Source organism: Pseudoalteromonas sp. BZB3 (genome assembly GCF_040104455.1).
Taxonomy (GTDB): Bacteria; Pseudomonadota; Gammaproteobacteria; order Enterobacterales; family Alteromonadaceae; genus Pseudoalteromonas.
Genome location: NZ_JBECOS010000001.1, coordinates 1 through 230,686, shown reverse-complemented (window position 1 = coordinate 230,686; position 230,686 = coordinate 1). Strand labels below are relative to the sequence as shown.

190 protein-coding genes, 1 tRNA gene, 1 other RNA gene and 2 pseudogenes (1 of these 194 cut by a window edge) are annotated in these 230,686 nt (G+C 41.5%); 127 read left to right on the top strand and 67 right to left on the bottom strand.

The features are described 5' to 3' along the window. From ABMY35_RS00970 to galU, 37 genes are all read left to right on the top strand, one after another. A protein-coding gene (locus tag ABMY35_RS00970) for a glycosyltransferase family 1 protein (RefSeq protein ID WP_349284644.1) crosses the window boundary here: on the top strand, positions 1 to 239 show its end. Its footprint begins 838 nt before the window's first position; only the last 239 of its 1,077 coding nucleotides appear in the window; its start codon lies off the left edge, out of view; it ends in the stop codon at positions 237 to 239. After that, positions 229 to 1,431, top strand: a complete 1,203-nt coding sequence (locus ABMY35_RS00965) for a glycosyltransferase family 4 protein (protein WP_349284643.1) — start codon at positions 229 to 231, stop codon at positions 1,429 to 1,431. Before ABMY35_RS00970 ends, ABMY35_RS00965 begins: the two co-directional genes overlap by 11 nt. 144 nt (positions 1,432 to 1,575) lie before the next feature. Next, on the top strand, positions 1,576 to 2,835 hold the full coding sequence (locus ABMY35_RS00960; protein WP_349284642.1) for a hypothetical protein: 1,260 nt from the start codon (positions 1,576 to 1,578) through the stop codon (positions 2,833 to 2,835). Beyond that, positions 2,804 to 3,586, top strand: coding sequence for a glycosyltransferase family A protein (locus tag ABMY35_RS00955; RefSeq protein WP_349284641.1), 783 nt, complete (start codon positions 2,804 to 2,806; stop codon positions 3,584 to 3,586). Before ABMY35_RS00960 ends, ABMY35_RS00955 begins: the two co-directional genes overlap by 32 nt. Then, positions 3,579 to 4,706, top strand: coding sequence for a glycosyltransferase (locus ABMY35_RS00950; protein ID WP_349284640.1), 1,128 nt, complete (start codon positions 3,579 to 3,581; stop codon positions 4,704 to 4,706). Before ABMY35_RS00955 ends, ABMY35_RS00950 begins: the two co-directional genes overlap by 8 nt. Before the next feature lie 104 nt (positions 4,707 to 4,810). Further along, the gene (locus tag ABMY35_RS00945) at positions 4,811 to 5,773 is read left to right on the top strand and encodes a glycosyltransferase family 4 protein (RefSeq protein ID WP_349284639.1); all 963 of its coding nucleotides are present in this window, start codon (positions 4,811 to 4,813) and stop codon (positions 5,771 to 5,773) included. A gap of 144 nt (positions 5,774 to 5,917) precedes the next feature. Beyond that, entirely contained in the window at positions 5,918 to 7,327 is a 1,410-nt protein-coding gene (locus tag ABMY35_RS00940) for a mannose-1-phosphate guanylyltransferase/mannose-6-phosphate isomerase (RefSeq protein ID WP_349284638.1), read from the top strand. Positions 7,328 to 7,330: 3 nt separating this feature from the next. After that, the gene (locus tag ABMY35_RS00935; protein ID WP_349284637.1) at positions 7,331 to 8,737 is read left to right on the top strand and encodes a phosphomannomutase; all 1,407 of its coding nucleotides are present in this window, start codon (positions 7,331 to 7,333) and stop codon (positions 8,735 to 8,737) included. Positions 8,738 to 9,162: 425 nt separating this feature from the next. Beyond that, a complete protein-coding gene (locus tag ABMY35_RS00930) occupies positions 9,163 to 10,299 on the top strand; it encodes a polysaccharide export protein (protein WP_349284636.1) in 1,137 nt (378 codons plus the stop codon). A gap of 13 nt (positions 10,300 to 10,312) precedes the next feature. Then, positions 10,313 to 10,747 (top strand): low molecular weight protein-tyrosine-phosphatase, encoded by a 435-nt coding sequence (locus ABMY35_RS00925; RefSeq protein WP_349284635.1) that lies wholly within the window; start codon positions 10,313 to 10,315, stop codon positions 10,745 to 10,747. A gap of 14 nt (positions 10,748 to 10,761) precedes the next feature. After that, positions 10,762 to 12,999, top strand: coding sequence for a polysaccharide biosynthesis tyrosine autokinase (locus tag ABMY35_RS00920; RefSeq protein ID WP_349284634.1), 2,238 nt, complete (start codon positions 10,762 to 10,764; stop codon positions 12,997 to 12,999). Positions 13,000 to 13,445: 446 nt separating this feature from the next. Next, the gene (wecB, locus tag ABMY35_RS00915) at positions 13,446 to 14,561 is read left to right on the top strand and encodes a UDP-N-acetylglucosamine 2-epimerase (non-hydrolyzing) (protein ID WP_349284633.1); all 1,116 of its coding nucleotides are present in this window, start codon (positions 13,446 to 13,448) and stop codon (positions 14,559 to 14,561) included. A gap of 64 nt (positions 14,562 to 14,625) precedes the next feature. After that, entirely contained in the window at positions 14,626 to 15,885 is a 1,260-nt protein-coding gene (gene wecC / locus ABMY35_RS00910) for a UDP-N-acetyl-D-mannosamine dehydrogenase (protein WP_349284632.1), read from the top strand. After that, positions 15,886 to 16,956, top strand: a complete 1,071-nt coding sequence (gene rfbB / locus ABMY35_RS00905; protein ID WP_349284631.1) for a dTDP-glucose 4,6-dehydratase — start codon at positions 15,886 to 15,888, stop codon at positions 16,954 to 16,956. 17 nt (positions 16,957 to 16,973) lie between these two features. Beyond that, positions 16,974 to 17,849 carry a glucose-1-phosphate thymidylyltransferase RfbA gene (gene rfbA / locus ABMY35_RS00900; RefSeq protein WP_349284630.1) on the top strand — a complete coding sequence of 292 codons (876 nt, stop codon included), beginning with the start codon at positions 16,974 to 16,976 and terminating at the stop codon, positions 17,847 to 17,849. A 2-nt stretch (positions 17,850 to 17,851) separates the two neighbouring features. Continuing rightward, positions 17,852 to 18,529: a GNAT family N-acetyltransferase gene (locus ABMY35_RS00895; protein ID WP_349284629.1), complete on the top strand. Its 678-nt coding sequence runs from the start codon at positions 17,852 to 17,854 to the stop codon at positions 18,527 to 18,529. Between the two features lie 14 nt (positions 18,530 to 18,543). Then, complete coding sequence (gene rffA / locus ABMY35_RS00890) at positions 18,544 to 19,674, top strand: dTDP-4-amino-4,6-dideoxygalactose transaminase (protein WP_349284628.1); 1,131 nt, start codon at positions 18,544 to 18,546, stop codon at positions 19,672 to 19,674. Positions 19,675 to 19,689: 15 nt separating this feature from the next. Continuing rightward, entirely contained in the window at positions 19,690 to 20,898 is a 1,209-nt protein-coding gene (locus tag ABMY35_RS00885; RefSeq protein WP_349284627.1) for a hypothetical protein, read from the top strand. Then, positions 20,882 to 22,153 carry a glycosyltransferase gene (locus ABMY35_RS00880; RefSeq protein WP_349284626.1) on the top strand — a complete coding sequence of 424 codons (1,272 nt, stop codon included), beginning with the start codon at positions 20,882 to 20,884 and terminating at the stop codon, positions 22,151 to 22,153. The genes ABMY35_RS00885 and ABMY35_RS00880 overlap by 17 nt, the downstream gene beginning before the upstream one ends. Before the next feature lie 14 nt (positions 22,154 to 22,167). Beyond that, a complete protein-coding gene (locus tag ABMY35_RS00875) occupies positions 22,168 to 23,256 on the top strand; it encodes a glycosyltransferase family 4 protein (protein ID WP_349284625.1) in 1,089 nt (362 codons plus the stop codon). 1 nt (position 23,257) lies between these two features. Continuing rightward, on the top strand, positions 23,258 to 24,355 hold the full coding sequence (locus ABMY35_RS00870; RefSeq protein WP_349284624.1) for an EpsG family protein: 1,098 nt from the start codon (positions 23,258 to 23,260) through the stop codon (positions 24,353 to 24,355). A gap of 1 nt (position 24,356) precedes the next feature. Next, the gene (locus ABMY35_RS00865) at positions 24,357 to 25,277 is read left to right on the top strand and encodes a hypothetical protein (protein WP_349284623.1); all 921 of its coding nucleotides are present in this window, start codon (positions 24,357 to 24,359) and stop codon (positions 25,275 to 25,277) included. Next, positions 25,264 to 26,652 (top strand): hypothetical protein, encoded by a 1,389-nt coding sequence (locus tag ABMY35_RS00860; RefSeq protein ID WP_349284622.1) that lies wholly within the window; start codon positions 25,264 to 25,266, stop codon positions 26,650 to 26,652. The genes ABMY35_RS00865 and ABMY35_RS00860 overlap by 14 nt, the downstream gene beginning before the upstream one ends. Then, a complete protein-coding gene (locus tag ABMY35_RS00855; protein WP_349284621.1) occupies positions 26,649 to 28,790 on the top strand; it encodes a bi-domain-containing oxidoreductase in 2,142 nt (713 codons plus the stop codon). Before ABMY35_RS00860 ends, ABMY35_RS00855 begins: the two co-directional genes overlap by 4 nt. Further along, entirely contained in the window at positions 28,787 to 30,601 is a 1,815-nt protein-coding gene (locus tag ABMY35_RS00850) for a heparinase II/III-family protein (RefSeq protein ID WP_349284620.1), read from the top strand. The genes ABMY35_RS00855 and ABMY35_RS00850 overlap by 4 nt, the downstream gene beginning before the upstream one ends. Position 30,602: 1 nt before the next feature. Beyond that, entirely contained in the window at positions 30,603 to 31,817 is a 1,215-nt protein-coding gene (locus ABMY35_RS00845) for a glycosyltransferase family 4 protein (RefSeq protein ID WP_349284619.1), read from the top strand. Beyond that, on the top strand, positions 31,787 to 32,377 hold the full coding sequence (locus ABMY35_RS00840; protein ID WP_349284618.1) for a sugar transferase: 591 nt from the start codon (positions 31,787 to 31,789) through the stop codon (positions 32,375 to 32,377). The genes ABMY35_RS00845 and ABMY35_RS00840 overlap by 31 nt, the downstream gene beginning before the upstream one ends. Continuing rightward, on the top strand, positions 32,374 to 33,333 hold the full coding sequence (locus ABMY35_RS00835; RefSeq protein WP_349284617.1) for a formyltransferase family protein: 960 nt from the start codon (positions 32,374 to 32,376) through the stop codon (positions 33,331 to 33,333). Before ABMY35_RS00840 ends, ABMY35_RS00835 begins: the two co-directional genes overlap by 4 nt. Beyond that, positions 33,330 to 34,010, top strand: coding sequence for a PIG-L deacetylase family protein (locus ABMY35_RS00830; RefSeq protein ID WP_349284616.1), 681 nt, complete (start codon positions 33,330 to 33,332; stop codon positions 34,008 to 34,010). The genes ABMY35_RS00835 and ABMY35_RS00830 overlap by 4 nt, the downstream gene beginning before the upstream one ends. Further along, positions 34,003 to 34,632 (top strand): acetyltransferase, encoded by a 630-nt coding sequence (locus ABMY35_RS00825; RefSeq protein ID WP_349284615.1) that lies wholly within the window; start codon positions 34,003 to 34,005, stop codon positions 34,630 to 34,632. The genes ABMY35_RS00830 and ABMY35_RS00825 overlap by 8 nt, the downstream gene beginning before the upstream one ends. A gap of 37 nt (positions 34,633 to 34,669) precedes the next feature. After that, on the top strand, positions 34,670 to 35,848 hold the full coding sequence (locus ABMY35_RS00820; RefSeq protein WP_349284614.1) for a DegT/DnrJ/EryC1/StrS aminotransferase family protein: 1,179 nt from the start codon (positions 34,670 to 34,672) through the stop codon (positions 35,846 to 35,848). Positions 35,849 to 36,133: 285 nt separating this feature from the next. After that, the gene (locus ABMY35_RS00815; protein WP_349284613.1) at positions 36,134 to 38,092 is read left to right on the top strand and encodes a nucleoside-diphosphate sugar epimerase/dehydratase; all 1,959 of its coding nucleotides are present in this window, start codon (positions 36,134 to 36,136) and stop codon (positions 38,090 to 38,092) included. Positions 38,093 to 38,340: 248 nt separating this feature from the next. Then, positions 38,341 to 38,688, top strand: coding sequence for a four helix bundle protein (locus ABMY35_RS00810; protein ID WP_349284612.1), 348 nt, complete (start codon positions 38,341 to 38,343; stop codon positions 38,686 to 38,688). A gap of 152 nt (positions 38,689 to 38,840) precedes the next feature. Continuing rightward, complete coding sequence (locus ABMY35_RS00805) at positions 38,841 to 40,985, top strand: YjbH domain-containing protein (protein ID WP_349284611.1); 2,145 nt, start codon at positions 38,841 to 38,843, stop codon at positions 40,983 to 40,985. Positions 40,986 to 41,707: 722 nt separating this feature from the next. Beyond that, the gene (locus ABMY35_RS00800) at positions 41,708 to 42,871 is read left to right on the top strand and encodes a nucleotide sugar dehydrogenase (protein ID WP_349284610.1); all 1,164 of its coding nucleotides are present in this window, start codon (positions 41,708 to 41,710) and stop codon (positions 42,869 to 42,871) included. Between the two features lie 423 nt (positions 42,872 to 43,294). Next, on the top strand, positions 43,295 to 44,671 hold the full coding sequence (locus ABMY35_RS00795) for an MBL fold metallo-hydrolase (protein WP_349284817.1): 1,377 nt from the start codon (positions 43,295 to 43,297) through the stop codon (positions 44,669 to 44,671). A 101-nt stretch (positions 44,672 to 44,772) separates the two neighbouring features. Then, positions 44,773 to 45,648, top strand: coding sequence for a UTP--glucose-1-phosphate uridylyltransferase GalU (gene galU, locus ABMY35_RS00790; protein ID WP_349284609.1), 876 nt, complete (start codon positions 44,773 to 44,775; stop codon positions 45,646 to 45,648). A gap of 352 nt (positions 45,649 to 46,000) precedes the next feature. Here the strand turns inward: galU and ABMY35_RS00785 are convergent, their stop codons facing one another. Next, a complete protein-coding gene (locus tag ABMY35_RS00785; RefSeq protein ID WP_349284816.1) occupies positions 46,001 to 48,076 on the bottom strand; it encodes a S8 family peptidase in 2,076 nt (691 codons plus the stop codon). Positions 48,077 to 48,459: 383 nt separating this feature from the next. Here ABMY35_RS00785 and ABMY35_RS00780 point away from each other — a divergent pair, with 383 nt between their 5' ends. Beyond that, positions 48,460 to 49,647, top strand: coding sequence for an NAD(P)/FAD-dependent oxidoreductase (locus ABMY35_RS00780; protein ID WP_349284608.1), 1,188 nt, complete (start codon positions 48,460 to 48,462; stop codon positions 49,645 to 49,647). 545 nt (positions 49,648 to 50,192) lie between these two features. Here ABMY35_RS00780 and ABMY35_RS00775 read toward each other — a convergent pair. Further along, positions 50,193 to 50,858 carry a helix-turn-helix transcriptional regulator gene (locus tag ABMY35_RS00775; protein WP_349284607.1) on the bottom strand — a complete coding sequence of 222 codons (666 nt, stop codon included), beginning with the start codon at positions 50,856 to 50,858 and terminating at the stop codon, positions 50,193 to 50,195. Between the two features lie 403 nt (positions 50,859 to 51,261). Here ABMY35_RS00775 and ABMY35_RS00770 point away from each other — a divergent pair, with 403 nt between their 5' ends. The 4 genes from ABMY35_RS00770 (at position 51,262) to ABMY35_RS00755 (ending at position 57,487) form a co-directional block, all read left to right on the top strand. Next, on the top strand, positions 51,262 to 52,149 hold the full coding sequence (locus ABMY35_RS00770; protein WP_349284606.1) for a sulfite exporter TauE/SafE family protein: 888 nt from the start codon (positions 51,262 to 51,264) through the stop codon (positions 52,147 to 52,149). Positions 52,150 to 52,291: 142 nt separating this feature from the next. Further along, on the top strand, positions 52,292 to 52,936 hold the full coding sequence (locus ABMY35_RS00765) for a TetR/AcrR family transcriptional regulator (RefSeq protein WP_349284605.1): 645 nt from the start codon (positions 52,292 to 52,294) through the stop codon (positions 52,934 to 52,936). Then, a complete protein-coding gene (locus tag ABMY35_RS00760; RefSeq protein WP_349284604.1) occupies positions 52,920 to 54,269 on the top strand; it encodes a hypothetical protein in 1,350 nt (449 codons plus the stop codon). Before ABMY35_RS00765 ends, ABMY35_RS00760 begins: the two co-directional genes overlap by 17 nt. 2 nt (positions 54,270 to 54,271) lie before the next feature. Beyond that, on the top strand, positions 54,272 to 57,487 hold the full coding sequence (locus tag ABMY35_RS00755; protein ID WP_349284603.1) for an efflux RND transporter permease subunit: 3,216 nt from the start codon (positions 54,272 to 54,274) through the stop codon (positions 57,485 to 57,487). Between the two features lie 133 nt (positions 57,488 to 57,620). Here ABMY35_RS00755 and ABMY35_RS00750 read toward each other — a convergent pair whose 3' ends face one another. The 3 genes from ABMY35_RS00750 to ABMY35_RS00740 are packed head-to-tail and all read right to left on the bottom strand — an operon-like array spanning position 57,621 to position 59,842. Continuing rightward, a complete protein-coding gene (locus ABMY35_RS00750) occupies positions 57,621 to 58,877 on the bottom strand; it encodes an FAD-dependent oxidoreductase (RefSeq protein WP_349284602.1) in 1,257 nt (418 codons plus the stop codon). 45 nt (positions 58,878 to 58,922) lie between these two features. Then, a complete protein-coding gene (locus ABMY35_RS00745; protein WP_130254559.1) occupies positions 58,923 to 59,243 on the bottom strand; it encodes a 2Fe-2S iron-sulfur cluster-binding protein in 321 nt (106 codons plus the stop codon). Positions 59,244 to 59,251: 8 nt separating this feature from the next. After that, positions 59,252 to 59,842, bottom strand: coding sequence for a hypothetical protein (locus ABMY35_RS00740; protein WP_349284601.1), 591 nt, complete (start codon positions 59,840 to 59,842; stop codon positions 59,252 to 59,254). A gap of 232 nt (positions 59,843 to 60,074) precedes the next feature. Between ABMY35_RS00740 and ABMY35_RS00735 the strand changes: the two genes are divergently transcribed. The 9 genes from ABMY35_RS00735 to ABMY35_RS00695 all read left to right on the top strand — a co-directional run bounded on the left by ABMY35_RS00735 (position 60,075) and on the right by ABMY35_RS00695 (position 71,996). Next, positions 60,075 to 61,148 (top strand): alpha/beta fold hydrolase, encoded by a 1,074-nt coding sequence (locus ABMY35_RS00735; protein WP_349284600.1) that lies wholly within the window; start codon positions 60,075 to 60,077, stop codon positions 61,146 to 61,148. Then, the gene (locus ABMY35_RS00730; RefSeq protein ID WP_349284599.1) at positions 61,148 to 62,368 is read left to right on the top strand and encodes an NAD(P)/FAD-dependent oxidoreductase; all 1,221 of its coding nucleotides are present in this window, start codon (positions 61,148 to 61,150) and stop codon (positions 62,366 to 62,368) included. The genes ABMY35_RS00735 and ABMY35_RS00730 overlap by 1 nt, the downstream gene beginning before the upstream one ends. A 9-nt stretch (positions 62,369 to 62,377) precedes the next feature. Next, entirely contained in the window at positions 62,378 to 63,520 is a 1,143-nt protein-coding gene (locus tag ABMY35_RS00725; protein WP_349284598.1) for an acyl-CoA dehydrogenase family protein, read from the top strand. Then, complete coding sequence (locus tag ABMY35_RS00720) at positions 63,517 to 65,064, top strand: amino acid adenylation domain-containing protein (RefSeq protein ID WP_349284597.1); 1,548 nt, start codon at positions 63,517 to 63,519, stop codon at positions 65,062 to 65,064. The genes ABMY35_RS00725 and ABMY35_RS00720 overlap by 4 nt, the downstream gene beginning before the upstream one ends. Positions 65,065 to 65,110: 46 nt before the next feature. Continuing rightward, positions 65,111 to 66,658, top strand: coding sequence for an NAD(P)-binding domain-containing protein (locus ABMY35_RS00715; RefSeq protein ID WP_349284596.1), 1,548 nt, complete (start codon positions 65,111 to 65,113; stop codon positions 66,656 to 66,658). Between the two features lie 23 nt (positions 66,659 to 66,681). Beyond that, positions 66,682 to 67,311: a chorismate pyruvate-lyase family protein gene (locus ABMY35_RS00710; protein WP_349284595.1), complete on the top strand. Its 630-nt coding sequence runs from the start codon at positions 66,682 to 66,684 to the stop codon at positions 67,309 to 67,311. Positions 67,312 to 67,314: 3 nt separating this feature from the next. After that, positions 67,315 to 68,793 (top strand): cytochrome P450, encoded by a 1,479-nt coding sequence (locus tag ABMY35_RS00705; protein ID WP_349284594.1) that lies wholly within the window; start codon positions 67,315 to 67,317, stop codon positions 68,791 to 68,793. Between the two features lie 152 nt (positions 68,794 to 68,945). Next, positions 68,946 to 69,917: a phosphatidylinositol transfer protein gene (locus tag ABMY35_RS00700; RefSeq protein WP_349284593.1), complete on the top strand. Its 972-nt coding sequence runs from the start codon at positions 68,946 to 68,948 to the stop codon at positions 69,915 to 69,917. Between the two features lie 393 nt (positions 69,918 to 70,310). Then, entirely contained in the window at positions 70,311 to 71,996 is a 1,686-nt protein-coding gene (locus tag ABMY35_RS00695; protein WP_349284592.1) for a hemolysin D, read from the top strand. Positions 71,997 to 72,085: 89 nt separating this feature from the next. Here ABMY35_RS00695 and ABMY35_RS00690 read toward each other — a convergent pair whose 3' ends face one another. Next, the gene (locus ABMY35_RS00690) at positions 72,086 to 74,209 is read right to left on the bottom strand and encodes a TonB-dependent receptor (RefSeq protein ID WP_349284591.1); all 2,124 of its coding nucleotides are present in this window, start codon (positions 74,207 to 74,209) and stop codon (positions 72,086 to 72,088) included. 162 nt (positions 74,210 to 74,371) lie between these two features. On the opposite strand from ABMY35_RS00690, the gene ABMY35_RS00685 reads away from it, so the two are divergent. From ABMY35_RS00685 to ABMY35_RS00675, 3 genes are all read left to right on the top strand, one after another. After that, positions 74,372 to 75,073, top strand: coding sequence for a response regulator transcription factor (locus ABMY35_RS00685; protein ID WP_130254570.1), 702 nt, complete (start codon positions 74,372 to 74,374; stop codon positions 75,071 to 75,073). Next, entirely contained in the window at positions 75,073 to 76,818 is a 1,746-nt protein-coding gene (locus ABMY35_RS00680; RefSeq protein WP_349284590.1) for a histidine kinase dimerization/phospho-acceptor domain-containing protein, read from the top strand. The genes ABMY35_RS00685 and ABMY35_RS00680 overlap by 1 nt, the downstream gene beginning before the upstream one ends. A 421-nt stretch (positions 76,819 to 77,239) precedes the next feature. Beyond that, positions 77,240 to 78,490, top strand: a complete 1,251-nt coding sequence (locus ABMY35_RS00675) for an EAL domain-containing protein (RefSeq protein WP_349284589.1) — start codon at positions 77,240 to 77,242, stop codon at positions 78,488 to 78,490. A 78-nt stretch (positions 78,491 to 78,568) separates the two neighbouring features. Here ABMY35_RS00675 and ABMY35_RS00670 read toward each other — a convergent pair whose 3' ends face one another. From ABMY35_RS00670 to ABMY35_RS00660, 3 genes are all read right to left on the bottom strand, one after another. Next, entirely contained in the window at positions 78,569 to 80,065 is a 1,497-nt protein-coding gene (locus ABMY35_RS00670; protein ID WP_349284588.1) for an exopolyphosphatase, read from the bottom strand. Beyond that, a complete protein-coding gene (ppk1, locus tag ABMY35_RS00665) occupies positions 80,049 to 82,139 on the bottom strand; it encodes a polyphosphate kinase 1 (RefSeq protein ID WP_349284587.1) in 2,091 nt (696 codons plus the stop codon). Before ppk1 ends, ABMY35_RS00670 begins: the two co-directional genes overlap by 17 nt. Before the next feature lie 102 nt (positions 82,140 to 82,241). Then, positions 82,242 to 82,748: an ACT domain-containing protein gene (locus ABMY35_RS00660; protein ID WP_349284586.1), complete on the bottom strand. Its 507-nt coding sequence runs from the start codon at positions 82,746 to 82,748 to the stop codon at positions 82,242 to 82,244. Between the two features lie 296 nt (positions 82,749 to 83,044). Here ABMY35_RS00660 and ABMY35_RS00655 point away from each other — a divergent pair, with 296 nt between their 5' ends. The 10 genes from ABMY35_RS00655 (at position 83,045) to ABMY35_RS00610 (ending at position 93,976) form a co-directional block, all read left to right on the top strand. Beyond that, positions 83,045 to 85,282: an ABC transporter permease subunit gene (locus tag ABMY35_RS00655; protein WP_349284585.1), complete on the top strand. Its 2,238-nt coding sequence runs from the start codon at positions 83,045 to 83,047 to the stop codon at positions 85,280 to 85,282. Between the two features lie 18 nt (positions 85,283 to 85,300). Beyond that, positions 85,301 to 86,950, top strand: coding sequence for a phosphate ABC transporter permease PstA (pstA, locus tag ABMY35_RS00650; RefSeq protein ID WP_349284584.1), 1,650 nt, complete (start codon positions 85,301 to 85,303; stop codon positions 86,948 to 86,950). Positions 86,951 to 86,980: 30 nt separating this feature from the next. Continuing rightward, the gene (gene pstB / locus ABMY35_RS00645) at positions 86,981 to 87,805 is read left to right on the top strand and encodes a phosphate ABC transporter ATP-binding protein PstB (protein WP_058028771.1); all 825 of its coding nucleotides are present in this window, start codon (positions 86,981 to 86,983) and stop codon (positions 87,803 to 87,805) included. 22 nt (positions 87,806 to 87,827) lie between these two features. Then, a complete protein-coding gene (gene phoU, locus ABMY35_RS00640; protein WP_138479710.1) occupies positions 87,828 to 88,529 on the top strand; it encodes a phosphate signaling complex protein PhoU in 702 nt (233 codons plus the stop codon). Positions 88,530 to 88,669: 140 nt separating this feature from the next. Next, positions 88,670 to 89,347, top strand: coding sequence for a TIGR00153 family protein (locus ABMY35_RS00635; protein WP_138560716.1), 678 nt, complete (start codon positions 88,670 to 88,672; stop codon positions 89,345 to 89,347). Between the two features lie 35 nt (positions 89,348 to 89,382). Next, a complete protein-coding gene (locus tag ABMY35_RS00630; RefSeq protein ID WP_058028774.1) occupies positions 89,383 to 90,651 on the top strand; it encodes an inorganic phosphate transporter in 1,269 nt (422 codons plus the stop codon). A 324-nt stretch (positions 90,652 to 90,975) separates the two neighbouring features. Further along, positions 90,976 to 91,887 carry a LysR substrate-binding domain-containing protein gene (locus ABMY35_RS00625; RefSeq protein WP_349284583.1) on the top strand — a complete coding sequence of 304 codons (912 nt, stop codon included), beginning with the start codon at positions 90,976 to 90,978 and terminating at the stop codon, positions 91,885 to 91,887. 73 nt (positions 91,888 to 91,960) lie between these two features. Beyond that, a complete protein-coding gene (locus ABMY35_RS00620) occupies positions 91,961 to 92,500 on the top strand; it encodes an RNA polymerase sigma factor (protein WP_349284582.1) in 540 nt (179 codons plus the stop codon). After that, the gene (locus ABMY35_RS00615; protein ID WP_349284581.1) at positions 92,487 to 93,083 is read left to right on the top strand and encodes a hypothetical protein; all 597 of its coding nucleotides are present in this window, start codon (positions 92,487 to 92,489) and stop codon (positions 93,081 to 93,083) included. Before ABMY35_RS00620 ends, ABMY35_RS00615 begins: the two co-directional genes overlap by 14 nt. After that, positions 93,083 to 93,976, top strand: a complete 894-nt coding sequence (locus tag ABMY35_RS00610; protein ID WP_349284580.1) for a hypothetical protein — start codon at positions 93,083 to 93,085, stop codon at positions 93,974 to 93,976. The genes ABMY35_RS00615 and ABMY35_RS00610 overlap by 1 nt, the downstream gene beginning before the upstream one ends. Positions 93,977 to 94,037: 61 nt before the next feature. Here ABMY35_RS00610 and ABMY35_RS00605 read toward each other — a convergent pair whose 3' ends face one another. Together ABMY35_RS00605 and ABMY35_RS00600 are read right to left on the bottom strand one after the other, a co-directional pair. Continuing rightward, on the bottom strand, positions 94,038 to 94,241 hold the full coding sequence (locus ABMY35_RS00605) for a hypothetical protein (protein ID WP_349284579.1): 204 nt from the start codon (positions 94,239 to 94,241) through the stop codon (positions 94,038 to 94,040). A 155-nt stretch (positions 94,242 to 94,396) separates the two neighbouring features. Then, a complete protein-coding gene (locus ABMY35_RS00600) occupies positions 94,397 to 96,907 on the bottom strand; it encodes an EAL domain-containing protein (RefSeq protein WP_349284578.1) in 2,511 nt (836 codons plus the stop codon). A gap of 227 nt (positions 96,908 to 97,134) precedes the next feature. Here ABMY35_RS00600 and queA point away from each other — a divergent pair, with 227 nt between their 5' ends. From queA to ABMY35_RS00565, 7 genes are all read left to right on the top strand, one after another. Further along, positions 97,135 to 98,172: a tRNA preQ1(34) S-adenosylmethionine ribosyltransferase-isomerase QueA gene (queA, locus tag ABMY35_RS00595; protein ID WP_349284577.1), complete on the top strand. Its 1,038-nt coding sequence runs from the start codon at positions 97,135 to 97,137 to the stop codon at positions 98,170 to 98,172. 254 nt (positions 98,173 to 98,426) lie between these two features. After that, positions 98,427 to 99,551, top strand: a complete 1,125-nt coding sequence (gene tgt, locus ABMY35_RS00590) for a tRNA guanosine(34) transglycosylase Tgt (RefSeq protein WP_349284576.1) — start codon at positions 98,427 to 98,429, stop codon at positions 99,549 to 99,551. 29 nt (positions 99,552 to 99,580) lie between these two features. After that, positions 99,581 to 99,919 carry a preprotein translocase subunit YajC gene (gene yajC / locus ABMY35_RS00585; RefSeq protein WP_058028783.1) on the top strand — a complete coding sequence of 113 codons (339 nt, stop codon included), beginning with the start codon at positions 99,581 to 99,583 and terminating at the stop codon, positions 99,917 to 99,919. A 30-nt stretch (positions 99,920 to 99,949) separates the two neighbouring features. Then, on the top strand, positions 99,950 to 101,809 hold the full coding sequence (gene secD / locus ABMY35_RS00580) for a protein translocase subunit SecD (RefSeq protein WP_349284575.1): 1,860 nt from the start codon (positions 99,950 to 99,952) through the stop codon (positions 101,807 to 101,809). A 9-nt stretch (positions 101,810 to 101,818) separates the two neighbouring features. Further along, entirely contained in the window at positions 101,819 to 102,763 is a 945-nt protein-coding gene (gene secF / locus ABMY35_RS00575; RefSeq protein ID WP_349284574.1) for a protein translocase subunit SecF, read from the top strand. Between the two features lie 140 nt (positions 102,764 to 102,903). Continuing rightward, positions 102,904 to 103,194: a hypothetical protein gene (locus tag ABMY35_RS00570; RefSeq protein WP_349284573.1), complete on the top strand. Its 291-nt coding sequence runs from the start codon at positions 102,904 to 102,906 to the stop codon at positions 103,192 to 103,194. A gap of 135 nt (positions 103,195 to 103,329) precedes the next feature. After that, a complete protein-coding gene (locus ABMY35_RS00565; RefSeq protein ID WP_171037282.1) occupies positions 103,330 to 103,857 on the top strand; it encodes a hypothetical protein in 528 nt (175 codons plus the stop codon). Positions 103,858 to 103,938: 81 nt separating this feature from the next. Here ABMY35_RS00565 and ABMY35_RS00560 read toward each other — a convergent pair whose 3' ends face one another. Both ABMY35_RS00560 and yegQ read right to left on the bottom strand, forming a co-directional pair. Next, the gene (locus ABMY35_RS00560; protein WP_349284572.1) at positions 103,939 to 104,193 is read right to left on the bottom strand and encodes a YfhL family 4Fe-4S dicluster ferredoxin; all 255 of its coding nucleotides are present in this window, start codon (positions 104,191 to 104,193) and stop codon (positions 103,939 to 103,941) included. A 3-nt stretch (positions 104,194 to 104,196) separates the two neighbouring features. Further along, entirely contained in the window at positions 104,197 to 105,555 is a 1,359-nt protein-coding gene (gene yegQ / locus ABMY35_RS00555) for a tRNA 5-hydroxyuridine modification protein YegQ (RefSeq protein ID WP_349284571.1), read from the bottom strand. A gap of 257 nt (positions 105,556 to 105,812) precedes the next feature. Here yegQ and ndk point away from each other — a divergent pair, with 257 nt between their 5' ends. The 9 genes from ndk (at position 105,813) to der (ending at position 116,075) form a co-directional block, all read left to right on the top strand. Further along, positions 105,813 to 106,244 carry a nucleoside-diphosphate kinase gene (ndk, locus tag ABMY35_RS00550; RefSeq protein WP_058028790.1) on the top strand — a complete coding sequence of 144 codons (432 nt, stop codon included), beginning with the start codon at positions 105,813 to 105,815 and terminating at the stop codon, positions 106,242 to 106,244. A gap of 181 nt (positions 106,245 to 106,425) precedes the next feature. Continuing rightward, positions 106,426 to 107,559 (top strand): bifunctional tRNA (adenosine(37)-C2)-methyltransferase TrmG/ribosomal RNA large subunit methyltransferase RlmN, encoded by a 1,134-nt coding sequence (locus tag ABMY35_RS00545; protein ID WP_058028791.1) that lies wholly within the window; start codon positions 106,426 to 106,428, stop codon positions 107,557 to 107,559. Between the two features lie 103 nt (positions 107,560 to 107,662). Continuing rightward, complete coding sequence (pilW, locus tag ABMY35_RS00540; protein WP_349284570.1) at positions 107,663 to 109,273, top strand: type IV pilus biogenesis/stability protein PilW; 1,611 nt, start codon at positions 107,663 to 107,665, stop codon at positions 109,271 to 109,273. 5 nt (positions 109,274 to 109,278) lie between these two features. Then, a complete protein-coding gene (locus tag ABMY35_RS00535; RefSeq protein ID WP_349284569.1) occupies positions 109,279 to 110,142 on the top strand; it encodes a RodZ domain-containing protein in 864 nt (287 codons plus the stop codon). A 5-nt stretch (positions 110,143 to 110,147) separates the two neighbouring features. Further along, on the top strand, positions 110,148 to 111,266 hold the full coding sequence (gene ispG / locus ABMY35_RS00530; protein ID WP_138566842.1) for a flavodoxin-dependent (E)-4-hydroxy-3-methylbut-2-enyl-diphosphate synthase: 1,119 nt from the start codon (positions 110,148 to 110,150) through the stop codon (positions 111,264 to 111,266). Positions 111,267 to 111,424: 158 nt separating this feature from the next. Further along, complete coding sequence (gene hisS / locus ABMY35_RS00525; protein WP_349284568.1) at positions 111,425 to 112,702, top strand: histidine--tRNA ligase; 1,278 nt, start codon at positions 111,425 to 111,427, stop codon at positions 112,700 to 112,702. 9 nt (positions 112,703 to 112,711) lie between these two features. Continuing rightward, positions 112,712 to 113,332: a tetratricopeptide repeat protein gene (locus ABMY35_RS00520; protein WP_349284567.1), complete on the top strand. Its 621-nt coding sequence runs from the start codon at positions 112,712 to 112,714 to the stop codon at positions 113,330 to 113,332. 11 nt (positions 113,333 to 113,343) lie between these two features. Further along, a complete protein-coding gene (bamB, locus tag ABMY35_RS00515) occupies positions 113,344 to 114,519 on the top strand; it encodes an outer membrane protein assembly factor BamB (RefSeq protein ID WP_349284566.1) in 1,176 nt (391 codons plus the stop codon). Positions 114,520 to 114,593: 74 nt separating this feature from the next. Then, a complete protein-coding gene (gene der, locus ABMY35_RS00510) occupies positions 114,594 to 116,075 on the top strand; it encodes a ribosome biogenesis GTPase Der (protein WP_349284565.1) in 1,482 nt (493 codons plus the stop codon). Positions 116,076 to 116,149: 74 nt separating this feature from the next. Here the strand turns inward: der and msrA are convergent, their stop codons facing one another. Genes msrA through ABMY35_RS00495 form a run of 3 tightly spaced genes read right to left on the bottom strand, consistent with a single transcriptional unit; the run spans position 116,150 to position 120,834 of the window. Next, positions 116,150 to 116,680, bottom strand: coding sequence for a peptide-methionine (S)-S-oxide reductase MsrA (gene msrA, locus ABMY35_RS00505; protein ID WP_349284564.1), 531 nt, complete (start codon positions 116,678 to 116,680; stop codon positions 116,150 to 116,152). Then, on the bottom strand, positions 116,673 to 119,774 hold the full coding sequence (locus tag ABMY35_RS00500) for an efflux RND transporter permease subunit (protein WP_349284563.1): 3,102 nt from the start codon (positions 119,772 to 119,774) through the stop codon (positions 116,673 to 116,675). Before ABMY35_RS00500 ends, msrA begins: the two co-directional genes overlap by 8 nt. A gap of 4 nt (positions 119,775 to 119,778) precedes the next feature. After that, a complete protein-coding gene (locus tag ABMY35_RS00495) occupies positions 119,779 to 120,834 on the bottom strand; it encodes an efflux RND transporter periplasmic adaptor subunit (RefSeq protein ID WP_349284562.1) in 1,056 nt (351 codons plus the stop codon). 237 nt (positions 120,835 to 121,071) lie between these two features. Between ABMY35_RS00495 and ABMY35_RS00490 the strand changes: the two genes are divergently transcribed. Genes ABMY35_RS00490 through ABMY35_RS00470 form a run of 5 tightly spaced genes read left to right on the top strand, consistent with a single transcriptional unit; the run spans position 121,072 to position 125,235 of the window. Continuing rightward, positions 121,072 to 121,812, top strand: coding sequence for a DUF2982 domain-containing protein (locus ABMY35_RS00490; RefSeq protein WP_349284561.1), 741 nt, complete (start codon positions 121,072 to 121,074; stop codon positions 121,810 to 121,812). Then, entirely contained in the window at positions 121,809 to 122,141 is a 333-nt protein-coding gene (locus ABMY35_RS00485; protein ID WP_349284560.1) for a hypothetical protein, read from the top strand. Before ABMY35_RS00490 ends, ABMY35_RS00485 begins: the two co-directional genes overlap by 4 nt. Positions 122,142 to 122,158: 17 nt before the next feature. After that, positions 122,159 to 123,856, top strand: coding sequence for a DUF1566 domain-containing protein (locus ABMY35_RS00480; RefSeq protein WP_349284559.1), 1,698 nt, complete (start codon positions 122,159 to 122,161; stop codon positions 123,854 to 123,856). Further along, the gene (locus tag ABMY35_RS00475) at positions 123,846 to 124,403 is read left to right on the top strand and encodes a DUF1566 domain-containing protein (protein WP_349284558.1); all 558 of its coding nucleotides are present in this window, start codon (positions 123,846 to 123,848) and stop codon (positions 124,401 to 124,403) included. The genes ABMY35_RS00480 and ABMY35_RS00475 overlap by 11 nt, the downstream gene beginning before the upstream one ends. Before the next feature lie 58 nt (positions 124,404 to 124,461). After that, entirely contained in the window at positions 124,462 to 125,235 is a 774-nt protein-coding gene (locus tag ABMY35_RS00470; protein ID WP_349284557.1) for a YggN family protein, read from the top strand. Positions 125,236 to 125,264: 29 nt separating this feature from the next. On the opposite strand, the gene ABMY35_RS00465 is transcribed toward ABMY35_RS00470, so the two are convergent. The 7 genes from ABMY35_RS00465 to zapB form a co-directional block, all read right to left on the bottom strand. Beyond that, on the bottom strand, positions 125,265 to 126,101 hold the full coding sequence (locus ABMY35_RS00465) for an amidohydrolase family protein (RefSeq protein ID WP_349284556.1): 837 nt from the start codon (positions 126,099 to 126,101) through the stop codon (positions 125,265 to 125,267). Next, complete coding sequence (locus ABMY35_RS00460; protein ID WP_349284555.1) at positions 126,098 to 126,826, bottom strand: SDR family oxidoreductase; 729 nt, start codon at positions 126,824 to 126,826, stop codon at positions 126,098 to 126,100. Before ABMY35_RS00460 ends, ABMY35_RS00465 begins: the two co-directional genes overlap by 4 nt. Positions 126,827 to 126,847: 21 nt before the next feature. Next, positions 126,848 to 127,336 carry a peptidylprolyl isomerase gene (locus ABMY35_RS00455; RefSeq protein WP_349284554.1) on the bottom strand — a complete coding sequence of 163 codons (489 nt, stop codon included), beginning with the start codon at positions 127,334 to 127,336 and terminating at the stop codon, positions 126,848 to 126,850. A 62-nt stretch (positions 127,337 to 127,398) separates the two neighbouring features. Then, the gene (locus ABMY35_RS00450) at positions 127,399 to 128,880 is read right to left on the bottom strand and encodes a LysM peptidoglycan-binding domain-containing protein (RefSeq protein WP_349284553.1); all 1,482 of its coding nucleotides are present in this window, start codon (positions 128,878 to 128,880) and stop codon (positions 127,399 to 127,401) included. Between the two features lie 19 nt (positions 128,881 to 128,899). Beyond that, the gene (locus ABMY35_RS00445; protein WP_349284552.1) at positions 128,900 to 129,862 is read right to left on the bottom strand and encodes a hypothetical protein; all 963 of its coding nucleotides are present in this window, start codon (positions 129,860 to 129,862) and stop codon (positions 128,900 to 128,902) included. A 74-nt stretch (positions 129,863 to 129,936) separates the two neighbouring features. Continuing rightward, entirely contained in the window at positions 129,937 to 130,209 is a 273-nt protein-coding gene (locus ABMY35_RS00440; protein WP_349284551.1) for a cell division protein ZapA, read from the bottom strand. Then, the gene (gene zapB, locus ABMY35_RS00435) at positions 130,209 to 130,439 is read right to left on the bottom strand and encodes a cell division protein ZapB (RefSeq protein ID WP_058028813.1); all 231 of its coding nucleotides are present in this window, start codon (positions 130,437 to 130,439) and stop codon (positions 130,209 to 130,211) included. The genes ABMY35_RS00440 and zapB overlap by 1 nt, the downstream gene beginning before the upstream one ends. Before the next feature lie 283 nt (positions 130,440 to 130,722). Between zapB and rlmJ the strand changes: the two genes are divergently transcribed. After that, a complete protein-coding gene (gene rlmJ / locus ABMY35_RS00430) occupies positions 130,723 to 131,559 on the top strand; it encodes a 23S rRNA (adenine(2030)-N(6))-methyltransferase RlmJ (RefSeq protein WP_349284550.1) in 837 nt (278 codons plus the stop codon). A 122-nt stretch (positions 131,560 to 131,681) separates the two neighbouring features. Here the strand turns inward: rlmJ and ABMY35_RS00425 are convergent, their stop codons facing one another. Beyond that, a complete protein-coding gene (locus ABMY35_RS00425) occupies positions 131,682 to 132,845 on the bottom strand; it encodes a DcaP family trimeric outer membrane transporter (protein ID WP_138479787.1) in 1,164 nt (387 codons plus the stop codon). 391 nt (positions 132,846 to 133,236) lie between these two features. Between ABMY35_RS00425 and acs the strand changes: the two genes are divergently transcribed. Together acs and ABMY35_RS00415 are read left to right on the top strand one after the other, a co-directional pair. Further along, positions 133,237 to 135,177, top strand: a complete 1,941-nt coding sequence (gene acs, locus ABMY35_RS00420; RefSeq protein ID WP_349284549.1) for an acetate--CoA ligase — start codon at positions 133,237 to 133,239, stop codon at positions 135,175 to 135,177. Between the two features lie 92 nt (positions 135,178 to 135,269). After that, the gene (locus ABMY35_RS00415) at positions 135,270 to 135,923 is read left to right on the top strand and encodes a response regulator transcription factor (RefSeq protein WP_349284548.1); all 654 of its coding nucleotides are present in this window, start codon (positions 135,270 to 135,272) and stop codon (positions 135,921 to 135,923) included. Between the two features lie 137 nt (positions 135,924 to 136,060). Here the strand turns inward: ABMY35_RS00415 and purU are convergent, their stop codons facing one another. After that, positions 136,061 to 136,891 carry a formyltetrahydrofolate deformylase gene (purU, locus tag ABMY35_RS00410; RefSeq protein WP_349284547.1) on the bottom strand — a complete coding sequence of 277 codons (831 nt, stop codon included), beginning with the start codon at positions 136,889 to 136,891 and terminating at the stop codon, positions 136,061 to 136,063. Between the two features lie 76 nt (positions 136,892 to 136,967). Further along, on the bottom strand, positions 136,968 to 140,402 hold the full coding sequence (locus ABMY35_RS00405) for a PAS domain-containing hybrid sensor histidine kinase/response regulator (protein ID WP_349284546.1): 3,435 nt from the start codon (positions 140,400 to 140,402) through the stop codon (positions 136,968 to 136,970). A 379-nt stretch (positions 140,403 to 140,781) separates the two neighbouring features. On the opposite strand from ABMY35_RS00405, the gene ABMY35_RS00400 reads away from it, so the two are divergent. The 10 genes from ABMY35_RS00400 (at position 140,782) to ABMY35_RS00355 (ending at position 152,641) form a co-directional block, all read left to right on the top strand. After that, on the top strand, positions 140,782 to 141,045 hold the full coding sequence (locus ABMY35_RS00400; RefSeq protein WP_058028820.1) for a DUF4212 domain-containing protein: 264 nt from the start codon (positions 140,782 to 140,784) through the stop codon (positions 141,043 to 141,045). A gap of 11 nt (positions 141,046 to 141,056) precedes the next feature. Then, positions 141,057 to 142,781, top strand: coding sequence for a sodium:solute symporter family protein (locus ABMY35_RS00395; protein ID WP_349284545.1), 1,725 nt, complete (start codon positions 141,057 to 141,059; stop codon positions 142,779 to 142,781). 195 nt (positions 142,782 to 142,976) lie between these two features. Next, positions 142,977 to 144,815 (top strand): DUF294 nucleotidyltransferase-like domain-containing protein, encoded by a 1,839-nt coding sequence (locus ABMY35_RS00390; RefSeq protein ID WP_349284544.1) that lies wholly within the window; start codon positions 142,977 to 142,979, stop codon positions 144,813 to 144,815. Continuing rightward, complete coding sequence (locus tag ABMY35_RS00385) at positions 144,816 to 145,436, top strand: exonuclease domain-containing protein (RefSeq protein WP_349284543.1); 621 nt, start codon at positions 144,816 to 144,818, stop codon at positions 145,434 to 145,436. It abuts the gene before it with no gap. A gap of 109 nt (positions 145,437 to 145,545) precedes the next feature. Beyond that, complete coding sequence (gene epd / locus ABMY35_RS00380) at positions 145,546 to 146,559, top strand: erythrose-4-phosphate dehydrogenase (protein WP_130254623.1); 1,014 nt, start codon at positions 145,546 to 145,548, stop codon at positions 146,557 to 146,559. Positions 146,560 to 146,601: 42 nt separating this feature from the next. Beyond that, entirely contained in the window at positions 146,602 to 147,780 is a 1,179-nt protein-coding gene (locus ABMY35_RS00375; RefSeq protein WP_349284542.1) for a phosphoglycerate kinase, read from the top strand. A 155-nt stretch (positions 147,781 to 147,935) separates the two neighbouring features. Next, the gene (fba, locus tag ABMY35_RS00370; RefSeq protein ID WP_058028826.1) at positions 147,936 to 149,000 is read left to right on the top strand and encodes a class II fructose-bisphosphate aldolase; all 1,065 of its coding nucleotides are present in this window, start codon (positions 147,936 to 147,938) and stop codon (positions 148,998 to 149,000) included. Between the two features lie 543 nt (positions 149,001 to 149,543). Then, positions 149,544 to 150,233 carry a phosphate regulon transcriptional regulator PhoB gene (gene phoB / locus ABMY35_RS00365; protein ID WP_058028827.1) on the top strand — a complete coding sequence of 230 codons (690 nt, stop codon included), beginning with the start codon at positions 149,544 to 149,546 and terminating at the stop codon, positions 150,231 to 150,233. Between the two features lie 27 nt (positions 150,234 to 150,260). Next, positions 150,261 to 151,568 carry a phosphate regulon sensor histidine kinase PhoR gene (gene phoR, locus ABMY35_RS00360; protein WP_349284541.1) on the top strand — a complete coding sequence of 436 codons (1,308 nt, stop codon included), beginning with the start codon at positions 150,261 to 150,263 and terminating at the stop codon, positions 151,566 to 151,568. 104 nt (positions 151,569 to 151,672) lie between these two features. Continuing rightward, on the top strand, positions 151,673 to 152,641 hold the full coding sequence (locus ABMY35_RS00355; RefSeq protein ID WP_349284540.1) for a phosphate ABC transporter substrate-binding protein PstS family protein: 969 nt from the start codon (positions 151,673 to 151,675) through the stop codon (positions 152,639 to 152,641). Positions 152,642 to 152,744: 103 nt separating this feature from the next. On the opposite strand, the gene ABMY35_RS00350 is transcribed toward ABMY35_RS00355, so the two are convergent. From ABMY35_RS00350 to sfsA, 8 genes are all read right to left on the bottom strand, one after another. Then, entirely contained in the window at positions 152,745 to 152,969 is a 225-nt protein-coding gene (locus ABMY35_RS00350; protein ID WP_349284539.1) for a hypothetical protein, read from the bottom strand. A 14-nt stretch (positions 152,970 to 152,983) separates the two neighbouring features. After that, positions 152,984 to 153,832: a pantoate--beta-alanine ligase gene (gene panC, locus ABMY35_RS00345; RefSeq protein ID WP_349284538.1), complete on the bottom strand. Its 849-nt coding sequence runs from the start codon at positions 153,830 to 153,832 to the stop codon at positions 152,984 to 152,986. After that, entirely contained in the window at positions 153,832 to 154,626 is a 795-nt protein-coding gene (gene panB / locus ABMY35_RS00340; protein ID WP_349284537.1) for a 3-methyl-2-oxobutanoate hydroxymethyltransferase, read from the bottom strand. The genes panC and panB overlap by 1 nt, the downstream gene beginning before the upstream one ends. Before the next feature lie 21 nt (positions 154,627 to 154,647). Beyond that, the gene (gene folK, locus ABMY35_RS00335; RefSeq protein WP_349284536.1) at positions 154,648 to 155,136 is read right to left on the bottom strand and encodes a 2-amino-4-hydroxy-6-hydroxymethyldihydropteridine diphosphokinase; all 489 of its coding nucleotides are present in this window, start codon (positions 155,134 to 155,136) and stop codon (positions 154,648 to 154,650) included. Continuing rightward, positions 155,133 to 156,500, bottom strand: coding sequence for a polynucleotide adenylyltransferase PcnB (pcnB, locus tag ABMY35_RS00330; RefSeq protein ID WP_349284535.1), 1,368 nt, complete (start codon positions 156,498 to 156,500; stop codon positions 155,133 to 155,135). Before pcnB ends, folK begins: the two co-directional genes overlap by 4 nt. 390 nt (positions 156,501 to 156,890) lie before the next feature. Further along, positions 156,891 to 157,784 (bottom strand): tRNA glutamyl-Q(34) synthetase GluQRS, encoded by an 894-nt coding sequence (gene gluQRS / locus ABMY35_RS00325; protein ID WP_349284534.1) that lies wholly within the window; start codon positions 157,782 to 157,784, stop codon positions 156,891 to 156,893. A gap of 9 nt (positions 157,785 to 157,793) precedes the next feature. After that, positions 157,794 to 158,237 (bottom strand): RNA polymerase-binding protein DksA, encoded by a 444-nt coding sequence (dksA, locus tag ABMY35_RS00320; protein ID WP_138479827.1) that lies wholly within the window; start codon positions 158,235 to 158,237, stop codon positions 157,794 to 157,796. A gap of 172 nt (positions 158,238 to 158,409) precedes the next feature. Beyond that, complete coding sequence (gene sfsA / locus ABMY35_RS00315; RefSeq protein WP_349284533.1) at positions 158,410 to 159,114, bottom strand: DNA/RNA nuclease SfsA; 705 nt, start codon at positions 159,112 to 159,114, stop codon at positions 158,410 to 158,412. Between the two features lie 82 nt (positions 159,115 to 159,196). Here sfsA and pepB point away from each other — a divergent pair, with 82 nt between their 5' ends. Further along, positions 159,197 to 160,492: an aminopeptidase PepB gene (gene pepB, locus ABMY35_RS00310; RefSeq protein ID WP_349284532.1), complete on the top strand. Its 1,296-nt coding sequence runs from the start codon at positions 159,197 to 159,199 to the stop codon at positions 160,490 to 160,492. Positions 160,493 to 160,582: 90 nt separating this feature from the next. On the opposite strand, the gene ABMY35_RS00305 is transcribed toward pepB, so the two are convergent. The 5 genes from ABMY35_RS00305 to gpmM all read right to left on the bottom strand — a co-directional run bounded on the left by ABMY35_RS00305 (position 160,583) and on the right by gpmM (position 165,851). Further along, positions 160,583 to 161,002 (bottom strand): CBS domain-containing protein, encoded by a 420-nt coding sequence (locus ABMY35_RS00305; RefSeq protein WP_138479832.1) that lies wholly within the window; start codon positions 161,000 to 161,002, stop codon positions 160,583 to 160,585. Positions 161,003 to 161,081: 79 nt separating this feature from the next. After that, positions 161,082 to 161,852, bottom strand: coding sequence for a divergent polysaccharide deacetylase family protein (locus tag ABMY35_RS00300; RefSeq protein WP_349284531.1), 771 nt, complete (start codon positions 161,850 to 161,852; stop codon positions 161,082 to 161,084). A 51-nt stretch (positions 161,853 to 161,903) separates the two neighbouring features. Continuing rightward, positions 161,904 to 163,133 (bottom strand): S41 family peptidase, encoded by a 1,230-nt coding sequence (locus tag ABMY35_RS00295; RefSeq protein ID WP_349284530.1) that lies wholly within the window; start codon positions 163,131 to 163,133, stop codon positions 161,904 to 161,906. A gap of 40 nt (positions 163,134 to 163,173) precedes the next feature. Continuing rightward, positions 163,174 to 164,307 carry a peptidoglycan DD-metalloendopeptidase family protein gene (locus tag ABMY35_RS00290; RefSeq protein WP_349284529.1) on the bottom strand — a complete coding sequence of 378 codons (1,134 nt, stop codon included), beginning with the start codon at positions 164,305 to 164,307 and terminating at the stop codon, positions 163,174 to 163,176. Then, positions 164,307 to 165,851 (bottom strand): 2,3-bisphosphoglycerate-independent phosphoglycerate mutase, encoded by a 1,545-nt coding sequence (gpmM, locus tag ABMY35_RS00285; protein WP_349284528.1) that lies wholly within the window; start codon positions 165,849 to 165,851, stop codon positions 164,307 to 164,309. The genes ABMY35_RS00290 and gpmM overlap by 1 nt, the downstream gene beginning before the upstream one ends. A 215-nt stretch (positions 165,852 to 166,066) precedes the next feature. Here gpmM and ABMY35_RS00280 point away from each other — a divergent pair, with 215 nt between their 5' ends. From ABMY35_RS00280 to gpsA, 4 genes are read left to right on the top strand one after another with little or no spacing between them, the layout of a single operon-like run. Continuing rightward, positions 166,067 to 166,498: a rhodanese-like domain-containing protein gene (locus ABMY35_RS00280; protein ID WP_349284527.1), complete on the top strand. Its 432-nt coding sequence runs from the start codon at positions 166,067 to 166,069 to the stop codon at positions 166,496 to 166,498. A 13-nt stretch (positions 166,499 to 166,511) separates the two neighbouring features. After that, the gene (grxC, locus tag ABMY35_RS00275; RefSeq protein WP_349284526.1) at positions 166,512 to 166,769 is read left to right on the top strand and encodes a glutaredoxin 3; all 258 of its coding nucleotides are present in this window, start codon (positions 166,512 to 166,514) and stop codon (positions 166,767 to 166,769) included. Positions 166,770 to 166,805: 36 nt separating this feature from the next. Further along, positions 166,806 to 167,288 (top strand): protein-export chaperone SecB, encoded by a 483-nt coding sequence (gene secB / locus ABMY35_RS00270; protein WP_138479843.1) that lies wholly within the window; start codon positions 166,806 to 166,808, stop codon positions 167,286 to 167,288. Positions 167,289 to 167,292: 4 nt separating this feature from the next. Beyond that, the gene (gene gpsA, locus ABMY35_RS00265) at positions 167,293 to 168,300 is read left to right on the top strand and encodes an NAD(P)H-dependent glycerol-3-phosphate dehydrogenase (protein WP_349284525.1); all 1,008 of its coding nucleotides are present in this window, start codon (positions 167,293 to 167,295) and stop codon (positions 168,298 to 168,300) included. Between the two features lie 79 nt (positions 168,301 to 168,379). On the opposite strand, the gene ABMY35_RS00260 is transcribed toward gpsA, so the two are convergent. Next, positions 168,380 to 172,036, bottom strand: coding sequence for a bifunctional diguanylate cyclase/phosphodiesterase (locus ABMY35_RS00260; protein ID WP_349284524.1), 3,657 nt, complete (start codon positions 172,034 to 172,036; stop codon positions 168,380 to 168,382). A gap of 88 nt (positions 172,037 to 172,124) precedes the next feature. Further along, a complete protein-coding gene (gene trmL, locus ABMY35_RS00255) occupies positions 172,125 to 172,589 on the bottom strand; it encodes a tRNA (uridine(34)/cytosine(34)/5-carboxymethylaminomethyluridine(34)-2'-O)-methyltransferase TrmL (RefSeq protein ID WP_349284523.1) in 465 nt (154 codons plus the stop codon). A gap of 102 nt (positions 172,590 to 172,691) precedes the next feature. On the opposite strand from trmL, the gene ABMY35_RS00250 reads away from it, so the two are divergent. Further along, positions 172,692 to 173,591 carry a cation diffusion facilitator family transporter gene (locus ABMY35_RS00250; RefSeq protein WP_349284522.1) on the top strand — a complete coding sequence of 300 codons (900 nt, stop codon included), beginning with the start codon at positions 172,692 to 172,694 and terminating at the stop codon, positions 173,589 to 173,591. Here the strand turns inward: ABMY35_RS00250 and ABMY35_RS00245 are convergent. The 4 genes from ABMY35_RS00245 to ABMY35_RS00230 all read right to left on the bottom strand — a co-directional run bounded on the left by ABMY35_RS00245 (position 173,543) and on the right by ABMY35_RS00230 (position 176,859). Then, a complete protein-coding gene (locus tag ABMY35_RS00245; protein ID WP_349284521.1) occupies positions 173,543 to 174,508 on the bottom strand; it encodes an alpha/beta fold hydrolase in 966 nt (321 codons plus the stop codon). The genes ABMY35_RS00250 and ABMY35_RS00245 overlap by 49 nt on opposite strands. Beyond that, a complete protein-coding gene (locus tag ABMY35_RS00240; RefSeq protein ID WP_349284520.1) occupies positions 174,505 to 175,902 on the bottom strand; it encodes an ATP-binding protein in 1,398 nt (465 codons plus the stop codon). Before ABMY35_RS00240 ends, ABMY35_RS00245 begins: the two co-directional genes overlap by 4 nt. Continuing rightward, positions 175,883 to 176,566, bottom strand: coding sequence for a response regulator transcription factor (locus ABMY35_RS00235; RefSeq protein ID WP_349284519.1), 684 nt, complete (start codon positions 176,564 to 176,566; stop codon positions 175,883 to 175,885). Before ABMY35_RS00235 ends, ABMY35_RS00240 begins: the two co-directional genes overlap by 20 nt. A 119-nt stretch (positions 176,567 to 176,685) precedes the next feature. Further along, positions 176,686 to 176,859 (bottom strand): hypothetical protein, encoded by a 174-nt coding sequence (locus ABMY35_RS00230; protein WP_349284518.1) that lies wholly within the window; start codon positions 176,857 to 176,859, stop codon positions 176,686 to 176,688. A gap of 119 nt (positions 176,860 to 176,978) precedes the next feature. Here ABMY35_RS00230 and ABMY35_RS00225 point away from each other — a divergent pair, with 119 nt between their 5' ends. Beyond that, positions 176,979 to 177,419 carry a Spy/CpxP family protein refolding chaperone gene (locus tag ABMY35_RS00225; protein ID WP_349284517.1) on the top strand — a complete coding sequence of 147 codons (441 nt, stop codon included), beginning with the start codon at positions 176,979 to 176,981 and terminating at the stop codon, positions 177,417 to 177,419. 104 nt (positions 177,420 to 177,523) lie between these two features. Here the strand turns inward: ABMY35_RS00225 and yacG are convergent, their stop codons facing one another. The 7 genes from yacG to nadC form a co-directional block, all read right to left on the bottom strand. Then, positions 177,524 to 177,763 carry a DNA gyrase inhibitor YacG gene (gene yacG, locus ABMY35_RS00220; RefSeq protein WP_138479860.1) on the bottom strand — a complete coding sequence of 80 codons (240 nt, stop codon included), beginning with the start codon at positions 177,761 to 177,763 and terminating at the stop codon, positions 177,524 to 177,526. 94 nt (positions 177,764 to 177,857) lie between these two features. Beyond that, positions 177,858 to 179,540 (bottom strand): type IV-A pilus assembly ATPase PilB, encoded by a 1,683-nt coding sequence (pilB, locus tag ABMY35_RS00215; RefSeq protein ID WP_349284516.1) that lies wholly within the window; start codon positions 179,538 to 179,540, stop codon positions 177,858 to 177,860. Positions 179,541 to 179,675: 135 nt separating this feature from the next. Further along, the gene (coaE, locus tag ABMY35_RS00210; RefSeq protein WP_349284515.1) at positions 179,676 to 180,284 is read right to left on the bottom strand and encodes a dephospho-CoA kinase; all 609 of its coding nucleotides are present in this window, start codon (positions 180,282 to 180,284) and stop codon (positions 179,676 to 179,678) included. Between the two features lie 26 nt (positions 180,285 to 180,310). Further along, positions 180,311 to 181,201 carry an A24 family peptidase gene (locus tag ABMY35_RS00205; protein WP_349284514.1) on the bottom strand — a complete coding sequence of 297 codons (891 nt, stop codon included), beginning with the start codon at positions 181,199 to 181,201 and terminating at the stop codon, positions 180,311 to 180,313. A 35-nt stretch (positions 181,202 to 181,236) separates the two neighbouring features. Beyond that, positions 181,237 to 182,472: a type II secretion system F family protein gene (locus tag ABMY35_RS00200; protein ID WP_349284513.1), complete on the bottom strand. Its 1,236-nt coding sequence runs from the start codon at positions 182,470 to 182,472 to the stop codon at positions 181,237 to 181,239. Between the two features lie 51 nt (positions 182,473 to 182,523). Beyond that, entirely contained in the window at positions 182,524 to 183,018 is a 495-nt protein-coding gene (locus ABMY35_RS00195) for a prepilin-type N-terminal cleavage/methylation domain-containing protein (protein WP_349284512.1), read from the bottom strand. A gap of 558 nt (positions 183,019 to 183,576) precedes the next feature. After that, positions 183,577 to 184,443 (bottom strand): carboxylating nicotinate-nucleotide diphosphorylase, encoded by an 867-nt coding sequence (gene nadC / locus ABMY35_RS00190; protein WP_349284511.1) that lies wholly within the window; start codon positions 184,441 to 184,443, stop codon positions 183,577 to 183,579. A 161-nt stretch (positions 184,444 to 184,604) separates the two neighbouring features. Between nadC and ampD the strand changes: the two genes are divergently transcribed. Both ampD and ampE read left to right on the top strand, forming a co-directional pair. Continuing rightward, positions 184,605 to 185,141, top strand: coding sequence for a 1,6-anhydro-N-acetylmuramyl-L-alanine amidase AmpD (gene ampD / locus ABMY35_RS00185; protein WP_349284815.1), 537 nt, complete (start codon positions 184,605 to 184,607; stop codon positions 185,139 to 185,141). A 7-nt stretch (positions 185,142 to 185,148) separates the two neighbouring features. Then, positions 185,149 to 186,000: a beta-lactamase regulator AmpE gene (gene ampE, locus ABMY35_RS00180; RefSeq protein ID WP_349284510.1), complete on the top strand. Its 852-nt coding sequence runs from the start codon at positions 185,149 to 185,151 to the stop codon at positions 185,998 to 186,000. 28 nt (positions 186,001 to 186,028) lie between these two features. On the opposite strand, the gene ABMY35_RS00175 is transcribed toward ampE, so the two are convergent. Next, entirely contained in the window at positions 186,029 to 188,533 is a 2,505-nt protein-coding gene (locus tag ABMY35_RS00175; RefSeq protein WP_349284509.1) for a PilZ domain-containing protein, read from the bottom strand. Positions 188,534 to 188,737: 204 nt separating this feature from the next. Between ABMY35_RS00175 and radA the strand changes: the two genes are divergently transcribed. After that, complete coding sequence (gene radA / locus ABMY35_RS00170) at positions 188,738 to 190,108, top strand: DNA repair protein RadA (RefSeq protein ID WP_349284508.1); 1,371 nt, start codon at positions 188,738 to 188,740, stop codon at positions 190,106 to 190,108. Positions 190,109 to 190,123: 15 nt separating this feature from the next. Further along, a complete protein-coding gene (locus ABMY35_RS00165; RefSeq protein WP_349284507.1) occupies positions 190,124 to 191,047 on the top strand; it encodes a hypothetical protein in 924 nt (307 codons plus the stop codon). A gap of 340 nt (positions 191,048 to 191,387) precedes the next feature. On the opposite strand, the gene ABMY35_RS00160 is transcribed toward ABMY35_RS00165, so the two are convergent. Continuing rightward, positions 191,388 to 191,885, bottom strand: coding sequence for an RDD family protein (locus tag ABMY35_RS00160; protein ID WP_138479882.1), 498 nt, complete (start codon positions 191,883 to 191,885; stop codon positions 191,388 to 191,390). Between the two features lie 252 nt (positions 191,886 to 192,137). Here ABMY35_RS00160 and ABMY35_RS00155 point away from each other — a divergent pair. Then, positions 192,138 to 192,222, top strand: a tRNA-Leu gene (locus ABMY35_RS00155). A gap of 337 nt (positions 192,223 to 192,559) precedes the next feature. Here ABMY35_RS00155 and ABMY35_RS00150 read toward each other — a convergent pair. The 8 genes from ABMY35_RS00150 to fldB form a co-directional block, all read right to left on the bottom strand. Continuing rightward, positions 192,560 to 192,943 (bottom strand): glutaredoxin domain-containing protein, encoded by a 384-nt coding sequence (locus ABMY35_RS00150; protein WP_349284506.1) that lies wholly within the window; start codon positions 192,941 to 192,943, stop codon positions 192,560 to 192,562. Positions 192,944 to 192,946: 3 nt separating this feature from the next. Beyond that, on the bottom strand, positions 192,947 to 193,381 hold the full coding sequence (locus ABMY35_RS00145; protein ID WP_349284505.1) for a hypothetical protein: 435 nt from the start codon (positions 193,379 to 193,381) through the stop codon (positions 192,947 to 192,949). Beyond that, positions 193,381 to 193,626, bottom strand: a complete 246-nt coding sequence (locus ABMY35_RS00140) for a hypothetical protein (protein WP_349284504.1) — start codon at positions 193,624 to 193,626, stop codon at positions 193,381 to 193,383. The genes ABMY35_RS00145 and ABMY35_RS00140 overlap by 1 nt, the downstream gene beginning before the upstream one ends. A gap of 255 nt (positions 193,627 to 193,881) precedes the next feature. After that, positions 193,882 to 194,361 (bottom strand): thioredoxin family protein, encoded by a 480-nt coding sequence (locus ABMY35_RS00135; protein ID WP_349284503.1) that lies wholly within the window; start codon positions 194,359 to 194,361, stop codon positions 193,882 to 193,884. Positions 194,362 to 194,370: 9 nt separating this feature from the next. Then, positions 194,371 to 196,743, bottom strand: a complete 2,373-nt coding sequence (locus ABMY35_RS00130) for an ABC transporter permease (RefSeq protein ID WP_349284502.1) — start codon at positions 196,741 to 196,743, stop codon at positions 194,371 to 194,373. Beyond that, the gene (locus tag ABMY35_RS00125) at positions 196,736 to 197,413 is read right to left on the bottom strand and encodes an ABC transporter ATP-binding protein (protein ID WP_349284501.1); all 678 of its coding nucleotides are present in this window, start codon (positions 197,411 to 197,413) and stop codon (positions 196,736 to 196,738) included. The genes ABMY35_RS00130 and ABMY35_RS00125 overlap by 8 nt, the downstream gene beginning before the upstream one ends. Then, positions 197,410 to 198,561: an HlyD family efflux transporter periplasmic adaptor subunit gene (locus tag ABMY35_RS00120; RefSeq protein WP_349284500.1), complete on the bottom strand. Its 1,152-nt coding sequence runs from the start codon at positions 198,559 to 198,561 to the stop codon at positions 197,410 to 197,412. The genes ABMY35_RS00125 and ABMY35_RS00120 overlap by 4 nt, the downstream gene beginning before the upstream one ends. Before the next feature lie 378 nt (positions 198,562 to 198,939). Beyond that, positions 198,940 to 199,461, bottom strand: a complete 522-nt coding sequence (fldB, locus tag ABMY35_RS00115; RefSeq protein WP_349284499.1) for a flavodoxin FldB — start codon at positions 199,459 to 199,461, stop codon at positions 198,940 to 198,942. A 79-nt stretch (positions 199,462 to 199,540) separates the two neighbouring features. On the opposite strand from fldB, the gene xerD reads away from it, so the two are divergent. The 5 genes from xerD (at position 199,541) to lysS (ending at position 205,939) form a co-directional block, all read left to right on the top strand. Further along, complete coding sequence (gene xerD, locus ABMY35_RS00110; protein WP_349284498.1) at positions 199,541 to 200,467, top strand: site-specific tyrosine recombinase XerD; 927 nt, start codon at positions 199,541 to 199,543, stop codon at positions 200,465 to 200,467. Positions 200,468 to 200,526: 59 nt separating this feature from the next. Then, positions 200,527 to 201,264, top strand: a complete 738-nt coding sequence (dsbC, locus tag ABMY35_RS00105) for a bifunctional protein-disulfide isomerase/oxidoreductase DsbC (RefSeq protein ID WP_349284497.1) — start codon at positions 200,527 to 200,529, stop codon at positions 201,262 to 201,264. 144 nt (positions 201,265 to 201,408) lie between these two features. Next, positions 201,409 to 203,139: a single-stranded-DNA-specific exonuclease RecJ gene (gene recJ, locus ABMY35_RS00100; protein WP_349284496.1), complete on the top strand. Its 1,731-nt coding sequence runs from the start codon at positions 201,409 to 201,411 to the stop codon at positions 203,137 to 203,139. Between the two features lie 132 nt (positions 203,140 to 203,271). Then, positions 203,272 to 204,370 (top strand): peptide chain release factor 2 gene (gene prfB, locus ABMY35_RS00095; RefSeq protein WP_130256774.1). Its coding sequence is split into 2 segments (ribosomal slippage): positions 203,272 to 203,346 and positions 203,348 to 204,370, totalling 1,098 coding nucleotides; the frame shifts between segments, so codons are not numbered across the junction. Between the two features lie 27 nt (positions 204,371 to 204,397). After that, positions 204,398 to 205,939, top strand: a complete 1,542-nt coding sequence (lysS, locus tag ABMY35_RS00090; protein WP_138567378.1) for a lysine--tRNA ligase — start codon at positions 204,398 to 204,400, stop codon at positions 205,937 to 205,939. 305 nt (positions 205,940 to 206,244) lie between these two features. Here the strand turns inward: lysS and ssrS are convergent. After that, a non-coding RNA gene (ssrS, locus tag ABMY35_RS00085) (6S RNA) lies at positions 206,245 to 206,427 on the bottom strand. Positions 206,428 to 206,649: 222 nt separating this feature from the next. Between ssrS and ABMY35_RS00080 the strand changes: the two genes are divergently transcribed. From ABMY35_RS00080 to ABMY35_RS00065, 4 genes are read left to right on the top strand one after another with little or no spacing between them, the layout of a single operon-like run. Beyond that, positions 206,650 to 207,207, top strand: a complete 558-nt coding sequence (locus tag ABMY35_RS00080; RefSeq protein ID WP_058028872.1) for a UPF0149 family protein — start codon at positions 206,650 to 206,652, stop codon at positions 207,205 to 207,207. Continuing rightward, positions 207,207 to 208,517 (top strand): Xaa-Pro aminopeptidase, encoded by a 1,311-nt coding sequence (gene pepP, locus ABMY35_RS00075; RefSeq protein ID WP_349284495.1) that lies wholly within the window; start codon positions 207,207 to 207,209, stop codon positions 208,515 to 208,517. The genes ABMY35_RS00080 and pepP overlap by 1 nt, the downstream gene beginning before the upstream one ends. A gap of 9 nt (positions 208,518 to 208,526) precedes the next feature. Beyond that, positions 208,527 to 209,708 (top strand): 2-octaprenyl-6-methoxyphenyl hydroxylase, encoded by a 1,182-nt coding sequence (gene ubiH / locus ABMY35_RS00070; RefSeq protein WP_349284494.1) that lies wholly within the window; start codon positions 208,527 to 208,529, stop codon positions 209,706 to 209,708. After that, positions 209,708 to 210,874, top strand: coding sequence for an FAD-dependent monooxygenase (locus tag ABMY35_RS00065; protein ID WP_349284493.1), 1,167 nt, complete (start codon positions 209,708 to 209,710; stop codon positions 210,872 to 210,874). The genes ubiH and ABMY35_RS00065 overlap by 1 nt, the downstream gene beginning before the upstream one ends. Positions 210,875 to 211,326: 452 nt before the next feature. Here ABMY35_RS00065 and ABMY35_RS00060 read toward each other — a convergent pair whose 3' ends face one another. Next, positions 211,327 to 212,172: a LysR family transcriptional regulator gene (locus tag ABMY35_RS00060; protein WP_349284492.1), complete on the bottom strand. Its 846-nt coding sequence runs from the start codon at positions 212,170 to 212,172 to the stop codon at positions 211,327 to 211,329. A 128-nt stretch (positions 212,173 to 212,300) separates the two neighbouring features. Between ABMY35_RS00060 and ABMY35_RS00055 the strand changes: the two genes are divergently transcribed. The 6 genes and pseudogenes from ABMY35_RS00055 to ABMY35_RS00030 all read left to right on the top strand — a co-directional run bounded on the left by ABMY35_RS00055 (position 212,301) and on the right by ABMY35_RS00030 (position 222,123). Further along, on the top strand, positions 212,301 to 212,873 hold the full coding sequence (locus ABMY35_RS00055) for a hypothetical protein (protein WP_138562698.1): 573 nt from the start codon (positions 212,301 to 212,303) through the stop codon (positions 212,871 to 212,873). A gap of 124 nt (positions 212,874 to 212,997) precedes the next feature. Continuing rightward, positions 212,998 to 214,080, top strand: coding sequence for a glycine cleavage system aminomethyltransferase GcvT (gene gcvT, locus ABMY35_RS00050; protein ID WP_349284491.1), 1,083 nt, complete (start codon positions 212,998 to 213,000; stop codon positions 214,078 to 214,080). Positions 214,081 to 214,136: 56 nt separating this feature from the next. After that, positions 214,137 to 214,526 (top strand): glycine cleavage system protein GcvH, encoded by a 390-nt coding sequence (gene gcvH / locus ABMY35_RS00045; RefSeq protein WP_058028879.1) that lies wholly within the window; start codon positions 214,137 to 214,139, stop codon positions 214,524 to 214,526. Between the two features lie 363 nt (positions 214,527 to 214,889). Next, positions 214,890 to 217,781: an aminomethyl-transferring glycine dehydrogenase gene (gene gcvP / locus ABMY35_RS00040; protein ID WP_349284490.1), complete on the top strand. Its 2,892-nt coding sequence runs from the start codon at positions 214,890 to 214,892 to the stop codon at positions 217,779 to 217,781. Positions 217,782 to 218,625: 844 nt separating this feature from the next. After that, positions 218,626 to 220,644 carry a fibrinogen-like YCDxxxxGGGW domain-containing protein gene (locus tag ABMY35_RS00035; protein ID WP_349284489.1) on the top strand — a complete coding sequence of 673 codons (2,019 nt, stop codon included), beginning with the start codon at positions 218,626 to 218,628 and terminating at the stop codon, positions 220,642 to 220,644. Between the two features lie 435 nt (positions 220,645 to 221,079). After that, positions 221,080 to 222,123 (top strand): annotated as a pseudogene (locus ABMY35_RS00030) (transposase). A 1,176-nt stretch (positions 222,124 to 223,299) separates the two neighbouring features. Here ABMY35_RS00030 and ABMY35_RS00025 read toward each other — a convergent pair. Further along, a complete protein-coding gene (locus ABMY35_RS00025) occupies positions 223,300 to 223,554 on the bottom strand; it encodes a hypothetical protein (protein WP_349284488.1) in 255 nt (84 codons plus the stop codon). A gap of 731 nt (positions 223,555 to 224,285) precedes the next feature. Here ABMY35_RS00025 and ABMY35_RS00020 point away from each other — a divergent pair. Then, on the top strand, positions 224,286 to 226,424 hold the full coding sequence (locus tag ABMY35_RS00020; protein ID WP_349284487.1) for a winged helix-turn-helix domain-containing protein: 2,139 nt from the start codon (positions 224,286 to 224,288) through the stop codon (positions 226,422 to 226,424). 175 nt (positions 226,425 to 226,599) lie between these two features. On the opposite strand, the gene ABMY35_RS00015 is transcribed toward ABMY35_RS00020, so the two are convergent. Both ABMY35_RS00015 and ABMY35_RS00010 read right to left on the bottom strand, forming a co-directional pair. Beyond that, positions 226,600 to 229,449: a pitrilysin family protein gene (locus tag ABMY35_RS00015; RefSeq protein ID WP_349284486.1), complete on the bottom strand. Its 2,850-nt coding sequence runs from the start codon at positions 229,447 to 229,449 to the stop codon at positions 226,600 to 226,602. Positions 229,450 to 229,895: 446 nt separating this feature from the next. Further along, positions 229,896 to 230,438, bottom strand: coding sequence for a DUF3471 domain-containing protein (locus ABMY35_RS00010; protein ID WP_349284485.1), 543 nt, complete (start codon positions 230,436 to 230,438; stop codon positions 229,896 to 229,898). A 72-nt stretch (positions 230,439 to 230,510) separates the two neighbouring features. On the opposite strand from ABMY35_RS00010, the pseudogene ABMY35_RS00005 reads away from it, so the two are divergent. Then, a pseudogene (locus tag ABMY35_RS00005) lies at positions 230,511 to 230,686 on the top strand (transposase); the annotation flags it as partial.

Sequence of the window (230,686 nt, the reverse complement as noted above, 5' to 3'; positions counted from 1 at the left end):
TGTCTAGAGGCACTCCCATAGCATGTAGTAACACAACTTCAATGCCAGAAGTTGTGGGTAATTCGGCATATTTGTTTGACCCTAAATGTACAAAGTCTATGAGTCAAAATATTGATTACATATTAAATTGCAATAACCAATCCCGTGTTAATTTGGGCTTAGAGAGAGTTAAGCAGTTTACAGAAGAAAATATTCAATGTCAGTTTGAAAAATTATGGAGTAAACTTGATGATAAATAAACAAAAAATATTGGTTGTTACTCCTAGGTTTCCGTATCCAGTTATTGGAGGTGATAGACTTAGAATATATCAAATATGTAAATACTTGAGTTCAAAATATGATTTGCATTTAGTTAGTATATGCGAGCAAAAAGAAGATCTGGATTACCAAGTACCGGATGATAAAGTTTTTACTTCGATTGATAGGTACTACTTACCGAAATGGAAGTCTTACTTGAAAACCGCTTGGGGAGTACTAAATTTCTCCCCTCTGCAGGTAGCATATTACAAAAGCGCTGGCTTTAAAAAACTTGTTGATAAACACATCAAGAGTGCTGATTTAGCTTTATGTCATTTAGTTAGAACTGCAAAGTATATAGAAGGGCATGATATACCCAAGGTTCTGGAAATGACGGACGCGATTTCTATGAACTATGATCGTGTTGCCAAAATATCTAAAACTTCGGGGATTATGAATTTTATTTATTCAGTCGAAAGAAAGCGTTTGAGAGCATTTGAATTGGGCTGTATAGATAATTTTGACTATTCAGTTTTAGTTAGTGATATAGATAAAAGTTACCTATTGCCTAATGGAGGAGCAAACAAAGACAAAGTCATTGTTAGCTCAAATGGTGTTGATACAGACTTTTTGAGTTATGACTTTTCACACAACTCAAAAACCATCATTTTCATTGGAAACTTATACTCTGTTCAGAACCTTGATGCCGCAGTTTGGTTTGCAGAACATGTCATGCCGCTACTTTTAAGTAAAGGAAACTATAAGTTTAAAGTTATTGGTAGAATCAAAGAAAAAGATCGAGTTAAGTTCAAAAATTTCAAAGGTGTTGAGCTTACAGGTGCTGTGGACTCAATACCATGTGAAGCAAGAGGCTCTTTGGCTGCAGTCTGTCCAGTGAGGCTTGCAGCAGGTGTTCAGAATAAAATCTTAGAGTATATGTCATTGGGCGTGCCTACTATCACCTCATCTATCGGGTTAGAAGGAATTAATGCCCAACCAGGAAAAGAGCTGCTAGTGGCTAATAAACCTGAAGAGTATGTTGCCGAAATCGAGAAATTGTATTTTGACGAACCATTTTCTGAAGGTATTTCAATCGCTGCTCGTAGTTTTGTCGAAAGTGAGCATTCTTGGGATTCTCAGTTATCGAACATAGGCGATGTATTTAACTCACTAGAAATTAAACCTGTGAAGTGACTAGTGTACTTAAGTTGAAAGATAATGAGCAATTTTTATTACCAAAGCATAGGCTGAGCGAACACGTGGAATTTAAAGTTAAAAATTTATGCTTCTTTAAATGTGTCATTGTTATGAATAATAGTTTCAATTTTATGGTGTGTGATGAATTTTAAAAAGGCATTCGGATATAGCGCCATTGAATCTATTTTCTCTCGGCTTTTTGATCTTGTTTCAATTTGGATTGTTCTAAATACTCTAGGTGTTGAAGATGTTGCTCTATTTGGTCTTGCAACATCTGCTTTATTCTTTTTCAATCTATTTTTCATTACTCCGGAAACCGCGCTATTTAAATATCAAAAAGATTGGATGAAAAGTGGGCAAATAAGTAGTTACTTGTCCGCATTTTATTCTTTCAATATATTTAAGTTGTTAGTTCATTACATAGCAGGCGCCATTGTTTTAGTTTTTTTTGATGACTCGAAGTGGTTGTTTTTTGCAATTGTTTTTTCGGCAATTACTCAAAAAATTCAGCTTGCCGAGATCAGTAGAATATACTTTAGAATGGAGCTTAAGCAGAAGCAGGTTGCTTTATTTGAGCTAGCAAGTAAATGTATTTTGCTACTATTAGTTTCAAGCTTATATTTCTTCCCTGATATAGGTTATTACTTTACAATTTATCTTCTTTGGAGCGCTGTAGTTGCTTTGTCATGGGTTCTTGCTGTTAAAGAACAGATTGGATTCTCTATAACATTTGACGTTGAGCATATTTCAAAGTTGAAGTTTGCTTTTTTAGGTTTTTCTGGCTGGGCGCATTTAACTGGTGTTATGACCTTTTGTATTTACAATTCAAGCGTTCTTTTTCTAGAGTGGTTTGATACTGAGGTTAGTGAATTGGCGCTTTTTGTTGTACTTAATAAAGTAGCTAATTTGTTTTTTGTTATACCTATGTTTTTCCAGTCTTTTGTTCCAGTTCTTTTGGCCAACTCAAATTCACAAAGTAATAAAAGGTTTAAGAAACTGGTTTTGGCGTCATCAATATTGTCTACTGGTCAGTTAATATTTTTTGCTTTATTTGGGCGTTTTATAGCAAGTGTATTTGGTGTTTCGGAGCAGGACACAGAACAATTCTACGAGTTAGGTTTGTTCGTGACTTTTGGCATATTTGTGCTGAATTTAAATAGACCTTTAAGCACATTTTTATTAATTAAAACAAATCCCAAAAACCTGTTTTTAGCTGTATCACTACCATCTTTTTGTCTCGCTATTTTTACATACCCATTATTAATTAATTTTTATGGTTTGAAGGGAGCGGCTTATAGTGCTGTTATTGTGTACTCAGTTATGTCTCTTCTGCTTCTAGTGGGCTTTATCTTGTATAGGAAAAAAAACAATGAACATATCAGTTGTAATTCCAACTTATAAAAGGCCTGATTTACTGGCAAGGCTTTTAAAGTCGATTAGTTTACAAACTTTATTACCAAACGAAGTTATTGTAATTGACGATTGTTCAGGAATGGAAAGTGAGTATTCTGCGGTTATCAAGGAGTTTGACTCAATTTTCGAAAAGTTAATATTTGAATCTCTTAAACAAAACTCAGGTGCGCCCACAGCGAGAAATCTTGGTATATCTAAGGCGAAAGGCGATTGGGTTGCTTTGGTTGACGATGATGACGAATGGTTACCGAGTAAGTTAGAAAAGCAAGCTGAACTAATCAACAAGAGTAATGATCCACAGCTAGGTTTCGTTTATACGTGGACTGAAGCAAAAGGCCAGGCCGGACAAGAGTCTTACACAAGTAAGGTTTCGCATAAAGGTGACTCGGTGTCTGCATTGTTGAATACAAATTATATTATGTCGGCATCAGTTTTGATAAAACGTCAAGCTTTACAAGATGTTTCAGGGTTCAAGGAATCACTTCCAAGTTGCCAAGATTGGGATACGTGGATCAGGATTGCTTTAGCTGGGTATCATTTTGACTTAGTAGAAGAAGTACTAACCATTTATCACCGTCATGGTGGTGAATCTATTGGCTTGTCACCTAAAGCAAAATTAGGTTACAAACTTTTGTTAGAAGCTTTTTGGCTGAAAATAATAACAAAAACGTCTCCAATTAATTGGCTAAAAAAAGCCTTGCTCTACATAAAGGTCGTAAGAGAAATTAAAAATGGCTAAGAAAAGAGGAAAGAAAATTGCTCTTCTCACTAATATGGTTGCTCCATATAGAGTACCTTTTTTTGAGGCTCTTGCAAATGAACATGACATTCGTCAGTTAGATATTTTAACTTGTATAGAAAGAGAAGTGGATAGAGAGTGGGCTGTAAAAAACAGTAAAAGTTACAATGTTTTGCAGCAAAAAGGTATTACTCTCAATTTAAATAAAGGCGCTGATGGAAAGCGTATACTGCATTTTAAGTTTAGTATAATTCTCTACTTGTTGTTTAAAAGGCCTGATGTATTGGTTATTGGTGATGCTTCTTGGACATCATTCATTGCAGCTTTTGTTTGTAAAATATTGATGATAGACTACATCGTTTGGAATGAAATAACTACGACTTCAAAAGTATCTGTTGGTATAGTGAGCAAGCTCAGGCGATTGATGTATCGTGGGGCAAAGCATTTAATTGCTTCTTGTGAAATGGCAACAGAATATTTGACGTCATGCGGTGTTCCAGAATTTAGGATATCTATCGTTAATAACGCTGTCGATAATCAGTTTTTTTTACAAAAAAAACGTGAGTTACAGAGTAACAGAGATGCTACAAGGGCTCAATTGAATATAGCTAAGGATAGTCTTTGCTTTATTTATGTTGGTCAATTGATCTCTCGAAAGCGTGTTATAGAAACTGTAAAACTGATTTCTGCTTTAAGCTCTGTTCAAAAGGTGCACTTATTAATTGCTGGTAACGGCCCTCTTGAAAATGAGATGAAACAAGTGGCTAGTGATTTATCTTTCGAAGATATTACTTTCTGCGGTTTTATGGATGCTGAAAAGCTTTGTGAGTTATACACGGCAAGTGACTCTTTGATCCTGCTTTCTGAAGATGAGCCGTGGGGTATGGTTGTTAATGAGGCGTTACTTTTCGAAAATTCAGTTATTGCTAGTAACGCTGTTGCTGCAGCTGTTGAATACAGAGAGTTAAGTGAAGTTGCTACCTTAGAGCACCTGAGCCTATCCGTAGAAGATTTTAGAAAAATTGTAAGTGAAACAGACCGTAAAAACGGCGTTCCAGCAGCGCTTTCTTCACCCGAGTATATGAGTGAACAATTTAATGTTGTACTTAACTCTTTATAAAGCAAATATGAAGTATTGCTTGAGCGGAATCGTTTCTTTCAAAAATGGGCTGACGTATTTTTAGGTTCAGCCCAGTAATTTCAATTATTATAGCGAAACAAAGAATGATAGTTCGATTGTTCAATTTCTCCAAAGTGTTTGGTGGGCAGGAGAGATATGCAGAAAATCTTGTTGAGACTTTAGGGAAACGAGGCATCCAAAGTCAAATTTTCAGTGATACAACCACATTGAAAGAAGTTATTAAAAGCACAAGTAAAGATGATGTTACTATTTTGAATGGAAATGCAGCACTTTACAAGTTTGTTTTTATTAAAAAAAAATCATTTTGGGTTTATGTCCAGCACAGTGATATCAACGATAGTCAGGTCTCTCTATGGAAGATTATTACCCGCAAGTTCTTAATTAAACTGTTACTTATGAGAGTAGATCTGGTTGTAAGAGTCTGCAACAGGGCGTTACCAGATTTTTATGCACCTAATAAAATAAAAACGATATATAACGGGGTGCATCTACCCGATAGAGTGCATCTATCCAGTATTTCTGATGGAATGGTCAATTTGTTAATGGTTGGCGCTGTCAATCATAACAAAAATCAAAGGCTTGTTCTGGATGCTTTAGCTCATTTACGCAATTGCAATTTGACTATAGTGGGTTCTGGGCCGGATCTAGGTGATTTAAAAGAGTATGCTAAGCAAATTGGTGTGTCTGCAAGAGTATTTTGGAAAGGCTTTGAAACTGATATAGATAAGTTTTATCGACAAGCAGACTTATTGTTGTTGCTCTCTTTCAATGAAGCATTTCCATATGTCGTTTTAGAATCCATGTCCCATGGAACACCTGTGCTATCTGTAAAGGTAGGTGGAGTGCCTGAGATTTTAAAGCATAATTCAAACGGTTGGTTATTAGAAGATTACGAAACACAATCTTTGATTGACTCGGTGAATCATATCATTAGTGCTCCTGATAATTATGTTCAAGTTGCTAAAAGTGCGCGTAAAACAATTGAAGATAACTTTACCTTGGATAAAGTCACAAATGAACTAATTGAGCATATTTTTAAAGAATAGTCCTCAGATCTTTGTCTTACTTTTAGGCATTCAAACCTGACATTAACTTTTTTACTAAGTTTATTTTAGGCTATATCTTAGTATTTAAATTAATGTCGAAATGTGAATCATTATAGAAATTTAAATAATTAAGGGGTTAGTAAGTTGTTATTACCAATCATCATGGCTGGCGGCTCAGGCACGCGTTTATGGCCATTATCACGCGGAAACTACCCAAAACAATTTTTAAAACTACATGGTGACAACACCATGTTGCAAGAGACTATTTTAAGATTAAATGGTCTTGAACATGCACCCGCGATGTTAATTTGTAATGAAGAGCATCGCTTTATTGCCGCAGAGCAAGTACGTCAAATAGGTGTGGCACATAGTGGTATCTTCTTAGAGCCAGTGGGTCGTAACACCGCACCTGCTATTGCGTTGGCAGCCTTCAAAGCAGTTGAAGATAATCAAGATGCGCTATTGCTTGTTCTAGCTGCTGACCATGTTATTGAAAATCTAGCTGCTTTCCAAGAAAGCGTAAACAAAGCAAAACTGTTAGCTGAACAAGGTAAATTAGTAACCTTCGGCATTGTTGGCAATACGCCAGAGACGGGGTATGGCTATATTAAGCGTGGTGCTGAGGTTGAACATGGCTTTACTGTGGATAGTTTTGTCGAAAAACCAAACCTTGAAACAGCGCAAGAATATATTGCCAGTGGTGACTATTACTGGAATAGCGGCATGTTCTTGTTTAAAGCAAGTCGCTACCTTGAAGAGCTAAAAGCATTTCGCCCAGATATCTATGAAGCATGTGAAAAAGCAGTGCAAGTACAAAATAATGATATGGACTTTGTACGTTTAGATAAAGAAGCATTTGAAGCATGCCCAGATGAATCTATTGATTATGCAGTGATGGAACACACACAAGATGCTGTTGTGGTACCAATGGATGCAAACTGGAATGATGTAGGCGGCTTTGCAGCATTATGGGAAGTGTCTGAGCAAGATGAAAATGGCAATGCTTTTATTGGCGATGTTAAATCTGTAGACACAAAAAACACTCTAGTGTTTGGTGAAGACAAGCTAGTGACAACAGTGGGTGTTGAAGACTTAGTCATCGTTAATACAAAAGATGCTGTTCTGGTTGCGCATAAAGACGAATCTCAAAAAGTAAAACAAATCGTTAGCCAATTAAAGGCAGACGAACGTTCAGAGGTAACATTCCACCGAGAAGTATACCGTCCTTGGGGTAAATACGACTCAGTAGATAACGGTGAGCGCTTCCAAGTAAAACGTATCACGGTTAAACCAGGTGCAAAACTATCAGTGCAAATGCACCACCACAGAGCTGAGCACTGGATTGTGGTTTCAGGTACCGCAAAAGTACAAATCGATGATACTGAGCAGTTTGTGACTGAAAATGAATCAGTGTACATTCCGATTACTGCGGTTCATGCACTAGAAAACCCAGGCAAAGTAGATTTAGAGCTTATTGAAGTGCAGTCAGGCTCTTATTTAGGTGAAGATGATATTGTGCGTTTTGAAGACCGCTATGGCAGAGTAAAAGGTTAAGTCATGAATACAAAATCAGTCATTCAAGCAAGTGGTATTGCATTTGGTACCAGTGGTGCCAGAGGTCTTGTTGCCGATTTTACACCAGAAGTGTGTGCAGCCTTTTCAATTGCGTTCGCTCAGAGTATTAAAAGTGAATTCGCATTTAATACAATGGCCATTGCAATTGATAATCGCCCGAGCAGTTTCGATATCGCTAAAGCCTGCGCAGCAGGCTTAAAGCAACTAAATATAGACGTTGTTTATTACGGTGTGGTTCCTACTCCGGCGCTTGCTTATACAGCGATGCAAGACAATATGCCTTGTATTATGGTTACAGGCAGTCATATTCCATTTGATAGAAATGGTTTAAAGTTCTACCGCCCTGATGGTGAAATCACTAAACAAGATGAACAAGCCATTCTGAGTGCTGATTTTGATTTTGCTGACTTGAATCTAGCCGACATCAGTTTACCGATAAGTGATAAAGCAAAAGAGGCTTATACCACTCGATATACACACCTGTTTAACGAAGAGACGTTAGCAGGTAAGCGAGTGGGCATTTATGAGCACTCGAGTGCAGGCAGAGATATTTATAAATCACTATTTGAGCAATTGGGCGCAGAAGTTATTTGCCTAGGTCGCAGTGATGAATTTATCCCAATCGATACTGAGGCTGTATCAGATGAAGATAAACAAAGAGCAAAAGATTGGGTCAGTAAATATCGCCTAGATATGCTGTTCTCAACAGACGGTGATGGAGATAGACCACTCCTTGCTGGCGAAGATGGCGAGTGGCTAAGGGGTGATATCTTAGGTCTACTTTGTAGTCAAGCGCTCTCAATAGAAGCACTTGCAACCCCTGTTAGCTGTAATACAGCCATTGAGCTGTCTGGTAGCTTTAAAACCGTGACCAGAACAAAAATTGGCTCACCTTATGTAATAGAAGCCTTTGCTGATTTAAACAAAACCTTCTCGAAAGTAGCAGGCTTTGAAGCAAATGGCGGTTACTTACTGGCGAGTGATTTCGAGTTTAATGGTAAAGCATTGAAAGCGCTGCCAACAAGAGACGCGGTGTTGCCAGCGCTGATTGTCGCAACAATGGGTGACAGCATAGCGGGCTTGCTAAAATGTTTACCACAGCGCTTTACAGCGAGTGATAGGTTAAAAGACTTTGCGACAGAAAAGAGCAGGGTGTTGATAGCAGAGCTAAGTGAGAACCCAAATGCGCTTTTAGAAAGCTTAGGGTTAGGTAAAGCGAAGTCTGTTTGTAAAACAGATGGCTTAAGATTGACGGCAGAAACAGGTGATATTGTGCATTTAAGACCTTCTGGTAATGCGCCAGAGCTTAGGTGTTACGTTGAGTCAAATTCTGAAAAAGCATCGCTAAACCTAATGACTAGCGCCTTTAATTTTATCAATTCAAAATAATATTGCTATATACGAAGCCTGGAAAGAAGCTGTCCAGGCTTATTACCAAAGCATAATCCACTTCTGTGGCAATTTAAGTTACTACATACAACAATGTGTTACGATGTTAATGTAGACTTAAATCTAGTCTAAATGTAACTTTTTTGGGGTTACAGATACCGGCCTTCAAGAACTTCAAATACTAGGTAACAACTGTTCCATATCGCATAATAATAACTAGTTTGATGTAGGTTGCACTTTAGCGCAATAAGCTAATCTAAATTCTGCCGTAATAAATAACAACTAACACGACCCTACCGATTATTTTATTAATAAAAAAATTCACACGACGATTACTTGCTAACAAAATCTACAAGTGGTTTAATTACTCAGCTTAATATAAAGGCTTTAGACAAGGCTAACAAGAACGATTTTAGGAAGAACGAATGGCGCAACGCTATAAAACTTTCATTGCATCAGCATGTTTACTGGCAATGAGTGGCTGTACAATTATACCTGGCGGTCATTTTGAAGGACTAAAACAAGGTGAACAAACCGAGAATCTTGAGAAGGAATTGGCAAAAGTAAATATCCAACTCATTGACTCTGCTCTTATTTCCCAACAAAAAGACTTTAATAAAAAAAATGTAGCTGAAATTGGCGCATCTAATTCCAATAGTTATATTGCTGGACTCGATCTTTCTAATTATGAATACAAACTTGGTGTGGGTGATGTACTCACTATAGGCGTGTGGGATCATCCAGAGTTAACGATTCCTGCAGCCGTTCAGCGTACCGCAGAATTTGATGGCTTTCGAGTACAAGCCGACGGCACAATCACCTACGCATATGCCCCTAAAGTACAGGCTGCCGGTAAAACAGTCGCAGAAGTTCGTGAAGACCTGGTAAAGCGTTTAAGTCGTGTTATAGAAGATCCGCAAATTGACGTAAAAGTAGTCGGTTTCAGAAGCCAAAAAGCCTATGTTACAGGTGAAGTGAAAAAGCCTGGTGTTTACCCTGTGACCGAAACGCCATTAACCTTAATTGATGCACTAAACCAAGCAGGTGGTTTAAATGAACGTGCTGACTGGAAAACAGTGACATTTACCCGAGGTAATGAAACCGAAGTTATTCGTTTAGATGACTTTTATTCCAAAGGCGACATTTCTCAAAACCGTTTATTGCGGCACGGCGATATTGTACATGTAACACGTAACGACCAAAGAAATGTTTATGTATTGGGTGATGTAAAACGCGCTGGCACAGTAGAAGTGAATCGTTATGGCTTGAATTTAGCCGAAGCGCTCAGTGAGGTTGGCGGTATTGACGAGCGCTCAGCTGACGCCAATGGTATTTTTGTTCTTCGCAAACGTGACCTTGAGAAAGACGGTGTAATTGCTGACGTGTATCAGTTGCATGCAAAGAATGTTGCTGCATTAGTGCTAGCAGAGCAATTCGAATTAGATCCGCAAGACATTGTTTATGTTACTAGTGCACCACTTGCACGTTGGAACAAAGTAATTAGCTTGTTGTTACCGGCGTTAACAACCGTTGATAGATTACAAGATATAGATAACCAGTAGTAGGCAAACCAGTATGTTCGATAGTGTTTTAATGGTATGTGCAGGTAATATCTGCCGAAGTCCTACCGCTGAATATGTTTTGAAAAGCAAGTTAGCGGGCAAAAATGTCAAAGTGAGTTCTGCAGGTTTAACTGCTCTTGAAGGAAAGTCAGCTGATAGCTTTGCACAAGAATTAGCCTTGCAACATGGCGTTGATATGTCAGAGCATAAAGGTAAGCAAATCAGCACAAGCCTAGTAACGCATAACAGTGTGATCTTGGTGATGGAGAAACGTCATCTAGAAGACTTATGTACCCGCTACCCCCAAGCACGCGGCAAAACATTTCTTCTTGGTAAATGGTTAGGCGACAAAGAAGTACCAGACCCTTATCGACAAAGCCGTGAAGCCTTTGAACATGTCTACGAATTAATCGATAGCGCGTGTAGCGCTTGGCAGAAGTATTTATAAGGATGAAAGAGTCAATGAATGCTCAATCAAACCTATTAAGTGGCTCGCAACAAAAGCAATCCACAGAACAAGCGCAAGAAATCGATTTAATGGCCTTGTTAGGCGCTTTACTCGACCGTAAATGGTTCATTATTGCTGTTACTACCTTATTCATGATTGTTGGTGTTGCGGTCGCGGTATTTAGCACGCCTATTTACCAAGCCACAGCTATGATCCAGGTAGAAGAAAAAGGTGGCTCAGTCCCTGGTTTTGACGAGCTAGGCGGTATGTTCGAAAGCACTTCTGCTGCAGTGACTGAAATCGAACTGTTAAAATCTCGCAGTATCATCGGTGAAGCTGTCGACAACCTAAAATTAGATATTGTCGCTGAACCAAAACTATTTCCAGTGATTGGAGGCAGAGCATTTCGTAAATTTACACCTATGCAAGAAGGTGAGTTAGCAGAGCCAAGTTTTGGTGCGTCTAGTTATGCTTGGGGCGGTGAGATAATTGAAATATTTAAATTCGAAGTGCCAACAAATGCAATCGGTACTGGTTTTACTTTAGTTGCCTTAGCAAATAACCAATTTGAATTATTAACGAGCAATGGCGATAGTATTCTAAAAGGTAAAGTAGGTAAAGAGGTATCAAACGGCGCCTTTTCATTAACATTGAAAACATTAATTGCTCGCCCAGACACTGAGTTTACCTTAACTAAGCGTGATCGCTTAAATACCATCCTTGATTTGCAAACTGCCATTGGTGCTAGTGAAAAAGGTAAAGACTCAGGTATTATCAACCTAAGCTTACAAAGTGCTGATTCTGACTATGCTGAAGCTGTTCTAAATAAAGTGGCAAGCATCTATGTTCGTAGAAATGTTGAGCGCAATAGCGCCGAAGCACAGAAGTCATTAGACTTTTTAGAGTATCAACTTCCGCAAGTGAAGAAGCAGTTAGAAGCTGCTGAACAACGTTTTAATGATTACCAAGTGAAGCAGCAATCAGTTGATATTACGCTTGAAACCGAAGGCGTACTAAGACAGCTTGTTAAGCTTGAAACGCAATTACAAGAACTTGAACTTAAAAAGCTAGAGTTAGGTCGTAAATTCAAGCAAAGCCACCCAAGCTACCAAGCAGCCGTTGAGCAAATTAACGCGGTTGAAAACCAAAAACGCCGCTTAGCAGCTGAAGTGCAAGTGTTACCAGAAACACAGCAAGAACTTTTACGCTTAACGCGTGACGTAGAGGTGAACAATGAGATTTACACACTGTTGCTGGCAAAAACTCAAGAACTAGACATTGTTCGTGCGGGCACTGTAGGCAATGTACGTGTGATTGACCTTGCTGAAGTAAATACGTCAAAGCCAGTTAAACCTAAAAAAGCCTTAATCTTTGTTATGGCAACTATGTTAGGTGGTATGCTAGCAGTAGCTATTGTACTGATTCAAAAAGCAATTCATAAAGGTATTGAAGACCCAAGTGAAATTGAAGCGATAGGTTTACCAGTTTATGCCAGTGTGCCTTATTCAGAATATCAGGTTAAACTCACTGGCTTTGCAAAAGCTCGAAAAGGTAAAACCGCTAAAGCCAAGTCGATACTAGCAATTGACAACCCTGCGGATCTTTCAATCGAGGCATTGAGAAGTTTACGCACCAGCCTGCACTTTGCAATGATGGAAGCTAAAAACAACGTAATCGCAATCTCAGGCCCTAGCCCAGGTGTTGGTAAGTCATTTATTTCAGTAAACCTTGCAACTGTCTTAGCGCAAAGCGACAAAAAAGTACTTATTATCGACGCCGATATGCGAAAAGGCTACTTGCAAACACAATTTGGTATGCAATGGGACAACGGTCTAAGTGACTACCTATCTGGCAGAATTAATCTAGAGCAAGCTACAAAACAAAGTCAGGTTGAAGGCTTAGATGTAATGACCCGTGGTCAAATACCACCCAACCCATCAGAGTTATTAATGCACGAAAACTTCTCAAAATTAGTAGAAGAAGTAAGCGCGAAGTACGATTTAGTCATTATAGATACTCCACCAATTCTAGCAGTAACCGACCCTGCAATTGTAAGTGCACACGCAGGCAGTACATTACTAGTAACACGCTTTGGTCAAAACCATGTAAAAGAGCTAGAGCTTACACGTAACCGCTTTGAACAAAACGGCATAGATGTAAAAGGTGTGGTATTCAACGGTGTCGTTAAAAAGGCAAGTAATGCTTACGGCTATTACGGCTATTACAACTACGAGTATAAGTCAGATAAATAAACTTGTAGGTAGTCGTTTACGGCGACAATTAAAATGACATTCGGTAGCAGCGATTTGATATCGCGTGAAATATCAAATGTAGCTCGTCGTTTACGGCGACAATTAAAATGATATCCGGTAGCAGCGATATCATATCGCGTAAAATACCAAATGTAGGACGTCGTTTACGGCGACTATTTAAATAATATTCGGTAGCCGCGATTTTACATCGCGTAAAATATCAAATTTAGGTAGTCATTAATGGCGACAATAAAAACCTATATTCGGTAGCAGCGACTTCATGACGCGTTAAATACCATATGTAGGTCGTCTTTATGGTGACAGAAAAGGCCACCCTGAACTCGTTTCAGGGTCTAAGAGGTAGCAGCGGTTTTACATCGCGAAAGAAAATAGTCTTTGAACTTACTTCAAAGGCAAAAACGAATTAACAAAATAAAGGAACACCTGTGAAAGTTCTTACAGTATTCGGCACTAGGCCAGAAGCAATCAAAATGGCCCCACTCGTTCACGCATTAGCTGCTGACGAGCGCTTCGACGCTAAAGTATGTGTTACAGCACAGCACCGTGAGATGTTAGATCAGGTTTTAGAGCTATTCAAAATTACCCCAGACTTCGACTTAAACCTAATGAAAGCAGGGCAAACCCTTCCAGAAGTTACCAGTCGAATTCTGTTGGAGCTCACTCCAGTATTAAAAGAATTTAAGCCTGACGTGGTGTTAGTGCATGGTGACACCACCACGACATTTGCTGCAAGCCTAGCAGCCTATTACGAGCAAATTGCTGTAGGTCATGTCGAAGCAGGTTTACGCACAGGTAATATCTACTCGCCTTGGCCTGAAGAAGCAAACCGCAAGTTAACAGGTGCTTTAACAAAGTTCCATTTCGCACCGACTGAAACATCTAAGCATAATTTATTAACTGAAAACTACAGTGCAGAAAATGTCTTCGTAACTGGAAATACAGTAATTGATGCACTATTAATGATTAAGTCACAAATAGAACAAGATCAAGACTTATCCTCGACACTAGCAGCACAATTCCCATTTTTAGATGAATCAAAAAAACTTATTTTAGTTACAGGCCACAGACGTGAAAGCTTTGGTGGTGGCTTTGAGCGTATTTGTGAAGCATTAGCTCAAACTGCTAAAAAACACCCTGAAACACAAATATTATACCCTGTACATTTAAACCCTAATGTACAAGAGCCTGTAAATCGTATTCTTGCAGGTGTTGAGAATGTTCACTTGATTGAGCCTCAGCAATACCTACCGTTTGTATATTTAATGAACCGAGCACATGTTATTTTAACTGACTCAGGTGGTATTCAAGAAGAAGCCCCTAGCCTAGGTAAACCAGTTTTGGTTATGCGTGATACAACTGAGCGGCCAGAGGCTGTCAAAGCCGGAACAGTGAAACTAGTCGGAACTGACGTAGGACTAATTACTGCATCATTAACAGAATTACTGACGAATGAAAGGAGTTATTGTGTGATGAGTAAAGCATATAATCCATATGGAGATGGTAATGCTTGTCAACGTATTTGTGACGTTTTAGCTAGCTAAAATTATTATTTACAATTTTATATTTGCTTACAGTTTATGAAAAAAGATTATAAAAAGGTTTACCATGTCTTTTGAAACTATTTCAGTAATTGGGTTAGGTTACATTGGTTTGCCCACAGCCGCGATGTTTGCTTCGCGTAAGAAAAAAGTAATTGGTGTCGATGTGAACAAACATGCCGTTGATACAATAAATCGCGGTGAAATTCATATCGTGGAACCGGAACTTGATATCATAGTACATGCTGCAGTTACCGAAGGTTATTTGAAAGCGACAACTACACCGGAACCAGCAGATGCATTTCTTATTGCTGTACCAACACCATTCAAGAATAATGATTCAGAATTACCTGAACCAGATTTAACTTATATCGAATCAGCTAGTAAGGCTATTGCTCCAGTATTAAAAAAAGGTGATTTAGTAATTTTGGAATCAACCTCTCCTGTTGGTGCTACAGAGCAGATGTCTGAATGGTTGGCAGAGGCTAGAACTGACTTAACTTTCCCGCAGCAAAGTGGTGAAAATTCAGATATTCGCATTGCGCATTGCCCAGAACGAGTTCTACCAGGACACGTGGTACGTGAGTTGGTAGAAAATGACCGCGTAATTGGTGGTATGACTCGAAAATGTTCTGATGCTTCAATAGAGCTTTATAAGTCGTTTGTTAAAGGCGAATGTGTGACAACTAATGCCAGAACTGCAGAAATGGCTAAACTGACTGAGAACTCTTGCCGAGATGTACAAATTGCATTTGCCAACGAACTGTCAGTAATTTGTGACAAACTAAATATTGATGTTTGGGAGCTAATTTCTCTGGCAAATCGCCACCCTCGAATAAATATTTTACAGCCTGGCCCTGGTGTCGGTGGCCATTGTATCGCTGTAGACCCCTGGTTTATTGTGAGCAAAACACCTGAGTTATCTCAGTTAATACATACAGCTAGAATAGTTAACGATAATAAACCTGAGTGGGTAATAAACAAAGTAAAGTTAGCCGTTGCAGACTTTTTACTTAAATATCCAGTTAAAACAGCAAAAGATGTAACAATTGCATGTTATGGTCTTTCATTTAAAGCAAATATAGATGATTTGAGAGAAAGCCCCGCACTAAATATTACGAATGAAATTGCAAGTTTACACTCAGGTAAAGTGTTGGCTGTCGAACCAAATATAGAGTCATTTGACGCTTTAAATTCTGTTGAATTTACTAGCTTTTCATCAGCAAAAGAAGCTGCAGATATTCATGTTTTACTTGTTGAGCACAAAGAGTTTCAAGAGTCAGATGTACCTAAAGGTATAGTGATAGATACAAAAGGAATTTGGTAAATGAAAATACTTGTTACAGGCGGTGCAGGTTTTATTGGATCTGCGGTTATTCGTAACATTATTAACAACACAAACGATGAAGTTATTAATCTTGATAAACTAACTTATGCTGGAAACTTAGATTCAGTAAAAGATATTGAAAAGAATAATCGCTATACCTTTGAACAAGTAGATATCTGTGATCGAACAGAACTAGAAAGAGTATTTAATCAATATAAACCAGATGCAGTTATGCATTTGGCGGCAGAAAGCCATGTAGATCGTTCGATAACGGGGCCTGCTGAGTTTATTCAAACAAATATTGTAGGCACCTACACTCTATTAGAAGTATCTAGAAACTATTGGCTGCGTCTAGAAGCTGGAAAAAAGGCAGAGTTTAGATTCCATCATATATCAACTGATGAAGTATATGGGGACTTACCACACCCAAGTGACGTTGAGGGTACTTTACCAATGTTCACTGAAACTACGGCATATGATCCAAGCAGTCCATATTCTGCAAGTAAAGCATCTAGTGATCACCTTGTAAGGGCATGGAGAAGAACCTATGGACTTCCAACAATTATTACAAATTGTTCGAATAACTATGGCCCTTATCACTTTCCTGAAAAATTAATACCTTTAGTTATATTAAATGCTCTAGATGGTAAAGACTTACCGATTTATGGTCAAGGTGACCAAATTCGCGATTGGTTATACGTTGAAGATCATGCTCGTGCGCTTTACAAAGTAGTAACTGAAGGAGCGATTGGAGAAACCTATAATATTGGCGGACATAACGAGAAACAAAATATTCAAGTTGTGCAAACAATATGTGAAATTCTAGATGAGTTAGTGCCTAAAGAAAATAGATATGTCGAGCAAATAACGTTCGTGGAAGATAGGCCTGGACATGATAGAAGATATGCCATTGATGCTAGAAAAATTGAGAAAGAGCTGAATTGGGTACCACAAGAAACCTTTGAGTCAGGTTTAAAAAAGACGGTTCAATGGTATTTAGAGAATCGCATTTGGTGTGAAAATGTTCAAAGTGGCAATTATCAGCGTGAAAGATTGGGTACATTAAATTAGGTTATAGTGAGATTAAAATGAAAGGCATTATTTTAGCCGGTGGTTCAGGCACTAGACTGTACCCAATAACAATGGGAACTAGTAAACAACTACTTCCTATTTATGATAAACCGATGATCTATTACCCATTATCAGTACTCATGCTAGCGGGTATCCGTGAGGTATTAATAATAACAACTCCTGATGATAATGCTGCGTTTAAGCGCCTTTTAGGTGACGGCTCTCAATTTGGTATTGAACTAGCTTATGCTGTTCAACCGAGTCCAGATGGCCTAGCCCAAGCCTTTATTTTAGGTGAAGAGTTTATTGGTAGTAGTGATGTTTGTCTTGTTTTAGGGGACAATGTTTTTTATGGTCATGGCTTCTCTCCGAAGCTAAAACAAGCCGTTGAAAATGCAAAACAGGGTCGGGGCGCTACTGTATTTGGGTATGAAGTTAAAGATCCCGAGCGCTTTGGTGTTGTGGAGTTTGATGAAAATAGAAAAGCTAAATCAATAGAAGAAAAACCCAATCAACCAAAATCAAACTTAGCAGTGACTGGGTTATATTTTTACGACAACCAAGTAGTTGATATTGCAAAGTCAGTTGAACCTTCAGAGCGTGGCGAGCTAGAGATAACTTCAGTGAATCAAGCTTATTTAGACAAAAACATGCTAAACGTGGAGCTGTTAGGCAGGGGGTTTGCGTGGCTTGATACAGGTACTAATGACTCCCTTTTAGAGGCTGCTCAATTTGTACAAACTATCGAGCATCGACAAGGTTATAAAATAGCCTGCCTTGAAGAAATTGGGTACCGACAAGGGTGGCTAAGCAGGGAGCAAGTCATCAACTTTGCAAAACCACTGGTTAAAAGTGGCTATGGTAAATACCTATTAAGTATAGTAGGTAAATAGCAATGGCACTAAAAAGGCTTGATTGGGATAGTACTTTTTTTGGTATAGATATTGCGACAATTGAAAATTTTGAGACGCTAACAGCAGAACAGCTGAAAAAGTTTGATTTAGTGACATTTAAAGTTATGACTTCAGACTTTGATATTGTATCCAAACTTCATGAATACAATTTTGTGCCTGTTGAAGGTGAGTTACTCTTTAGGAAAACAGTATCCGTTAAGTACGTTCCTCAAATAGATAATAATTTGGCTATTGCAACTGAAAATGAAATTGATGAGGTTGCAAATCTTGCAATGGAAAGTTATCAACACTCTCGATTTAAAAAGCCTTGGTTTTCTGAAGAACATAGAAATCAATTTTATGCAGAATGGGCTAAAAAAGCTGTATTAGGAACTTTTGATGATATTTGCATCATTTATAAAGCAGAAGAAGCTGTTACAGGGTTTATTACATTAAGAAAAATAAAGAATAAATTGGTGATTGGTTTAATTGCAGTAAGTGAAAACTATCGAGGGCAAGGCATTGCTGCTGCTCTGCTTGATAGAGCAAACAACTTTGCACTAGAAAATAACTGTGATGAAATTCAAGTTGCGACGCAATTAAGTAATATATCCGCTGCGAATTTATATATAAAAAATGACTACTTGTTGAGCGAAAGTAGCATTTGGTTTTATAAGTAGGAAAACTAGTTTAAATGATCCCTTTTAATAGACCTCCAGTTTTAGGAACTGAAATTAACTATATTCAAGACGCTATCTCCAAAGATAAATTGTGTGGTGATGGGCCATTCTCAAAAAGTTGTCAAACCTGGTTTGAGGAGCATTTTGATACACGTTTGGCATTACTTACGCCTTCTTGTACTGCAGCATTAGAGATGGCAGCGATTTTGCTCGATATTAAACCTGACGATGAAGTTATTATGCCATCTTATACATTTGTATCGACCTCAAACGCGTTTGTTCTGAGAGGAGCAAAAATAGTGTTTGCTGATATACGTCCAGATACTATGAATATCGATGAAACAAAAATTGAATCATTGATCACAGAGAAAACAAAAGCAATTGTACCCGTTCACTATGCTGGTGTGGCATGTGAAATGGACACAATTATGCAGATTGCTGCCAAACATGATTTATATGTAGTTGAGGATGCCGCTCAAGGGGTTATGTCAACCTATAAAGGTAAAGCTCTGGGAACTATCGGCCATATTGGGTGTTATAGTTTTCATGCGACTAAAAACTATACTTCCGGCGGTGAAGGTGGTTTGTTGCTTGTTAATGATGAAAAGTTTGCAAAACGTGCAGAAATTGTTAGAGAAAAAGGCACAGATCGGTCTTTATTCTTTAGAGGGATGGTTGATAAGTATTCTTGGGTGGATTTAGGTAGTAGTTTTCTTCCTTCGGAAATTCAGGCTGCTTATTTATGGGGACAGCTTGAAGGCGCTGAACAAATTAATACTCACCGTTTAACCTTGTGGTTAACATATTATGAGGGCCTAAAGGCTCTAGAAAGTAAAGGGTTATTGGAACTTCCAAAAGTACCTGAAGATTGCAAGCATAATGCGCACATGTTTTATATTAAGTGTCAAGATCTTGCTGAGAGGCAAGCCTTCATATCTTATATGAAAGAGCAACAGGTACAAACTGCGTTTCATTATGTTCCATTACACTCCTCATCAGCTGGTATCGATTTTGGGTTAATGGATGATGATACTTATACTACAATTGAAAGCGAACGAATTGTGCGCTTACCAATGTACTTTAGTTTAGAAAAAACAGAAGTAAACAGCATCTGCCAATCAATAATTTCATTTTTCTTAAAATAAAGTCAAGGTTGCAGGATGTCATATGCTATTACAGCAGTAACAGCACAGCTATTTATTTTGCTGCTTACATTAATTACAAATAAGGTTGCTGCTACAACGCTATCACTCAATGATTATGCTATTTATGGTCAGTTTGTGCTTATGTCTTCTTTGATAAGCTCATTTTGCACACCGGGGCTACAAAATAGCATTATGTCTACTGAGGTAAAAAAAGAGTCTGCCCTTAAAGTATATTTCATCTTAGCAACTATTATTTCCGCTCTTCTTTATTTTCTTATTAAAATTGGAAGCATAAAAAATTATTTTTTAATTGATGTTGAAAGTTATATATCGCCGTTGTTTATATTGTTAATACCGTTCTTGTATCAAGCTTTTGTATATAAACAGGCTAAAGTTGTTAATAGTGGTGTACGTAAAAACTTTATATTTTTTAATGTAGGTAATGCTTTTTTATGTAGTCTTGTTTTAGTATTGACGATGTATTTTGAAGCTTTCGTACTTACATTCTTATTTCTTTTACTTCGACCAGGCTTTTTAGGCTTATTGTCAATTTATGATTATCTAAAAAATATCTCATTTAATATTAACTTTAAATGTATTTTTGATTTTTCTCATGATAAAAAAAATATTCTTGGTTATTTGTGCTATGGGGTTGTTTCAACATCATCCTTTTACATATATTCGTCGATAGCAAGATTTACAATTTCTGAATCTTATGATTTAGAAACTGTTGGGTATTTTTATACTGCACAAAGAATTTTTGAGCTGTTACTTGGCTTTTCTCTTGCTTACTATTCTAACTATTATTTTAGAAAACTTTCAACTACAAATGATGTGAAACTACTCTGCCGGACTGTTTTTAGTACAAGCCTGTATAGTGCATTATTCTTTACCTTGATAGCCTTTATTATTTTGTTTTTTTCTAAAGACATTGTCTTACTGCTTTTCAGTGTTGAACAATTACCGGCAACAAAGTTTTTCGAACCTTTACTTGTTAATATGATTTTAGGTTCATTGGTATATTCAATAGGTTTTGCACTTGTCGCTAAGGCTAACAAGTTCACTATGACGATTCTTGAATTGTTATATTTATTTGCTTTTTGTATTTTTACTTTGCTATTTGATGCTGAATATGTTGTCTGGATTTTCCCGTTGATAATGCTAGTAAAATTAACATGTAATTACTTTATGTTTTACAGGGTGTTTTATGCAAGAAAGGTCTAATGTTTTATTTGTTTATACAGACTTTAATGTTGGTGGGATTCAGACTCAAATTCTAGAGATGTGCAAATATAATAATAGTCTAGGTTTCAATTGCAAAGTATTGTTGCTTACCCGATGCTTTGATGAAAACTTGCTCTGTGAATTAAGGAATAATGCAGAAGTTTTTTTTGTTGATGAGCTTTTTTCTAAAAGCAATATAAATAAAAAAATAGAAAAAGTGGGGGGGATATTTTTACCATTTTGTAAGTATGATCATAGTAAGCTCCTTAACTTGATGCAAGGGGTTACTTCATGTCATGTCTTAAATCTTTTTACTTATTATTATATTTCTTCACTACTGTGTCTAAATCTTGTTAAGCCAATTAGGTTAACCCTAGGCTTCTATCACGCAAATGAAGCAAAGTCTTTACCTGAAGATTCATCGTTTTATAATGAGATTTTAAACTCAGTTAATTGCTTAAATCAACATTCAATAATTGCTACCAGTAAAGTTACAGCTAAAAATGTAATGGCACTGTTTGATGGGTTAAATCATGGGTTAATAGAAGCAGCATTGGGCGTGCCAAGAAATAACTCTGTCTTATATAAAGAAAAAAACAATTTGTTGAGTGTTCTTTCTATTGGTCGATTAGTTCCTTTTAAGACATATAACAAGCATATACTTGAGGTGATGCTTGAACTGTCTAGAAAAGGCATATATTTCAATTATACAATAATAGGTGATGGACCAAATTTGGATGGCTTAAAACAATATGTAGCAGAAAATAATTTGGGAGATTATGTTTGTTTTATCAAACATATTAACTATTCAGAGTTAGATGAGCATATTGATAAAGCTGATGTGTTTGTTGGTAGTGGAACATCATTGACGTATGCAGCTGGACGTTCATGTATATGTATAATTGGCATTGAATCTAACTGCGACCCAGAAACATATGGGTTTTTGAGTAACACATCTGAAGAAAACTATCACGAATTAGGTTTGCATTATTCTAAGCGCACATTTGAATCATACATTTTGGAACTGATGGAGATGCCTCAAGATAGATATAACTTAATCAGAGAGGAAGAGTATAAAAGAAGTTATGATTTCTCAATTGATAATTTTATGGGTGTTTTCAATAGTGTCAACTTAAATTCGGATGTATATGGCGGTTATACATTTAAGCAGTTCGTGAAATTGCAATTGAAATTAATACGTTCTCTACTTATTGATAAATTCATTAATAAGAGAAAATTATCTAAAAACTATTAATGTAGTTTAAATTTATGAAAAAAATACTTTTTGTTATAGGTAGTTTACAGGCAGGCGGTGCTGAACGAGTTGCAACAAACCTTTGCTCTTACTGGGCAGAGCACGCCGATTTAGACGTTACTTTGGTTACAAGTAATGTTGCTGATAGTGATTTTTATAAGCTCTCGGATAAAGTTAAAAGATTGTCTATTGATTTCTCTTTTAATAATTCCAGCATTTTAAGTGTTGTAAAAGAGCAGTTTTCTAGGTTCTTTAAAATACATTCAGTTTTAAAACAGCAGGCGCCAGACATAATAGTTCTTTCGACAACGGAAATTAGTATTCGGTTTTTATTTAATCTTATTTTTTCAAGAAAGAAGATAATTGTATGTGAGCATAATAATTACTACGCTCTTTCCTCTACTTTTAAGCGCTTATGTAGAACCGTTCTGTATAAAAAAGCATCTCATGTGTTTGTTTTGACCGAAAGAGATCGAGTAACATATTTAGAAAAAAAGATTGTGGCTGATAATAAGATTGTTGTTATGCCAAATCCATTAGGTATAGAGTGTGAGTCACCTAATATTGATAAGCAGGAAAACCTATTGCTTGCTGTAGGAAGGTTGTGTGAGCAAAAATCCTTTGACAGACTAATAGAGGCTATGAGTGATATCAATCCCAATTTTATTTTGAAAATTTTAGGAGATGGGCCTGATAAGCAAGCATTACAGAAAAAAATAGATGATTTATCTTTAGGTTCTAGAGTTGAGCTTGTAGGGAAAGTAAAAGATATTTCAAAATACTACCAATCAGCAACGTTGCTTTTGATGACCTCAAAATTTGAGGGGCTTCCTATGGTTATTAATGAGGCTAATAATTTCGGTGTACCAGTTATCTCATTTGATTGCCCTACTGGGCCTGCAGAAATGATTGAAAATAATTCAAATGGGTTACTTGTCAAAAATGGCGATATAATTGGCTTTTCTGATACTGTAAATAATTTAATAAGTAAACCAGAAGCCCTAGCTTCTATGAGGAACGTTTCGATTAAAATGTCTAAGGAGTATTCTATTTCTGTAATCACTTCGAAGTGGTTAAAATTTTTTGATATAGAGCAAAGTTAGAATGTACTCCTTATACTTAACTAGTTTGTTAGTAACTTTTTTTTCTAGTGTTACATTAAATAGATCTTTTCAGTTTCTGTTGCTCATATTGGTAACGCTAGTTTCTATATCATTTTTTGGACTTAGGTGGCATAGTGGTGCAGACTACGCTGGATATTTAATGATATATGAATATATACCAACGCTAAGTTCATTCAGTCTCTCGGCGGTTAAAGATATTCACGGTGAGTTGGGCTTTTTATTTTTTTCTTCATTTGTAAAAAGCCTGGGTACGGCGGATTACTTTTACATGTTTATATTGAGTGTGATATCCATTTCATTGAAGTCACATTTCTTTTTTAAAGAGTCCCCCTTACCTGTACTTTCTTTCTCGATATACTTACTATTCCTTGGTATGACATTCGAGTTTGTTCAAATTCGATATGCACTTTCAATTACTTTCATTATGCTTTCAATATCTAGTCTTGTTAAAGGTGATAGGTATAAATCGTTTTTACTGTTTTGTCTAGGGGTCGCATTTCACTATTTTTCAGTGATCTTCGTAGTTATGTACTTTTATCGAAGGATTAAAGTAAGCCTTGTTGCTCTTTACTTTATGTCACTTTTTACTTTTCTTGTAATAAGCAACTTAGGTGGAGCATTATTTTTATTTGATTTAATTCCCAGTTTTGTGAGTGAGACAATTTTGGGTAGGCGAGTGATGGGGTATATTGATACTGACGAGCATTACTCACAAAGCGTTGCAATGACAAGCTTTTTATTCCTTAGAGTATTTCTTTTTGCGGGTATTATACTTTTTTTCCACAAAAGATTTAATTTAGAAAATGACAAGTTTCACGATTTTTTCCGTATATGTATGTTGTTTCTTTTCATATTTTCGTTTTTGTCATTTAACAGCATAATGTTCTCAAGAGCAGTTGCTCTTGTTGAAATTTTGAACTTTCTGCTAATTGCTTTTTGTATAGAAAAATCTAAAAAAGTAATTGATAGATTTTTAATTTTGTCTGTGTTTTTTGTGTTTTCATGCCTTTCTTTTTTAAAGGCTTTAGACTCTGAAAATATATATTCTTATCAAACTTGGTTAAGTATCGTATTTTAAAATGACTTTTGAAAAAATTATACTAACGGGAAACTTACCGCCACCAGTAGGTGGAGTAACAGTTTATATCAGGTACTTTATTCAGGCGTGTAATATGGCGATGATACCTGTTGATTTCTTTAAATTGATTGATACTTTATTGTTTCGCAATGTTAATAACATCTTGTATGTAAATAGCTCTAATTCCCTTAAGCGGTTTTTGTATGTGTGTGTTGGCAGACTTTTTTTTAAAAAAGTCTTTGTTGTGAAGCACGGAGGGTTATTTGATCTAAATAACGTTTTAGTTAAAAGTTCTTTGCGATTATGTCATGGTGTTTTATGTTTAAATAACCTTGTTCAAGAACAGTTAAATAGCATTGGAAAGGTTAACTTCCTTCATACAACTGTTTTTTCAGAGAATTCTCGGTTTGTACAAAACGAATTAATAGAAAAGTCTCTTGATACAGATAAATGTACAAATTTATTGTTATATATAAATCACTCAAACGTATTGTTTGGTGAGGAAGTTTATGGTGCAACCTTTATATCTAGTGTTATAGATGAAATCGACTTTAATTATAAGCTTACAGTCGTGGACCTTTCTGGTGACTATGAGTCGATATTTAAGCGTTATGATAATGTTCTTTACCTTTCTCAAAATGTAGACTTTAAAAAGCTGTTATCTGAGTCTGATATATATTTGAGGCCTACATCAACTGACGGTATGTCAGTAGCAGTTCTTGAAGCTGGGATTAATCGTGTTAAAGTTTTAGCAAGTGATGTCGTTGATAGACCGAGCTTTGTTAAAACTTATAAATTTAAATCTGAAGTTGACTTTATCAATAAATTAAAGTGCTTAGCGAATGATGACTCTTTACCGGCCGAACCAAAATTGACAAGTATCGAAGATATTTTGAGGTTTATAAATAATGAGTGTAATTGATAAATTTTATGCATTGTCCCCAAGGCCTATTCAGAACTTGATGTGCTCAATATATGGTTATCTTGAAAATAAAAAAAGGTTTAATGGACATTTTTATGATTCGCTAAATCTTCTCCTTGAAAGTCAATTTTTCGAAAGTGATAAAATAGACTTATTAAAGAAGTCAAAATTGTCTAGTGCACTAATTTTGGCGAAGGGCTCGGGGCTTTACCCTAGCCTACGTGAATACAATGATGCGGATATATACGAAAATCCATTTACTATTTTGAGTAAAATGCCAGTTCTTTCGAAAAACGATCTTCGAGAACTGGATTTGGCTTCTTTACCTAACACTCCTCACACTTATCTACAGACTAGTGGTACGACTGGGAAGTCGCTTAGTGTGCCAAGGGATCTCAAAATGACAGCCTTTCAGTGGGCTATTTGGTTCAGGCATCGTAGTCGATTTGGGATAAAGCAAGGTGATCTCAGTCTGAATTTTACAGGCAAACCAATTGCACCTTTAAATAGCGGAAGCAAAAAGGTTTGGCGTTATAACTATTTTCAGAAACAATTTTTGCTTGGAATGCAGTCGATTAACCGTGATACCATTGCTGAAATTGTTCAATTCATAAACAGTAAAAGGTTTGTTTTTTTCAGTGGTTATCCGAGTATTATATACCAGTTAGCCTCGCTAGCCTTGGAGCAAGGGTTAGAGTTAAAGTCGTCTAGTAAGCCCAAAGTGATTTTTTTTGGTGCTGAAAATGTTCTTCAATATCAAAAAGATACAATTCAACTTTGGTTGGGGAATGATACCGTTTTGACCGATCAGTATGGACTGACGGAGGGCAATTGTAACTTTTCTAAATGTGAGCATGGTAATTATCATGAAGACTTTGAGTTTTCTCATATAGAATTGCATGAACCTGTGGTCAATGAAGATGGCTCAAGAACCGGCTTTTTGATAGGTACTTCTCTTGAGAATCATTATTTCCCACTTATTAAATACCACACAGGTGATATGGCCACGTTTGCACCAGAAGAGTACCAATGTCCATGTGGACGAAAAAGCCGCGTTGTTTTTGATGTTCAAGGGAGGGTTGATGATTATGCCGAAACCCATGATGGCAGAAAAATTATGCGATTTGATTACTTGTTTAAGGACACGTTTGAAGTACTAGAAGCCCAAGTTATTCAAGAAAAGATTGGTGAAGTGATTGTTTGCGCTGTACCATCCCAAAAATTTGAACAACTGACATTTGAGCAAAAAGTTTCAAATGCAGTAGATAAATATATAGACACTAGTATGAAAGTAGAATTCCAGTACGTTGATCATATTCCCAAAGGGAAAAATGGAAAATTTAAGGCAGTTCTTAACAGGAGAAATGATAGTTGAAACAGGTCCTTCAAGATATGGCTAAAGGAGGCTCAGCCATTGTCGAAGCTCCTTCGCCTCAAGCAACAAAAAATCATGTATTAATCAATACAACTACAACGCTTATTTCTGCTGGTACTGAGCGTATGTTAGTCGACTTTGGTAAAGCTAACCTCATTGACAAGGCTAGGGCGCAGCCAGATAAAGTAAAAATGGTCTTAGAAAAGGTGCAAACAGATGGGTTGATGACTACTGTTGAAGCTGTTAGGTCTAAACTAGCACAACCGTTGCCGCTTGGATATTGTAATGTTGGTGTTGTAGAGTCTGTTGGTAATGGTGCCGAACAGTTTAAGGCTGGTGATCGGGTCGTTTCTAATGGGCCTCACGCAGATGTAGTCAGAGTATCTAAGAATCTTGTTGCTAAGATTCCTCACAATGTGTCCGATGAAGAGGCTGCTTTTACTGTCGTCGCAAGTATTGGCTTGCAAGGCATTCGGCTAGCACAGCCAACAATGGGAGAGTGTTTTGTTGTTACAGGAGTAGGCCTGATTGGTTTACTAACTGTTCAGATGTTAAAAGCGCAAGGCTGCCGAGTACTGGCGATAGATTTTGATGATAGTAAGCTGGCACTGGCAAAGCAATTTGGTGCGGAAGTATGTAACCCTGGTAAAGGAGAAGACCCGGTTGCTGTTGGTTTAGCGTTTAGTCGCGGAGTTGGTGTTGATGGCGTTATCATCACAGCATCGACAAAGTCCAATGATCCCGTAACTCAGGCTGCGCGAATGAGTCGTAAAAGAGGACGAATCATTCTTGTTGGTGTGACTGGGTTAGAATTGAGCCGTGCAGACTTTTATGAAAAAGAGCTGACCTTTCAGGTATCTTGTTCATATGGTCCAGGTCGCTATGATCCTGACTACGAAGAAAAAGGCAATGACTATCCATTGGCGTTTGTCCGCTGGACTGAGCAGCGCAACTTCGAAGCGATTCTGGATATGATGTCTAGTGGTCAGTTGGATGTGATGCCATTAGTAAGTCACCGTTTCAAATTTGAAGCGGCCAGTGATGCCTATGATCTCCTCACGTCGGACAAAAGCGTGTTAGGGATCTTACTCCAATTTGAATCAGCGCCTCAAAGTAGGCATGAAAAAACAGTTCAGCTTAGTACTGTTGCTAATTATAATGCAGATGAACCGGTTGTAGCATTCGTTGGGGCTGGAAATTATGCCTCACGTATGCTGATCCCTGCATTTAAAAAAGCAGGAGCTCAATTTCATAGTATCGCAACATCAGGTGGCGTAAATGGCGTCATTCATGGTGAAAAAGCGGGCTTTTCTGAGGCGACAACAGATACTTTGAACATGATCACAAGTGGCGATAATAATACTGTTGCAATTGTTACCCGTCATAATAGTCATGCATACTTTGTTAAGGAAGCTTTGAGAGCAGGAAAGAATGTTTTTGTAGAAAAACCGCTTGCGATTACACAAGAAGAATTAAATGAAGTAATAGCTGCCTATGATGAAGCGTGTAAGGCGAATGTAGCACCGAAACTAATGGTTGGCTTTAATCGTCGGTTTTCTCCTCAAGTACAAAAGATGAAGCAGCTTTTGGCACCAATAAAAGAACCGAAATCCTTCATTATGACCATGAATGCTGGTGATATTCCGGCAGATCATTGGACTCAGGATCCAAATGTAGGTGGAGGTCGAATTATAGGTGAAGCATGCCACTTTATTGACTTAATGCGTTATCTGGCTGGCAGCGAAATAGTATCGGTACAGGCCCGTAGAATGGGCGACACAGATGCAGTAGAGGTGACAGAGGATAAAGCGGCGATCATTTTGGGCTTCGCGGATGGTTCATTTGGTACAATTCACTACTTGGCAAATGGTGCTGCAAATTTCCCGAAAGAACGAGTTGAAGTGTTTGCAGCTGGCGGCACGTTGCAACTAGATAATTTTATCAAGCTGAAAGGTTTTGGTTGGAAGGGCTTCAAGAAGCTTAATTTGTGGAAGCAGGATAAAGGGCAATCTGCGTGTTCGGAAGCTTTCATTGAATCTATTAAGCAAGGAAAGAGCTCACCGATCCCAGATAAAGAGTTATTTGAAGTTGCTAAAGTTACGATTCAAGTTGCAGAGCAATTACGAAATCAAGCATGAGTATTCTAAAAGTCAAAACTGCATTGGCGCTAGGTGTTAGTAACCTAGCCCGTGTTGTTATGTACCAGTTAGGGGTTAAACTGGGCCTTAACCCAGTGAAAAAAATTACCGGTGAACTGAAGTCTGGAATTTTTTTTATTGACGGTGGGAGGCCTCGGCCCAATTTTCCTGAGAACTCACATTGGCTTAATAACCACTGCTATTTTGGTATTGCTTCAGACAGTGCTGGAATACCTAATTGGCATGAGAGTTGCCTTACTCGTTCTATAGCTCCATCAGATAAACCTTGGTTTAGTATTGGCGATTTTAATAATGAACTTGGTGACATAAAAGGTGTATGGGAAGCGTCTCGTTTTGACTGGGTAGTTAGCCTTGCACAAAGTGCTAAACGCGGTGATGATAGTGCGTTAGCTCAGCTTAACCTTTGGTTGAACAACTGGATCGAACATAATCCCACGTTTATGGGGGTGAATTGGAAATGTGGACAGGAAGCGTCTATTCGCGTTATGCATTTAGCGCTTGCATCGCTACTGCTGGAACAAACTGATAAAGCACAGCCTGCGCTTTTAAGTTTTGTTCGTACACACTTAAAGCGTATTTCGCCAACCATCATGTATGCTGTGGCCCAGGACAATAACCATGGAACATCTGAAGCAGCTGCATTATACATAGGTGGTTCATGGCTGGCTCTGAACGGCGATTCTAGTGGATTAAAGTGGCAGAGGCAGGGTGCTAAGTGGTTAGAAAATAGAGCCAAGCGCCTTATCGAGCGCGACGGCAGCTTTAGTCAATATTCGGTCACTTATCATCGGGTAATGCTCGATACCTATAGCTTAGTAGAGCTCTGGAGAAGAAGGTTGAAGCTCTGTGGTTTTTCCTCTGCGCTCTATGAGAAACTACAAGCCGCAAGTTTATGGCTTTACTACTTTACTAGCAATAACTCAGGAGATGCCCCTAATCTTGGCGCTAATGATGGTGCCCGCTTCATTCCTCTGACTAGTACTGACTACCGTGACTTTAGACCTAGTGTGCAACTCGCTAATGTGCTTTTTAATAATGCCGTCGCCTTTCGTGGAAATGGGCTTTTTAATGCGCCATTACAGTGGCTGAACATAGAGTTGCCAGATGAACAACTCGAGAGAAAAACGCCAACTGATTTTACAGAGGGTGGGTATTGTTTTCTAACAACGGAACGGATGGAAGTATTCTTTAATTACCCTCGTTTTAAGTTCAGGCCTAGTCAGTGTGATGCTTTACATGTAGATATTTGGCTTGATGGGGTCAACCTTATTAGAGATGGTGGCACGTATAGTTATAACGCCGGACAATCATTTATCGATTATTATGGAGGTACTGAAAGTCACTCAACGGTATCTTTTGATGATCACGACCAAATGCCTCGATTAAGCCGGTTTTTATTGGGAAATTGGTTGAAAACGATCAATAAACAAGCGTTGCAAGTGTCAAAAATACGGCAGAGTGTGTCAGCAGGATATCGAGATGAACATCAGTGCATGCATACTCGGAGTATTGAGTTAGAAGACTCTAAGCTCGTCATTAAAGATACGATCTCTGGATTTAAGAAACGTGCGATCTCGAGACTTCGGCTAGCGCCTGTCGATTGGCAAAAAAATGGTAATGATTTAGTAAGTGATTTGTGCACTATTAAGGTTAGCGCCGATGTTAAAGTTACAAGATTTGAATTAGTTAACGGAAAAGAATCTCGATATTATTATCAAGAGTCAAACATTCCTGTGTTAGAGCTTGAAGTTCATGAAGCAGGTGTAATAACAATGGAAATACATTATTAATATGAAGGTTTTATATTTTCACCAACATTTTTCTACTCCTAAAGGTGCAACAGGTATACGATCGTACGAAATGGCTAAGCGCTTGGTCGAGTACGGTCACCAAGTCACCATGGTATGTGGCAGTTATGGGGGGGGCGAAACAGGTTTAGTAGGTCCATTTCGTGCTGGCCGACGGGAAGGGAAAGTTGACGGTATTGATATTGTTGAATTTGATCTGGCATACTCAAATAGTGATGGCTTTATTAAGAGAACGGGTACATTTTTAGCTTTTGCACTTAAAAGTATCGGTATTGCCTTAACCCACAAATACGACGTTGTATTTGCAACGACTACACCACTTACGGCAGGTATTCCCGGTATTTTTGCACGCTGGCTTCGTAGAAAAACATTTGTTTTTGAAGTGAGAGATTTGTGGCCTGAAATACCTAAAGAAATGGGAGTCATTAAAAATCCTGTTGTACTGAAGGCGATGTCTGTACTTGAGTGGTGCTCATACCGTTCGGCAAATAGGGCAATTGGACTATCGCCAGGGATAGTTGATGGAATTGTGAAACAAGGGGTCCCTGCATCTAAAGTTACACTTGTTCCAAATGGATGTGACTTGGGTATTTTCTCTACTGATGTTCAACCTTGGCGGCCTGAAGGAGTCAGCGATACTGATTTGATGGCAGTGTTTACAGGGACACATGGTGTGGCAAATGGCCTAGATGCGGCGATCGATGCTGCTGGAGAGTTGAAAAAGCGAAACCGCAGAGATATTAAGCTTGTTTTAGTTGGTCAAGGAAAGCTAAAAGCAGTGTTACAAGAAAGAGTTGAACGTGAGAACTTAGATAACGTTATCTTTCATCCACCTGTAAACAAAGCTAAATTAGCGGGCTTAATGAGCTCTGCAGACATTGGCATGCAGCTTTTAGCAAACGTACCAGCTTTTTATTATGGTACATCACCTAACAAATTCTTTGATTATATTTCTGCAGGATTACCTGTTTTGAATAATTATCCGGGTTGGTTAGCTGATATGATCACCTCTGAAAAGTGCGGATATACTATAGCCCCCAATGATATAAGCGCGTTTGCTGATGCATTGGAACATGCGGCAGATAACAAAGCGGAATTACCTGAAATGGGCCAGAATGCTTTGTCGTTGGCCAGAAGGGAATTTGATCGCAACAATCTTGCTGATAAATGGATGAACTGGGTAGTGGAGGAGAAGTAGTGAAAAGGTTGTTTGATTTCTTGATCTGTGGGGTCGTGTTAGTTTTATTGTCACCTTTACTGATCTTATCCGTCATCATGATAAAGTGTACTAGTAAAGGACCAATCTTTTTTCTTCAAGAAAGGCTCGGTAAGGATGGAATACGATTCCAAGTATACAAATTTAGAACAATGACCGACACGGTTAGAAAATTTGATGTGCAAGTGGACAACTCAAATACCGAAGTCACATTTTTCGGAAAGTTTGCTAGACGTTTAAAGATTGACGAGCTTCCTCAGCTATTGAACGTTCTAAAGGGAGATATGTCTATTGTTGGTCCTAGACCCTGTTTACCTTCTTTGCAAAGTGATTTTAATGACGATGGGCTTGCTCGCTTACGGGTAAGGCCTGGCTTGACAGGTTTAGCCCAAGTTAACGGAAATATCTACCTTTCATGGGAAGAGCGCTGGAAGTTAGATAGAGAGTATGTTGAAAATCAATCTCTGTTACTTGACGTTAAAATTGTTTTAAGAACAATTCTGGTGGTTTTTTTAGGCGAAAAATGGGGTAAAAAAGCATGAGAGTTGTCTTTATAGGTGGTGTTAACTCAAGCGCGGTTACTTTGTCTAAACTTATTGAGCACGATGTAGATGTTGCAAGGGTTTACGGCTATGAACCAAAAAATACTGAACTGGTCAGCGGTTATCATAACTTTTCAGCGTTATGTTCTGACAATGCTATAAGCTACACGCCTTTTCAAAAAATCAATGACCATATAGACGAAATAGAGAGTCTAGAGTTTGACGTATTATTTGTCGTAGGAATTTCTCAATTGGTATCAGAGCGGATTATAGAGTCTGCTAGTGCAGGTGCAATAGGATTTCATCCTACTCAGTTACCGAAGGGTCGAGGTCGCGCGCCCATTGCTTGGTTGGTGGACGAGGTGCAAGATGGTGCAGCGACATTTTTTGTCTTAGAAAAAGAAGCGGATGCAGGAGCTATTTTTGAGCAAGAGTGCTTTGAGGTAGTAGAAGGTGATACAGCGCTTTCTGTCGAAGATAAATTGTTAGATGCTATGGCGGTTGCATTAGATCGCCTGCTGCCTAAGATTAAACGCGGCGAATGGAGCCCTGTGCCGCAAGATGAAGCATTAGCTACAGAATACGCAATAAGAAAGCCGGATGATGGTATGATTTCATGGTCATTACCAGCACATAAAATCGACAGATTAATCAAAGCTGCTTCTGAACCACATCCTGGAGCGTTTACTTTCCATGAAGAAACCAAAGTCAAAATACTCGCTTCAAGAATTGAAAATATGTTGAAAATAACTGGTGTACAAGGCCGAGTATTAAAAGTTAATAAACATGAAGCATTGATACAAACCGGATCCGGGCTAATTTGGATTACACCAGAGCATCAATATATTAAGCAACTTAAAGTTGGCCATCTTCTTGGTTATCGCGTTGAATTGGAAATCTTTAAATTAAAAATGGAATTACAGAAGTTGACGTCAAAGTTGGGAGAAAAAGAATGAAAAGTGTGTTGGTTGTAGCTCCTCATGCGGATGATGAGATACTTGGATGTGGCGGGGTCATTGCGAAGCACTTGGAAGCTGGGGACAAGGTTTATATTGCTGTAATGACAAATGCGGCCGTTGGAGCTCCTGAACTTTTTAGTCCAGAGTCAATAGAAAATATTAGGGCCGAGGCTAAGCGCTCTCATGATCTGTTGGGCGTAACAGATACGATTTATTATGATTTTCCAGCACCTCAGCTGGAGCAGTACCCACAATATAAAATAGCATCCGCTCTAAATAAACTGATTAGAGAGAAGCAAATTGATACTTTATTCATCCCTCATAAAGGAGATCTTCATCTTGATCACGGAGTTATATATAATGCTTGTCTCGTTGCAGCACGGCCTGTACCAGGACAGTGTGTAAAGCACATATACGCTTATGAGACTCTATCCGAAACTGAGTGGGGGCACCCTACAGCAGAGGCTGTTTTTGTTCCCAGAAAATACATCGCACTTAGCGAGTATCAGTTTGAGCAAAAATTGGCAGCAATGAGTTGTTTCGAGAGTCAGCTTAAAGATTTTCCCAATACTCGCTCTTTAGAAGCTATTCGGAATTTAGCCGGGCTTCGTGGTGCGACTGTGGGGGTAAATTATGCGGAAGCATTTGACATTATAAGAAGTATTGATGGCTAAGAGGCTTGCTATTTTGGGGGCCAGTGGTCATGGCAAAGTCGTTGCTGATTTAGCAGGGCAGTTAGGCTACGAAGTTACTTTCTACGATGATGCTTACCCATTAAAAAAGAGCATTGAGCACTGGACAGTTGCAGGTACTTTTTCTGACTTGTTATCACGTGAGCACAAAAACCTTGAGGTTGTGGTTGCGATAGGTAATAACAAGATACGAAAAGAAAAGAGTGTTGCACTTTGGCGACATAACTTTTCTCTAGCAACACTGATACACCCATGTGCTTCAGTTAGCAAATTTGCAAATGTTGAAGCTGGAACTGTCGTGTTTGCGGGGGCTGTAATTAATGCTTTTGCAACAATTGGTGAAGGTTGCATTATTAATAGTGCCGCAGTAATTGAACACGACACTGTAGTTGGTAATTATTCACATATATGCCCAAATACAGCATTAGCCGGGAATGTAAATATTGGTGAGTGCTGTTGGGTTGGTATCGGTAGCCAAGTTATTCAATTAATCTCAGTTGGTGATAACACCTTAATTGGTGCTGGTAGTACTGTTGTAAAGAACTTACCTGAAAATGTTACTGCGATTGGATCACCAGCGGTTGTAGTTAAAAGTGAAAGCTAATTATTAGCGAATCACCTCATAATGGATTTAGTTTGAAATGTTAAACACTCTTTTTTCACCATGGCCTAGTTTTACTCAGCAAGAAGCTGATGCTGTAAGTCGTGTTGTATTATCAAATAAAGTAAATTATTGGACTGGCACAGAAGGGCGCGAATTTGAAAAAGAATTTGCCGCTTGGGCTGATACTGAATATGCAGTGGCTTTAGGTAACGGTACACTTGCACTTGATATTGCATTAAAAGCTTTAGATGTAGGTAAGGGTGATGAAGTAATTACTACACCACGTACTTTCTTGGCTTCAGCGAGTAGTATTGTAACAGCGGGGGCGTCGCCAGTTTTTGCCGATGTTGACTTAAATAGTCAAGCCATTACTGCTGAGTCAATTGAAGCAGTTCTCACCCCCAATACAAAGGCTGTAATTGTAGTGCATTTAGCAGGTATGCCCGCTGAAATGGATGACATTATGGCGCTTAGTGCAAAACATGGCTTTTATGTAATTGAGGACTGTGCGCAAGCTCATGGTGCTAGATATAAAGGCAAATCAGTTGGCTCTATTGGTCATATTGGAGCCTGGAGTTTTTGTCAAGATAAAATTATGACTACAGGAGGTGAGGGCGGCATGGTGACTACTAATTCAAAAGAGTTGTGGTCAAAAATGTGGAGCTATAAAGATCACGGCAAGAGCTTTGATGCGATTTATAATCGTGAGCATCCGCCAGGCTTTAGGTGGCTGCATGAAAGCTTTGGTACAAACTGGCGCATGACTGAGATGCAGGCTGTAATTGGTCGTATTCAATTAACTCGCATGAATGATTGGACTGCCAAGCGACAGGCTTATGGTTATGAACTAGATAAAGCTGCAAGTGAGTTTGATTGTATTCGCTTAGTTGAAGTGCCAGATTATATAGAGCATGCTGAGTACAAACATTACATGTTTGTTAAACCTGAATTGTTAGCTGACGGCTGGGACCGAGATAGAATTGTAAATGAAATTGTTGAACGCGGTGTGCCGAGCTTTCAAGGAAGTTGTTCAGAAGTGTATTTGGAGAAAGCTTTTGATAATACACCTTGGCGACCTGCCGAGCGATTAAAGAATGCTGTAGAGCTTGGTGAAACGTCACTAATGTTCTTAGTTCACCCTACTCTGACTGAGGCTGAGATTGCAAAAACCACTAAAGTCATGAAAGAGGTTTTTGAGTTGGCGCAGAAAGGCTGAAATTGAGCTATAAGCTATAAGCTATAAGTTGCGAGTTAGCGAGATTAAAGTTAGCGAGTACTGAACAAGCAGCGCGGTGTGATGTAGTAATTGCACCGTACTTTTGTTATTTTTTTGTTAGGTCGAAGCGCGACCTACAGGCTATAACTTTTGATTGGTAAAAATACTGAAAGCTGTTTATTTAATAATACTGAAATGACAGTTGTTGATTTTTTGTGTATATTTGTATTCTATGACTAGATAGTTAGCCTATTAGATTGAAGTTTTTCAGTTCAAGGATTTACAGTGGATAGTTGGTTCCAATCTCTTCTTAATTCATCGCGTTCAAAAAAGCGTCTTCTCACACTATTAATTGATTCAACTTTTATCTTTAGTGCTTTTTGGTTGGCATTAATAGTAAGGCTAGATAGCATATCGCCTTTTTTTGAATTAAATAACTGGTTTATTCTTTCTTTAGTACTGCCGGTTAGTTTATTTGTGTTTATCAACTTAGGGCTATATAGGGCTGTTCTTAGGTATGTTGGTGCTCATGCCATAGGCGCAATTTTAATTGGTACAGTCGTTAGTACTGTGGTTCTGGTTATGGCCTCCTTTTTTACTCAAGTATCAATACCTCGAACTATGCCAATTATTTATGCTTGGCTTCTAATTCTCTCCGTAGGCGGTTCAAGAATTATGGTTCGTGCTATGGTTGGCCGTTTAGCAACAATTAATAAAACACCCGTTGTTATTTATGGGGCAGGCTCGGCTGGACGTCAATTAGCACCTGCAATCGGTGCTGGCGATGAGTATTATGTTAGCGCATTCATAGACGATGATAAGTCTAAACAAGGTGCCATTTTACAAGGCATTCCAGTGATTGCTTTTAGTGGCATTTTTAGCCTAATTGAACGAAAAAAAGTTAAAAAAATATTAATGGCCATGCCAAGTGAAAATAGAGCGCGTCGTAAAGAAATCCTTTCTCAACTTGAAAATTTACCAGTAGAAGTCATGACTATTCCCGGTATGGTCGACATTGTTGAGGGCCGCGCGACACTAGAAGAAATAAAAGACGTCGAAATTGAAGATTTATTAGGTCGTGACCCTGTAACGCCGAAACAAGATTTATTGAATGCCAATATAAAAGGCAAGTCAGTTATGGTTACTGGTGCTGGTGGTTCAATCGGCTCGGAGCTTTGCCGTCAGATTATTAAACAGTCGCCTACTAAACTCGTATTATTTGAGTTAACTGAGTTTGCTCTTTATTCAATTGAAAAAGAATTGAACGAGACAATTAAAGCGCAAGGTTTAAATATAGAATTGATTCCTATAATGGGCTCGGTACAGCATATAAACCGTTTAGAAACCTGTATGATCGCTTTTGGTGTGCAAACGGTTTATCACGCAGCAGCATATAAGCATGTGCCATTAGTTGAGCATAATGTGGTTGAAGGTGTGCGAAATAATGTGTTTGGTACTTACTATGCTGCTAAAGCTGCAATTAATGCCAAGGTCGAAACTTTTGTATTGGTGAGCACCGACAAAGCAGTGCGCCCTACCAATGTGATGGGCACAACTAAGCGTATGGCTGAGCTGTGCTTACAAGGCCTTGCTCAAAATAAAGAAAAAGGCATACACAAAACCCGCTTCTGTATGGTTCGTTTTGGTAATGTGTTAGGGTCATCTGGTTCTGTAGTGCCTTTATTTAGAAGGCAAATTAAAGAAGGCGGGCCAATTACGCTTACTCACCCAGACATTACACGTTTCTTCATGACTATTCCTGAAGCCGCCCAGTTGGTTATTCAAGCGGGCGCTATGGGAAAAGGCGGTGATGTATTTGTGCTAGATATGGGCGAGTCAGTCAAAATTAAAGATTTAGCCACTAAAATGGTGCATTTATCTGGCCTAGAAGTTAAGAGTGAGTCTAACCCGCATGGCGATATTGAAATTAAATGCACAGGCCTCCGACCAGGCGAAAAGCTCTATGAGGAGTTACTTATTGGTGATAACGTCGAAAACACAACCCATGAGCGTATCATGACAGCTAAAGAAGTTATGCTCCCGCTTGCTGAGTTGAATGTATTTTTAGAGGCGCTAGATATTGCTTGCCATAATTTTGAACATGAAAGAATTCGCCAGCTATTGTTAGACGCACCTACAGGCTTCAATCCTACAGATGGAATCTGTGATTTAGTTTGGAATGCAAAAGCTACAAGTGTTGAGCAAGAAATTGCTGACGATAGGAAGGTTGTTAGTTTTAAGTAATTAGTTAGCTAGATACAAGTTGGCGAGTTGGCTAGATATAAGTTAGCGAGTTAGCTAGATACAAGCTGGCGAGTTAGGTAGTTACAAGTTGGCGAGTTAGGTAGTTACAAGTTGGCGAGTTAGGTAGTTACAAGTTGGCGAGTTGGCTAGATACAAGTTAGCGAGTTGGCTAGATATAAGTTGGCGAGTTAGCTGGATACAAGTTGACTAGGTAATTCTCATTTGGCTTTTTATTATCAGGGGTTGGTATGAGATTTGAAGATCTAGAAGTTTGGCGTCGCTCATTAGATTTAAGTTGTTCAGTTTATAAGGCTTTTAAGATATCTAAAGAATATGGCCTAAAAGATCAAATTACACGTTCCAGTTTATCTATTCCCTCTAATATTGCTGAAGGTTATGAAAGAATTACAGCTAAAGATTGCATTAAGTTTTTATCTTATGCGAAAGGTAGTTGCGGTGAATTACGTACTCAACTCTATATTGCTAGAGAAATTAATGAATTATCTCAAGATTGTGCAAATGCTTGGATTGCAGAAACTGAGCAATTATCAAAAATGATAGGTGGACTCATGAAATCTATTTCACGTACAATTTGATCGCAACTCGCAACTCGCAACTCGCAACTCGCAACTCGCAACTCGCAACTCGCAACTCGCAACTCGCAACTCGTCCTTTCCGCTTTCCGCTTTCAGTGTTATATTGCTGTTATATTTTTGGAACAAATAATAACCGCTTGGACTTAGGATTTATGTCTAAACTACTCCCTTTGCTCGCATCAGGCTTAGTTGCTATTGCTGCGCCTAGTTTTGCCGATGAAACACTTAAAACATACCGTAACTTTACAGGGTTTACTGGATTAATAAATACAAACAACGCTGAAGTACTGGAATCAGGTAGTATTGATTTTAGCTATAACAATATGCTTGATTACAGAGGTGAAAATTACGTTGATGGGCATAATTTTGCTTTTTCAGTGGGCTTGTTTGATGGGCTTGAAGTTACTGGGTTTATTGCGTCGAGTACGATGCATGATATGACATTTGGTTTTTCGGCGGAGGAAGAAAAGCAGCTTCGTGACTTGTCATTCAATGCAAAGTATCAAATCCCTTATATTCCTAAAGATTGGTTTAGTGTTGCTGTAGGGAGTAAAGATATTGGCGGGGCCGCTAATAAATATAGAACACACTTTGCTGTAGCCTCAAAAGAGTGGTCTGACTTTAGGTTTTCACTTGGTGCTGCAAAAAGCGATCATGAAACTGGCATGTTGAATGGCGCGTTTGGTGGTATTGAGTGGATGCCGCTAGATTGGTTCGCATTGCAGGTTGAACATGATGCCGAAGCGGTAAATGCTGCTGCGCGCTTAACAGTGCCGAAAGAGTGGCTATTTGATATTGGTGAACTGACTTTTACTAGCCGTTTTTATAGTAATACCGACTATTCAGAAAATGACAGCACATATTATGGCGTTAACTTTACTATGCCACTATCTAGCCAGGCACGTAAAAACTACACAGAAATCAAACCAGCGCCTGCTATTGTTGTAGCGAAAAACTCAGAGCCTTCTGATTTATCTAAGCCAATCGTAATTAACCAAAGAGCGCCTGAGCCTAAAAAAACAGAGATTACTAAAGTAGACAAATCGGAAGCTGATAGCTCCCAGCCCAAGAATAAACAAAACGTTTCTTTGAGTAGTCAAGTACACCGTTTAAAACTGGCTTTAATTGAAGATGGTTTTGAAAATATCAGTATTGGCTTTAACGAAACGCCAAGCGTTGTAGTTAAGTTCGAGAATAGAGTATTTAATCGTAACGACCTAGATGCATTGGGTCTTGTGATGGGCCGAATCGGTGAGTTCATTACCAAAGAGCATACGCGCTTCTTAATTCAGTTAGAAAAAAGCGATATTGGTTTATTGAATATTCAAGGCTCTGTTGATAACTATCGTCAGTTTATTGCTGAAGGGGTAAGCCCAGATCTTGATGTTCGCCAAGGTAGTGTTGCAACGCCATCGGGCATGATGTGGGTGGGTAATACCGCAGAGAAAAGCTCATACTTTTTACCTAGGGTTACTTTTTCTCCTGCATTAGCTGCAACCTATGCAACTGAGCTAGGTGTATATGATTTTTCATTGGCGCTTCGAGCTGATGTTGAGGTGCCGCTTTGGAAAGGTGCTGGTGTAAATGTGACTATGCAAAAAGTGGTTGCTAACACTGAAGATTTTGAAAAGGGTGATACATTTAATGGGCGTCGCTTAAAAGGCGGGCTTGACCAAGCCGTTTTCTATCAGGCGTTAGAGCTACCTTTTAATATTTATAACCTGACTCAAGTGGGTATGTTCAGAAACTATCATGAGTATTATGGTGTGATTAATGAAACAACTTGGATCAGCCCTGGCGGTCGCCATCAGTTAAGTGCAAATATCGCTAAATTTGAGTATCAAGATTATGATGCCTCTCGTGATTATTATTTAGCTGAATATCAATTTAATTGGTCAGAGCAAGATATCACGCTTCATGCCAGTATGGGCAAATTCTGGGCCCTTGATGAAGGGGTAAAAGTAGAAAGTCGTTTCTGGTTTGGTGATAGCTATATTGCTATTTATGCGGCCGATACAGCTGCCCAACAAGTAGGTATTGCTTTTAGTATTCCATTGAGCCCGCGTAAAGACATATCTGTAACACCATATGGGCAAATTAAAGGCAATGAAGCTTGGCGTCATGGGGTAACAACCCGTGTTGGTGAGTCGCATAATGCCTTGGTGAGAGGGCAAGCGTCTAAGATGTATACGCGTATAAGTATGGAGCGCACATTCTTGAATCAAGGCCGCAATTCTAGTAGCTATCTGTATGCTAATTTAGCGAGATTAAGAGAAGCGTATTTGACTTATAAATAAGAGTTTATAAGTTAGCGAGCGTAAAGTTTGCTAGTCAACGAGTATAGAATAAGGCGCGGTTCATTTTTGGTGAAACGCGCTTTTTTTGGCATGACATAAAGTCAGCGCCTACAATTGTGCAAAGTATACGTTACTGAGTAAGGTGAAATGAGCAATTTTTGCAGCCGCAATGGAGTTCTCAATTTGTAGTTTTGTGGGTCGCTATCTATGCCGTCAATTTTAAAACCTTGTTGCGCTAAAGCACAACCTACAGTTGATTGGTTTAGTGTTGTGTAGGTCGTCATTTATGGCGACACAGTATTTTACGATACGGTAGCACCGACTCATCGTGCAAAATATACGTTGCTGAGCAAGGTTACTTTTGCGCAATGTGGAATGAGCAATTTTAGCAGTTGCAATGGAGTGCTCAATTTGTAATTTTGTAGGCCGTTATTTATGGCTACAAAGTATTTTATGCGGTAGCACCGACTTTATGTCGGGTAATTCAATTTATAGAGGAGTTATAAAGCCCTTGTTGCGCTAAAGCACAACCTACCGCCGATTGGTTTAGCTGTTGTGTTGATCGTTATTTACGGAATTACGATAAATTATTTTATAAATTTAAACAGCGGCTCAGACAGTTTAAGATCTCTGAAACACTAAACCATGTACAGGTTGTTTGAAGTCCTGATTATATGCTGTAAAATATCTTGCCTTTTTGAACTTCAGATAATGGAATTTTAATGAAAATTACAATAGTTGGTACGGGCTATGTTGGCCTCTCTAATGCCTTATTGCTTGCTCAACATAACAAGGTAGTTGCTTTAGATATTGACGAAAAAAAAGTCCAACTATTAAAAGATAAGAAATCACCGATTGTCGATGCTGAAATCTCTCACTTTTTAGCCAATGAGCCTATAAATTTTACAGCTACTACAAATAAAGAGTCGGCACTACAAGGCGCTGATTTTGTCGTGATTGCAACACCTACTGACTATGATCCAGAAACAAACTACTTTAATACAAGTAGTGTTGAGTCAGTTATTACAGATGTTTTAAAAATAAACCCAAGTGCAACTATGGTAATCAAATCAACGGTTCCAGTAGGTTATACTAAATCTGTGAATGAGAAGTTTAGTGTTGATAATATTATTTTTTCACCTGAGTTTTTAAGAGAAGGTAAGGCGCTATACGACAATCTTCACCCGTCAAGAATTATTGTTGGCGAACAAAGTGAAAGAGCCGAGGTATTTGCTAACTTATTAAAGCAAGGTGCCAGAAAAGAAGAAGTTGAAGTGTTATTTACCGACTCTACTGAAGCTGAAGCAATTAAGTTGTTTTCAAATACTTACCTTGCTATGCGAGTAGCATATTTTAATGAACTTGATAGCTATGCTGAAGCGCATGGTCTTGACTCGAAGCAGATTATTCAAGGTGTAGGCTTAGATCCGCGTATCGGTGATCATTATAACAACCCGTCTTTCGGTTATGGTGGATATTGTTTACCGAAAGATACTAAGCAGTTATTGGCAAACTATAAAGATGTGCCAAATAATATGATTAGGGCCATTGTAGATGCTAATACTACACGTAAAGATTTTATTGCTGAATCTGTGTTGAAAAAGAACCCAAAAGTAGTGGGTATATACAGGCTAGTAATGAAGTCTGGGTCTGATAATTTTAGAGCCTCTGCAATTCAAGGCATCATGAAGCGTATTAAGGCAAAAGGTATAGAAGTCGTGGTTTATGAGCCTTCTTTTGATGGTGATTCTTTCTTTAACTCGAAAGTTGTTAAGTCATTAGAAGAGCTTAAAGCTACAGACGTAATTATTTCTAACCGCATGCATGAAGAGCTGTCTGATGTTGCAGAAAAAGTTTATACTCGAGATTTATTCGGTAGTGATTAATAAATCTGAGCATCATTAATGTCTAGAAAAGCGTTGGTTTATCCAGCGCTTTTTTGTATTCGTGCAAAATATACGTTGCGAAGCAAGGTTACTTTTGCGCAAGGTGGAATGAACAATCTTAACAGCTGCAATGGAGTACTCAATCTGTAGTTTTGTCGTTATTCATAACGACAAGGTGTTTTACGTTTCGGTAGCACCGACTTTATGTCGGGTAATTCAAATATAGGGGAGTTGTAAAAACCATGTTGCGCTAAAGCACAACCTACAGGTGATTGCTTTAGTTACTATCAAGTACTTAATTATCCAATTCACTTCTCCATCAACCATCAACCATCACTTTCTTCACTTTACCCAAACCTGTAACTTAGATATTGTTGCTCTTGTTTGAGAAAGGAGCGCATTATGCCAAGCGGAGATGGCGAAATAATTATAAAGCACTATGGTGCAACTCAAGGGGTAACCGGTTCTTGTCATGAGCTGGTTATCAGCGAGCAATCTAGCTTGCTCATTGATTGCGGCTTGTTCCAAGGTGAAGAATCTCGGCAATCTCTAAGTATCGAGTTTGATATACAAACCGTCTCAGCGCTTATCATCACCCATTGTCATATTGATCATGTTGGGCGTATTCCTTATTTGTTAGCCGCAGGTTTTTCCAAGCCTATTTATTGTACCCCTGCAACCGCCAAATTATTACCGCTTGTGATAGAAGATGCACTGAAAGTAGGTGTTACACGAGAACAAACATTAATTAATAGCTGTCTCAAGTTGTTACAAAAACTAATTGTGCCGGTAGAGTTTAACCAATGGTACAAGATTAATTTAAGCTGCGAGTCTGATGCAAAAATGCGTTTTCAGCGTGCAGGTCATATCTTGGGCTCTGCATATGTTGAAATTGATATAGTGCAACGTCATGAAAAAAGCAAAAAACCTAAGCGCATTGTTTTTTCCGGTGACTTGGGTGCGCCTTACACGCCTCTTTTACCTACGCCAAAACCTCCTTATAAAGCCGATGTGCTCGTACTTGAATCAACTTATGGTGATAAAAACCATGATGGTAGAAAGCAGCGTACTAAAAAGCTAAAACAAGTGATTGAGAAAGCTGTTAGTGATAATGGTGTTGTGCTTATCCCTGCTTTCAGTATTGGTCGAACTCAAGAGTTATTGTATGAACTAGAGCAAATTATTCATAGCGCACCTAAAAAGTCAGTATGGCAGAGTATCGAAGTCATTATCGACTCACCTATGGCAGCCAATTTCACAGAATTTTATCTAGAATTTAAAGAACTGTGGGATACCGAAGCCAAGCGTCGTGTAAAACAAGGTCGTCACCCTCTGGACTTTTCTAGTGTTGTCACAATAGGCGATCACAAAGAGCATGTTGCAGTGGTGAATTATCTAAGAACGCGAAATCAGCCCGCGATTGTGATCGCTGCTGGTGGTATGTGTAATGGCGGGCGCATAGTAAATTACTTAGAAGCATTTTTACCAGACTCTACAGCAGACGTTTTATTTGTGGGTCATCAAGCTAAAGGTACTTTAGGGAGAGATATTCAAAAATATGGTTCGAGAGGAGGGTACGTGTTTATTAATAATCAACGTGTAAATATCAAGGCTGCAATTCACTCTATCAGCGGTTACTCTGCCCATGCCGATCAAGCCGGTCTAATTCGGTTTGCAACTAAGATGAAAAGTTTGCCAAGCGTGATTAAGCTTGTACATGGTGATAAATTAGCAAAACAAGCACTTAAGAATAAGTTAGCTCCTTTATTGCCAAAAACAGAAATACATATTCCTGAGTAAGGCTTTTAATAGTACTTTACGGGTTGTTATTCGACTCTAAAGGCCGTTAAAATAACGAAAATGCCAAAGAATATGGCGATAAATACTAAATTGGACGAATTATGAAAGCAGTTATCCCTGTAGCGGGCCTTGGTACTCGCATGCTCCCTATGACGAAAGCCATTCCTAAAGAAATGCTACCTTTAGTTGATAAACCTCTTATTCAATACATTGTGAAAGAGTGCGTTGCTGCTGGTATTAAAGAGATAGTGTTAGTGACACACTCTTCTAAAAATGCCATTGAAAACCACTTTGATACAAGTTTTGAACTTGAAGCAACGCTAGAAAAGCGTGTAAAGCGTAAGCTTTTAGATGAAGTTCGCGGTATTTGCCCTGAAGACGTAACTATTATGCATGTTCGTCAAGGTGAAGCTAAGGGCTTAGGCCATGCAATTATGTGCGCGCGTCCAATCGTAGGTGAAGATGATTTTGTTGTGGTACTACCTGATGTAATTCTAGATGAGTACTCGGCAGATCAAAGCTCTGAAAATTTAGCTGCGATGATTGCTCGTTTTAGAGAGTCAAGTGCTAGCCAAATCATGCTTGAGCCTGTAGCACAAGAAGATGTCAGTAAGTACGGTATTGCTGATATCAACGGTGCTGAGCTAAGTGCTGGTGAAAGTGCGCCAATCAAGACAATGGTTGAAAAGCCTGCAGTTGCAGATGCACCTTCAAACCTTGCTGTAGTAGGGCGCTATGTGTTGTCTAAAAACATTTGGCCACTCCTTAAGAAAACACCAATTGGTGCTGGTGGTGAAATTCAGCTAACCGATGCAATCGATATGCTAATGGAGCAAGAGACAGTAGAAGCTTTCCATATGAGCGGTCGAGTACATGATTGTGGTGATAAAATGGGTTACCTAAAAGCCATTGTTGAATATGCAATGCGTGATGAAACTTTAGGCCCAGAGTTCACAAAATTTGTGAAGAGTCTTTAATTCGGTAACACCGATTTATCGTGCAAAATATACGTTGCGAAGCAAGGTTATTTTTGCGCAAGGTGAAATGAGCAATTTTAACAGCTGCAATGGAGTACTCAATCTGTAGTTTTGTCATCGTTAATGGCGACAATTAAAAAACCTTGTTGCGCTAAAGCACAACCTACAGGCAGTAGGGCTTAATCTTGCACTAAAGCACAACTTTTTCCAAAACAGAACGCGATATAAAATCGCTGCTACCGAAGTGTTTTAATCATATGTAGGTCGTCATTTATGGCGACTAAAAGACAAACACAAAAAAGCCGAGCTGAGCTCGGCTTTGTTATAAGAGACCTAATAAGTAGGGTAGAAATTACTTATATTGTGCGTCTAGTGTCACACCAGAGAAAGTTCTGTAAGCTCGTAAACCAATGTGCCAAGTACCTGCTTGTGGGTTTGTGAACGTACAAGTTTCAGCATTCCCGTTTTTGTACGGACGACAATCGTAAGATGATGTCGTTGGTTGGCTGCCTTGTCTAACATATAGGTCAGCATCACCAGAACCACCAGATATAGTCACTGTGAAGCTTGTCATGCCAGCAGGGATTTCAACAGTTTTGCGCACCCAGTTGCTGCGACTTGCTGAAAGGTTCGTTTCAGTGATACCACCTGGTTGAGGACCTACAGAACCAGCAGTTAAATCACCTTGTAAGCTTACGCCTGTGTACGCAGAGTAACCTTGAAGCATTACGTGGTAAGTGCCTGCTGCTGGGTTATCGATGGTACATACTTCGTTGTTACCGCCTTTATAAGGGCGACAGTCGTATGACGATGTAGTCGGCTTACTACCTGCTTTAACATACAGGTCAGCATCACCTGTGCCACCGCTCATCGTGAATGTTACTTTGCTTGTGTTTGCTGGTACTTCCATTGTGTAGAAGTCTTGGCCGCCTTGCGAACCGCTAAGGCCTGTTTTAGCAACGCCATCAGCGAGTACATTGTCACCTACTGGAGGCTCAACTACACCGCCTGATGCTTCAGCAACTGCTGCAGCTGCATCGATAATACCCGTACCACAGTTGTTACAAGTCGCACCAAAGCTCTTAGTCGTATTTTTAAGAATCGTTTCAATCTCATCAGGCGTCGCTGAAGGCTTAGCTTGTTTGATTAGTGCCGCTACACCTGCAACATGAGGTGCTGCCATTGATGTACCTTGAGAATATGCATAGCTGTCAGAGCTTGGTGTTGTTGAACCTGAGTTGTAAGTAGATAAAACACCTTCAGGGTCATTTGCAAAGCTTTGAGCGCCACCTGGTGCTGCTACGTCAATGTTTGAACCATAGTTTGAGTAGTAAGCACGACCACCGTTACGGCCTACCGCAGCAACGTTCACTACGCCAGAACAGTTACCTGGGTTATAGTTTGCTGAGTTATCGTTGTCGTTACCTGCAGCAATAACAACTACCGCACCATTTGCACGTGCTTGGTTAATTGCGTTTTGCGTTGTTGAACTACAAGCACCACTGCCACCTAAACTCATATTGATTACGTCAGCTGGGTTAGGGTTTGCAGGAACGCCAGACACTGAACCACCTGCAGCCCAGATAATACCGTCAGCGATATCAGATGTTAAACCACCACATTTACCAAGTACACGTACAGGCACAACTTTTGAGTCATAAGCAACACCAACAACCCCTTCGCCGTTGTTTGCTACAGCCGCAACCGTACCCGCAACGTGTGTACCGTGCCAGCTTGAACCTTGTGCACCGTGTGTGTATCCACACTCGTTTGCAGAAATCGCATCACCTGGATCGCTCGCGTCTGAATCACGACCACCACCATCATTCGCAACGAGTGTGTTTGAGATCATGTCATAACCAGGTAGTAGGTTAGCGTTTAGATCTGCGTGAGGGCGGTAACCTGTATCAAGTACGGCAACGACTACACCAGCACCAGTTGCGCTATCCCATGCAGCTGGTGCGTTAATGCCCGCTGTATTTTCAAAATAGTGCCACTGATCAGAGTACTGTGGATCATTTGGAGTCGCAGTTGGTTTTAGCATTTGGTCAATTTCGATGTACTCAACATTGCCAGATGCTGCAATTTCTTGCATTAATTCGTTTGCTTCAAGCGCTGATAGTTTTTTGTTAACACGCATTACGTGGTGGTTGCTTAACGCCATTGCACGAACGTACTGAGGTGTTACTTTTGCTTTTTTACTTTTAAAGTTCTTAACAAAAGACTGAGCGCGTTGATTCATCATTGATGGAGAAAACTCTCCGAACTCTGCTGACATCATCATTTGCTGTTGCATGTTGTCTTTATATTTGATGATGAACTGAGTGCCAAGCGTTGACTGGCTTTTTAGTTTTGCCGCTGTTTGGTTAACAGTAGGTGTGTTTACTTGGTCTTGAAAAGGTAAAGCTGAAACTGAACCTGCTACCATCGCAGAGGCCATTGCTAGGCTAAGTGCGCCTAATTTAAATGGTGTTTTTCTTATCATAATAGTTTCCCAATAGTCACTTGTTGTTTTTCTTCGCCAAACTGCGGCGAGGAAGAAAAGTAAAATAAAAGTTAATTTTTTGGAAGGGTAAGTTTGGTTATTAATGTATGTGCAATGGTTATATGTAGATGGATAAACGTCTTTTTATTTTTTAAAGGTGCTGATTATTAAGGTTTTTTTAAATTTAAATGAAGATTTAGAGTTTTAACTAGTAATGTAAATATATGTAAATGGGCGGTAATTTTGTGTTAATTTTATGCTTGTTTGCACAAAAGACCCACCATCAAGGTATAATCCTCCTCGATTTCGGCAAAACAGAGAAAAATATGTTGCAATACGACGTGGTGATTATTGGTGCAGGTGCTGCAGGTTTAATGTGTGCAGCTCAGGCTGGCTATCGAGGCAGACGTGTTGCAGTTGTTGATATGGGCAAAAAACCGGGCCGTAAAATATTGATCAGCGGCGGTGGACGTTGCAACTTTACCAACGAGGGCGCAAGTCCTGTAAATTATTTGTGTGGTAATCCGCATTTCGTTAAGTCTTGTTTAAGCCGCTATACACAACATGATTTTATAGAACTTGTTGACCGTCATGGGCTTGCTTACCATCATAAAACTTTAGGTCAGTTATTTTGCGACAATAGCGCACAAGATATCGTTGATATTCTCATGACAGAATGTGAATGGGCGGGCGTTGAATTACACCTCAGAAATGAAGTATTAAACGTCTCTGAGCTAGCAGAAGGCGGTTATCAGGTAGCTACCTCTGAGAGTGTCTTTACCTGTGAGTCGCTGGTTGTAGCCGCTGGTGGCTTAACTATGCCGAAATTGGGCGCTACGCCGATTGGCTATAAAATTGCAGAGCAATTTAATTTAAAGGTGTTGCCGACAATGGCGGCACTTGTGCCTTTCACCTTACATGATCATGATAAAACACGTTTTGATGGTTTATCAGGGGTGAGTATTCCATGTTTGGTCTCGAGTGAATGCGGCACTGAATTTAGAGAAAATATTTTATTTACGCACCGTGGTTTATCAGGACCCGCTATTTTGCAAATCTCTTCGTTTTGGCGAGCAGGGCAAGCGGTGACGATTAACTTATTGCCTGACCTTCAATTAGATGAAGCTATTCATCAATGGCGCAAAGAGCAAGGCAGTAAGTCTTTAAAGAACACCTTGTCTAATATCTTGCCAAAGCGCTTTATTGAAGTGTTGCTCAACGAACAAGCCATTCCAGACAAAGCATTGAATCAATTAACGCACACTGAAATTGATGAAATTGCAAAATACATTCACCAGTGGCAGATCAAACCTAACGGCACAGAAGGCTACAGAACAGCAGAGGTGACCTTGGGTGGTGTAGACACCGATGAGTTAAGCTCAAAGACATTTGAATCGAAAAAGCAAAAAGGCTTGTATTTTATTGGTGAAGTCACTGATGTGACGGGTTGGCTAGGGGGCTACAACTTCCAGTATGCGTGGAGCTGTGGTTGGGCATGCGGGCAAGCTTGTTAGTTTTTCAGTATAAATGGTGGCCTACAGAATACAAAACCAAGCTCCTGTAGGTTGTGCTTTAGCGCAACAAAATGTTTAAATCTTGTTGATTTAAATTACCCGACATAAAGTCGGTGCTACCGAAATGAAAAATACTTTGTCGCCATAAGACGACCTACACAAGATTAAAACAGTTTGGTAGCAGCGATTTTATATTGCGTTCTGTTGATTGAGTACTCCATGACAGCTGTTAAGATTACTCATTTCACCTTGCGCAAAAGTAACCTTGCATCGCGCACTGTAAATGAAGTTTTGGATGTAGTGTTGTTTTACATCCATGTAGCTACGCCCATCGGGTATCCATAACCTCACCTCCTTGTGCTGCGAAACTTCGTTTCGGTCACTCGTCGCCCTTGCGCAAAAATAACCTTGCTTCTCAACGTATATTTTGCACGATAATGTCGCCATAAATGACAATCTACAGATAATAAAACAATTACCTGTAGGTTGTGCTTTAGCGCAACAAGGTTTTGATTTAATTCAACACTCAAATGGTAAGCTGAGCCCTATATATTCAACTCATTATTCAATGCCATGGCTGCCGAGCGATTAGGCGCATTTAATTTTTCTAAAATCTTCGCGACATGGTTCTTCACCGTATATTGGCTGATCCCTAAGATCATACCAATCTCTCCATTGGTTTTGCCTGATGATATCCAGTCTAATACTTCTTTCTCACGCCCTGTAAGCAAATGAATAGGTGAATTAAATGCCCGCATTGATTCATATCTAAACAGCTGTGCTTTATGAAGATAGGGTAAAATGAGCTCAATCAAATAAGATGCTGGGGCCGATGTGTTTGAGCGTTTATTATTAAAGGCCACTAAAGTTACAAATCCAGAGTCTTGGTTATCTAAATCATATGTCGCGATATCAGATAACGGGTTTCTCGCTTTTGCATAGCTTTTTAATAAATTTACATTGTTTAATTTAGTGCAATTAATGGTTTTTAGCAGTTGTTGTTGTTGGTTAGGTGAGTATTCGATTGAATAATCAGTTTTTACAGACAGGTTCGACTTATCAATTAATGCGATGTACAGCGCTTCTTTTTCAGCAAAAAACATAACCTCTTCAAAAATATTGATATCAAAAGAACGGTCTTTTATAGATGTTTTTAACAGCTCTATGGCCTTTAAAATACTAGATAGCTCTTCAGTACAACCTAAAAACATGTGCATTCTCCTTAAAATACGATGTCAAGGTAATGAATTTATTCATATTAATTCTGCAGGCGGTGCAGTTACTAAATTCAAATTTAATTAATCGCGTGATTAATTAAAGCATGGATGCGGAATTGATAGCAATTAAAAGTGAAGAAATTGTGAATAAAAAAGAATAAATTATTGATTTTGAGTAATTGTCATAAAACTGGGTGGGAAACGAGCAAAGTAAGACCGTATAGACGGATATTAGTAATTTTTATGTAATCTAATAACACAGTTGAGTGAGGTAATGACGGGTGATTCAAGATCTCTGATTTTGCAACATGAGTGATAGATGGTCCTATCAGACTATACGATCTGTCAACGTATATGGTTAGACTTAACAGGTGATTGAAAGGGATCAAGGTGTAACATGATTGAAAGATTACGACGACCATCGTCATGGCCATTTTATTTTACTGTGCTGATTTATGCTTCATTGATTTGGTTACAAGGCCTCTCGAATTCATTGTTGCAAATAGTTCATGAATTTGAGATCGCATTAACAATGGCATTAGGCTCTTTTGTGGCCGGTGGAACAGCTTTAGGTGGGGGAGCGGTCGCATTTCCTGTGATGACCAAGGTTTTAGCCATAGAGCCTGCTACAGCTAAAGTGTTTTCTCTGGCGATACAGAGCTTTGGTATGACTGCGGCAGCAATCACTATTTTTTGTCGTCGTATTCCTATTTATACCAACATCGTTTTTATGGCATTGCCTATGTCGGCTTTAGGCGTGGCAATCAGTTTGTTGTATGTAGCCCCATTCGCGCCGAGATTATTGGTTAAATCGATTTTCAGTTTTCTACTCTTGTGTTTTGCTATTACCATGGTGCTGCGCTGGTGGCGAAAAGCGCATCATCAACCGAGTGCTGAGCATATAAAGCCTAGCTTAGGACGCTTTTTATTAGTTGGGTTTGTTGGCGGTATTGCTAGCGGTTTAGTGGGGTCTGGTTCGGATATCGCATTATTTGCTTTGCTTATCATTGCCTACCAAGCCGACATCAAAAAAGCGACCGCAACCTCTGTAGTAGTGATGGCATTTACTTCATTGGTGGGCAGCGCCATTAATGCTTGGCATCTCAATGAAATTACGCCTGAAATAGAACAATATTTATTGGCCGCAATTCCTATTGTTGTTGTTGGCGCACCGCTTGGGGCTTATGTGTGTTCAAAAGTGAAAGTTGGCCAACTAGTGAGTTTTTTACTGTTGTTAATCAGCCTAGAAGTATTCTTTACAGGTTATGAACTATGGCAGCAGTAAAAGCAATCATCAACTGGTACTCGCAATCAAGAGAGTTAGCATAAGTATCTATTCTATAAATAAAAAAATAAACTTCAGTTGACTAAATAATGAACTTTATATTTAATTAACCAGTTGGTTAATTAAATATAGAGATAATAAAATGACAACAAAAGTTACTCGAGGAAGACCTGTTTGCGAAACCAAAAAAGCGGAACAAAAGGCTAAGCTGGTTATTGCCGCACAGCATTTACTCAACATGAAGTCGTATAGCCAGATCACCATTCGAGAGATAGCTGCCGAAGCAAAAGTAAACTCAGCGATGATCAAATATTACTTCGATAGCAAAGAAGGCCTATTCGTAGAGTTGATCCAAGCCTTGGCAGACGAGCAATTTTCTCATTTTGATGATTTGCATGCACAAACTCGGCCTGTTTATCACTTTATGCGTCAGTTCAATCAAATCCTGCAAACGAACCCCGGATTTGTGCATTTATTAGCGGAAGAAATTCTCAATAAAACCACGCCATTGGCACAGGCCTTTATGAGTGCATTTCCAGAGCGAGTGTCGCAATTCTTACCTGAGTTAATCAAACAAGAAGCAGGCATTGATGACCATAAAACAGCCAAGCTAGCGGCTTTTTCACTGATGACACAATTGGTATCACCTTACATTTTTAAAACACTACGTCAGCAAGCTTGGCAAATCGAAGACGCCGAGATACAAAGCGAACAGCGTGTAAAGGAATTATATCTACAGTTTATTTTTGGCTTAAAGGAGCAACAAACTCATGAGGTGGAATTTTAGTGCAAGAAGGAACTTGCCTATCGCAGTGGCGATTGGCGTTCTATTAGTTGTCATCATAGTTAAATTAAATGCGTCAATGCAGCATCAGCCTGCGACTGATGACGGTCAATTAGCGCATTATCAGTTGCTCAATCAGCGAGCAATAAAGCCAGAAATAGTGGGCTTTGGACGCGTAGAGCCAAATATTAAATTTAATAGTATTGCTGAAGTGTCGGGTAAAATTACCTATGTGCATCCAGCACTAAAAAAAGGCGAGTTATTTGAGCAAGGCTCTTTATTACTAACTATAGATGACAGTGATTACCAACTCCAACTGGCAAAAGCCAATGCCAACTTAGCTGCAGCAGAGGTCGAACTTGCAGCCAAGAAGACCGCACAATTGAATAATGCGCTCGACATTAAACTTAGCCACAATAAGCTCAAAATAGCGCAAAGCGAATACGAGCGCTTAGCGCGTTTACTTAAGCAAAAAAGCATATCTCAAAATGAGCTAGATAGAGCCCAGCAACAAGTGTTATTGCAACAGCAAGACTTGCAACGTAACGAAAATACCAAAAGCTTGTTGCCGTTAGAGATCAAAGCTCTACAGGCGGGAGTCAATAAAGCCCAAGCCGATGTGAAACAAGCAGAGCTTGCGATTGAACGTACACAAGTTCGTCTGCCATTTACGGGACGTATCCATAAAGTGAATATTGAGCAATCGCAATGGGTCACCATGGGCATGCCATTATTCAGTGCCAGCGATGTGGCGCAAGTACAAATAAATGCCCAATTCACCTTTAACAGCTTTCATCAATTTACGGGATTCTTTCAACGTCCGCCTAATATTACAACGGTATCCGCCCAAGGTATGGCCGCCTATTTTGACGAACAAGGTTTGCAAGCTCAGGTCGAGTTATTGGGTCATGAAGGTATGCGCTGGCAGGCTAAAATTGCTCGTATGAGTGATGAAATAGACCCACAAAGCCAAACTGTTGGGGTGGTTGTTACCATTGACGATAGTTATAAAAATATCGAGTTAGCAAACAAGCCGCCCCTATTGGCAGGTATGCGCGCAAAAGTAACATTACTAGCCACAGAACAAAACTTCATTGCAGTGCCGAGGGCGATAGTAAAAGGTCGCTATGCGCTTTTAGCCGATGCACAAAACACATTACAAAAGCTTGATACGCGACATGCGCTGAAGCAGCAAAATTATTTCTTATTTCAAGATGAAAAGTTAGTAGGTGCGAAACTGGTCACCACAGATCTGTTTCCTGTGATCGCAGGCAGTAAATTACAGTTAGTACCAGAAAATGCCGTATTAGCAGTGACATCAGTGAAGGAGCTGTAATAATGATCCGCTTCTTTGCTGCACACCCCACAGCAGCCAATATTTTAATGCTGCTGTTTATTGTGATTGGCTTAGTCAGCCTACCGCAAATTCACCGTGAAACTTTACCTAAAATCAACCAGTACCAGCTCGATATCGTGGTGCCTTACCCCGGAGCCAGTGCAGAAAACGTCGAACAAAAGATCTGCTTAAGTCTAGAGAGTGCCTTAGATGGGATCAGCTTTTTAGAAGAAAAACATTGTGTGGCAAGACAAAATGTAGGCCAGATGACGGTCAAAATGTTTGAACAAGGTGACTTTGAACAGTTCAGTACTGACGTTAGAAATGCCATCGACACCATAGATGATTTTCCTGTTCAGGTTGAGCAATGGACCATAAACGAGCGAGGGCGTACACAAGATGTGGTGAGTGTCGCTGTGAGCACTCATGCGGCACAAAATGGAGCAGACAACGGTTTATCGCGCGTTGAGTTAAAAGCCTTAGCTGAGCAAGTTAAAGTGACTTTACTGCGCCATCCAGACATTCCGATTGTTGAAATCAACGACTTTTCGAAACATCAACTGCGTGTGACAGCATCGCAAGACGCGCTGCAACAATACGGCATGAGCTTGCAAACCTTGAGTCAGCGTTTAACTGCGCAGAATATCGAACTGCCGCTCGGTGTGCTCGAAACTTCAGAAGCCGACACGCAAATTCGTATTAAAGACGAACGTCGCTCTGCGGAGCAGTTGGCAGATGTAGTAGTGAGCACAGGCACACAAGGTAATCATGTGCGCATCGCTGATTTAGGGCAAGTGAGCGATACGTTTGAACGCGATGAAAAGCAGATCTTTTTTAACGGTGTGCCAGCGGCCATAATCACCATTAAAAAGAACACCAACGAAGATAGTTTAAGGGTGCTACATGCCACCGAAGCGGTGCTGGCAAAGTTACAAACCAGTTTGCCTAGTGGGGTGCATTTAACCTTAACCAACGACAACACCAGTTTAGTTAAAGACAGGATCAATCTGTTGCTCACCAATGCGTGGCAAGGTTTGTTGTTGGTATTTTTTGTAATGTGGCTGTTTTTCTCTTTTAAATATGCGTTTTGGGTGGTGATGGGTCTACCTGTGTCATTTTTAGCGAGTTTCTTTCTAATGATGCACTTAGGGATCTCAATCAATATGCTCTCTATGGTGGCGCTGTTATTGGCGCTTGGGATCTTAATGGACGATGCCATCGTGATCGCTGAGTCTATTGGTTCGCATATTGAAAAAGGCTTAAAAGTGCAAGATGCCGTGCTTCAAGGTACTAAAGTCGTCTTGCCTGGCGTGTGTTCTTCTTTTGTTACTACGTTATGTATTTTTGTTGGTTTGATCTTTATTGAGGGTAATTTAGGGCAGATCTTAAAAGTGATCCCCATTGTGCTTATTTCTGTTATCACTGTTTCTTTGATTGAAGCCTTCTTTATTTTGCCGAACCACTTAAGTCATGCCTTACAAAGTAAAAGCAAAGACGGAAAATGGGCACAACGTGTTGGTGCAATTCGCGCTCGGTTTGAAACTAAGTTTACCCATTGGAATCAGCAGATATTGCATTTGAACCATGTGTTGATCCGCTATCGCTACTTGGTGTTTGGAGCGGTGATCGCCACCTTTTTATTGTCTCTGAGTATGTTGATTTCTGGCGTGCTGAAATTTACCGCGTTCCCTGATATTGATGGTGATGTATTACAAGCGCGTTTGTTAATGCCAAATGGCACGCCGTTGGTTAAAACCCAGCAAACCATGCGAAAGATTGAGCAAGCTTTGGCGCGCACCAATGCAAAACTCAGCGAGCAAGAAGACGGCGAGTTGGTGATTGCCAGCACTGTGGTGTATGGGCAAAACCCAGACTACCAAGATCAAGGAGCCAACTTGGCCTATATTTCTGTGGATTTACTCAGTGCCGAGCAGCGCAATACCCATTTGCAGGCTTTTTCGGATCTGTGGCGCAAAGAATTAGGTGATGTACCAGAGGCGCTGAGCTTATCGTTCAAAGAGCCTAAATTGGGACCGCAGGGCAGAGCGGTCGATATTCGTTTGCAGTCTGACGACATAGAGCAGTTGAGTCGGACAGCCTATGAGCTAAAAAACTGGTTAAAGGGTTATCCTGGAGTGCAAAATATTACCGACGATTTGAGGCCGGGCAAACCTGAGTTTACCTTGACGCTTAAACCGGATGCATTAGTTACGGGCATTACCTCTGCGGACATTGCCCAGCAACTTAGGCCAGCATTTCAAGGCAGCAAATTATCTGACATTCATGTTGGGCTCGAAAATTACGAAGTGACAGTAAAACTGGCAGCGCAAAGCATGGACGAATACAGTGATTTTGATAACTTTCTGATTATTCATCCAAAAAGCCAAGTTGCCATTCCCTTAGCTGCGCTAGTTAATATCGAGCAAACCAGAGGGCTTGCGGTGATCAACCGCGTGAATAATATGCCGACGGTTTCTGTATTCGCTGATATCGACAGTGAGCTTAATACCGCCTCTGCGGTGGTCAAAGATGTCGAAAAACGCTGGCTGTCTGAGCTCAATTCACGCTTTCCCGATATGGCTTACAGTATTGAAGGTGAAGTCAAAAATGCGGGGATCACCCAGTCGTCTATGCGCCGCGCTATGTTACTCGGCATGATAGGTATTTTCTTGCTGTTGGCTTTGCAATTCCAAAGTTATATTGAGCCTTTAATTGTCATGGTGTCTATTCCGTTTGCCATGATAGGCGTTATTTTAGGTCACTTTATTATGGGAATTAACTTCTCGATGCCCTCGCTAATGGGCTTTATTTCGTTGGCAGGTATTGTTGTTAATGATTCAATTTTGTTAGTGCAATTTGTGAAGCGTCGTGTCAAAGAGGGTTTGTCAGTACAAGATGCTGCCGCTCAAGCAAGTCACGACCGTTTTCGTGCGGTGGTGTTAACATCAGTGACCACAATAGCGGGTATGACGCCATTATTGTTCGAAACTAGTTTGCAGGCGCAGATCTTAATTCCGCTGGCGACCAGCATTGTGTTTGGTATTTTAGCCTCCACTTGTTTGGTACTGCTGGTGTTACCTTGTTTGTATAGCATTTTAGAAGACTTTGGGGTAGCAAAGCCTTATCACAGTCATCATGGTATAGACTCGAGCAATGCGGCTAACGAGCACGGGTTAGATGGTAATGTAAAAGTTAACGTAGTTGTAAAATCAATTTAAACCGAGTAACAAAATTTAAAGGCCACAGCGAGGCAAACCGCTGTGGCTTTTTTAGCTGAGAAAAAAAGAGCCCTGACGGGCTCAAACACTAGGCTTAATTAGCGTTGGATGGTTGAAATGAATGGATTTAAGACTAAATAGCTTGGGAGCGACCTGATAGTTGTTTTATCAAATCAATATCGGTATTGCCTATCATGTCGATAGGCAGAGAGATTTTTTTATCTATGATCTTTTTTGCGGCCATAAAATCTTTAGCCGTGTTAATGCAATCTGCTGCGATGATTCGGCCTTGCTTTAAATACCACAATGAAAAACTGTTTGATGAATGTTGACGTAATACAGTGTTGTCATAGCCATGATTTAAGCCTGCGATCTGAATTTTACAGTCGTATTGATCAGACCAAAACCAAGGCACTGACGTCACCGCCTGATGTTTACCACATATAGTCGCAGCAGCAGTTTTTGCTTGTGCTAACGCATTTGGCACAGATTCAATACGTGTTGCGATACCACTGTGATACTCAATACCTATGGTGCAATCGCCTGCAGCATAAATATTTTTATCTGTGGTTTGGCATAGTTCATTGACCACAATGCCATTTTGCTCCACCAGTAATCCAGCTTGTTCAGCAAGCTCAGTGTTAATTTCGGCGCCAATACCAACAATGACTAAATCGGCATTAAAATACTGCTCAGGAGCGTCTAATTGGGTAAGTGTTTTACAACGCACCCCAGTCACGGTTTGCTCACCGGTGAATGCTAAAACTTGTGTGTTGGTATGTATATCTACGCCCTGTTGTTGGTGAAGCTGCTGATAAAACTCAGAAATAAACGGAGCGGTAACGCGAGCAAGCAATCTCGGCGCTTGCTCTAGTAGTGTTATTTGATGGCCCATTTTATTGAGTACAGCAGCGGTTTCTAAACCAATGTAGCCGCCTCCAACCATCAAAATACGTTGTTTATCTGTGCTAAGCCGTGTGGCTAACTGTTCAATATCTTTCAGGGTTTTTATATAAAAAACATTATTTAATTCACTGCCTGAACAAGTGATTTTACGCGCCCGACTGCCCGTGCACAGTAGCAAATGGTCATAGCTTAGGCGCTCACCATTTTGCAGTACCACACTTTGTAAAGCGGGCTCTATTCTTGCCACTCGAGTGCGTAATTTTAGGGTGATGTTATCTTTTTGGTAGGCTTGCTCAGGTCTTATTAATAAGCCTTTTTCATCTACCTGACCCAATAAATAATTTTTAGAAAGCGGTGGGCGATGATAGGGCAAGCTGTGTTCATCACTGATCAAAACAATTTCGTCAGTCCAGCCTTCTTTCCTTAAGCTAATACACGCTTGCGCGCCAGCATGTCCGCCGCCAATGATGATGCATCTTGCCATGATGTTATCCTTTAATTTTGTGGCTAACGCTCAGATTATCCAAATCTAGTATTGAGATTCTGGTAATCTTACTTGCAAGCCATGGTGTTCATCAGACACTAAAACCTGGCAACTTAGACGACTTAACTCCGTCGGCTCTGAGACCATTTCTAGCATATCTGCTTCACTACTATTTGGTTCGTTTACTTTGCCTTGCCAGTCGTCAGTTAAATAACAATGACAAGTTGCGCAACTGCCTGAACCACCACACTCAGCTTCAATGCCGTCGATCATGTTTTCCATCGCGGCTTGCATTAAAGAAGTCCCTGCTGGCACATCTATGGTGGTTTCATTGCCGCTAAAATCAATAAATGTAATATCAGGCATAACAGCTCCTACATCGAAAAACGACTTAGTTGATTAATTTCAGCCAAGATAGCCGCTGGATCGGCCTCTAGTTGACTGTCCATAGTGGTATTCCAGCGGTTTAAAAAACCACAAATGGCGATGACCGCTGAGATCTCAATCACTGCTGCTTCACTAAAGTGCTTGCCTAAGTCGTCATAATGGTGTTTTTCTAGGTGAGCAGGCGAGGTGCTTGCAGCAAATGCAAAGCGAAGTGCTGCGCGTTCAGCATCTTCATATAAAATGCTGGTTTCAAATTCAAATGCGGCCAACACCTTGGCACGATTCACATTCACGCGACTAGCGATATGCGAGAAATGCCCCTGACAATATTGGCACCCCGCAGCATTAGAACTAATGGTGGCAATCGCCCATTTTAGTTCTGTGCTGATGTGTTCAAATTGGCTTAAGCACCCAAACAACTGCCCAAATGCTTTAGCTAGCATAGGGTTTTTAGCCATGGTTAAAATGCCGTTTGGAATAAACCCTAGATTGTTCTCAATGCCCTGCAAAATGGGCTCTAACTCAGGAATATCAGCGCGACTAACCGGGCTGACTAAGTGATTTTTAGTTTGCTGCATTGCAGTCTTCCTAACTGTGATAGCGAGCCATCAAGGTATAGCTAAGCGTAGAACATTCCTATAGTCCCAACGGACCAAGGCCATAGTCCACAGGGGCTATATGGCTATATCAACATTCCCTGTAAGGTTTTTAATAGATTCAAACTGAACCCGAACATTCGCGGCATCGCTTATTATTCAAAGCAAATAAGTCGTGGCTGAAGGATTTGCAAAGACTAGACAGGAAACTAGCATGATTGAAGAACTAATCGACTTTATAAATAACGAATTACTTGAAGGTGCGGCACCTGATTTAGATCAGCACACACCGCTTTTAGAGCTAGGTATTTTAAACTCACTATCGATGGTGAGATTACTTGCGCATGTAGATCAGCGCTATGGTGCGAAGATCCCTGAGCACGATATTACCCCTGTGCATTTTGAGAATATAGAAACACTTGCAGCACTTATTAACACCTTAAGCACAAAAGATGAGATGCAGGCTGAGCAATCGGTATCTGAGCTAGAGCGCCTGGTTAAGTTACAGGAAAGCTATGGCATTCAGAGTGAGTTGGTGGATGCGGGTGAAGGCTTTAAGCAGCACGTATTGCGAGTCAAAGGCGATGGGCCTTTATGGATTTTACTCCCTGCACTTGGCAATCCTTCGACATCTTGGTCTTCAACACTGCGTTCAGTACAAGGTCGTCACAATGCCGTGGCGCTTGATTTAGCGGGTTTTGGGTTGAGCCAAAGTGCTAATGAAGCGCCATCTTATGTTGATCATGTTGAGTTTACATTGCAATACCTTGCAACGCTTGAAGAGCAAGAGTGGGTGCTGGTGGCAAACTCTGCAGGTAGCATGATTGCAACTGAGATTGCCCGTCGCTTCCCTGAAAAAGTAAAAGCCCTAGTTTGTAGTGGCTTTGGTTTAGTTGAAGACGTCGAAAACTGGTGGTGCGACTTAAAGAAAATGTCGTCAAACCCAGAGCAATTCTTGGCAGCCGCTTATTACCACCCACCAAAGATGACACCAGCCTTAGAGTCATTACTTGATGATGTTCTGTCTCGCCCTGCCTATCACAGCTTCTTAGACGATTATGCGCGTCAATCTATCGCGAAAACCTTTGATGGGGTGATGGTACCTACTTTATTTGTGGCAGGTAACCACGACCAAATTATTCCACCAGAATGGAGTGAAAAAGCCGCTGAGCTACTTGATAACGCCAGTGTTACTCGCCTTTCTCGCTGTGGTCACTTCTCGGCTTCTGAACGCCCAGAAGAATTTGTTTGGGTAGTGGAAGATTTCTTAAATAGGGAAGCAATGTAATGGATCAGTTTAAAAGTTACGACGTCGTTATTATTGGCAGTGGCCCAGCAGGCAGCTTATGTGGCATAGAGTGTCGCAAAAAAGGCTTATCGGTTTTATGTATTGAAAAAGATGAGTTTCCGCGCTTTCACATTGGTGAATCATTAACAGGTAATGCGGGGCAGATCATACGCGATCTCGGTTTGGCGGATGAAATGAATGCAGCAGGCTTCCCAGACAAACCCGGTGTGAACGTGATTGGTTCATTATCAAAAAATGAGTTCTTTATTCCTATCTTAGCGCCGACTTGGCAGGTACGCCGTAGCGACTTCGATAACATGTTAAAGCGTAAAGCCCTAGAGCATGGCGTTGAATATCAGCAAGGCTTAGTTAAAGACGTGATCAAACATGAAGAAAAAGTGGTTGGCGCGATTTATAAAGCCGATGGCGTTGAGCGTCAAGTACGCTCAAAGGTACTGGTAGATGCCAGTGGTCAAAATACCTTTTTATCGCGCAAGGGCATTGCAGGAAAACGTGAAATCGAGTTCTTTTCACAGCAGATCGCTTCTTTTGCACATTATAAAAATGTTGAGCGCGATTTACCGCCTTTCTCAACGAATACCACCATTTTATATTCAAAGCAGTATCACTGGTCGTGGATCATTCCAATCTCGCCAGACACAGATAGTCTAGGGATAGTGATCCCGAAAGACTTGTACTACAAAGAGTGTAAAAACCCAGACGATGCCATCGAATGGGGTATGGAGCATATCAGTCCGGAGATCAGACGCCGTTTCAAAAACGCAGAGCGCGTAGGTGAATCGCAATCTATGGCAGACTTCTCTTACCGTATTGAGCCGTTTGTCGGTGATGGTTGGTTGTGTATCGGTGACGCGCATCGATTCTTAGATCCAATTTTCTCTTATGGCGTGTCATTCGCCATGAAAGAGGGTATTAAGGCTGCCGATGCAATTAAACGTGCCATCGATGGTAACGATTGGAAAACGCCTTTCTACGAATATCGCGATTGGAGTAATGGCGGTCAGCAAATTGCTGCAGATCTTATTCGTTACTTCTGGATCTACCCAATTTTCTTTGGCTATCAAATGCAAAACCCTGATTTACGCGATGAAGTCATCCGTCTATTAGGTGGCTGTTGCTTTGATTGTGAAGGATGGAAAGCCCCGACCATCTTTAGAAATGCCATTGAAGAATACGACCGCAAACAAATGGCTGGTTGAGGATAGATCATGAACTTTGCGTGGAATGAGGATCAGCTCGCATTACATGAGCACGCCTTGAGCTTTGCACGAGATCTCGACTTTTCGAAGATCTCTGCAGGCGAGTTTCCAATGGAAGCTTGGCATTCACTGGGTGAGTTTGGCTACTACGGTTTACCCGTAGATAGCCGCTACTCGCCTTGTGGCAGTGGTTTCGACATTTTAACCACAGTTAAAATTTTAGAGGGTCTTGGTCAAGGTTGTGCAGATACCGGCATTTTATTTGCCGGTGCTGCGCACACCTTTGCTTGCGTTATGCCGATTTATGAACATGGCAGTGAAACACTAAAACATGAATTGTTACCGGCACTGACCAGCGGTGAGAAAATTGCGGCAAATGCCATTTCTGAAGCTGAAGCAGGTTCAGATATTGGCAAATTAACCACCAAGGCAACCAGAGAGGGTGACTACTACATCATCAATGGCGCTAAGTCTTATGTGACTAATGGCAGTGTAGCCGACTACTTTGTTCTCTATGCGACTACTAACCCAAAGTTTGGCTACTTAGGACAAACAGCCTTTGTTGTGCCTGCTGATTTACCTGGCATTGAAGTAGGAAAAAGCTACAAAAAGTTAGGGCTTGATTCGGCGCAGCTAAACCAAGTTTTTTTTGATGAGGTAAAAGTGCATAAGGACTATGTACTAGGCAGTGAAGGGCAGGGGGCGCGTATTTTTGCCGCTTCTATGGATTGGGAACGCTGTTGTTTATTTGCTTTATTTATTGGTGTGATGCAGAACGATTTAGAGCGCTGCATTGAGTTTGCTAATACCCGTAAGCAGGGCGATAAAACCATCAGCAAATTTCAGGCAGTGTCACATCGTATTGCCGATATGGAAGTACGTTTACAAAGTGCGCGCTTATTGCTGTATTTTGCGGCTTGGCAAAAGTCGCAAGACGTTGATAACACCAAAGCAGTGGCATCAAGTAAGTTAGCTATCAGCGAGGCGTTTGTGCAATCGGGTATTGACGCCATTCGTATTCATGGCGCGGCCGGTTACTTACAAGAAAGCGGCATAGATAGCAGCATTCGTGATGCCCTAGGTTCGGTGTTGTTCTCAGGCACATCTGATATTCAACGAGAACTCATCTGCAATAGGTTGGGCCTACTATGAAATTGCTCAATCAAGTATTAACCCAAGGCTTAGTGCGTGCAGGTGAACAAGCTCTGGCAGTGAGCGATAGCACAGAGTCGTATAGTTATGGTGAATTACAACTCAGGGCGACTCAAATTGCTGTGCTGCTGCAAAAAATTGGCGTTAAAGCGGGTGATAGAGTGGGACTTTGGTGTGATAAGTCATGTCGAGCACTGGCTGGCATGTTGGCGGTGAGTAAACTCAATGCCGTTTATGTACCAATCGATCCAATGAATCCGAAAGTGCGTGTGGATATTATTCGTCAAGACTGCGACATGAAGGTATTGATCACCAATAAAGCTAAGTTTAGTCAATATCAGCGCGGTGATAATGCTTTATGCGACTTTGTGGTATTAGACGAAGATGCGCTAATAAGCTCAGTATTGCATGTGCACACGTGGCAACATATTACTGCTCAGCAACCAAGCCAGCTCAACTTACCAAAACAGGGTAAAAGTACAGACTTGGCGTATATGCTTTACACCTCTGGCTCAACTGGCGTGCCAAAAGGCGTCAAAATCAGTCATGAAAATGCCCTTGCCTTTATTGAATGGTCGGCGACTAAACTCAATGCAACAGTGCAAGATCGTTTTGCCAATCATGCCCCTTGGCATTTTGATTTATCGGTGCTTGATATTTATGTGGCTTTATTATCAGGCGCAAGTGTTCATTTGGTATCTGAAATCGACAGCTATGTGGCACAAAAATTAGTGTCATTTGTGGCCCAAAAGCAGATCAGTATTTGGTATTCCGTGCCGACCGCATTGGTGATGATGCTAGAAGCTGAGGCTGACTTTGCAGAGCGTTGCCAGCAGCTTAGAGCCATTATTTTTGCTGGTGAAGCTTTTGCGATTAAACCGCTTAAACACCTTCGTGAAGCGTTTCCCGATGCCGAGCTTTACAACTTTTATGGCCCGACTGAAACCAATGTATGTAGTTACTACAAAGTTCCTCGGGTAGTACCAGACAAGCTGCCTATAGGTTACCCAGCCAGCAATGCTTTGCTATCAATTTGTGATGAACAAGGTAAAGCACTGCCTGCGGGCGAGCAAGGGTTTGTTACTGTAATTGGCCCGACTGTTTTCAGCGGTTATTGGGGGCGCGCAGATCTGCAATCAGAAGCTTATAACACAGGTGATATCGGCTATTTCAATGAGCTGGGAGAGTTGATGTATGTCGGTCGCCAAGATCATATGGTGAAAGTGAATGGTTATCGGGTTCATCTTGGTGAAGTTGAACGCGCTATTTACCAGCATCCAGCAGTGAAAGAGTGTTTAGTTGAGCTCAGCAGCCAAAAAACACTCCATGCGCATATTGCCGTAGAGGGTGATGCGCCGTCTTTATTAACCCTAAAAATTCACTGTGCCAAACGTTTACCTAAATACATGTTGCCAGAGCAGGTGATAGTGCACGATGCACTGCCTCGTAATCGCAACGGAAAATTATCGCGTCAATGCTTATCTGGGTTGTCTGCTCAATCGGGATCTGAAAATAACACCCAGATCACGATGAGCGAGGCGTAACACGCTTGCATCTGCAGGCACCTCCTAGTTAAACAAGGAATGAAAAATGAGAAAAAAAATCGCAGTCATTGGGGCTGGTTTATCAGGCATTGCCGCCATCAAACAGCTTACAGACGGGGGCCATGAGGTTGTCTGTTTTGAAAAAGCAGAAAGCTTTGGTGGTGTATTTGCCGATAAAAAAATCTATGACGATTTGCACCTAACCATTTCTAATTACTTTATGGCGTATTCAGATTACGTGCCGAGTCAGCAAAAGCTGAAGTTCTGGTCTAAAAAAGAATACGTTAATTACTTAGGCGAATACCTTGCCCGCTTCGAATTAGGTCAATACATTCATTACGATCACGAAGTACGAAAGGTAGAAAAGCAAGCGGGAAAATGGCAGGTCACCACGAAACATGGCATGGCTGAACAAACTGACACCTTTGATATGGTTGCCGTTTGCTCGGGTCATTTCCAAAAGCCAAAACTGCCTGAGCTTGCTGGTTTAGACATGTTCGAGGGCGAAATTGAGCACTCGAATGATTACCGCGATAAGCACAAATATGCCGGTAAACGTGTGTTATGTGTCGGTTTGGGGGAAAGTAGTGCCGACATTACTTCTGAGATTTCAGAAGTTTCGAGTAAATGTATCTTATCGCTGCGCCGTTACCCAGCGGTGGCACCACGCTATATGGCGTTCCAAGAAGATCCTTACTTCACCATAGATACCAGCTGGTTAACATCACGCATCGTGAACAAATTACCTCATCGTTATCATGGTGGGATCACCAAAGGTATTTTCAATAAGTATGTGAATAGCCGTAACGATCATGTACGGATCAGAGGTGAGTGGTTGAAAAAATCAGGCCCTTCTCACCATCAGGCCGTCACTAAAAATGAGCGACTATTCAGGCCAATCGCCGATGGAAAAGTAGTGCCTAATATTGGTGGTATTGTACGTTTTGAAAAAAATGCCGTGGTGTTTCAAGATGGCACACGTGAAGAAATTGATGCTGTGGTATTTTGCACGGGCTATCAACTGAGCTTCCCTTTTTTAGACGTAAGTATCAGCAATATGCGTGATTTGTATAAACAAATGTTTATTCCTGAAATGGGTGACTCACTGTCGTTTATCGGTTTTGTTCGTCCGCAACAAGGGGGCATTCCGGTTATTGCTGAAATGCAATGTCGTTATTTATCACAACTGGCCAGTGGCGAGAAACCATTACCACCACTATCAGAAATGGTCGACATCATTAAATACGATACCGAACACTGGCAGACGGAGTATAAGATCACCCCACATGTGGCCTCTTTGGTGAACTACTGCCATTACATGGATTCTATGGCAAAGCTGGTTGGCTGCATGCCTGAGATCCCTAGCTTGTTTAAAGATCCACTGTTGCGCGTAAAGCTATTGCATAACCCGCAGTTTGCAGTGCAATACCGTTTAGATGGCCCAAATAAAATGACTCATACAGCGCGCTCGTTCTTATTAGGCTTTCCAAATATCAGTTCTTGGCCACGCATCATTCATTTTGAGTTGGCTTTGATCACCCAAAAACTACTCTCACGTTTACGCCTTGATGGCTTACGTGAGCTCAGTAAATAGCTGCTCAGGGACGGGAAAACGTTATGATCCGACTAACCGATGAGTGCTTGTGCAATCTAAATGATGCGTTGCAACCACACCGCTTTAATTTAAGTCGTTTAAGCTATTTGCAAAAAATCATCTTAGGCACCGATGGCACAGTAACCCAATTAATCGAAAGTATTGTCGATGAAAAGTTGGTGGTGAATAAACTGTTTGAAGCCGATGTTGATAGTGACACGATCGCCACAACGTCGAGTGAACAACAAGCTGAAACACATTGCCAAAGGCGGGTTATTTTATTGCAAGGCGAGACCTCAGGCTTGCCGTACCTGTATGCCGACTCCTTGGTTTATCACGGAAACATGAACGTGAATTTTTCTCGCGCCCTGACTCATTCTCAGATCCCCATCGGCAAAGCTTGGGAAAAGTTTCAGGTTGAAACTTATAAAACCTTGCTGTCATGGGGATTTGAATATGCCAATGAGCTAGCACCTCACTTTGCGATTTCAAGTCATGATTTGGTGTTGTATCGCACCTACTTGGTGTTCTCTCAGGGTAAAAAGATCTTCCGGATCACCGAAAAGTTTCCTTTCGTTTGGTATCTGCAATCAGAGCAATTCACAGCGAGTGCAGCGACCACTGCAACACCAACTTTAGTCAGCGGAATTTGAGCAATGAAAAATACAGACAGCGTCGTGGCGCAACCACAAATCAATTTAGACATTAACAAACTGACTCCGAGTATTCCTCACATCCCATTTAACAGCGAAGACGGGCAGCTGTTTTTTTGGGGTGAGGAATACCACCTAATTATCGAGTCTCTATCAAAGAAGTACGGAGATATCTACTCGGTTGAAACAGCCAAGGGCAATTTGGTGGTATTAAACGGCTATCAATACATCAAAGAAGCATTGGTCACACAGAATGATGTGTTTAATGTACGAGCCGACTATAAAATTCTGCAAGTGGCACCACAAAAGCACTTTTTAGAGTTAGAAGCTGGCGAGCCTTGGCAGGTGCATCGTAAAGTATTTGCCCATGCCATGCGTGAATATTTTGCCACGCGCTGGGATAACATTGAGCAATGGATGACCACTGAAATTGAGGATATCGCAGCGGTATGGCAAGCCGATGAGGGCAAGCCATTTGATCCGAATCGCGAAGTGTCAATTAAGCTTGCTAGCTTTTTACATAAGGTCATGTTTGATGATCGCTTTGGTGAGTTTGAAAAAGGCCTGTTTGACGAGAAAAGCTTAAGTTGGTTACCAAATGGCTTTATTAACAGCACGCGTTACGAGTTGATGCCTACTGAGCTGCAAGAGAAATATTACGCTCAGTATGGTGATGCGATTGAAAAGTTTAGCGGTAACTTGAGCGCCCTTGATCAGTACGTGTCATTCAATGTTGACCGTCGTAAAGCCGATTATAAACCGGGCGAGTATCGTGATTTATGTGATTATTTGTTTGCTGCCAATGACAGTGTTGATGCGCAAACGAAAGCTGCTTTAAATATTGATGAAAAAGAAATTGTCATCGGTTCACTGACTCAAGTTGCGGGAGCTGGTGGCGGTGTTGGTGCATTTGCTATGCGCTGGGCCTTGTTATACTTGGCTGCTTTTCCAAAACAGCAGCAGCGTGTACAAAAAGAACTCGATGAAGTGGTGGGTAAAAACGCGGTGCCACTGAATAAGCACAAAGCGGATCTGCCTTATACACAAGCATTTATCAGTGAGGTATTGCGCCATTGTTCAATTACATCAATGCCTGCAGCCAATTATGCAACAAGTAAAGACACACTATTAGATGGATATTTTCTTGCCGAAGACACGCCATTGGTGATTAATAATTACAGTATTACCCGAGATGAAACGCTGTGGGAAAACCCGCATGAATTTATGCCTGAACGCTTTTTAGATGAAGATGGCGAGTTGAGCAAAAAACAATTGGGTAAGGCTTTCCCATTTGGTTTAGGACAGCGCCGCTGCTTGGGTGAACATTTCGGTAAATACATCATTCATACCTTGTTTGCTCAGTTAGCGCATAAGTTTGAATTTAGTCTACCTGAAGGGAAGCAGGCCAATCTTAAAGCGATTTCAGGGGTGTTCTTAGTGCCTGAAGAAGTCGAAATTGTGGCTAAAGCGCGCAACACCTAATTCATTTTCATACGCACACATAAAAGGCCACACACTTAAAAAGTGCGCGGCCTTTTTGTATGAATTAAGTTTTTATTTTACATTTAACATTTTTGTAACTTTGAGTTTTTATTCTATTCTAAGTAATTGATGTTTTTACTTAAGGAAAGAATATGAACAGTAATAAATGGCTTTTTGCCCCGCTACTGCTGAGCACAGCCTCGGCTTTTGCACTTCCTCAGTGCCCGCAACCACAATTGATGGAGCAGCGTTTTGAAGCGCCCAGCTTTGAAACCGGCAAATATAAAAACTGGTCAAATCGTTTTATTACTTGGCTGCCAAGCTTTCATATGATCCACGATGAAATTGTCGCGGTAGGTAAGCCTGTTACAGTAACGGCTAAGTTTGATTACGGCAGTGTGGCGCATAAAGACTTAGAGTTTGAAACAGTGAAGTTTTATATTCGTGGTCAGAACGACTCGCAGTGGCAATATCTATCGACAGCGACCACAAATAGCGATGGCAAAGCGACTTTATCTTTACCGGGCATGTCTGCAGGCCAATACCGTATTTATGCGGGCGTACCAGCTGATGGCAAAGGCACAGAAGGTTTCTTAACGGTCGTAGAGCCAAATACCGAAGCGGTACTATTCGACATTGACGGCACATTAACAGAGTCTGATGCCGAGCAAATTGGTGATTACACAGGCATAGATTATGCTGATGCAAAGGACGAGGCTTATACCTTAGCGCGTAGCTATTTGGATTTAGGTTATCAGCCAATTTATCTTACTGCTCGAGTTTATTGGTATGCCAAAGGTACGCGTAAATGGTTGTCTTGGATGGGTTTGCCTCAAGGTTATCTGCGCACATCGCTAAGTAATGAAACCAGCTTATTTCGTACTGCTGAGTACAAGACAGAGCAGATTAATAAACTTGAAGCGAATGGCATTAAAATTGTGCGTGCTTATGGCAATGCAAAAACGGATGCTGAAGCATTTATCAAATCTGGGTTGAGTGCATCTCAAAGCTTTACCATAGGTAAAGATGCGGGTCATTACGGCACAACGCCGATTTTAAATAACAGTTACGCCGATCATATTGCGACTCACGTCAGTAACTTCCCGAACGCGAATTGCCAGTAATTTATTTAACCTGAGCTTTGGTTAAGAGATTTACTAAGTTATTGATATTTAACTGGTAAAATTTTTCCAAGTCTGCAGCCGGAGACTTTTGAGGATAACAAGGCAAATTTACGCGTCAATAGCTGGCCTATTGCAAGAAAATTAAACGCCGTTAGCCTTGAAAGTAGCCGCTGGAGATAGATTTATTATCCAGAGCTCAGGTTATTTACTCTCTCCAGCCCTGAGTTCTCCCAACCGCTTAGGGCTGTTATCAAAAAATCTCACTTATTCCCTTTAAACTTTTATTAACATAGTTGTAACTTTAAAGTTTTAACTCTACTATGCGCATGATTTTTATTGGCTTAAGGAAATGAGCTGTAAAAAGCTTATTAAGCCCGTTCTATAAGGAAAATTATGAATATCAAAAAACTGAGTATTGGTATTGCACTGCTAGGTGCGACGTCAGCAAGTGCATTCACGCAATTAGGTGGCGGTGGCATTATGCCAATGGGTCACGAATGGCTCACACGTACCGCGGCACTCGAATTGCTAGACCAAGAGCACATCATTCAAACCGATCCTAATGATCCTCGATATCACTGGCAACATGGCCTGGCGAAGCGCACTGATTTAACTGCGGCGTATGATGAAGTACAGCGCATACAAGCTAAAAGTAATAACAATGCGAGTTACCAACCTAAGTATGACGATATTTATGCAGCCATTGTGGGCGAGCGCTGGGTGGACATTGCTGGGTTTAATGTGACGAATGCCAGTACGGATCCGACTGGACCAAACTGCTTTAGTGCGATTTCGCAAGAACCTGCCGATCTTCAACAAGATCACTTTATGCGTCGTTATGATGACATAGGTGGTCAAGGTGGTGTAGATGCCGCTTACCGAGGTCAAAAGCGCTTTATTGAACACTTTGTTAATGCCGCAATGGCAGAGCAAAAGCGTATTCAAGTGTGGGATGGTGGAGGCTATTCAGCTAAAGCCGAAGTAGATCATAACTATTTCTTGTTTGGTCGAGCGGTGCACTTATTCCAAGACTCATTTAGCCCGGAACATACGGTACGTTTACCAGCGGATAACTACGAAAAAGTATGGCAAGTAAAAGCCTATTTATGTTCAGAAGGTGCAGAGCAGCACACACATGACACTAAAGATGTACTCGACTTCAGCAGTGGCGATGTGATCTGGCAAGAAAATACTCGCCTTGATTCAGGGTGGGATTCATATTCTGCAAGTAATATGAAGCCTGTTGCACTTGTGGCCTTAGAAGCAAGTAAAGACCTATGGGCGGCATTTATCCGCACTATGGCCGTAGACAAAAGTGCACGCGAAGCTTACGCAAGACAAGAAGCACAAACCTTGATAGACAATTGGTTGTCGTTTGATGAACAAGCGATGCTTGCATGGTATGAAAATCAACAGCATAGAGACCATACCTATGTACTCGCCCCGGGTGAAACTGGGACAGGTAAAACACTTGAAGCCTGTATGGGAGAATTAAATGTAGGCACAACCAATCAAGCTGAGCGTGTTGCGCAATTAGATGTTGAGCGTCGTCAGTGCTTATATAACATTGAAGCAGAACCCGGATACGCAGATCTGTACGATGATTATATGGGAATGCCCTATAACTGGCGCTGGAAGTCACTTACTTGGCAAACACCACCAAACGACTGGCAACCTTCTAAACAGCAAGCTGACAGTGGCAAAGCGGTTGTGATCAAGTCGGCTGTAGATGGTAAGGCGTTGTCGGTATCGGCTTTAAATAATAATGAACGCTTAACCACAGCGCAGAATAACCCTGTGGAGTGGCTCAAAGTACCTGCAAGTGAAGGGCGTTACTATTTACGAAGTCGCCAAGCACCTGCATTGTTCTTAAGCTATAGTGGGTCTTCATCAGGGTATGGAAAATTATGGAACTCGCCAAAACAAGCGGAGTACGAGTTTGTTTATCAAGGGGGCCTATGGAATATTAAAAATACCTATTGGCGGCAGTATTTTTGGTATAACCAAGATAAGCAGCGTCCACAATTAACTTCGACAGGCAGTGCAGATGAACAGCACTCAAAGTGGATTTTAGAATAACTTTACTCTCTTCTTTTTTTAAAGATACCTAGTAGGTTTCAAAAGGCACGGAGTCAACAGCGTGCCTTTTTTGAGACGAAAGGGATGCGTTAAAATTGGCCGCTTAAAAGTAAAGTAAAGCGCGGTGAGCGTTCAAAGCGACGATCTTCGTATTGTGAAATACCATTTTCAGTAAATAAGCCGTCGTGTCGAGTTCTGATGTTTCTGGTTTTACGGCTTAGCAAACGGTCGCCTTTAAGCGTTAACTTCAAGTCAGATGATAGCTTATAATCTAACTCCATTCTGACTTTGAGTTTATCATCCAGTGTGCTGGTATAGTCGTATCGTGTAAATGGAGAAGCGCTTTTATCAAAGAGTGTCATACTCCAATCTACTTTGTTAAATAGATTAGTTTGGTTGATTTTAACTTGCCATTCGTTATCGCTTAGTCTCGCTATTTTGTTGTCCTGACCTGTAAATGGGTCACGCATATCACTGTCACGCCAAGTGTAACTGACACTAACCATAGTATTTTTTAGGCCAATAGGGTCGAGGCCAAAATCAGTCTCAAGTTTCACACCATATTCTTTCGCGTTATCAACATTACCTTCACCTGAATAGCTCACTAGTGGGATCTCAACAATGAGATCGGTGATCTTATGGTAATACGGCGTCAGAGTAAGACTACCTGAGGTTGCTTGCCATTGTCGCTCAAAACTTACAGAGAACTCGTCTCTGACTTCTGGGCGTAAGTTAGGGTTGGTTTCTTCTAATCGCTGCTCTTCTCGGTTAAAGCGAGGCACAAAATCATTTAATCTTAATTGGCTCACGGTACGCTCTAAATTGGTACGTAACTGAATGGCGTCATTTAAATCATGGCGTAAGTTAATACGTGGTTTTAAGTAATTAAATGAACGGGTTGAGCCACTATTTGCTTGCTCAAAGGTATCGGTTTGCAAGCTAAAATCAGTAGCGACACCCAGTTTTGAATACTCGTAAACCAAAGAGGCCTGTAAGTTCGTTGCTTGTGATATTGAATAGTTATAGTGGCTAAAGCCTTCATAGCGGGTTTCTTTGATGTCATTAAGTTCAGTCGAATGATAAACATCATCTTGGTTGTCAATAAACTGCAGGTTCTCATCGAGTTTATTAATAGCTAGCTCAACGCCAGAATCGAAGCTATGCTGCTGGTTGAGTGTGTATTTCCAACTGCCTCTCACGACGCTTTCTGATTCTCTGTAAAGTCGAGGGAGTTGGTATCCCACCATGGTGCTGTCATCGTCATTGGTAATGGTCTGCCAAAGTTGATCGTTGGCTTTACTGCGGTTTTCGATAAAGAGCAGCTTTAAGCTGTGTTTGTCGTTAATTTTATGACTGATATCTCCGCCAATTTCCCATTCTCGTAGGCCCCAATCAAATGTCAGGTTATCCGCCGTTGTGGTGTTATCTGCAAGTTGAATGTAGGTCGAGTCAAAGTCGCTATCTAGATAGATTTTTTTATACATGCTGTTCAGCGTCATAGAGGTGCTGTTGGCGTGCTTGTAACTGAACTTATTGCTGAATATGTCTTCTCGGAACCAATTTTTACGCACGCGCTTGTAGTGTTTTGTCGGCTCATTGTCAGCAGAGCTAAACAGCTCATTGATTTTTATTTTTGTAGGATAAAGCTTTCTTTCAAAACCAAAGCGATACGTTAAATCGCCTTCACCACCACTTAGTACCAAAGAGCCTAACGGTTTGCCTTGCATAGAGTCTGTTTTCGTGACCCCAATATTCCATAGTACCGCGGTGCTGATGTCGTCTTTGAGCATGACATTGATGATTAAACCATTACTTTGCACATCAAGACCCGATACCGACCCTCTGATCAGCTCAATATAGTCAACATCTTTAGCCTGAATATTGTCTAACTCACTTTTAATGCTATTACCTTTACCCGATACGCGTTGTCGATTAATTAATATTTGCTCGCCTGACGAGCCAAAGCCTCGGGTTTCATTGTTATTATTCATGGCCAACAGCAGGTTATTGGCTCCTGGAATTTTTTCTAAGATATCGCGCAGGTTTTGTGGTGAAAATGGCGTGAAGAAACTCTCGTCGTAAGTATCAATGTTAGCGGCTGTGTTGTTGCTTACATCATCATTGGCACAGCTTGCTTGGCTGTTAAAAAACAAAGTCAATGCAGTTGCAACCGCACTTAATTTTAAAAGACGAGATGTGAAAAGGCGTTTCATGATATTTCCCTCAATGGCGTTTGAGCTCATATTAAGAAAGCGGGTAAAGGTAAAATAGGCACAAAAAGTAAAACTCTGAGTAGGATCTTTTTACAAAAGTTTACTTAAGAAAATGTAAGGTCTGGGGTAGGGTAACGCGTGTGTAAAAAGGAGTACCGAATTATGAGCATCAAACCTAAATTGTTAATCGTAGAAGACGAAGCCAGTATTTTACGCGGCTTGACCGACTTATTTATTTTCCATGGTTTTGAGGTCGACAGTGAAATGGATGGCAAGCAAGGTTTAGAAGCCGCGTTGCAAGGCCATTATCACTGTGTGATTTTAGATGTGATGCTGCCGAGTATGAATGGTTTTGAGATCTGTAATGCGCTACGCCAACACTCGCAAAGCCAAGCGATTTTGATGCTGACTGCTAAAAACAGTGAAGAAGATATCATCAATGGTCTGACTTTGGGGGCTGATGATTATTTAGCTAAACCATTTTCGACGTCCGAGCTGGTGTTAAGGGTTAAAGCCTTAGTGCGTCGTTCAGGGTGGAGCCCCGAAGACAGTAAACTAACCATTTGCGATCAAGTGGAGATCTGCACCCAGAGTTTAACAGGCCAGTCATTTAATCAAACGGTGCGCTATACCCGCCGGGAAGTGGAGATCTTAAATTATCTGAGCCAGCAAAAAGCACCCGTTTCTCGCTGTGAGCTGTTAAGAGAAGTGTGGGGGTATAAGTCAACTGACCACATAGATACCCGAACAGTTGATATTCATATTGCCAAGTTACGCAAGAAAATTGAACCTGATCCTAAAGCGCCAAAATACCTAGTGACCCTGCGTGGCGAAGGGTATCAATTATTCGGGCAGGCTTCTTGATGAAAGCATTCTTAAAACCTTCACCTTTGCTCAATTATCAGCAGCGTTTAAAAAGACTGAGAATTTTCACGCTGAGCTTTTTCTTGTTGTTATTTATTCCGGTGTCTTTGGTTTGTGTGTTTGTGTTTCAGCAATTTCAGCAAGAGCAGATTGTAAAATACCAAAAGAGCGCAACTAAGCTCAGCGACATCATTAATAAACGGCTATTTAAACAAGCGATTATTACCAACTCGGTTTCTCCCACGGAGTTTGATTATTACCAGTATGCTTACAACCCAGAAACCAAAAAGGTCACGCGGCAAGTATCTCCGCTTGCGGATCCCGAAAGTTTTCAACGTTATGAAGGTCTGGTAGGGTTCTTTCAGATAGACGCACAAGGGCGTTTTAATAGCCCGATGTGGCCTGATGTGATCCAAGCGGATGATGTTTTCTCTGAACGTGAGGCACAAAAAGAAAGCCTCAAAATGGCACGTGGCTTATACGATGTGGTAATGCGTTCAGGGCAAATAAAAACGCTAATTAATAATGGTTTTATCGTACAACCTGAAAAATATGAAGTGATAGAAGACGTACCAGATTACTTTATTTTTTATCGTGTGGTGACAGTCAGTGATGAAGTAAAAATGCAGGGCTATGTGCTAGATAAACAGCGCTATTTACTCGGGCTTATTATGGAAGTGATGACCAATAAGCGTCCCAATGCATTTCTCGGATTGACTATCAGTGATAAGAAAGGTCATGCCGAAGATGCGTTTATTGTTTCCAAGATGCTGAAAAATGGGGACATGGACGTACAGCTACAAGCGTCGTTACCGGCAAAGTTGATGCAAGTTCACCTGAAAGAAAGCAAATTGCACTGGCCGTTTCCATCTTATTGTATTTCATTTTCAACTAAGGCGTTTGGCACCAGTAGTCTGGCCTTGTATGGGTTAGGGTTAATGGGGGTCTTATTACTGACCATTGCACTTGGTTGCTATGGTTTTTATGCTTTGGGCAAACGTCAGTTAAAGTTAGCCGAGCAACGTTTAAACTTTGTTTCGTCGGTGAGTCATGAATTAAAAACCCCCCTAACATCCATTCGTATGTATTCAGAAATGCTGAAGTCTGGGCAAATTTTATCTGAGCAACATCGCAGTGATTACTACGAGTTCATATTTAGTGAGAGTGAACGTTTGTCTCGCCTCATAGATAATATCCTGCAGCTCTCAAAGCTTAGTCAGCCAGCCCATAATGTTGAGCCGAACTGGGTAAAATTGAGCATATTGAATGACGTTATCCAATCAAAAGTCTCGTCGTTATTGGTGAAAAACGACTTTGCTCTCAATATTAACCAGCCTTTTGAGCATCCAGACAGTGCATTGCTATGGGTTGACATGGATGCCTTTGCGCAAGTGGTGATTAATATTACCGATAACGCAGTGAAGTTCTTTGATCAAGCCAAGATCAATGATGTTGAGAGACAAAAAATCGATTTCAATTTTCATTATTCTAAGCAGCAGCCTGAATCTATTCAGTTGCAAATACGTGATTATGGCTTTGGTATTACTGAAGAGCAGCAAGAAAAGCTATTCGAGTTGTTCTATCGAGGCGGTAATGAGTTAACACGAGCTACTCAAGGTACGGGGATTGGTTTGGCTTTGGTTAAAGAGCTGATCAATGCCCAGCAAGGTGAAGTGAGTGTGGAACGTATGTCACCTGGCTTGGCGTTGAATATACGATTTAAGTTTAAAATAGCTGACAGCTAGGCTTGCCTGATTGCTTTGGCACAATTCGCTGGTAAATTTGTATATTTCGTTATAACGACTAATTAGGTTATGAACTTTATTGCAGCAGAGTAAACTAAAACACGCCCTCTTATGAGGGCTTTTTGCTCTGTGTATGAAGCCTAAGAAAAAGAATAAATTGATCAACTTAAAACATATTTATGTAAGTTGCTGTTTTAGAGTTAGTACAGGTCGCCTCTTGGCATTAAGACATGAAATCCGTTTTTAAAACGGTTAAAATTTATAAGTTAAAAGGGGTTAGAATAAATTATTATGATCCTAACGAAGGTATTTTTGTTTGCTCATCCTCTTGTGCTGGCGTAACCTTTAAAAATGCGACAGAATTTCTAATTAATTCTCAGAGTTTTAGAGCTAGAATTACATTATCAGGTTTACACTATCTATGACAAAACCCGCGACTCAGTACATTGCTAGGCAGGCAATTCTCGATTCGACAAAGCAAATATTTGCTTATGAATTGCTTTATCGAGATTCGCAAAATAATGCTTTCCCTGTCGGGGTAAGTGATGAGCAAGCCACTGGGCGAATGTTTTTTAATTCACTTATTTTGGTTGGTAAAGAAAAGCTGGTTGCCAATCATTGTGCGTTTATTAACCTTTCTGATACCACGTTATTGCAAGAGATCCCCCGACTATTAAAATCTGACAACTTAGTGCTTGAAATTGTTGAGCGTTCGCAGAATATTCAGCAATTGCTTGAAACCGTTAAATTACTACGTAAACAGCATTACCGCTTTGCGCTGGACGATTATGATGCCGACTCTCGTTGGGAGCCGCTGTTACCTCATATGTCTTATATTAAGTTGGAGCTTGAACAGCCTATCCTTAAAACCACTATGAAGGTTAAGAAGCTAAAGCGTTTATATCCAAAAATAAAAATTGTGGTTGAGCGAATTGAAACCTACGAAGAATTTGAATACTTGAAAAGTGCTGGGGTTGATTATTTTCAGGGCTACTTTTTTGCTAAACCAGAAATGTTGACGCACGGTAATGTTGAGCCTTCTAAGCTGGTGGTATTTGATTTATTAAAGTCAACGGCGCAGCCGAACCTGTGCTTTAAAGATGTTGAGAAAAAAATCTCTAAAGACTTGAGCCTAACGGCTAGGGTGTTGAAGTTGGTGAATGCTCGCTCAGGTCTAGAAAAGTTAGAGATGAAGACGATTTCTCAGGCGGTTGTTTACCTGGGTGAAGATGCCCTAAGGCAATTTGTTCGGGTTTTAGCACTCAGTGAGCTGGGGGTTGATAAGCCAGCTGAATTGACCAAATATGGTTTAATGCGTGCCCGCTTTATGGCATTGTTTTTAGCGCCCGGCGGTGAAGAAATGGCTGAGCAGGGGTACTTAATCGGGCTGATGTCAATTCTAGGTGCCGTGCTTGATATGGAACTAAGCACCATCATTTCTGAATTCTCACTCGATAGTAATTTAAGTGGTGCACTGCTTAATTACAAAGGCTTACTTGGTGGGGCATTAAAAGTGGCGATAGCCGTGGAGCAAAATAACTGGCAAGAAGCTGAGGCTGTATTAGCAGCCGTAAGACCAGCAACGCCTATTAGCAATATTTATGATTTAGTTGCACAAAGCCGTGAATATGCGGATGAAATTTTCGCAGTGGTGTCAGTTCAAAAAGTATGACTGTCTAATCAAATTCATATTTAAAAAGGCTGCATATGCAGCCTTTTTAATGGTTAAGCTATAGCTTTATTCTTACGATTACTCACCGACGACAAAAGCAAGCTCAATCCCAATTGAATCAAGATACAGTTGTTCCTGCTCTAGATCTGCGCAAAGCAAAGCTTGCTCTTCAGGCAGTTGCGCATCAAAAAGTACCGTACATTTATTGTCTTTTACAGACAAAGTAGGGCGAGACAAGTCGGTTAATTGCCGGGTTCTATTAACTAATACGGACAGCCTGAATAGCGTTAAGAGTTTCGCAAAGGTGTCTGAACACAGAATATTAAAAATATCTAGTTCAGGAAGTTTGATCTTTTTACGATGAAAACGGATCAAAGCACTTAATACACTCTGTTGTTGCTGCGTGAAGCCAGGTAGGGCCGTATTCATTACGATATACGCACTGTGTTTTTGAATGCCAGATGAGTTAATTGATAAACCCACTTCATGTAATTGTGCTGCCCACTGTAACTGTAAAAGGTCTTTTTGCTTCAACCCCCAGTTTTTTTTACATTGTGAGAATAAATGTTTAACGGTATCAAACACGTTATCAGCATGGGCGGTGTCGATGTTGTAGTGCTGACCGAGCGCGATGATGGTGCGCACTCTTAAATCAAACTCATCATAGTTTAGCATTTCATGTAAAACGCCTTCACGTAGTGCATAATCACAGTATTCTAAGCGCTCTAGTTTCAGCTCTTTAAAGGCGGCAATGACAATGCTTAAACCGCCAGCGATATTTGTATGGCGTTCAGGGTTTAACCCTTTAATATCAAGCTGCTCAATACTGCCTTGGGCAATGAACAGTGCTTTGATATCTTCTAAAATAGGCAGTGTTAAGTATTCACAGTCGAACTGAGCTTGTGCAATACCGATTAAGGCTTTGATCGTGCCTGATGTACCATAACTTTGTTTCCAACCGGTTTTTCGATAGCGGGGAGAGATGGGCTCAAGTGCTTGTCGTGCGGCTATCTCGGCTTTTTTAAACGTACCTTTGCTGAGCTTGCCTGCGCTAAAACAGGCTTTGGTTATATTGGCACAGCCAATGTCACGACTTGTTAGTTGTAAGGCTTCAAAGTGTTGACCTATGACGAGTTCAGTACTGCCGCCACCAATATCAATGACCAAGCGGTTATCTTTACCATGCACATAGTTTGCAACGCCTTGGTAAATTAAACGCGCTTCTTCCTGCCCGGATATCACATTGATATTAAAAGGGAAGTGAATTTGTGCTTGTTGCAAGAAGTGCTTTAGATTTTTTATGTTTCTAAGCGTGTAGGTCGCGACAACTTCGACATTGGCTGGGTTAAAGCCTTGTAGAGTTTGTGCCAGTTGCTTAAAAGCCAACATGGCACGTTCAATGGCCTCTTCTGAGAGTTCAAATTCTTCATTGAGACCAGCAGCTAAATGCACGCGATGCTTTTCTTTATGAAGAATTTGTAGTCTGCCCTCAACTTTACGGGCGATGACTAAATGAAAGCTATTAGAGCCTAAATCGAGCGCTGCAAAATTCGCAGGCTCAGGTGTGTTGTGCATAATTGTGTTCCCATTTACTCAAGAGATCATAGATGGCAATTTGTGAACGTACTTTCTTACGGTTACCGCGGGCAACGTACTTATTTTGTTGTTCGACATCTATGACTCTTGCTTTACAGCAATCTTTAAATTGTAGCTCTAAAATATTGATTATTAATTGCTTTAAGTGCTGATCGTAAATAGGCACACCGGCCTCAACACGGTGATCTAAATTTCGCGTCATCCAGTCAGCTGAAGAAATATAAACTTGCTGATCGCCTTGGTTTTCGAACACCATTACCCGAGGGTGTTCTAAAAAACGATCAACGATACTGATAACTGAGATGTTATCGCTAAATTTCGGTAATCCAGGGACCAGTGCACACATGCCACGAACAATAATACGAATTTTTACACCTTGTCGAGCAGCACTGTAGAGCAAATCAATGAGCTGTTTGTCGACTAGATTATTCACTTTTATGGTGATTTGTGCAAATTTACCATTCTTAGCGGCTAAAATTTCATTCTCTATGCCCTCACAAATGCGCTCTCGGGCATTTAATGGTGAAATTTGTAGGTGCTTAAAAGTAAATGGGCGATAACTGGTTTCGATGAATCTGAAGACTTCATCACATTCATCACAGATTTCGTTGTGCTTGGTGAATAGGCTGAAGTCAGTGTAAATTCGCGCTGTCTTTTCGTGGAAGTTACCCGTACCGATGTGGGCATATTTTACAATCTTCCCCTTTTCTTTTCGGTGAATTACGCAGAGCTTACTGTGCACTTTTAGTGCTGGCAAACCAACCAGTACCTTAATACCCGCTTCGCTGAGCAACTTAGCCCATTCAATGTTGTTTTGTTCATCAAAGCGCGCTTTTAGTTCGACCATGACGGTGACTTTCTTACCGTTTTTGGCTGCATTAATTAATGACGAAACTAGTCTTGAGCGGGAGGCTACACGGTAAATATTAATTTTAATTTGAGTGACCTTAGGGTCATAGGCAGCTTGTCTTACATACTCGAGCATATGGTTGAACGTATGGTAAGGGTAATATAGTAAAATATCCTGCTCTGAGATGGCCTTAAAGACACTATCATGCTTGGCAAAAGCGCTACTAGTGAGCGGTTTCAACGGCTTATTTTCTAAGTGCTTACGGCCAACATTAGGAAATGAAATAAAGTCTCTAAAATTACGATAGCGACCACCTGGGATGAGCGCATCTTGTTGGCTTGCGCCAAGACGCTTTTTTAGTACCTTTAGCATCTCATCAGGCATCGCTTGATCATAAACCATACGCACTGGCTCAGCATAAAGGCGCTGCTTCAGACCTTTCGACATTTTATCGAGTAAGCCTTCTTCGATCTCATTATCTAAATTGTATTCAGCATCACGTGTTAGTTTGATTGAATAGCCTTCAATGCTGTCAAACTTAACAAAACTCTTAAAAACTTCAGCCAAATAAAACTCGACCACATCATCAAGCATGACAATGGTTTTATGACGGCGGCTTTTTTCTGACGGTAAAATGACAAAACGATCGAGTCTATCAGTGGGTATTTCTAATAAGGCATACTGAGACTTCTCACCTTGCATATGGATAAAAAGATACGTCATCGCATCATTAATGTTGCTCGAATAATCCTTTGATTCGGTGAGTAACATAGGCGACATATGTTGTAGGACTTGGTCTTTGAAAAAGTCTTCTAGCCAGTCTTTATGAAAGTCAGATAAGTCAGTTGGCTGGCGGATATGAATGTTTTGCTTGTCTAGATCCGTTAACAGTTGGTGGTGGATCTGATTGAATTTTTTACCCAGCGACAAAACCTTTTTGTTAACTTGGTTTAATAACTCTTCGTCTGCGTCAAAGTGGGCGTCAGATAAACTGTTTAATAAAATTTTTCTTTTTAAATCAGCAACTCTCACCCTAAAAAACTCATCTAAATTATTTGAGAAAATGCCTAAAAAACGCAGTCGCTCGATAAGTGGATTATTTTGATCTTTGGCTTCTTGAAGTACGCGTTCATTGAACGAAAGCCAGCTTAATTCTTTGGCAAAGTAACTAATAGTCGTTGAGGTAGGTGATACAGAATGCATGATCTATCCATGGGTAATCAAAGGTACAACAACAAAATATATGGGGTTTATGTGACAATTATATGACAGGCTTATTCCTCAGCCTGTCATAAAATTTAATTTTTATTCACTTTCGATATCAACGACTAGATCGCTGGTTATCGATTCAAGTGCTTCAATCACATTATCTTTGTGCATGCCTGCAGGTAAAGTAACCGTGGCAAATGCACTGAAAATTGGCACCCCCCAATTAGGCGCGCTGCGCTGACGAGAATTTAAGTGGGTAATATTTGCGCCTTTATGACGGATAACACTTGAAAGTTCTTTGACAATACCCGGCCTGTCATTGCCTGTAATCACTAGATTAAGTGTTTCAGGTGTTTGATCTGCAACATCGGTATCGCCAGACTCGATATGCACTTCCAAGCCTGGTAATGCATTCAGTGCTGATTGTATTTCTTGAAGATGCTCCTCTGCTACGCCAATTTGAATGATACCTGCAAACTGACCTGCTAAATGACTAAGGTTACTGGTCATCCAGTTACCATGGTGTTCTAGGATGGTTGCTGAGATTTCGTCAACGAGACCCGGCCGGTCCTTACCTATTATTGTTAAAACTAACTGCTTCATATCAATGTCTCTTATTATTTTTACTCACCGTATAGTGAGAGTGGAAACGATCAATGCTCTACTCGACGTATCCTTACGCCAATAAAACATTGCACTCTAAGATTAGTTAAGTTTTAAGGCTTGTCCAGAAAATCGGTTTATATCCTTGAGGTAAAACATGATTATCGCTACTTTTTTATGACTTTTAAGTGTTAACAAAAGTTCATACTTACAGCGCTTAAAGTCCTTTTTATGTAACAATACTGTCATCTTGATGAAATATAATGCGCACAATTCAAAGATAATAAGGTGTTTTAATGTCTACCTCAGCACAGCAAAAATCTTTTAAAACGGACAAGCGCCGTTTATTTAAAGATCGCTTTGCACAATACAGTATTACCGCAGGCGGGGTAATGGTACTTGTGGCATTGCTGTTGATCTTCTTCTATCTACTATATGTCGTAGAGCCAATCTTAGAGTCAGCAAAAGTAGAGAAACGTACTGATGTCAGTTTAGCTTCAGAGAAAAACTATGTTGGTGTCGGTGTAGAAGAGCAAACAGAGATTGCTTATCTATTAGAAGATTCTGGGCGTGTCGATTTTTACCATATAAAAGGTGACAACTCAGGACAATTAATGAAAAGCCTAGATGTTGAACTTGATGGAAATATCACGACATTTGCGAAAAGCGCGCCGTTTTTAGGCCTGTATGCTTACGGTTTAGATAATGGTGCAATTAAGTTGGTTAAGCCGAGCTTCTTAGTAACTTTCCCTGGCAATGAGCGCTTGATCACACCACGTATTGGTTATCCATTAGACGGTGAGCAATTATTAGTTGATGATCAAGAGCAAGCGATTGCTAAGTTTGCCTTTAGTTATTATGAAGATAAAGCTGCGGCAGTTGCCGTTACTGAAGACAAGCGTGTGGTATTTGCAGCATTCACACCTGAAGAAAACATGTTTACTGGTGAAGTTGAGTGGCTAATTGAGCGCACTGAGCTAGACATTGATGGTCGAGTAAATGAGTTACTGATTTCACCAGATACATCTCGCGTATTTGTTCGCAGTGCAAACAAAATATATATCTTTGATACGCGTGACCCAGCTGAAGTTGAGCAGTTCCAAGTTCTTGCTGCCAACGAAGAGAATGCAAACCTAGTGAGCGCGACATTACTTGCTGGTGCAAATTCTTTGATGCTGGCAAACGATAACGGTGAAGTGTCTCAGTGGTTTGAAGTAAACACCGAAGATAATGGCCGTCAGTTTGCCAAAATCCGTGCTTTTGAAACTGAGAAAACGAATAAGCTAGATATCTACACAGAATATTATCGCCGTACTTTCTTCACGACGACATCATCAGGCGACTTAGGCGTGTACTACACGACCAGTGAAGCTGAATTATGGCGTGGTAAAATCAGTGAACAAGCCATTGATAACTTTGCTGTATCACCTCGAGCTAACGCGGTTTTGTCTCTATCGAACAATACGCTTTCTATATTTGAAGTGCACAACGAGCACCCTGAGGTAACTTGGTCAGCACTTTGGAATGAGGTGTGGTACGAGGGGTACCCTGAGCCTGCATACACTTGGCAGTCAACGTCAGCATCTGATGACTTTGAATCTAAGTTTTCTTTAGTGCCAATTTCATTCGGTACGATTAAAGCGGCGATGTATGCCATGCTATTTGCTGTACCAATTGCCATTTCAGCAGCAATTTACACAGCCTACTTTATGTCGAGTGAATTACGTCGCGTAGTAAAGCCAACCGTTGAGATTATGGAAGCACTACCAACAGTTATCCTTGGTTTCTTAGCGGGTCTTTGGTTAGCGCCTTTAATCGAAACGCATCTTCCAGCAGTGATTGCACTTGTGACTTTACTGCCAGTGGCGGTGATCGCGACGGCATTTGGTTGGACTAAACTGCCAGCGAGTATTCGTCATTTAATTCCTGATGGCTGGCATTCAATTTTACTTATTCCTGTGGTGTTATTTATCGGTTGGTTGTCATTCGCTATCAGCGGTCAAATCGAACTGTGGGTATTTGATGGCAATGTACGTCAGTATTTAACGAATGAGCTAGGTCTAACGTTTGACCAACGTAACTCACTGGTTGTGGGTATTGCGATGGGTTTTGCGGTTATCCCGACTATTTTCTCAATCGCAGAAGATGCGGTATTCAGTGTGCCTAAGCACTTATCAAATGGTTCATTAGCGCTCGGTGCGACGCAGTGGCAAACCCTTGTTTATGTTGTGCTTCTAACGGCTAGTCCGGGTATTTTCTCTGCAGTCATGATGGGTCTAGGCCGTGCAGTAGGTGAGACTATGATTGTACTGATGGCAACGGGTAATACGCCAATTATGGACTGGAGTATCTTCCAAGGTATGCGTACTTTAGCGGCGAACATCGCGGTTGAAATGCCTGAATCAGAAGTGGGTAGTTCGCACTATCGTATTCTATTCCTTGCTGCATTTGTGTTGTTTATTTTTACCTTTGTATTTAACACGCTCGCTGAATTTGTTCGTCAGCGTCTACGTGAAAAGTACAGCTCAATGTAATTATCGGAGTTTCATGACATGGTAAAGCAATGGTTTAAGTCAGGATCTCCTTGGATCTGGATGACAGGTGGTGCAGTTAGCATCAGTTTAATCTCGGTTATCGGTTTATTAGCGATGATCGCATGGAAAGGTTTAAGCTTCTTCTGGCCATCAGAAGTGGTTGAGTTAAAGCTTGAAGGCTCAGTGCCTAAGCAAACAGTGATTGGTGAGATTTATGACCGTGAAATGGTGCCTAAATCTCGACTTGAAGCGGCAGGCTATGATTTATCGGCATACCAAGATGAATATATTGAACGTATCTTGGTAAAAACGGGTAACCGTGAATATGTAGACCTAGATTTCCGTTGGATACTAACAACAGACATCCAGTCTCAAACTAAGCCAGAAGCGATGGCGGTATTTGAGCGTAGTAAAAACGGTAACTTCTATGGCTATGTAGAGCGTGTAATCGAAGACGGTAATGAAGTTACCAATGCGCCTAAAGAACGTTTAGTAGAACTGGTTGAGCGTGCAGTAGATTTAAATGAAGAAGCACTCGACCTACAAAACGGTGATATTGGTCACATTAACTATGAGCTTGAGCGTCTGCGTTTAAAAGAAAAGAAATACGCACTTGATAATGCCTTAACGGATGATGTACTGGCTGATTTAGAGTCACAACGTGCAGAACTTCGAGCTGAATACAAAGTATTAGAAGCACGCTTATTTGAGCTTCGTAAGAAAGCGAAGCGTGACCAAGTGGTTGTACGTGACATGCGTGGTGAGCTAGTAACTTTACCTATTTATCAGGTATTAGACTTGTGGTTCCCTAATGACATGGGCTTCTTTGCAAAGCTAGGCCACTTCTTTGTTCAGTCAGGTAAGTTCGTTTCAGATGATCCCCGTGAAGCGAATACTGAGGGTGGTGTATTCCCTGCAATCTTCGGTACTGTTTTCATGGTTATGCTAATGGCTGTGATTGTGACGCCATTTGGTGTAGTTGCTGCAATCTACTTACATGAGTATGCGGCTAAGAACGCTGTGACTAAGATGATCCGTATCGCGGTAATCAACTTAGCAGGTGTACCTTCGATTGTTTACGGTGTATTTGGTCTTGGTTTCTTTGTTTATATGTTAGGTGGTTCAATCGACCAATTGTTCTATCCAGAAGCTGCGCCAAGCCCTGTATTTGGTACGCCAGGTGTGATTTGGTCTGCATTAACCTTAGCAATTTTAACGCTACCTGTGGTTATCGTTTCGACTGAAGAAGGTTTATCGCGTATTCCAAGTTCAGTACGCCATGGTTCATTGGCACTTGGGGCAACAAAAGCTGAAACGCTATGGCGCATCATTGTACCAATGGCAAGTCCGGCAATTATGACAGGTTTAATCTTAGCGGTAGCACGTGCAGCCGGCGAGGTTGCACCACTTATGCTAGTAGGTGTTGTGAAAATGGCACCGACGTTACCGATTGATGGTAACTTCCCGTTTGTTCACTTAGATCGTAAGTTCATGCATTTAGGTTTCCACATCTATGATGTAGGTTTCCAAAGCCCGAACGTTGAAGCGGCGCGTCCATTGGTTTACGCAACGGCATTCTTACTGGTCAGCGTTATCATCGCACTGAATATTACTGCGATTGGTATTCGTAACCATTTACGTGAAAAGTTCCGTTCTCTTGAACATTAATAGTAAAGTATATAACTAGGTATTTTAGAAATGATTACAGTAGCTCCTGAAGTGAATAACACAAATCAAGTTAAATTAGATTTAGCTAATTTGAGCGAAGAGCAAACCGCACTAGAGATCAAAGACCTAGATCTTTACTATGGTGACAAGCAAGCACTTAGCAAAATCAATATGAAAATCCCTAAGGGTCAGGTAACGGCGTTTATCGGTCCATCGGGTTGTGGTAAATCAACATTACTACGTTGTATTAACCGCATGAATGACTTAGTAGATATTTGTCGCATCGAAGGTGAGATTAACCTTCATGGTCAGAATATCTATGACAAGAGCGTAGACGTTGCGGCTCTTCGCCGTAACGTAGGTATGGTATTCCAAAGACCAAACCCATTCCCTAAATCAATTTATGAGAATGTGGTATACGGCCTACGTCTACAAGGTATTAAAGACAAACGTAAATTAGACGAAGTCGTTGAGCGCTCATTACGTGGTGCTGCGTTGTGGGACGAAGTTAAAGACCGTCTTCATGACAGTGCGTTTGGTTTATCGGGTGGTCAGCAGCAGCGTCTAGTGATTGCCCGTTCAATTGCAATCGAACCTGAAGTATTACTGCTAGACGAACCAACATCGGCACTTGACCCGATTTCAACTTTGGTAATCGAAGAGCTGATCAACGACCTGAAAGAAAAGTATACGGTTGTGATTGTAACGCACAACATGCAACAGGCTGCACGTGTTTCTGACCAAACTGCATTCATGTATATGGGTGAACTGATCGAATACGCTGACACAAACACGCTATTCACAACGCCTTCTAAGAAGAAGACGGAAGACTACATAACAGGTCGTTACGGTTAATAGCGAGCGAGAGGAATAAATCATGGAAAACAATTTAAATAAGCACATCTCTGGCCGCTTTAACGAAGAGCTAGAAAATGTTCGTAATCATGTATTAAGTATGGGTGGATTAGTTGAGCAGCAACTTAACCTAGCACTTGATGCAATCAACGACAACGATGCTGAAAAAGCACGTAAAGTCAGCGAGAACGACTACAAAGTTAACGCCATGGAAGTGAACATTGATGAAGAATGTACCCGTATCATTGCGAAACGTCAGCCAGCTGCAAGTGACTTACGTCTAGTAGTTGCGATTGCTAAAACCATTGCTGACCTTGAACGTATTGGTGATGAAGCTGAGCGTATCGCACGCGTTGCACTAGATTCATTTACTAAAGATCAGCAAGATTTATTGGTCAACTTAGAGAATATGGGTCGCCAAGTGTCGAAGATGTTGCATGATGTACTAGATGCGTTCGCGCGTATGGATGCGCAAAGTGCCTTTGAAGTGCATAAAGAAGATGCAAAAGTTGACCGTGAGTATGAAGCGCTAACGCGTCAAATTATGACGTATATGATGGAAGACCCGCGTTCTATTCCTAAAATTATGGATTTAATCTGGTCTGTACGTTCATTAGAACGCATTGGTGATCGTTGTCAAAACATCGCTGAATACGTTATTTATTTTGTGAACGGTAAAGATATTCGCCATACATCTCAAGAAGATATCGCGAAAACGCTGTAAAAAATATATGCCTCTCTGCGCTGAATTTTTATGATTCAGCGCAGCTTAATTAGCATTTCGGACAAAAATCCGTTCACAACGTCGGCTAATGCTGTAAAATTCACCCCGCAAAGCATATTAATATGATTTAAGGGTCAGTTATGCCTACTAATGCGTTTTTAGGAGTATTTGCTAAGTCTCCTATTAAGCCAATAGAAGAACACATTAAAATCGTACATAAAGCTAGCAGTTCTTTAGTACCGTTTTTTAATCATGTATTCAAATCTGAATGGAAAGAAGCCGAAGCACTTCGTGTTGACATCCGTAACCTTGAACGTGAAGCAGACGTTTTAAAGCGTGAAGTAAGATTACACTTACCTCGTGGTTTATTTATGCCTGTAGAGCGCACCGATTTATTAGAGTTGATCACTCAGCAAGATAAAATTGCGAATAAAGCGAAAGACATCGCAGGTCGCGTTGTTGGTCGTGAAATGGTGATCCCTCAAACTATCCAAAATGACTTCATTGCTTATCTTGAACGTTGTGTCGATGCAACTAAACAAGCCTCTAAAGCCATCAATGAGTTTGACGAACTATTGGAAACTGGATTCCGTGGTCGTGAAGTAACTCTGGTTGAAAGCATGCTTGAAAAGTTAGACTCAATTGAGCAAGACACGGATGAAATGCAAATCAAGATCCGCCAAGAGCTTCGTGCTATCGAAGGTGAACTTAATCCTGTTGATGTAATGTTCTTATACAAGATCATCGAGTGGGTAGGTGAGCTTGCTGATATTGCAGAGCGTGTTGGTTCTCGACTTGAGCTAATGTTAGCTCGTTAATCATTTTATTCGTATTTAAAATTTAAGGTTTAACAATGGATATCATTGCTAACTATGGTTCCATGCTGATCCTAATTGCTGCGGCAGTAGGTTTCTTCATGGCATATGGTATTGGTGCAAATGACGTTGCAAACGCCATGGGTACTTCAGTAGGCTCGAAAGCACTTACCATCAAACAAGCGATCATCATTGCGATGATCTTCGAATTCGCCGGTGCATACCTTGCAGGTGGTGAAGTAACATCAACAATCCGTAAAGGTATCATCGACGCAGCGCCTTTCGCTGACATTCCTGAGTTGATGGTATTAGGTATGATCTCTGCATTATTCGCAGCAGGTTCATGGCTACTACTTGCGTCTTTACTGGGTTGGCCGGTTTCAACGACTCACTCTATCATCGGCGCGATTATTGGTTTCGCCTTGGTTGCTGTGGGTAGTGAAGCAATTCAATGGGGCAAAGTTGCCGGTATCGTAGGTAGCTGGATTGTTACCCCTGCCATTTCAGGTTTCATTGCATACTTAATCTTTATGAGTGCGCAAAAGCTGATCTTCGACACAGACTCGCCATTACAAAATGCAAAGCGTTATGTGCCTATCTATATGGGTTTAGCGGGCTTTGTTATGTCGCTTGTAACCATCAAGAAAGGTCTTAAGCACATTGGTATTAACCTAGGTGCGGTTGAAGGTTATGCACTTGCGATCGGTATTGCTGTGGTTGTGGGTATCATTGGTAAAATGGCAATTAACCGTTTGAAAATGGACCCTAAAGCAGACAAGCAAATGCAGTTCAACAACGTTGAAAAAGTATTCGCTATTCTAATGGTACTAACGGCATGTTGTATGGCATTCGCACACGGTTCAAACGACGTAGCAAACGCGATTGGTCCACTTGCGGCAGTTGTAAACATTGTTGAGCACAACGGTGAAATCGCTAAGAAAGCGGCACTTGCTTGGTGGATCCTTCCACTAGGTGGTATCGGTATCGTAGTGGGTCTTGCGGTCCTTGGTAAGAAAGTAATTAAAACAATTGGTGAAGGCATCACACACTTAACACCAAGCCGTGGTTTCGCTGCTGAACTTGCAGCTGCATCAACGGTAGTTATTGCATCAGGTACTGGTCTACCTATCTCTACAACACAAACGCTAGTAGGTGCTGTATTAGGTGTAGGAATGGCGCGTGGTATCGCTGCACTGAACATGGGTGTAATTAGAAATATTGTGGTTTCTTGGGTAATTACATTGCCAGTCGGTGCTGCACTTGCTATTGTTATATTCTACATTCTAAGAACCGCTTTCGGCGTGTAATTAGACTTACAGACTTTTAGCTTGAAAAGACCTCAGCATCACGGTGCTGGGGTCTTTTTATATCCACCACACTTTAAATATCTAATACCAACCCTCAATAATACTTAATCATTTTGAGGGACTAAAGCTGCCGCTAACCACGTTAAAAATTTCTCATTTAGAACAACTAAATAGCAAAATTTTCGCCTCGTTATCGACAAGCTTTCCTTGCCTCAAAAAGGTCACTTAATTAAGAGGATTGGTATAAGCAATTGATCTTATCCGTTTTACTCTGGGTACTTCATCGTTATACTGAATGAAATTTGAGTTTGCTTAGAGAAAACCGTGACAAACCTACCTAGTATTAAACAGCTTCAATATCTTATTGCAGTGCATCAGCATCAACATTTTGGTCGTGCCGCCCAAGCGTGTTTTATCGGTCAATCGACTTTGAGTACCGCAATTCAAACACTTGAAGAAACCTTAGGCAGTCAACTCATTGAGCGTGAGAACCGTAGCTTAATGTTTACCGAGTTAGGTGAAGAAGTGGTTGCACGTGCCAAGAGAATTGTTGCCGATACCATGAGCATTAAAGAGTTCACTGAGAGCTTTAAAAACCCGCTGTCAGGCAAATTAGTCTTGGGGCTAATTCCTACTATTGCAAGCTTTATTGCTGCGCCACTTTATCAACACTGTCGTGAAGCTTTCCCGAATTTAGAGCTGATCTTGATTGAAGATACTAGTGATAAGTTATTGGCGCGCCTTGAACAAGGACATATAGATATGGCGATGCTAGCACTGCCCTATCAAACGGAAAAGTTCCATACTAAAGTCCTTACTAAAGATGCTTTTTCTTTGGTTTATCACAAAAGCTATCCGCTAAAAGACATCGATGATTACAACTTGTTGCCAGATCAGAGTGTGTTTTTACTCGAAAGGGAGCACTGTCTGACAGGTCATGCTCTGAGTGCTTGTCACCTTAACAAACATGAGTGCATCAATCCGTTTGAAGCAAGTAATTTGCACACCTTATTGAGCATGGTGGAATATCAGCACGGTGTGACATTCTTACCGCAAATGGCACTCAACGCAGGCATATTGTCTGGTAAAGATTTAGCAGTGAGGAAGTCGGGTACTGATGCGTATCGTGAGATTGGTTTGATTTGGCGTAAAACCACGGGCCGTATTCGCGATTTTCGCTTATTCAGTGAAGGGTTATTGCCATTCATTACTGAACAATGTGATTGCGAAAAATAAATTTTATTTTTGGCAAACTTTTTTAAAACACCTCTCGACTAACTAAACAGAGATTATCAATTAGGGTTTAAAGGTGTTTTTTCAAAGCCAAGACAAACTCATAAAAAAAGCCCAAAAAGGCGACCAAGCTGCTTGGTTGAAGCTAATCAAGCAGCATGAACAGCAGGTGTATAACCACTGTCTCCGCCTGACTGGCAATAGCCATGATGCACTTGATTTAATGCAAGAAGCTTTTATGAGTGTTTATCGCTCTTTGCATAACTTTCATGGTCAGAGCCAATTTAAGACTTGGTTATTTTCGGTGACCCAAGCGCGCTATATGGACTTTTTTCGTAAGCAAAGGCAGTCTAGCCCGCTTGAAGAAGTTTCTGAAGCTGCCCATACTCCCAGTTGCCCAATTCAGTTACAGAGTGATAATCAACATATTCACGCTGCGCTACAGGCTTTACCGTTCGAGCAGCGACAAATTGTTGAACTGAAGTTTTTCCAGCATTTCACCTTTGAAGAAATCGCTGAGCAGCTGGCTATTTCGCCAAATACCGTTAAATCCCGTTTATATAGTGCGCTTGGAAAAATGAAAGCGCCATTGGAGGTGATCCGTGTCGAATCATGAAATGACCCCCCATGAACTACTTGAAAAGTGGCTTGATGGTGAGCAGCTTACAGAAGTACAGCAAGCTCAAGTATTAGCAGATCCAGAAACTAAGCCGTTGTTTGAAAACGCTCAGTCTTGGCAGAGCATGGCCAGCAGCTATGAAGAGCAAGAGGTTCCGTCTGATACGCACATAGTGATGCCACAGCTTAAACAAGTCAGTCGTTTTCAAGGACATTGGATACAGTGGGGCATGGCGGCTTGTGTTGGCTTTTTGGGCCTTCTATCTGTGCAACTGTGGCAACAAAACCAAACACTAGAGCAAGGTCTTGTGGCACAACAAACTCAAATAGCAAAACAACAAGATACCATGCAAAAAATTTTAGCCCAGATGCAAACAAGTCAGAATTTACAAGCTGATCTAACCAATCAAGTATTACTGACAAATCGTGCAGAACGTCAAGTGGCACTGGATGATTTACTGGCATTTTTGCAAACACAAAGAGCCCAAGATCAAGCGATTTTACGTTTACAACTCAATGAACTTGCAGAGCAAGTGGAACATGCGCCATTGCAAACGGTTGCGCATAATGGAGGTCAATAATGAAAACTTTACTCTCTTTATTATCAGTTGCAGTGCTGAGTGCAACATTTTCAGCAGCAGCGAAGACAGAGCAAGATATCGCTAAATTACAACGAGAAGTAACCATTTTTCAACGAGTTGTGAGCACTGCATTAAAGCATGATACCAAGGGGCAAGTGCAGAATGTAGAAGGCTACTACCTAGCAGGTCAAGGTCTTATTTTTGATGTGAGTTTACGAAATAAAAGTCTGTTTGATTGGCGTAAGCATATTGGGGATATGCAAGATATACATGGCCTTACAGAGATCCAGTCACCAGATTTTTCAGCATTAGAAATGCAAATGTCAGTGTTAGGTGACAACATTGCAGATGTCTCTAAAGAGGCGTATCAAGTAGCTTTAGAAGCGGTGCGTCAAGGCGCGGAGCAAATACGAGAAGTGGCAGAGCAAGAGCGCGAAACACGACGCGAGTTACATGAATTAGAGCGAGAAAAACATGAACTCGATTACATGCTAAGACGTCAAGAAGAGAAAAACCAAGAGCTACTTGATCATCATAAAGAAATCGCTAAAGAAATCGCAAAATTAGAAGCCGAAAAAGTTAAATTGACTGAGAGTAAAGTGCAGCTTAAAGAAAAACTGAAGAAGGATAGAGCAGAGCGTCAGGCTCAACAGCAGGCGCAACAAGCGTTGCTTAAAACGACTGTGACTGTGAGTCTGGCAAATAGCTTATGTGATTATGGTAATGGTTTACGCAGTGTTAAAGACAGTGAGCATGTGAGTTTCAAGTTTACGCCTTCATACCAGCAAGAAAAGCATATTTTGGTATTTAAAAAGTCGGAAATAGAGTCTTGTGTCAGAGGGGATATTAACGCAGATAAATTGGCTAAAAGCGCAACACAATATCAATTCTAGTGGCGTCAAACAGATATACTAAAAGGGGGCGATTAGCCCTCTTTTTCTTATGTATCATAAGTTAATTGCTTGATTGATGGATGTGTGTTTGCTCGTTGAGGTTTGGCAAAAACAGTAAATACACCCAAACAACCAGATTAAAATAAGGGATCAAACTAAGTAGAGTAAACACAAAAGTAGGATACCCTTTCTTCTGTGTACTTAAGTAACATTGATATGCAATGATGCAGTGTAAGATCAGCAAAAAAGATACTAATAGCAGCATAACGACCTCCTTAACTTTCCTATTGTGATATTTATCAATCCTTGTGATGTCGTGCTAAAAAGTTGAAATCTTAATATTTAGCTGACATCGTTTTCAAATAAGTTTTATTATAGATGAGAAATCGTTAAGTAAAAGTTCAGTTCTGTATTAAATTGTTACGCAACTGTTTTCTCAGGGAAAATAGTTGTAATTTCTTTTTTGAGTAGATTTATCGGCATTGGCTTAGCAATAAAATATCCTTGCCCATAATCAATGCCAATTTCTTTTAAAGCATCAAAAATGTCTTTGCTTTCAACATATTCAGCAACAGAGTGCTTGTCTAATGAATGACTAATATCGTTCACCGCCTTCACCAAAGCAAGATCTATGGGATCATTGAGCATGTCACGAACAAACGAACCATCAATTTTTACATGCTGGGCAGGGAGCTGCTTTAAATAACTAAAGGTACTAAAGCCTGTGCCAAAATCATCAATCGAGAAATGGCAGCCTAGTTGATTCAGTTTCTTGATCATCGCCTGAGTCGCTGACAAGTTATTGATACTGGCCGATTCTGTGATCTCAAATATTACTCGACTTGGATTGACCTGATATTGCACTAAGCAATCTTGAATATGGGGTAATAACCTTTCGTCTAAGAAGGAATGGGCAGATAAGTTGATTGCAACCTGGCTTAATTCAGTATGCTCAGAGAGTGCCTTGATTGCATGTTTTACCACACATTGATCCATTATGAAGGTATCGTTAAGTAACTCTAAAGCAGGAATAAACTGATTTGGGTAAATCAGTTCATCGTTAATTTTTAAACGCAACAAGGTTTCAAAGTACGCTATATGCGCATGTTTAAAAGACCAAATAGGTTGATAGTGCAGTTCGACTTGTTCGTTTTGTAGTGCTTGGCGTACAGCATGACCCCATTCTAATCCGCCTTGCAGAGTATTATTTTCGGCGTCGTCTTTGTTATAACAATGCACTAAATTACGACCTAAGCTCTTAGCAATATAGAGAGCAATATCTGCCTGTTTTAATGACTCATTGGCATCATGGTTAGAGGCCGTTATCTGAGTTAAACCGATTGAGCAGCTAATGGAATAGCTATTTTCTTCAGAATGAAACTCATGCTTATCTATGGCCATACAGATACTTTCGGCAATAATATGTGCATCAAGTAAACTGACTTCTTTTAAAATCACGGCGAACTCATCACCACCAATACGGAAGATCAGGTGTTCATCGCCAATGTTGTGGCCAAATAGCTGAGCAACCTCTTTAAGAATGATGTCACCTTGCTGATGCCCTTTAGAATCATTAATAATTTTGAAATGATCGAGGTCAATATATAGCAGTGCATGTTCAGAGAGTGAGTCTTCACTCATTGTTTTACAGAGACCTTGCAACTGCTGGTCGAAGTAGTAGCGGTTGTGCAGCCCGGTTAATGTGTCATGCAGGGCTAAATGACGTAATTGCAATTCAGCTTGTTTTCGTTCGTGAATGTTATCTATCGTTGCCGTAATCGTAACATCAGAAGTGGTGTTTTTAATGAGCTGAAAGCGACACTCAACCCAAATAGACGCGCCATTTTTTTGAGTGAGCTGTAATTCAAGCTGAGCATAACGTTGCGCCCCAGTTTTGACTTTGGCGAGCTGTTTATTCAGGGGGTGCTGACCATCTTTATGGATGAACGCTTTTAACGAGACACCTAAACTTGCTTTAATACCGAATCCCGAGAGTGCTTCCCAAGCTGGGTTAATAAAGCGAATTTTAGCTTCGGTGTCTAACTCCATGACCACGGTATTTAAATGCAATAGAATACGCTGGTGTGCAGAGAATAAGTCTTTGTAGCGACGTTCGCTTTGACTGAGTTGTGATACTTTGTCAGCAAACTCTGCATAACTCACCATAAAATCTTCACGGCGCGCAGCATGATCACAGACTTTGTTTAAAATTGGCAAGTTGTAAGGCGCTCTGACAAAGTCAGTCACACCCATAAGGAGTAGTTGTTCAGCATCATTGACGTCTTTACTGTCGATGATAGTCACAACAGACTGATTTGGCTTATGCTCTAAAATTGCCCCGATTAATTGCTTACTTTCAGAGTAGGTTGTACCAGAGGTGTTAATCAGCACGATTGCATATTGGTTTTGTAAGAATAGCGCTTGTGCATCTTGTAGCGTGTTAACAACTGTACATGCAAAACTGAACTCTAGTTGCTCACAGATCTCTTCTGCTTGAGTATGATCAGGCTCGAATAATAACAAATCAAGACGACTGCTCTTTTCTAATTGTGTAGATAACACGTTGGCTAATAACTCTGGAAGTTGTTCGTGTTTCTCAAAAGGTAAAACGGCATCAATGCTATAACTTCTGGCGGTAGTTTCAGCAATGCGTTCGCAGTAAATAGGCGGTGTGAGCACGATGGGCGTGTGTTTGGGGGTTTCTAATAATCCTGAGCGCACCATACGTGCAAAGCGCCAGCCATCAATTTTTCCAACATCGAGCCCTGTGATAATGAGATCAACGGCTCGTTGTTTTAATAGACTTAAAGCAGCTTGGCTATCTTCACATTCGATGATTTCAAACACTTCTAGCTTATTGAGGGTAAGTGTAATGGTTGCGCGTTCGGACTCGCTGGCATTGACTATGAGCAATGAAAGTTGCCTTGCCATACTTATATTAACCTCAATCGATTTGTTGTCATCGTCTACGATACCTTTGCTTTACCAAGTATGTTTTTATTTTAATTATTATTTTTAAAAATGTCGGTAATTAGCTGTTTCTAAAAACATTGCTTCAAAGACCTAGGTTAATGCTATTTTTGTGCACTTACAAGCACTTGATTAAGTGTTATAGGAACACTAAACTTGGCCGCTGTTTTATAACTTGAGGTGTTGTCATGCGCGTTGCTGACTTTAGTTTTGAACTTCCTGATGAGTTAATCGCTCGTCATCCTATGGCAGATCGTACTGCGAGCCGACTACTGACTCTCGATGGTAATACTGGGGAGTTAGGTCACAAAATCTTCAAAGATCTCATTGATTTCTTAAAGCCGAACGATTTAATGATCTTCAACAATACCAAAGTGATCCCAGCCCGTATGTATGGTCAGAAAAGCACAGGTGGCAAAGTTGAAGTGTTGGTTGAACGTGTTGTAGACGAGCATAGAGTGCTTGCCCATGTCCGTTCAAGCAAGTCACCAAAAGAAGGTGCAACACTGATTTTAGAAGGCAAAGCAGAAGCGACTATGGTCGCACGTCATGGTGAGTTGTTTGAGCTTGAGTTCAAAGGTGAGCAAACGGTGTTAAACATCTTAGATGACATTGGCCATATGCCTTTACCGCCTTATATTGACCGTCCAGATACGGAAGAAGATAAAGCGCGTTATCAAACCGTATACAACGAAAAGCCTGGTGCAGTGGCGGCGCCGACAGCGGGTTTACACTTTGATGAAACATTGCTCGAAAAGATCAAAGAAAAAGGCATCGAAACACAGTTCATTACTTTGCATGTAGGTGCGGGCACTTTCCAACCTGTACGTGTAGATTCAGTTGATGAACATGTGATGCATTCTGAGTACATTGAAGTGTCTCAAGAAGTAGTTGATGCCATCAAGAAAACCAAAGCCAATGGCGGTCGAGTGATTGCGGTAGGTACGACATCTGTTCGCTCACTAGAGTCTGCGGCAAAAGCGAGCGAAGGTGAATTACAGCCACTTTATGGCGATACAGACATTTTCATCTACCCAGGTTATGAATTCCAGGTGGTCGATGCCATGATCACTAACTTCCACTTACCAGAATCTACTTTGATCATGTTAGTTAGTGCGTTTGCGGGCCAAGATCATATTATCAATGCCTATAAAACCGCAGTGAATGAGCAATATCGTTTCTTTAGCTATGGCGATGCCATGTTTATCACTAAACAAGATAAATAACGGCTAGAGTTTTTAGCTAGCAACATTCTATTAAGGCCCTGAAACTCAGGGTCTTGTTGTTTTAAGCGTTTCTTCTTAACTCTTAATTCTTATCTCTCATCTCAGTCATCTTTAATTTCTTAGTTTTCGCCCCAATCATTAGAATTCACTGTGCAAACAAGGTAGAATCGGACGGTTAAAATCAGCTCTAAAAATAAACGCGATGGCGTTTATAGAACGAGTGTTGGACTGTTTTTCCGACTTTTGAGGTAGCTATGAAATTTGAATTAGATCGCACTGATGGCAAAGCCCGTCGTGGCCGTTTGATTTTTGACCGTGGTGTGGTCGAAACTCCTGCATTTATGCCTGTAGGTACATACGGTACTGTTAAAGGTATGACGCCAGACGAATTAAAAGACACAGGTGCACATATCTGCTTAGGTAATACCTTTCACCTAATGCTTCGTCCTGGTACTGAAATCATTAAGCAACATGGTGATTTGCATGACTTTATGAACTGGGATAAGCCAATCCTGACCGATTCAGGCGGTTTCCAAGTATTCAGCTTAGGCGCAATGCGTAAAATTTCTGAAGAAGGCGTGATGTTTAAGTCACCAGTAAATGGTGAAAAAATCATGTTATCGCCAGAAAAAGCGATGCAAGTACAGCGTGATTTAGGTTCAGACATCGTTATGATCTTTGACGAATGTACACCTTACCCTGCAACAGAAAAAGAAGCCCGTGACTCAATGGAGTTATCACTACGTTGGGCAAAACGTTCGAAAGAAGGCCATGGTGATAATCCTTCAGCGTTATTCGGTATTATTCAAGGTGGTATGTATCCTGAGCTTCGTGCAGAATCACAAAAAGGCCTAGAAGAAATTGGCTTTGATGGTTATGCACTGGGTGGCCTATCAGTAGGCGAGCCTAAAGAAGACATGATCAACATCCTTGATCACTGTGCTTACAAAATGCCAGAAGACAAGCCGCGCTATTTAATGGGTGTTGGTAAACCTGAAGACTTAGTTGAAGCGGTGCGTCGTGGTATCGATATGTTTGACTGTGTAATGCCAACGCGTAACGCGCGTAACGGTCACTTGTTTATCAGTACGGGTGTTATTAAAATCCGTAACGCAGTTCACAAAACAGATACAGGTCCATTAGATCCTGAGTGTGATTGTCATACTTGTAAGAATTACTCACGTGCTTACTTACACCACTTAGATAAGTGTAATGAAATCTTAGGTGCGCGTTTAAATACCATCCATAACTTACGTTTCTATCAACGTGTAATGGAAGGCCTAAGAAATGCGATTGCCGAAGGCAAACTAGAAGAATTCGTAGAAGATTTTTACGCTAAACGTGGCCTACCAGTGCCGCCATTAGCTGAAACAGAATAATATAAATTTAAAATATAAGAGGAAGTGTTATGAGTTTATTTATCTCGACTGCGCATGCAAGTGCTGCAGCGCCTGCACCTGCTGGCGGTGGCATGGAAATGCTTATCATGTTAGGTGTATTTGGTTTGGTATTTTATTTCTTAATCTACCGTCCGCAAGCTAAGCGTGTAAAAGAGCACAAAGACCTTATGGGGGCACTAGGTAAAGGTGACGAAGTACTTACACAAGGTGGCTTAGTAGGTAAAATCACTAAAGTTGCTGATGACAAAGACTTTGTCGTTATTGCTTTAAATGACCAAACTGAAGTCACAGTACAAAAATCAGCAGTATCAGCTGTGTTGCCTAAAGGCACAATGAAATCGCTGTAATCTAAAAACAAAAATAAAAAGGTAAAGCCTGTGTTAAACAAGTATCCAATGTGGAAGTATTTACTTGTTCTGGCTGTATTAGCGATTGGTATTTTATATGCCACACCAAACCTGTATGGCCGTGATCCGGCCATACAGGTTTCTGGTACTAAAGGTGCCAGCGCTGATCTAAGTGTGCTAGACAAAGTAAATGAGACTCTAAAAGAGAACAACATCACAGTTAAATCTTCAGCATTAGAAAACGATCAAGTATTGGTACGTTTTACGAATGTTGAAGAGCAGTTAAAAGCGCAAGATATTTTGCGTGACAGCCTATCTGACGACTACATTTCTGCAATTAATATGAGCCCTGCACAACCTGATTGGTTGAAAGACATTGGTGGTAACCCAATGAAGCTAGGCCTAGATTTAAGTGGTGGTGTTCACTTCACAATGGAAGTCGACATGGTGACAGCGATGGATAATGCGCTAGAAACCATGGAACAAGATTTCAAGAGTGACTTACGCGGTGAAAAACTTCGTTATCGTTCAATTCGCCGTGTTTCGGGTGCTGAACGCGTACAAGTGATCATGCGCAATGATGATGACAAAGATGCGGCAGAGCGTTTCTTAAAGCAGCGTTATCCACTGTATAACTTTGTTGATGATAGCAGCAACAGCTTGGCATTCTTCGCGAGCTTGAGCGATCAGAAATTCAAAGAGATCCGCGCTTACGCAATCAAACAGAATGAAACCATCATTCGTAACCGTATTAACCAGTTAGGTGTTGCTGAGCCAAATGTACAACAGCAAGGTGCTGAACGTATTATCGTGCAATTACCTGGTGTACAAGATACTGCCCGTGCGAAAGAGATTTTAGGTGCAACGGCTACGCTTGAGTTCCGTGAAGTAGATGAAAACGCCGATGTACGTTCAGCTGCACAAGGCCGTGTGCCTCCTGGCACTGAAGTGATCATGCACAAAGATGGCTACCCAGTAGTACTGAAGAAACGTGTTATTTTAGGCGGCTCTCACATTACTGGCGCACAATCGGGTATAGACGAATACTCACGCCCTCAAGTTAGCATCAACCTTGATAGCAAAGGTGGCGCTAAAATGAGTGCCTTCACGAAACGTGCTGTTGGTAAGCGCATGGCGACAGTATTCATTGAATACAAGCCATCAGGTAAGAAAGACGAAAATGGGAAAGCGCTTCCGCCAATTAAGGTTGAAGAAGTGATTAACGTTGCAACCATTCAAGCTCGTCTGAACAACTCATTCCGTATTACAGGTATTGATAACCCAGCTGAAGCCCATAACCTGAGCTTATTACTTCGTGCTGGTGCCTTAGTTGCGCCAATTCAAATCGTTGAAGAGCGTACAGTAGGCCCAAGCCTAGGTCAGGAAAACATCGAAGCGGGTATGACAGCTGTGGTACTTGGTTTTGCATTTGTACTGGCATTTATGTTGTTGTACTACAAAGGCTTTGGTCTGGTATCTAACATTGCACTTGCTTCTAACCTAGTACTTATTGTTGGTGTTATGTCGATGATCCCAGGTGCCACTCTGACATTACCAGGTATTGCCGGTATCGTACTAACGGTAGGTATGGCGGTAGATGCGAACGTACTTATCTTTGAGCGTATTCGTGAAGAATTAGCCGACGGTCGTAGCCCTCAGCAAGCAGTTCACCAAGGCTATGACAGTGCATTTAGCACCATTTTCGATGCCAACATCACTACACTGATTGCAGCCGTTATCTTATTTGCGGTTGGTACAGGTCCAATTGCGGGCTTCGCTGTAACACTTGCAATCGGTATCATCACGTCGATGTTTACGGCCATTGTCGGTACGCGTGCTGTGATCAATTTAGTGATCGGTGGCAAGCGCATTAATAAGCTTTCAATCTAGGAGACGGATATGCAGTTATTAAAATTAAATGACACCATCCGCTTTATGTCAGCGCGCAAGCTTACCATGGCGATTTCTGCGTTATTGATCTTGGCATCAATTGCCTCTATGGCAATCCGTGGATTGAATTTTGGCTTAGACTTTACTGGTGGTACTGCGGTTGAGGTTGGCTTTTCACAGCCAGCTGATCTGGCAAAAATCCGCTCTGTCTTAGCTGAAAATGGTTTTGCTGATGCGTCAGTACAGTTATTTGGTTCGAGCCAAGATGTACTGGTTCGTTTAGCACCACGCGGCAGCGATGTTAAAGCAGAGACGATTGGTAACCAATTAATCGCGGCGCTTAAGCAAGCGGATAGCAGTGTAGAAATGCGTCGTATCGAGTTTGTTGGCCCAAGTGTGGGTGAAGACTTAAAAGAGCAGGGTGGCTTAGCCATGCTCACCGCGCTTATCTGTATTCTGATGTATGTGGCATTTCGATTTGAATATCGTTTTGCCATCGGTGCGGTAGCGGCACTTTTCCACGATGTGATCATCACTATGGGTCTTTTCTCATTATTAGACCTAGAATTTGATCTGACGATCCTTGCAGCAATCTTAGCGGTTATCGGTTACTCACTGAATGACACCATTGTTGTATCTGACCGTATTCGTGAGAACTTCCGTAAAGTGCGTATTGATGACACCATTGAAATTATCAATATCTCACTCACGCAAACACTAAATCGTACCTTAGTTACATCAATCACGACTATTTTAGTATTGATTGCACTATTCGTATGGGGCGGCCAGACCATTCATGGTTTTGCAACTGCGCTACTATTTGGTGTGTTCATTGGTACTTACTCTTCAGTTTATGTTGCAAGCTCAGTTGCGGTTGCGATGGGTGTAAGCAAAGAAGATTTGATACCAGTAGAAGTTGAAAAAGAAGGTGCGGACCTAGACGCCATGCCTTAAGAAAACCCCTGTTTTCTTTGAAAAAACCGCATATATAAATATGCGGTTTTTTATTGTCTGAAAAGCAACTTTTGAACCTTTGCTTTGTAATTGTATCAAATCAGTTATAATCAAGAAAAGTATTTAAAATAGGTAAATTTATGAAAAGCTTATTGATTGCATTATTACCTTTGGCCTTTGTCTTATCTGGTTGCAAGGTAAACGAAGGTGAAGCATACGAGAAAGATAAAGCACCTGAAGAGCGCTCTGAGTATGTAGGTACAGAAGGGCTTGCACAGGCACAAAAAGATAAACTGTATTTGATGGATAAAGAGCTTAGAGACAAGTGTAACGATGCGAAGATCAGTTACGCGGTGGCGAAATCAAATAACAATGAGAAAGAAGCACAAGCGCAAAAAGCCATTATGGCCAATACCTGTAAGGGTAAGTAAGCCATATAAAAGTTATCTAAATTCGCTGAATTTAGAAGAATAAAGAAAACCTCATAATTTTATGACAATGATATTTCATTCTTTTCTTTAAAGAGTATAATGAGAATTGTTTTCAATAATAATTACGAGGTTCTCATGAAATCTAGGTTGGCAATTTTACTTACAAGCCTTGCACTAACAGCATGTTCAGAGCAGGTTGAGCAACAAACACAAACAACTGAAGCTGCACCAGCCAAAGTAACCAACTTAGACACCTATAAGCAACAAGCACAAAGTTTACTTGGTGAGATCAGAGCCAACGAAGCGTCTCAAAAACTTGAGCAAAGCTCACAGCAACTTGTTGCGACCTCTCGTCAATTATTAGCTGAATTCACCGCTAAATACCCAGCGTGCGACAGCTACCTTTCGGCATTAGACAAAGCTGCAGACGTTATTCCTACATTGCCACTAGAAGAAATTGAATCTGGCTACCATAAGGACGGTAAGTTACCTAAATACGACTCGCCAGTGTGCTACCACGCAAAAGATTTATTGGTTCACCCTGCAACTGTGCAAGCAATGGCCTCACAAGGTATGCAGTTTGAATCGGCCTATGAAGATGCTGAACTTGAAATTGTCGAAGTGATTGCGCATTTCGATCAAGTTGAAAAAGCACTTCGCTAATTTCTTGCTTCGTTATAAGTTAATGAAGAAATAAAAATGGCGCTCACTGAGCGCCATTTTTGATCATAAATTAGTCTGAATTTACTTATCTTGGCCTGTGAGTCGCAAAAACTTTTCAGCTAAGGCATCTAAATCTTCTTTGTGATTGGGGTCGGGGTTTATGCAGTCGATCGGGCAAACACTTACGCACGTGGGGGTGTCATAATGGCCGACACACTCGGTGCATTTATTTGGATCAATCTCATAAATTTTCTCACCCATATAAATGGCCTCATTCGGACATTCAGGATCGCACATATCACAGTTGATGCACTTTGAATTGATCAACAGCGCCATGATTTAGGCCTTTTTAAATGGGTTACGCGTATCTTCTTGATCGTTCAGGTTACGCATCAAAATCGCGTGATCTAAATCGATATTTTCAGGCAATGGAATTTTTACAATGTGACCAGAGCCTTTTGCATCGTCAATTTTCTCGCCTTTTTTGTTTTCCATGTGCTCAAGGTTGAAGCTGATGTTACCTTGCGGTGTCATAAGCTCAAGGCTGTGGCCTGTACAGAATTTATTCTTAACATCAATCTCAACCAAGCCATTGTCTAAGCGACCTAATACTTCACCCACAAATTGTTGTTTGTCTGAAACTGAATGGCTGTATTCATAGTTTTGGTAATCTTGGTGCGCGTGGCGTTTTAAGAAGCCTTCGGTATAACCGCGGTGTGCTAGGTTCTCAAGAGTGCGCATCAGGTTTGGATCAAAGGGTTTACCTGCTACTGCGTCATCAATTGCCTTGCGGTAAACTTGCGCTGTACGTGCTACATAGTAGAAAGACTTAGTACGACCTTCGATCTTCAAGCTGTGTACACCCATTTTTGTTAGTTGGTCGACATACTGTACCGCACGCAAGTCTTTCGAGTTCATGATATACGTACCATGTTCGTCTTCAAATGCAGGCATGTATTCGCCCTGACGACCTTGCTCTTCTAACATAAACACTTCATTTGTTGGTGCGCCTTCGCCCAGTGTAGGGATCACAGATTGTGGGTCGATTTTATGCACTACATCGCCGGTTTCAGTTTCTTTACCTAGCTTAACGTCATATTCCCAACGGCATGCATTGGTACACGTACCTTGGTTAGGATCGCGTTTATTGATGTAACCCGATAATAAGCAGCGACCAGAATAAGCCATGCATAATGCACCGTGAACGAATACTTCTAGTTCGGTTTGTGGACAAAGCTCACGAATTTCTGCGATCTCTTCAAGCGATAATTCACGGGATAAAATCACGCGCTCAATCCCTTGTTTCGCCCAAAACTGAACTGACGCATAGTTAACTGCATTAGCTTGGACTGAAAGGTGAATCGGCATATCAGGCCACTTATCACGAACTAACATGATTAAACCCGGATCAGACATGATGAGTGCATCGGGCTTCATGGCAATGACAGGCTCAATGTCTTTTAAGTAGGTTTGTACTTTTTTATTGTGTGGCGCGATGTTTGAAACCACATAGAGCTTTTTATTGAGTGCATGTGCTTCGTTAACCCCCAATTCTAAATTGGCTAAATCAAATTCATTGTTACGCACGCGTAAGCTGTAACGTGGTTGGCCTGCATACACGGCATCGGCACCATATGCGAATGCATAACGCATATTTTTTAAACTACCTGCAGGGGATAAAAGCTCTGGAACAAACATAGTAAAAACCTCTTACATTGAACTGAGTGCTGGTCAGCTGTTTCGGTCAAAAGTGACGGTAAAATTTCAGGTGAAATTAAAAAGCGGCGCAGTATAAAGGTTAATGAAATTGTCATGTTTGACGCAGATCATGGTTTTTCGCTGAAATCTGATCTATTCGAAATTTTTAAAGGATCAAGATCTAGTAGGTTTTTAGCGCTAAAACGCGTATAATTCGCGCCCGTAAATATTCAACAATTATTATTGGAGCTAAAAAGATGGCTTTAGAGCGTACTTTTTCAATCATCAAGCCTGATGCGGTAGCTAAAAACCACATCGGTGCAATCTACAACCGTTTCGAATCTGCTGGTCTTAAGATCGTTGCTTCTAAAATGGTTCACCTTTCTCAAGAGAAAGCTGAAGGTTTCTACGCAGAGCACAAAGAGCGTCCTTTCTTTGGTGCACTAGTTTCTTTCATGACTTCTGGTCCAGTAATGGTTCAAGTTCTTGAAGGTGAAAACGCAGTTCTTAAGAACCGTGAAATCATGGGTGCTACTAACCCTGCAGAAGCACTAGCTGGTACTTTACGTGCTGACTACGCTGACAGCATCGACGAGAACGCGGTACACGGTTCTGACGCACCTGAGTCAGCTGCTCGCGAAATCGCTTACTTCTTCGCTGAAGAAGAAATCTGTCCTCGTACTCGCTAATCGCGAATCGAACAGAGTAAAGAAGGGCTCTCGGGCCCTTTTTTAGTCCTTGTTGCTTTTGCAAAGTCAGTTTTTATAGCTATTTTTGCAAAATCATCAACAATGTTTGAGTGTGTTGGTTGGTTTTTATACAATACGTCGTCTTTTTAATTTCGTACCGTCACTTTATCGAGGTTGCTTCATGGCCACTACAGAGAAAAAAATTAATTTACTTGATTTGAATCGCGAGGGGATGCGTGAATTGTTTGCATCATTTGGTGAAAAGCCATTCCGCGCAGATCAGGTAATGAAGTGGATTTATCACTTCGGCATCGATAACTTCGACGATATGAGTAACATCAATAAAAAGCTACGTGCAAAGTTACAAGCGCAATGCGAAATTAAAGCGCCTGAGATTTCAGTTAAGCAAGTAGCCAGTGATGGCACCATTAAATACGCAATGATCTTAGAAGGCGGCCAAGAAGTTGAAACTGTTTGGATCCCAGAAAAAGACCGCGCAACACTGTGTGTCTCTTCACAGGTAGGATGTGCCCTTGAGTGTACATTCTGTTCAACGGCGCAGCAGGGCTTTAACCGTAACTTAAAAGTATCTGAGATCATCGGTCAGGTGTGGCGAGTGGCGACAGATATTGGCCTTCACAATGGTGACAGCACTAAGCGCCCGATCACTAACGTGGTTATGATGGGGATGGGTGAGCCATTACTTAACATCAACAATGTCGTTCCTGCGATGGAACTGATGATGGATGACTGGGCGTTTGGTTTATCTAAGCGTCGTGTAACATTAAGTACTTCAGGTGTTGTACCTGCGCTAGATATTCTTAAAGAGAAAATTGATGTGGCGCTGGCGATTTCTCTTCACGCGCCAACCAATGACTTACGTGATGTGCTAGTACCTATCAATAAAAAGTACCCAATTGAAGAGTTCTTAGCGGCATGTCGTCGTTACATTGATGGTTCAAAAGCCAATAAAGACATCACCATCGAGTACGTCATGCTACAAGGCGTAAACGACAGTACAGATCAAGCGCATGAGCTAGTTAAAGTACTAAAAGGTACACCGTCTAAGATTAACCTGATCCCATTCAACCCATTCCCGGGTAATGAGTATGGTCGTTCAAGCAACAGCCGTATCGATCGCTTCTCAAAAGTATTACAGGCAGCGGGTTTAACTTGTATTGTTCGTCGTACCCGTGGTGACGACATTGATGCCGCTTGTGGACAGCTAGTTGGCGATGTAGTTGACCGAACCAAACGTATTATGAAAAAACAGCAGCGCGAAGATAATGCCATTGCTGTGAATGTGAGTAATTAACTTAAGTATTTTTTATTGCCGAAGTTATTTACATAAAATAGATGAAAGATAGGGGCTTTTAGGTAATATAGGTCCCTATTATTTCATACTATCAAGGTGATACATGCGTTCTTATTGGGTAATTCCATTTGCGTTATTAGGCTTAAGTGGCTGTGTAACAGAAACACATAGCGTCACTAAAAATAGCCCTGTGGTGAATTCAGAAATGAATAACCTAGAAGCTGCAAGAACGCGTATCAGCTTGGCATTAGAATATCTAAAAGCGGGTAATAATACGCAAGCCAAGTTTAATCTTGAGCGAGCAGCTAAATTTGCCCCTAAATTACCTGAAGTACACTACACGCTGGCTTATTACTTCGAGCAAGTAAAAGAGTTCCAACAGGCAAAAGCGTCATATCAAACCGCACTCAAGCTAGTACCAAACGATCCAAACACCCTGAACAACTATGGCACGTTTTTATGCCGTATCGGCGAGTATGATGAAGCGAGGGCGCAATTATTAAAAGCGATTGATACTCGCGGCTATTTACGTGTGTCGCAAAGTTATGAAAATTTGGCTTTATGTGCGGTGAAGCAAGATAAGTTTGAGTTAGCTCTCGATTATTTAAATAGTGCAGTGCAACACGATGGTCAGAGTAAAAGTGCTCTAATTTCTCTAGCAGGTTTATATTATGCCAAGAGTGACTTGCATCAAGCATTGCGCGTGTTAGACAGTTACACAGAGAATGGCTTCATTTCATCGCGTAGTTTGTTTTTAGAGTACTTGTTGCATCAAGAGATGGGACATTTAGAACAGTCTCAGAAAATCGCCACGACCTTAGTACAGACTTATCCGCAATCTTATCAAGCACAAGCGATTATTAAAGAAGAATACAATAATAGCGAATTTGATGTATTGCGTGAGCAGTATAGAAAAGCCAAGGTGGCAGAAATCATTGAACAGTCACCGACGGTTTATAACGCTCAGCCTAAGATAAAAATTACCCGCAAGAAAGCGCCTAAACGAGAAAATAATAATAGTGAAGTAGTTCAACCTACTTCTGTCATAAGCACAAATAGTGCAAGTGAAGCTGTGTCACTGCGTGGCGGTTTACAAACTCCTTTTGTGGTTGAAACGCAACCTCAGTCAAATCAGCCTACGAGCACGACAAGCACACCTGTAGCTGAAGAGAAAACCCAAGCGACGACTCAGCTTACTGAAACGCCAAATAATCAAGTGAGAGTGGTGTCATTTGGTGAAAAAACGTCAGTGCAACCAGCTCAAGGTCAAGTGCAGTTCTATCAACCAGATCCAAGTCAGGTTAGGTTCAGAGAAATAGCAGAGAATAATGCCTCAGTTCTTACAGCTAAACCTTTATCAGTTGATGCACCTTTGTTAAATCCAGAAGTGAATTTACCAAATGTGCCAGTGCATACAGTTGGGTTAGGTGAAAACTTATTTAGTTTATCTGTTAAATATGATGTCAAAATGGCGAGTCTGTTAAAATGGAACAAGCTGAAAGAATCAGACCGTTTACAGATTGGTCAGCAGGTGTATTTAAATAATCCACTTATCACCCATATAATTCAAGATGGGGATAGCTTGTATAATATCGCCACCGATTACCAATTACAGATCGGTGATTTGATGCGATGGAACAAATTAACACCAGACGTTGAACTTGCGGCTGGACATAGTTTACTGATTGTAGATCCGAGTAGTTATACTTTATGAATGAAATGAGCCCAGAATCAACTGAGCAACAAGCGTCTTTGGGGCAAATACTCGCAAGCGCAAGAAAAGATGCGAATTTAACCATTGAAGCCGTGGCGGATAGGTTAAAGTTAAGCCCTAAGCATATCACCAAACTTGAACAAGATGATTATACGTCACTTGGTCCAATCACCTTCGTTAAAGGCTACATCAAGGCTTACTGTACGCTTTTGCAATTAGATCAAGCGCAAACCTTGGCACTGTTTCAGGCACCTGAAAGCGTGGCTGAAAATAAAAGTATGCAAAGCTTTTCACGTCGCACAGAAAAAGAAGCCAACGATAGCCGTTTAATGCTAGTTAGCTACGTGATCTTGGCCATAGTATTAGGATCTTCAGGTTTTATGTATTGGCAAACCACATCGAATGAAAACGATGTTATCGTGCCTGAAGTACAGAGTAATGTATCTGAAAGCGAAGCGCCGGTTCTAGAAAACAGCGAAGAAAGCGATACGCCTTCTGATGTTGTATTAACCGCCGAGGATGCGGTTGAACCTGCTGTGGAAAAAGCTGAATCTGACAAACCAGTTTTAGATGTAGTAGAAGCCGAACAAGCACCAGCCGAAGAGACAAGCAGTACACCTGATTTAAATACGATTGTGATGCATTTCAAAGACGATTCTTGGGTAGAGATCTTTGATGCCTCATCAGAGCGTATTGCTTTTGGCGTTAAAAAAGCCGGATACACCATGACAGTGCAGGGCGTTGCACCGTTTTCTGTGGTGTTAGGCCGTCATCAGCAGGTTGATGTAGAGCTAGATGGTCAATCAGTTGATTTATCATCATTGCCACGCAATCGTTCAGCTAAATTTAAATTACCCTTAACAGAGTAACCGTCATGTTTTCAGAATCTCCAATTAAACGTAGAAAGTCGACCCGTATTTATGTAGGTGACGTGCCTATTGGTGATGGCGCACCAATTGCTGTACAGTCAATGACGAACACCAATACTATGGATATCGATGCGACCGTTGCGCAGATCCGTGCAATTCAAGATGCTGGAGCAGATATCGTTCGTGTATCAGTGCCAACTATGGATGCAGCCGAAGCTTTCAAGAGCATTAAAGAGCAGGTTGATATTCCACTTGTTACCGACATTCATTTTGACTACCGTATCGCACTAAAAGTGGCGCAGTACGGCGCAGATTGTTTACGTATCAACCCAGGTAACATCGGTAGTGAAGATCGTATTCGTGCCGTGGTAGATGCTGCGGGTGAACGTAATATTCCAATTCGTATCGGTGTGAATGGCGGCTCTTTAGAGCGTGATTTACAAGAAAAGTATGGTGAACCAACGCCTGAAGCATTACTTGAATCAGCGATGCGCCATGTTGAAATATTACAGCGTTTAAACTTCGACCAGTTCAAAGTCTCTGTAAAAGCATCAGATGTATTCTTAGCGGTTGGTGCGTATCGTTTACTGGCAAAAGAAATTGATCAACCCCTTCACCTTGGTATTACAGAAGCGGGCGGCTTCCGATCTGGCTCAGTAAAATCAGCGGTTGGGCTAGGTATGCTGCTTGCCGAAGGTATCGGTGATACCCTTCGTGTCTCGTTAGCTGCTGATCCGGTACAAGAGATCAAAGTGGGTTTTGATATCTTAAAGTCACTGCGTATTCGTTCTCGTGGTATCAACTTTATTGCCTGCCCTAGCTGCTCTCGTCAAGAGTTCGATGTGGTCAACACCATGAATCAACTTGAAGAGCGCCTTGAAGACATCATTGAGCCAATTTCGGTGTCAGTGATTGGCTGTGTTGTAAATGGCCCAGGTGAAGCTTTAGTCAGTGATATCGGTCTTGCAGGTGCGAACCGTCGTTCTGGTTTGTATATCAACGGCGAGCGTCAAAAGATGCGTATTGATAACGACAATATTGTCGAGCAACTTGAAGAGCAGGTGCGTGATTTTGTTGCTAAGAAGCAAGCGCAGCCAGCAATCGACATTAAAATCGTCGAATAATTTTTAAAAATTACCGACAGAGCAAAGAATATCCTGCAGATCTTTTGCTCTGTCGTTTACGTTTTACGCGAGCTGGGTATAATACTTGACTCCTTTACCCACAATGCGCACTGTGTGTGGCACTCGCATTTAGCAAATAGATTGATTTAGGATTTTCAGTGGCAAAACAAATTCAGGCAGTTCGTGGTATGAACGATTGTCTGCCAGGTGATACGCAAGTTTGGCAGAAAGTAGAAACAGTATTACGTGATACGGTTGCGTCTTATGGTTATCAAGAGATCCGTTTCCCAATTGTTGAATCTACCGACTTATTTAAACGCTCTATTGGTGAAGTAACCGATATCGTTGAAAAAGAAATGTACACCTTTGAAGATCGTAACGGCGATAGCTTAACACTGCGCCCTGAAGGTACGGCAGTGTGTGTACGTGCGGGTAACCAAGGCGGCTTATTGTATAACCAAGAGCAGCGTCTTTGGTACATGGGTCCTATGTTCCGTCACGAGCGTCCACAAAAAGGTCGTTACCGTCAATTCCACCAGTTTGGCCTTGAAGCGTTTGGTATTGCGACTGCAGATATCGATGCTGAAGTGATTTTACTTACAGCGCGCTTGTGGAAAGCATTTGGCATTTCAGATCATGTTCGTCTTGAGCTGAACTCTCTTGGTTCAAATGAAGCACGAGCAGAGTACCGCGATGCACTTGTGGCGTTTTTAGAGCAGAATATTGATAAGTTAGACGAAGATTCTAAACGTCGTATGTACTCAAACCCACTGCGTGTTCTAGACAGCAAAAACCCTGATGTACAGGCTATCTTAGTAGATGCGCCTAAGTTATCTGAACACTTAGATGAAGAATCAAAAGCACATTTTGCAAATTTATGTGAACGTTTAGACGCAGCTGGCGTCGAATACCAAGTTAATGAAAAGCTAGTACGTGGCTTAGACTATTACAACCGCACTGTATTTGAGTGGGTAACGGAAAGTCTAGGTGCACAAGGCACCGTATGTGCTGGTGGTCGTTACGACGGTCTAGTTGAACAGCTAGGTGGTAAAGCAACCCCAGCGGTTGGTTTTGCAATGGGTATGGAGCGTCTAGTTCTGCTACTTCAAGCGCTAGAAAGCGTGGGTGAAATTCGCCGTAATGCAGACGTGTATGTTGCAGCTATGGGTGATGCCGCTAGTATTCAAGCGCCAGTGATTGCAGAGCAATTAAGAACAGAAGTAGCCGGCCTTCGTGTACAAGTTCACTGTGGTGGCGGTAACTTTAAGAAACAATTAAAACGTGCAGATAAGAGCGACGCGCTAGTTGCGCTAATCTTAGGTGAAAGCGAACTTGCTGAAGGCAAGGTAACCGTGAAATATCTGCGAGAAGAAAAAGAACAAGTCACAGTGAGCCTGGAAGAGGTTAAAACACTGTTAGCAGACTTAGCAGTATAAGAGGACTGTATGGAAATTTACTCAACAGAAGAACAGCAAGCAGAAGCAATAAAACGATTTTTCCGTGAAAACGGCGTTTCACTTGCGTTAGGTATCGTTATAGGTCTTGGTGGCTTATACGGTTGGAAATACTATAACCAAAGCAAGATCACATCTGCTGAAGCTGCTTCAAACGCTTACAATGAATTGGTTGAAGGTGGTGAAGTTCTGACTAAGTCTGACTCATTCATTGCTGAAAATGGCGACTCAAATTATGCGGCGCTAGCGGCATTTGTTGCGGCTAAAGAAGCAGTTGAGAAAGGGGAGTTTGAAACAGCGGTAACTAAATTAACTTGGTTACAAGACAATGTTCAAAACCCAGAGCTAAAAGCCACAGCTATCTTACGTTTAGCGCGTGTACAAGCACAGCTTACACAATATGATGCAGCGCTAAAAACATTATCACAAACAACACCAGAGGCTTTTAAAGCACAAGTTGCTGAAGTAAAAGGTGATGTATATCTTGCAAAAGGTGACAAAGACAGCGCTCGCTCTGAATATGAAGCTGCGCTTGCTGAGTCAACAGAAGGCAATAACAGCCTACTACAGATTAAGTTGGACAATTTAGCCACAGCCCAGCCTGCAGCTTAGGAGTAGTTCCGATGAGAAAGCTAAGTATGGCCACATTGGCGTTGTGTATGGCGTCTTTGCTAGGTTGTTCATCGAGCGATGATGAAGAAGAAATTGTTTTACCTGAAATTGTAAACCAATTCGAAACGCAAGTTGACTGGACGAACGGTGTGGGTGATGGCGTAGAGCATTACTTCTCTCGTTTAACGCCTGTTGTCTACAAAGACACTGTATTTGTTGCAGCGAGAAATGGTGAAGTCGAAGCAATTTCAACCGAATCTGGAAAGACCCTTTGGGAAACTGATGTTCGTAAAAACGTCAACTTCTGGCCTTGGGCGGACAACGACAGTGCAAAATTGTCGGGCGGTATTTTACAGGCTTATGGCAAACTATACATAGGCTCTGAGCATGGTGAAGTGATTGCACTTGAGCGAGAAACCGGTGAGATTGTTTGGCGTAAGGCCGTACCGGGTGAAGCATTATCTTCTCCAGCAGCAGGTGATGGTCTGGTTTACGTAAATCTGGGCTCAGGTAAATTGTTGGCACTTCACCCAGATACAGGCGAAGAGCGCTGGCGTCATGAGCAAGAAGTACCTGCATTAACACTTCGTGGTTTGAGCTCTCCAGCAGCAGCCAATGGTGGTGTGTTATTTGGCGAAGAAAGCGGTAAGTTAACGGTTTTAATCGCTGAAAATGGTTACACCGCATGGAGCGCAGAAGTTGCAACTGCAAAAGGTGCGTCTGAATTTGAGCGCTTAGTGGATGTTGATACTAAACCTATCGTTGTAGGCGCATTTGCTTACGCTATCGCCTATAATGGTAACTTAGCAGCGGTTGATGTTCGCAGTGGCAATGTCGTTTGGAAACGTGAGTACAGTAGTTACCGCGATATTAGCATTGAGGCTAATGTGATTTATGTTGTCGACAGTGACGGCATTATTTACGCGTTAGATAAAGATTCGGGCATTGAGCGCTGGAGTCAGTCAGGTCTGCGTGGTTGGTATCTAACGGCACCGGCTGTTGCTGGTAATTACTTAGCTGTAGGCGATCAAGAAGGTAACTTGCATTGGTTAGATAAGCAAACTGGTGATCTAGTTTCTCGAGAAAGTTTTGATAGCTCAGGCTTTTACGTAGAGCCTGTTGTAGCAGAAGATAAATTAATTGTGGTAACCCGAGATGGTGAAGTTAGCGCGGTAAAGATCCCGTAACCATTAATTTATTAATGCATTTTTTCAAGGCTTCGCATTGCGAAGCCTTTTGTTGTTTATTGATGAGGTAGTCTATGCTTCCGGTGATCGCTCTTGTTGGGCGACCTAATGTGGGTAAATCCACACTTTTTAACCGTTTAACACGCACTCGTGATGCGTTAGTAGCGGACTTTCCTGGCCTAACGCGCGACCGTAAATATGGTCAAGCGAATTATGATGGCTATGAGTTTATCGTTGTTGATACGGGTGGTATCGATGGTAGCGAAGAAGGGATTGAAACCGAAATGGCAGAGCAATCTCTGCTGGCCATTGAAGAAGCGGATATTGTTTTATTCTTAGTAGATGCCCGTGCAGGTATGAACGCAGCCGATCAGGCTATTGCGCAGCATTTACGTAAACAAGAGAAAAAATGCTTTATCGTTGCGAATAAAACCGATGGTATTGATGCCGACTCTCATTGTGCTGAGTTTTATCAGTTATCATTGGGTGATGTTCATCAAATTGCGGCAGCGCATGGTCGTGGTGTCACTCAGCTATTAGATCATACTTTGCAGCCTGTTATTGCAGAGTTGGCAGGCGAAGCTGAAGAGCTTGAGCAAGATGACGAAAGCTTAGCTGAGCTTTATCTTGAAGGTGAAGATGGCGAGAAGCTGGAAGACGGTAAAACAGGTTTTGAAGATAAGCCTGTTAAATTAGCTATTATTGGTCGTCCTAATGTAGGTAAATCTACACTTACTAACCGTATTCTAGGTGAAGAGCGTGTGATTGTTTACGATATGCCGGGCACGACACGTGACTCTGTATATATCCCGATGACACGCAATGACAAAGAATATGTCCTGATCGACACAGCAGGTGTACGTAAGCGTAAAAAAGTCAGCGATGTAGTCGAAAAGTTCTCAGTGATCAAAACGCTTAAAGCCATTGAAGATGCCAATGTAGTGTTATTGGTGGTTGATGCGCGCGAAGGTATTTCTGATCAAGACTTAAGTTTACTAGGCTTTACGTTAAACGCGGGTCGTTCACTGGTTATTGCAATCAATAAGTGGGATGGCTTAGACGAGTACGTGAAAGAGCGTATTAAAACTGAGCTAGACCGTCGTTTAGGGTTCATTGATTTTGCCCGTTTACACTTCATCTCGGCACTTCACGGTACGGGTGTAGGTCACTTATTTGAGTCTGTAGACGAAGCCTATGAGTCTGCGACTAAGCGTATCAGTACAGCAATGCTGCGTCGTATCATGGATATGGCGCAAGCAGATCACCAGCCGCCGCTAGTACGTGGTCGTCGTGTGAAGTTAAAGTATGCGCACGCCGGTGGTTATAACCCGCCACGTATTGTTATTCACGGTAACCAGGTACATGACTTACCTGACAGCTACAAGCGTTACTTAATGAATTACTACCGTAAAGCGCTTGGCATTATGGGCACACCGATTAAGATTGAATTTAAAGAAGGTGATAACCCATATGCGGGTCGCAGTAACAAGATGACCTTATCGCAAAAGCGTAAGTTACGTGCTTTCTCAAAAGAGAGTCGTAATAAAGATAGTTAATACCTATCTGTATTGTAGATATTAAAAAAAGGAGCTTTCTGCTCCTTTTTTGTTATTTATTGATAGCACATCTACTAATTGAGTAGGTGTGCATATTTCTGACTAAACTTAGCGACTTTAGGGGCCACAACCACACTACAATAGCCCTGATTTGGGTTCTCATTAAAGTAGTCCTGGTGATACTGCTCTGCAGAGTAGAAAGTGACCGCAGGTGTTACCTCCGTGACAATTTTCTCTGCTAAATGTGGCTGTAACTGCTTGATGGTCTGTTCAGTTAGTTCAGCTTGTGCGTCATCGTGATAGAACACCGCACTACGATATTGCGTGCCCACGTCATTACCTTGACGGTTTAATTGAGTCGGATCGTGCAATGTAAAGAACATATCTAATAGCTGGCTGTAACTGATAACATCAGCGTCGAAGCTGAGCTGGACTACTTCAGCATGACCGGTCATGCCTGTACAGATATCTTTGTAGGTAGGATCATCGGTTTGACCCCCCATGTAGCCAGATTCAACTTTATGAACGCCTTTAACGCGGCGAAACGCCGCATCAATACACCAGAAACAGCCACCGGCAAAGGTTGCCGTTGCAATGTTAGCCATGATTTTTCTCCTCTAAAGCGCGCGCTTGTTCAGCAATTTTTTGGCTTAAGAACTCAGGTGATTGAGTCTTACGCGCCAGTAATGAATAAGCGCAAGGAATAATAAATAGCGTCAGTATAGTTGCCACGCTTACACCTGCAAAAATAACCACACCAATAACCATGCGACTTTCTGAGCCTGGGCCTGTCGCAAATACTAGCGGGATCGCACTCATTACCGTCGTCAGTGATGTCATGATAATAGGGCGAAGGCGTTGAACGGCTGCATCAATTAAGGCTTGCTCAAATTCGATGCCTTTGTCACGTAATTGATTGGCAAACTCAACAATCAAAATACCATTTTTAGCACTCAAACCAATCAGCATCACAATACCAATTTGGCTGTAGATATTAAGACTACTGTCGGTGATAAATAACCCATACATAGCGCCAACGAGACCTAGTGGTACCGTTAACATGATCACCAGTGGGTGTACAAAACTTTCAAATTGAGCAGCAAGCACTAAGAAGGTAACGGTTAAAGCGAGTAGGAATACGTAAGTCATGGCCGACTCACCTTCATAAAACAGCTTAGATTCACCTTTATAATCAACAGCACCATCTATGTGGTTTTCTTCTGCAGCAACCGTGTTTAAGAAATCTAATGCTTCAGCTAAGGTATACCCCTCCGCAAGGTTTGCAGTGATAGTGATAGCACGCATACGGTTGTATCGATTTAGACGTGAAGCAGTGGCTTCTTCAGCCACAGTGATCAAGCTATCTAGCGGGATCAATTCAGCTGTACGAGACTTAACAAAGATATCAGCAATGTCATTAGGCGCTGCGAAATCTGCTTTGGTGCCTTTCAAAATAACATCGTATTCTTCACCGCGGTCAATAAAGGTGGTAACGCGGCGTTGGCCTAACATAGTTTCAAGGGTGCGACCAATATCACTCACCGACACTCCTAAGTCTGCCGCTTTTAATTTATCAATGCTGATTAAAAACTGTGGGAAGGTTTCTTTGTAATCATGATCTAAACGCACGAGTCCTTTGTTCTGGCGAGCTTTGGCTATGATTTTATCTCGCCATTCAACTAGCTCTTCGTAATCGTTACCTTGCAGTACAAACTCGATAGGACGTGACTGACCGCCGCCGCCAATGCCTCGGCGCATAATTGCAAAAGCACGCACATCGGTGACTTCGCGCATCTTGCCACTGATCTCTCCCATTACTTGCCAAGTCGAACGTTTACGCTCGTCCCAATCTGGCATACCTACGATGGCAACACCCCCACGGCCACCCCAACCAGGAACACGCACTAGCACACGACTGAGCTCACCGGCTTCAACATATGGCAGTAGTCGTTCTTCGATCTTTGCCATATTCTCAGCGTTATTTTCGTAACTCGCGCCTTCAGGGCCATTCATCATCACAAAGAAAGTACCGCGGTCTTCTCTAGGTGTAAGTTCAGATGGAATTTGCTTCTTAAGGGTATAAGTCGCAAAACCCGCTAACACCAGTACCGCTAACAAACTAAAGCGTCTGTTTAAGTTATCCAGTAGTACTTTACGGTAACCATTTTCAAGCTTAGTAAATTGTTTATCCATCCACTGAGTAAAGCGATTTTCACTGCTACTAGGCTTCAGTACTTTGGAACATAAAGCTGGCGACAAGGTCAGTGCAGTGACACTTGAGAATACTACTGCTGCACTGGTTGCCATGGCAAATTCAGTAAAGAGCGCGCCAATCCGGCCATCCATAAATACCAAGGGCACAAACACTGAAACGAGTACAAGAGTTGTGGCTATGATGGCAAATCCAACCTCACGTGCGCCTCTAAATGCAGCTAAAAGTGGCGGCTCACCAAGCTCGATACGGCGATAAATGTTCTCGAGCATAACAATGGCATCGTCCACGACTAAACCTATGGCCAATACCAGTGCCAATAGAGTTAGTAAGTTGATTGAATAACCCATTGAGAGTAAGAACATAAAGGTTGCAATCAGTGCAACAGGTACTGTAACCGCTGGAATTAAAGTCGCACGAATATTACCTAAGAAGATAAAGATCACCACGACAACTAGGCCCATGGCAATTGCAAGCGTACGATAAACTTCGGTAATAGATTCACGAATGAAGATAGAAGAATCATAGCTATCCTGAATGGTCGTGCCTTCAGGCAGATTGTGCTTAATTTTCTCTAGTTCCTTACGGGCATTATCGACTACTTCGAGGGTATTGGCTTTGGCTTGCTTTACAATGCCCATACCGACCATGTTTTTACCATTACCGCGGAATGTACTTTCGTTGTCAGCGGCTTCGAGTAATACATCTGCCACTTCTCCAAGGCGAATTAAGTAGCCTTGCTCACCTCGCTTAATCACGAGGTTATTAAAGTCTTCTTGGGTTTTGTAACTACGGGTGATACGGACAGAAAAATCTCTATCAAGAGACTCTATTTCACCAGCAGGGAGTTCCACGTTTTCACGGCGTAAAACCTGTTCTATGTCGCTTGAAGTAATGCCGCGTGCTGCCATGGCTTTTCTGTCTAGCCAAATCTTCATGGCATATTGACGTTCACCACCAATGCGCACGTTAGAAACACCATCAACCACCGCAAGGCGATCGACAATATAGCGCTGAGCATAGTCAGACAATTCTAGTGTGTTCATAGAGGTACTGTTGAGTACAAACCACGCAATAGGGCTCTCATCAGAATTAGACTTGGATACCTCTGGCGGGCGAACTTGTTCAGGAAGTCTATCTAGTGCACGTGAAACACGCTCGCGAACGTCATTTGCTGCCGCATCAATATCTCGGTCAATATTGAACTCTATGGTGATGTTTGATCGGCCATTGCGAGAGGATGAAGTAATGCTTTTGATGCCTTCAATACCTGATATACGGTTTTCAAGCACTTGAGTTATCTTGGTTTCTACTACTTCACTTGATGCGCCAGTATAACTTGTAGAAACACTGACAATTGGCGTTTCAATGTCGGGATATTCACGTAGTGGTAGCATGGTAAATGCCACGATGCCAAACGTGAGTAACAGTAGGTTGATTACAATTGCAAAAACGGGGCGTTTTACCGCGGTATCTGTAATTCTCACTCGATCACCCCTGTGTCGTTACTGAAGAACCAGGACGAATTTTAATGGTGCCTTCGGTGATCACTTGCTGGCCGGCTTCTAAACCACTTTTAATGGCGACCCAACCATGAAAACGTTCAAGTAACTCGACTTTGACTTGCTGTGCTTTATTTTCAGCATCGATGATATACACAAAATGGTTATCTTGGCGTGGAATAATGCTTTTCTCTGGCACCATGAGCGCTTCAATACGACCTAGCTCCAGTGCCACTTGCATTAGCATACCTGGGCGTAAAAGGTTGGCGTCATTTTCAAAACTCGCAGTGACAGATACGCTGCGAGTTGCTTGGTTGATACGCGGTCCAATATGCGTTACTTCACCTGTAAACGGTGCATTAGGGTAAGCATCTGAAATCGCAGATACCTGCATACCTTGTGTCAATTGAGCCAGATATTTTTCAGGTACCTGAAAGTCTACTTTGATAATACTGATATCATCTAAAGTCGTGAAAGGGGTGTTACTATTTACGAAGCTACCTATATCGACTAAACGCTTGCTTAGCACGCCAGAAAAGGGGGCTTTAATAATCATTTCCTGCAGTTTTGACTCAGCATTGGCCAGTTTTGCTTGCAGTGCATCTACCTCAGAAGCTTGTTCTTCTAACTGAGACTGCGCGGCTGACTGTGAGCGAGCAAGTTCCTGCAAGCGTTTTAGCTGACGCTGTTGTTCTTTTAAGTTAATTTTCAGCTCTTTGACGGTTAAGCGTTCTTGTTTGTCGCGAAGGGTGGCAAGCAGTTGCCCCGCTTTTACAAATTCCCCATCTTTGAAAGTAAGCGTTTCTACATAATCACTTTGCGCACTGATGATGTTGATGGCTTGGTTTGCTCGTGCTGTACCTACAGCATCAATATTGATACTTTTGATGTCAGTACTGACAGTATGCACAGCAACTTGGGTTGCAGGACGAGACGAAGGTCCTGTTTTACTATGGCTTACTGGTAAATAAAAATAACCACTAATTGCGATTAGAATTAAAATTAAAACGGGAAAAAGAACTTTACCTGACTGCTTGTTATACATGTTGTTCGACCACTGCTAATGATGAGCTCAGTTTACAAGCTTTATACGATCGAAAAATGAGTATGGTCGTATTAATTTGTGTGTTGAACGAAAATTAAATCTTAGTTATGTGCTTGTACCGATTATGTTTTATGGATGTAAAGATGAAACCAGATAAAAAGTGTCCACGATGTGAGAAAATTAGAAAACTTGTTGTTTGGACAGTTTTGATGTTCATCTTTTATTTTGGTTTCTACAATGGCTGAATCAACGAAACATGTTTTTTTAAGGGCTTCTGCAAACCGATTTAGTATCGAGTTTATGCTCGTAGGTGGTGTTGCCATCGCCATTGTTATGCTGTTTGTGACGCTCAGAGCAGCGCCCATTACTATTATCGAAATCGTATTTGTGGCTACCGCGATTATGGCGGTGATTTTAGGCTTTTTGAAAAGCCGGGAGCCTTTCTATAGTTTCCAATTGGATCATAGAAAAATTACCTACTATCATAAAGTTGGTGAGTGGAGTATCGATATATCTAATCTTTCATTTATTGGAGTTCCTGTAGCAACTGATGGCTTTGAACAAGCAGAATTAAATGCTGTTGGGATAAAGCTCAAAGATGAAGCAAGCTTCTTAAACGACTTACACCCTCGATTAGCGTGCAAATTATTAATTGAACAGCGGCATATTTTTTTACAAGCTGTTAAAATGCATTGCAAATCCGGCTCCTGCCCATCAAAATGGCTTGTTGAACCAAGTGAGTTCCAAGCGGGCTCGGGTCAAACTTATACCGGTTTAATCGCCATGTTCGCAAATCGGATGCAACATTTACACACGTTGACAGGTTATCATTTGCTGTTACCTGCAAATGTGTTAGACAGGGATATATGGGATTTTTCAAACCTATTGAACCACTGGAAATTAAATCCAGAAATGGTGGTCCAAGAATTGCTAGTAAAACAGGCCACCGTTGCAAGAAGTAACAGGAACGATTCATGAGTATAGAAAGGGCCTTTATTAAAAGTGGTCGAAATACCATTATTCATAAAGAAAAGAAGCTCGACCTAGTAATTGTAAATGGTGAGGCACACCCAAAAATTAAAGTAACAGCGAATGGTCTTATGCCATTTAAAGAAGAACTGCCAAGAAACCGACGCGAAGGTAAAGAGCGTTATTTAGAAGTTGTTCAAGTCGCAAGTGCCGATGTTTTTGGGGAAGTAAAACGTTTGTTGTTTATCCAAGCGCTTGATGGCCGCGAATACAAAGTCGATTATAGTAAGGTCGGTACAAAATTATTTGTGCGTATACATCAAGATAGCTATCTCTAATTGTATTAGGAGCGTCTATGTTGCGTCGAGCATCTCTAAGTGTTATAGCGAGTTTTTTACTTTTAGGATGTGGCGGTGGAGGCTCCGACTCCAATGATACCGTTGAAAATGCCAGTGTTAACGCTGGCAGTGATTTTAGTGTTGAAGAAAAAGCTGAGTTTACACTTTCAGCCATAGGCTCACCTGCTGGCGGTACATATACTTGGCAAGTGATGGAAGGTCCCTCTATGGAAGGGTTTCCGCAAGAAGGTAAAGACCTAAAACTCGCTGCGCCAGATGTAAAAACAGACACCTCGGCGACCTTAAAAGTTGAGTACCTAGCACCAAGTGGTGTATTAGTTTCTGACACGGTGACGATTGCGATAGGTTCTAGAAACCAGTTACCGATTCCTCATATAAAAAAAACCTTACCTGATAGAGATGAGCTGCAATATAAAGATGAAATTACATTAAGTGCGGACGAGTCTAAAGACCCTGATGAGAACGGAAAAATCATTGAGTATTTGTGGGAGCAAGTCAGTGGCCCTGAACTGACTTTTGAACGCAATGATCAAATAACCTTAAAATTCATTCACCCATTGTTATCTGCGAATGACACTGCAAGGTTTAAGCTGACTCTAACAGATGACGAAGGCGGCCAAAGTAGCACTGAGTTCTCGTTGACCTTGTATAAAAATGCGCAAGTGGTTTTTGCTGATGCGGGTGAAGATATAAAAGTCATTGAGTTTGATAAAGTTGAGTTGAATGCCACAGCGAGTTTGTCCTCATCGGGAGAATACACATGTTTGTGGGAGCAGTTAGAACGACCAAAAACTCAGCTTGAAGATTTAATTACAGATCCAACGTTATGCCAAACAACATTTACCGCGCCTGATGTTGATATCGCTTCATTGTTAAAATTTCAAGTTACTGTTTCAGAACCAGGTGGTTTTACTGATAAAGATACTATGGAAGTCAGTGTGCAAAGGCGGGCTGTCGGTGAGAATTTAAATGACAGTGGTCAACAACGCTGTTTTGACAGTGAAACGGTTATAGACTGTGAAAGTGATGTTTTCCCGAGGCAAGATGCCGAGCTTGGCCGAGATAGCTTTGTGCAGAATGAGGGAAAAACAGGTGCTGGCCTTGCATCTTTCGATTTTACTAAGCTAGATGAGAATGCAAGACCTATTATCGATAGTTCCACCAGTAGTTTTAGCTGTGTTAAAGACAACAACACAGGGCTGATTTGGGAGGTAAAACAGCCAAATATTGCGACTCCTCCAAATACACCACTTCGCGATACACGAAATACCTATACCTGGTTTTTAACGAATTACCCGAACGGTACGCGAGGGACGAATGTATCAACATGCCCTAGTAATACCTATTGTGATACACAACAGTATATTGATGATGTAAACGCGACAAACTATTGTGGAGGTCGAAACTGGCGCTTGCCGACTTTCACTGAGCTGATGGGCATCTTTAATTATGGTGAGGTATCAGGGAGCTCTTATGTGTTAGATCCTAATTACTTTCCTGCTGTAGCTAACCCGCAATGGAATAGCAACAGCTTTTACTGGACTTCACAGGTAAGTATTGAAGGTGCAACTAATAATTCAAACCTAATTGAAGCGTATGCTTTTGATATGCTGACAGGTGAAACGGTTGAATTAGAACAGTCTACCAAGGCTTATATCCGACTTGTCAGAGAGGTGTCGAATAATGGTAACTAAACACACTTTTTTACTGCCGGTCTTACTCATGAGCATAAGTGCTTCGGCCCAAGTATGTATTAGCGAAGCAACCAATCCGGTTGGCTTTATTGAGCCTGGTGATCGTTTTGAAATTGATGAGGCTGAAGGTGTTGTATTAGATAGAAGCACTGGCCTCATGTGGCAACAATGCGAAGTTGGGCTTAATTATAATGCTGATAATAAAACCTGTATTGGCAGTACACAGAAACTTACTTGGCAACAAGCACTATTAGAGGCTAATGATAATAGTCATGCAGGCTTCACAGACTGGCATGTACCTAACATTAAAGAGCTTGCGAGTATTATTGATCACAGTTGTGCATCGCCTGCGTTGCCGCAACTTGATCTAGGCGTATTTCTTTTTAGTAACGAATTAATCAGTGGCGAAGAGGGAGATTACTGGTCTAGCACGACGGTGACGCTTGAGCCTCAATATGCCTGGACGTTCCAAGTTTCTGACGGCAAGAACAGGTATCTCAAAAAAACGCAGACTGGTCGATTAAGACTGGTACGTTACGCAAAATAGATTTAGCTTCAAGAGAGAATTTGCTAATCTGTGCGCCTTAATTTGACGGGGCTTTATTTTGCGACACTTGTTTAAATCACTGTTACTAACAACGCTGTTTACTGGCTCAGTTTGGGCCAGTGATAAATGTGATGTTGAGCTAGATCATGGCTTGATCATCACTGATTCAGTGATCCGCATCGTCGATAAAGGTCAAACCCGCGTGCAAATCAATAACGACGAACAGTTACTCATTAAAGGCTACTATATTCAACTCAGTGATGAAGAAACCAAGGTCTTGAAAGAATACGCACTGGGCATACGCGATACGGTTCCAGAGCTTGTGAGTCTTGCTACAGATGGTGTCAACCTGGGTTTAAGTGCCATTGAACAAATTGTCGAAGGCATGTCAGACAAGGAGCCGGAAGTATTAAAGACTCAGTTGCAATATGTCGAACGTGCGCTGATGGACAAGTTCAAACGCGGAGATGACTTCTTTTTTATTGCGCCTCAGTCACTGTCTAAAATTGACGACTTCTTTACTCAAGAGATCAGTCAAAAGATCCATTCTGCAATTCATGGCTCACTAGGCTCAATTCTAGTGTCACTCGGTGATGCCTTTAAATCTCGCGAAGGTAATATTGAAGATCGCATTACAGACATGGGTCAGCGTATGGAGATCATCTCCAAAGAAATCGATAAATCTCTAAAAAAGAAAGCGGAACAGCTTGAAGATAAAGCAGAAGAATACTGTGAGTGCTTAAACTCACTAGATGAAACTGAAGCGCGCTTACAAGCCATTGTGCCAAGTTTAAAGGCCTATGACTTAGTTAGGATCAGAGCGTCAAAATAAACTGCCAACAAAGGGTAGCTTGATTTTAGTTAGCCGAAATAAAATCGCTCAGCATTCGTAAAGCTGAGTTTGTGCCAAGTGGTATAGTCATCCACGAGTTGTCTGTAACCTTGCCACACTTTTAAATAATCCTCTCGCATTAAACAAACGGGATAGTTAGAAGCAAACATCACTCTATCTTCGCCAAAGTATTCTAATAAGAGATTTAATTTTGCCTTTGGGCATAAAGCATCAGCGCAGTGTTCCTGACCAGAAAACTTAATAAAGATGTTATTTGTATCTCTTAATAATGAGAGTGCGCTTGTGTAATCATGCAGGTTATCAATAAAGCCAGCGTGATTAATAACAATCTTAAAATTAGGATGCAGTGTGGCACTTTTGAGCAATGCTTTTACTGCATCAAGATGGCAAAGCTCAAATTGCGCTTCAAAGACTAAGCCGTGTTCAGCGAGCGTGTTCAAGTTTGTTTTGGTGTTATCAGACAATAACCTAAGATAATCTTGGCCTTCGGTAATATCACGAATACCAATAAAGTTAGGTGCTGATAGTAACTCAGTTAACTGTTGTTGAAAGATGTCAGATTCACTGTCTATTTGAATGTAGCTGATGGCTTTAAAAGGGACGTGTTCAGGCGTACTACTCGCAAGCCATGCAAGCTCAGCACTTGGCTTGGCATTATTAAACCCTGCCTCTATGTGCACAAAGCTATGTACTGCAAATTTAGTATTGGCTAAATCGGCATAATGGTGGTTTTGCTTAATTTTATCTAGATTCGGCCAGTTTGGACCAGAGCCTTGAGTGAGCCAATGATATTGACCCAAACTTAAGTCAAAAAAGTGTAAGTGTGGATCAATTATCTGCATCATTGTGCTGTATAGCCCCCATCGATGCTTTGTAGGCTGCCTGTGATAAAGCTAGCATCATCAGACAGTAAAAATGCGGTGAGTGCAGCAACTTCATGAGCTTGGCCTAATCGACCTAATGGCTGTAGTTGCGCTTCTTCAGCCACGATTTGAGCTTTGTTAGCACCGCTCTTTTCACAGTACTTATCAATGGCATGGTGGAACAGCGGCGTTTCTATGGTGCCTGGGCACACGGCATTAGCGCGAATGTTAAACTTAGCGTAATCAAGCGCCGTGGTTTTTGCCATTGAAGCCAATGACGACTTAGTAAGGTTATACGCAAACGAGTTCGGTTTACCTATGATGGCTTGGTCGGATGCCATTAACACAATCGCGCCATTATTTTGTGCTTTCATGCTTGGTAAAACAGCTTGAATGGCTGCGTAAGCGCCTTTTACATTCAAGTTAAATAATGCGTCTAACGTGGCTTCATCGGTATCTTCAATGGTGGCACTTAAATGCTTACCAGCATTAGAGACTAGGGCGTCAACACGACCTGTTTGCGAAATAATTTCAGCAATGCACTGTTTTACTGTAGCGACACAACTGACATCACACTCTACGAAACTGCCAACCTCAGAAGGGGCAATATCGAGATTATAGACTTGGTAGTTTTCTGATAGCAGCTTTTCAACAACGGCGAGGCCGATGCCAAAGCTGCCACCTGTTACGATGGCAACTTTATTCATAATAAGTTATTCAATCTAAAATTAGTGACCGCAACCACCTTCACCGTGAACATGACCGTGAGATAACTCTTCAGCCGTCGCTTCACGTACAGATACCACTTCAACATCAAATGCCAGTGTTTTACCTGCAAAAGGGTGGTTTAAATCACAGTCTGCGTTAAAACGGCCAACTTTTACAATGCTTACTTGATGGCGACCTTGATTTGATTCAACAATGGCACTCATGCCCGGCTTCCATACTTTGTTGTTGCCAAGTCCCTGTAAGTGTTTAATAGGAATACGCTGAATTAAACCTTCTTGATACTCTCCGTAGCTGTCTTTTGGCTCAAGTGTCACACTGAATTTGTCGCCTGCGGCTTTGCCTTCAAGCGCTGCTTCTAGACCTGGTAGCATGCCTTCAGTACCGTGAAGGTAAGTTAATGGCTCAGCATTTGTGCTTGTTTCAATTTGCTCACCTGCTTCACTTAACGTGTAGTGAAACTCAACAGCCGTATCTTTAGTAATTTGCATGTTTTTCTCTCTTATCTCAGTTTGGCGCACATTTTACGTGAGCAAAGCATTTAGTGCGAGTGTTAAGGAGAAGTATTCGGCTTTACGAGTTGCTCTAGCTCAGAAAGAAATTTTTTCGGTTCAGACTTTTTAGGTGTTTGTGCAGGTCTGGGTAAATGCAGTAATAGCTTTTTACCAGGTTTTAGCAAGCTAGTGCTTTTTAGGTTATTCCATGTCAGTAAATCTTTTACGGGTACATTGAATTTTTTGCTGATCTCCCAAAGAGAGTCGCCATTTTGAATGATGTATTCATGCTCCATGGTTAACACTGGCTGTTTTTCTTCTTGGGCCAGATAAGGGCTTACTTGATATTCAAGCATTAAGTTGTCGAGTGGTTGTGCTTTTTTTATTTTTAGTACTTCACCCACTTTTAAAAGACTCGTTTGCTTATTATTGAGTGCCATTAGTGTATTGACCGAGGTATTGAAGCGACGTGCTAAACCATAAAAGGTGTCATTTTTAACCACGGTATAAGTTTGGCTAAAGTAGTTTTGAAAAAAGTCACTTTGCCACAATTGTTTTTCGGTCAGGGGTAACAATACTTTATGAGGACCTTCTGGGGCACTTTGGTGTTGCAGGTAGCCGGGGTTTAGCTGGTGGAGTTGTTTTTTACTAACCCCTGTGAGTGAGGCAAGTACTGAAAAATCAAAACGCTGAGCAAAGTCGACTTCACTGGTTAAAGCATAGTTAGGCAGCTTAGGCACCTTGAAATTTGGGTGCTTGGCCTGAAGCAAATAGCTTAAGGCGAGTAGTTTAGGTACGTAATCGGCGGTCTCAGAAGGGAGTTTGAGCTGCCAGAAATAGCCATGCTTGCCTTGCTTTTTACTTTTTCGAATCGCTTTTTTTACTCGGCCCTCTCCGGTGTTATAGGCTGCGAGCGCATGTAACCAATCATCGTTAAAGCGTTGGTATAGATAAACTAAATAATCAAGGGCGGCATCGGTTGAAGCTAACACGTCTTGTCTGCCGTCGTACCACTCATCGGTTGTTACACCAAAGTGATAGGCGGTGCTATCCATTAGCTGCCAAATACCCACAGCACTTTGACTAGAGTGCACCTTAGGACGAAAGTCACTCTCAACAAAAGGCAGTAACACCATATCCATGGGTAAGCCTTTTTGCTTTATCTTTTCGGCAATGTGAAACAGATAAGGTTTTGCACGCTTATTCACTTTTAACAAGTAATCGGGCTGTTTCAAATACCAGTCAATGCGTTTTTGCAAGCGAGGTGTCGGCACTATGTCAAAGGCTAAACTGGCAATTATTTCTTGCCAAAGATCGTCGTAAACAATAGGTCTAACTTCAGGTGTAATACTGGAGTGTATGTCTTCTTGTGTTTTTTTATCTGCTAGATAGGGCTTATATTCAGGTGTAGTCTGATTGAATAGCGCCGCAATTTCATGAGGTTCAGCTGGGGCGTTTTGATGAGGTGTAGAGGTACTTTGGCATGCTGTTAGTACTAGCAACCCAATACACAATAAAATGCGTCTTAAATGTATACTCATACCCATGCTCCCTGACCAATTATAGCACTGTCCCTTGCTTTTGCATTTTTTGCGCCTGTTTGTTTTTAGCCAGCTCATACATTAATCTTAACCGAGTTTGTGTGAGCTCATCCGTTTTGTACATTGCCAGCAATGCTTCTGGCATCACCATCGAGTCGCTGTTGATTGCGGCCTCTAAGAAGGAAATTGGTTTTTGTAACGCTTTGAGTTTATATGGCTTACCTTGTGCTGGTAGTAACCAAGTCACTTTTTCAGAGTTTCGTAGTTTTTTGATTGTTGCTAGCCAAGCCTCTAAATCACTGTTCTGCACATAGGGAATAGGGTTCGTGGTTAAGCCTGCAAATAATCCCAGATTATGATGACTTAATATACTTAGGTTACCTTGTGTTGCCCCTTCGATTTCTTCTACGACAATAGAGTGCTCACCTAAATCTAGAGTCACTTGAGCAGCCTTTATTAAAGTAGGAGAGGAAAATTGTCTACTTTGCCACTTCTCAATACGCGCCTTAGCTTTATTTAGCCGTTGCTGCATCTGAACATTAGAGTGTGTTTCTAATCGAGATTGACTGAGTTGTAGACTTTTTTCGAATCGAGAGAGTTTATCTTTTAAGGCGCTTTGGTATTCATTGAAATACTGTGAAACATGACTCGGTGCATGCCATGTCGCATCAGGAAATTCATTCGCTAGTAGCATCATCCCTAAGATTTGTTCTTCATCACTACTGGTGCTAAATAAATGGCAAATAGGTTGGGGAATGCGTTTTTTTACTTCGCTTGCAAAATCTTCTAGTGCGCTAAAGTCTCCATGTGCATCAATAATAGCAGCGCACCTTTGACCGACTAAAATAGCCTGATTACTTGTGAGGTAGCGGGCGTCAGACGGAGGGGCTATCAAAAAAGTCTTGTCATCGACCTTTAGCCATTGTGTTGCAGAAGCTGAAATTGAGATAAAAATAAAAAGTAGGGCGAATAAAAATCGCATAATCAAATAGAACATTACTGTGCAATTCAAAGTTGCACGTAATTTAACCGATTATGCGAATTGATGAAAGATAATTACTCTTCGCTGCTAGTTAGATGAGAAGAAAGTTTTGTGATTAAGTTTTCTTGCGCAGTTTTCTGTGCTTGTAAATCATGACACAGATGCAGCGCGGCCATAAGTAATGCGTTGTGTTCAGTGCGTATAGAACTGCGCTGCTTCATTTCTTCTACTGTGCTATTAAGCAAGGCTGCAGCATCGAGGAGCGCGGCTTCTTGCCCCTCAGTGCAGGCAAATTGATGTGTTTTGCCAAGCAGGCTCACTTCAACTTGATTGGTTTTTTGCGACATTAGCTAGCCTGAGTTGCACTCTGTAGCTTGCTCAAGAGGCCAGATAAAGTTTGGCTTGTCTCTTTTTGCTTTTCTTCGCTTTCAAGAACTTCTAGCTGTAGAGTTTCGTTTTCATCAACTAGTTTTTCATTTTGAGCTTTAAGCTCTGAAAGTTCGTTATTTAAACGATTGTTTTGGTTGATCAGTTCATCAATCAATTGTTCGAGTTTTGGGAGAGTTTCGTTGTTCATAAAGGCGCTCTATTGACTGTTATGTATGGTACAAATGTAAAACAAACTGACTAAGGATGCTAGCAAATACCTAGCTTTGCGGTGCATTTTGTCATTATTTAGTCATATTTAGGGAAATTCAGCTCGAATACATGTAATAAACACTATTTTTAAATGTTTGGCTGCTCGATATTTATTATTTCTCAGGTCTGTGTCGTTTATATCTGAGGGGAATTAGGCGATAATGCAAGTTGTTATCTTTAAACCTGAGAGAGCTTTCAGGTAAACACTTTTAGGCGCAATTATGCTGAGTTATCGACATTCATTTCATGCGGGCAACCCTGCTGACATCATCAAACATCTTGTTCTGGCACAAGTGCTGGAGTATATGACTAAAAAAGACAAATCGTTTGATTACATTGATACGCATTCTGGTGCTGGTTTTTTTGAATTAGCAGGCGCCGATTCGCAAAAGACACAAGAGTATCTAGATGGCATCGGTAAGCTTTGGCACTATCAAGGGCAAAATCAAGCAATTCTAGATTTTGTCGAACTGGTTAGAGGTATGAACGAAGCGTCATTAGCGTTTTATCCCGGTTCTCCAAAAGTGGCAGAGCAGTTTTTACGTCGCCAAGACAAAGGCTGGTTCTTTGAATTGCACCCACAAGATCTAACTTTACTCGAGAAAAATACTCAGCATAAAAAATCTTTGCGTGTAAAAGGCGAAGATGGTTTTAAAGGCTTACAAGGTTTAGTGCCGCCAGCTTCAAGAAGAGCTTGTGTATTAATGGATCCGCCTTATGAAATTAAAACCGACTATCAGCATGCCGTTAAGATGATAATTAAGGCGCATAAAAAATTTAGCTCTGGCACCTATATGATTTGGTATCCGGTTGTAGATAGAGAGCGCATTGATTTAATGGAGCAAACCTTAAAAGAATCTGGCGTTAGAAACATTCAATTATTTGAGCTGGCAACCAGTGCCGATACTGATGTTCATGGAATGACGGCCTCAGGCATGATGGTTATCAACCCGCCTTGGACATTAAAAAAGACCATGGATGAAGTGTTACCTGAACTGGTTGATTTATTGTCTGATGAAAATGGCTTTTTCAGAAGTGAGCAGCTAGTAAAAGAGTAATTTGTGTTTTCGATGTAAAAAGAAAAAGTAAAAAAATAAAGCGGCATAATGCCGCTAAAAAACTTAGCCCATAGTTTGCTAGCTTTCCTATTTAGAAAGCTAGCTATGGACAAGTTGGGAGTTTAGAACACGTATTTCACAGACATTTGAATACGGTTTAAATCACCATCTACACCACTTTCAGTTTCACGAGTACCCACTTTATATTCAGCACCAAAAGTCAGCTTTTTCACTGGAGAGTAAAGTAAGTTAGCGCTGTAGCTCATGCTTGATTTAGTTGGGTTATAGCCCGCACCAAGTACATCAGTTACATTATCCGCTTCGAAGAATGAATATAAGAAAGTTGAGCGGAATTTGTCATTCCAGTGATGCTGATAAGCAACAAAACCTGATGTTGAGTCTATAGTATGCAGGTTAGAGCCGTCATATACCGCGCCATTTGCAACGTTTAGACCCACATAACGGCCAAGGCCAGCACCTTGAGTTAGCATAAACTTCAGGTTATTTTTACCAAAGTTCACACGACCAGATGCACTCACACCGAATGATGTTTCGCTTTCATCAGCCGCGCCAATTTTGTAAGTGAGCTGGCGTGCAAGCGCTGTAAGTACAAAGTTACCCCAATCCGCTTTGTGTGTGTAACGCGCTGTGAAATCAGGCATAGATGCATCATCTGTTACAACTCGGCCAGAATCAGCAGTGGTGACTGTGCTTTCTGGGTTTTCTACTGAGAATGAGAAGTTACCGCTCGTATATTTCGCCATTGCTTGACGAACGAACACTGTACCTTCGGCTGGACCTACGAAGTCAAGTGTTTCAGGTAGTGCACCGACGTTTTGGAAGTTTGACCAAGCTTGACCAAATAACCAGCCTTTGTAGGTAACAAATGCTTGACGAATACGCGGAGAGTAAGAGTTACTCACACGCTCATTACCACCCGTTGAGGCAATAAAGTCTAGTTCGATTTTCGTTTTAATGGTGCTGCCATCTTCAAGTTTGGTGGCTGTGCCAAAGTTAAAACGAGATTGACGGGCATGCATGTCAAATACCGCATCTTCACTGCTAGAAGCAGATACTGGAGTTGTGCCCGGTACATAGAAGTCACGGCCAATGTGTTGTGCGCCTAAGGTACCGTCAGAAAAGTCACTCCAGATAGCGTCGAGCTTAACGTAACCGCCATAGCTTACTTTGGTGTCTTCGATGGTACCTGCTAGAGCGGGTAGGCTTAGAGCGCTTGATACTGCTAGTGCTGTAAGGGTTTTAATTGCTACACTTTTAGTTGTCATAGTTGATGTTCCTTAAAGCTACGTTGTAAATTGCAACGACGCTGTCATGAATAAGAGTTCATACCCACTGTTGTTGATGGTCGCTTTTTGCTCAATTAGCCTTTGGTCTATACGACTAAGGTGGAGTAATAAACAAACAGTTTACAGACCATTAATAATTCGTGGCAGTATTTCGTCTATAAAAATAGTGGTTAATCGTATTTTACGCTGTATTTTTCATTTATTTAATATAGGGTTGTACTGTTTGGTTCTATTTTAGGCACTTTATTGCAAAAAATGATCTGTGTTTGTTTTTTAACCTTTATACAACTAAGGTCTAATTCTTAAACTGCAACGCCTGAGTGATCCTTGACGAAAGCCCAAGGGCAAGTAAATTAATATGGAGATGACTATGTCACAAAGCATTTATCCGGTTCCTGAAGCTATCAAGAACAATGCATTAGTTAATAACGACCAGTATGAAACTTTATATCAACAGTCTATCGACAATCCTGAAGCATTTTGGGCTGAACACGGTAAACGCCTTGATTGGTCAACCCCTTATACAAAAGTTAAAAACACCTCTTTCGATAAAGGTCACATCAGCATTAATTGGTATGAAGATGGTGAGCTAAACGCTTCTTATAACTGTATCGACCGACACCTTAAAGATAAAGCCGATAAAGTTGCGCTTATTTGGGAAGGCGACAGCCCAGAGCATAGCGAAAATATTACGTTCCAACAGCTTCATGACGAAGTGGCAAAACTTGCCAACGGTCTTAAGAAGCTAGGTGTTGAAAAAGGCGATCGTGTTGCGATTTATATGCCGATGACGCCATTTGCAATTTATGCAATGCAAGCTTGTGCACGTATTGGTGCTATCCATTCAGTGGTATTCGGTGGTTTCTCACCATCAGCAATCGCAGATCGTATTAAAGATTCTGGCGCAAAAATAGTGATTACTTCTGATGAAGGCCGCCGCGGTGGTAACACAGTTCCGCTTAAAGCCAATGTTGACGAAGCGGTTTCTCAAGACGGTGTGACTACTGTTGAGCATGTTGTTGTGCATCAACTAACGGGTGGTGAAGTTGATTGGCAAGGTCATGATGTATGGTGGCACGAGTTAACGGCTGATGTACCAGCTGAATGTGAACCAACGCCAATGAATGCTGAAGACCCATTATTCATTCTTTATACCTCAGGTTCGACTGGCACGCCTAAAGGTGTCGTACATACAACTGGTGGTTACCTAGTTTATTCATCAATGACCCATGAATATGTGTTCGACATTAAAAGGGACGATATTTACTGGTGTACAGCCGATGTGGGTTGGATCACAGGCCACAGCTACATGGCATACGGCCCACTAGCTAATGGTTGTACTCAGGTTGTATTCGAAGGTGTACCAACTTACCCAAGCGCAGGTCGTATTGGTGAGGTGGTTGATAAGCACAATGTAACCATTCTTTATACTGCTCCAACGGCTATTCGTGCACTAATGGCGAAAGGTGATGAGCCAACCGCAAGTTCAAAGCGTGATTCACTGCGTATCATGGGTTCAGTAGGTGAGCCAATCAACCCTGAAGCATGGACTTGGTACCACGAGCGCATTGGTAACAGTAAATGCCCAATCGTAGACACTTGGTGGCAAACTGAAACGGGTGGCATCATGATCACGCCACTGCCAGGTGCGACAGACATGAAACCAGGATCGGCAACACGTCCATTCTTTGGTATTGCTCCAGCTCTATTTGATGCTGCAGGTGAAACACTACAAGGCGCAACAGAAGGTAACCTAGTTATTCTTGATAGCTGGCCGTCACAAGCGCGTACAGTGTATGGCGACCATGAGCGTTTTGAGCAAACTTACTTCTCAGCTTACCCAGGCGTTTACTTCACAGGTGACGGTTGTCGTCGTGATGAAGATGGCTATTACTGGATCACAGGTCGTGTAGATGACGTGCTAAACGTATCAGGCCACCGCCTAGGTACTGCTGAAATTGAAAGTGCCTTAGTTGCGCACGAAGCAGTTGCAGAAGCAGCTGTGGTTGGTTACCCGCATGACATCAAAGGCCAAGGTATTTATGTGTATGTGACACCGAATGAAGGTGTGCAGCTAAGTGATGAGCTAACTAAAGAAGTGCGTAACTGGGTACGTAAAGAGCTAAGCCCAATTGCTTCTCCAGATATGATCCAATGGTCTCCGGGTCTACCTAAGACACGCTCTGGTAAGATTATGCGCCGTATTTTACGTAAGATCGCCGCGAATGAGCACCAACAGCTAGGTGATACGTCGACACTGGCCGATCCTACTGTAGTAGATGAATTAATAGAAAATCGTTTAAATCGTTAATAGAACGCTAAAAACTTGAATTTCATTAAATTCTAATCGTACTATATCGGCTGTCTTCTTTCAGATGACAGCCGAATTTTTAGGAGTAAAGCATGAATCAGTTTTTAATTGCGGATGATCACCCTTTATTTAGGGAAGCTTTAAAAGGCGCATTGCAAAGTCAGTTTGAAGATTTAACCGTCTTCGAATCTGAAAGTTTTGACAGTACACTTGCTGTGTTATCAGAGCAAGATGAATTAGATTTACTATTACTTGATCTTCACATGCCCGGCAGCGGCGATTTATACGGTCTCATTCGTATTCGTGAAGATTACCCAAGTCTACCCATTGTAGTTGTGTCAGGCAGTGAAGATCTCAGCATCATTTCTAAAGTTATGGCATACGGTGCCATGGGCTTCATTCCGAAAGCTTCTTCAACGCAAGATATCGCGCAAGGTATCGAAACCGTGCTCGAAGGAGAAACTTGGTTACCAGAAAATATAAAAGATAAAGTAGCCAATGTTGAAAATGAAGACAGAGAGCTCGCGCAACATGTTGCTTCACTCACACCACAACAATATAAAGTATTACAATACCTACACGAAGGTTTACTGAATAAGCAAATTGCTTATGAATTACATATTTCTGAAGCGACAGTAAAGGCACATATTACTGCTATCTTTAGAAAGTTGGGCGTTTATAACCGTACTCAAGCTGTACTGATTGCTTCAAAACTACAACTAGAACCCGTAGAAGCAGTGAGTTAAACATCGCGGTTATGCGATAGAAGATTTTTAATGTACTAGGCAAGGAGTGTTTTGGTGCAAAGTCCCAAAAGCTTGTCACAGTTTGGAATATCAAGCTGTAACAAGCCCATTAGTTTTCTAGCTAACCTTAGTTTTAGTTAACTAAACACCACAGTTCGATTGCCGTTGATAAACAGCTTGTGCTCAGAAGCGAGCTGTAAGGCATTACAGAACACGGTCTTCTCGATATCTCGACCAATCTTTGCCATGGCTTCAGCATTGTGTATGTGGGTCACTGGCGTCACATTCTGTGCAATGATAGGCCCCTCATCGAGTTCATTATTCACAAAGTGTGCGGTTGCACCGACAATCTTAACGCCGCGCTCAAATGCTTGATGATAAGGTTTTGCGCCAATAAACGCAGGCAAGAAAGAGTGATGGATATTAATCACTTTGTTCTCAAAGCGGGCAACAAATTCAGGTGACAAAATACGCATATATTTGGCAAGACCAATAATGTCAGGCTGATATTGTGCAATAGCATCCCCTACGAGTTTATCGTGCTCAGCACGGCTTAACCCTTCATGTGAAATACAATGAAAAGGAATATCAAAGCCAGACACCAGCTTTTCTAAATCTGGATAATTGGCAATGACAGCCAGTACTTCGATGTTAAGCGCTTGCTCGTATTGTTTAAGTAGCACACCACCAAGGCAGTGAGCCTCTTTTGTGGCCAGTAATACCACCTTTCTTTTTGACTCGTCAAAGAGCTCAACTTTGGCCCCTGATGGCAACTGACTTTTTAATTGCTCAAGAAAAGCCTCACTGGGTTCTCCTATTAATTCGGTGCGCATAAAGAAGCGTTTCGCTTCTTTATCAACAAATTCATTGTTGCGGGTAATATTAAGATTATGCTCGTAACAGAGCCCAGTAATTTTTGCGATCAGACCAACATCGTCATCACATTGCGTGGTTAGTATTGTTTGCATTTCCTCATTCCTCTGCAAAGTCGAATAGTCACTCTAGCTTTATTACAAAGGAATGAAAATAGCTAACTCATGCTAATTAACGCCCAAAATTCATTAATGCTTTCAATTTTGCCGGTTTTACCGGTTTTGATAGATAATGAATGTTCAGAGCCTTCACTTCAGCTTTTACTTCTTGGTCACGTAAAGCAGTAATGAGCACGGCAGGCACTTGTAATTGCCATATTTCTCTCAAAGTTTTGATTAAGGTGATGCCATCACATTCAGTGCCTAGCTGATAATCCATGAGGATTAAATCTGGGGCCTTATTTGATTTTGCATGTGCCAGTACCGAATCAACATCATTAAATAGATCGTAGTTAGTTTGCCACTTAGCTAATAAACTCGACATGGCTTCTAGGTTTTTAGGATCGTCGTCTACGGCGATAACATTGAGCTTAGCGTTGTTATCTCCAAGCGGCATTCTGGAGGTTGTGAGAGTTTTCTTCGCTACTAAATTAGCATCACCATAAGGGATTAACACGCTAAAGCGGCTCCCTTTTCCAGGGATAGATTTCACTTCTAAGACAATTGAAAGCAGGTCACATAGACGTTTTACGACCCCTAAACCCAAACCTACGCCTTTGTTGTCATTTGAGTGTATGCGGTAGAAGTCGTTAAATATTTTTGCTTGTTCGTATTCACTGATCCCTGGACCCGTATCGTACACTTCGACTAATAAGCCATGTTTTCGCTTGCGGGTTGCAATCAATACTTTGCCAGAGTCTGTGTATTTTACGGCGTTCGACACTAAGTTTTGGATCACGCGGCGTAGGTAAGTGGTATCGCTATGTACAATATTTTGATTGCTTCTTACTTTTAATTTAAGGCCTTTTTCACTCGATAAAATCGCGTACTCATTGGCAAGAGGGCAGAGAATATCATCGATACTAAAATGTCTTGAGGTCGGCTGCATGGCGCCTTGTTCTAGCTTGGCAATATCAAGTAAAGACGACATCAGGTGAACAGTAGAATCGAGCGAGTCGTTGAGCTTATCAAAGCTACCTCTGTCTTGAACCGAAAGGTGATTCGGGTCAATTGCAGCAGAGTATAGTCTGGCGGCATTGAGCGGTTGCAAAATGTCATGACTAGCAAGTGCTAAGAATCGAGTTTTACTATCATTGGCTTTTTCTGCTTCTTTTTTTGCAGCGATTAAGGCGTGCTCAGTTTCAATTCTCGAGTCTATTTGTGCTTCTAAGTCTTTATTAATATTTCGGATCTCTTGAGTACGCGCTTCGATACGGTTTTCAAGATCCATGTTAATTTCTTCCAGGGCATTCTGTGTGGCGATGTGCATGGTGACATCACTAAAACTGGTCACGAACCCGCCTTCAGGTAGAGGGTTTCCCGTCATTTCAAACACCTGACCATCACGACGGTGGCGAATAAAGTGATGGGGAGTGCCATTTCTTAAGTGTTGAACACGTTTTTCCACAAGACGATCAATTTCGCCCGGGCCACATTCACCACGCTGGGCGTTAAAACGAATGACTTCTTCTATTGGTTGGCCGACTTCTAAAAAGCCCTCAGGATAATTAAACATCTCAGCATAACGTTTGTTCCAAGCGACGAGATTTAAGTCTTTATCTACCACAGAAATGCCATGAGAGAGGTTTTCGAGTGATGTATAAAGTAAGTTTTGGTTAAACTGAAGCGCTTGGGTAGTTTCATCAAAAAAGTTAACTACCTCTTCAAATGCCATTTGCTTGCCAGAGGCAACGGTATGAATAAGCGCTTGCGCAGATGAAGCACCCAAAACCCCGGTGAGGGCACGTTCACAATAGGCAATAAACTCAGGCTCTGGATAGGCGTTATTGTCATCAATATCATGTAATAACGTATAATGGCCAAGTAGTTGTTGTGAACGCTGAACACCTAAGAAAGTCTGTAATAGTACTTTAAAGTCATACACGGTTGCTTTGACGTTTTTGTTCATACGCTTAATCAATGCCGCTTCTTCACGTGGATTGACGAAGGCTGCAGCTTGGATTTTATCGATTAAACGCTCATGGGCACCTAATGAAAAACTGATGTAGCAACTGATATTCGCAAAAAGGGCGATTAAAGTGCCCTGAGTGATCAGCATCTGCCTTGCTTCAAAATTGAGAGAGAACCCCATATCGACCATGGGCATCATTAAAAACAGCGTCCAACAGATGAATCCAGCTAATAAGCCAGCATACACACCATAAGCATGACCCTTACGCCAATATAAACCACAGACTATGGCTGGTAATAATTGGGTTACTAATGAAAACGCCACAAGACCCATACTTGCCAGCGACTCTCCATGGCCGAAATGTTGTTGGTATAAATAAGCCAATAATAAAATGGCGGCAATGATAAAGCGGCGGATCAAGAGAATGGAAGACTTGTAATTTCCCAGTGCAGGGGCGCGGTGAAAGCGGCGTTTTAATACCAGTGGCAATACTACATCATTCGACAACATAGTGCTGAGTGTGAGTGTTGCTACAACAATCATGGCAGTTGCCGAAGACAGCCCACCGATAAAGACAAACGTCGTGAGAATTGGGTGGCCGGTTGAAATAGGTAATGCCAGTACAAAACTGTCTGCCGCCAAATGAGAGCCAATATTCGGATGAATAGCTGCAGTCGCAATCGGGATTATCATCGCTGCAGTTAACATAAGATATAGAGGAAAAGCCCATCTAGCTGTAAGTAAGTGCTTTCTATCTTGGTTGTCTACGACCGTAACATGAAACTGTCTGGGCAGGCAGATAATAGCCGCAGCCGCGATCAGGCTCTGACCAATAAAGTTGAAGCTACTAAAGTTAAAGTCTTGCCAGTGGGTGAGTAAATTCAAGCTATGTTTTGGCTGATTATATAGTGCGATTAATGCTAAAGCCGCCACAGCAACAAGTGCTAACAGCTTAATAATAGACTCAAAAGCAATGGCCAGCATTAAGCCTGAACGGTATTCGGTGACGTCGACTTTACGAGTACCAAAAAAGATAGCAAATAGGGCGATGATCAAGGTACCCGTAAGCGCTAAAACAGTACCAGAGAGCTGTTCATCCTGTTGCAGTAATAAAAAGCTAGAACTCAGCGCTTTAAGTTGCAGTGCAATATAAGGAATGGTCGCCAACAAAGCTATCATGGTAACCATGACGGCTGTGGTTTGTCGTTTGCCGTAGCGGGCAGAGATGAAATCGGCAATGGTGGTGATATTTTGTTTTTTACTGACTAATACCAGTTTTCTTAAAAAACCTTGTCCGAATAAAAATAATAAAGCGGGGCCTAATAAGATAGGTAAATAATGCCAGCTACTCGCTGCAGCAGTGCCCACGGCACCATAGTAAGTCCATGAGGTGCAGTAAATGCCAAGTGCCAATGCGTACACAAAAGGGTGGTGACTAAACTTTAACGCACGGGGGGTAGTTTTATCGCCCCAGTTTGCCAGCCAAAACAAAACCCCTATATAACAAAGAGAAACAAATATCAGTGCAGCGCTCATAGTCTTATCTTTTTTATTGTCGACCAAATAACCTTACCACATTTGCTTTTTTTGTAATCCTTTTTGTATCGCAATTCAATGTTTAACTGACTGTTTATTATAGATTTTGTATTTATTGCTCTGGCCAAATTAGACTAATGTCTTATACCATCCCAAAAATGCCTTTTTTGCTCAAAATGCAAACGTTTAATTTGCTAAGTATCTGTTAAATATAATTAAACTTGATGTTTTTAGTGTGTCAATCTACAGTTTACGTAAACGTTAACTTGATGTTACGACTAAGGTAGCAATTCCAACTTATAAGGGCGTTGCTAATGTAGATAGTGACGATTAACACCAACACAGCCAATTCATTGGCAAGTGATAGGGGACAACAAAAATGGCTTTTAAAGATGAAGAACAAGCAAAAGCATATTGGTCAGAAAATCTGAGCCTCATGTTTAAGCTATTAACAGTATGGTTTGTAGTGTCATTTGGTTTTGGCATTTTACTGGTAGATGTACTGAATGAAATCCGCTTCTTTGGATTCAAATTAGGGTTTTGGTTTTCACAGCAAGGCGCAATTTACACCTTTGTGGCTTTGATTTTTGTCTACGTGTTCAAAATGGATACGCTTGATAAAAAATACGGCGTAGATGAATAAGGAGCACGAAGATGGATGTTAAGATTCTTACCTTTATTATTGTTGGCTTGAGCTTTGCGCTCTATGTCGGCATCGCAATTTGGGCTCGAGCGGGTTCAACTAAAGAATTCTATGTTGCTGGCGGTGGTGTACCACCTGTGGCAAACGGCATGGCAACTGCCGCAGACTGGATGAGTGCAGCATCATTCATTTCAATGGCGGGTATTATTTCTTTTGCCGGTTACGACGGTGGTGTTTACCTAATGGGTTGGACTGGTGGTTATGTACTACTGGCGCTTTGTTTAGCACCCTATCTTCGTAAATTTGGTAAATTTACGGTACCAGATTTCATAGGAGATCGTTATTACTCTCAAGTTGCCCGTGTAGTAGCTATCTTGTGTGCAATCTTTATCTGTTTCACTTACATTGCCGGTCAAATGCGCGGTGTAGGTGTTGTATTCTCTCGTTTTTTAGAAGTAGACATTGAAACCGGTGTTTACATCGGTATGGTTATCGTATTCTTCTACGCTGTATTAGGTGGTATGAAAGGTATCACATATACGCAGGTTGCTCAGTATTGTGTATTAGTATTTGCTTATCTAGTACCAGCTATCTTCATCTCACTGATGATGACGGGCCATTTATTACCGCAAACAGGTTTTGGTGCAACCCTAGCTGATGGTTCGGGTGTGTATATGCTCGATAAACTCGATGGATTGAGTACCGAACTGGGTTTCTCTCAATATACCGAAGGCTCTAAGAGCATGATCGATGTATTCGCTATCACTGCCGCACTTATGGTTGGTACAGCGGGTCTGCCTCACGTAATCGTACGTTTCTTCACAGTACCAAAAGTAAAAGATACGCGCATCTCAGCAGCATGGACGCTTGTATTCATCGCGATTGTTTATACCACAGCACCTGCGGTTGCATCATTTGCGCGTGTAAACATGATTGACACAATCAATGGTAAAGATGGTAGCGGTACATTATATGAAGAAGCACCAGCTTGGGTTAAAAACTGGGAAAGAACTGGTCTTATCACATTCGAAGATAAGAATGGCGATGGCAAGATGCAGTACACTGCAGGCAAGATCTCAGATCCAAACAGTGCTAACGAAGTGAAGATTGACCGTGACATCATGGTACTTGCGAACCCAGAGATTGCGAATCTACCAGCTTGGGTTATCGCATTAGTCGCAGCGGGTGGTATTGCAGCAGCACTATCAACCACAGCGGGTCTACTACTGGTAATTTCTACTTCTGTGTCGCACGATTTACTTAAGCGTACGCTGAAACCAGATATCAGTGATAAACAAGAACTTCTAGCTGCGCGTTTAGCGGCGATGATAGCGATTGCAATCTCAGCGTACTTCGGTATCAACCCGCCTGGATTTGTGGCTTCAGTTGTGGCATTTGCATTCGGCCTAGCAGCAGCGAGTTTCTTCCCAGCAATCATCATGGGTATCTTCTCTAAGAAGATGAATAAAGAAGGTGCGATTGCGGGTATGGTAACAGGTATTGGCTTCACAGCGGCTTATATCATTTACTTCAAGTTCATCAGCCCTGAACTAAATGCACCAGCAAACTGGTTATTCGGTATCTCTCCTGAAGGTATTGGTATCATCGGTATGCTAGTTAACTTCATCGTTGCTGCGGTTGTTCTTAAACTAACTGCTGAAACACCAAAAGAAGTTCAAGACATGGTTGACAGTATTCGTAACCCTAAAGGCTCAGGTGAGGCACACGCCCACTAATATTTGAGCGAATAAGCACAAAGCTCAGCCGACCAAGCTGGGCTTTTATTCGTTTTAGCAAAGTGCTGTTTTTGCATTTTTATAAATTCGGTTTTATAGCTGTATTTTGCTAAAACGATTCATACCTAAGCGTAAACACTAACATTCCTCTCTTTTATTGTAGTTGTTTATAGGCGGGTGACTTAGGAGTAGAGCATGACCCCAGAAGTTGCTGAAGTCGCAAAATTTGTTGCCTTACAGGCGCCATTTAGCCAATTACCAGAAGCGGCGACCCACTATTTTGTGTCCCATTTAGAAGTTGTTTACTTAAACAAAGATAATCAGTCACAGTGGCTCAAATCTACTGAACCAAATTTATACTTAGTCCGCTCAGGTCAATATGATCTGGTCAATGCCAAAGAAGAAGTGATCACGCAAATTGCAGAAGGTGACTATTTTGGATTTCCGTCTTTACTCACCGGCGATGCCATACAAAACCGCATAGAAGTGTTGACCCCCGGCTTAATTTATATTTTAAACCAAGCCAGCTTTGATTACTTACGTCGTGAATATAAGGCATTCGAACAACACTTTGTGCGCGCTCATGCTAATCGCTTACTGTCATCTCATTATCAGCAAAAAAGTGATAACTGGTCTGAGAAGAAAATCAGTGAGTTATTGACCAGAAAGGCGATAACACTCGGACCGGATGCATCAATTCGTAATGCCGCGGTGAAAATGAGTGATCATGGGGTCTCTTCAATTATGGTTACCGAGCAAGAGAGTCTTATCGGTGTTCTCACTGATAGAGACTTGCGTAATCGGGTTCTGGCCAAAGATGTCGATCCTAATATGGCAATTAATCAGGTGATGACGGCTAAGCCAAAATTCATCTTCGAAAATAATCGAGTATTTTCTGCTTTGCATTTAATGCTTAAACACAACATACATCACTTGCCTGTGCTCGATGAAAATTACACACCACTCGGCATGTTGACTAGTACAGACTTGTTGCGTCAGCAAAAAAGCGATCCGGTGCAACTTATTGGCCGCATTTATAAAGCGACATCGGTTCAGCAGTTACGCCTGTATGCGCAAGAGATCCCTGCATTATTAAAGAGTTTCTCTCATAACATTGATGATATCTCGGTTATGGGCAAACTATTAAGTGGCCTGACCGATGCATTGACCAGTCGGTTAATTCGTATTTATCAGCAAGAGCATGGTACAGCACCGTGTGCGTTTAGTTTTATTGGCTTTGGTTCACAAGCCCGTGAAGAGCAAACCCTGCATTCAGATCAAGACAATGGCTTATTACTACCGAACAGCCTAACCGAAGCGCAAAGAGCTTATTTCAAAGGGATGGGCGAATTTGTCTGTGAACAACTGGTTGAATGCGGTATTAAGCGTTGCCCAGGTAATATTATGGCAAGCAACCCTGAGTGTTGCGGTACCTTGAATGAGTGGTCAGAGCGATTTTTTAAGTGGATTAAATCCCCCACGCCACAAGCCATGTTGAACTGTAAGATCTTTTTTGATCTGCGCTTTATTGATGGTTCGAATGAGCTATATAATGACTTATGTATGTGGCTTGAGCGGTTCAGCAAAAATGAACTCTTCTTTGCGGCCATGGCCACAGATATTAACGCGAACTCAGTACCGATTGGTTTGTTTCAGCAATTTAAACTTGAGAAGAGTGAATCTAAGCATAAGTATTTAGATCTGAAAAAGCGCGGTGTTGTGATCATCAATGATATTGCAAGGCTCTATGCACTAAAAGCTGGAGTAAGGCGGGCAAATACCCTTGAGCGTTTGGATGCGCTGACTAAATTTAATCTAATAAGCGATAAAGATATTTATAACCTCAAAGATTGTTGGCGTTACCTGACGCAATTGCGGCTCAAAACCCAATTGAATAAAGAGGGCTTGCCGGGTAATTGTATTGACCCTGAAATGCTTACCTCTTTAGAAAAACATCAATTAAAAGAAGCGTTTTATCTGATAAAGCAAGCACAGCAGGCCTGCGCGTTTAAGTTTGCCAGAGGCAGTTTGTAAATGCAGAAGTTAGTACAAAAAGCGCTTCGCTATTTAAAAGCCAAAGGTAAATCACTCGATGAAGTGGAGTTTGTGGTTTTAGATCTTGAACTCACAGGGCTTGACCCTAAAGCACATGAAATTGTATCTGCGGCTTGGGTGACGATGCGCAGTGACAGAATTCAATTAAAAAGTGCTAGGCACATCATTAATAGTGATGTTAAGCAGTTAGAACAGAGTCCGGTTTTTCATGGTATCGATGAGCAAACGCTTAGTGAAGGGGTATCTCTTAAGACTTTAATGACTGAGCTATGTGATGTTTTGCACGGTAAGGTATTAGTGTGCCACAACGCTTATTTAGATTGGGGGTTTATCCGATTAAATAGTAAAGCGTTAGGTTTAGAGGCACTCCCTTTGGTCATAGTCGACACCATGCAGATTGAGAAAAGGCGTCAATTAAAGCAAAATACCGAATTACATCAGGACAGCCTAACTCTGGCGAATTGTCGCTCTCGTTATCAATTGCCAGACTATGAAGTGCACAATGCGCTCACCGATGCCTTAGCAACCGCTGAGCTGTTATTAGTCTTAACAAATAAAATAGGGGCGGGTAAGCCACTTAAACTTTCGGCCTTGATGTAAGATTTTTTTTCGTGCAAGTGTATACATAATTTGCCTATGTCGATTACAATAGCGCCATCTTTTAGGAAGTTACTTTCCTGTCTCTGCATTTAGCTAGGTCCACAACTTAATGGCAATAAAACTGGCAATAAATGGGTTTGGTCGTATTGGACGCAATGTTGTGCGTGCATTATATGAATCAGGCCGCCATCAAGATATTGAAATCGTGGCTATTAACGAATTAGCCGATCCCAAAGCCGTTGCGCATTTACTTAAATATGATACCTCTCACGGTCGTTTTGCTTACTCGGTTTCGCATGATGCACCTTTCTTAGAAGTAAATGGCGATAAGATCCAATTGTTTAGTGAGTCAGATCCGGCTCATTTACCTTGGCAGGCTTTGCAAGTTGATGTGGTACTTGAGTGTACGGGTGTGTTCCACAGTCGCTTAGACGCTCAAAAACACCTAAATGCAGGCGCTAAAAAAGTTTTATTCTCACAACCTGCCGATGCAGATGTTGATGCAACCATAGTGTATGGCATTAACGAAGAAGAGCTTAAAGCTGAGCACACAATTGTTTCTAATGGTTCTTGTACAACCAACTGTATTGTACCTGTGATCAAAGTCCTTGATGATGCTTTTGGTATTGAATCGGGTGCTATTACTACGATCCATGCGTCAATGCACGACCAGCAAGTGATCGATGCATATCATAGTGATTTACGTCGTACTCGTGCAGCGAGTCAGTCAATTATTCCAGTCGACACTAAATTAGCCCGTGGCATTGAGCGCATCTTGCCTAAATTTGAAGGTCGCTTTGAAGCCATCGCTGTACGTGTTCCGACGATAAATGTGACGGCCATGGATTTAAGTGTTACGCTAAATCAAGACGTTGATTTAGATAAAATAAATCAGGCAATTCAGGCTAATACACAAGGCCGATTAGAAAATATTTTAAGTTACACCGAAGAGCCTTTGGTGTCGGTAGATTTTAACCATGATGCACATTCTTGTATCATTGACGGCACGCAAACACGTGTAAGTCATAAAAGGTTAGTAAAACTTTTAGTATGGTGTGATAACGAGTGGGGGTTTGCGAACCGTATGCTCGACACCGCTGAGGCCATGATGGCCGCTAAATAACAACAAAGCTATTACCCAGTATCGTTCTTAAAGGAGACATCAATGTCAGTCATTAAAATGGCGGATCTAGATTTATCAGGCAAGCGTGTTTTAATTCGTGAAGATTTAAACGTGCCAGTAAAAGACGGCAAAGTAACGTCTGATGCGCGTATTCGCGCTTCACTTCCGACTATTAAACTTGCACTTGAAAAAGGCGCAAAAGTGATGGTGATGTCTCACCTTGGTCGTCCTACAGAGGGCGAATACAATGAAGAATTCTCACTTCAGCCAGTAGTTGACTACCTAAATGAAGCGTTAGAGCAAAACGTGCGTTTAGAAAAAGATTACCTAAATGGTGTTGAAGTTGCCGACAATGAAGTGGTTGTATTCGAAAACGTACGCTTCAATGTTGGTGAAAAGAAAGATGATGAGGCACTAGCTAAACAGCTTGCTGCATTATGTGACGTATACGTAATGGATGCATTCGGAACAGCTCACCGTGCTCAAGCGTCTACGCATGGCGTTGGCTTATTTGCAGAAGTTGCGTGTGCTGGCCCACTGTTAGCGGCTGAACTTGATGCACTAGGTAAAGCACTTGATAACCCGGCACGTCCACTTGTGGCGATTGTAGGTGGTTCTAAAGTATCGACTAAACTAACTGTACTTGATTCATTATCAACTGTGGTTGACCAGCTAGTTGCTGGTGGCGGCATCGCGAACACTTTCGTTGCGGCAGCAGGTCACCCTGTTGGTAAGTCGCTTTTCGAAGCTGATTTAATCGGCGAAGCAAATAAATTAACAGCAGCAGCGCGTGCAAACGATGGTGACATTCCAGTACCAACAGATGTCGTTGTAGGTACTGAGTTCTCTGAATCAGCAGTGGCGACTATCAAAGATGTGACTGAAGTATCTGATGAAGACATGATCTTCGATATCGGTCCTGATACAGCGCAAACTCTAGCTAAAATCATTGAAAATGCAGGCACGGTTGTGTGGAATGGCCCAGTTGGCGTTTTCGAATTTGACCAGTTTGGTAATGGTACAGAAGCGATTGCCAATGCAATTGCAAAGTCTAATGCCTTCTCAATTGCGGGTGGCGGCGACACGCTAGCAGCAATCGACAAATATGGCGTTGCAGATGAAATTTCATACATTTCAACGGGCGGTGGTGCTTTCTTAGAGTTCTTAGAAGGGAAAAAACTACCAGCTGTTGCTATGCTTGAGAAAAGAGCAAACGCGTAACAGTTTTTCAGGCCAGCTTTTGCTGGCCTTTTTATCTTAATCACTCTCACTCAGATTAAGGTGAATAAAAAATCAGTAGCAACAAGCGAAAGGCTACTTTCGATATATCCGTTCAAACTAGATAGCAAAGGCTATCGACTATTGGAGAAAGCAAAATGGCTTTAATCAGTATGCGTCAACTTCTTGATCATGCAGCAGAGCATGGTTACGGCGTTCCAGCGTTCAACGTTAACAACCAAGAGCAGATGCGTGCCATCATGGAAGCGGCTGATAAAACAAACAGCCCAGTGATCGTTCAAGGCTCTGCAGGCGCTCGTGCATACGCAGGTGCACCTTTCATTCGTCATATGATTTTAGCGGCTGTTGAAGAGTGGCCACATATCCCAGTTGTTATGCACCAAGACCACGGTACATCTCCAGGTGTATGTCAGCGTTCTATCCAATTAGGTTTCTCATCAGTGATGATGGATGGTTCTTTGATGGAAGATGGTAAAACACCTTCTTCATATGAGTACAATGTAGATGTAACACGTCGTACAGTTGAAATGGCGCATGCATGTGGTGTGTCTGTTGAGGGTGAACTAGGTGTACTTGGTTCACTAGAAACTGGTGAAGCTGGCGAAGAAGACGGTATTGGTGCTGAGGGTAAGCTGACTGAAGACCAACTATTAACTGATCCTGAAGAAGCTGCTGACTTCGTAAAGAAAACCGGTGTAGATGCGCTAGCAATCGCGTGTGGTACATCACACGGTGCTTACAAGTTCACTCGTCCACCAACAGGTGACATCTTAGCAATTAACCGCATCAAAGAGATCCACGCACGTATCCCAGATACACACTTAGTTATGCACGGTTCTTCTTCTGTACCGCAAGAGTGGTTAGCAGTAATCAATGAGTTTGGTGGTGAGATCCCTGAAACTTACGGTGTGCCAGTTGATCAAATCGTAGAAGGCATCAAGTACGGTGTGCGTAAAGTAAACATCGATACAGACTTACGTTTAGCATCAACAGGGGCTATCCGTCGTCACCTAGCGCATAACCCGTCTAACTTTGACCCACGTAAATTCTTAGCTGAAGCGACAAAAGCAATGACTGAGATCTGTGTGGCGCGTTATGAAGCGTTTGGCACTGCGGGTAATGCAGCGAAGATCAAACCAATTTCATTAGACGACATGCACCTTAAGTATCTATCAGGTGAGCTTGATCCACAGATCAAGTAATAACCAAGTCTAGCCAATTTTATATTAAGCCCCAGTATTGGGGCTTTTTTGGATCAGCATTTTACTAATTCAGATCTAAACTCCCGATATTGAGGATCAAGATCTTACCAACTTATGCGATCTGGGATCGATTTCTTACTAACTTACCGAGTGATTTGCACTCAAAACAGCTCCAAAATTGCGTATCAAGATCCAGATTGAGATCCTTAAGACGACTTCTCTTGGTATAAAACTGATCTCTCAGTGCACTACTTAGTCAAAATTTGATCTCTATTTAATCAGTACGTATTTGCGTGATCCGATCAATTAAATTTGCTTTTAGTAAACAGATGTAAAAATAGATCTGATTTAAGTGTTTTTAAAATAGCAGCTTAAATAACAAGAGAATCTCCATAAATTATTGTTCTTTATGGAATAATGTATTTTTTCATTTATATGACCTGATAAATATTTCTTTTTAAGATCGGATTATTTTTTCATAAAACTGTCATACTAAGTCATAATAATGAAACCAACTTGGGTAAATCGAAGAGAACTGTGGGAATGTCACGTAAAGTACTTGTAGTTGATGATGAAGCACCAATCAGAGAAATGTTGGTTTTCGTATTGGAGCAAAATGGATTTCAGGCAATAGAAGCTGAAGATTATGATTCGGCTATGGCTGCAATGGTAGAGCCATACCCTGATATGGTTTTATTAGACTGGATGCTTCCGGGCGGCAGCGGTATTCAAATTGCGAAAAAGTTTAAGCAAAGCGAATTCACGCGTCAGATCCCTATCATCATGTTAACTGCACGCGGTGAAGAAGAAGACAAAGTAAAAGGACTTGAGGTAGGTGCAGACGATTATGTGACTAAACCTTTCTCTCCTAAAGAATTAATGGCACGTATTAAGGCGGTTATTCGTCGTGTGTCTCCAACCTCACTTGAAGAAGCGATTGAAGTGCATGGTTTGCGTTTAGATCCTATTTCTCACCGAGTCACATCGGCGGGCAATGAATTAGACATGGGTCCAACAGAGTTCCGCTTACTTCACTTCTTTATGACGCACCCTGAGCGTGTTTACAGCCGTGAGCAATTATTAGATCATGTTTGGGGCACAAACGTATATGTTGAAGATCGCACTGTGGATGTGCATATTAGACGTCTGCGTAAGGCAATTGCACCGCTAGGTCATGATAGACTAGTGCAAACAGTTCGCGGTGCTGGTTACCGTTTTTCTAGTAAAATGTAAGCACTCAGCTTTGGATACACTGTATTTATGTATCGAATAATAAATAAACAGGCGTTAGTTAAACGCCTGTTTTTGTATTTTATACCACTGGCTTTGGTGGGCGTTTTAATTGGCGCACCTTTCATCTTGCTGTTTTTAGGCGCGCTCGCGCTATTACTTTGGCATTATCATCAACTCTATCGACTCAGTGATTGGTTGCTCAATCAGCGCAGTTTTAATCCGCCGGAAGGTGAGGGGGCGTGGGAGCAGATTTTCGAAGGGATCTACCATCTTCAGCATCGAAATCGTAAAAAGCGTAATGAGTTGGCTGAGTTGATCCGTCGTTTTCGTGAAGGTGCAGAAGCGGTGCCTGATGCGGTCGTCGTATTACAAACTGATTTAAGCATTATTTGGTGTAATCAACTTGCGCTGAAAGTTTTGGGGCTACAATGGCCAACCGATCATGGTCAGCGCTTAGATAACCTCGTGCGGGATCCAAAATTTGCTAAATACATGAATAAGCAAAAGTTCGATGAGCCATTAGAACTAGAGGTATCGCATAATCAAGAGCAAACTCTTGAGTTTAGGGTAATGCCTTATGCGGGCCAGCTTATGATGGTGGTTCGCGACATTTCTCGGCTGAAGCAGCTCGAGCAGATGCGTAAAGATTTTGTTGCTAATGTATCCCATGAACTTCGCACGCCGCTAACGGTGGTGACTGGCTACCTAGAAATGATGGACGAGGATAACCTGCCACCGCCATCAATGTGGGCGAAAGCGCATCAAACCATGATTGAACAATGTCATCGCATGGATAGCTTAGTTAATCAGTTACTGTCACTTTCTCGGATAGAGGGGGCGCGTAAATATGATAATGACAAACCAGTCAGAGTACCTGATATGTTGGCACTGATTGCGACCGAAGCGAATTCACTCAATAAAGAAAAAGGACATGAGATCAGTTTTGATGTTGACCCTGATCTTGATATTGTTGGTGCACCAGATGAGTTGCGTAGCGCCTTTTCGAATTTGGTGTTCAATGCGGTGCACTACACCAAACCAAACGGCAATATTCATGTGCAATGGCAAATGAAAGATGACCAAGCGCTTTTTTCTGTAACTGATAATGGTGATGGTATAGCCCCTGAGCATATCAGTCGACTGACCGAGCGCTTTTATCGAGTTGATAAGGCAAGAAGTCGTAAAACCGGCGGTTCAGGCTTAGGTTTAGCAATCACTAAACATGTATTAACGCGTCATGATTCACATCTAGATATCAGCAGTGAAGTAGGTAAAGGTTCTTGTTTTTCTTTTGCTTTTCCAAAAACACGCATTGCTGATTATGACAATAAATAAAACAGTGGTCATAAAATTGTCATTTTTAAGTAATTTAACTGTCATTTAATCGCTGCAAAATGAACCTCGTTAACTAATTGGGACGAACAACTGGAGAAACCCAAATGAAATTTAAAAGTTTAGTAGCTGCAATGGGTGTAGCGGTAACAACTCTTTTATCAACACCAGCATCAGCTTTAGATGAAAAGCTACCTATGTACAATAAAACAAGTGGCATCTCAGGTAACTTCTCATCTGTAGGTTCTGATACGCTTGCAAACATGATGACTTTTTGGGCTGAAGAATATAAGCGTATTTACCCTAACGTAAATATCCAAATTCAAGCAGCGGGTTCTTCAACTGCGCCACCGGCATTAACTGAAGCAACTGCAAACTTCGGTCCTATGAGCCGTAAGATGAAATCTAAAGAAATCGAAGCGTTCGAAAAGCGCTACGGTTACAAGCCAACTGAAGTACGTGTAGCAATCGATGCACTAGCAGTATTCGTACACAAAGATAACCCAATCAAAGGTCTAAGTATTGACCAAGTTGATGCTATCTTCTCTTCAACACGTAAGTGTGGTGCTGAAGGTGAAATCAATCGTTGGGGTGATGTAGGTCTTAACGGTGACTGGTCTGGTAAAGACGTACAGCTTTATGGTCGTAACTCAGTATCAGGTACTTATGGTTACTTCAAGAAGAAAGCGCTATGTAAAGGTGACTTCCGTAACAACGTAAACGAGCAACCAGGTTCTGCATCAGTAGTACAGTCAATATCTTCTTCAATCAATGCAATTGGTTATTCAGGCATTGGTTATAAGACGTCAGGTGTTCGTACTGTACCACTAGCGAAAAAAGGTGATAAGTTTGTTGATGCAACTTTAGATAACGTATCTAAAGGTAAGTACCCACTATCACGTTTCTTGTACGTTTACGTCAACAAGCACCCAAATAAGCCACTTTCGCCAATTGAAGCTGAATTCTTAAAGATGGTACTTTCTAAAGAAGGTCAGCAAATTGTAGAAAAAGATGGTTATGTACCACTACCTAGCCAAGTTGCTGCTGCTGAAATGAAGAAGTTAGGTCTTCTATAATCGAGTAGATTAAAAATAAAAAACCGCTGAAAGTTCAGCGGTTTTTTTGTGTCTGAATAATACTAAGCCTCTTAACTAAGTATTCTTGAGGATCGGTATAATATTAATTTAAAGTTTTATTTAGTAAAGCTTCGGTTTCGGCCTTACAGCTGTTGTAGTCGTCAATACACTCATTGCTACAGATCTGATGCCCTAGCGTGTTTTCAGTATGACGCTGCGCACAGTTACTTTCACATTGATAGTTTTGTTGTGCACATTGATTGAGTTCACTGCTGGTTGCCCCACAGCCAACTAACAATACAGAGGCGACAATAAGCAAAGCTTTCATTTTTAATTATCCTTCTACGCAGAAACTTGTAAGTTATCGATCAGTCTCACTTTACCTAAGAAAGCGGCCGCAAGAATAACAAACTCTTTTGTTTCAAGTGTAGCAGGTTTTAAATTGCCTTTTTCAGCAATGGCAAAGTAATCAGGTTTCAAACCGGCCTGTTCAAGTGCTTGTTTTGCTTTTTTTTCAACAGTATCGAACGCTTTATTACCTTGCTCAAGTGATTGACCCGCATTTAACAGCGTTTGATATAACACCTTGGCCGTGTCTTTCTCTTGCTCAGATAAGTAACCATTACGAGAGCTCATCGCCAGTCCAGATACTTCTCGCTGTGTTTGTACACCAATGATTTCAATTGGCATAGACAGGTCTCGAACCATAGCGCGAATGACTTGTAACTGTTGAAAGTCTTTCTCGCCAAAACAAGCAAAGTCTGGCTGTACCATGTTGAACAGTTTAGTGACGACGGTTGCTACGCCTTTGAAATGACCTGGGCGCGCACCACCGCAATAACCCATAGAAATATCTGGTACGTCTACATAACTTTGCGCATCCAAGCCATTTGGATACATAACATCAACGGTCGGCGTAAACACGAGCGCCGTGCCAATTTCAGCAAGACCTTGTTTGTCGGCGTCTAATGTTCTCGGGTAGTTGTCTAAATCTTCGTTGGCACCAAATTGCATTGGATTGACGAAAATACTTACAACTACTTTATCCGCAAGCGTTTTTGCTTTTTCAACAAGTGAAAAGTGGCCTTGATGAAGATTGCCCATGGTTGGCACAAACGCAATACTTAAGCCTTGTTGACGCCAAGCCTTAATTTGGCTGCGAAGCGATTTTATTTCACTGACTGACTGCATTAGTTAAACTCGTGCTCACTACTAGGGAAGGCACCTGACTTAACGTCATCACAGTATTTTTTAACTGCATCGTGCATGTTGCCTGTTTCGGCTAAGAAGTTTTTCGAAAACTTAGGAATGTAACCCGCTGAAATACCCACAAGGTCATGCATCACTAAGATTTGGCCATCGGTGTCTTTGCCAGCACCAATACCAATCACAGGAATGTTTACAGACTCAGTGATGCGCTTAGCCAGCGCAGAAGGAATACACTCAATGACGAGTAGTTGTGCGCCAGCAGCTTCTAGTGCTTGCGCGTCTGCAACCATTTTATCTGCTTGCTCAGACTCTCGGCCCTGAATCTTAAAACCGCCGAATACGTGAACAGACTGCGGTGTTAAGCCTAAATGACCACATACTGGAATGCCTTGCTGAGTAAGCGCACGAATGCTGTCGTGTAACCACTCACCACCTTCTAACTTCACCATGTTTGCACCGGCACGCATCAACTGTGCAGCATTGTTACAAGCTTGTTCTACGTTGGCATAGCTCATAAATGGCATATCTGCGATCACAAATAAATCTTTTGAACCTGCGCGAACACACTTGGTGTGATAGGCAATATCATCAGTGGTAACTGCAAGCGTGTCATCACCGCCTTGCAAAACCATACCCAGTGAATCACCAACCAAAACAACATCAACACCTTGGTTGTGAAAAAGCTGAGAGAAACTCGCATCATAAGCCGTTAATGCGGTAATTTTTTGTTTTTCTTGTTTCATTTTAGCCAGTGTAGAGACGGTCACTTTAGCCATGTTGTTCCTCTTGGGGTTAATTTAATTCAACTCTAATGGCGATAAACCATTGAGTGGCACTTGCTGAGCAATGTCAGCTAGTGTGTTGCCATTAGGTAGCTTTAGTTCAGGTGAGACTTCTAATAGTGGATATACCACAAACTCCCGTTCACATAGGCCATAGTGCGGCACAGTTAAGCGCTTTGTACTTATGGTTTGCTCGCCAAATAGCAAAATATCTAAATCTAGGGTTCTTGGGCCCCAGCGTTCATCTTTACGCTGACGACCTTGTTCAAGTTCAATACGTTGTAATTCATCAAGCAGAGCGTCTGGTGCAAGCGTGGTATTGAGTAATGCGACAGCATTAACATAATCAGGCTGGTCTTGCGGCCCCATAGGCTTAGATGAATAAAACTGTGAAACTTTTTCAAGCTCACAGTTAGTAAGAGTACTTAGGGCTTTAACCGCGTTGTGCAGCTGTGCAACAGGTGCTTCAAGGTTGGCGCCTAAGCCAATATAAACCGGGGTCATGCATCACCTGTTTTTTTCTTTGGCTTTCTGCGGTAACGGCGACGCGGCTTTTTGCCATCAGATTGACCTAAGTTTTTGACAAGTTCTTTTTGACCAGTGACATCTGATTTTAAGTATTCAGTCCACCAATCAGCTAAAGCTTGCTGAGCGTCTTCGCCACTTTCTACACGCAGCAGTAAGAAGTCATAAGCGGCTTTAAAACGAGGCTGCAGGCTTAAACGATAAGCGCGTTGACCTGAGCGTTTGTCTAAACGCATTTGAATATGCCAGATATCACGGGCTCCTAACGTGAAGCGTTTTGGTACAGATACGTGCTGGGCGTTTTGACTTAAAACTTGGTTCATCGCCTGATTGAAGGCATCAAACTCTGACATACCTTGCTGTTCAACAATCTGTTGAGTACGTTGTTGCAGCGGAAACCAAAGTAATGCTGCATAGACAAACGCCGGTGTGACTTTTTTATCTTGATTAATACGCGTATCGGTATTGGCAAACATTTGCTCAATAAAGCGCGCTTCAAAGCCGGTTTCACTTTGCTCTAAGATTTCATCTAAGGCAGGGAATAGCTGTTTGAATAGGCCAAATTCACGCAGCTGCAAGTAGTTTTCAACCGCTTTGCCATTTAAAAATAGTTTTAGTGTTTCTTCGAACAAGCGGGCGGGTGGAATGTTACCCAGTAAATCAGCAAGCTCATAAATAGGCTTTTTCGTGCCTGGCGCAATTTCCATGTCGAGTTTGGTTGCAAAGCGAACTGCGCGTAGCATGCGCACCGGATCTTCACGGTAACGGGTTTCAGGGTCGCCAATCAGTTCAATTTTACGCGCGTTAATAGCTTCGACACCACGTGCAAAATCATGGATGCTAAAGTCATTAATCGAGTAGTAAAGGGCATTTATAGAGAAATCGCGACGTTGAGCATCTTCTTCAATGCTGCCGTATACATTGTCACGGAGTAATTGGCCATGTTCGCTTGATTGGCTGGTCGCATTTTTGCGCTCATCGGCTTCATGGTGGCCGCGCATGGTGGCGACTTCAATAATTTCACGACCAAAAACAATGTGTGCCAGACGGAATCTGCGGCCGATCAGGCGACAATTTCTAAATAATTTTTTGATTTCTTCTGGCGTAGCATTAGTGACAACGTCGAAATCTTTTGGCTGGATCCCCATTAAAATATCACGAATACAACCACCAACGAGGTAAGCGTCATAGCCACCATCTTTCAAGCGATACAAAACTTTGATGGCATTCGGGCTAAATTGCTTGCGCGAGATACCATGCTCGGCACGAGTGATTAAAGCGGGTGTGGCCGAGGTTGTATGGTGTGCATCTGCAGAGTCTGGCTTGACCCACTTTTTGCACATGTTAATTAGCTTGGAAATAATGACCCGTCTCCTAAAACGCTCAGTTAGTGACCTATTTAATAACCTGAATTCTGGATAATAAATCTATCTCCAGCGGTTACTTTTAACGCTAACTACGTTGAATTTACTTGCAATAGGCCAGCTATTGAAGCGTAAATTCGCCTTGTTATCCCTAAAAGTTTCCGGCTGCAGACTGAAAAAACGTTTACTAATTCAATATCAATAAATTAGTAAATCTCTTAACCACTGCTCAGCTTATATAGGTAAAATCAAAGTGGCTAATAATATACTAGCGTTACTAAAAAATTAAGCTAGGAGTAGAAATAAACTGATCTAAAAGTGGCTTTTATGTGCCGTTATTTGGTGTGAATGTGCTTGAATTGCGACCTGTTATAGTTTGATGCTTTTTTCGAGTTCTTGTGGAATGGCGGCAAGAGAAAACTGTGTGCTTGCCCAAGTCAAAATTTCTTCAACATTACTGAGTTTCATGTCATCAGTAACATCAAGCCCTAAAAAGCTTAATGCACGCAATAACTCCGGGATCGGATCATCTATATTAATGGCGGGGGCATGATTCTGTTTCGAGAGTTTAAAGCCAGGTTCAGTCACAGCCAAAGGTACATGGGCATACTCTGGCACTGTGTGACCGAGTTGTTTAAACAAGCTAATTTGTCTTGCTGTGGGCTCTAATAAATCGGCACCGCGTACAACGCGACTGATCTTTTGCTCGATATCATCAACCACGACTACTAACTGATAGGCAAATAAGCCATCGCGACGTTTGACAATATAGTCTTCGTTGGCCAAATCGTGAGGCACATGTACCTGGCCTTGCAGTAAATCAGTAAATTGATAAACCGGATGCGTTTGCGTTAAACGAATAGCATGATCATTAAAGTCCAGTGCCAGTGATTTACAATGGCCTTGATACAGCCCACCCGCTTGTTTGATCATTTTACGCGTACAGTTACAGGCGTAAAGATCGGGTTTAAGCTGTGATAGGATGTCTTGATAAAGCGCGTGACGTTGACTTTGGTACTCAACTTGTTCGTCCCAATGTAAACCAAACTTTTCAAGAGCAGTTAAGATGACATTGTCAGCACCTTGCACGACACGAGGTGTATCTATGTCTTCCATACGTACAAGCCAAGCACCTTGATGTACTTTAGCGTCTAGATAACTTGAGAGGGCGGCGACGAGTGAGCCAAAGTGTAGTGGGCCAGAAGGCGAAGGGGCAAACCGGCCTCGATAGCCCCTTGATATGGACAATGCTTCGTTATGCATATACCGTAATTAAGCGCGGCCGTTCTGTTTTTCTTTAATTTCAGCCAGCGTTTTACAGTCTACGCATAGGTCGGCAGTTGGACGAGCTTCAAGACGGCGAATACCAATCTCAATGCCGCACGACTCACAGTAACCGAAGTCATCTTCTTCGATTAAGTTCAGTGTTTTTTCGATTTTTTTGATGAGTTTTCTTTCTCTATCACGGGTGCGCAACTCTAAAGAGAACTCTTCTTCTTGCGCAGCACGGTCAACCGGATCAGGGAAGTTTGCCGCTTCATCCTGCATATGGTTCATTGTTCTGTCTACTTCATTACGAAGGTCTAAACGCCATGCTTCTAAAATCTTTTTGAAATGCGCACGTTGTGCATCATTCATGTATTCTTCGCCCGGTTGTTCTTGATATGGTTGTAAACCGGCTTGAGCCAATAACCCTAATTTTTTTTGGTCTGGCATAGCATTCTCCTAAATCCTTAACATAACGGCGGCTATCGCCGGCGGCTATAAATAGCAAAATATGCTCCCCTAAGCAAACCTTTTTTACTGTGGGTTGGTTAAAATACAGTAGGTGCCAGATTAAGAGAACAACTTAATATTGGCTGGCTATATGGGGGCATAGATGACTAATTCAAGAGCTAAGTACGGGAATTTTATGATTTAGGATTATTTCCTCTGGGCTTATTTCACAGTTATAAGCGATAACTTCTACACCTGCAGTCTGTGCGTCATTCAGTAATTGCGCGTATTTAGGGTCAAGATGGGCTGCAGCCTTTACAGACTCTATACCCGTATGCATCACCATAAATAGTAGTACAGCGCGATGTCCTTGTTGGGTAATGTCTATTAATTCTCTGAGGTGTTTTTGCCCGCGAATAGTTTGAGTATCGGGAAAGTAACCTTGTCCGTCTTCTAATAAAGTGACTGATTTGACTTCAACATAGCAAAGTGGCTTGTGTTCATCTTTAAGCAAAATATCAATGCGACTATTTTCTTGTCCGTATTTCACTTCGGGTTGCAAATGCGCATAGCCATGTAATTCAGAAATTGTACCTTGTTCTATGCCTTCAATCGCCAATTTGTTTGCAATCGCGGTATTCACACAAATAAGGTCGCCTGCTGAATTCTCAGTGAGTTCTAACGAGTGCGCATACTTTCGTTTAGGATTATCACTTGTTGAGTAGTAAGCATAAAAACCTGGATCAGCACAGCCAGTCATTTTGCCTGTATTGGCACAATGAACTGTAAATTCTTGATTAGGTGTTTCCAGGTCGACTAAAAAGCGTTTATAGCGCTTTATTAAAGTGGCTTTTTCGAGCTTTGGCGTGAACTTCATTGTTTAATCGCAATAGGTTGGGTGATACTCGGTGCTAGTGTACACTTAATGCTACTAATAAGCGTATAAGAGAACACAATCTATGTCTGATAAATTCATTGTTCGTATCAGTGAACAAGCACCTACAGCGCCGTGGAGTGCTGATGCATTGCTATCGTTTGATCAACTTGGTGCTATTGTCCACCTGCAGCAAAACGAAACACTTAAATTAGTGCAAAAAGCAGCGCGTAGCCTTTCTCAACAAGGTGTGAAGCAAGTTGTATTACAAGGCGATGCTTGGTGTACTGAGTCACAGTGGGCGTTCTATCAAGGTTTTGTCACTGCTAAGCAACTTGATGGTGTTGAGTTTGTTGACAATGAACAGTCAGATTTAGCTGAACTTACAGCGTTGAAAAATGCGGCAACTTGGACACGCCAGATGATCAACGGTACGGCTGAAGATGTTTACCCTGAGAGTCTAGCGAGCAAAGCGGCTGAGTTTATTCAATCTTTAGCGCCTGAGCATGTGAGTTACAACATCATCAAAGGCAACGCATTACTTGAGCAACAGTGGATCGGTATCCACGAAGTAGGTCGTGGTAGCGAACGCCCACCAGTATTACTTGAGCTTGATTACAACCCAACAGGTGACGAAGATGCGCCTGTAAGCGCAGCGCTTGTAGGTAAAGGTATTACGTTTGATTCAGGTGGTTACTCAATCAAACCTAGCGAAGGCATGTTATCAATGAAGTGCGACATGGGTGGTGCGGCGACTGTGACTGCAGGTCTTGCGATTGCAATTGAACGTGGCATCGACAAGCGCATCAAACTATTCTTATGTTGTGCTGAAAACTTAATTTCAGGCCATGCTTACAAGCTAGGTGATATCCTAACTTATAAAAATGGCACAACAGTTGAGATCGTAAATACGGACGCTGAAGGCCGTTTAGTTCTGGCCGATGGTCTAATGGCTGCTGGTGAAACGGGGGCGCCATTAATCATTGATGCGGCAACGTTAACGGGTGCAGCCCTGGTTGCTGTAGGTCAAGAATACAATGCATTATTCGGTCTTGATAAAGCATTAGTATCAGAAGTTCAGCAGTTCGCTGAAGAAGAGTTTGAAGCGGCTTGGCCATTACCACTTGAAAAGTGGCACCAAAACAACTGCCCTTCACCTTATGCTGACACTGCTAACAGCCGAGCGCAAAAAGGTGGCGGCTACGGTGGCGCATCGAATGCTGCAGGTTTCTTATCGCGCTTTGTACCAAATGAAGGTCAAGGTTGGGTACACATAGATCTCGCAGCTTCATTCCAAAACAGCGCTGGTAGCTTATGGTCCGCTGGTGCGACAACGCTAGGTATGCGTACCGTAGCAAGAACATTACAAGCAAAAGCGTAAGTTTTTAGCTATATACACTTTATAAGGAGGCTCAGCCTCCTTTTTTGTATTTATTTTATAACTGATGCAATCAAGAGCTTAGTAGAAGTATTAAGACAAAAGGGCCGCTGCAAGTCTAACAAAATCAGATGAGGTTAAAATGCCCAATAGTTTTCCTTCTTCGTCGACAACAGGCATACAACCATGACGGTTTTCGACAAAAAACTGTGCCACTTCACTAAGAGATTGCTCTGGTCGAATACTGGCAAAGTCAGTTGCCATAATATCTTGAGCAATACTCTGCTTTTCCTTTCTTTCAATCGCATTGGGCCCGTAGGTTGCCATAATTTTCATTACCTGTGCGACCATGATCTTTTGTGTCAGCATACCTTTTAAAATACCTTGATCATCGATCACAGGAATGTGGCGAATATTTTTTTCGCGCATCAAGTCGTGCACTTCTTTAACGGTTGATTGGTGATGCACTGCAAATGGATCGGCAGTCATAAGATCAGAAACAATATGAAGCATAATAAACAGTCCTAATTTGGATCAATGTATAAACTTATAACCCATTTTATTTGAGCTTGCTTAAATCGAGATCAAAGTTTTATTTCTCAGCGATGCTTGGCGCGACTGTGCCCGTGTTTTTCGCAAGTTGAATGTAGCGAGTACGAACGAGTTGCGATAGGGGAACAAGCTCATAGCCTTGTTCAAGTAGAAGTGGGATCTGTGCATGTAAAAATGCCACAGTCTCAGGATATGGGTGCGCGATGAGTACGCTTTGGCCATTTCTTAACGCGATGCTTTTTGCTTCATTTAATTGTTGAGCAAAGTAGGTCTCTTGTTTTTCGTTATCGAGAAAAACCTGGCGAGCAATATTAGCCACACCGTATAAGTCAGCCACGGTTTGTGCTTGTGACTCATTAGTTGTTCGACTATCAAGGAAATATAAATCGCGCTTGCGTAAAACTTCCATCGTCCATTTCATGGGATCGCTATATTGAGTCAGTGCCGATCCCATATGATTATTCACACCACTAACTTGAGGTAAACTGGCTAGCGCGTGACCCAGTGTCATTTGTAGCGTTTGTTTATCCATGTCTAAAGTTAGTGCACCGGGTCCGAGCGCTTTGTCTTCAATTGCTTGCATAGGTACATGCAAAAGAAGCTCTTTACTCTGTTGACTGGCTAGGTATGCAAACTTTTGAGAATAGGGGGTGTGCGGCAAAATGGCAAAAGTCAGCTCACCGGGGAGAGAAAGTAAATTGAGATCACGCTGGTGGTTTCCCACATCGTCGATCACAATGGCAATTTGTTTAGCATGCAAAGGTATTGCTAAGTAAAAAACACTTAGCAATAACCATAATAATGAGCGCACAGTGTATTCTTCTATTTATAAGCCTGTAGCTGAGAGTGAGTACTCTCTTATTTAATTTTTATCTTTGTAATAACTTTTCGCGTCGACTAAATGCTTGTCTAGCAAAGCTAAATTAGCCATGTTGTTCGAAAGTTCACCAGCAATTATAGCGCGTTTATTTAAATGTGAAAGCCCTTGTTCAGCCAGTAAAATATTAGGCTTGATACCCACACCATCTATAGAGCGACCAGAAGGTGTAAAGTATTTTGCGGTTGTGAGTTTCAGTGCGGTAGTGCCATCGCCGATGGGGATCAGTGACTGGACTGAACCTTTACCATACGACTTACTACCAACGACGATTGCGCGTTGGTTATCTTGCAGAGCACCAGCTAAAATCTCCGCCGCAGAAGCCGACTGCTCGTTGATTAACACCACAATCGGCGCGCCATTTAAAATATCACCATGTTGTGCAACAAATTGTTGGTTAGCATCATAAAAGCGTCCTTTGGTAGTAACTATTGTACCTGCTTGTAAAAATAGATCTGAAATGGCCACCGCGCTACTTAAAGTACCGCCAGGATTATCACGAAGGTCGATGATCAGTCCTGAAAGTGGTCCACCATTATTTGAAGTCAGTTTATTGATGTGACGAGCAACGTCATGGTAGCTATGATTATTAAAGCTCTGAAGAGAAATGTAGGCATTTTGGTTGGTTAAGAGCTGACTAAATACACTCTCTACATTAATTTCTTCACGTCTTAAAGCTAAAGTGAGTTCGCTTTTTGCGCGCTCGACAGTGATATAAATGGTTTTTAGCGCCGCTTCTTTGAGTAACTTCGACACGTGGGCGATGTCTCTTTTTGTGACATCTTCAGAATTTATCGCTACCAGTTTATCGCCGCCTTCAATACCTGCTTGTTCAGCGGGTGAGCCGGGTAATGTCCCTAAGATCACAATGCGATCGTCGACTTCTTCAACTTCAATACCAATGCCTGTATAACGGCCATTCGCGGCACTGAACAAGCTTTCAAGTTCGCTGGCACTTAAATATTTTGAGTAAGGATCAAGTTGTTCAAAGACGTCGGTTAAGTTGCTTTTGTGATACTGACTTAATGGCACATCATCCACATAATAAGTGTGAATATGATAAAGAATTTCGTTGGTTTGTTGCTGAGTAAATTGTGTCGCGGATGCAATTGATGCAAAGCTGATATACAAACTGAGCATCGTAAACACGCATAAAAAAATAAATTTAGATTTTGGGTAATCTAACGATTTCGAATTGATAAAAAATGAATTCATGTGCTGCTCCTAGTCAGGTGCAGCAAGGTTATTCTTTAACTTATTTGCACCATTTTACTGGATCGACAGCGCTTCCTTTATGCCGTAATTCAAAGTATAGACCAGGATCAGCTTGTCCGCCGCTCTGACCTACTAGTGCAATACTTTCGCCGCTTCGGACTTGATCACCGACATCTTTTAAAAGCGTTTGTGCGTGACCATATAAACTCATATAGCCAAGACCATGATCGACGACAATGACCCACCCAAAACCATTGAGCCAATCGGCAAAAACCACTTGGCCTTGTTGTACGGCTTTAACGTTATCTCCTGTTTTTGCTGCAATAAATACTCCTTTCCAATTCATGCCAGCATGCTTGCGTTGGCCAAAGCGGTGTTTTAGGCGGCCTTTACTCGGCCAAGGCAGTTTCCCTTTTTTATTGCGTAACCCAATTAATTCTACTGGCACCAATGACTCGCTTTGCTGTTCATTTAATTGCGAGAGTGTGGTGATTAAGGTTTGTTCATTCTCTTTCAAATAAGCGATGGCGCTTTGTGTTTGTTTTAATGCGCTATTAAGTTGTGAAAGGCTGTTTTGGCGCTGTTCTTTGGTGGCTTTAAGTGCGGCTAAACGCTCTGTTTGTTGTGTAAATAAATCGTTGAGTTGCAGTTGCTTCTGTTCAAGTGTTTGTTGGTTTTCAGCTAGTTGTTCTATGACTTTCTTTAAAGCTTCAATTTGTGTGATGCGGGCTTTATTGAAGTAATCGTAATAGCTCAAGGTACGCTCAAGCGTAGCACTATGCTCTTGATTGAGTAACATTTTTGAATAGTCATGACTGCCAGTCATGTAGGCGCTTTTTAATTGTCCTGCGAGTAGTGTTTGTAGCCTACTTTTTTGTTGTTTTAAGCGCTTGTTTTCACTTTCGAGGGTGTATTGTTGCTGGCGATTTTCATTGATCCCTTGCTCGGTCAATGACAATGCTTTGGCATGCTGCGCAATTTGTAATTCGAAATCACGTAATTTGCGTTTGAGTTTATTGAATCTTTCGCTTTGTTGTTGATAGCTTTTTTGGCTTTTTTCTAGCTCTTTTTGTACCGCATCTAAATCTTGCTTAGTACGAGACTCGTTGGCATTGGCAAAAGCCAATACCAACATAGTCGTTATGCCGAAAATAATGCGTAAGCTTGTGCGCATTACTTAATGGTCATAATAGGTGAACCTGTCATTTCTGCAGGTTGTTCCATACCAAGTAGGTGTAGCATAGTTGGTGCCACATCACTTAATGTTTTGCCTGTGTGTGGTTGTGCATCACGACCTACATAAATGAATGGTACCGGCTCGCTAGTGTGGGCCGTATGAGCTTGACCCGTTTTTGCATTGGTCATTTGCTCAGCGTTACCGTGATCAGCTGTGATCAGTGCTTCACCACCGACTTTTTCAAGCGCTTCAACGACACGACCAATACATGCATCAACGGCCTCACAGGCTTTCACTGCGGCTTCAAATACACCTGAGTGACCAACCATGTCGCCATTAGGATAGTTACAGATGATCACATCGTGTTCGCCGCTTTCAATTGCTTCAACCAACGTGTCAGTCAACATGGTTGAATTCATCTCTGGTTGTAAGTCATAAGTAGCAACTTGTGGAGAAGGGATCAGCTCACGCTTTTCACCAGCAAATAACTCTTCACGACCACCACTGAAGAAGAAGGTCACATGTGCGTATTTTTCTGTTTCAGAAATACGCAGTTGTGTCTTATTGTGTTTCGCTAACCATTCACCAAGCACGTTATGCAGTTTTTCAGGTGCGAAGGCGATAGGTGCGTTAATGTCTGCAGCATACTCAGTCATCATCACAAAGGCGCTTAATTCTGGTGTTTGTTTCTTTTCGAACCCTGCAAAGTCAGCATCGACAAACGCACGTGTCATTTGACGGGCACGGTCAGCACGGAAGTTCATGAAAATAACCGTGTCACCATCATTAATAGTTGAAGCAGGCGCTGCATCAGGCTGAATCAGTGATGCTGCAACAAACTCGTCGTTTTCATCACGCTCGTAAGCGGCTAATAGCGCTTCAACGCCAGTGTTGTAAGTATGTTGGCCTTCAGCACACACCATTAGGTTGTAAGCTGATTCTACACGTTCCCAGCGGTTATCTCGGTCCATTGCATAATAACGGCCCACAATTGAAGCAAGACGGCCGCAGTTTAATTCTGCAAATAGTGCTTCGATTTTTTCGATTGAAGCTTGCGCACTGCGAGGTGGCGTATCACGACCATCTAAGAAGGCATGGAAGTAAATGGCTTTTGCGCCACGCTTTGCTGCAAGTTTAATAGCAGCGATAATGTGATCTTCATGACTATGTACACCACCTGGGCTCAATAGACCCATTAAGTGTACAGCTTTACCAGCGTTAACCGCTTTATCGATGTTTTCTACTAACACTGGATTGTGTTCAAATTCGCCATCGTCGATTGCTTTAGTAATGCGGGTAAAGTCTTGATAAACAATACGGCCAGCACCTAAATTTACGTGACCGACTTCAGAGTTACCCATCTGTCCATCTGGTAGACCCACATCTAAACCTGAACCTGAAATGAGTGTACGAGGGCGGGTGGCCCATAAGTTATCTAAAACGGGCGTGTTTGCAGCTAAAATTGCGTTGCTTTCGCTTTCTTCTCTGTATCCCCAACCATCTAAAATCATTAGAACAAGTGGTTTTTTCTGTGCAGTCATTTGGGCTCCTAAACTAAGGCACGAACTCTGCGCGTAGCATACCGCGTTTTGTATGAATATTCAGCCCTTTGAAAAGGAATAATCTTCATCTAGCAATCTCGCAAGGGCTGTATTTATAAAAGGGTATACCCAAACAATTGCAAACGGTATACTGCTGAGTCATTGAACATTAAGACAAGATCTAAATCATTAGATCTAAAGTAGTTGGAATTTTCATGGAACAATATATTGAATTTATCGGCAATAATGCTGTGCTAAGCATTATTTGGTTGGCTCTTGTTGCGATGATTGTAATGAGCTGGTTTAAAAGCAAATTTTCTGCAATTCGCCAAATTAACCCACAGCAACTGACACTGTTGGTTAATAAAGAAGATGGTCAAGTTGTTGATATTCGTCCGGCAAAAGAGTTTAACACAGGCCGTATTGCGGGTGCTGTTCAACTGAGTGCTGAAAAAGCCAAACAAAGTGACTTTGCAGGCCTTGAAAAGTTTAAATCTAAGCCCATTATATTGGTATGTACAACAGGCATGACAGCAAATGGCATCGCAAACAACGTATCAAAAGCGGGTTTCGAGCATGTTTATGTACTAAGCGGTGGTATGGGCGCATGGCAAAATGCTAACCTGCCTGTAGCAACCGGTAAATAATCAAGAGGATTTTATGAGCAACGTTGTTATTTATACTAAAGATTACTGCCCGTATTGCCACAGAGCAAAGGCACTACTAGACAGTAAAGGTGTAACATACACTGAGTATGATATTGCTGCTCAGCCTGAATTACGCGACGAAATGATTGAAAAAGCAAATGGTGGTACGACTGTTCCACAGATCTTTATCAATAACACGCATATTGGCGGTTGCGATGATATGATGGCAATCGAAGCGCAGGGTAAACTAGATACCCTATTGAACGCATAATAATTACATTAAGAAATACAAGTTTTAGGAACACTCATGACAGAACAAGCAAATCAAGCTGCAGCTCCGCAGGAAGGACCACAATTCACAATTCAGCGTATTTACACAAAAGACGTATCTTTTGAAACGCCTAACTCTCCTGCTATTTTCCAAAAAGAGTGGACGCCTGAAGTAAAATTAGACATGGATACGCGTTCTAATAAGTTAGACGAAGGTATCTTTGAAGTTGTACTAGCACTGACTGTAACCGCTTCTATCGGTGAAGAAACAGCATTCCTATGTGAAATTCAGCAAGCGGGTATTTTCCAAATCGCTGAACTTGAAGAGTTACAAATGGCACACATGCTAGGTGCATTCTGCCCGAACATTCTTTTCCCATATGCGCGTGAAGCAGTTGCTGGTTTAGTGAACAAGGGTACTTTCCCACAACTTAACCTAGCGCCTGTAAACTTTGACGCGCTATTTGCTCAGTACATGCAGCAACGTGCAGCACAAGCAGAGCAACCAGCTGACGCATAATTATATGAAAACAGAACAATCAGTTGTATCTGTACTAGGGGCGGGGTCGTATGGCACCGCCCTTGCTATTAGTTTTGCCCGAAATGGACACGCAGTAACCTTATGGGGTCGAAACGCCGATGATGTTGAGACGCTAGCAACTGAGCGTAAAAATCAACGTTATCTTCCCGATATTACTTTCCCTGAAACTTTAAAGCTTGAGAGTGATTTAGCAAAAGCAGTTAAGGCTAGTCAGATCATCTTAGTGGTTGTGCCGAGCCATGCTTTTGCAAAAACATTAGAGCAAATTCAACCTATGCTCAATGCGGGTGCTAAAGTGGTGTGGGCAACAAAAGGGTTAGAGCCGAATACCGGGCGCTTACTTCAAGAAGTCGCAGTTGAAAAACTCGGTGAAATAGTACCTTTAGCTGTGCTATCTGGCCCGACGTTTGCCAAAGAAATGGCGGCAGGCTTGCCGACGGCTATTTCGGTGTCTGCAACTGAAACAGAATTTGCCAGTGATTTAGCAAAACTACTTCACTGTGGTCGTTCGTTTCGTGTCTACAGCAATGATGACTTCATTGGTATTCAATTAGGTGGCGCAGTAAAGAATGTTATCGCCATCGGTGCCGGTATGTCCGATGGTTTTGGCTTTGGCGCAAACACACGTACAGCTTTAATCACCCGTGGTCTTGCTGAGCTTTGTCGTTTAGGTTGCGCACTGGGTGCAAAATCTGAAACCTTTATGGGTATGGCGGGTTTGGGTGATTTGATCCTTACCTGTACTGACAACCAATCTCGTAACCGCCGCTTTGGTCTTGCTCTAGGAAAAGGGTTAGGTGTTGACGAAGCCATGGAGAGTATTGGTCAGGTTGTTGAAGGTTACCGTAATACTAAAGAAGTGTATTTATTGGCTCAACGCAGCGGAATTGAAATGCCAATCTGTGAGCAAATCTACCAAGTACTTTATGAAAATAAAGATGTGAAAGAAGCAGCCATGGCGCTGTTAGGTAGAGAGCAAAAGTCTGAGTAACACTCAAAGAAGTAGTAACAAAAAACGGCGCTTAATTGCGCCGTTTTTTTATGTTACAAGATTGAATTGGATATCAGAGCTAGTTTAGCGTTGCGGTTTCTTCAAGCTCATTTTCTAACAACTGAGTTGCTTTATCAGCAGGAAGTGGTTTAGAGAAATAATACCCCTGCAAAATGCCACAGCCCATAACGTTTAATAAATAAGCTTGTCTTTCATTCTCGACCCCTTCAGCGACTACATTAATGTTGAGGTATTTGGCCAAGCGAATGATGGTGGCGGTGATATTTCTATCTTGATCTGATTGCTCAATATCCATGATAAACGAGCGATCAATTTTGAGAATATCAATCGGAAAGCGTTTTAAATAGCCAAGTGATGAATGGCCAGTCCCAAAGTCATCAAGTGCAATCGTCACGCCCAGCGCTTTAAGGCGATGCATAATTTTAAGGGCTTGCTCAGGGTCGGTCATCATCGCGCTTTCAGTGATCTCAAGTTCTAGACAATGGGCTGGAATATGATGCCTTAGCAGGCATTCACGGACAGTGTCGACTAAGAAATCACTTTCAAAATGCTTAGCTGAAATATTGATCGCCACATGATTACCAGATAGCCCCATCATGCGCCAATGACTAATTTGCTTACAAGCAACATCCAATAAGTAATTCGTCATAGGGATAATCGCGCTACATTCCTCAGCAAAAGGAATAAAAGTAGCAGGGCTTTCTATGCTGCCATCGTCCTGCTGCCACCTAACTAACCCTTCAAAACCTTCGAGCTTTCTACTTTCAGCTTGATATTTAGGCTGATAAAAAAGTTTAAATTGCTGATCGTCTATGGCCCTTAACAGGGCAGATTCTCGGGATAAGATAGTGGGATCTAATTGATGACGCTGTTTATCAAAAAACTGGTAACTGTTATTGCCTTTGTGTTTTGCATGATCTAATGCAGAGTCTGCACAGCGGATCAGATGCTCACTATCAATTGCATCGTCAGGATAGATAGCTAAACCACAAGAAGCGCTGACTGAGGTCTCTACGCCTTGATGCGTAAAGGGATGATTAATACATTTTAAAATGTCATCAGCGAGTTTCTTCGCAAAGAAAATCGTCATACCAGAGAATAGGTAAGGCGGAATAAGCACTGCAAATTCATCACTACTGACACGTGCCAGTGTAAAGCCTTTATCAAGGTGTTGAGATAAACGATTAGCGACTTCTTTTAACAGTGCATCACCACTTTCATGACCCATGAGATCGTTAATTTTTCTAAAGTGATCAATATCAATCAACACCAGTAATAAGGATGGAAACGCCTTATTACAGCTCGCTATGGCTTGATTCAGTGATTCAATAAAAAGCATACGATTGGCAAGTCCGGTTATTGAATCTCGCGTTGATAAGTTCAGTAACGCTTTTTCATTGGCTTTACGCTCTGAAATGTTTGTCAGTACACCAAGATAAAATACCTCTGAAGGATGATCTTCATGGGTCAACTTAGTCACTGTTACATCGAGCGCGAGTTTTTGATGATTAGCGGCAAGCGTCCAGATTTCGCCAGTCCAATAATCGTTTAACTGGCTCTCTGCAACAATATGTTGTTCAAGTCTGCGGTCTCTGCCTTGCTCGGTATAAATTTTCGGTTTATGACCTACTAATGCATCAGCAGAGTAACCCGTAATATCACTATATGCTTGGTTCACTTTGAGAACATTAAAGTGTTCGTCGGCAAGCCAAATAGCATCTTTTGAATGGGTCATGAGCATGTTGCTGAAATGCTCTGTCAGTTTTGATTTAGAAGTACGTAGCTGCTTGTTTAGCAACCAGTAAACACAGCCAGCGCTCATGACTAGGGCTAACACCCAGTGCCACCAAACTTGCTTTGGTTTTGAGGCTGTCACCGTCAACGTTTTCGACATACTTTGACTAGACGAAACCACTTCTAATGCCGACATTTCAGTGGGAGTCAGGGTGAGCTTATTGTTTTCAAGTAATCGCCATGGCGCACCTTCGGATAAACGATAGCTTAGCTGGCAGGTTTCGCAGGTGTTAAACCATAAACTAAAACGCTTTACATCCGCTTCTATGGTAAGCGGTAATTTTGGTGAAAATGACTCAGTGATTTTATCTCGGTAATGGTAGCGTACATGCGACAGCGCAAGTGTTGGAGATTGAACGTGCGCTTGCTCAGCGATAAGAGAGAAACTGTCATTCAATAACATCAGCTTTTGTCTAAAACTCAGTACTTGGCGTTGTGCTTTAAATGGCGCAATCAAGCGTTTGGTGACGCGATTTTTATAATGCGCGATCCCTTGTTTATCAAATTGCCAAATCCCTTCTTCTGCGTGGGCTAAATATTTACCGGCAAATTGATTACGCTGTATGAAGCCTGTTATTTGTTTATTGACCAAAGTCAGCGCAAACAAACCCGATTCGGTACTAAGCAGGAGTGTATTATTATGCTTAGTGTAGAGCACATCATGGAATGTTAGGCTTTTAAAAGGTAATGACAACTTTTGTGCAGAGCCTTGTTCAAGCAACCATAATGCATTGGTCGTCGAAGCGATAAACTCATTATCTGATAATTGTGTGATGCTATGGATACTTTCAATATCATAGCGGTGTAAAAGCGTTTTACTACCTATATCAAACTGGCTCAAACCACTGTTGTCTCTGGCCCATAAATTACCATCATGGGTGAAATAGAGCGCCTGTGTATTTTGCTTATCAATAAAAGGGGAGAAACTCCCTTTCTCGCCGCTAAAAATAAAAATTTGTTGTTCAGTTGCGACTGCCCAGCGACCACCATCAATATAACGTACTGCATTTACAGGCTGACTTTTCGCAAATTGCTGAAAAGCTCGCATACCTATTTGGTAAAGCTTTAATTCTTCTGAATTTTCAATATCGGTTTGTAAGTTTAATTGAGTAGGTTGAAATTTGCGCCATTGACCTAGTTGAGAAAGCCAGATTGATTGGTTTGATACTTTTAAATCATCAATCGGCAAGTTATTAACTTGGTATTGATACTGGGTCTGTGTGTTTAAGTTGTAGCTGTTGATAAAGCTACCTTTGAAACTCAATAATTTAGAATCAAAGACAACAAGATTGTCAGCTGAAAAAAGAGGCTGAGTTTGTAAAGTTTTATCAAACAGGAAAACCTCGCCAGCTAAAGATTTAAAGATGACTTTATCTTGATGCAGTAATAAGTTGTCAGCGTCAAATGGCAAGGTTGCGAATTGTTGCTTGCCATTCATCATGTCCCATCGCATAAGGGCATTGTCTTCAGAGACATAGACCACACCTTGTGGTGAGGTCTGCCAAAGTTGCTGTTTTAAATCGATAGGCAAAACAGATAATGTCGTATTCAAAAGTTGATAAAGGCGTTCGTTGCTTTGAAAAATGATGCCATTATCAGTCTGACTGATTTTTGTGACAGGGGTTTGTAGCCAGGTGCGTGTTTCACCTGTCACTGTATTGATCTTAGTTAGGCCATTTTGATGACCCACCCAAAGAAAAGGCGCTTGACTTAAAATGCTTAAAAACGGTGCTGTGAGGTCACGAGTGAGTTGCTGAGCATTAAACTCGTGATGGCCGTCGAATTTAATAATATCATCAACATATAAAAACCAATGCTGATTATTGGCCTGACTTGCTATGGCTTGGGTAGTGCGCTGCGATGCAAAAACTGAGTTGCACAATATTACGAGACACAACAGCAATGAATGCCATAACTTCATAATATTTTATATCCTCCTCAGTCCTTTTAATATTTAATATTAGTGAATTATTCATCGCTGTGCGAGTAAAATGTTAAAAAACGGCTAACTATTTTGAGTTTGGAAAGCCGAGTTGACGCCATGACTCGTAAACGAATACTGATACCGCATTTGATAGGTTCATACTACGACTGTCAGGTTTCATCGGAATACGCACTCTTTGCTCTGCTGGCAGAGAAAAGATGATTTCTTCGGGCAACCCGCGTGTTTCGGGCCCAAACATTAAACAATCACCGGCTTGGTACTCTGGCTCATGATGATACGTGCTGCCTTTGGTGGTACAAGCAAAGACGCGCTTAGGTTGTTCAGTTTCTAAATAGCTTTCAAAAGAAGGGTGACGTTTTACTTCACTGAACTCATGATAATCAAGGCCTGCACGACGAATACGCTTATCATCCCACTCAAAGCCCAACGGCTCTATTAAGTGTAATGTGTAACCAGTATTAGCACATAAACGAATGATATTTCCCGTATTTGGTGGGATCTCAGGTTGGTATAAAACAATATCTAACATAATCACCTCTAAAGTTATTGAGCTAAGTATACCGAAAAGTATACTGAGCAATAAGTCATTTAGGTGTCTATACCCAATGAGAATTAATTAAGGAGTGAGTTTATGACGCGTCAGTATGATGTGCTAGTACGTTTTTCAAGTCTATTTACCATGGCAGTGGTGAGTATCATGATAGCGGCAAAGGCTTGGGCTTGGTTAGCATCTGGTAGCGCGGCTATGCTGGGCTCGCTTACGGACTCCTTATTAGACATCTCAGCATCAATGATGAGCTTCTTAGTTTTAAGCTATGCGCTCAGACCTGCTGATGACGATCACCGCTTTGGGCATGGAAAAGCAGAAGCTTTGGCTGGGCTCGGTCAAGCCGCGTTTATTTCTGGTTCGGCATGCTTTTTGGCATTTCATGGTATTGAGCGTTTAATCAATCCCGTTCCTTTACCTCACTCCATGTTGGGCGTTTGGGTCAGTGGTTTCGCAATACTGTGCACATTATTGGTCGTGGCGGTTCAGCAATATGTGGTGAAGCATACTGAGTCTATCGCTGTAAAAGCGGATTCACTGCACTACAAAGGAGACCTATTATTAAATGCTGCCGTGCTAGTGGGTATTTACTTAGCATCAATAGGTTATTTATTCGCAGATTCTGTGTTTGCCATTGGCGTGGCGTTCTATCTGTTATTTAACTGCTGGGAAATCGCCAAAGAAAGTGCCAATCATCTAATGGATAAAGAAATATCTGATGAAGAAAAAGTCCGCCTAGTTTCTATAATTTCAAAACACCCCGACGTACAAGGGGTTCATGATTTAAGAACACGGCAAAGCGGTAAACTGAAATTTGTACAGTTTCATATCGAGCTTGATAAGCAGCTAAGCTTGCAGCAAGCACATGCTATTTCAGCTGAAGTTTGCAAAAAAATTCGCGCTGTATTTGGCGAGCATATAGATATTATGGTGCATCAAGATCCGGTTGCCTTAAATGAGCGGTGTGAGTCACAAAACTCATAAAACTGCTGCATCAGTGGGTGGCGAATTGAATCAATTTCATTTAGCAGCTCGTGTTTCGCCATGGGAAATTCAGAAATACCGATGTTTTTTTGATGTTGCGCCCACTTTTTTGTTGCTAGGTTATCAACAATACTGTCTTGCTCAGCAAGCGCAATATGGATAGGCGTAGGGTTTAGAAGTTCAGGCAATAAGAAAGTCCAATTGAGTGCCGCTTGTAACCACGCAAAGCTTACTCCGCCTAATTGAAGATGGGCTTGATTTGCATATAACGCTCGAAAATGCGTATATCTTTCAGCGCTATTGGTTAACTCGTTTTCAGAGAAGGGCTTTTCTACATAACTTGCTTGACCAAACGCATAATGCTGTGAAAAACCTAGACGGCATGCTGAGCGCGCTACCCAAAGAGCCACTTTACTTGGAAAAGGAGCGGTATTAATGCCAAGCATAGGCGCACATATAAAGGCAGCTTGTGCGCTTACTGGGTATCTCGCCATATAATCACAGCAAATCGCACCGCCCATAGAGTGCGCTAATAAAAAGTAATCGCAGTTAATTTGAGGTTGTACGATGCTTTCAATGAAAAGGTGTAAGTCGTCAGCAAAGTCTTCAAATTGCTCAATATATCCTAGCTGTTGGTCGGCTGTGAGACGCGTAGACTGCCCTTGGCCAATATGGTCACAGCAGTACACGGCAATATTGTTCTGATTGAGCTCCCAGATTAACTCTCTATATTTATGACTTGCTTCAATGCGGCCAGAAATCAGCACCACCGCATAATCAATGTGCTCAGGCTGATGAATGGTATAAAACAAATTGCCATTTTTACCGGCAAATTGGCTATGTGTACCCGATTGCCAATGCTGCTCTATGGTGTTTATATTGTCGTTAAGTTGATCTGAATAGCTGTAAAACGTCATAGTGGTAATGTAATTGTGACCGTTAACCCATGTGGCTGGTGGTTAGCAAAGTGAATATCACCTTGGTGGGCGAACAGTGCCCGCTTAGCAATGGCTAAACCTAAACCAATCCCACCAGATTGTCGAGCCCGAGCACTATCGGTGCGATAAAACGCATTACCAAGTTCAGTCAATGCCACTTCATCAACGCCTTGCCCGTCATCTTTAATTAGGATTACTAGCTCACCGGCTTGTTGCATGATGTCAAATTCAATACAAGAGTCGGCATATTTGATGGCGTTTCTGGTGATATTCTCAATTGCAGATGTCAACAAGGCAGCATCACAATTTAGTTCTAGATCGGGGATTGCATTGTTCGATAGAGTCTTATTGTGTTGATGGGCTTCAAATTTGGCATTTTGAAGTAATTCTTGTAGCAAGCTAGAGAGTGGGATTGACTCAATGTTAAGTTGATGAACAGTATATTCTAAGCGTGACAAGGTCAGTACATCAGCGAGCATTTTATCTAAACATTGAGACTCTTTTTCTATCCGAGCTAAATAGCTTTGCGTTGCAGCTCCGGCGGTATCTTGTGCCATGGCATTGGCCAGGTTTAAGCGCGTCAGCGGCGTGCGTAACTCATGAGACACATCGGCCAGTAACTGTTTATGTGCTTGTATGCTGTGAGTGAGTTTATCGGCCATAAAGTTAAAGTCATGAATAAGTTGACCGACTTCATCTTTGCGTTGGGACTCTGATGGAGCACGTACATTAAGCTCGCCTTGTGCAAGGCGTCTTGCACTTCGACTGAGCGTATTTAATGGTGTAATTAAATAAATGGTTAAGAAGATGCTCAAAATCACAGAAGGAATAAATACTGCGAGTAATTTCATCCACACAGGTAGCATGCGGATGGAATGGAAAAGCATAGGTCTGCGCAGAGGCTTAATTTGATATAAACGATATGCTTCTTGGTTAAGGGATATATCAACAGGCCCGTAAGCAACATAGCGCTCAGTTCTAATTTGGCTCGGCACGTTCTCATCGCCAAGGTCATTTAATACCGATAAATTTAAATTACGGTCGTTATTTCCGGTCGTAATAGTTTTATCGATATTGTCATGGACCAATAAAATCATACTGTGGCGAGATAAACGCGGGTGGTCTACGGCTTGTTGTAACGTTTTATTATGATCTTCAACCAGCCTAACAATGTTACGTTTCAAATGATTAAGGCTGTCTAACTGTCTGCCATGAAGCGGGTCATTATCTAACAGCTCGCCTTGCAGGCGGGTGAATAAAACCAATAATAAAAATATACAAACTATGGTCAGCCAAAATCCAGCGAATGCTTTATAAAATAGCCGACTATTAAGAGCTTGTTTAAAGTTATTTTTACTGAGCCAAAAAGACATAACCGCTGCCTCGTATGGTCTGAATACAATTCGCATCGCTATGTTGCGCGATTTTTTTTCGTAAGTTACTGACATGCATGTCAATAGAGCGATCAAATGGGGCTAACCGACGGCCCAGCACTTCTTGGCTAATTGTTTCTTTGGTAACTACTTTACCCACTTGAGCCATAAGTAGTTGCAACACGGCGAACTCAGTCCCAGTGAGTGTCAGTTGTGCTTTGTTAACGTGCACGGTTCGCGCAGCCATGTTCAGAGCAACACGGTTGTGTTCGATGATCTCAGCGATTTCAGCTTGCTTTACAAACTCGACACGGCGGGTAATGGCATTAATACGAGCCAATAATTCTCTGTGATTGAAAGGCTTGGAAATGTAATCGTCGGCACCCAACTCAAGTCCAAATATGCGATCAAAATCATCGCCTTTGGCGGTCAACATGATCACGGGAGTCAGGTGAGTTTGGCGAAGCTGTTTGAGTACTTCGAAGCCGTCGAGTTTTGGCAGCATGATATCAAGTAAAATTACGTCGAAGTTCTCTGCTTTAGCCATTGCTAAACCCGCTTCTCCATCAAACGCTTGGCTGACAGTATGATTCTGACTTTGCAGGTATTCGCAAAGTAAATTACTTAATTCAATATCGTCTTCTATTAGTAATAATTGGCTCATGAGGCACCTGACAGCATTGTACTTCTTATCTCTAGTGTACTGATAATCACATTGTATTGCAGAACTTTACACACTCTTTACGTTCGCTTGCGTTACTTTGCATTGCAGAGAGTAAGCTTTTATATACCCAAACTACCTGAAGATGCATGCTTCAGAGCGATGTCTTCTGTTCTAGTTCGAGGAAAAGGACGCAGTGGAATGACTAGTCCTTTCCAAGTTCTTTGACGATGAAATAGAGCCGAAGACACGCTCCCTAGGGCGAGTTTGATAGACTTTCTTACTGCGTTATCCATTTTCGATTTAGAGCCACTAGATCTTCAAATTGATGCCTTGTCTGAAAGTCTATCAACTCTCGCTGAATCTCGTATATTCAGGCGGTTTGGGTATAAGTTAACCCGAGAGAGAAATTATTATGAAATTATCAACTTTATTAAGCGCCATCGTTTTATCAGGCAGCATTTTAGTGTCGCTGACAGCCAACGCAAAAGGTCATTCAGAGTACCGCGGAGACTTTTTACTTTCTAAGCGTGCAGTGGCTGCACTGGATCTAACGGTCGATCAGCAAGCACAAATCAAGTCGATTATTACAGAATTAAAAGCGGATAAAAAAGATAGAAAGCTAGAGCGTAAAGAAAATCGTGAAGCATTTCGCGCTTTAGTCGAAGCCGAAAGCTTTGACGAAGATAAAGCAAAAGCCCTGATGTCAGACATTAAAGCTGAGCGTTCAGAAAAAGTGTTAGCGCACCTAAAAAGCCGTCATCAGATTTGGCAAATACTGACATTAGAGCAAAGAGAAAAGTTTACCGAGATGCGCAAAAAGCGTAAAAACAAGCAGCGTCGTCACCACGACTAACTAGCATTTGCAAAACCTCTTCAACATAAAAAGGCGACTATCAATTTAAGATAGCCGCCTTTTTTTATGTTCTTTCAAGCTTTTATGCGAGTTATAGAAAGAGATTATTGAAAGAAGTCATCGTTTTTAGCCAGCATGGCTTCAATGTCTTCAATCATATTTTGTTTAGCTTGCTCATCGAGTTCTTCGTTTGCAGAGATCTTGCTGGATATCTTGTTATTTTCTTCAGACCATTCGCCTAAATCAATTAACTGGCAACGCTTTGAACAAAAAGGGCGGTGTGGACTTTGCTCACCCCATACGACATCGGCTTGGCAAGTCGGGCATTTTACAACTGTGGCCATTATCATTCTCTATTGACTTGGTTTGGCCACAGTGTAATTAAAACTAATGCGCTTTGCTACCTGATACTCGCACCTAGGTTTGAGTATCTAGGGTTTAGAAACTGGTGACTCGGTTTATTTCGGCAAGAGACGTCAAACCTGCGGCGGCTTTTTTCAGACCTGAAATACGTAAATTAGCAAACCCTGCCTTTGCAGCCATTTCTGCGATTTGAATCGAGTTACCACCTTCCATGATGACTTGTGCAATTTCAGGTGTGATCTTCACTACTTCGTAAACACCGACACGACCCTTGTAGCCTTCGGTACAATGATCACAACCATTTGCTTTGTATAGCGTGATATCGTTGATCCCGGCTTTGACAAAACCTTGACGATTCAGCTCTTCTGCGGGCAAGGTTTCAGGCGTTTTGCATTTAGGACACAAACGACGCGCTAGACGCTGTGCGATGATCAAGCTAATCGAGCTCGCCACGTTATAAGCGGGTACACCCATATTCAATAGACGGGTTAAGGTTTCTGGTGCAGAGTTAGTATGAAGCGTACTCATTACCAAGTGACCAGTCTGTGCAGCTTTGATCGAGATCTCAGCAGTTTCTAAGTCACGGATCTCACCAACCATCACCACATCAGGATCTTGACGTAAGAAAGCTTTGAGCGCATTGGCAAAGGTCATCTCAGCTTTTGGATTTATCTGAACTTGGTTAACCCCTTCAAGGTTAATTTCAACTGGATCTTCTGCTGTACTGATATTGCGCTCTGGTTTATTAAGAATATTTAAGCCAGTATAAAGTGAAACTGTTTTACCAGAACCTGTTGGGCCGGTTACTAAGATCATGCCTTGTGGTTGCGCTAGCGCATCCATAAAGAGCGCTTTTTGCTCTGGTTCGTAACCTAACACATCAATGCCTAGCATGGCGCTTGATGAATCAAGAATACGCATTACGATTTTCTCTCCCCATAAAGTTGGCAGGGTACTGACACGAAAATCGATACTTTTACGATCTGAGATCTTTAATTTAATACGACCATCTTGCGGTTTACGTTTTTCGGCGATGTCCAAGCGGGACATAACTTTGATACGTGCTGACAAACGCGTAGATAAACTAGTTGGTGGGCTTGCCATTTCATGGAGCATGCCATCGATACGAAAGCGAATACGGTATTTATGCTCGTAAGGCTCAAAGTGCAAATCTGATGCGCCTTTTTTAATGGCATCCATTAAGATTTTATTGATGTAGACAATGATAGGGGCATCATCTTTGTCTTTTTCATCGTTGTTATCTTGCTGTTGTTGAGTGTCTTCAACATCCATACCTGAGAACTCTTTAAAGTCATCCTCACTCATGGATAGGCCGCCATTGGCATCGAACAGTTGATCTATCTTTTGTTCTAACTGTTTGTAATCAACCACCACCACTTCACATTGTAAGCCAGTGCTAAATTCGAAGTTTTCAAATGCACCATAATCTGTGGGATCAGAGGTGGCGATATACAGCTTGCGACCTTTTTTGACCAAAGGGAGTAAATGATGCTGGCGGATCAGCTTTTCTTTAATAAGCTCTTTAGGTAGTTGCTCAACGTCAAAATCACTTAGGTCAAACATTGGCACTCTAAAGAGGTCTAGACACTGTTCGGCCAGTTCTTGACTTGTCATCCCACTACACAGGCAGATAAGCTCTGCCGTTGAATGTGCTTCGGCCTGTTTTAATTTTAACTGCTCTGCGGTTACACGACCGAGTGTAATAAACTTTCGTAAAAGGGGAGAGTGGTGTTCCATAATGCCTCTATGACGACTTGAACTTAGTTAAGCTTAGCAAAAAATATCAAAGCAAAAAATAGACCTAACTCAAAGTATTACTTTTGTGCTTAATGAGTGCTCAGTACGAGCCGCCGAATAATAAAGACCAATAAACTATTTACTTATTTCAGCTTGTTGCAAAAAAGCGTGGTGTAATTCTTCAACATCTAAAAGGACTGAACTAATTTCACGATGATTATCAAGAATTGAATCGGCCTTTTGTAACTTATCTTCCCGTGACATTTGTGCAGCAATAATGTTCTTTACCTGCTCAGTACTGACCGAATCTCTGTTTGCTGTGCGTGCTAGTTGTACCTCAACAGGCACATCCACCAATAAAGTGTGATCGCAGAGTGCATCGAGTTTGTTTTCGAACAGCAAAGGTGCACTTAACACCACATAAGGACTTTTGGCGTTGGTTAGCTGCTCTGTAATATTTTGACGGATAAGTGGATGTAGCAAACTATTCAACCAGCTTTTGTGTTCTGAGTCGGCAAAAATAATTTCACGCAGCTTTGCTCTGTTGAGCGAACCATCGTCTAACAAAATAGCATGACCAAAGTGCTGCTCGATGGCGCTTAGACCATCACTGCCAATTGCTACGACATCTCGGGCAATGACATCGGCATCGACAATTTCAATATCCAGAGAAGCAAGGTGATTAGAGACAAGAGTTTTACCTGCTCCTATGCCACCTGTTAGTCCTAAAATCCAGTTACTCATACTTGTTTACCTGAAAACGGGCTGAACTAGCCTAAAAGAGAAAAGTACCATGTTTGAATCTCGGTGCCATAGATCATTGCTAGCCAACCCGCTATGGCCAAATATGGCCCAAATGGAATAGGTGTACTGTGCTCTTTACCTTGCACTGCTAATTGAATGCTGCCTATAACTGCGCCTACAACACTTGAGAGTAAAACTATGGTTAAAATGGCCTGCCAACCTAATAGCGCACCAAAAATAGCTAACAGCTTAAAGTCACCATACCCCATACCTTCTTTACCTGTAAGTAGCTTAAATGCCCAAAACACCGCCCATAAACTTAAGTAGCCTACCGCAGCACCGACAATGGCTTCGCTGGGTGGAAGGGTATAGCCCAAAACACTAGCAATTAACGCCAGCCAAACTAAAGGCAGCGTGAGTTGGTCGGGCAATAACATGTGATCGATATCGATAAAAATAAGCGCCACGAGTACCCAGGTGATAAAAATATAAAGCAAGCCCAGCTCAGTTGCACCAAACTGCAATGCAATCCAAAGAGAGGCAAGGGCAGTGCCTAACTCTACTAGTGGATAACGAACAGATATTTTTGCTGAGCAACTGGCGCATTTGCCTTTTAACATCAGCCACCCCAACAAGGGAATATTATGCCAGGCTTTAATTGGAGTTTTGCAGTGCGGGCAAGTCGAGTTAGGTTTAATCAGGTTGAAAGTGTCGTTGCTTGATGCTGTTTGCTTGCTAGAGTTTGCCAATTCATCGGCCAGTGAGATACGGCACTCTTGCTGCCACTCTCGTTGCATCATGAGCGGTAGACGGTAAATCACCACATTTAAAAAGCTACCAATACATAAACTCACTAAACCAACGGTCAAAAGAAAAAACCACTGCTGGTTTTGCATTAAATAAATTACTTCTTGCATTAAAACGTCACTTTCTAAAAGGTAGAAAACTGGGCTTAAACCACAGAACCCAGTTGGAAGATAGGTAAGTACATGGCAATAATAAGGCCACCTACAAGCACAGCAAGCACACTCATAATTAACGGCTCTAACAGGCTAGATAGGCCATCAACTGCATCATCGACTTCTTGTTCGTAAATGTTAGCCACTTTTTCTAACATGCCATCGAGTGAGCCAGATTCTTCACCGATAGAGACCATCTGTACCACCATATCTGGAAAGAGTTTTGAATTGCGCATCGCCCAGTTCATTTGGTTACCTGAACTAACCTCGGCTTTGATTTCGGTAATAGCATTTTTATAGATCACGTTACCCGATGCGCCAGCAGCTGAGTCTAATGCATCAACGAGCGGCACACCTGCCGCAAATGTGGTAGAGAGTGTACGCGCGTAACGTGCTACAGCAGCCTTGTGTAAGATCATCCCGACAACGGGTAATTGCAATACCAAGCGGTCATTGAAATGGCGCACGGCAGATGAGCGGATCAAAGCCTCTTTATATGAATATATACTGACCCCGATAACCAACAAGAACACCCACCAGGCCTCTTGCATAAACTCTGATATACCAATGACAAATAGGGTAAAGGCAGGGAGTTCAGCACCAAAACTGCTGAAGATATCTTGGAACTGCGGTACCACGAAAATAAGTAGGATAGACGTGACTATCAGTGCGACCACCACTACCGCAATAGGGTAGAACATGGCTTTTTTAATTTTCGACTTTAAGGCTTCGGCTTTTTCTTTATAAACGGCAACACGGTCAAAAATTTTATCAAGGGCACCTGACTGTTCCCCTGAGTGAATGAGGTCGCAATAGAGCTCATCAAAATATCGAGGGTAAGCGCGAAGTGATTTCGCTAGCGGCTGACCGGCTTTTACCTCATCGGCAATGCCGCCAATGAGTTTACTTAAACTTTTGTTTTTTGCCCCAGATGAAATCATTTCTAAAGACTGAATCAGCGGTACTCCCGCAGTCAACATGGTGGCAATTTGTCGAGTGAAAATCGCAATGTCTTTGGCGGTAATTTTTTGACCACCGGCACCTATACCAAATAAAGGTTTAGGTTTGCGTTTTACTTTAGAAGGGGTAATACCTTGTTTTCTAAGTTGAGCTTTTACAAGGGCAATACTAGTACCAGTCATTTCACCTTCAAGTTTTTTGCCTCTGGCGCTTAAACCGGTCCAAACGAAGGTGTCGAGTTTATCTGCGGTATCTTTGTCTTTTTTCATAAATAACCAAAAAGGGCTGAATTAACAGCCCTTTAAGTCAATGTGTCAGGATTAACGACAGTTTGCAGGTAGGTATTCTGCAGGGATTCCGGCAGTAGCATCAGCTTTACAAACCCAAGCTCGAACAGGGTTCTTACCATTAAAGTCAGTTGCAGCAAAAGCACCTGTTCCATCAGCATTTTTTCTTGGTGATAAGACTATTGTATCATCAGTACCAGCAGTTAATTGAGGAATGTTTTGAGCTACTATTATGATGTCACCGTTTGCCTTAGTAGTTACAGCTTTTACATAATTAGATACTGATGCGGTTGAACCGTCATTTTCACCACAGCTGAAGCCATTATCAGATGTGCTTCCATCAACTCCAGCTAAAGCTGCTTCAGCAATAGCTACTTTACAATTTGCACCAGCAAGCACAACTTCACTTACTTTCGCACGAGCAGTGTAGTTTTGATAAGCCGGCAATGCGATTGCGGCTAGAATACCGATGATTGCAACTACAATCATTAGTTCGATTAGGGTAAAACCCTTTTGATTTTGCGTCATGATGTGTCTCCTAAAGGAAAAATGCTAACTCACCGTGGTAAGCTAGGTTATTAAATAGTTATAAAGTTTGTATCAATGGATAAAGTTTACACCCATTGTATTGCAAATTTATAGTGCTAACTCATTTAATGGGGCTCCCACTATGATGGCTGTTGATTGTTTGAAAAAATACCTAAAACAATGCGCCATACATGGGTTGTTAGCGTACGTTTCACCTTTTTTTAAGGTTTAACGCATTACCACCATCTCAATTTAAGCTTAGATTTTTTTATTTAATTAAAATCACCAATATTAGGCTATCGGCAATTTTGTATTTAAATAAACGACAAACTTAATTATTTGTTACTCTAATTGTTAAACTTGATATTAACAAGAGTAAATAGGAATTAATTCCTATTTTAAGAGCTGGAGCTAATTATTTAATACTGGCAGTGTTCTATATTAATTTATAACTCAAGGAAAAAATTAATAATTTTATCAGCATATCAAAACTCGCTCATTAAATTCTCTTTAAAATCAATTGTCAACATTTATGCACTTATCTTAGATTACAGCCAATTACACTTGTGTGTTATTGAAGCGCATTGATAGGTCGATACTGTGTACATTTTTAGTCAGTGCACCACTTGAAATATAGTCGACACCCGCCTGTGCGTATTCGGCTAAGATTTCTATGGTCATATTACCCGACACTTCAAGTTTAGCGCGCTGTGCTGTCACTTCTACGGCTTGTTGAATTTGTGGTACGCTAAAGTTGTCTAGCATGATGATGTCGCTACCAGCTTCAATGGCTTGCTGTAGCTCGTCTAGATTTTCAACTTCTACTTCGACTGGTTTAGCTGGGTGATTCAATTTAGCTTGTTTAACTGCAGCTGCAATACCGCCACAGGCTGCAATGTGGTTTTCTTTAATTAAGAATGCATCAAACAAACCAATGCGGTGGTTTTTACCGCCACCACAAGCCACGGCATATTTTTGTAATGCACGAAGACCCGGCACAGTTTTACGTGTATCAAGGAGTTGAGTATTACTGTTTGCCAAAGCTTTTACATAATGAGCTGTGGTCGTTGCGGTGCCTGAAAGCGTTTGTACAAAGTTCAAGGCGGTACGCTCAGCGGTTAAAATGGCACGTGCTGAGCCTTTAGCGGTAAATAGTTGGCTATTCGCTGCAACAAAATCCCCATCGTTGACGAGTACTTCAACTTCAACGCTTGCATCAACCTGTTTAAATACCTCTAAAATTAGGTCTTTACCACAGAATACACAGTCTTCACGCGTGATCACATAAGCGTTGGCTTGCTGCGCTTCAGGTATTAACTGCGCTGTGATATCACCATCGGCAGCCGATTGAAAGTTGAGGTCTTCATTTAAAGCTTGTGTGACTAATTCACTGATAAGAGCAGGCGTAAGAAGTTGGTTTTGCATACTAAGCGTCACTTATGTTGTCTAATTGCATTGTGCGAGAACTAAATTTTACTGCTTCCAAGAGTTTAAGACAATCGCGCTAGTGAAATTTCGTAAAGCTTGTTAAGGTTAGCTTATTATTAAAGCAAATGGTTTTAACCGTGAAACACACAGAGTTTTGCTTGCCAAATTCAAGCTTTAGGGTGACGCAAAGGCCTTGTACTTTTTTTGATGAGAGACCGAATGAGCAAGATGTCAACTTGCTGGTGGTTCATAATATTTCTCTGCCCGCGGGGGAATTTGGTACTAAACATGTAGATGCGCTATTTATTGGTAATATAGATTGTGCAGCACATCCTAGCTTTACCGATTTAGAAGGGCTAAAAGTGTCAGCACATTGCTTTATTAGACGAGATGGGCAAGTGCTGCAGTATGTGCCATTTAATAAGCGAGCATGGCATGCAGGTGTGTCGGAGTTTAAAGGTCGACAAAGGTGTAATGATTTTAGCATTGGTATTGAATTAGAAGGCACAGATACAACGCCTTATACCGATGCACAATACGTTGCTTTGACTGCCTGCACGCGTTACATCATGCAGCTGTATCCTGACATTTCTCCAGATCGCATCGTTGGGCATTGTGATATTGCACCAGGTCGAAAGACAGATCCTGGAGAGGCTTTTGATTGGCAAAAATTTTTTAAGTTGTTAAGTGAATGAGTAAATTATGATTTTGATCTCAATAATTTTAGCGCTGGCCATTGAGCGGCTAGGTGCCCGAGATGCACATTGGCAGATTGATCATTACAGTAATGGCTATCTCAATATGAGTCAGTCGTTATTGCATAATAATTCATTATTAAAATCGCCATTTGCATTTGCGCTATGGGTCTTATTGCCAGCTTTAGGTGTGTATTTTGTGATGGACTTTGCCGACTTCTTCCTGTTTGAGTTGGCATTAAATGCGCTATTATTAATTGTCTGTTTTGGCTGTGCTAAACCACGCGCTTTGTATAAGGGCTATTTAAATGCGCTTACGCGAGGTGACAGTGAAGGTGCAACGTTATATGCACTTCAGTTAGGCCAACACCGTACTGAAGATCAACAAGGCGGTGAATGGGTTGGTCAAACGCTAGCTTGGGTCAACTTTAGACATTACTGTGCGGTAATTTTTTGGTTTGTTGTGTTCGGAGCCCCAGGCGCAGTGATGTATGCTGTTACGCGCAGCTTATTCGACCAAGCTCAGCAAAGTGAACAAAGTGTACTGACTGCGCGCAGTAGCGTATTAGCCGATATGCTTTATTGGTTGAACTGGTTACCGGCACGCATTACCAGTTTTGGTTATCTGATCATTGGTAACTTTTCAAAGGGCACAGGCTGTTGGCTGAAATATGCGTTAGATTTCAAAACCCCAAACCGTAAAGTCGTGACCAGTACAGCGCTTGCCGCTGAGCAAATTGAGCAGCAATACGCGGGCTGTACTTACGAAGCCACCTGTATGATGCGTTTGGTTAAGCGTAATATTTTGTTTTACTTGGCACTGATAGCCTTACTTACACTGTTTGGTGGCGTTGCTTAAAACGTCTTTCTGAGACGGTGAGTAATAATTACATAGGAAGTGACTCAAACCAGAGTCGCTTTTTTTCTGTCATTTTTTCGATTAAGTTCTCTTCAACCTCAAGTGTCGGGATCACTTCATCGGTAATATCGATAAGATCGCAGACTCCTGCTACATTCCACAATGATTCTTCTAAATCTTTTGCCTTGTGAAGTGCATAATGGCTTACATATTTCAGTTCATTTGCTAGGTAGTCGGTATCAGGGCGACCTGTTTTAGATACCTGTAGTTGGAATACAAATAAGATCTCTTTTCTAAGCGCTTTTTTGATAAATAAAAACAGGCTATCAAGTGAGTCTTCATCCCTCAAAACTTGGCTTTTGACGGCGTCGACTAGGTTTTTCTTGTCTGGATCAAAGCGCATAAATAGGGTGTATTTGAGCGGCTTATTTTGTCGTGTTTGTTTACGCAGCGCTTCTGAAAGTTCATCTTCAATAAAGTTAGCAGGAAAAACCGGCGCGATTTCTATTTGTTCATCACTACTTTGGTTGAAGTGCTCTAAAACTTTGTGCAGCTTAGTCGAGTATAGTCCTCGGCCTACAGCACCAATGTTAAAGTGCGCCGATTCTTTATGTAAGTATAAAGGAAACTGGCACACACTCTTGGTGATCATATTACGCAGTGCTGTCGATAACCCTGGGATCTTTGGCGTCTCTTCACAGGCTTGCAGCTTGCTCTTGTTTTTATCAATGAGTTGCGTAAAAAACTCAATAGCTGGGTGCTTATTTTCAGATACCTTATGTACTTTTAAATTAATGATAGTTTTTGATTTACTGACCGCCATGACTTGATAGCGTAAGTGTTTTAAATCATGTTTCTTGGTGATTTTCTGTAATTCTGGCAAGTCGATATAAACTAAGTCACCTTTTTTCGCATCAGTGGGCGAATTAAGCTCGACTTGAAGGCCCATAACAGACAAATCACGGGTATGGCCTTCGATTACAGTGTGGCTGTCGACATGAAAAATAGTGCCTGTTTTATATAGGTAGCGTTTATGCGCACGCAGATTTACATATTCTAGCGCCACAACTTCCAATGCTGGCGGAGTGGGTGACTTACCATGGCCAAAGTGTTTGAGTAAATTGACTTGCCCAGCATCATATTGATGCTTTTTATATTCTGCGGTGCGACGCGGATCTGTAACGTCAGTCAGTAGCATCAGATTTTGTACATCTTGAATAAAGCCTTGTACTCGAGGTGTTGGCCTTTTATTCAATTTTTCGAGCGACTTTCCGGCACTGGCAGGAAGTGACAGCGGAATGAATGCATCTTCATGGTAGCTAGGCATGATCTGTACTTTAAAAGCGCGCCAGCTTTCTTTTTGGGCGCCAAACCCAAAGAATAACGAATTAAGGCTTGGCTCTTGCTTTAGTTCGAAATCAAAGGCCGAATAATAGTAAATTTTACCGCCGTTTGAGTGAGTAAAAGTATACAGCACAGCTTCTTTTACAGGGCTATGAAGGCTATTTAAATAGGCCAGTCGCTTTTGATTAAAAATACTATATAAACACGACTTTTTTCTTTCATCTTCAAAGTAATAATGAATGAAAGCATTGTTTTCGTTGGTTAGCACCATTGAAGGGAGTGTGAGTTTGTTATTAACCTTGCTGAGAAATACAAACAATGAGCTGACTCGTGGTAAATAGTATTGCTCATAGCCTTTGCACACAACCGCATCCATGGTGTTATCTAAATTGATTTTATAACGGCGCTTGTTACCGTGTATGAAGCTATTTAAGAACTCATCAAAGCCCTGATTGTTCTCAACAAATGTTCGCTTTAAGCGTACAAATTGATATTCATTATTTACTGGTTCTACAGCAACGACTTCATATTGAATACCGTCTTTGAGGCCAAGCTCAAAATCTTGTTCAAGTCCTACTAATCGAATGCTCAGTAATTGGCCTTTCTCAAAAACGGCTTTCGGGTGCACTTTGATCTTCGCACCGCTTAAGGAAATATCTGATGTATTGGCAGAAATAATATTATTCTTAGATACTTCAACCGTTATTTTGATTGAGTAATTCATTCGCTCTTCAATACGACTTTCATAAGAAGCGAATTTGATTAACTTTGCCCCATGCGTGAGTGTGGACGTTGGCGTGTCAGCATCATCTTGGGCTTGTTGTTGCGCACGCTTTTGCATGACTCTATAGTTATTGTCGGTATGCGTGACTGCTTCATATACCGCGAGGGTATACTTACCGTGCTTAGCAATTTCTTGCTCAAAAACAGCGATGGCTAAATCGTCCATAAAGTGCTGCTTGCCATCGTGAATATAGGGTTTTACTTCACCAGAAACCTGCCCGCGTAAATCGATAAATCGAGCGATAGGTTGGGATAGGCGAGACATTTCCATTTTGATCAAAAACTGATCTGGCTTAGACAGGTGGGCTGTTTTTTGCGTAAAGAGCCCATCAAAGCCAGGCGAGCCTAACTGTTGCTTGAGTTCTTCTATCAAAGGTTGATATTGTTGCAGCTTATCTTCAGCCATATAAAACCATTTTACTTACCGTGTTTTGTAATCGTACAAATACCGGCATTAATTTTTCTTTTAGATTTCTTAGTTAATACTATGACAATAATTAGACATAGTTAACTTATTCTTGAGCAATAAATGAGTAAAGTGCCAGATTTATATGACAAAACTGAATATAATTTTACTCAGTGAATTTTAAAGCAAAAAGTGTGCCTTAGTATGGGAAAGAAAAAAACAGCATTTGTATGTAGTGAGTGTGGTGCCGAATTTGCCAGATGGCAAGGGCAATGCTCAGAATGTAAAGCTTGGAATACCGTCACTGAATTTAGGGTGCCCAGTGTTAAGTCAGCACCTCGCAGCTCAGCGATGGCAGGCTATGCGGGCATGGTTGATGCTAAGGTGCAGACTCTAGATGAAGTAAACCTTGAGAGCTTACCGCGTTTTTCGACTGGCTTTAAAGAGTTTGATCGTGTGCTTGGCGGTGGCGTTGTTCCCGGCAGTGCAATTTTGATCGGTGGTTCACCGGGGGCAGGTAAAAGTACCGTTTTACTGCAAACCATGTGTTTACTTGCCGAGTCGATGAATACTTTGTACGTCACTGGTGAAGAGTCACTGCAACAAGTTGCCATGCGTGCCCACCGTCTGGGGCTACCAACTAACAAATTGAAAACCCTTGCAGAAACCAATGTTGAGACAATTTGCCAACTGGCTTTACAAGAAAAGCCGAGCATCATGGTAATTGACTCAATTCAGGTGATGCATATGAGCGATGTGCAATCGGCACCGGGCAGTGTCTCTCAAGTTCGTGAAAGTGCCGCCTACTTGACGCGTTTTGCGAAACAGAATCAAGTCGCCATTATTATGGTCGGTCATGTAACCAAAGACGGCACTTTGGCGGGCCCTAAAGTATTAGAGCACTGTATTGATTGTTCTATTTTATTAGAAGGCAGTAGTGATAGCCGCTTTAGAACACTACGCGGTAATAAAAACCGTTTTGGTGCAGTGAATGAATTAGGCGTGTTTGCCATGACAGGGCAAGGTCTAAAAGAAGTATCTAACCCATCGGCTATTTTCTTGAACCGGGGTGAAGAACAAACGCCAGGTTCACTGGTTATGGTCATTTGGGAGGGCACGCGCCCGTTACTTGTTGAAGTACAAGCCTTGGTTGATTATTCCCAGCTAGCCAACCCGCGCCGTGTTACCGTTGGTTTAGAGCAAAACCGTTTAGCGATGTTATTAGCCGTATTGCACCGCCATGGTGGTTTGCAAGTGTCAGATCAGGATGTGTTTGTTAATGTGGTCGGTGGCGTTAAAGTGTCTGAAACCAGTGCGGACTTGGCTTTGATCACCGCGCTGGTATCGAGCTTTAAGAACTTCTCACTCGATAGACAACTGGTCGTTTTTGGCGAAGTTGGACTAGGTGGCGAAATTCGCCCGGTACCAAGTGGTCAAGAAAGATTAAGAGAAGCCGCGAAACATGGTTTTAAACGTGCTATTGTATCTAATGCCAATAAGCCAAAAGAGCTTATTGAAGGGATGGAAGTTATAGGCGTGAACAGTCTAAGCGAAGCCCTGGATGCGTTATTTTAATCAGGAAGTTAAAACATGAAAAAACCGCTTATCGCGATTGCTGTTATTGGCACAATAGCAGCGGGTTACGGTGTAACTCAATATAAAGCCAATGAAAAACTAAATAACGAGATTGCTAAGCAGATCTCTGTTTTTGAAGAAACATCAGGTTTTTCTGTTGATTACAAAGAAGCAAATTACTCATTGCTTAGCCAAGAAGTCAGCCTGAAAGACATTCAGTTTAAAGGCCCGGAAGGTGAAGACCTCGCTGTGATTAGCCAAATCATCATTGAAGGCTATGAAACTGACAAGATTAGTCCATATACGTCAATGGACTTACAAGGTTTACGTTTTGCGCAGCCTCTCATTGAGCAAGCACAGCAAACGGCACCGTCAGAGTTATTAAATGCAAGCTATGACATCACTTCAAGCTTAAAGTATGACGAAGCAAGCGGTAAGAGCGACTTCGATATTGGCTTTGTTGCTGGTGAAGTTGCCTCTATGGATATGGCCTTCTCATTAGGTAACTCAAAGTCACTGATGGAAGTGTCTCTAGAGTCGCAAAAACTGCAATCTCAAAGTCCACTGACTATGGAGCAAGAGCTGCAACTTCAAAGTAAAATGATGATGGCAATGCAAGAGCTGCAACCGCAATCATTCAACTTTACGTTTAATAACAAAGGTCAGTTCGATACTGTTGTTGAGAAGCAACTGTCTGCGGTTCAATTAGATAAACTGACGTTTGTGCAACAAGCACAGATGCAAGTAGACATGCTGCCGCTTGCTGAAGATTCAAAGTCTGAATTAATGAACTTTGTAAATGGCTTAAATAGCTTAAATATTTCAATGCAACTAAACGAAAACAAAGCGGTATCGCAACTTGCAATGGAATTGGCAGGCCTAGCTCAGCAGCCTGAAAAGTTAGCAGAGTTCCTTAACTTACAAGTTAAAGGTAGTTAAGCAACTGCATTACTTTAGCTTAATATTAAAAAAGGCTTCAGATTTGAAGCCTTTTTTGTTTCTTTCATTTTTATACCCAAACCACCTCAAGATACGAGGTTCAGCGAGAATTGATTGTCTGTCAGACAAGGCATCGATTTGAAGGTCTAGTGGTTCTAAATCGAAAATTGATAACGCAGTATGAAAGCCAATCAAACTCGCCCAAGGGAGCGTGCTTTAAGTCCTATTTCATCGTCAAAGCACTTGGAAAGGACTCGTCATTACGCTGCGTCCTTTTCCTTGAAATAGAACAGAAGGCAGCGCTCTGAATCATGCATATTGAGGAAGTTTGGGTATAGTTCTAATCTAAGCTGTTATAGACACGCTTGTTTTCTTCTTTGCTCAGTAACAATACTTCTGTACCACAGATCATATCTTGCAGTGCACGCTTTTGTTTAAAGTCGACCAGTACCAGTAAATTACCTAAGCCTAATAATGCGAATAAACTACGCGCCATGGCTTTCGGCCAAGACAGTAATTGACCGTCGGGAGTTTGAACTTTTAAACGCCAAGCTCGCATACCAATAGTTTGACCGCTCTTAGTCCAGAAGTAGCTGAAAAAAATCATACTAACTAAAACTAACAATACACTGCGAAGACCGTACAGCAGAGGAGTAGATTGAATCAATGCAGACACATCTTCATGATCGCCCAATGAAATCATACCTAACGAAATAAAGCCCTGAATAATGAGCAGATAAGCCACAGTAGTTAGCATAGCAAACGCGATCACAACTAAACCGTCATACATTAAAGAAGCAAGTCGGCGCATTAATCCAGCGCGAGGAAATTCAGACATCTTAGCCAACACTTAAATAAGAAAATAATGAAGCTATTTTACACAAAGCCAATGAAAATGGCGAAATAGCTGTTTATAAAAGTTAAGCGGTTAAAATGTCAGCAGTTAAATGGAGCAATAAAAAAATTGCTTGCTCCCACTAGGGGATGTTTGTATAGTGTTTTGCACAGAGATGAGGGCATAGAAAAAAAGCCTGAGCTCAAAGTGGTTTTTCTTTATTTTCTCTTGGCTAGAAGATCAAAGAAAAATTATGCCAGTGTGATGGAATTGGTAGACATGACGGATTCAAAATCCGTTGCCTTCGGGCGTGGCGGTTCAAGTCCGCCCACTGGTACCACTTTTTATATAACCCTAACCGTTTGGTTAGGGTTTTTTTATGCCTGAAATTTGTTGAAAGCATCGCACTTTAAAACTTCGTTAGCACCGACTTTATGTCGGGTCAATGGTATGTTGGCTAAACGCGATATGAAATCGCTGCTACCGAAGCAGCGATGAAGAGCCTGACTTTAATGTATTGCATGAGGTTAAACTCGGTAGCACCGACTTTATGTCGGGTCAATGGTATGTTGGCTAAACGCGATATGAAATCGCTGCTACCGAAACAATCTTGAAAGGTGGGTATAATACTTTATATTTTTTTCGTGGTTAATAACCTTAGCTATTTCTGAAAACAGTTATAGGTTTTTTAGCTCAGCTTCTAGTTTCAATTGATTAAAACCTAAAAGCATTTTGTCTTTGATTAAAATAACAGGGATTTGCCTGATATCGTGCTCTTTTAATTTGTTGTTAGCAAGCTCAGAGTCTTCAATATCAAAGTTTGTGTAGGGAATATTATTGGCCTTTAAATACGCTTTTAACGCATTACAAGCGCTACACCACTTTGCGGTATACACGGTCACTTTGCCGTTTTCAACTTGCCAGTAAGTCTTATCGGTTATCTGTCTTTCTGACGTTTGTTTCTCTGGCTGTGTTTTTAAATAATGCATTGCGGTGTAAGTAATCAAATAACTGCCTAATGCAATGGCTAGGTACATGCCAAGCTTTTTAATGAAGGTCATAACTTAATCCTTGTAGGTATAACTTTGAATAATAGTGATAGTGTGTATTTTGAGTTTATCTTTAAAGCGACTTTTTATTTTTTTGAGTAAAGCTTCTTGGTCGCGGCAAGGAGGACAGGGCCCTACATCAGATGCAATCGTCACATAAAATAATGTAAAGCCATTCGAGTTAAAGGTGAGCGGTTCATTTAATAACTCCTCTAGGTTATCTTTCACAGTGTCAGAATCGGGTAAGGCGGCCTTCAGTTTGAACTTACTTAGTAAGGCACTATTAAAACGTCCACTCTTAAAAGTTAACTTTTGGCTTTGGTCAAATAAGAAAATCTGTGGCCCAGAATTATTAATAGGGCTAGCAACAATTTGTTCATGAGTGAATTGGTACTCTTTTGCTGCGGCAATATTTATGCTCAGTAAAGCGATTAATACTAGATACTTCATTACTCTTCCTTAGCTTTCGGTTTTCCAATTATTACTGGGCGATAGCCTTCAGGTAAATCATCAATCGTAAAAGCACTTTCTATAAGTGTTAAGGTATGTACTAATAGTTTATCTTTAAGTTTGCCCTGAATCTTTTTGATAATATCCATTTGCGCATCACAAGGCGGGCAGTCACCAGACTCTTCTGAGCTTATGAATATAAAGAGGGTAAAACCCTTCTCGTTAAATATTGCTGGTTCTTTCATAAAAAACTCTAGCGCTTTTTTAACTGTCTCAGACTCTCTCAAAGGTGTTTTTAACTTAAACCTGCTTAATAAGTTGTCGTCTTGTCTTTTTACTTTGTAAATGAGCGACTGATCTTGATTAAATAAATAGACTTGGGGAGAGTACGGTCCAAGGTTTGATTTTAACTTTTCAGGAAATGTTATGTCGTAATTTTTGGCCAAAGCGGTATTTGCGAGCAGTAAAATCAGTAGGGTGAAGTATTTCATTACCTTTCGTTAATTTGTAGGCTTTCCAATTAACTTTGGACGATAGCGCTCTGGTAAGTCCTCAGGTGCAAAATTGCTCTGTATAACAGTTAAAGTATGTACGGTCAGTCTGTCTTTAAATTTGCGTTGAATTTTATTAATAACATCCATTTGTGCTTTGCAAGGTGGACATTTGCCACCAATATCAAGTAAAACTACAATTAGGGTAAAGCCATTATCATTAAATACTAGTGGCTCTTTCATCAAAAACTCTAATTCTTGTTTAAGTTTGTCTGAATCTGGCAAAGGTGTTTTCAGTTTAAATTTACTTAATAAGTTGTCGTCTTGTCTTTTTACTTTGTAAATAAGCGTTTGGCTTTTGTCGAAAATATAAACTTGAGGAGCACCTAGGCCTAAGCTCGTTTTAACCTTTTCAGGAAATGTTATGTCGTAATTTTTTGCCAAAGCAGTGTTTGCGATTAATAAAATCAGTAGCGTAAAGTATTTCATTGTTTTTCCTTAACTAAGCGTATGCCATGTATTGTTTGAGTTTTTCTTTAGGTTAATCATAAAAATGGTGCTGGTTATCGCGATGAGGCTAAAGCAACAGGCGATGAACAATGTGTTTTGTTTGCCTATTGTCGCATGCGTTAAATGCTCCAAAGCAGCGAATTCAGAAAAATGGGGAAGTGAGATAAAAATCACAGTACTAAATACGAAGAAAGGGGTAAAAAAGGGTAAGTAAAGCTGCATGAATAGCGATATAAAACGGGCGCCCATACTGTATTTAAGGCTCAACTCTAAAGCCAGTTTTTGTACTAATTGCGACACCAAAGACGCACTAAATAAGACTGAAGCGAGTAACAGTGTGATGGCGACAATTAGGGTAAGCGCTGTGATGGTCCAGCGTGGTTTTTGCTCTTCATATACCAGATTTTCTAACTGCCATGTTGCGCCAATATCATATTTTTGGCTAATGCTTTTTACACTCTGCTGTATGACTGACTTATCAAATAGACCTGTTTCGTTTTTAACTATAATGACTTCGTTACCCATTAACGTAACTTTAGGCTCGTAGACAACAGGTGTTGGTTTGTTGTCAGGGCCTTGGTATTTAATGTCTTCTACCACCCCGATGACTTGATACTTTCTAGATTGTCCGCTCGTATCAACTCTAATTAAGAGGGCGTTGCTAAGTGATTGTTCTTTAAAGTACTTCTTCCAAAGGGTTTGATTTACGATGACTTTTATATAGTCGGTCTCTGTGAAGGTGTTGCCAATAATGAGTTTAGTGCCCATGACTGAAAAATAATCTGGTGTAACGGCTATAGAGGCGGTTTCGGTTTGCTGTGTGTCGCCAATGGCCTTACCAGAGCTAGTATACCACTGTGAAAAAGTGCTCCTATCAAGCAGAGGGACAGTGAAAGACAGTGCAACATGATCTAGAGCTGGGATTTTTTTCAACTCAAAGAGCAATTGGCGGTGTTGATCGTTCGCATAAAAAGTGCTCTGGTTGTTGTTATCAATCTTGAGCTCAAAATATTGAATGTTTTCTGGTTTAAAACCATAACTGACCTTGCTCAAGGCAATTTGCTGGTTGAGCGCCGAGCTGGCAATCACCAATGCGGTTAGAGTTGTACACATCAAAAAGCTAAGTAGCCCATAGGCTTGTATTCTTTCACTTAAAGTCAGTGAACTGCTCCTACCCAATGAAGTTTTGACTGTGTTTTCTTGAGTGAGTGTCAGGACTCTTACCAGTGCAAAGTGGCAACTGGCCAATAGCGCGTAAAATAAAACAAGCTGTGAAACTGGTAAATAGCTATGCTTGGCATTAAAAAAATCAAAAATCATAAAATGCGCTACAGGCTGTAACACCATAACAAGCAAGGTGACAAACAGCGCCAATAAACTTTCTTCGATGAGCTTTTGTACGCGTATATCTCGTTTATTGGCACCGCTCATGGTTCTAACAAGATACTCTTTTTGTTTTTTATAAAGCTCACCAATCACGTAACCACAAAATGCGATAATGCAAAATAATAACAATGTCACAAACACTAAGGTCAGCATTAACACTCGCTGTGTAGTTATTAGGTAGTCACTCGGAGTTAACCCAAACGCTGAAATAGCCTCCAGGTTGTTATCGTCAAAAATAAAAAAGTTTTCAATTAAGCTCGGTTTTGCATTATCGAGTAGCTGTTGCGCACGCGTCGTGTCTACGCCCATTAAGTAGGTTAACGTGTCGGGGGTAAAGGAGCTGCTGCCAGTGATGTTTTGCTTAAAAGCATAAGGAATAACAATGTCTGTTTGCGTGTTTTTCCTCAAAGAGCGAAATTCAGGAGGTAAAACCGCGACGATTTTAATCATCACCCCATTGATCGAAATAGCTTGATTGAGTGGGTTTTGTTTTTTGAAATGGGTCAGCCAAAGTTGATAACTGATAGCACCGACGACTTCACTGCCGACACTTGGAAATTCCATTTTCTCGAGGCTGCCTTGAAAAGCGGATAAGCCTAATTGTTGAAAACCCCCGCTAAAAAAGCTTACATTCACGTCTATAGGCTGAGGTTGCCCAATACTGAGCATGGCTTTTAAAGGTAATTGTTTTTCGGCACTGGGGTAAATATTCGGGGAGGATCGCTTCAACTCTTCAAGTATGCTGGTGTCTAACGGTGAGTGTGTACCTTCACCGGTAATATAAACCTGCGCAATGCCATTGGTGGCACTGATACCAGCAAAGCTTGGTGATACATAGGCTTGCTTATAGCTATATAAAGCCATAATTGATGATAGGGGTATTGCAACAAGTAGACTAACTAACCAAAGCTTTGGTTGGTTTTTTAGATACTTGAGCCAATTTATGGCGTAATCAATGGCTTGCTGATTATGCATGTTGTGCAATCACCCCATCATTTATATGCCATAGTGTATTTGCCAACTGTGCGTGAGCTTGGTCGTGGGTGATCAAACAAATGGTTTTACCAGCATCATTCAAGCGTGCGAAGAGATCATAAATGATCTCACTATTTTTAGAATCTAGATTCCCAGTTGGTTCGTCGGCGAGTAATACCGACGGGTTGTTTACCAAAGCTCTGGCTATAGCTATACGTTGTTGCTGACCACCAGACAATTCATTGGGATATCGATTCAAAAAGCTTTCCATGCCCACTATGCTGAGCGCGTCGACTACTTTTTCTTGATACTGTTTACGGTTAACTTGTTTGTTATAAGTCAGTGGCAGGGCAACATTATCCATCACTTTCATGTGGTTAAGTAAGTTGAAGTTTTGGTAAATAAAGCCAATTTCATAGGTTTTGAGTTGTGCAATAGATTCATTAGTCAATTGGGCACTGTCATGACCCATAACTAAGTAGCGCCCTTGGGTAGGCTGATTAAGCAGCCCTAAAATTGACAACAAAGTACTTTTACCACTACCTGAAGTACCAACAACGGCTGTGTAATCGCCTTTATCTAAAGTAAAGTTAACATGCTTTAAAATGGTTTCTTGGGCGTTATAGCTAAACGAAACCTGATCTAGCGCTAAAAGATGTGTATCACTCATAAAACATTTTTTATTATTGGTTGGTTAAAGTCAGCAGGTACCAGTAATGCGTAATTACCACTAAACGTATGGGGTAGTGAGATTTTTGTTGGGCTCTCGCTATCGATTGTTACTTTACTTACGCGGTGTGCATCACCATTGGGGCGGATTTCATAGACAACCCATTCATGTTGCGAGTTAAACTGTGCCGGCGTTTCTAAATACTTAAGCTGGTTGTGTTGTGCTGAGTGCGCAAGCTGGATCTCAGCTTCAATAGATTGCTCTGGTTTTAGCCAAGAGGGGGCTGAGTCTACTAGGTTTAAAATCACCGTAGAAGCACCATTTCTAACTACGGTATCGACATAATCAACTTTTGCCGCCAATTGCCCGTTGGGGGTATGTATGGTTGCAGTAAAACCGGTCGAAATTTTATTGGCGCTATATTGAGGCACTTGCACCTCAGCTAAAAACTCTCTGCCCTCTATAATTTCGAACAAGGGGGCACCTTGCCTAAAGTTATTACCTAGGTGACCATAGACTTTGGCTACCGTGGTATCTTGTGTGGCGGTTATTGTGAGCCTTTGTTTTTGGGCGCGCAAAAAGCTGAGTTTTTTAGCGGCGATTGAGCGGTCGACTTCAAGGGCTGCGAGGCGGTGTTGATAGCTTTTATCAAATAAAGCCAGCTCTTGCTCCCGAGCTGTAATGTCTAATTTGGCCTGCTGATAAGACAGTTCAGCTTTTTGATAATTAATCAGCGACACAATGCCTTGCTCTTGAAGTTTTTTGTTGGCATCGAGTTCTAGTTTGAGCTGTGCAAAGGCGGTTTTGGCCCTAAGGAGCTCGGTGTGCAATTTAGAACGCGATATTTCAAGGTCACTTTTTTCTATATTTAACTTCGAATCTAATACCGAAATTTGATACTCAGCATTTTGTAATTGCTCTTCAAGCTCAAAGTTTTCGAGCTTGGCTAGCACTTCGCCAGTTTTTACCCCTTGCCCTTCGCGAATATGCAGCTCACTGATAGTGGCATCAACAGGGCTGGAGATAAGTTTCAGACTGAGCGGCTTAATGGTACCTAAGCCTTTTATTACTGAACTTTTAGAGTCGGTTCTTACTTCAATAGGTGTTAAGTGCGCTTCATAATTTTGAGTATTAAATAGGAAAGTCACTATTGTCGTAAAAATGATTACTACTAAGAGAAGCACTTTATTTCGATTAAAAGTAAACTGATGTTTTTTTGTTTGAATATGTTTTTGCATAGTTTGCTAATTAAGAGTGAGATAATGGAACGACATAGGTTTAAGCAAGTTAAACCAGGCTAAATGGCGTCAGTGACTATCTGTTTCTTAAGTAGCTAAAATGAACGAGCGTATTTTTGTTTTGAAAAAGTGTAATTGCATTTTGTTCCTTCCTTGACCCTAATTAAGGTTCGAAAGTATTCTGAAGCAATCGTATGTTTTTTCAACTTATTTTGAAATGAATATGAAATATTTTATTGATATTAGGGGTAAAGAGCTTGATGTTATTCAAGCTCTATAAAAAGAAAGTTATAACGTCTCACTATACTCAGTAAGTACTTGCTCAACCCAAGTAGCAATGCGTTCGTCACTTTTTTCGTACTGACTGTCTTCGTCTAAAGCTAAGCCAACAAAGTGCGACTTATCTTCGGTCAGTGCTTTTGAGGCCTCAAACTCGTATTCATCGTTATTTGGCCAATAGCCTAAAAAGGTCACACCCTGTGGTGCGATTTTATCGTGTAGCATGCCTAGTGCGTCTTGGAACCACTGGCCATAACCTTGCTGATCGCCCATACCGAATAGCGCGATGGTTTTGCCTGCTAGGTTGACGTTTTCGATGTCGTCCCAGATTGATTCCCAATCTTCTTGTAGTTCACCGAAGTCCCATGTCGAAATGCCGAAGATTAAAAAATCGAAATTTTCAGCGTCTTTTAAGTTCACATCTTTAATGTTGAACATAGACAGGGTGTCTTTGCCGATGATGTCTTGAATTTTTTCAGCGGCCATTTCGGTGTAGCAGGTGGTTGAACCATAGAATAAGCCAATTTGCATGCGGTTTATCACTTCTTATAAGGCTGATATGATGGGGCAAATTTTACCTGATGACACTTTAAATTGATACAGGCGACCAGTGAGCGATTTAGCAGATTTTGAAAATGACATAACCGAGCAAGAAGATGTGATAGAAGCATTTATCGATGTGCTTTTTCTTGAGCATGGCTTGAGTGAAAATACCTTAGCTGCTTATCGCACCGATTTAGAAAAGTGCGATACCTTTATGAGAGCAGAGCAAGGCAGAGGGAATCTGCTTGAAGTAACGCAACAAGATATTGAGCAATACTTGGCGCACCGAGTCGATTTGGGTTTAAAGCCTCGCAGCACTGCCAGAGCGATCAGTGCATTAAAGCGCTTTTATTTGCACTGGGTGAAAGTGCAAAAAATTTCAGCATCACCTATGGTCAATATCGCATTACCAAAGACTGCTCAGGCAATTCCGAAAACACTCACCGAGAACGAAGTTGAAGCCTTGCTTGATGCGCCTAATGTTGAAGACCCTATGGGGCTTAGAGACAAAGCCATGTTAGAGCTGTTATATGCAACAGGTTTACGTGTCACTGAGCTTGTGGGTTTGCGTATGGAGCAAATTAACTTGCGCCAAGCTGTGGTGTTAGTGCGTGGTAAAGGTGGTAAAGAGCGCATGGTGCCGATGGGAGAAGAAGCGCAGCACTGGATAGAGCTATTTATACAGCAAGGTCGTGCTTTAATGATTAAGCATGCCACTGACTTTGTTTTCCCATCAAAACGTGGGATAGGTATGACTCGTCAAACTTTTTGGCATAGAATCAAACACTATGCTATTTTGGCAAACATAACGTCGCCATTATCGCCACATACGTTACGTCATGCCTTTGCAACACATTTGTTGAATCATGGTGCTGACTTACGAGTCGTGCAAATGATGCTGGGCCACAGCGACTTATCGACGACACAAATTTATACCCATGTAGCGAGCGAAAGGTTGAAATCGCTGCATCAAGAACATCATCCTCGTGCGTGATGGAATTTTTTTGAATTTATCCGGTCATACTGGGTAGTAACGAAATTTATGAGAACAGAATGAAAAAGTTAATTTTAGCTGCAGCAATGGCGTTATCTACAGGCGCAATGGCTGAGCAAGTGACTGCTCCTTTAGTTGGTGCAGTAGAAGCAACAGTAAGCCCAATCGAAACTCAGTTAAATAACTTAGGCTTAACAGTCAAAGCAATTCAAGATAGCCCAGTCGCTGGCTTAAATACGGTTTTAACTGACAAAGGCGTATTTTACGTGAGCCCAGATGGTCGTTACCTGGTTCAAGGTACGATGATCGATGTCGACAAACGAGAGAATTTAACTGAGTCGGCGTTAAGTGGCGTTCGTAAAGAAGGTGTGACTGAATACGAAGACTCAATGATCGTTTATAAAGCTGAAAACGAAAAGCATCAAGTTACTATATTTACTGATATTACTTGTGGTTACTGTCGTAAGTTACACCGAGAGTTAGATGACTACTTAAATGCAGGTATCACAGTGAAGTATCTTGCATTCCCTCGTGGTGGTTTACGTGGCAAGGGCTACAAAGACTTAATGAATGTGTGGTGTGCTGAAGATGCCGCAAAAGCATTAACAGAGGCAAAAGCGGGTGAAGAAGTGGCAGAAGTTAAAAATTGTTCTGCACCTGTGGCTGAGCACTACCAGTTAGGTCAGAGCTTTGGCATTTCTGGTACGCCAGCAATCATTTTAGAAGATGGTTCGATTATTCCTGGTTACCAACCAGCAGCGGCATTGGCGCAAGCGCTAGACGGTAAGAAGTCATAAGCGATAAAATTCGCTATAATCACCGTATTATTAAAAAGGCCTAAGGGCCTTTTTTTGTTGTCTGTTAAATCTCTGTTTTAACGTTTTAATGCTTATCCTCTTAATTCAGTATTATTAAGAGCAGGTATAAGGGTAAAAGAATAAATGCAAACCGTGATAGCAACACGTGAGCGCGTGGATGACAGCCATCTTCCTGCGCATCTTCATCCTGTAATTAAACAAATCTATGCAGCTCGTGGTGTTAGCGACCCTGTTGAGCTCGATAATCGTGCTAGCACCTTATTAAATTTCAACTTATTCAAAGATATGGATAAGGCCTGTGCTTTGTTGGTCGAAGCATTGCAACTGCAAAGTAAAATATTAATCGTGGGTGACTTTGATGCTGATGGCGCAACCAGTACCTCAGTACTGATGGAAGGGTTAGCACTGTTTGGTTTCCAGCATGTCGATTATCTTGTGCCAGACCGCTTTAGTTTGGGTTATGGCTTAAGCCCTGCGTTGGCAGAGCAAATTGTTACTATTTCACCTGATTTAGTGATCACCGTAGATAACGGTATTTCTTGTATTAGTGGCGTTGAGATTGTCAAAAGTGCCGGTATTAAAGTACTTATCACTGATCACCACCTGCAAGGTGAGCAACTGCCTAATGCCGATGCCATCGTCAACCCAAATCAGCATAGTTGCAACTTCCCTTCAAAAAGCATTGCGGGTGTGGGGGTGGCGTTTTACTTGTTGGTAGCGCTGCGTCACAGTCTTCGAGAGCTGCAATACTTTGCGACTCAACAACAGCCTGAACCAAATTTAGCAGAGTTACTCGATATTGTTGCACTAGGCACAGTTGCTGACGTTGTGGCACTCGATGCCAATAACCGCACATTGGTTTATCAGGGTCTAGCACGTATTCGTAGTGGTAAAACGCGACCGGGGATCACCGCACTGATTGAAGTGGCCAAACGCAATGCAGCGCGTTTATCTGCCAGTGACTTTGGTTTTGCACTCGCGCCGCGTCTAAATGCTGCGGGCCGACTCGATGATATGAGTCTAGGTATCGCCTGTTTGTTATCGAAAGACATCAACCAAGCAAGACGCATAGCAGGCGAGCTTGACGCACTTAACCATGAACGCCGTGAAATTGAAGCGGGCATGCAGCAAGAAGCGCAAGCTGTACTGGAGCGCTTGGTATCGGCACAACAAAGCGTGCCTGATGTTGTCTGTTTATATCAAGACGATTGGCACCAAGGGGTGATTGGTATTTTAGCCGGGCGCTTAAAAGAGCGCTATCACCGTCCGGCAATTATTTTTGCACAAGGTGACGAGGGTGAAATAAAAGGCTCATGTCGCTCTATCGAAGGGGTGCATATGCGCGATCTACTTGAGCAAATTAACACTCAGCACCCAGATCTAATTGCTAAGTTTGGTGGCCACGCCATGGCGGCAGGTTTAACCATTTTAGAGCGTGACTTTGAACGTTTTAAAATGGCGTTTACTGATGCTGCTAGTGCGATTTTGACCGAAGAGCATAAGCAAAGTGTGCTACTGACTGATGGCGAGTTGCCTGCGACCTGTTTCAATCTAGACTTTGCGCAATTGCTTCAGCAAGCAGGGCCTTGGGGTCAGCAATTCCCTGAACCTGTATTTGAAGGCGTATTTGAACTCATTCAGCAGCGTATTGTCGGTGAAAAACACCTAAAATTGGTGCTAAAACACAGCTCTGGTCAGTTAGTTGATGCCATCGCTTTCAACATTGATGTAAAAGCTTGGCCAAATACAGCTGCACAATACGCCAAATTGGCGTATCAGCTCGATATAAATGAGTTTAGAGGCAAGTTCTCACTGCAATTATTAGTGCGAGAAATTCAAGCACAACCCTCATAAACCCATTTATAGGGCACAGATTGTCTGTTATCATGGCGCGTTTAAAAATCACGCGCCTTTTTTATGAGCTGAAAAAGCGTTCAGCCGTTGATATTGGTCACGTGACACGTTAATTTTTTTGGAGTAGTGAGCATGTTTGAAGTGAATCCTGTGATTAACCAAATCAAGGAAATTCGCGAACGCACTGAGCTGCTTAGGGGGTATCTTTGACTACGCTCTAAAACAAGAGCGCTTAGAAGAAGTAAACGCAGAGTTAGAAGACCCAGCAGTATGGAACGAGCCTGAAAAAGCACAAGCATTGGGCCGTGAAAAATCGAATCTAGAAGCGATTGTTGAAACCATTGATAACCTTGTTGGTGGTGCAGACGATGCAGAAGGCCTAGTAGAACTAGCCGTTGAAGCCGAAGACGAAGAAACCTTTGAAGAAGCTCAAGCTGAAGTAGAAGGTTTAGTTGGTCAATTAGAAAAGCTAGAGTTCCGTCGTATGTTCTCTGGTGAACAAGATGCTAACGATGCCTATATTGACTTACAGTCAGGTTCGGGCGGTACTGAAGCGCAAGACTGGTGTAACATGCTATTGCGTATGTACCTACGCTGGGCAGAAGCGAAAGGCTTTAAAGTTGAAATCGTTGAAGCGACCGATGGTGATGTTGCCGGTATTAAAGGCGCAACCGTGCGTGTATCTGGTGAATATGCTTACGGTTGGCTACGTACAGAAACAGGCGTACACCGTTTAGTGCGTAAGAGCCCATTCGATTCAACAGGTCGTCGTCATACTTCATTTGCGTCTGCGTTTATTTACCCAGAAATTGACGACAACATTGAAATTGATATTAACCCGGCTGATTTACGTATCGACGTATATCGTGCATCGGGTGCTGGTGGTCAGCACGTTAACCGTACAGAATCTGCGGTACGTATTACTCACTTACCAACGAATACCGTTGTGCAGTGTCAGAATGACCGCTCACAACATAAGAACAAAGCGCAAGCAATGAAGCAGTTAAAAGCGAAATTGTTTGAACTTGAAATGAAAAAACAAAACGCCGAAAAGCAGTCTCAAGAAGATGCTAAATCAGATATCGGTTGGGGCAGTCAAATCCGTTCATACGTATTAGATGACTCACGTATCAAAGATTTACGTACTGGCGTTGAAAACCGTAATACCCAAGCGGTATTAGACGGTGATTTAGACAAATTTATCGAAGCCAGCCTGAAATCAGGCCTTTAATCAACAAGCTAAACTAAGAGCTAAAAAATGACAGATCAAATCCAAGACGAAAATAAACTCATTGCTGAGCGTCGTGCTAAATTGGATACAATTCGTGAGAATTGTGATGCCAATGGCCACCCGAACACCTTCCGCCGTGAAGACTATACGGCTGATCTACAGGCTAAGTTTGGTGATAAATCGAAGGAAGAGCTTGTTGAGTTAGACCATCAGGTATCGGTTGCAGGTCGTATCCTTGCTAAACGTGGTCCTTTCCTTGTGTTACAAGACATGAAAGGTCGCATTCAAGCATATGCATCAAAAGACGTGCAAAAAACGCTTAAAGAAAAATATGGTCAACTAGATATCGGTGACATCATCGGTGTGTCTGGTCCACTTCATAAGTCAGGTAAAGGCGACCTTTACGTAGACATGGTGCAATACGAGCTACTGACTAAGTCACTTCGTCCGTTACCAGAGAAGTTCCACGGCCTAACAGACCAAGAAGCTAAGTACCGTCAGCGTTATGTTGACCTGATCACCAACATGGACACGCGTGAAACGTTCCGTATCCGTTCAAAAGTGATCGAAGGTATTCGTCGTTTCTTAGCTGAGCGTGACTTCATGGAAGTTGAAACGCCAATGCTTCAGGTTATTCCTGGTGGTGCAACGGCGCGTCCATTCGTGACTCACCACAATGCACTAGATATCGACATGTACCTACGTATCGCGCCTGAGCTTTACCTTAAGCGTCTAGTAGTAGGTGGTTTTGACCGTGTATTCGAGATCAACCGTAACTTCCGTAACGAAGGTCTTTCAACGCGTCACAACCCAGAATTCACGATGATCGAATTCTACCAAGCGTATGCTGACTACAAAGACCTAATGAACTTAACTGAAGACATGTTACGTACTGTTGCACAAGACGTTCTTGGTACAACAACCGTGATTAACACCGTTAAGAACGCAGAAGGCGAAGTGGTTGAGACGATTGAATATGACTTCGGTAAGCAGTTCGAGCGTCTATCTATGGCTGATGCAATCATCAAGTATGGTCCTGACGCTGAAGAAATCGCGCACATCTTCAAAGATCCTGAAAACCACTTCGATGAGCTAGTCGCTTACGCGAAGAAAGTACACGTTAAGATCCCAGAGAAATGTGTATGGGGTGCAGGTAAGTTCTTATGTGAAATCTTCGAAGAAACAGCTGAGCATAAGCTAATTCAACCGACTTTCATCACAGAGTACCCGTGGGAAGTGTCACCACTTGCACGTCGTAACGATGAAAACCCATTCATCACTGACCGTTTCGAATTCTTCGTAGGCGGTCGTGAGCTTGCTAATGGTTTCTCTGAGCTTAATGATGCACAAGACCAAGCTGAACGTTTTGCACGTCAGGTTGAAGAAAAAGATGCCGGTGATGATGAAGCAATGCACTTCGATGCTGACTACATTCAAGCGCTTGAGTATGGTTTACCACCAACAGCGGGTGAAGGTATTGGTATCGACCGTCTAGTGATGCTTTTCACTGACTCACCAACAATCAAAGACGTTATCTTGTTCCCGCATATGCGTCCACAAGCTGACTAATCTCGATTGAGTTTATCGATAAGAGCCTTGGCAAATGCCAGGGCTTTTTTTTGCCTAATAAAAGCTATATTTAGCGTTAATACCAATCCTCAATAATACTCAATCATTTTGAGGGACTAAAACTGACGCTAACTTCGTTGAAAATTTCTTATTTAGAACAACTAAATAGCAAAATTTCGCCTCGTTACCGACAAGTTTTTCTTACCTCAAGATAGGTCGCTTAATTAAGAGGATTGGTATAAGACATTTTATATTCAGATTTAGGGAATTTAGAAAACTGAGAAAGAGATTCAGAAATAAGGTAAGACTTCCCCGGCTTCGCGGATGCTGATGTCAGCCCTTGAACCCTAAGGTTCAAGGCGGAGTGTAACAGCTCACCGTAGGCTTCTCGGTACATGCCAAGCTTGCGCAATAGTAAGCAAACTACACCCCTAGATAAAGTTTATCGGCTCAGGGACTTAATCTGCTGTCCTACGAGCTAGGGAATTAAGTTCAGTATATAAGACTTGCAGCAGAGGTAAACCATAAATCAAGAAATATCAGTTCAACTGCTGGCAAATTAAACGCCGCTGCTCATAAATGAAGCCCTTTAAAGACAATTGTTTGGAGTTGCTATACTGTGAGTGTTAGCATTGATAGCAATTAAATTAAGACATACTTTTTAAATTGAGTGTGTTCTTATAATGAAGATTCTTTGACGAGCATTAGCAATGACAGAAATGACCGATTACACACAAGCACAACTGCTGCTTGAAAAGCATGATATTTTCGTATCGCCTTCAGAAGCACACGGCACCATTAGTGGTTTGTTGGCTTGTGGCTTAAACATTGATGAAAAAGACTACTTAATCATGTTAAGTGACGTGTTTAACGACGGACAAAGTTTCTCAAACGAATTAAAAGGACTATTTGGTCAAATGTTCACGCATGTTATGTCATGCTTCAACAGCGAAGAGCCAAATTTTGAGCTGTACTTGCCGAATGAAGATGAAACCTTACTAGATAAAGCCAATGCGCTAGTGGCGTGGGTGTCGGGCTTTTTATTGGGCTTTGGCTTAAAGCAAAAAGACTATGGCAAGTTGTCGGCTGATGTCAAAGAAGTGATCAGCGATTTTAGTGAAATTACTAAACTCGACACTGACTTCGGTGAAGAAGAAGAAGACCAACAAGCTTTCCACGAAATTGTTGAGTATATCCGTGTTTCAGCACTGTTATGTTTTGCTGAAATGGGCAGAGAAACGGTTACTCCATCAAAGACGTTACACTAATGGTCAGCATTCAAGAATTTGTCCAGCGCAGAAGCAAATTACTTGCGCAACTCGATAACCACAGCGTAGCGATTATTCCTGCTGCGGTTGAGATCACCCGCAGTCGCGATACCGAATTCCCGTTTCGCCAAGACAGTGACTTTTTCTACCTAACCGGCTTTAAAGAGCCAGATGCCGTTTTAGTCTTATCAAAAGACGAGCAAGGTGAAGGTAAAAGCACGTTATTCTGTCGTAACAAAGATAAAACCGCCGAGATTTGGCACGGCCGCCGAGTGGGCTATGAAAGCGCTAAGTCTGACTACTTGTTTGATGAAACTTATCCGTTAAGTGAGTTAGACGATGAGCTTCTGCAACTGGTAAATGGCAATCGCACTTTATTTTACGGGCAAGGTACTTACAGTACGTTTGATGACAAGATATGGGCTTTATTAAATACTTTGCGCGGTGCACCGAAAAAAGGCTATCGCGCGCCTGAGATCATCAAAGATACACGCCCGCTTATTCACGAAATGCGTTTGTTTAAATCAGACGCAGAAATTGCCGTGATGCGCAAAGCGGGTCAAATAAGCGCTGAAGGTCATGTGCGTGCAATGCAGTTCGCCAAGCCTGATGCTACTGAATACCAACTGGAAGCCGAGCTTCATCATCATTATGCCATGAATGGCGCACGCTATCCGGCTTATGGCACCATTGTCGGCTCAGGTAATAATGCCAATATTCTGCATTACACAGAAAACAGCGATACCTTAAAAGCAGGCGACTTAGTGTTGATTGACTCAGGGTGTGAACTTGAAGGCTATGCAGCTGATATTACTCGTACTTTCCCAGTGTCTGGTAAATTCAGTGAGCCACAAAAAACCATTTATGAGCTGGTATTAAAAGCCCAAGCGGCGGCATTTGAGCATGTGAAGCCGGGCGGTACTTTGGTTGCGGCTAATAAAGCGGTGATGACAGAAATGACCCAAGGTTTGATTGAGCTCGGTATTTTATCTGGCGAGTTAGATACACTTGTTGAAAAGCAAGCATGCAAAGCGTTCTATATGCATGGTTTAGGTCACTGGCTAGGTCTTGATGTACACGATGTGGGTGAGTACAAACTCGATGAAGCTGACAGACCATTTGCACCGGGTATGGTGTTGACCATAGAGCCTGGTTTGTACTTCGATGAAGATGCACAAGTGCCAGAACAATATAAAGGCATCGGCATTCGCATTGAAGACGACCTATTGGTAACTGAAAATGGTCACGAAAATCTGACCCAAGACGTGCCGAAAACCGTAGCAGAAATAGAAGCGTTAATGCAGCAGTAGGAGAATGCGTTGCAGCACTTTGATGTTGTGATTGTAGGCGGCGGTATGGCAGGGGCCACCGCTGCTTTGGCAATCAAAAAGACCAGCCCAAATTTGCAAGTTGCCGTGATTGAGGCATTTGCACCAAAAAGCCAAGCACACCCTAGTTTTGACGACCGCTCAATTGCCTTGGCCGATCAGTCTGTGCAGTATTTAAAGCAATTTAACTTGTTTAATGCTGACTGGCCGTTTGCCGAAGCCATTAAGCAAGTACACGTGTCTGATAGAGGTCACTTTGGTAAAACCTCATTGCACCACCAAGACTATAAAACGAATGCCCTTGGTTATGTGGTGGAAGTGAACCCATTTGGTGCCTATTTACATCAACAGCTAGCTAAAACGGACATTCAATTATACTGCCCTGCGACTATTAATGAATTAAAGCAAACACAAGACAGTGTTGAGCTGACCTTAAACGACGAAACTCAGGTAAGCGGAAGGTTATTAGTCGTTGCCGATGGTGCTCAATCACCCACGCGCAAACAGCTAAACATAGGTTTTGATAGTCTGGCTTATGAGCAAGGGGCGCTAATCGCCAATATCGAAGTTGAAGGCGGTCATAGCGGCCAAGCGTTTGAACGTTTTACCGAGCATGGGCCAATGGCACTGCTGCCTATGACACAAAACCGCTACTCGCTGGTTTGGTGTATGCCTAACGCACACCTTGAACATTATATAACGCTTGAACCTCACGCCTTTATTGCTGAGCTGCAAGCTGCCTTTGGCTATCGCGCTGGGGTATTCAAACAGGTTGGTATGCGCGCACAATATCCGCTGGTACTAGGTCGAGTCGAGCAGCTGGTTCATCACCGTAGCGTATTAATTGGTAATGCAGCACACGCTATTCACCCAATTGCTGGGCAAGGTTTTAATTTGGGTTTAAGAGACATTCAAGCTTTGGTTGAGCTGATTGCATCAGAGCAACATGCTTTGGGTGAACATGCTTTTACGCAAGCTTATAATCTTGCGCGTGCACAAGACATCAAAACGGTGATGACACTGACCGATGCGCTCGTGCGACTATTCTCTAATTCTTCTCGTTTAATGGCACTCGGTCGCAGTTGCGGTTTGCTTGCCATGTCGCTGTCTGAAAATTTTAAAGCACCGTTAGCCAAGCAACTAATGGGTCATGTTATTAAAGGAAAAAGCTGATGCAACAAGCGCAAGTATGTATTGTCGGTGGTGGCTGTGTAGGCCTCACTTTGGCCTTAGGTCTGGCGAAAAATAACATTAGCGTGCACGTGATTGATGCAGGCAGTGAACCTGCGCCACTTACTGAGCAGTTTGCTAATCGCGTGAGTGCCATCAGTCTTGCCAGTCAAACGCTATTTACTGAGCTAGGCGCATGGGATGATATTTTAGCGCAGCGAACTTGTGCCTATACGCATATGGACGTCAGAGACAAAGACAGTTTTGGCAAAATTGCCTTTAACAGCACCGAGCTAGATTTACCTGAGCTTGGGCACATCATTGAAAATGACGCTATACGTTATGCGCTGTTTCAGCAGTTAAAACAGTATTCATCTGCAACGCTTAGCTTTAATACTCGCTATCAAAGTATTCATCAAACTGACACTGACGTGTTAATCACCTTAGAGTCAGGCATGCCGGTTATGGCCAAGCTATTAGTTGCAGCAGATGGCGCAAATTCGGGTATTCGTACTCAGTTTAAAATGCCCATTACGTTTTGGGACTACGACCACCACGCTATCGTCGCAACGGTTAAGACGCAAGAGACACACAGCCATACTGCAAGACAAGTATTTTTACCAACTGGACCTCTGGCGTTTTTACCACTCAGTGATGAACACAGCCAATCAATCGTGTGGTCAACGTCACCTGAGCAAGCACAGCATTTAATGTCGCTAGATAAAACTGAGTTCAATAAAGCATTAAATGTCGCCATCGACGGTCAGTGCGGTTTATGTGAAGTACAAGACGACCGGGCGATGTTCCCACTGAAAATGCGTTACGCCCAACAGTGGGTAAACGGCAAGATTGCATTAATGGGTGATGCTGCACACACCATCCACCCGCTGGCGGGGTTAGGTATGAACCTAGGTCTTAAAGATGTAGCGCTTTTAATTAAACTACTCACCGACAGCAAGCAAGAATTTGCCAGCACTCGCGTGCTGCGTGAATACGAACGCGCTCGTAAACTCGATGCACAAAAGCACATTGCCATGATGCAAGGTTTAAAAGAGCTGTTTGAAGGCGATAACCCGTTGAAGAAACTGATCCGCGGTGTAGGATTGAGTATGGTTGATAACCTTGGGCCGATTAAAACTCTGTTTGCCAAAGAGGCAGTGGGTAAGTAAGTGCATCCGTGCAAAATATACGTTGCGAAGCAAGGTTACTTTTGCGCAATAAGCAATCTTAAAAATTGTTTTACAGTAGTCTTCAATTTAACTCTTTGTCGCGTTGGCGACGGCAACCAAAGGGCGGCTGCCGCTGGCCGCTCGGGTGCGCCCTTCGCTCTGGACTCTCCCTGCGCCCCTCAATCACGCTTAATCTTCAAAACGTATTCGATATGAACGTAAGCGGCTGAATAGTCCATCCATGGACTAAGTCAGCCTTACATTTCATCCATGAAATGAATTACTCATCAATTACTTATTTTCAGGCGTGATAGAAGGGGTTAGGGCGTAGCCTGATAGATTTATATTCATTCTGTAGGCGCTGACTTTATGTCGCGCTTTTAGAATCATCTTGAATACCCGTAACTCGTAACTCGTAACTCGTAACTCGTAACTCGCAAACTGGTTTAAGCTTACCCCAATCTCAACTCAATAAACTCGGCCAGCTTATCAACGGCATGCACAGACTCGGGAGAATTTTTTACCAAGCAAATACCAATTTGACCGAGCTCGGGTAGGTGAGGGGTATGTGACTGATAATTTAAGTCGCTTGGTACGGTGCTTTTGGCTAGCACTGTAACGCCTAGGTCTTCTTTAATCGCGGCGATTAAACCGGTTAAATCGGCGTTGCTGTAAACTATACGGTATTTTAATCCGGCTTGTTGTAGGGCTTCGATAGCGCGGCGGCGGTAGATACAGCCCTCAGGTGCTGTGACCAGCGTCACTACATCGTTCTTGGCGAGGTTTAAATTACCGACCCATACCAGCTGGTCTTGCATGAATACGGGGAAATGATCTGAATTAAGCTCTTCATTCAATGCCAACACTAAATCGAATTGATCTTGGCGCGAAACAGACAACAGGTGTTTGCTCAAACGTGACTTCACTTCGAGGGCCACATCAGGGTAAAGAGAAACGAAGTCGCCAATAATAGACGGCAAAATTCGCGCTGCAAATTCGCTCGGAATACCTAGGCGCACTTTACCGGTCACACTCTCTGAAGTGAACTGCTGCAAAATGGCATCGTTTTGTTGCAGCATTTGTTTCGCCAGCGGCAGTAAAAGCTCACCATATTGATTGATAACTTGTCGTTGACCTTGTTTTTTAAACAGTCGACAGCCGAGCATTTCTTCGAGTCGTTTAATTTGTAATGACACCGCAGGTTGCGATAATCCCAGTAGTTCACCGGCCTTGGCAAAGCCACCTAATTCAACCACAGTAACAAATGTGCGTAAGCCGTCGTTCGATAAGTTCTTCATATTTAAAAAATCAATTTATAAAACCAAGTTACATAAGCATTATTTATCAATGTATAAATAAATACAATTTGTTGTTGCCCAAATGCACTCATATACTGCAGAAATTAAAGTTTTATTAAGGTGTGGTTATGACATTTTCAGCCAGTATGTTTGCAAAACATCGTCAAGGCACAGCGCCTGCGCTAAACACATTAGCATTGGACAGCGCACAATTGGTCTTAGACTTCAGTGGCTTTGAAACCACACCATTTTTAAACCAAGTTTTAGGTATTAACTTAAATAAACTATTAGCACCGGGTTTGGGCATTAAAGGCCAACTGGCATCGGGAGCGGCATTTACGGTTTATTACTTTAGTGAAACGGCTTACCGATTTGTGATTGAGCAAAGCCACGCTGATGAGTTACAAAACTTGGTCGAAGCCCACCACAGTGATTACGACATTGAGCTGGTGGCGCGCAAAGATTTAAGCATGAGCACTCTGAGCGGTGAACAAGCGTTTGATACTATTATCAAGCAGTTTGGCTTAACACCGGGTCTGCGTTTATCAGACGAGCAAGTGTGCTACGGCCGTCAAAGTGGTGAAGTGTTCGTTACTTCATTACTTGCAGACGACTTGCAGCAGTATCAGTTGATTGCCCAAACAGACACTCTGAATAAATGGCATCAACAGTTGCAAGAACAAGGCTTTAGCCTAAACTAGATTTCAAATAAAATTTGCTAAGGCACTCAATATGGGTGCCTTAGCTATTATTGCATTAACCCCGCCTCGAAGAGGCAATCTTGTAGCCATACACTACAAGGTCAGTAATTAGTGAAGGAATGATATGACTTCTAAAACTGTACTACACGCTAAGCACGTAGAAGCTGGCGCAAAAATGGTTGACTTCCACGGTTGGGAAATGCCAATCAACTATGGTTCACAAATCGAAGAGCACAACGCAGTACGTACTGATGCAGGTATGTTCGACGTATCTCACATGACGATTGTGGACGTTAAAGGCGCAGACGCAAAAGCATTATTACGTAAGCTTGTAGCGAACGATGTAGCTAAGCTAGAAGTACCTGGTAAAGCACTTTACACAGGCATGTTAAATGAAGACGGTGGCGTAATTGACGACCTTATCATCTACTTCTTTTCTGACACTGAATACCGCCTAGTTGTTAACTCAGCAACGCGTGAAAAAGATTTAGCGCACATTGCTAAAGTTGCGGCTGACTTCGCAGTAGAAGTCACTGAGCGTCCTGAATTTGCGATGATCGCAGTACAAGGTCCTAACGCAAAAGATAAAACAGCTAAAGTACTTGATGACGCGCAAAACGCAGCAGTTGAAGGTATGAAACCATTCTTCGGTGTACAAGCGGGCAATCTCTTCATTGCAACGACTGGTTACACAGGTGAAGCAGGCTACGAAATCGTTGTACACAACGATGATGCAGCTGACCTTTGGCAAAAATTATTAGACGCAGGCGTCGCTCCGGCTGGCCTTGGCGCACGTGATACGCTACGTTTAGAAGCGGGCATGAACCTATACGGTTCAGATATGGATGAAACTGTATCTCCACTTGCTGCAAACATGGCTTGGACGATTGCATGGGAACCTGAAGATCGTGACTTCATCGGTCGTGAAGCGGTTGCTAAGCAACGTGCTGAAAAGAGCACACATAAGCTAGTTGGTCTAGTACTTGAAAGCAAAGGTGTTCTACGTGGTGGCTCTAAAGTTGTCGTAGAAGGTGGCGAAGGTATCATTACTTCTGGTACATTCTCTCCGACATTAGGCTTTAGTGTTGCACTAGCGCGTGTTCCTCGTTCAACGGGCGAAACAGCGCAAGTAGAAATGCGTAAAAAGTTAGTTGACGTTAAAGTAGTGAAGCCTTGCTTCGTACGTAACGGCAAGTCAGTTATTTAATATTAATAAGGGCGAACCATCGCCCAGTTATTACACCGAACCAAAGGAACAAAAAGATGAGCAACATTCCTAGCGAGTTAAAATACGCGTCTTCACACGAGTGGGTTCGCGCTGAAGGCGACGGCGTTTACACTGTAGGTATCACAGAGCACGCACAAGAGCTTCTAGGCGACATGGTATTCGTTGAATTACCAGAAGTTGGTGACGAAGTTGACGCTGGCGAAGACTGTGCAGTAGCAGAGTCTGTAAAAGCAGCATCTGACATCTACGCACCTATCACTGGTGAAGTTGTAGCAATCAACGAAGACCTTGAAGATTCACCAGAAAACGTTAACAACGACGCATACGGTGACGGTTGGTTGTTCAAAGTTAAAGCTTCTGATGAGTCAGAGCTTGCTAACCTTCTTGACGCTGAAGGTTACGAAAACGCAATCGACGAAGACTAATTACTTCGTTGATTACAAAAGCCCCCAGCGGGGCTTTTGTTGTTTAAAAGAGAATACCAATCCGCAATAATACTCAATCATTTTGAGTGATTAAAACTGATGCTAGCGGTGTTAAAAGTTTCTCATTTAGAATAACTAAATAACGAAACTTTTGCCTTGCTATCAAGCAGTTTTTCTAGCCTCAAAATTGATCGCTTAATTAAGCAGATTGGTATTTACAAAAAGGTCCGTACTAAACCATACAGAGTACAGAACTTTTTCATCAACTTAGCGATAAGTTGGTAAAGCTGAAGCCAGAGCAGTACCCGCAGCAGGAATCAGCACTAACCCCCTAAATTTTTTGGATCATAGGAATCTAGACTAATGTCAAACGCTAAATCTCTTGAGCAATTAGAGCAAAAGCAAGATTTTATCCGCCGCCATATTGGCCCTACACCGGCACAAGTGAGCGACATGCTATCGGCACTTAACGTATCAAGCGTTGAAGAGCTAATCACGCAAACAGTACCAGCTGGTATTCGTTTAGAGCAGGGTTTAGCAGTGGGTGAGAGCCGCACAGAAGTTGAAGCACTAAGCTACCTAAAGTCTGTTGCTAGCCAAAATAAAATCTTCAAATCTTACATCGGTCAGGGCTACCACCCAACACACGTACCGAATGTAATTTTACGTAACGTATTAGAAAATCCAGGTTGGTACACAGCATATACGCCATACCAGCCTGAGATCGCTCAAGGTCGTTTAGAATCACTATTAAACTTCCAAACGTTGACGATTGACATCACAGGTCTAGACCTAGCATCTGCATCTCTACTAGATGAGTCTACTGCAGCAGCAGAAGCAATGGCACTTGCTAAGCGCGTATCTAAAGCGAAAAAAGCAAACATCTTCTTCATCGCTGACGACGTTCACACACAAACAATCGACGTTGTAACAACACGTGCAGAGCAGTTTGGTTTCGAAGTGGTAGTAGGTCCTGCGGCAGATGCAGCTAACCATGAAATTTTCGGTGCATTATTCCAGTACCCAACAACAACAGGTGAAGTGGTAGACATCACTGACCTAATCGCACAAGTACAAGATAAAAAAGCGATTGCCTGTGTTGCAGCTGACATCATGAGCTTAATGCTACTTAAAGCTCCAGGTAAACTAGGCGCTGACGTAGTACTTGGTTCTGCACAGCGTTTTGGTGTACCTATGGGTTACGGTGGTCCACACGCAGCATTCTTCGCTACACGCGACAAGTACAAGCGTTCACTACCAGGTCGTATCATCGGTGTATCTAAAGACCGTTTAGGTAACGATGCACTTCGTATGGCGATGCAGACTCGTGAGCAGCACATCCGTCGTGAAAAAGCGAACTCAAACATCTGTACAGCGCAGGTACTACTTGCGAACATGGCTGCGTTCTACGCGGTTTACCATGGTCCACAAGGTCTTAAGACGATTGCACAGCGCATCAACCGTTTCGCTTGCATCTTAGCGACAGGTCTTAAAGCGAAAGGTATAAGCCTTAAGCATGACACTTGGTTCGACACAATCACAGTGGTAGCTGACAACAAAGAAGAGATCGTTGCACGCGCAATCGCGGCAGAGACTAATTTTGCAACGAACCATGCGGGTGAGTTCTCAGTATCTGTGAACGAAACAACAACACGTGCAGACGTACTAGCATTATTCGACATCATCTTAGGTGAAGGCCACGGTCTTGATGTTGCAGCACTTGACGCACAAGTATCTGCAGACGACATCACAGGTATTCCTGCAAGCCTAGTACGTGACGACGAAATCTTAACGCACCCTAACTTCAACTCGTACCACAGCGAGACTGAAATGCTGCGTTATATCAAGCGTCTTGAAAACAAAGATTTAGCACTTAACCACTCAATGATCTCGTTAGGTTCATGTACCATGAAACTAAACGCGACCGCTGAGATGATCCCAGTAACTTGGCCTGAATTCGCAGAACTTCACCCGTTCTGCCCGCTAGACCAAGCGCAAGGTTACCAAACAATGATTGGTGAGCTACACGACTGGTTAGTAGACATCACAGGGTACGACGCAGTATCTATGCAGCCTAACTCAGGTGCACAAGGTGAATACGCAGGTCTTATCGCTATTCGTAAATACCACGAGTCACGTGGCGAAGGTCACCGTAACGTCTGTTTAATCCCAAGTTCAGCACATGGTACTAACCCTGCATCTGCGCAAATGGCAAGCATGAAAGTTGTGGTTGTTGCCTGTGACGACGACGGTAACATCGACATGGCTGACCTTAAAGCGAAAGCAGAAGAAGTGTCAGAGAACCTATCTTGTATCATGGTAACTTACCCGTCTACACACGGTGTATACGAAGAGTCTATCCGTGAAGTATGTGAGATTGTTCACCAGCACGGCGGCCAAGTTTACATGGACGGCGCGAACATGAACGCGCAAGTAGGTGTAACTAGCCCAGGTTCAATCGGTTCAGACGTATCGCACTTAAACCTACACAAAACATTCTGTATCCCACACGGTGGCGGTGGCCCAGGTGTTGGTCCTATCGGTGTTAAATCGCACCTAGCGCCATTTATGCCTAACCACAGCGTTATCAACGTACCGGGTACAACTGAAGGCAACGGTGCAGTATCAGCAGCGCCTTACGGTTCAGCGGCGATTTTACCTATCTCTTGGGCATACATCACAATGATGGGCAGCCAAGGCTTAAAAGATGCAACTGAAATGGCTATCGTGAACGCAAACTACCTAACTGAGAAGTTAAGCGAGCACTACCCAATTCTTTACCGTGGTCAAAACAACCGTGTTGCACACGAATGTATCGTTGACTTACGTCCACTTAAAGAAGCATCTGGCATCACTGAGATGGACATTGCTAAGCGTCTTATGGACTACGGCTTCCACGCACCGACTATGTCGTTCCCAGTAGCGGGCACGTTAATGATTGAGCCTACTGAGTCTGAGTCTAAGGTTGAGATTGACCGCTTCATCGAAGCGATGATTTCAATTCGTGAAGAAGTACGTAAAGTTGAAAACGGCGAGTGGTCTGTTGAAAATAACCCACTAGTATTTGCACCACACACACAAGCTGACGTACTTGGCAACGAGTGGGACCGTGCATACGACCGTTTCTACGCGGCATTCCCTGTGAAAGCAGTTGCTAAAGATAAGTTCTGGCCAACAGTGACACGTATCGACGATGTACTAGGTGACCGTAACCTGATCTGTTCTTGCCCTGCAGTTGAGACTTATGCAGAGTAATTGAGCGAAGGTCGTACTTTAGCGGGACCATGATTTAAAAAACCGCCTTAAGTAATTAAGGCGGTTTTTTTGTGGGTTGGATTTGTGTGTTTTTGGCTTTACATATCTCGGTAGCAGCGATTTTATATCGCGTCTTGTTATGGTGTGTAGGTCAGCCTTTGGTGCGACAGGTTAACAACACTGTCGCCGTGAACGACGAACTACAAGGGAATAAAACACCTCGGTAGCAGCGGCTTTATGCCGCGATTTGTTATCGCCTGTAGGTCGTGCTTTAGCGCGACATGTTTGAAATCAGCCTTCAATTTGACTCCTTGTCGCGTTGGCGACGGCAACCAAAGGGCGGCTGCCGCCGACCGCCCTCTGGACTCCCACGGCGCCCCTCTAACACGCTTAATCTTCAAAACGCAATTGATGTGAACGTAAACGCCATGTATTCGCCATCCTTGGCGAAATCATGGCTTGGCTCGCATCCATGCGAGCGCATTACTCATCAATTACTTATTTTCAGGCGTGATAGAAGGGGAGGGGAGTTGTCTGTGGGTTTTGTGTTTAGGGTTGCAAAATGCAAGCCTGACCCTTGTTAGCCCTAATTTTCAGGTTTGGTAGAGGGGAGTGGTTTATTAGTTGTGTTTAAGGCAGAGTAATATGAGGTCTAATCTTGTTATAACTTAGTAATACTCGCGTACCTAGCCATTAAAATCAAAGCACAATATTTGTATGTCATATGCCAATTATTTCCAGGAGCGGCTTATTGATAGTTCGAACTATGTAGTTACTGAGAGTCATTAATGCCCTCTACGAAAGGCCTGCATTACCGAGACAATTATTAAGTTGTACAGTACACTTGGAACTCTCTAAAAATTTATCTGCAACGTATTGTTATACAATGCTTTTAGTTATAAATAGAAATAACAAGGACATTATGAAACTACTACCTTATTTTTACACATTCGCTGCTTTGTCTGTTTTGCCCAGCTTTGCCATTGAGGTTCAAGTTGGAGAGCAGCAGATATCCAGCCAATCAACAACAATTACATTGAACCAGATTTTCTTAAAACCTATTGTGTTTTTTGGTCTACCTACCATAAATGACGCTGAACCTGGAGTAGTATCAGTAACACTGAACGATGAGCAGGTTAACGTTCATTTCTTGGAATGGCCTTATCTAGATCAGGCACATGGAACTGAAACTGTTCCGTATATGGTTATAGAAAAAGGTCGACATTTAATGCCAGATGGCAGTATTTGGGAAATTGGAAGCTACAATCAAGCTACAAGTTCTAAAATAATGCGCTTTTCTCAACCATTCACAACATCACCAACAGTTATTTTGTCACCTCAAACACAAAATGGTGAAGAAGCCTTTACAGTTCGTGCAAGTAGTGTGACTAAATTTGGATTTGCTTCTCGTTTGTATGAACAGGAATTGGGTGGAAATCATGCTGCCGAAACCATAGGTTATTTGGCGATATACAGTCCTAATGGTGTCGGTAAACTCAATGAGCAAATTACGTTTCGTAACACAAGTGTTCTCATGAGTAACGAGCGTTATGGTACACATCTTGGAACTATGTATTTGCAAGAAGAGCAATCCAGAGACATGGAGTTAGACCATGTTGACGAAGTTATTGGTATTTTAGATATAAATGGGTATGTTTTTGCCACTGACCAGTCTTCTTACGGTTCAGACAGTATGGCTCTGAGATATAGCGCTAAATATAAGAATACATACACCGAGTTTTCTGAGCGAAATAATATTGCACTCATTGGTACAAATGGTTTGACTCGGGCTAGCTATAGTGCATCTCGGACGTATTCAAGAGACCTCCCTTCTTCTGCTTTTGATGGCTGGGGATATAGCTCTAAAGCTATTAATCAAAACCGTGGAGCACAAGAAGCAAGAAGTACCTGGATTTCTTACGCTAATGAACAGCAGTGGTTGGAAGTTAATATGGGTGTAACAGCTCAGGTAACAGGTTTTAGGGTGGCAAACCTGACTTACCCTAATCGTAGTCCAAAAAATGTTGTGCTCCAAGTGTCAACTGATGGTACTCAATTTGTCGAACATGAACAATTTGAACTGCAAATAATGGACGACACTGTGACATTATCTCAGCCAGTGATAGCTCAATATTTCAGATTGGTGATTAAGTCAAACTATGGTGATTTGACTTATATTAAAGTGGATGAGGTCGAGCTTTATGGCAATTTAGTGGAAAAAGTGGGGGACAATTCAGAGACTCCATTTACAGCGCCTGTGACAGAGTCTTGTAACATGCTCCATCATTTAAACCCAGAATTGCCCAGTGGCGAATATATGATAGACCCAGACTCGGAAAGTGGTTCTATTGAACCATTTCAAGTCTACTGTGATATGGAAACACAAGGAGGTGGCTGGACACTCTTTGCCAATCACCAAGACAATATTCAGCAAATAACTTCTCTACCAAACATTTCTCCTGCAAGCTACGGTGTGATGGAATCGAACAAATGGCAGGCATTGAGAGCTACGATGACCTTTGGCTATATGTTCAAGGATGAGTTTCAAAAAGTCTCGCTATTGGATGCATCGACTATTTCAGCTAATGATTGCCGAATTCCCACATCAATTAACCAGCTTGAAAATATTACTGTAATTTCTGATTATAGCACTTTATGGCATTACGAAGATTCAGGGTGCAGCCTTTCCTCACTTGATTATTCAGTTGTGTTTTTGAGTGATGCTGATTCATCACGTAACAATTACTATAAGATTCAAGGTGCAGGACTTATCCAGTATGCGAGCAGAAAGTTTGATGTTTGGCCATATAGTTCAAATGTATCTAGAGACGAACAAAATGAGCTGCTTTATTTTATAAAGTAGAGTGCTGATGTGTGGAGAAGGTCTAAAATGAATACCCGCCTCAAAATTAACCAATAAATATTCATCGCCTACTTTTAAACTGAAGACTTTCAAGTAGGCAAATATGAATCAGCGGAGTCACCCATTAGTCAGCCGTTGTAAAGTGCGCGAGTGAATTTCTGCCGAATTATTTTCAGCATAAAACATTAGTCACTCAATCTTCACTCGCGCCCGTTTTTTCTTTAGTTTGATGTCGGATAATCATCCGCACCAGTCACCCATCTGGTTCTAGGTAAGTTGCCTTACCCCAAGCGTTCGCTCCACAAAATACTCGGTGCCAGCAGCGTGTCCATATCAACAACAAACAAACAACAAACAGGACACCCACCTCAAAAATTGACCAATAAACACCCATCGCCTACTTTTAAAATTAAGACTTTCAAGTAGGCACATACAATGACAAAGGCACGAGAGCAGCAGGTGAGCTTGCACGATACCAAGTACTACCACTGTATTTCACGTTGTGTACGTCGTGCCTATTTGTGTGGTGAAGATGCGCATACGGGAAAATCTTACGAGCATCGAAGACAGTGGATAGAAGATAAACTGCAACAGATATCTAAAGTATTTTGTATTGATGTTTGTGCGTATGCAGTTATGAGTAACCACACCCACTTTGTACTATACGCTGACGATAAAAAAGCAAACAGACTCAGCGATAAAGCAGTGCTAATCCGTTGGCATAAACTGTTTAAAGGCACGCTCCATACACAAAAGTTTTTGGCTGGTGAAAAGTTAGATAAAGGTCAGCAGTTCTTTTTAGCAAAAGAAATAAAAGAGTTTAGGCAGCGCTTGTCTGATATCAGTTGGTTTATGCGGGTTTTAAATGAGCATATCGCCCGAAAAGCCAATAAAGAAGACAGCTGCACAGGCCGATTTTATTCGCTGCCATCCATGGCGCTCACCCTTCGGGCCGCTTAAAAGCGTTCAAATTTATTCCCTATAAATTTGTAGGAAGGCCGCTTTAAATCACAAGCGCTATTAGATGAAGCCGCCTTAGCTGCGTGTATGGCTTATGTAGATTTAAATCCTATTCGCGCTAAGATGGCGAAAACGCCAGAAACATCAGAGCATACGAGCATTAAAAAACGTATTGAATCAGCAAAAGAGGGAAAGCAGCCCAAGAGTTTACTTCGCTTCTCTGGTAGTCCCAGAAAACATATGCCTAAAGGTCTGCCTTTTGAATTTAAGAATTATCTACAGCTGGTAGAGCAAACAGGGCAGTGCATACGTGTAGATAAAAGAGGTTCAATCGACTCCTCTCAGCCTATTTTAGCTAGGTTAAATATTTGCCCTGAAAACTGGCTAAAACTTACCACGCAATTTACCAAGTCTTTTAGAGGGGCAGTAGGGCGTGAACAGTCACTGCAAAGCTATTGTGACCACGTACAATTACAGCGGCGCAGCAATTTGACCCAATGCCAAAGGCTTTTTGCCTAAATATCTCATACTCTTCTTTGTACTTACTTGGTTGTTTATCGATAGGCACGTTGCTTAATTATACTTTTACGTCACCCCCTTGGTTTTTAATCATTTACTTACCTTTTTGGGTTTAGATATTTGAATTGGTTAGTCTGCATACAGACTTTGTTGTTGGCTTTCTGTTTTTAAAAATTAAAGTGGCTGTCCTGTTAAAATACTTTCATATCAATTTGTTGTTTGAAGGTTTTAGTGTGATGAAGGGCGCTGTGGGGTTCCAAGGGGAGACCGGCGGCAGCCTCCCCTTGGTTGTAGTCGCCAACGCGACAAAGAGTTAGACTAAAGACAAGTAGTGAGTGACACATTCATCCATTTCTATGCTCGTTATTTTCTATGAGAGGTAATTAAAGGAACTAAAATGTTTTTAGATGTATTCGTATTTTTATATTTGATTTTTTGTGTTTTGATATGGAAATTTGACTTATCAAGTAAGCAGAGGTTCAGGGATATTTTTGAATGGGTACAAATATTTGGGGTCATAATAGCAGTAGGGTTTTCTGGTTCGTTTTTCTTATCGGGAGAATTTGTTAAGTTTTTAATAAGTTTGCCATTTGTTCTTTATTTAGAGAGGAAGTTCAGAAAGTTCAAAGATACTCAGCATTGAGAAATCGACAAGTCAAATCAAAGGGGTCAAATCTTGAATTGTGCATTTATAGTATTTACGGCCAAAAAATTTGACTTTATGATTTTAGTAATCAACAGGGGCAGGTCTTGCATTGTGCATTTTGACCCTATTAGCTTAAAGCCAACTCTAGCCTGACCATACTTCCATAACTTACAGGCAACACCCTTTCCCTTTTATCACACCCTGAAAAGAATGAATTGATGAGTAATGCGCTCGCATGGATGCGAGCCAAGCCATGCTTGTACATGGATGTACCTTCATGGCGTTTACGTTCTTGAGTTATTCAAACAACAGTTAAAATTGCTTATTTCACCTTGCGCAAAAGTAATCTTGCTTCGCAACGTATATTTTGCACGATAAGTGTGACGAAGGGCGCCGTGGGGTTCCAAGGGGAGACCGGCGGCAGCCTCCCCTTGGTTGTAGTCGCCAACGCGACAAATGCTAATTTGAAAGCAGATATAAAGTTAATTCACTTTATTTTTAATAGTTAAGTTTGTAATTAGTTACAGGTGTTATCTAACTCCTTTATCAACTTGTGTGTGCAAGTCGAAGAAATTATCAAAGTTCATTTTAGCATCCATGACTACCTTAAATACGCCGGGTCTTACTCGTGTAAGAATCTGGCCTCTCCATTTTTTATTAAAGTATGTGTTGATAGTGCTCTTTTTCCAGCCTGTTAGGCTTTCTAAAGTTGCGAGTTGAAGTTCTTTACCAAGGTTAGAATAGAACAAGTTGAATGCTTTTTTTACTTTGACAATATCTGTCATAAACTACTCCTATGAGTTATTTTTAAAGGAATAGCCCTACTGCAAAATGAGCTTATTACTACATATGGGTGAATAAAAATAATACAAGAGTTGTAAGTGTTTTTTTTAACCTAGTCTTTTCGAACCAAGAGGATCAGAGTCGTTGATTTTGGATTTTGATTCCATGTACAAGAAACTACAGATTCAGGTTTTGCATCTGTAGTATTTATGGCCAAAGAGTTCGACCTGACCCTATTATATCTACATTAAACCCCAACCACTAAAGCGCTTGTCTCAACAATATAACTGCTTTTTTTACCCACAAACAGCGCTCATAGCTGTTAATTTTCAAGGATATAAGTAATAACTGCTGAATATTCTTTTAAAATCTTTGATAATATCGATATTAGGATCTGTTTATCATCAAGTGTGTTGTTGCAGTAGTTTGAGTGGTATTTATACAAGGCAGTGTCTGCGTAGCGTATTCATTCTATGTAAGTCAGTCGATAAAGACTATGTACTCCTAAAAAGTCACCTTACCCTACTTCAATGTGGAGCAACACAGTAGAAGTGCTAATCGAGCGCGGCCCTTTGGATTTACCTGAGTTGGCATTGTTCATTGTTGCTTAAATTTTACTTAGATCACTAGGCGGAAAACTGCGCGTCACGACCAAAAAATACGAAAAAATTAAACCGCAAAGTTCAACAGACCCTAAATAAGTTGTATTACTCGTCACTAATTTGGAATTTTCATGGATCTCGAAACAACGCACCCGAACTATATTGATATTGGATGCTGGCAACTGAATACAGCCACGCAAACTATCAGTAATGCCCAAGAAAGTAAGGAGCTAGAACCATTACTTTTTAAAGCTCTGATGTATTTTATTCAAAATCAAAACCGGATCATTACTCGCCAAGAGCTTGCACAAAACGTGTGGCAACTTAATTTTGTTGATGATAATACAATTAACCGTGTCATATTCGAGCTAAGAAAGCAGCTGGCTTCTGATCTGCAACCAAAACCAGTGATTAAAACACACTACCGAAAAGGCTATAGCTTTACTGTACCGCTAGAAGATGCAACAGAGCCGCCCCCTGAAGCAGAGACTCCCATTTACAAAAAAAGCAAAGTATCAAAGCCTTATAAATATTATCTTATTGCGTTTACCGGTTTTTTCTTGGCAGCTATTGCCATCACTCTATATGTAGTGATGCCCCGTAAAACTTCTGAGCATAACCATCAGCCACCACAAGCTACAACATTTAACAATCAAATTCTCTCGTGGTATCGAGGCCATCACGGCAAATTATACAACTCTCCAGATCAGCGCTACCTTGCTTATAGCTTTAAATCCGCGACCAATGAAGCGAATGCACTAGGAGAGATAAGACTAATGGATCTCACCACCCAACATGAGAAGGTGCTAAGCATACCGACAAACAGCTCTATTTTAGGGTGGTCCGCAGACAGTAATTGGATTTACTATCTACACCAAGCTGAGCAAGACTCAGAGCAATCGGTGTGCGAATATCGCAAACATCGCCTATCTCCTAACACCAATGACCGCGATCAAGTTTTATTCCCTTGCTCTGGCGGTTCTATCAACGCAATATTTGATTTTGGACAAGCACAAATTGTGTATAGCCGATGGGGGTATTTAGGGGTACCCAACCTCGGAGCCATTTATCGTTACGACCTTAATACACAGCAAGAAACTCGCATCACGACACCCAGCAATCATGGTTTTGGTGATCGCTTGCTTGCAATCATCCCCGATACACAACAGTTAATTTTTACGCGTAACATTGGTGATAAGGTTGAGCTATTAGTCACCACACTAAATGGCCATAAAACCTTGAAATTAGCTGAATATACACATTTATTATGGGCTGCAAATTGGGATCCTAAGCAAAAAACGGTGTTGTGGTTTGACCATGACCGCAGCGAAATAAAGCGTTATTCAATGCAAACTTTAACAGAGCTACCACCTGTGAAAGTAGCAGTAGAACCAACATCATACGTTTTGCCTATGTCAAAGAGTCAGCTACTCATGACGACTTATGGCTATGATCATGACAGTTATGTCATTGATTTAAAAACGGGCGAGTCAACAGCTTTTGCTAAACCCAAGATCTACGAAGTGATTATGGCCTATCTTGGAGAGGGGGAGTTTGCCTACACGGATTCGCTCTTTAAGGACACCGAGTCATATAGTGTAATTCGAATCGACCAACATCATAGATATAGTCCTATCACACAGCTGAGTGCTGGATATTCCATCACAGACTCCGATCCTACCGAGCGGCAAATATTGGTTAAGCAGACTGTGAATAAAGTCGCTCAAGTAAGAGCTTTAGGCTCACTCGATATACTATACACGATGCCAGATAACGAAAAGAATGGTGACACCCGCCTATACAATAATCGAGTGGCACAGTTGCGCGCCCATGAAATAACGGATGATAAAATAATTGAAGTGATCTCTATCAGAGATCAACAAAGCAAAACTTTTCCTGCTAGCAATATTGTCGGTATTGATTGGTATGACGATACCCAGCTTGTCACTCTATCTAGCAATCGAGACATTGCACTATTAAACGTTGTAACCACCGAAGTCACCCCATTAATATCGGGAGAAGCCCTGCACCATAGTTTGAACGGTGAAAAGGTTAGACCCATGATAACGGCAGCCAATGGTGATATTTACCTTTATAATCGACAGTCTGTATTTAAGCTTAATGGCGATAATACCCTTGAAACCGTTTGGGATATAAAGTCCGCAGTCAATGCCGACTCTGGCATCTACTATTTAGATGCACATGGTGACAAACTGCTGATTTCTTACATCACTCGATACCATAATGAAATTAAGTTATATCAACGCTAGGACATGTCAGCACAAATAATAGATTGCATCGTATTGGTACTTCGTTACCACGTATTTGCCGTCTTCCCAGTACCTAGTAAAAATACGACTTGGATATGCGCTTATTTGTTAAAAGTCGAGTAAAAAAAATGGCGAGCACAGAGTGCTCGCCACGGTTGGGATCAATTTGTTTAACTTATAGGATGGTTAATGTTTTAACTTTAAAGCCTTTAGCTTCTAGTTGCGTTGTCAATGAAGGCGCGTCACCCACTACAATGTAAGTCATATTTGTTGGTACAAGGTGCTTAGCAGCCAATTGGTTTAGTTCTTTTTTAGTCACCTTTTCGATAATGTTAGCCTGTGTTTCTACAATACTTGAATCAACATTATGTGCGTGCATCATCGCAAAGAAGCTTAATTTTGCAGCTGGTGTTTCATATTTCAGTGCATCTCTTTGGGCAATGGCATTTTTTGTGAACTCCACTTCTTTGTCTGTAAGTCCCGATGTATTAACCAAGTTTAATTCATGTTGAATTTCGTTTAGTGCATCAGCCACATTTTCAGCATTAATGCCTGAAGAAATCACATAGTGTCCAGTGTCTCGATTTCCAGAGAAAATGCCACGAATACCATAGGTGAAGCCTTTATCTTCTCGCAAGTTTTGCGTCATACGGCTGTTAAAACTATTTGAGAACGCAAAGTTCATAATCTGATTTTTAAAATGCTCACCGGTTAAGTCTGCAGCCACAGTATGCGTTGCTACCCTAATCTGCGCCTGTGGTGCTTTTTCTTTGTGCACAAGGTAAATCGTGTTGCTGTCTAACTGCGCAGGTGTTGGTTTAGTCATGGTAAGCTCACCTTTACCCTGCCACTTAGATAATGCTCCTTCCAATGCGGTAATCAGTTTAGGTTGTGCCATATCAGACACTACTGACAATTTGCTACCTTGCGGGCGAACTTGTTTGGCGTAATAAGATTTAATATCGGTAAGCTCTAGTTTTGCAAGCTCGTCAACAGTAGGTAACCAAGGTTTACTGTAGTTTCCTCTTGCATACATCACTTCATTTAATGCACTATCCGCTAAAAAGTCAGCACTATCTCGCTCTGCTTTACTGTACTCCATGACAAGGCCTTTCACGCGTTCAAAATCTGATTCAGCAAATTTAGGCTGCAATAACTTCTCTGCCAACACCGCTAATGTTTGCGTTAGATTCTTGGTTAAAGTCGACACTTCAATTTCAATGTGCTCAGGTTTAGCATCAAATGATATTTCCGCACCAAGTTTAGCTAACTGCTGAGCGAGTTCTGATTTTGTATGTTGGGTTGTGGCTTCAGTTAGCATTTCCACCGTTAATAATGCAAGACCTGGTAATTGCTCGGGGTCATATAAGCGACCGGCTGGAATTTGTAATAGTAAGGTTGTAGTAGGCGTTTCAGCATCTTCTGTACCTAACACTTCAATACCATTCAAAGTTTTTGTTTTCCAAAGCTTTGGTAATTTAAGCGTTTTTGCAGCACCAGAGGTAGGCTTTATACTGCGGTCAAAAGTATCTACGATAACCGGTAACTCTACCTCAGCTTTTGCCGTTTCAGTGCCTACTGGTTCGAAAAATGTTGGTGTATAATTGTCAGGTTTCGCCACTGTCTCCGGCTTGCCTTTAGGTACAATGCTGAGCACAGTATGTGGTTTGTTAGCAACATATTGAGCATATACACGCTTAATATCATCTACTTTTAGCGCTCTAATACTTGCTAGCTGCTGACTCAAGTAGTCAGGACTATTATGAAAAGTCTCAAACTCGGCAAGCATTGACACTTTACCTTGAACACTTTGCAGCGCTCTAACAATTTCTGCTTCTCGTTTGGTAATAAATAGCTCAATGTCATTTTGAGTCAGGTCATTTTCAATGTAGTCACTCACTAAGGTTTCAATATCTTGGTTTAGCGCCTTCAACGTTTTACCACTTACAGGGTGTGGCAGTGCGATAATAATCATCTGACAAGATAATTCAAAACACATATGCGTAGAGCTTGCATGGACAGCTTGCTGAGTATCAACTAACTTTTGACGCAGCATTGAACTTTCACCTTGGCCAATAAAATAACCCAGCGCATCTAATGCGGCTTCGTCTTTGTGCCCCATATAGGCCGTCGGATAGGTTTTTCTGATCAGTGGTAGTGACACATTATCTTCGTACGACACAAAACGAGTTTCACTCAATGTACCAGGCTGTTTTGCAGCGCTGGTCACGGCCTCACCTCGTGGTATTGAACCAAAGTATTTTTGTACCAATGGTAAGACGTCATCGCGACTAATTGCTCCACCAATCGTAAGTGTCGCGTTATTTGGGCCATACCAACGTTTAAAGAAGGCTTTTAAATCGTTGGCATCAGCTCTATTTAGATCAGACATATATCCAATTGGCATCCAAGAATAAGGGTGTCCATAGTCATACAGGGCTTGATGCGCCTTTTCGGTACCTTGCCCATAAGGGACATTGTCATAACGCATCATGCGTTCATTTTTTACTGCAGCACGTTGAACTTCAAACTTTTCTTGAGTAATACCTTGAGCAAAAAAACCCATACGGTCTGACTCTAACCAGAGCATCTTCTCCAGTTGATTTACAGGGACGGTTTGGAAATAGTTAGTTCTATCTAAATTCGTTGTGGCATTTAGCTTTCCACCAGCTTCAGTCACCATTTTGATATGTTCTTCATCTGCCACATGTTTTGAGCCTTGAAACATCATGTGTTCAAATAAATGAGCAAACCCTGACTTACCCAGCTCTTCTCGTGCAGAGCCAACATGATAAGTCACATCCACATGCACCAATGGATCAGAATGGTCTTCATGTAGAATAACGGTTAGGCCATTATCCAATTCAAACTTTTCATATGCGATACCAATATCACCGCGCTCAACCTGTTTTTGTTCAATAAATTCTGCACCTGCATATTTTATGTTTTCAGACGATTGAAACTGACTACAGCCATTTAATGTTGCAGCCAGAATTACTGCCATTGCTACATTGTTTAAAAGCATAAGAAAATCCTTACATTAAGTTTATTATTTTATCTATCTGTTTAGAGGAGCTCGCTCTAAGGCTGTCCCCTCTGCTGTTGACGATAAGATTAACTATCTCTGCTTGGTGAGTCGCTTATGAAGTTATCATGAATTCATTTTTATTTTATTAGCAATATAATCATGTGGTTACAAATATTATTAAAATATTCCAGACAAACTTTTCGTTATTTCGAGGTTTTTTACAAGCGGGAGTCAAAGGGGCTGAGTCGTTGATTCCATTTATTTGTGATTAGCTATATCGATACATAATTAAAGGCGTCATACAGAATTAATGGGTGACCCCATTGGTCACATTGGTCATAAATAATGCTTTGTAACATAAAGCACTAATTATGAGCCCCATATCTATTTTTAAAAGATAAGTGGGCTCACTCAAATCTAAAAATTAGCGCCTAGCTCAATAGCTACTCGCTCACCCTTTTTAGGTCTAAATCATGAAAGTTATAAGAAAAGTCAGTGCTTGCACTTATCGCTTTCATTTTGAATCCACTCACCTTACCGTCGAAGTCGACGTCAAAGTTAACAAACGCATCTGCATTCAATGTTCGGTCGTACCATTTTGCAACAAATCGGTTGCCTTCTAGGTGTTTAAGCTCACCAGTTAACGCGTTACCACGAGAAAACTTAATGTTAAGCTCTGACCCTGTAGCTGTGACATCCACTGTGCCATACCAGTTATCCTTGTAAGTGCCGGCATATTGAGTAAGCGGCATAGGAGGTTTGGTTGTGCCCGGTTGCAAAGGCTTTTCTGTTTTCTTTTGCTGTTTTATGTAGGCTTCATATCGTTTTCTACCTTCAATGTATACATCAATGTAATTTGTAGGTTCTGCTTCAATATAGTGCTCCAGGATAGTCGCTGTGAGACCTTGTGCTGCTCGTGACCATTGATTTGTCAGCGCAATAACCGCTACATCTTTTTCAGGTAAAAATGCGATATGCGAGGTCATGCTGTAACTCCCCCAAAAAATGAAACAGTTCATAAGTAGAATTTTCCATTAACTAAAATAGGAAAATTTACGATGAGAAAAAGCAAGTTTACCGAAACCCAAATTGTTAGCATGATCAAATAAGCTGAGTCAGGTATTCCTGTGCCTGAAATTTGCCGCAAACATGGCATCGGCCAAAGCACATTTTATAAATGGCGCTCAAAATATGGTGGTATGGAAGCTTCGGATGTTAAACGCCTTAAAGAACT

Coding starts and splice junctions, on each gene's coding strand:
- acs (WP_349284549.1), top strand. CDS start 133,237: ATGTCACAAAGCATTTATCCGGTTCCTGAAGCTATCAAGAACAATGCA.
- ABMY35_RS00395 (WP_349284545.1), top strand. CDS start 141,057: ATGGATGTTAAGATTCTTACCTTTATTATTGTTGGCTTGAGCTTTGCG.
- ABMY35_RS00150 (WP_349284506.1), bottom strand. CDS start 192,943: ATGACCTTCATTAAAAAGCTTGGCATGTACCTAGCCATTGCATTAGGC.
- ppk1 (WP_349284587.1), bottom strand. CDS start 82,139: ATGCATTCTGTATCACCTACCTCAACGACTATTAGTTACTTTGCCAAA.
- ABMY35_RS00465 (WP_349284556.1), bottom strand. CDS start 126,101: ATGATGCAGATAATTGATCCACACTTACACTTTTTTGACTTAAGTTTG.
- pcnB (WP_349284535.1), bottom strand. CDS start 156,500: ATGTGCAAAAAGTGGGTCAAGCCAGACTCTGCAGATGCACACCATACA.
- ABMY35_RS00700 (WP_349284593.1), top strand. CDS start 68,946: ATGAACAGTAATAAATGGCTTTTTGCCCCGCTACTGCTGAGCACAGCC.
- ABMY35_RS00495 (WP_349284562.1), bottom strand. CDS start 120,834: ATGTATAACAAGCAGTCAGGTAAAGTTCTTTTTCCCGTTTTAATTTTA.
- recJ (WP_349284496.1), top strand. CDS start 201,409: ATGCAAACCGTGATAGCAACACGTGAGCGCGTGGATGACAGCCATCTT.
- msrA (WP_349284564.1), bottom strand. CDS start 116,680: ATGGCTAACATTGCAACGGCAACCTTTGCCGGTGGCTGTTTCTGGTGT.
- gpsA (WP_349284525.1), top strand. CDS start 167,293: ATGAAAACAGAACAATCAGTTGTATCTGTACTAGGGGCGGGGTCGTAT.
- yacG (WP_138479860.1), bottom strand. CDS start 177,763: ATGGCCACAGTTGTAAAATGCCCGACTTGCCAAGCCGATGTCGTATGG.
- ABMY35_RS00480 (WP_349284559.1), top strand. CDS start 122,159: ATGTTGCGTCGAGCATCTCTAAGTGTTATAGCGAGTTTTTTACTTTTA.
- folK (WP_349284536.1), bottom strand. CDS start 155,136: ATGACCCCGGTTTATATTGGCTTAGGCGCCAACCTTGAAGCACCTGTT.
- ABMY35_RS00865 (WP_349284623.1), top strand. CDS start 24,357: ATGACTTTTGAAAAAATTATACTAACGGGAAACTTACCGCCACCAGTA.
- ABMY35_RS00745 (WP_130254559.1), bottom strand. CDS start 59,243: ATGCCTGATATTACATTTATTGATTTTAGCGGCAATGAAACCACCATA.
- ABMY35_RS00730 (WP_349284599.1), top strand. CDS start 61,148: ATGGATCAGTTTAAAAGTTACGACGTCGTTATTATTGGCAGTGGCCCA.
- ABMY35_RS00655 (WP_349284585.1), top strand. CDS start 83,045: ATGTCTACCTCAGCACAGCAAAAATCTTTTAAAACGGACAAGCGCCGT.
- ABMY35_RS00690 (WP_349284591.1), bottom strand. CDS start 74,209: ATGAAACGCCTTTTCACATCTCGTCTTTTAAAATTAAGTGCGGTTGCA.
- ABMY35_RS00660 (WP_349284586.1), bottom strand. CDS start 82,748: ATGAAGCAGTTAGTTTTAACAATAATAGGTAAGGACCGGCCGGGTCTC.
- ABMY35_RS00355 (WP_349284540.1), top strand. CDS start 151,673: ATGAAATTTAAAAGTTTAGTAGCTGCAATGGGTGTAGCGGTAACAACT.
- ABMY35_RS00375 (WP_349284542.1), top strand. CDS start 146,602: ATGTCAGTCATTAAAATGGCGGATCTAGATTTATCAGGCAAGCGTGTT.
- ABMY35_RS00205 (WP_349284514.1), bottom strand. CDS start 181,201: ATGCAAGAAGTAATTTATTTAATGCAAAACCAGCAGTGGTTTTTTCTT.
- ABMY35_RS00230 (WP_349284518.1), bottom strand. CDS start 176,859: ATGGATAACGCAGTAAGAAAGTCTATCAAACTCGCCCTAGGGAGCGTG.
- ABMY35_RS00825 (WP_349284615.1), top strand. CDS start 34,003: ATGGCTAAGAGGCTTGCTATTTTGGGGGCCAGTGGTCATGGCAAAGTC.
- ABMY35_RS00760 (WP_349284604.1), top strand. CDS start 52,920: ATGAGGTGGAATTTTAGTGCAAGAAGGAACTTGCCTATCGCAGTGGCG.
- ABMY35_RS00805 (WP_349284611.1), top strand. CDS start 38,841: ATGTCTAAACTACTCCCTTTGCTCGCATCAGGCTTAGTTGCTATTGCT.
- ABMY35_RS00870 (WP_349284624.1), top strand. CDS start 23,258: ATGTACTCCTTATACTTAACTAGTTTGTTAGTAACTTTTTTTTCTAGT.
- ABMY35_RS00350 (WP_349284539.1), bottom strand. CDS start 152,969: ATGAAAGCTTTGCTTATTGTCGCCTCTGTATTGTTAGTTGGCTGTGGG.
- grxC (WP_349284526.1), top strand. CDS start 166,512: ATGAGCAACGTTGTTATTTATACTAAAGATTACTGCCCGTATTGCCAC.
- ABMY35_RS00770 (WP_349284606.1), top strand. CDS start 51,262: ATGATTGAAAGATTACGACGACCATCGTCATGGCCATTTTATTTTACT.
- ABMY35_RS00015 (WP_349284486.1), bottom strand. CDS start 229,449: ATGCTTTTAAACAATGTAGCAATGGCAGTAATTCTGGCTGCAACATTA.
- ABMY35_RS00520 (WP_349284567.1), top strand. CDS start 112,712: ATGGAAATTTACTCAACAGAAGAACAGCAAGCAGAAGCAATAAAACGA.
- ABMY35_RS00130 (WP_349284502.1), bottom strand. CDS start 196,743: ATGCATAATCAGCAAGCCATTGATTACGCCATAAATTGGCTCAAGTAT.
- ABMY35_RS00415 (WP_349284548.1), top strand. CDS start 135,270: ATGAATCAGTTTTTAATTGCGGATGATCACCCTTTATTTAGGGAAGCT.
- ABMY35_RS00165 (WP_349284507.1), top strand. CDS start 190,124: ATGAAAAAACCGCTTATCGCGATTGCTGTTATTGGCACAATAGCAGCG.
- ABMY35_RS00570 (WP_349284573.1), top strand. CDS start 102,904: ATGAAAAGCTTATTGATTGCATTATTACCTTTGGCCTTTGTCTTATCT.
- ABMY35_RS00405 (WP_349284546.1), bottom strand. CDS start 140,402: ATGAGCGCTGCACTGATATTTGTTTCTCTTTGTTATATAGGGGTTTTG.
- lysS (WP_138567378.1), top strand. CDS start 204,398: ATGACAGATCAAATCCAAGACGAAAATAAACTCATTGCTGAGCGTCGT.
- tgt (WP_349284576.1), top strand. CDS start 98,427: ATGAAATTTGAATTAGATCGCACTGATGGCAAAGCCCGTCGTGGCCGT.
- rffA (WP_349284628.1), top strand. CDS start 18,544: ATGATCCCTTTTAATAGACCTCCAGTTTTAGGAACTGAAATTAACTAT.
- ABMY35_RS00245 (WP_349284521.1), bottom strand. CDS start 174,508: ATGACGTTTTACAGCTATTCAGATCAACTTAACGACAATATAAACACC.
- ABMY35_RS00565 (WP_171037282.1), top strand. CDS start 103,330: ATGAAATCTAGGTTGGCAATTTTACTTACAAGCCTTGCACTAACAGCA.
- ABMY35_RS00780 (WP_349284608.1), top strand. CDS start 48,460: ATGTTGCAATACGACGTGGTGATTATTGGTGCAGGTGCTGCAGGTTTA.
- ABMY35_RS00735 (WP_349284600.1), top strand. CDS start 60,075: ATGATTGAAGAACTAATCGACTTTATAAATAACGAATTACTTGAAGGT.
- ABMY35_RS00810 (WP_349284612.1), top strand. CDS start 38,341: ATGAGATTTGAAGATCTAGAAGTTTGGCGTCGCTCATTAGATTTAAGT.
- ABMY35_RS00835 (WP_349284617.1), top strand. CDS start 32,374: ATGAGAGTTGTCTTTATAGGTGGTGTTAACTCAAGCGCGGTTACTTTG.
- ABMY35_RS00485 (WP_349284560.1), top strand. CDS start 121,809: ATGAGTATAGAAAGGGCCTTTATTAAAAGTGGTCGAAATACCATTATT.
- ABMY35_RS00605 (WP_349284579.1), bottom strand. CDS start 94,241: ATGCTGCTATTAGTATCTTTTTTGCTGATCTTACACTGCATCATTGCA.
- ABMY35_RS00695 (WP_349284592.1), top strand. CDS start 70,311: ATGAATATCAAAAAACTGAGTATTGGTATTGCACTGCTAGGTGCGACG.
- ABMY35_RS00125 (WP_349284501.1), bottom strand. CDS start 197,413: ATGAGTGATACACATCTTTTAGCGCTAGATCAGGTTTCGTTTAGCTAT.
- secF (WP_349284574.1), top strand. CDS start 101,819: ATGCAGTTATTAAAATTAAATGACACCATCCGCTTTATGTCAGCGCGC.
- wecC (WP_349284632.1), top strand. CDS start 14,626: ATGTCTTTTGAAACTATTTCAGTAATTGGGTTAGGTTACATTGGTTTG.
- ABMY35_RS00960 (WP_349284642.1), top strand. CDS start 1,576: ATGAATTTTAAAAAGGCATTCGGATATAGCGCCATTGAATCTATTTTC.
- pepB (WP_349284532.1), top strand. CDS start 159,197: ATGTCTGATAAATTCATTGTTCGTATCAGTGAACAAGCACCTACAGCG.
- gcvP (WP_349284490.1), top strand. CDS start 214,890: ATGTCAAACGCTAAATCTCTTGAGCAATTAGAGCAAAAGCAAGATTTT.
- pstA (WP_349284584.1), top strand. CDS start 85,301: ATGGTAAAGCAATGGTTTAAGTCAGGATCTCCTTGGATCTGGATGACA.
- secB (WP_138479843.1), top strand. CDS start 166,806: ATGACAGAACAAGCAAATCAAGCTGCAGCTCCGCAGGAAGGACCACAA.
- ABMY35_RS00560 (WP_349284572.1), bottom strand. CDS start 104,193: ATGGCGCTGTTGATCAATTCAAAGTGCATCAACTGTGATATGTGCGAT.
- ABMY35_RS00065 (WP_349284493.1), top strand. CDS start 209,708: ATGCAACAAGCGCAAGTATGTATTGTCGGTGGTGGCTGTGTAGGCCTC.
- ABMY35_RS00400 (WP_058028820.1), top strand. CDS start 140,782: ATGGCTTTTAAAGATGAAGAACAAGCAAAAGCATATTGGTCAGAAAAT.
- ABMY35_RS00235 (WP_349284519.1), bottom strand. CDS start 176,566: ATGAGCCAATTATTACTAATAGAAGACGATATTGAATTAAGTAATTTA.
- pepP (WP_349284495.1), top strand. CDS start 207,207: ATGGTCAGCATTCAAGAATTTGTCCAGCGCAGAAGCAAATTACTTGCG.
- phoR (WP_349284541.1), top strand. CDS start 150,261: ATGTATCGAATAATAAATAAACAGGCGTTAGTTAAACGCCTGTTTTTG.
- coaE (WP_349284515.1), bottom strand. CDS start 180,284: ATGAGTAACTGGATTTTAGGACTAACAGGTGGCATAGGAGCAGGTAAA.
- ABMY35_RS00445 (WP_349284552.1), bottom strand. CDS start 129,862: ATGCGATTTTTATTCGCCCTACTTTTTATTTTTATCTCAATTTCAGCT.
- ABMY35_RS00950 (WP_349284640.1), top strand. CDS start 3,579: ATGGCTAAGAAAAGAGGAAAGAAAATTGCTCTTCTCACTAATATGGTT.
- ABMY35_RS00860 (WP_349284622.1), top strand. CDS start 25,264: ATGAGTGTAATTGATAAATTTTATGCATTGTCCCCAAGGCCTATTCAG.
- ABMY35_RS00820 (WP_349284614.1), top strand. CDS start 34,670: ATGTTAAACACTCTTTTTTCACCATGGCCTAGTTTTACTCAGCAAGAA.
- ABMY35_RS00830 (WP_349284616.1), top strand. CDS start 33,330: ATGAAAAGTGTGTTGGTTGTAGCTCCTCATGCGGATGATGAGATACTT.
- ABMY35_RS00840 (WP_349284618.1), top strand. CDS start 31,787: ATGGATGAACTGGGTAGTGGAGGAGAAGTAGTGAAAAGGTTGTTTGAT.
- ABMY35_RS00775 (WP_349284607.1), bottom strand. CDS start 50,858: ATGTTTTTAGGTTGTACTGAAGAGCTATCTAGTATTTTAAAGGCCATA.
- ABMY35_RS00080 (WP_058028872.1), top strand. CDS start 206,650: ATGACAGAAATGACCGATTACACACAAGCACAACTGCTGCTTGAAAAG.
- ABMY35_RS00305 (WP_138479832.1), bottom strand. CDS start 161,002: ATGCTTCATATTGTTTCTGATCTTATGACTGCCGATCCATTTGCAGTG.
- ABMY35_RS00175 (WP_349284509.1), bottom strand. CDS start 188,533: ATGGCTGAAGATAAGCTGCAACAATATCAACCTTTGATAGAAGAACTC.
- ABMY35_RS00450 (WP_349284553.1), bottom strand. CDS start 128,880: ATGAGTATACATTTAAGACGCATTTTATTGTGTATTGGGTTGCTAGTA.
- ABMY35_RS00850 (WP_349284620.1), top strand. CDS start 28,787: ATGAGTATTCTAAAAGTCAAAACTGCATTGGCGCTAGGTGTTAGTAAC.
- ABMY35_RS00490 (WP_349284561.1), top strand. CDS start 121,072: ATGGCTGAATCAACGAAACATGTTTTTTTAAGGGCTTCTGCAAACCGA.
- gcvH (WP_058028879.1), top strand. CDS start 214,137: ATGAGCAACATTCCTAGCGAGTTAAAATACGCGTCTTCACACGAGTGG.
- ABMY35_RS00440 (WP_349284551.1), bottom strand. CDS start 130,209: ATGTCGCAAAAAACCAATCAAGTTGAAGTGAGCCTGCTTGGCAAAACA.
- ABMY35_RS00145 (WP_349284505.1), bottom strand. CDS start 193,381: ATGAAGTATCTAGTATTAATCGCTTTACTGAGCATAAATATTGCCGCA.
- ABMY35_RS00755 (WP_349284603.1), top strand. CDS start 54,272: ATGATCCGCTTCTTTGCTGCACACCCCACAGCAGCCAATATTTTAATG.
- ABMY35_RS00845 (WP_349284619.1), top strand. CDS start 30,603: ATGAAGGTTTTATATTTTCACCAACATTTTTCTACTCCTAAAGGTGCA.
- ABMY35_RS00025 (WP_349284488.1), bottom strand. CDS start 223,554: ATGACAGATATTGTCAAAGTAAAAAAAGCATTCAACTTGTTCTATTCT.
- ABMY35_RS00225 (WP_349284517.1), top strand. CDS start 176,979: ATGAAATTATCAACTTTATTAAGCGCCATCGTTTTATCAGGCAGCATT.
- ABMY35_RS00060 (WP_349284492.1), bottom strand. CDS start 212,172: ATGAAGAACTTATCGAACGACGGCTTACGCACATTTGTTACTGTGGTT.
- yajC (WP_058028783.1), top strand. CDS start 99,581: ATGAGTTTATTTATCTCGACTGCGCATGCAAGTGCTGCAGCGCCTGCA.
- ABMY35_RS00725 (WP_349284598.1), top strand. CDS start 62,378: ATGAACTTTGCGTGGAATGAGGATCAGCTCGCATTACATGAGCACGCC.
- pilB (WP_349284516.1), bottom strand. CDS start 179,540: ATGGAACACCACTCTCCCCTTTTACGAAAGTTTATTACACTCGGTCGT.
- ABMY35_RS00885 (WP_349284627.1), top strand. CDS start 19,690: ATGTCATATGCTATTACAGCAGTAACAGCACAGCTATTTATTTTGCTG.
- zapB (WP_058028813.1), bottom strand. CDS start 130,439: ATGAACAACGAAACTCTCCCAAAACTCGAACAATTGATTGATGAACTG.
- ABMY35_RS00475 (WP_349284558.1), top strand. CDS start 123,846: ATGGTAACTAAACACACTTTTTTACTGCCGGTCTTACTCATGAGCATA.
- ABMY35_RS00875 (WP_349284625.1), top strand. CDS start 22,168: ATGAAAAAAATACTTTTTGTTATAGGTAGTTTACAGGCAGGCGGTGCT.
- ABMY35_RS00670 (WP_349284588.1), bottom strand. CDS start 80,065: ATGCACAACACACCTGAGCCTGCGAATTTTGCAGCGCTCGATTTAGGC.
- panC (WP_349284538.1), bottom strand. CDS start 153,832: ATGCAGTCAGTCAGTGAAATAAAATCGCTTCGCAGCCAAATTAAGGCT.
- ABMY35_RS00945 (WP_349284639.1), top strand. CDS start 4,811: ATGATAGTTCGATTGTTCAATTTCTCCAAAGTGTTTGGTGGGCAGGAG.
- ABMY35_RS00460 (WP_349284555.1), bottom strand. CDS start 126,826: ATGAATAAAGTTGCCATCGTAACAGGTGGCAGCTTTGGCATCGGCCTC.
- gpmM (WP_349284528.1), bottom strand. CDS start 165,851: ATGACTGCACAGAAAAAACCACTTGTTCTAATGATTTTAGATGGTTGG.
- rlmJ (WP_349284550.1), top strand. CDS start 130,723: ATGCTGAGTTATCGACATTCATTTCATGCGGGCAACCCTGCTGACATC.
- ABMY35_RS00930 (WP_349284636.1), top strand. CDS start 9,163: ATGGCGCAACGCTATAAAACTTTCATTGCATCAGCATGTTTACTGGCA.
- ABMY35_RS00290 (WP_349284529.1), bottom strand. CDS start 164,307: ATGCGCACAAGCTTACGCATTATTTTCGGCATAACGACTATGTTGGTA.
- ABMY35_RS00195 (WP_349284512.1), bottom strand. CDS start 183,018: ATGACGCAAAATCAAAAGGGTTTTACCCTAATCGAACTAATGATTGTA.
- ABMY35_RS00740 (WP_349284601.1), bottom strand. CDS start 59,842: ATGCAGCAAACTAAAAATCACTTAGTCAGCCCGGTTAGTCGCGCTGAT.
- ABMY35_RS00920 (WP_349284634.1), top strand. CDS start 10,762: ATGAATGCTCAATCAAACCTATTAAGTGGCTCGCAACAAAAGCAATCC.
- fba (WP_058028826.1), top strand. CDS start 147,936: ATGGCTTTAATCAGTATGCGTCAACTTCTTGATCATGCAGCAGAGCAT.
- ABMY35_RS00535 (WP_349284569.1), top strand. CDS start 109,279: ATGAGCCCAGAATCAACTGAGCAACAAGCGTCTTTGGGGCAAATACTC.
- ABMY35_RS00685 (WP_130254570.1), top strand. CDS start 74,372: ATGAGCATCAAACCTAAATTGTTAATCGTAGAAGACGAAGCCAGTATT.
- ndk (WP_058028790.1), top strand. CDS start 105,813: ATGGCTTTAGAGCGTACTTTTTCAATCATCAAGCCTGATGCGGTAGCT.
- ABMY35_RS00785 (WP_349284816.1), bottom strand. CDS start 48,076: ATGGTAGCAGGTTCAGTTTCAGCTTTACCTTTTCAAGACCAAGTAAAC.
- dksA (WP_138479827.1), bottom strand. CDS start 158,237: ATGCCAGACCAAAAAAAATTAGGGTTATTGGCTCAAGCCGGTTTACAA.
- ABMY35_RS00545 (WP_058028791.1), top strand. CDS start 106,426: ATGGCCACTACAGAGAAAAAAATTAATTTACTTGATTTGAATCGCGAG.
- fldB (WP_349284499.1), bottom strand. CDS start 199,461: ATGCAAATTGGCTTATTCTATGGTTCAACCACCTGCTACACCGAAATG.
- pilW (WP_349284570.1), top strand. CDS start 107,663: ATGCGTTCTTATTGGGTAATTCCATTTGCGTTATTAGGCTTAAGTGGC.
- ABMY35_RS00135 (WP_349284503.1), bottom strand. CDS start 194,361: ATGAAATACTTTACGCTACTGATTTTATTAATCGCAAACACTGCTTTG.
- ABMY35_RS00925 (WP_349284635.1), top strand. CDS start 10,313: ATGTTCGATAGTGTTTTAATGGTATGTGCAGGTAATATCTGCCGAAGT.
- ABMY35_RS00955 (WP_349284641.1), top strand. CDS start 2,804: ATGAACATATCAGTTGTAATTCCAACTTATAAAAGGCCTGATTTACTG.
- ABMY35_RS00710 (WP_349284595.1), top strand. CDS start 66,682: ATGATCCGACTAACCGATGAGTGCTTGTGCAATCTAAATGATGCGTTG.
- yegQ (WP_349284571.1), bottom strand. CDS start 105,555: ATGTTTGTTCCAGAGCTTTTATCCCCTGCAGGTAGTTTAAAAAATATG.
- ABMY35_RS00965 (WP_349284643.1), top strand. CDS start 229: ATGATAAATAAACAAAAAATATTGGTTGTTACTCCTAGGTTTCCGTAT.
- bamB (WP_349284566.1), top strand. CDS start 113,344: ATGAGAAAGCTAAGTATGGCCACATTGGCGTTGTGTATGGCGTCTTTG.
- ABMY35_RS00240 (WP_349284520.1), bottom strand. CDS start 175,902: ATGTCTTTTTGGCTCAGTAAAAATAACTTTAAACAAGCTCTTAATAGT.
- ABMY35_RS00390 (WP_349284544.1), top strand. CDS start 142,977: ATGACCCCAGAAGTTGCTGAAGTCGCAAAATTTGTTGCCTTACAGGCG.
- epd (WP_130254623.1), top strand. CDS start 145,546: ATGGCAATAAAACTGGCAATAAATGGGTTTGGTCGTATTGGACGCAAT.
- pstB (WP_058028771.1), top strand. CDS start 86,981: ATGATTACAGTAGCTCCTGAAGTGAATAACACAAATCAAGTTAAATTA.
- rfbA (WP_349284630.1), top strand. CDS start 16,974: ATGAAAGGCATTATTTTAGCCGGTGGTTCAGGCACTAGACTGTACCCA.
- purU (WP_349284547.1), bottom strand. CDS start 136,891: ATGCAAACAATACTAACCACGCAATGTGATGACGATGTTGGTCTGATC.
- ABMY35_RS00425 (WP_138479787.1), bottom strand. CDS start 132,845: ATGACAACTAAAAGTGTAGCAATTAAAACCCTTACAGCACTAGCAGTA.
- ABMY35_RS00675 (WP_349284589.1), top strand. CDS start 77,240: ATGACAAAACCCGCGACTCAGTACATTGCTAGGCAGGCAATTCTCGAT.
- ABMY35_RS00765 (WP_349284605.1), top strand. CDS start 52,292: ATGACAACAAAAGTTACTCGAGGAAGACCTGTTTGCGAAACCAAAAAA.
- radA (WP_349284508.1), top strand. CDS start 188,738: ATGGGAAAGAAAAAAACAGCATTTGTATGTAGTGAGTGTGGTGCCGAA.
- dsbC (WP_349284497.1), top strand. CDS start 200,527: ATGAAAAAGTTAATTTTAGCTGCAGCAATGGCGTTATCTACAGGCGCA.
- ABMY35_RS00895 (WP_349284629.1), top strand. CDS start 17,852: ATGGCACTAAAAAGGCTTGATTGGGATAGTACTTTTTTTGGTATAGAT.
- ABMY35_RS00610 (WP_349284580.1), top strand. CDS start 93,083: ATGAAAACTTTACTCTCTTTATTATCAGTTGCAGTGCTGAGTGCAACA.
- ABMY35_RS00385 (WP_349284543.1), top strand. CDS start 144,816: ATGCAGAAGTTAGTACAAAAAGCGCTTCGCTATTTAAAAGCCAAAGGT.
- ABMY35_RS00600 (WP_349284578.1), bottom strand. CDS start 96,907: ATGGCAAGGCAACTTTCATTGCTCATAGTCAATGCCAGCGAGTCCGAA.
- ABMY35_RS00720 (WP_349284597.1), top strand. CDS start 63,517: ATGAAATTGCTCAATCAAGTATTAACCCAAGGCTTAGTGCGTGCAGGT.
- ABMY35_RS00455 (WP_349284554.1), bottom strand. CDS start 127,336: ATGCAAATTACTAAAGATACGGCTGTTGAGTTTCACTACACGTTAAGT.
- ABMY35_RS00160 (WP_138479882.1), bottom strand. CDS start 191,885: ATGTCTGAATTTCCTCGCGCTGGATTAATGCGCCGACTTGCTTCTTTA.
- ABMY35_RS00750 (WP_349284602.1), bottom strand. CDS start 58,877: ATGGCAAGATGCATCATCATTGGCGGCGGACATGCTGGCGCGCAAGCG.
- ABMY35_RS00800 (WP_349284610.1), top strand. CDS start 41,708: ATGAAAATTACAATAGTTGGTACGGGCTATGTTGGCCTCTCTAATGCC.
- ABMY35_RS00260 (WP_349284524.1), bottom strand. CDS start 172,036: ATGAAGTTATGGCATTCATTGCTGTTGTGTCTCGTAATATTGTGCAAC.
- gluQRS (WP_349284534.1), bottom strand. CDS start 157,784: ATGCATAACGAAGCATTGTCCATATCAAGGGGCTATCGAGGCCGGTTT.
- trmL (WP_349284523.1), bottom strand. CDS start 172,589: ATGTTAGATATTGTTTTATACCAACCTGAGATCCCACCAAATACGGGA.
- ABMY35_RS00705 (WP_349284594.1), top strand. CDS start 67,315: ATGAAAAATACAGACAGCGTCGTGGCGCAACCACAAATCAATTTAGAC.
- ABMY35_RS00880 (WP_349284626.1), top strand. CDS start 20,882: ATGCAAGAAAGGTCTAATGTTTTATTTGTTTATACAGACTTTAATGTT.
- nadC (WP_349284511.1), bottom strand. CDS start 184,443: ATGCAAAACCAACTTCTTACGCCTGCTCTTATCAGTGAATTAGTCACA.
- ABMY35_RS00200 (WP_349284513.1), bottom strand. CDS start 182,472: ATGAAAAAAGACAAAGATACCGCAGATAAACTCGACACCTTCGTTTGG.
- ispG (WP_138566842.1), top strand. CDS start 110,148: ATGTTTTCAGAATCTCCAATTAAACGTAGAAAGTCGACCCGTATTTAT.
- ABMY35_RS00055 (WP_138562698.1), top strand. CDS start 212,301: ATGACATTTTCAGCCAGTATGTTTGCAAAACATCGTCAAGGCACAGCG.
- ABMY35_RS00715 (WP_349284596.1), top strand. CDS start 65,111: ATGAGAAAAAAAATCGCAGTCATTGGGGCTGGTTTATCAGGCATTGCC.
- sfsA (WP_349284533.1), bottom strand. CDS start 159,114: ATGAAGTTCACGCCAAAGCTCGAAAAAGCCACTTTAATAAAGCGCTAT.
- ampE (WP_349284510.1), top strand. CDS start 185,149: ATGATTTTGATCTCAATAATTTTAGCGCTGGCCATTGAGCGGCTAGGT.
- ABMY35_RS00635 (WP_138560716.1), top strand. CDS start 88,670: ATGCCTACTAATGCGTTTTTAGGAGTATTTGCTAAGTCTCCTATTAAG.
- ABMY35_RS00140 (WP_349284504.1), bottom strand. CDS start 193,626: ATGAAAGAACCAGCAATATTTAACGAGAAGGGTTTTACCCTCTTTATA.
- panB (WP_349284537.1), bottom strand. CDS start 154,626: ATGGCTAAAGTGACCGTCTCTACACTGGCTAAAATGAAACAAGAAAAA.
- ABMY35_RS00680 (WP_349284590.1), top strand. CDS start 75,073: ATGAAAGCATTCTTAAAACCTTCACCTTTGCTCAATTATCAGCAGCGT.
- galU (WP_349284609.1), top strand. CDS start 44,773: ATGAAAGCAGTTATCCCTGTAGCGGGCCTTGGTACTCGCATGCTCCCT.
- ABMY35_RS00935 (WP_349284637.1), top strand. CDS start 7,331: ATGAATACAAAATCAGTCATTCAAGCAAGTGGTATTGCATTTGGTACC.
- der (WP_349284565.1), top strand. CDS start 114,594: ATGCTTCCGGTGATCGCTCTTGTTGGGCGACCTAATGTGGGTAAATCC.
- ABMY35_RS00295 (WP_349284530.1), bottom strand. CDS start 163,133: ATGAATTCATTTTTTATCAATTCGAAATCGTTAGATTACCCAAAATCT.
- rfbB (WP_349284631.1), top strand. CDS start 15,886: ATGAAAATACTTGTTACAGGCGGTGCAGGTTTTATTGGATCTGCGGTT.
- ABMY35_RS00020 (WP_349284487.1), top strand. CDS start 224,286: ATGGATCTCGAAACAACGCACCCGAACTATATTGATATTGGATGCTGG.
- ABMY35_RS00280 (WP_349284527.1), top strand. CDS start 166,067: ATGGAACAATATATTGAATTTATCGGCAATAATGCTGTGCTAAGCATT.
- queA (WP_349284577.1), top strand. CDS start 97,135: ATGCGCGTTGCTGACTTTAGTTTTGAACTTCCTGATGAGTTAATCGCT.
- gcvT (WP_349284491.1), top strand. CDS start 212,998: ATGACTTCTAAAACTGTACTACACGCTAAGCACGTAGAAGCTGGCGCA.
- ABMY35_RS00010 (WP_349284485.1), bottom strand. CDS start 230,438: ATGACCTCGCATATCGCATTTTTACCTGAAAAAGATGTAGCGGTTATT.
- phoB (WP_058028827.1), top strand. CDS start 149,544: ATGTCACGTAAAGTACTTGTAGTTGATGATGAAGCACCAATCAGAGAA.
- ABMY35_RS00250 (WP_349284522.1), top strand. CDS start 172,692: ATGACGCGTCAGTATGATGTGCTAGTACGTTTTTCAAGTCTATTTACC.
- ABMY35_RS00630 (WP_058028774.1), top strand. CDS start 89,383: ATGGATATCATTGCTAACTATGGTTCCATGCTGATCCTAATTGCTGCG.
- phoU (WP_138479710.1), top strand. CDS start 87,828: ATGGAAAACAATTTAAATAAGCACATCTCTGGCCGCTTTAACGAAGAG.